Consider the following 230,686-nt stretch of genomic DNA (forward strand, 5'->3'; position numbering starts at 1 on the left):
CTAGACGGAAAGACCCCGTGAACCTTTACTACAGCTTTGCACTGAACTTTGAGCCTACTTGTGTAGGATAGGTGGGAGGCTTTGAAACTGTGACGCCAGTTGCAGTGGAGCCATCCTTGAAATACCACCCTGGTATGTTTGAGGTTCTAACCCAGGTCCGTTATCCGGATCGGGGACAGTGTATGGTGGGTAGTTTGACTGGGGCGGTCTCCTCCCAAAGAGTAACGGAGGAGTACGAAGGTGCACTCAGCATGGTCGGAAATCATGCAATGAGCATAATGGTATAAGTGCGCTTGACTGCGAGACAGACATGTCGAGCAGGTACGAAAGTAGGTCATAGTGATCCGGTGGTTCTGTATGGAAGGGCCATCGCTCAACGGATAAAAGGTACTCCGGGGATAACAGGCTGATACCGCCCAAGAGTTCACATCGACGGCGGTGTTTGGCACCTCGATGTCGGCTCATCACATCCTGGGGCTGAAGCCGGTCCCAAGGGTATGGCTGTTCGCCATTTAAAGTGGTACGCGAGCTGGGTTTAGAACGTCGTGAGACAGTTCGGTCCCTATCTGCCGTGGGCGTTGGAGATTTGAGAAGAGTTGCTCCTAGTACGAGAGGACCGGAGTGAACGAACCTCTGGTGTTCGGGTTGTCACGCCAGTGGCATTGCCCGGTAGCTATGTTCGGACGGGATAACCGCTGAAAGCATCTAAGCGGGAAGCCTCCTTCAAGATGAGATCTCCCTGGGACCTCGAGTCCCCTGAAGGGCCCTGGAAGACTACCAGGTTGATAGGCTGGGTGTGGAAGCGTTGTGAGGCGTTGAGCTAACCAGTACTAATTGCCCGTGAGGCTTGACCATACAACAGAGATGGTTACTAACGATTCGGATTGTGAATCCGAGAGACGCGCAAGAGCTCGAGAGAGATCGACTTGCGGTGTATTACTACAGAATGTTTCACCGACTTATTTGGGGTTACTGCAGATCGCAAGATCAGGCAAACGGCAGTAACAGGCAGCGCGGAGTCCACTAGAGAGGCTCATAAGACCACGCCAACCCAAGCCAGTTTGCCTGACGACCATAGAGTTGTGGAACCACCTGATCCCTTGCCGAACTCAGAAGTGAAACGCAACATCGCCGATGGTAGTGTGGGGCTTCCCCATGTGAGAGTAGGTCATCGTCAGGCTTCTAAATAAAAGAAAGGGCCACCCAGTCGGGTGGCCCTTTTTTTATTTACAGTGCCCGACGATGTCGTATTGCCTGGCATCGTGAGAGTAGGGCTATGGGGCGCGTTGGCGAAGCATTGCTTCGCGCGCCCCATAGCGACCGGCCAAGGATGGCCGGGCCGGGGCCGGAGCGAACATACTGAAGTAGCGCCATGGATGGCGACGCCAAAGCCAGCCGTCACTGCATACAGGCTGCTAAATAAAAGAAAGGGCCACCCAATCGGGTGGCCCTTTTTTTATTTTGGATACGGTGAATTACTGCCACTACCTCGCAGCGCAAAGCGCTGCCATGTGAGTCGTGCGCGACCCCGGACCAATGCACCGTAGGTGCGATGCTTGGGCGCCGCAGGCGCCGGGATGCCGTATCACGCACGCGATGGCGAGCGCAGCTCGACATCCAGTGTAGGTCTGCGGAATGCCAGGCGAAGTTCACTGTTCAGGCTGGAGCGCCAGCCCGGTTCCAATAAAAAAGGGCCACTCAATCGGGTGGCCCTCTCCAGGTTAGATGCGAGGCATTGCCATTCCCGCGCCAAGTGCGGGAATCAAATCCATCGTGCTGGGTTAAAACCTGATCACCTTATCAGCCAGCGGATAGACGGCGATCTGGAAGTCGGCGGCCTGCTCACGAAGCGAAGCGAGGCTCTGGTTTTCTGCACTGTTCCAGTATTGCTCGGCCTGCTCAAGGCATGAGAAGCGAGTGATCAGGCTGATAGGGGTGGCGGACGCAGAGTTGCTCAACATCCGCACCGGCTCGTCTTCAGTCACCATGTAAGCGGGCACTCGCTGTTGATAGAGGGACTGGTTCAGGGCGTTTTGGTAGTCCTCCAGTGCAGCTGTATCGCGAATGGAGCCACTGTGAACGAGATAGACCGGCTCATTGCAGGAATCTGAGCGGGCAAGGTCTTCTGTATCGTTGATGCTCACATAGATACAGCCGCTCAAAGAGCAGGCGCAGACGGCAGTAATCAAGGGTTTCAGCATGTGAATACTCGCTGTTGTCATTATGTTGCTTCTGTTAGACGCGGCACGAGCGGATTCCGATGCAGATGTCCGTTATTAACCGCTGTGAGGCCGGCGAATACCGGGTCGCAGCGGGCTCCTTGGGTACACTCCGCTGTCCATAAAACCAACAACGAGACCTCCGGTGGAATTGGGAGAGCTTTCCAACCTCACGATTGCCCTTTTGCTGCTCGCCTGCGTCGTCAGTGCGTTCGTTTCGGCCGTGACCGGAGGGGCGGGTGGCATTCTTATGTTTGCCGCGCTGAACGTGGCGATTCCACTGCGACTGCTGGTACCCATTCACGGTGCCGTACAATTAATCAACAACGCAGCCCGGATTTACTACGTCAGGGAACACATCCGCTGGGATTTCTGTATTCCCTTCTTCGTAGGTTGTACTCTCGGGGCGGTGTTGATGACCCTGGGGCTGGCGCGCCTGGACTGGCAGGAACTGCCGCTGGTCCTATTGGCTGTGCTCATTTTCTATACCGTTTTCAAGCCGAAACGGCTACCTGAGATCCGCCTGGCTCCGGGGCAATTTGGCTGGCTCGGACTTGTGACCGGGAGTTTCGGGATTCTGGCCGGAGCGGTAGACCCGTTGCTGGCTCCCTTCTTCGTTCGCCGGGATCTCACGCCAAAGGAAGTGGTGGCCAGTAAGTCGGTCATGCAGGCCTGGTGCCATGCGTTAAAGGTACCGGCTTTTATCTATCTCGGCTTTGCTTTTTCCGATCACCTGGGGCTGATTCTCGTCCTGGCTGTGGCGGCAGTAGTAGGCACCCGCATCGGCGTGGCGCTGCTCAATCGGCTCGATAGTGAGCTCTTCTTCAAATTAATGCGTGCTGCACTGCTGCTTGCAGGAGTGCGGCTTGTTTACCAGCTGACGGTGGGGTAAGACCAATGAGCGACTACCAAATCATCAACCCGTTCTCCGGGGACCTGATTGAGGAATATGCACTACAGGGGCGTGAAGATGTCGATCGCGCACTGGCGCTGTTGGTCGAGGGACGCAAGCGACAGGCGGAGACTCCGGCATTTGCCCGGTCCGATATTCTCCTGCGGTTGGCAAACCTGTTGCAGGATCGCAAAGAGGCGCTCGCCCGCCTGATTACCGAAGAGACGGGCAAGACGATCTCCGATAGCCGGGTTGAGATTGAGCGGGCCTACAACACTGCACTGGCGAGCGCGATGGAGGCCCGCGGTATCCACGGCGAAGCTCTGGATTCCGATGCCTTCCCTCCCCAGCGGGACAGAGTGGGCGTCGTCCTGTGGAAGCCGCTGGGAACCGTGCTCTGTATCACCCCGTTCAATTTCCCGATCAATATCGCCATGCACAAAATCGGCCCCGCCTTTGCAGCAGGAAATACCATCCTGTTCAAACCCGGGCCCCAGAACAAGCGCTCTGCAGAAATGCTGGTTCAGCTGTGTTACGAAGCCGGCATGGACGAGTCGGTGCTGCAGATGCTGATTCCCGATATCGATGCCACCAGCTATGCGGTGGCGCATCCCCAGGTGCATGCAGTGAATTTCACCGGGGGCACAGCCGCCGCGAACGCCATTGCAGCCCGAGCAGGTTACAAGAAGCTGCTGTTCGAGCTGGGTGGTAACGATCCATTGATCGTTATGGACGATGCGGACCTTGATGCGGCCGTATCTGCGGCGATCAACCAGCGCTTTGCCACTGCCGGCCAGCGTTGCACCGCCGCCAAGCGGCTGTTCGTACACAGCGCGGTCTACGAATCCTTTGCGGCCAAATTAGTGCAGGCGACCAAAGCTCTGAAGGTCGGCGACCCGAGCGAGGATGATACTTTTGTGGGTCCCCTGATCCACGAAGCGGCCGCCGATGAGGTAGAGCAGCGTATCGCAGCGGCGGTTGCCGCTGGCGCCCGTGTACTGGCAGGGCAGAAGCGGGAGGGGAACATCCTCTGGCCGACAGTGCTGGAAAACGTGCCGGATACGGCTGAGCTTGTTGCGGAAGAGACTTTTGGGCCTGTGATGCCTCTGCGCCGTTTTGACGACGTGGAAGAGGTGGTCTCACTGGTCAACAATTGTGCCTTTGGCCTGCAGGCCGGTGTTTTCACCCAGAACCTGTCAATAGCCAAAATGCTGTTCAATCAGCTCGATGTGGGGCTGCTGGCCGTCAATGATGGTCCGGGTTTCCGCGCCGAGCACTTCCCGTTCGGCGGCGTCAAGGAGAGTGGTGTGGGCCGTGAGGGGGTGCGCTATGCCATCCGTGAAATGAGCTACCAGAAGGCGCTGGTGATCTAGCAGGGGAAATTACCGGAGACTGGTGGCCGTGTTGCCCTTCGACATGACAGGCCATCAGTTCACAGTCCCTCGATCCGAGCTTGCGGGCCTGCTGCGCCTGTGGTGATAATTCCTGTCAGCAATGAAGTTCCGTCGCTAGCGTTTGGGACCAGCGTCCTGAGCGTGATCAGTGCGGCCCGGGGCTTCCCCAGCACAATAACAACAAGCTGACAGGAGATGATTCGTGGGCATATTGTTTCAAGACCTAAAAGGGCTTAGCCCTAAATCATCGGTGTCTCGCACTGTTTTCATGACGGTGGTGATGATGTCAGCGGCCTGCTCTCCAAAGGAGCCACAGTCGATGCGGGCGGAGGCGTCGGACGAAAGTGCGCAGCCCAGCGCACCCCGCGAAATTGCCCAGCTCTACCAGAGAACCTGTTTCAGTTGTCACAGCAGTGGCATCAATGGCGCCCCCCGAACCGGTGATCAGCAGGCGTGGGCGGCCCGTATGGACAAGGGGATGGACACTCTGGTCCACAACGCACGTGAAGGTTTTCAGGCCATGCCCCCACGCGGCCTTTGTTTCGATTGCTCCGATGAAGAATACGGAGACTTGATTCTTCTCATGGCCGAACAGGCCGATTAGCGCCGGTTGGAATCTCTCAAAAGACGACGTTGCGGTTGTGATTGGCGGCAATTTTCTGGTGAGTGGAAATTTCTGGGCTTTACTACGGTAAAACCACCCCTTTTCTGGTTGTGGGCAAAGTAGACCTATAGTTTTTCCTTATTGACTAGATTCCAGATATAAATTTCCAATCAATTCTCATCACGTTAGTATGTTGCTTAACGAGGTCGGCAGACTTCCGCAATTTCCAAGAGAAAGGAGAAATTCAGCATGACCAAGATCGATATCGGTATTGGCGCGAAGGATCGAGAGCATATCGCTGAGGGCCTGAAGAGGCTGTTGGCGGATAGCTACACGCTGTACTTGCAGACCCATTACTTTCACTGGAATGTGACCGGACCGATGTTCCGCGAATTGCACCTGATGTTCGAGGAGCAGTACACGGAGCTGGCAGAGGCGGTAGACGATATCGCCGAGCGTATCCGGACCCTGGATGTGTATGCTCCGGGTACCTACAAGGCCTTCGCGACCCTGACATCCATAGAAGAGGTGGTGGAAGTGCCGACTGCGGAGAAAATGGTAGAGATCCTGACCAAGGGGCACGAGCAGGTGGTGAAAACCTGTCGGGAAGTGCTCAAAGCCGCACAGGATGGGGAGGACGAATCCACAGTGGCGTTGGTCGGCGACCGGATGAGCGTCCACGAGAAAACAGCGTGGATGCTGCGGGCGACATCAAAGTCGTAAGTCCGGCTGTAGCAATCCCAGAAATGTACGGGCAGGGGCGGATAAACCGCCCCTGTTTCGTATCAGCGCCCCCACTTCCTGGCTCACGACAGGTGCGGTCAGTGCCCGGACGGTAAGTCCGTATTCCAGCATCTGCGACTCGCAGAGACTGGGTACGACGCTGACTCCCAACCCCTCCCTCACCATCTGTCCGATGGTGCTCAACTGGCTTGCTTCGCAGAACAACTGCATGTCACGCCCTGCCTTGGCAAAGGCCTGATCCGTCCAGCGCCGCACGGCGGAACCCCGGTTCATGGCAATAAACGGCGATGCCGCAAGATCGCTCCAGCACAGGGTGTCTCGCCCGGCCAGAGAATGGCTTGCCGGCACTACGGCGACGAAGCGGTCCTGCGCGAAAGGAATAAATTCGAGTCCACTCAGTTCGTCAGGTCGGAAGCTGATGCCCACTTCGGCCCGCCCCTCCAGGAGAGACTGCTGAACCCGCTCCATGACAACGTCCTCCAGGACGAGATTGATCTGCGGGTGCTCGCGGTGGAAGGCCGCCAGAAGCGCCGGCAGGCGATTCAGGGCAAATGCCGGGATCACCGCCAGCGCGAGCTGTCCTCGCTGAAGCCGAAAGCGCTGCTGCAGGGCGTCGAGGGATTGATCCCAGCTGCGCAACAACTGTTCCGCCCGCTCCAGGAATTCTGTGCCCTCGGGTGTCAGTGCCAGCTGGCGGCTGTCGCGGCTGAACAGTGGCCCCCCGACACTGGTCTCCAGGTTACGTATGGAGATGGATAGGGCGGGCTGGGAGACATGTAGCTGGGCGCTGGCCCGGGCCAGGCTGCGTGTCTTCGCCACGGTGACGAAGGCACGGAGCTGCTTGATGGTGGCATTCATGGTGACCGCTTCTGTGGTGTTGGTTTAGATTAAACGTAACTTATCAATAGTTTAAAAGTTTAAATTATATTTAAGTTTCAGACCAAGGCATGATTGTCCCAGCTGTCAATGCCCCCTACGCTGGGTGCATTCAACAATAAGGAACCGATGAGGTCAGTCGAGATGAGCAACAACAGCACCCCTCTCTGGGCCCCGACGCCGGAGGCCATCGCCGCTACCCAGATGGATCAATTCCGTCGCCAGGTCAACGAACGTTTCGGCCTGAGCCTTGCCGACTATGACGCCCTGCACGAGTGGTCTGTGGCTGAGCGGGAAGAGTTCTGGAACACGCTGTGGGACTTTGGTGAGGTGATCGCCGATACACGCGGTGAGCGGGTGCTGGGTAAAGATTCCATGCCCGGCGCCGAGTGGTTTCCCGATGCCCGGCTCAATTTTGCCGAGAACCTCCTGCGTTACCGGGATGACAAGACGGCACTTGTCGAGAGGCTGGAGAACGGTCGTCGCCGCAGCCTGAGTTATGCCGAACTCTATGAGCGCGTGGAGCGCTTTGCTGCTGCCCTGAGGCAGGAGGGTGTCGAAAAAGGCGATCGTGTCGCCGGATTTATGCCGAATATTATCGACACGGTCGTAGCCATGCTCGCTACCACCAGCATTGGCGCTATCTGGACCTCCTGTTCACCGGACTTTGGTATCAATGGCGTGCTGGACCGGTTTGGCCAGGTGGCCCCGAAGGTGCTGGTCGCCTGCGAGGGCTATTTTTACAACGGCAAGACCATTGATTCCCTGCCGCGCCTGCAGGAGATTCTGGCTCGTATCGACTCGGTGCAGAAGATGGTGGTGGTGCCGGTCGCGCGCTCCGGGGAAGAAACCCGCGCCGCGCTTACCGATATGGACAAAGCGATCAGCCTGCCGGATTTTGTTGATTCGGCACCCGAGGCTCCGCTCACATTTGAGTACACAGAGTTCAGCCATCCTCTCTATATCATGTACTCCTCAGGTACCACCGGTGTACCCAAATGCATTGTGCACGGCGTTGGCGGTACGATCCTGCAGCACCTGAAGGAGCACCGCCTGCACTGCGACCTCCGCCGCGAGGATGCGTTGTTTTACTTCACCACCTGCGGCTGGATGATGTGGAACTGGCTCGTGAGTGGGCTCGCCTGCGGCGCCACGCTGGTGCTCTACGATGGTTCACCTTTCTATCCGGCGGCGGAGACGCTGTGGGACATGACGGACGAAGAGGGCATCAGTGTATTCGGTACCAGTGCCAAATACATTGCTGCGTTGGAGAAGGCCGGCTGTAAACCCCGGGAAAGCCATAAGCTGGAGCGGCTGCGTGCAGTCCTTTCTACAGGTTCACCGCTGGCCCACGAGGGATTCCGTTACGTGTACCGGGATATCAAGGAAGACCTGTGTCTTTCCTCCATTTCTGGTGGCACCGATATCATTTCCTGCTTTGCCCTTGGGAACCCGGTGCTACCGGTCTACGCCGGTGAGCTCCAGTGCCGCGGTCTGGGTATGGCGGTGGAAGTGTGGAATGACGATGGCCAGCCGGTGCTGCAGCAGAAAGGGGAGCTGGTTTGCATCAAGTCTTTCCCCTGTATGCCCATCGGCTTCTGGAATGATGAGGATGGCTCCAAGTACCACGGCGCCTATTTCGAAAGCTGGCCCGGTGTCTGGGCTCATGGCGACTACGCGGAAATCACCGAACATGGTGGTGTCGTGATCTACGGCCGCTCTGATGCTGTGCTGAATCCAGGTGGTGTCCGCATCGGCACGGCAGAGATCTACCGCCAGGTAGAGAAGGTCGAGGAAGTGCTGGACAGTATCTGTATCGGGCAGGAGTGGAACGATGATGTCCGCGTGGTGCTATTTGTTGTCCTGCGTGAGGGCGTAGAGCTGGACGATGAGCTAATCCAGAAAATCCGCACCACCGTTCGCGCCAATACCACGCCCCGACACGTTCCTGCCAAAGTCATTCAGGTCGCGGACATTCCGCGGACCATCAGTGGCAAGATTGTGGAACTGGCTGTACGCAATGTGGTACACGGCAAGCCGGTTAAGAACCAGGAAGCCCTGGCCAACCCCGAGGCGTTGAAGCTATTCGAAAACCTGCCTGAACTGGCGCAGTAACAGGCTAGAGTCAGTCGGCGGGGGATACCCCGCCGGCGTTTCAAAGAAGCGGCTGCGCCGCCACGGTTTACAGTCCCTCTCACCGCTCTCTCTGTCGCGGCTGCCATTCAGTTACCCGCCAATCTGCGCTACCCTTCCCACAGCAAGCATTAATAACATTAAGGGAATACACCCATGGTCACTTACCTCTATTGGGCCGCAGTGATTGCCCTCGTCGTTCTTGCGCTCTTCGTGGGAAGCCGGCTCGGCAGTCTCAGTAAAGGCGCCATTGTGGCGGGTATTGTTTTCCTGATCGGCTGGCTCGCCTATTTCTTCCATTACGAGCAGGTCTTCGTGAAGCGCTTTGGCGGAGTGATGCGCATAAGCGTGCCAGACGGGCAGCAGCATATCGGCGCCACCTGGAAGGAGGATAACCTCTGGATCCAGAACTACGACCCGAAGACAAACACCTGTATTTTCTCAGAATACTCCAAGGGCAACCTGCTGGAAGGTCGGGTGCTGATCAAAAACTGCAACCCACTAAAGGGGAACAGTCCGGCAATGCCCTGATTTTCCGCCCTCAGGGCTGACCATTGCGCTGGTAACCACAAATAGCGCGGCCGGCCCGCGCACTTTCTGGCTCAGGCGGGGTCACAGAAAGTGCAGTGGCTTCCCTATGGCGGGGCCACGTGTCGCGCGATAACACACATAATGTTAACTGGCCTGGATGCCGATCATCAGAGCAGCACCTGCGGAAGGATCCCTTGCGACGTATTTTCGCTTTTCTCCTGATCACCCTGTGCTTCGCCTTGCCCTCGCAGCGCCTGGAGGCCATCCCTTTTTTTGATCAGTTGCCGGGTTTCAAGGTGCGGGTCGAAGGGGATCGTGAACTGCAGGAGTGGCTCGACGATGAGTTGAAAAAATTACGCAAGGGAAATGCCGTCCTCAAAAGCTATGAGGATCCCCGCGATGTGGCCCGTTATGAGCAAGGGAACCTGCAAAAGCTCATGCGCTCCCGCGGTTACTATGATGCCAGCGTTCGGCACTCCGTTTCCGACGGTAAAATCACCTATCGGGTAAACCCCGGCCCTCTATACCTGATCAAGAGCATTTCCATCAACATGCCGGAGCGCCTTCGGCCGGGATTTAGCGGTGTTCCGCTGTCCGTGGGAGATCCCCTGGAGGCCGAAAAAGTACGGGCGGGGGTCAAGGCGATAGAGGACTTTCTTCACCAGAATGCCTGCCTGCTGACCGTGGATGTAAGCTACCAGGCCACGATCATCCGCAGCGAAGCCCGTGCAAGGTTGGTGTACCGGGTTGCTCCCGCCCCTGAGGTTGCGGTGGGCGAGGTGAGAATCGAGGGCCTCAGCACCATCGATGAGGATTTCCTGCGGGACAAACTGCCGGTCTCTTCAGGTGATTGCTTCAGCAGGCAGAAACTCGATGCCGCCCGATTAAAGTTACTGCGTACTAACCTGATCACCAGTATTAACAGCCAGGTCTCTGAGCCGTATGCGGGCCAGGTGGATGTGACCTTTGTGGTCAAGGAGCGCCGTCACCGTACCGTCCGGCTTGGTGTCGGTTATTACTCCAGTGAAGGCGCCGGTGTGTCGGCCGGCTGGGAGCATCGCAATGTCTTTCATCGCGGCGAAAAAATTGAAATAGAAAGCAAGGTCAACCCGGTCCAGCAGAGTCTCAAGGCCCAGCTCACCATACCGCAGTTCCTGCGTGAGGATCAGAACCTTGCCAGCAAGATCGAGCTCTCCAATGAGGATCGGGATTCCTACACCGCTGAATCACTGACGGTTGGCGCCACCGTCTTTCGCACCCTGAGCAAGCACCGCACTGCCAGCGTGGGCAGCGAACTGAAATTCAGTCGGGAAGAGGAAGAGGGCATACCCGGTAGCGAGAACTACCAGCTGCTGTCTGTTCCTCTCGGTCTCAAGCTGGACACCACCGACAATATCCTTGATGCGCGCCGTGGCGCCACGGCAGCCCTGGAGCTCAAGCCGTATATCGATGTGGGAGACACCGATATCCGCTTCCTGAAAACAACCACGGTATTGACGGGGTACAAGACCGCGGAGGCCATGCGTTTTGAACCCACAGTTTCGCTCAGGGTAAAAGCCGGGGTAATTTCCGGGCTGAATAATTTCGAGTTGCCCGCCGACGAGCGCTTTTATGCTGGTGGCGGTGGCTCAGTGCGTGGCTATGCCTACCAGTCGCTGGGCCCCCGCCCGCTGCTCGAAGAGCCGGATGGCACCTTCAAGCTGGGTGATCCGATCGGTGGCAGGGCGTTGAGTGAGATTTCACTCGAGGGGCGTTTGCGCTTTTCCGATACCTGGGGCGGTGTGATTTTCGTCGATGGCGGAAATGCCTATGCGGATCCGAGTCCGAACTTCTCAGACCTGTATTGGGGGGCGGGTATTGGTGTCCGTTACTTTACCTCCTTTGCACCGTTACGGCTGGATGTCGCCTTCCCGCTGGACAAGCGCGATGATCTTGACGACGACTTCCAGGTGTACGTGAGCCTGGGGCAGGCATTCTGATATGTGGCAGTCGCTCCGATCCCTGCTCTCCGGATACCTGAAGTCACTGGGGGTGCTGCTGCGCAGTCTCTGGCAGGGACTCAGCGGGCGGGGTTCACTGGTTTTCAGCCTTTTCTTTGTCGTATTGCTGGCCGTACTGTTTCTTCTGGGTACTGAGCCGGGAAGAATCGCCCTGACCCGCATGGCATTGATGACCGCCGAGGAGGTGGTGGAGGGGCTCGACATTGAAACCGGAGCGCTATCCAGCCCCGCGCTGGGAAGCTGGGAATTCGAGCGTCTGCGGGTCGACTTTGAACAGGAGAACCTGACCCAGGCGGAGAATCTTGCTGTGGCTGTCGACCTGACAGCCCTGATCCGCGGGCGTATCGATATCGCGCATGTGCGCGCAGACACGCTGCGTCTTGATAACGATACGCTCACACGTTTACTTGAGACACTGGTCAGCGAAGACCAGCCACCGCAAACGTCAGAACCTCTCTCTCTCCCAACAGTGCGAATCAGCGAACTCCATATCGGGCGCCTGCACGTGCTCGATGAAAGGCTGCAGGAGCTGCCGGTATTCAGCGTGGATGGCAGCGCCTCCCTGAAATGGCCCGACACGCCAGGGGGGCTCAATCTGCAAGTGTACGAAGTGGACGGGAGTCAGCTGCGCCTGGATCTCTCTGCCAGTGAGCGTGAATCCGGGGCCGTCACTGTTGAACTCGACTTGTCGGAGGATGCCCGGGGTTTCCTCGGCCGGCTCCTGCAGCTGCCCGAGGCGCAGGCTCTGGATGCCGAAGCAAAGTTTGACTTGCGGGAGCAAGACTCCGGCAAGTGGCAGGTGGAGATTGGCACCCTGAGCCTGCCCCTGGTCGAACACCGTTTCGCGTTGAATGGTGCTTTGAACCTTACCCTGTCACCCTGGCAGGTGGATTCTTCCGGACTGACGCTCGAGGTGGATGAAACCCGCCATTCCATCTCCGGTAGCGTCGGGGATGGAGGCGTGGATGCCGAGCTACAGTTGCGAAAACTGCCATTGTCTATTTCCCGCCCGTGGCAGGATGTTTTACAGGGCGGTTGGCTGTCTGCGGACCTCAGTGTCCGCGGCCCCCTGGCGCTGCCGGAAGTATCCGGCGTGATTGACCTGAGTACGCACTTCCGCCAGCGGCCGTTGCGATTGCAGGGGCGCCTGGAGACGGAGGAAAAAGTCCTGACCGTGCACTCGGCGAATCTCGAATATGCCGATGCGGCGCTGGAAGCCAGCGGCCAAGTTGACCTTGGCCGCGAGACCATCGATCTCGAGGGGCTCCTGGCTGGGATGACGGTGGCAGAGCTGAATGAACTGGCGACAGCATTTACTGAAACAGCACCGTTACCACCGCAGCTGTCCGGCGATGTCGAGCGGCTAAAAGTCAAAGCGACCGGCCCGTGGAGTAACCCTGCGTTTACCGCCGAATTGCAGGCAAACCCGGCCTATGAGGCTTTCACTGCCCGACTCAGTGCGGCAGTGGAAGGGGATCTCAAGTCCGTGAAAGTTTCCCAGTTGAAGCTGGAGGGCGAGGGCCTCTCCCTCGGCGCAACTGGTGTGGTCGATATCGATGGGCAGACCCTGAATATGAAGCTGCAGGTGGCTGCACAGGAATTCAGTCCATCGGAGGCGCTGGGACTTTCTGCGACCGAAGGGCTGGTGATTACCCTCGACTCCTCCGCTGTTGTCAGTGGCCCCTGGAAAAATCTGCGCATTACCAGCGACCTGACTTCCTCTGGTCGTTACCGCCAGTATCGCTATCGGCTGGAGGGGGCGGCTGCTGGTGACCTGGACAAGATCGAACTTGATCGAATGCGGCTCGAGCTCTATGCCGGCGAGCCGACCCTGGCCGAGCCGCTCAGCCTGCGCGGCCCACAGTCCCTGATCCTTCGCGATGACGAGCCGATAAAAGGCGGCTATCCGCCCGAGGCCGTGGCGGGGCTGGCGGCGGAATCGGAGCAACTGGGGCGTGCGGGTTCGGCTTGGCTCGAAGTGGATGGGATTGTCGAACCGCGCAAAGCGCGGGCGGACCTCACCGTCTCGGGGCGCAATATCCCGGTGTCCCTGGCCCAGCTGGCGGGCGTCGAACTGCCGCCTTCTCTGGAGGGGGAGGTAAGCCTGGACGGTGAACTCACTGGTCCCTTTGCCAGGCCCGAGGGCACCCTGAACCTGTTGGCCGTCGGGCTTTTCCGGCGTGAGCCCTGGCATTTGCAGGGCACTATCGCCTATGCCTCCGGAGCCCTTCAGCTGTCGGCGGTCGAGTTGGTGTGGGCTGCGGAGAACCAGCTCTCTGCCGAGGGGAGCATTGACAGTAAGACCCTCCAGCTAGATCTTCGCGGGCGTGGTCGCCTGGCGGATTTACCAGTGGACCTGCCAGCGGATATCCGTGAAAACGGCAGCATCGAGCTGTGGGCGACGGCTTCCGGCAGCCCCGACAATCCGGAGCTCGCCGGCGAGCTGGTGATCAACAGTCAGCGGGCTGAGAATGTACGGGGCGGTGGTGAACCCCTGGGCCTGTCCCTGCAGTGGCAGACGCGGGGCGACAATCTGGAGCTCTCCCTCGGTGCCAGCCACGGCGAGCGACAGGCGGCGGAGGCGGATGCCGTGCTTGAGGTAACCCCGCTGTTGAAGCAACTCACAACGCCGCGGGCCGAGGGCGAGCCAGCTCCACCGCTGCCATTGAGGTTGGAAAGCCGCGGCACTGCAGACTTGTCCGTGGTGGCGGCCTTCATTGACCCCGATATTCACGCTTTACGCGGGCAGCTTAACTTTAGTCTGGATGCCGATGGAACCCTCGCAGAACCGGAACTGGAGGGCGGAATTGAGCTGCAGGATGGATCTTATGAGCACCGGCCGACCAATACCCGCCTTCGCCGTATCGACTTTCTCGCACGCCTGACCCCCGAGCGCTGGGTGATCGAGCGGGCGCGGGCCGAGGACGGTGAACGGGGCAGCATCAATCTCGGCGGCGAGGTGCGATTTGCGGCAGAGAGCGCGCCGGAACTCGATTTTCGCCTGCGTGCCGAGAAGGCCCAGTTACTCAATACTCCCGCTGTGCGCGGCGCCATCTCCGGTAACCTGGCGCTGACCGGCACCACGGAAGCATCCCTGCTGGAGGGCTCACTGACCCTGCGCCCACTCACCGTTCAGATTGAGCAGATGATTGGCAGCAGTGTGCCTGAAATTGATGTGGTCGAGGTAGAGGTGGACGGGCCGCCGGTGGAAAAATCCCGCCCGTTCCTGGACAGTATTGCGCTGGCAGTACAGGTGGTGCTGGACCAGCAATCCTACGTCCGTGGTTTAGGCCTCGATTCAGAGCTGGTGGGCACAGTGGCAGTGGAAGGCACTGCGGCCAAGCCCCGGGCTGCGGGAGCACTGCGCATCGTGCGCGGTAATTTTGATTTGCTGGGTAAGCGCTTCGAACTTCAGGAGGGGCAGATTCAGTTCGAGAATAATGTCGCTGCGGTTTACGTGAAGGGGCGTCACCAATATACCGATGGTGAAATTATCGCGGAAATCTCCGGTAGCGGTGACGATATCGACATCACATTCAGTTCTACCCCGGCGGCCGCACAGGACGAGATCTTCGCACAGTTGCTGTTCGGGAAGCAGCTGGCGGATATCTCGCCACTGCAGGCCGTGCGTCTGGTGAGCGTCGTGCGGACCCTGCAGGGAGGCGGGGCGGCAGCCTTTGACCCGGTCGCCAAGACCCGCGAGCTGCTGGGGGTGGACACCCTGGATGTGCAGTCCGAGGAAACCGATGAGGGTGACCAGTATGCGCTTAGCCTCGGTAAGTACATCACCAACCGTATCTATATTGAGCTGCAGCGCAGCACCGACCCCCTCAACCCCTGGGAGGCGAAAATGCAGATCGAGTTGCGTCGTAATCTGAATCTGCAGTTCAAGTCTGCTGATGAGAGTGAAAGTGGTGCCGGCAGTGTGGAGCTGCAGTGGAAGAGAGACTATTAATCTTCATGGCTGGAACCGGGAATGGTTCCGGTAGTGGCGGACACTGGGAGTGATCACCCGATGAGATTCGGTGTTGTTGTTCTGGCTGGGGGCTTCTCCAGGCGTTTTCGTGGAGATAAACGACTCGCCACTATTGACGGAAAGCCGATGCTGTTGGCCACACTGGAACGGGTTCAGCAGGCGCTGGCTGATTTCTCCGGGTCAACCCTTCGGGTGGTCATTCGTGCCCGTGATCCACTGATCGAACACCTGCTTAATCAGCGCGGAGTGATTGCAACACACGCGCCGGCCTGGCCGGTTGGGATCGGTGCCAGTATCACTGCGGGAGCCACAGCGCTGCTTAACAGCGAGCCCGATCTGGATGTGATCGCTGTCATCCCCGCTGACCTTCCCCAACTCTGTTCAGAGACTCTGGTGCGGCTGTTGCAGGAAAGTCAGCGAGACAGACTGACGGTACCGGTATGTCTCGGCGAGCCGGGTGAGCTTATCGCCATCGGGGCGGACTTTTTCCCGCTCCTGTCCTCACTACCGGTGAGGCGCGGCCTGAAAAAACTGTTGCGGGACCATGCTGAGCGGGTTTATCACCCTTTGGTCAGTGATACGGCGATTATCCGCTCAATCAATTCACCCGCAGATTTTCAGGCAGTAATTCAGCCGGGTCCAATTGATAGAAGCCTCGGAATTCATCGTATAGATCGCTGTGATACCGCTGGAGTTCGTGGGGCCTGACGAAAAATGCCTCAGTGGCAACGGCAAAGAATTCCGCTGGAGACACAGCGCCGTAAAGATCCAGCACACTCGGTACTTCCTCATCTTCAGATAGGCCGGCGCTGATTTCCTGGAGCCGTCGGTACTCTTTGCCGAGCACCGCAGCCCAGTTACGGCCCTGCCCGTGGCCGCTGAATACGGGACGGCCGTCAAAGGCACCATCCTCTTCATCCAGCTTGTGCGCGAACTCGTGTAGCGCCACGTTGCGCCCATGTTCCGGGTGCTGCATGTCCTGCTGCAAGTCTGACCAGGAAATGACCACTGGCCCCAGGTAATGTGCTTCTCCCTCCCGGGCGCTGTCACTGGTAGTTTCTATGTAGCCATCTATATGCGTTTCCCGGGCTACATAGGTGCCCGGGTAAACGAGCACGGTGCGCAGATCCGGGTAGCACTGGTGCTCGCGCCGCAGAAGTAACAATGCCGCGAAGGTAGCAATACTCACACGGATTTCTTCCGTCATCGTAAGGCCCTCGCAGCCGACAAATTCCTTGTCCTGAATGAAAAGGCTGATGTTGCTTTGCAGCTCTTTCTGCAGGGGAAGGGGAAGATGGCGGTAGAGGGGCAGGGCGCGGGCGATTAGTGTTCTCTGTGTCTGGTTTAGGGGGCGGGACCGCAGATAACGGAAACGCGACTGCCGCCAGAGGTAGGGCACCACCCAGATCAGCACTGCCACTGCCACGATAGCGAGAAAAGTGGTCATTATGGCGTCCTCCCTTGCAACTTCTTCACGTGACTCGGCGCCGTGCTCTCACTTGCCGGAATCTGCGGGGTCTTCGATCTTCTCCGGGGCAGCGATGTATTCAGTGGAGGTTGCCTGCTTCAGTGGTGCCACCGTAAGAGGTTTACCTGCGTATTGTATCCGCGGTATGAGATAGGGTTCGAACACCGAGGTGTCCGGGGTATCGCTCAGCCAGCGACGACAGAACTCACGGCTTGCCGGGGCGATCATGGGAAAGCTTTTTTCGTGATAGCGGGCTGTGTGCTCGTGGGCGGGCAGGGTAATGATGGAACAACTGAGTAACTGGCCATCATCCCAGGGTTTATAGAGTCCGCAGAAAAAAAAAGGCAAGCCAAAGCCGAACTCCACCGGGTGTTTTCCGTGCTGGCTCTCCACCCAGGCGGTAGCAGGAATCAGGCAACGGCTGTGGCGGTATTCCGGTCGCTGGGGCAATTTGCGCCAGTTACTGTTGATGGACCAGTATTTCTTGTGAGGACGGTAGTCCTCTCCATCCTTCTGCAAGTACAGATGCCAGATGGCGTCCTCTACCTCCGGCTCTCCATGGCGAGTGGTAACGATGCTGATCCGAGAGGTGGGACGGTGACGCTTCCCATATCGCATACGTTCCCGATGCCGGGCGCCGACTTGCTCGAGAAAGCGCTCGATACCGGCGTGATCATCTGTGTCGAAGAGGCTACACATGGTGAGATTGTAATTGTTGTCGTTGATTAGAGCGAGACGGAGTTGAAGCCATATTGACTCAGGTTAAATACCTGCTGCCCTCCCAAACACAACTTCTGTTCCTCGTCAGAGATTTTCCATTTTCATACCGCGAATATCCGCATCTCAAAATGCATTTCTCGGATGAGGGGGGCGAAGGCGCCATCATTCTTGTAGCTCAGCCATCTTGGTCTAGATTTGGACGGGGCAATAGACGCTTTTCCTTTGCAACAGATCAAATAAACGGATCGAGCTGTTGGTTAAATAATAACCTGTTCCTTCATTCCGCCGTGGGACACCGGTAGGTAGACCCAGTAGATATGAAATAAACATGGAATGCGGTTTATCGGTGGTCAGAAAAGGAGATTTGAGCGACTAGTAGAGCGAATTGCCCGTTAAGACAGATAATAGGAATAAGTTACTGTGGGTCATAAAGCCGATAAAACTCCCGATGGTGGTTTCACCCTCCTTGAGCTGATGATTGCAATCGCGATCGCTTCCATCCTATTGACCATTGGCGTGCCAAGTCTGAGAAGCTTTTTCGAAACTCAGGAGCTGAAAAGCGCTGCTGAGCAGACCTATTCCCGTATACAGAGAGCTCGCTCTGAAGCAATCAGCCGCAAAGCGGAAGTCGGAGTCAATTTTTCGGCCGATGGAAGTACCACCTGGGCATATGGCCTCACCGACACAAACTCAGGTACCTGTAATACCGCTGAGACAGATGCCTCGCAGAGTGATGCTTGCACTGTGGCTGTCGACGACGGTGACGGCGCTGTAGATGGTATTGATGGCGTCGTAGATGTCGCGGATAAAGTCCTCATGCGTTTTACCAGTGCAGAGCATGCGGGTGTCGAGATGACGCTGCGCGGCTTTACCAATGGAAGCAAAATCATCTTCGAACCCCTCCGAGGCACCGCAAGAGAGATTTCCGGCAACGTCAGTACCGGCGAAGTCCTGCTTCGGTCAAATAGTGGCCGACAACTGATGATCAAGGTTGGTTTGTTGGGGCAGGTAAGGATCTGTTCTCCGGATGGAAGTTTGATTGGTTATACGGATGGGGCCCCAGGCAACGACTCGGACTGCTGACATGAGAATGACCCACCACCGCGGCTTCTCCCTGATTGAATTGATGATCTCCCTGACCATCGGACTTATCGTGCTTGGGGCGGCCTCGACTGTTTATGTGAGCACCGTTGTCAATAGTGGTGCATCGATTTCAGCCAGTCGTCTCAACCAGGAATTGACCACTCTCATGAGCATAATGGTGCAGGATATCCGTCGCGCAGGTTATTGGCGCGATGCCGCATCAGACCCCACACAGAATCCGTTCAATACCTTCGATGTCACTGCGCTGGCGGTCAGACCTTCTACGGCGGATCCAAGCGGAGTTGGCTCTTCCGGTCAGTGCATTCTTTATGCCTATGACTCGAACGAAAGTGGGCTGCTGGACAATGAAAACTTGTTTGGATTCAGGCTGAATAATGGCGTTGTGGAAATGCGCTTGAGTGGCGTTAATACGAATCCCCGTCATGACCTCTGTAGTAATGCCGGGGATCGATGGGAGCCGGTAACAGATGGCAACCTGGTCAGAATTACCAGCCTTACTTTTGACACCCGTGATGCCATTGCGCCCTCGACCTGCCTGAATGCCCGTGAGCCTGATGGGCTGGACAATGGCGGAGATAGCGGAGTAGATGATGTGAGGGAGTATGATTGTTACGACACAATCCCTGCTAGTGGGGACCTCACAGTTGAGACGCGCCAAATATCCATAAGCATCGAGGGTGTACTGGCAAGTGACACTGATGTCAGGGTTTCTGTGAATCAGCTGGTCAGAGTGAGAAACGACCTGGTGAGGAGAAGGTAATGTACAGTGCCCAACGCAACTTTGCATCCCTGACGGGGCAGAGGGGGGTCGCTACGCTGATATTTTCAGTGCTTATTTTGGCGCTCACAGCAATAGTGACGCTGACCACATTTGAGTTTGTTCGCCAGGAGCAGGTGCTCTCGAATAATGATGGTCGCTCCAGACAAGCCTTTGAGGCTGCAGAAGCAGGCCTCGCGGAAGCGCTCGCCTATCTGGGTAAAGGGCCCGACCGTGATGATAATCAAGTGATTGACCCAGTCTTCGATACAGATAACGACGGTCTGGGAGACAGCAATACAGCAGCTATTGGCTCAGGAAGTGTGGAGGTGGCTACCGCCGATAATGGTGGCCAGATTGTGGTGACTGCCACGGGCTTCAGTGATGATTGGTCGGCCACTCATGTTGTCAGCCAGCGTCTGGGTGTTACCGATCCACTTCCCAATGACCCGTCAAACCCGATGATTGCAAAAGGTACGGTTATCATTAACGGCTCAGCAACCGTACACAATCAGGAGGGGCACAGCACGATCTGGAGTGGTGGCGAGGTCGATTTGGGCTCAAATAATGCGACAGCTACCGAGGTTCCCGATATGGGGGATGCTGGTTATCCGCTGTGCATGGATACGCCAATGACCTGTACGACGATCTCTTCATCCAACAAGCTGAGTGTCGGTCTGGACGTGCTCGAGAACGATACCAGCCTTGGTAATCTTACACCTTCCGAGATGTTTCAGAATTTCTTTGGCATGACCCCGGATGCTTACCGTAACTCTGGTTTGGTGACATTAGAGTCTTCTCCTGACAGTGCCAATGATGATGTCCAGCTTGCGACCCATGAGGTAATTTGGGTAGATGGGGATGTAACTTTCACCAATAACACATCTGTCGGCTGCACAGTTTCGGTCAACGGCAATAATCTGTGCAGCCCTGCCGATACTGAGCCATCGATACTGATCATTGACGGTAATGCCTCTTTTGAAGGAACGCCAAACTTTCATGGTCTGGTGTTTGTTACCGGCAATGCAAGTATTACGGGCAATATGTCAGTAGTCGGATCAATAGTCATTGCTGGAGACCTGTCCAGTGACGCGGGTGGCAGTATGGATGTTTTTTACAATTCCGATGTCTTGGCAGACTTGATCAATGCCGGAAATCGGTTTGGCGTGGCGGGAACCTGGAAAGATTTCTAGTGACGGTGTGTGGTCAAATGGAAAAGTCTAATGATTGATGCAAAACCGGCGCTTTTATCCTTAAAAAAGTCAAGGGGTGTTGGCTTAATAGAAGTCTTGATTGCAATGTTTGTATTGGCGATTGGTGTGCTGGCCCTGGGAAGGATGCAGGGTGATTTCTTGGGAATCAGCGCCACCAATAAAGCCCGGGCAGAGGCATTGGCGATTGCGCAGGGGCGCCTGGAGGACATGCGCAACTATATGCACGTAGCCAATACGCTGGCAGAGTTCAATGCCCTCTATCCAATTGCAGTGAATGCCAATGTGCAATCAATTGATGGTGTCAACGCGACTTTCCGTAGAACGGAGACAGTCGCGGCCAAAGGAGAGCTCAGGACCGTCACAGTAAACGTCGTATGGGAGAATGCCAGGGGAGAGACCGAGAGCGTCTTACTAGATACTGAGTTGGCATATAACTCGCCGGGTGCACCGGCCTCTCTCGCGGTGGTTCAGGAGGGGCCGCTCGTTCCGTCACCAACTGGGCGAGCCAAGTTAGGTGAGGGTACCCTGCCTGACGGTGCGGAGACCACGCCAAATAATGATGGTACAAAGATGTACATCGCCGACGGGGACCGAAACCTTGTTTCCGGGGATAAGATCGTACTGACCCTGGAGGATGCCTGTAGTACAGCGGGCGGAACCTGTGAAAATTTTGTTCAAATTAGGGGGAAGGTCTATATCGATAACGGGACGCAGAAATCGCTTGACCCCGAAGATATTCATTTGCAGGCATCCGATGCTGCTTTCTGTACCCGTTATTATTTGGACTCAGCTGGCGAGGCCCAGACGCTGGATGGTGCGAATTCCAGTGATCTTTTAACCGCAGAAGGCGACTATACCTACTTTCATTACACCTGTTATCTCGGTGGTGGCTGGCACGGCAATGTTGGAATCTTACTGGCGGGTGGGATCAAGCAGAGGGATAAGGTTTGCCTGGGCGATCCTGTTTCCCAAAATGAATGGGAAGCTCCTGTAATTGCCGTTCGCCGCGCGTACCGCGGGATGATTTATGGAAAAGACAGCGACGGAACTCCTCTTACAACCGACAGTGGATACATCTATACCTCATACGGTATTGCTGATGGCATTGTGCTGCCGGATCCAGACACAGATGATCATTCCCATGATTTCGTTATTTCTGCGATGTCCGCTGAAAGCACTGAAGGTGCAAACTGTATCTCTCAGTCAGTGATGGTGCGGGGCGATGCCAATATTGATGGCATACCGGGTGACCTCTTTACGGGCAATCCTCACGATTTTGTTTGCTTGAATGATGGCATGCTCGATACGTATGACCCCGATAAGTATGGTCACGACACCACCTGTCCCTATGATCCCACTAGTCCACCCGTAGAGCGTCATATTCTCAGCGGGTTGGTAGATGTTTCGGTGCAAGACCCTCAGATCTTTTCCGAAGAGGTGCTGGCTTCAATCAGTGTGAACACCTCCGATGGGCCAGGTAACTGCCTGTTGGGTTTGTTCTCCGGAGGCGGCAGTCAGTACCAGGCAAATTTTGAATGTGACGTGTACGATTGGGGAGCTGGCTGGAACGGGATGATCTACACAACTGCACAGGGAAATGAGTTGAAGCTCTCATGTTCGCCAAGCCCACTGCCGCTTACCGCTGTGACCGATGATGATGTGGTCAGTAACGTTGACTGCGTCGTCGACAATTACGCATTGATCAGTGGCAGGGTTACAACCGTCGATCAGAACAAGGTCCTGTCTGCGGTCTCAATTCCCGATGGTCACTGTAGTGTCAGCAATTCGGGATTGTCTTATGAATGTGTGACCGGTGCCTATGATGTTGACTGGGATGGGACCCTGACTTTCCTGCTGAGTGATGGTGTTGTTTGTGCCGCTATTGGTACAAGTCCTAGCGGCAGCCTAACTCTTGTAAATGGATCAGGCAGCGCGGATGCAGTAGCGGTGGCTATCACTGGCTACAATCAGCTGGATATCAATATTCAGGATCGTGTTAACGACTGTCCAGGATGAGGGTAGGGGTAGCTTTGCTCAAAATAGAATGTAGCCGTGGGCTGGGTAATGAATAGTAAAGGTTTCACTCTGATTGAACTAATGATCGCAGTAGCAATTGTGGCCATATTGGCTGCTATTGCGGTTCCGTCTTATCAGGATTCAGTCAGGAAATCCCGTCGCTCTGATGCTACCGCCGCCCTGTTGCGGTTACAGCTCGAACAGGAGAAGTTACGCGCTAACTGTCGATTTTATGCCGGCACGCTGGCCGGGGCGGAGAGTTGCGGCACAGATGCTGCTAGCAGTAGTTTGAACTTCAGTACAGCTAGCGAGAAGGGCTTCTACAATATCTCCGTGACTGCAGCCAGTGGCAATGGTTACACCATCACCGCGGACCCCACTGGCAGCCAGGCTGCTGATACTGACTGCGATCCCATCCAGTATGTCTATCCTGCTGGCACGAAGACGCCAGCTGGCTGCTGGGACTGATCTCTGCGCGCCCTCTGTCCCCCCGGAGTCTTCCATGCTCTGGCCGCTGAGACTCTGAACCGGTTAATGAGTTATCTCTGAGCCGTAGCTGGCGGGGTCCTCTTTGTGGCTTCTCTTTTTTTCTCGTTGCTGTTTCTGTTGGTGAGGCAGCGACGAGCACTGGACAGGTCACACTCTGGTTCTCATCATCCAGAAGATTCCTTTTTGCTCGCGAGTGATGTTCTGGTGGCAATTTGGTGATGGTGGTGTTGGCGCGGATGGATTCGAAACATGCCAGGCATGTTCCGCCCCTTTGGGATGGCTTGGTCTCACTTTGCTGGTGCTAGTTGATCGAACCTGAGGAGGTTCGTTCACCGCCCTACCTTGTCATACAAAAAAGGCCCCATCCTTTCGGATGCTTTTGCTGGGGTGATGTGGTGTCGGTGGGGGGAGGATGGACTCGAAACACGCCTTGGCGTGTTTCGCCCCTGCGGGCTCGCGGCGGGCCGCTCGGTCTCAACTCGCTGGTGCGAGTTGATCGAACCTGGGGAGGTTCGTTCACCGCCCGACCTTGCTATACAAAAAAGGCCCCATCCTTTCGGAAGGGGCCTTTCTTTGTATGGCGCGCTCGGGAGGATTCGAACCTCCGACCGCCTGGTTCGTAGCCAGGTACTCTATCCAGCTGAGCTACGAGCGCGTCGTTGTGGTTGCGAACTATAGTGAGTTGTCCTGCTGGAGTCAACTCTTTTTTTAAGTCTCTTTGAGAAAAAAGTCCTTAAAAATCCGCAAGTTACCGGGCTTTCCTGCCTTCCTCGGAGAGGGCCTTCGACCTCGATAGGGCGCGCATTCTGCCGTGGGTTTCGGCGCTTTGCAAGCCCTATTTTTAAAATAGTCGCTTTTCCCGTGATGGGCCTCACCGGGCGGCCTTGGAGCGCGTCGGAGCGCTCAGCGTCGGAAGAAACGGAGTAGCTCCTTTAGCGGCAGGGTGTTGAGGACATCCCTCGGCTCCAGCCATCCGCGCCGGGCCTGGTCTACACCGAAGCGCAGGTAGTCGAAGCCCCGGGTGCTGTGGGCATCGGCGGCAATCGAGACCTTTACGCCCAGGTCGCGGGCCATGCGGCAGCCCTCGTCAGTGAGGTCCAGCCTTTCCGGCTGTGCATTGAGCTCAACGGCACACCCCCGCTCGGCGGCGGCTTCCAGAATCATTTTCAGGTCAATGTCGTAGGCCTCCCGCCGGTTGATCAGGCGCCCGCTCGGGTGGGCCAGGATATGGCAGTGGGGGCTGTCCATAGCACGGAGGATGCGCCGGGTCTGTTTCTCCTGAGTCAGATCGAATTTGTGGTGTACGGCGCAGAGTACGAAATCCAGCTCCGCGAGTACGCTGTCGGGAAGGTCCAGTTTGCCGTCCTCGAGGATATCGACCTCTATGGATTTCAGTAGCCGCAACTCGCTGAACTCATCGTTCAGCTTGTCGATTACCTCCAGCTGCCTGCGCAGGCGCTTTTCATTCAGGCCGTGGGCCACCGTGAGGTGTTTGGAATGGTCGGTGATGGCCAGGTACTCAAGGCCAAATTCCATGGCCGCTTTGGCCATGGCTCTCAGGGTATCGTGGCCGTCGGTAGCATTGGTATGAGTGTGCAGATTACCGCGCAGGTCTTTCAGGGTGACCAGGTCTGGTAACCGGCCGTCCCGAGCGGCGTCCAGCTCTCCATGATTTTCCCGCAATTCCGGGGCGATCAGGGGGAGGCCAACGGCTTTATAGACCGAGCTTTCTGTCTGGCCAGCGATGCGCTTGTCCCCCTCAAACACACCGTATTCATTGATCTTGTAGCCCCGTTCCATGCCCAGCTTGCGCACGGCGATATTGTGATCCTTGGAACCGGTAAAGTAATGCTGTGCAGAACCGAAGCAGACCTGCGGGACCAGGCGCAGATCAACCTGCATCCCGGATCGCAAATACACCGTGGAGCGGGTCTCGCCCTGGGAGTCGACCTCTGCGACCTCATCGTATCCGGTGAAATGCTCCATCACGTTGTTGTCGGCTTTGGCAGTGACCAGGATGTCCAGGTCGCCGACGGTTTCCTTGCGTCGCCGGTAGCTGCCGGCGATGACGATATCTTTTACGCCTCTGGCTTTTTCTAGATATTCCACCAGCGGCGTGGAGATCTGTTCGGCTTCGATCAGTTTGGTGCGTTGCTCATTGCCGGAGAATTTTTTCAGGCGCCGGCGGATCTTTTCTTCGCTTTTTTCCCCGAAGCCCTCCACTTCTTGCACCTTGCCATTTTCTACCGCTTCCCGCAGTTCCTCGAGACTGTCGATGCCCAGGGCCTCATGCAGTGCTTTGACCCGTTTCGCACCCAGTCCCTGTATTTTCATCAGCTCGCTGAGGGCCGGTGGCGTGCGCGCTTCCACTTCCTCCAGCAGAGGGAGCTCACCACTGGTCACCAATATTTGGATTTTTTTGGCGAGGTCGTCGCCGATATCCGGTAGCTCGGTAAGGTCGACATCATCGGCGAGCAGGTCAGCCATGCTGCGGGGGTAGCCACGAATGGTACGCGCGGCATTGCGATAGGCGCGTACCCGGAAGGGATTGGCGCCCTCGATCTCCAGGAGGTCGGCCAGCCGATCGAAGCGATCGGCGATTTCGCTGTTGTGCATCGGCATGGCAGGCAGCTCGTTCTTCGGGAGTGAGTTTTATTGCCGGTGCAGTATAGAAGGCGGCCTCGACCTGATTCGGGAGGGAGGGCGGTTGTGTTTAGGCTGTTGCTCAGGCTGCGACGGTGGCTGCCTCTGCAGACGTCTGTCGCGCGAATGCGGCCTCAATCGGCTCTGCCTCCCGGTGGCGCTTGATCTCCTCGAAGAAGAGCTGCGCTTCGGGGTAACCGATTTTCAGGTAAGCGAGCCACTGCTTGATGCGATTACCCAGGTACTTTGCCGGATACTCCTCGCGGGTGGTGCAGTAGTAATTCCAAAGCACTGAAACGACCTGCTGCCACGGCATGGGGGTGTAAGCTTCGCCGGCACAGAATGCCCTGATCTGCAGAGGCAGGTCGGGGCGTGCGAGCAGGCTGCGACCGAACATGAAGGCTTCACAGCCGGTGACCTCCCTGCAGCGCCGGAAGTCCTCCACAGTCCAGATGTCCCCATTGGCAATGACGGGGATCGACAATGCCTCGCGGATCTCACCGACATACTCCCAGTAGGCTGGGGGGCGATAGCCATCCACCTTGGAGCGGGCGTGCACGGCGAGTTCACTGGCGCCGCCGTGCTCAGCCGCACGGGCATTGTCCATGTAGCTGCAGCGATCCTGGTAGCCGAGGCGGATCTTGGCGGTGACAGGAATGGTGTCCGGCACGGCCCCGCGTACGGCCCCGACAATGGCTTCAACCCGGTGTGGGCTCTGCAGCAGGCAGGCGCCGCCATCGCTGTTGTTGACGGATTTGGCCGGGCAGCCGAAGTTGAGGTCGATGGCCTTGGCCCCCGCAGCCACTGCACGGGCGGCATTTTCCGCCATCGATTCCGGGTTTCCGCCCAGCAGCTGCAGCCGAACCGGGGTGCCAGAGGGTGTCACTGCGCCATTCTCGAGTTCCGGGCAGAGTCTGTTGAAGACGCGTCGCGGTAAGCGGGTATGGGTGACCCGCACAAACTCGGTGACACAGATATCGATGCCGCCAATGCCGGACAGTAGTGCCCGCACATGGTGGTCGATGACGCCCTCCATGGGTGCCTGGTAGATGCGGGGTGGCGGATTTTGTGTCTCACGGGTCATAAGAGTTCGGGATGGCAATTGCGGGATAAAGCTTTTCAGGCGTCTATTTTAACACTTGCCGTGGCTCCGCCGTAATATCCTTCATCATCGGATTTGAAATTGGTTTCGGCGGTAATAATTCTATTTGTAATGGTCGTTTATCGTTGCGCCTGAAACTAATAAGTGTTTGATTTTAAAAGGTTGTTGTAACGATAATAGCGGCCGCTTTTGCGGATATAGGGGAAAATAGTGCAAGAGACGCTACTACAACAGGGATTGGACATCACGCTTTTCGGTATGGGTGTTGTTTTTTCTTTTCTGCTCCTGCTGGTCATCGGCACCGGCATCATGTCCCGCATCATAGTTCGCAATTTCCCAGAGACGGAACCCGTTCCCTCCGCACGCCCCAGTGGGCTGGGTGACGAAGCGCGCCTGCGCGCTATCGCCAAAGCGGCTATTGATCAGCATCGCAAACGAAATAAATAAAGAACTTCCGACGGGCAACCGTAAGCAACGCAGCCTTTCAGAATAATTACCGAGAGAGATGACCCATGACCGAGGTAAAAAAACCATTGGGAATTACCGATGTGGTCTTGCGCGACGCACATCAGTCACTTCTGGCAACCCGCATGCGACTGGACGATATGCTCCCGATCGCGGAAAAGCTCGACAAGGTGGGTTTCTGGTCCCTCGAGTCCTGGGGCGGTGCCACTTTTGATGCCTGTATTCGCTATCTGGGTGAGGATCCCTGGGAGCGTATTCGCGAGCTGAAAAAGGCGATGCCCAACACGCCGCAGCAGATGCTGTTCCGTGGCCAGAATATTCTCGGTTACCGTCACTACGCGGATGACGTAGTGGAAAAATTTGTCGAGCGCGCAGCGGAGAACGGCATTGACGTATTCCGCGTCTTCGACGCCATGAATGATATGCGCAACCTGCAGACTGCACTGCGCGCGGTAAAACAGCAGGGCAAGCATGCCCAGGGGACCATTTCCTACACCGTCAGCCCGGTCCACACCATGGATCTCTGGGTGGATCTGGGGCGGCAGCTCGAGGATATGGGCGCGGACTCTATTGCCATCAAGGACATGGCCGGACTGCTGCGCCCCTACGAGGGCTATGAGCTGGTTACGCGCCTGAAGGAGGCCGTGGATATTCCTATCCACATGCAGTGTCACGCCACGACCGGTCTCTCCACCGCTACCGCGCTCAAATGCATCGAGGCCGGTATCGACAATGTGGATACCGCCATTTCCTCCATGTCCATGACCTACGGTCACAGTCCGACCGAGACCCTGGTGGCCATTCTCGAGGGCACTGACCGCGACACCGGGCTGGATATTCACCTGCTGGAGGAAATCGCGGCGTATTTCCGCGAGGTGCGCAAGAAGTATGCGAAGTTCGAGGGCTCGCTGCGTGGAGTCGACTCTCGCATCCTGGTGGCGCAGGTTCCCGGCGGCATGTTGACCAATATGGAAAACCAGTTGCGCGAGCAGGGCGCCGCGGATCGCCTCGACGAGGTGCTGGAGGAGATTCCGCGCGTGCGCGAGGACCTCGGCTTCATTCCGCTGGTGACGCCCACCTCCCAGATCGTCGGTACCCAGGCGGTATTGAATGTCCTTACTGGCGAGCGCTACAAGTCGATCTCCAAGGAAACCGCCGCGGTACTGAAGGGCGAGTATGGTGCTACGCCCGCAGAGGTGAATAAAGAGCTACAGACTCGTGTTCTTGAGGGCGCCCAACCGGTGACCTGTCGCCCGGCCGATTTACTGTCCCCGGAACTCGATAAACTCAGCGAAGGATTGCGGGAAAAAGCCGGTGCCGAAGATATCGACCTGGAAGAGGGTGAGCGCCAGATCGACGATGTACTCACCTATGCGCTCTTTCCGCAGATTGGCCTCAAGTTCCTCAAGAACCGCGATAATCCGGATGCCTTCGAGCCGGTCCCCACGGGTGCGGCCGAGCACGCCGTCACCAATGACAGGGGCGAGGGGGTGTATACCGTCACTGTTGAAGGCAAGACCTACAGCGTAACCGTCAACGATGGCGGTGATGTGACCAATATGGCGGCGGCATCCGCTGCCCCGGCAGCCGGCGCTGCTCCGGCTGCTGCCAGTGGCGGTGAGCCCGTCTCGGCGCCTCTGGCCGGGAACATATTCAAGGTGCTGGTCAAGCCTGGTGACCAGGTCGCCGAGGGGCAGACGATCGTGGTGCTGGAGGCCATGAAAATGGAAACCGCGGTGAGCGCGCCCCGTGCCGGCAGCGTCACTACTGTGTCGGTCAAAGAGGGCGACTCCGTGGCGGTGGGCGATGCCCTGCTGTCGATCGCGTGAAGGCCTTGAAAGGAGTCGCTCGTGGATAATCTGTTAAATCTCTGGCTGTCCTCCGGCGCCTATCAAATGGCGTCGGGCCAGTTCGTTATGATTCTGGTGTGCCTGGGGCTGCTGTTCCTGGCCATCCGCAAGAACTTTGAACCCCTGCTGCTGGTGCCGATCGGCTTCGGCGGTATCCTGGCCAATATTCCCGGCGCCCACCTGGCCCTGTCAGCGGCTGAGACTGCCGTTGTGGCCGGAGACAGTGGCGTGCTGCTGCAGTTGGCCCAGTTGTTGGGGCTGGAAAATCTGGCTTCTACCACGGCCATGAAAGAGGCACTCGGCAATGCCCCGGCCTCCGTGCAGACGCAGGCCGCTGTGCTGGCGCAGGATGCCGGCTACAACAACGGCATGCTGTACAACTTCTATAGCGTGGCCATCGCCTCCGGCGTTGCACCGCTGGTGATTTTCATGGGCGTCGGCGCCATGACGGATTTCGGTCCGCTGCTTGCCAACCCGCGTACCCTGTTTCTCGGCGCCGCGGCCCAGTTCGGAATTTTTGCCACGGTCCTTGGGGCGGTAGGACTGTCGGCAGCAGGGATCATGGATTTCTCCATCGCCGATGCCGCGGCGATCGGTATCATTGGCGGTGCGGATGGCCCCACGGCGATTTATGTTTCCAGCCTGCTGGCGCCAGACCTGCTCGGTGCCATTGCCGTCGCCGCCTATTCCTATATGGCGCTGGTGCCGCTGATTCAGCCGCCGATTATGCGCGCTCTCACCACCCCGGAAGAGCGACGTATTGAAATGGTGCAGCTGCGCCATGTCACCAAGCGCGAGAAAATCACCTTTCCCTTGCTGCTACTGATTCTGGTGGCATTGTTCCTGCCGGATGCGGCACCGCTGCTCGGTATGTTCTGCTTCGGTAACCTGATGCGCGAGTGCGGGGTGGTTTCCCGCCTGTCAGACACGGCACAGAACGCACTGATCAATATCACCACCATCTTCCTCGGGCTGTCTGTGGGCTCGAAGCTGGCGGCAGACAAGTTTCTGGACCCCAAGACGCTGGGCATTCTGGCGCTGGGTATAATTGCATTTGCAATCGGTACAGCCGCTGGCGTGCTGATGGCCAAGCTCCTGAACCTTGTGAGCAAGCACAAGGTCAACCCGCTGATTGGCTCTGCTGGTGTTTCGGCAGTGCCGATGGCGGCGCGGGTCTCCAACAAGCTGGGACTCGAGGCCAATCCGCACAACTTCCTGTTGATGCACGCCATGGGCCCCAACGTGGCGGGGGTGATCGGCTCTGCCGTTGCCGCCGGTGTGATGATCACCATGGTGCGGGCGATGACAGGCTGATCCTGCAATCTAAACGTGTAAAGAGCGGGCTTCGGCCCGCTTTTTTATTGCCTGCGTTCAGCAGTAGCTGTTGGGCGCTGACCTGCTGGTCGACCGGGTATCAGTGGGCTGACGTAGCCGTGGTATGATGGGCGCGTTTTTTGTTCACTGGGGCGCCAGCGGCCGCCCGAAGGAGAGGTAATGTCCTGGTTGGGAGCGGGGATTGGCGCCGGTATCGGCATGGTGTTTGGTGGCCCTATCGGCGCGGCGCTCGGCGCCTGGATCGGTAGTTCGTTTGGTTCGGGGCTGCGCAATGTCGGTGCTACCGCCAAGCTCAATCGAGATGGCGCGCAGGCGGTGTTTATTGTCACGCTGTTCTCCATGCTGGCCAAGATGGCCAAGGCCGACGGGCAGGTGTCGAAGGCAGAAGTCGATCTGATTGACGATTTCATCAAGAACAACCTGCGCCTCGGTGAGGAGGAGCGCGCCGAAGCGATCCGCATCTTCCAGAACGCCAAAACCGACTCCTACAGCATTTACGACTACGCCAAGCAATACCGGCAGCTGGTGCGCAACCAGGCGATGCGTGAGGTCGTATACCGCCTCTTGTTCGCCGTTGCCCATGCAGACGGGCAGCTGCACCGTGCGGAGGAGGAGATCCTGCGCCGGATCCCCGCTTACCTGGGCCTGCATGAATCCATCTTCTCTGCGATGGCCGGCGAGTTTGGCAATCGTGGCGCCAGTTCCGCGGTCAGCCTGGAGCAGCACTACGCGGTGCTGGGCTGTGCACCGGACGTGAGTGATCGGGAGCTGAAGCTGGCCTACCGTCGCAAGGCTGCAGAGTTCCACCCGGACAAGATCGCCTCCAAGGGGCTGCCCGACGAGTTCCTGCGCCATGCAGAGGATCAGATGAAGAGCGTGACCGTGGCTTACGAGACAATCGTAGCTGCGCGCAAGCGCTCTGCAGCCTCCGAGACCGCGTGACGATGCATTTCCCGATCAAGCCGGGCACTGCGCCCGGGCCATTTCCCAGATCAAAGAAGTAGCGTGAGATAGCAGCATGAGCCTTGCAAAACAGATTGAGGAAAAACTCGTGGCGGAGTTTGCTCCGGTACACATCGATGTGCAGTGTGAGAGCCATCTACATAATGTACCGGCGGGTTCTGAGATGCACTTTCGTGTGGTGCTGGTTTCCGAGCAGTTCGATCAGCTGCGTAAAGTGCAGCGCCATCAAAAAGTGTATGGCGTGCTGGCCGAGGAAATGGCGGGCCCCGTTCATGCCCTGGCTTTGCATATCTTCAGTCCGGAAGAGTGGCAGGGGCAGGCGCCGGAAAGCCCGCAGTGCCTGGGTGGTGAGAAGAAGTCCTGACCCTTTCTCTTTTCTTCTTGTCTTTGCCGCGGGGAGGCTCGATCTTCCCGCGGCAAACTGGCCTTGAACGGTTTCCCGTCTGACGCCAAAGCTGGCTTATCTATCGTCGTCCAGACGATGTTTCTTCTCTCCTCTTCTCTCCTCTTCTCTCCTCTTCGCTCCGGCAGGTCTCCCCGCCCAACTTCAATTCTTAGCTGCGAGCGCGCGTGGATCTGACTTGGGAAATTGCGCTTCAAGTTGAAAATATTGGTGGCAAATCGGTACTTGGCTGACAGCTCAGCCTCGATTTTTAATGAATTAGGTGCCTTTTTTTCCTGTCTGTCAGCTGAATTAATAAACAAAAACAACGACAAAAAAATAAATGGCGCGCCAAAAAAGAAGAATGGGTGCCATTACTACGCAAAAGTTCCACGATGGGGCAGTGAAGTTGGGTGTTTTTTCTACAGCTGTTTTTTTTCGTGTCTATGCTGAAGGTGATTGGGTTAATTGCTGTTCAATTTGCCGAATATCAATGGAGTATCACCTATGAAAATGACGCGCATTCTGACACCTCTGGCCCTTGCTGTATCCGCCATGGTTGGAGCGCAGCAGGCACTGGCGGGACCCTCGGGTTACGCGCCACCGATGCCCTCGGGCCCGGCCCCCATCTATGAAGCAGGCACTGTTGTGTTCCGCTTGGGTGGTGCCTATGTGGACCCGGATGACACCTCGGTTAACCTGCGGAACCCGGATATCTTCCCCGAGTTCACCGGGTTGCGGTACGACCTGGATTCCGAGTGGTCCTGGCAGTTCAGTGCCATGGTCATGCCGATCGATCACTTCGGTATCGAGTACCAGTATGACGGTGAGGCTGGCCATAGCCACGATGTCCGCTTTATCGAGGACGGAGAGGAAATCCTTCGTCGTAAGTTGGACAACAAGGATCTCGACAGAACCACCCAGTTGCTGACGGTGAACTGGTTCCCGGTCTGTAAGGAATCCTGGATCCAGCCCTATGTTGGCTTCGGTGCTGTCTACACGGACTTCGACAGCGTCAACACCAGCGAGGTCATCAACGAGTATCTGGCGGATAACGCCGATGCCATTGGCCCAGCCCGCTTCAGCATTAACGATAGCTGGGGTTGGACTGGCCAGGTGGGTGTCGACATCATCCTTGGTCGTGAGAGCAACTGGTTGGTGAATGCCGCCGTGCGCTATGACGATACCGAGCTTGATGCCCAGCTCAACTACGCGGTCGAAGGATTGACCCAGGATGACCCGCAGGAAATCCGGACTTTCTACAACTCGGTCAGATCCGAGTTTGACCCGGAGCCCTGGGTATGGACTGTCGGTGTGGGCTACAAGTTCTGATTGCCCGCACTTCCAAGGATGGGGAAAAAGGCGCTTCGGCGCCTTTTTTCATGTCTGTAGAAAGCGCTTTGGGTGTTGCCCCTTACTCTCTCAAAAGGCCCGCCCCCTATCGATTGCTGGGGAATGAAAACTGGGCCCCTTCGCGGAGGTCGCTCGCGGGCCAGCGCTGGGTGATGGTCTTGCGCTTGGTGTAGAAGCGCACCGAGTCCGGCCCGTAGGCGTGCAGGTCGCCAAACAGGGAGTGTTTCCAGCCGCCAAAGCTGTGGTAGGCCACCGGAACCGGCAGAGGCACATTGATGCCGACCATGCCAATCTTGATATTGTCCGCAAAGTAACGTGCAGCTTCACCATCACGGGTAAAAATACAGGTGCCGTTACCGTACTCATGGTCATCGATAATCTGCATGGCTTCCTGCATGGTGTCGGCGCGCATGATACAGAGCACCGGCCCGAAGATTTCCTCGGAATGAATCACCATGCCCGGCTTCACCTTATCGAACAGGCAGGCACCCAGGTAGTTGCCACTTTCGAAGCCCTTCACTTTCAATCCCCGGCCATCAATCACCAGCTCAGCACCTTCTTCCACGCCTTTGGCGATGTAACCGGTGACTTTTTCCAGGTGGGGGCGGGTGACCAGTGGGCCCATGTCATTGGTGTTGTCGCGGCCGTCACCCACTTTCAGTCCAGCGATTTGCGCCTTGAGTTTTTCGACCAACGCATCGGCTGTGGCATCGCCCACAGCAACCACCACCGAGATGGCCATGCAGCGCTCACCGCAGGAGCCGTAAGCGGCGCCCATCAGTGCGCTGGCGGCGTTATCCAGATCGGCATCGGGCATGACGAGGGCGTGGTTCTTGGCACCGCCAAAGGCCTGTACCCGTTTCCCGGAGGCGGTGCCGGTGGTGTAGATATATTCAGCAACCGGTGTCGATCCCACGAAGCTAATGGCCTGGACCCGCCTGTCGGTAAGCAGGGTATCCACGGCTTCCTTGTCGCCGTTGACCACGTTGAGGACCCCTGGGGGAATCCCGGCCTCCAGACCCAGCTGCGCGATGTACAGGGCAGCGCTGGGATCGCGCTCGGAGGGTTTCAGCACAAACGTATTGCCGCAGGCCACGGCCATCGGCCACATCCACAGGGGCACCATGGCCGGGAAATTGAACGGAGTGATTCCCGCGCAGACACCCAGAGGCTGGAATTCGCTCCAGGAGTCGATAGCGGGACCCACATCGCGGCTGTGCTCACCCTTGAGCAGTTCGGGCAGTGCACAGACGTATTCGACGTTTTCGATGCCGCGCTGGAGCTCACCCATGGCGTCGTTCAATACCTTGCCATGCTCGCGGGTAAGCAGTGCGCAGATCTTGTCCGCATGCTCTTCCAGCAGGTCCTTCAGGCGAAACATGATGCGCATGCGCTTGATTGGCGGCACAGAGCGCCAGGCAGGGTAGGCGTCGGCTGCGGCAGCAACGGCCTTCTCGACGGTCTCACGGTCGGCCAGGGAAACTTGCGCCTCAAGCTCATTGGTGGACGGGTTGACGATTTCCTGGAATCGCTCTCCATCTGTGACAAGTTCACCGTTGATCAGGTGCCCGATGGTTTGCATGGTTGACTCCCTCCAGTTTTCCGCAGGCACCGGGGGCCGGCGGGCTTCCATGATGGAATTGCTACGATAAAAAGCCGGGCAAAAGTGCCGGGCGCGTCCTTTGACTCTGCAGACTGATGGTTATGATGCCGGCACAAAACCGTAATCACTGAGATAGTAGGCCGGCTGGCGATCGCCGTCACGCGAACCAGGGTGCAGATAGTCCGTCAACGGAATATCACTGGTATTGGTTTGGGGGATAGGAGAAGGCAGTTTGGTATCGCCCGCTATCCGGAGATCCTGATCCCGAATGGGGCAGGCACTTTCGCTGGATTGCTTTGACACCCGAAGCCTGGCACGGAGCTTCCCTGCTCCCCGCGGGGTGGGTTACTGCGGCGGGAAGTCTCGCAACACGGCGAGGAATGCATCTCCAAACCGCTGTAACTTGCTGTCACCAACACCGGAGATGGACAGCAGGGCTTCCTCTGTCTGCGGCTTTGCGGCAAGCATTTCGCGCAGGGTGGCGTCGTGGAATACCACGTAGGGCGGCACGCCTTTTTCGTCCGCCAGTTGCTTGCGACAGGCCCGCAGAGCCTCCCAGAGTGGAGCATCCGCTGGAGCGATATCGGCAGCGGCTCGCGAACCGCTGGCAGCTGATCGTCTAGTGGGGGTAGGCAGCTTGCGCAGCTCGATCTTTTCCTCCCCGCGCAGCAGTGGCCGGCAGGCCTCGGTCAGCTGCAGGGCACCAAACGCTTCGCTGTTGACCTCAAGGTAGCCGCGCACCACCAATTGGCGCACGACAGCGCGCCACTCGGCGGCACTCAGTTCAGTGCCAATGCCGTAAGTCGACAGCTCGTCATGGCCAAACTTGAGCACTTTTTCACTGGTGCTTCCCCGCAGCACATCGATGACGTGCGCAGCTCCGAAACGCTGTCCGGTGCGGTAGACACAGGAGAGCAGCTTGGTGGCCGCCTCGCTGCCGTCCCAGGTTTGTGGCGGCTCCTGGCAGGTATCGCAGTTGCCGCAGGGTTCCTGCAGCTCCTCAGCAAAGTAGCTGAGCAGTGCCTGGCGGCGACAGCTGGTAATTTCACAAAGCCCCAGCATGGCATTGAGGCGGTTCCGTTCCTGGCGCCGGTGCTCCTCGCTGCCGTCGGAATTGGCTGCCATCTGTCCCAGCTTGACCACATCTTCCAGCCCATAGAGCAATAACGCGGTAGCCGGCTCGCCATCCCGTCCGGCCCGGCCGGTTTCCTGGTAGTAGGCCTCGATGCTTTTTGGAAGATCCAGGTGGGCGACAAAGCGGACGTCCGGCTTGTCGATCCCCATGCCGAAGGCGATGGTTGCTACCACGATCACGCCATCTTCGCGCAGGAAGCGCCGCTGGTGTTCCGCGCGCAGGTCTGCGGGCAGGCCAGCGTGGTAGGGCAGGGCGGTAAAGCCTTGCTGTACCAGCCAGTCTGCAGTGCTCTCGACCTTGCTGCGGGAAAGGCAATAGACGATCCCCGAGTCGTCCCTGTGCTCGGCGCGGATAAAGTCCAGGAGCTGGCGGCGGGGGTTATCCTTCTGGGCGATTCGGTAGCGGATATTCGGGCGATCGAAACTGCTGACGAAATGGCGCGCTTCGGCCAGGTCCAGCCGCTGGGCGATCTCTGCCCGGGTGCGGCGGTCCGCTGTGGCGGTCAGGGCAATCCGCGGAACCGTGGGGAATTGTTCGTGCAGGCAGTTGAGCTGCAGGTAGTCGGCACGGAAGTCGTGGCCCCAATGGGACACACAGTGGGCCTCGTCGATGGCGAACAGGGAGATCTGAACCCGCTGTAACATCGCCAGTGTGCGGGGTTGCAGCAGTCTCTCCGGGGCCATATAGAGCAGGTCCAGCTCACCGGCCTGCAATGCGGCCTCAATTTGCTGGGCCTGTTCCGGTGGCACTGACGAGTTCAGGAAGGCTGCGCGGACCCCCGCGGCGCAGAGCGCCTCTACCTGGTCCTGCATCAGGGCAATCAGTGGGGAGATCACTACGCCGCAGCCTTCACGGGCGAGCGCCGGTATCTGGTAGCAGAGGGATTTGCCGCCGCCGGTAGGCATCAGTACCAGGGCGTCCTGGCCGTCCATCAGGGTATCGATCACCTCGCGCTGAGGGTCGCGAAACCGGGTGTAGCCAAAGGTATGTTCGAGGATGGATTGTGGGGAACTCATGGCGGGGGAGTATACCTGCTCCCGCTTTTCAGCGGGGCGCTGGCGAGGTAGGAATGGTGACCAGTCAGGGCAATTCCGGCGCCTCTTTTCTATCGCTACAGAACAGATGGCGGCCATTGCGTCTATAATCCAGCCACCACAGACATAGACAAGGATAAGGCTATGTGTGCTCTGATAAGGATGATGTCGTGGCTGCTGGTGATTGGTCTCGCAGGATGCGCGACCGGTACCCCGCACAACCTTCTGCAGTCCGACCGCGCCGATACACACCTGGGCTGGCAGCCCGCCCCGGAAAACCAGCTGGCCTATTCGGTGGCCACATCGAGTGGTATTGCCCGACTGGTATTGGACCGGCTGCCGGAAAACCTCAACAGGGTGACCCTGGATCTGCCAGGCATGCAGGAGGTTGAAGGGGTACAGTGGCGCGGAGATGACGGCAAGAATGCCATGCTCTATTCCGGCCAATCCGGAGAGCCGGGGGTGACTCTGGAGCAGCGGCGCCGCGGTTTCACACTCTACATCGAGGGCCCTGCACTGGATCGCATCCGCGTGGGTGGCCTGCTCACGGTTGTGGACTTCTACCGCGGCTGATCGGCCGTGGCGCTTTCCTCGGGCTCATCGAACCCGAATCCATCGGGGCGTATCAGGTAGAGACGGGGCCAGAATTTGCCCGTGATCCAGAGGCCGTTGCGCGCGCGATCCCAGGCGATGCCGTTGGCGACCACATCAGGGTGAGTTGAACCCGGCTCCAGCCCCTGCAGATCGATAACACCGCGCACTTCGCCGCTCTGGGGATCAATGGCGGCGATGCGCTTGTCCTGCCAGATATTGGCCCAGACGAGCCCGTGGGCATACTCCAGTTCGTTCAGCAGCAACCACCTTTCACCGCCGCCATGTACCTTGAGCTCACGTTGAATGGCAAAGGTATCCGGGTCGCGGAAGGTGAGAATATCACTGCCATTGCTCATGATCAGGTGCTCACCATCGCTGGTCAGCCCCCATCCCTCTCCGGCGTAATAGCGCCTGCCGAGCGGTGTCATGTTTTCCCGCCGGTAGAGCTGTAACTCGCCGGCCTTGTAGGTCAGCAGGTAGATCCTGTCTCCCAGCACCGTCAGTCCCTCGGCAAAACGGTCTGCTGCCAGCCATTTGCGCCTTACGGGGCGGGTGGTTGGGTCGGTATACTCGGCCAACCAGGAGCGACCGAACAGGCCGCTGCTCTCCCACCAGCGCTCGCCATCGAAGAAGAGCCCCTGGGTGAAGTGGTCACCGGGGCGATTGCGCTGCTCAATCAGGTCGTAAGCGATCGTCGGAACGGATCCGGCAGCCGCAAGGGTGGGGAGGGCGAGAACCAGTGTGGCGATCGCGATGCGGGCGCGGCGACAGAATTCCAAATCAGGCATTTCAGGCTTTATGACCAGAGTAAAAACATTCGTGACCTTGACCCTGCTCGGGGGACTGGCGGTGGTGCTGCCCATCGCCATTTTCATTCTGCTGTTCCAGTGGCTGTTTGGCCAGGTCAGCGAACTGGTTGCGCCGGCAGTGCACTGGTTCGAGGCCCAGACCGGTTTCAAGAATACCGTTGCCAGACTGGCGGTGATAGCCCTGATACTGGGGGCCTGCTTCCTGATCGGATTGCTGGTGAAAACCAGTGTCGGCCGCTGGTTGCACCGCCATCTGGATCACTGGCTCGGCCGACTGGCGCCGGGGTACAACACCATCAAGGATCTCGTACTCCAGTTTATTGGCGGTGGCGCGGGGGAGGGGGTCCTGTCCGGGCCGGTGGCCCGGGTTCGCATACTCGGTGCCAACAACCCTCTGTCTGTCACCGCGATCGTGACCTCGCGGCACGATAACGGCGACTTCACCGTGTACGTGCCCACCGCCCCGGTGCCCACCTCAGGCTTCGTCTACCACGTCACCGAAGATTGCGTGGAAATACTGCCCCATGTGACCGTCGAGGCGGCGATGAAATCCATCGTGGCCTGTGGCAGTGGCAGCGGACGGCTGTTGGTTCATCCCCCGGAAGAGGCCGCGGTGAACTGACACTGCCGGTGTTAACGCTGGCGGTTCTTGCCCAGATCGCGAATGGCGAAGCGCGCAGGGTGCAGTGCCCGCACCAACTCTTCTGAAACTGGCATTGGCTGGCCACTGATCCAGCTGGCCAGCACTTCAGCGGCCAGCGGGGCGTAAGTGAACCCGCGGGAACCCAGACCCGCGAGGGAAAACAGGCCCGGTGGGTAGTGGCACCGCTCGGGAATGAGCGCCTTGCGGTTGCGGCGCAGGAAGCTGTAGGTGCTGTTCAGCGAATCCCAGTCCGGCACCGGGCCAGCCATGGGCAGGTAGTCCGGTGTGGCGGCACGCACGGCGGCGCGACCGGACAGTGACTGGACGGCGAAGTCTTGTGCCGCCTCCGGCATGACCTGTGCCAGTGTCTCCAGGTTTTCCTTGTGCTCCACTTCCCGGATATCTGCTCCGGTCTCCTTCAGCTTGAAGGTGGCGCCAAAGCTCTGTTGTCCATGGGAAGGGGGCGCCACGTAGCCGTCACCACAGAGTGCCACCCGCAGTCCGGCAGAACGTTCCGTGGCCCGGGCAATGGAGACCTGGCCGCGGATTGGCCGCAATGGCAATTCTTCCGTCTGGGGGAAACCCGGCGTCTGATGGGCGCAGCAGATCACCACCGCGTCCGCGCTGTATTGCTCTGCCCCGGAAGTGCTCAGTTGCCAGCCTTGCTGTTGTTGGCTGAGCTGCTCGATGGCGGTTTGGCAATGCAGCTGAATGTTTGGGTGCCGGAGCAGCGCCGCGCACACATTGGCCGGCTCCAGCCAGCCCGCCCGGGGGAAGAATATACCCGCGTAAGGCAGGGCAATGCCGGCCAGTTCCGAGGCCTGGGCAGCATCCACGGGCCGGGCCAGTTCACTGGCATCACGGGTCGCGAGCCACTGCTGCAACTGTGCTTGCAGCTCCTGCTCTTTCTCTCCCTGGGCCAGTTGCAGCAGTCCGCTGGTATGGAAGCACTCGGGGCAAAGTTTTGGATAGTAGCGTTGGGCGAACAGCAGTGCGTGCAGGTTGAAGTCGCCGTTCGGACCCGGGCGGTGGGAAAGTTTCGCGTACAGGATGCCCTGCTCATTGCCGGAACCGCCGCTGCCCGGCGCGCTGCCGCGCTCAAACACGTTAACCTGGTAGCCGCACTCTGCCAGCGCGCGAGCGGCAGTGGCCCCGGCGATGCCAGCGCCGATTACTGCGATGGTGCTGCCCCTTGGCGCGGATACTGGGTGTCGGGGAAGATGCCAGGGGGTGGCAGTTACAGCCGACGCTTCCGGCGCAGCCAGTCTTCCGCGCAGCATTTCCCGCTTGCGCCCGAATCCGGGCACTTTCTCCAGCGCGAAGCCCGCATCTTTCAGGCCACGTTTAACCAGGCCGGCGCAGGTAAAGGTGGCGAAGGTGGCTTCACGACGGCTCAGCGCCGCGATGTTGTGAAACAGCGCTTCACTCCACATGGCGGGATTCTTGGCGGGTGCAAAGCCGTCCAGGAACCAGGCGTCCACCCGGCGATCCAGTGCATCGTCGCCGAGCCGGAGGGCGGCGAAGCCCTCGCTGGCCTCGCCGATCACCAGCGTCAGCGAAACAGGGCCGAACCGCAGTCTGTGGACGCCGGCAGCAAGCAGGGGTGGATAAGCCTGTTCAAGTTCCTCAGCCAGTGGCCCGAGCTCGGGCCAGAGACTCAGCGCGCGGGACAGGTCAGGCCGGCGCAAGGGATATTTCTCGACTGAGATGAAGTGCAGGTATGCATCGGTCGGTGCCGCCTGCAGCCAGAGTTGCCAGGCGGCGAGAAAATTGAGCCCGGTACCGAAGCCCGTTTCGCCAATGTTGAAAGTGTCTCCGGCCTTCAGTGTCGCCCAGCGCTCTGCCAGGTGGTTCTGTTTCAGGAAGACGAAGCGCGTTTCTTCGAGGCCGGATTCGCGAGAGAAGTAGACATCATCAAAGGCGCGGGAAAGCGGTTGTCCGTCTTCGCGCCAGTGGATATCCGCATGGGGGTGTTCGCTGCCCATCTGCTCGGTTCGCTATTCCCGCAGGCCAAATTCGCGCATTACCTGTTCGCACCAGCGGTCCAGGCGCTCGTCACTGAGGTCGAACTCGTTTTCCTCATCGAGGGCCAGGCCCACAAACTGGCTGCCATCCTCGGTGAGCCCTTTGGAGGCCTCGAACTCATAGCCCTCCGCGGGCCAGTAACCGACGGCGCGGGCGCCCAGGCTGACGAGCTGGGCGTGCAGGTAACCGAGGGCGTCCTGGAACCACTGCGGGTAACCCTCCTGGTCTCCGAGCCCGTACAGCGCCACTGTCTTGCCGGACAGGTCCAGCTCGGCCAGCTGATCCCAGATGTTCTCCCAGTCCTCCTGAAGCTCTCCGTAATCCCAGGTAGGGATACCGAAAATGAGGAAATCGTATTGCTGTGCCAGGGCGATATCGTCTTCCGCCACATTGTGGAGGTCGATCCACTCCTGGCCGATACGATCGCGGATCTTTTCCGCTGCCATCTCGGTATAGCAAGTGCTGGAACCGTAAAAGAGTCCGATGGGTGCGAGCATAGGTTTAGGTAACTGGTAATTCTTCTGGGGTTACTGGGGCTTGGCGCCGGCAAAGTCCAGCTGGCGCCAGGCTTCATAGACGACCACGGCCACCGCATTGGACAGGTTCATGCTACGGCTGTCCGGGCGCATCGGAATGCGCAGGGTATGTTCCTCGCCGAGCAGGTCGAGAAATTCCTGGGGCAGTCCGCGGGTTTCCGGGCCGAAGACAATCGCGTCTCCGGGATGGTAGGTAACGGCGGCATGGCTGCGCGTGCCGCGGGTGGACAGGGCCAGTACCCGTTGGGGTTGCTCCGTCTCGACAAAGGCGGCCCAGTCCCGGTGCCGCTTGACCGGGCTGTACTCGGCATAGTCGAGGCCGGCCCTCCGCAGGCGCTTGTCATCCATCGCGAACCCCAGGGGTTCGATCAGGTGCAGCTCCGCGCCGGTATTGGCACACAGGCGGATGATATTGCCGGTGTTGGGCGCGATTTCCGGTTGGTAGAGTACGATTTTGAACATGCCGTCCGCAGGATTGCCCGGTCGGGTCGTCTTCAGTTGGAGGCGCCGGAGCGCCTGCTGTATGCGGCGCGGATTATTCCACAGTTAGGTGGTGGAAGCGATTTCCTCGCAGTCGATCTCCACGCCCAGCTCGTCGGCGATGGCATCCAGCTCTTCCTGGAGTCCCTCCAGGTCCATGTTCTCTGACACGCTGATGGTACAGTTGGCAGTGAAGAGGGGCTCGCCGCTCCAGGGTGTGCTGTCGTAACCCGTATCCAGTTGCTCCAGGTTGAGCTCGCGGGCTGCGAGGGCGCGGGAAATCTCCCGTACGATACCGGGCCGATCGTTGCCGATCAGCTTCAGTTTGACGGTCTGCAGTTTGCCCGCCGCCACCGCACTGGCATCCTCGACCTGCAACCGGTAGCCCTGCGAGGCGAGCGCACTCAACCCGTCCTTCAATCCCTGGGCGTTCTCGCCCGCGACACTGACGCGCAGAATGCCGGCAAACTTGCCTGCAAAGTGCGCCATGCGACTGTCCTCCCAGTTGCCGCCGTTCTCTGCAACCACGGCGGAGAGTTTCTCCACCACGCCGGGCTTGTCGTCGCTGATCAGTGAGATAACGAGGTGCTGTTGCATGTGATATTCCTTTGCTGCAGAACAGGTTTACACTGCACTGCATTGTAGCCACTGCTGACGCTCCTGATAACAACTTAATGTCGCCGGGGAGAATGATCCGGTCGATGGAGCAGGAAGTAACTTAGGCAAGTTGTCGTAATCCTGACGTCCGTGGAGGCATTGAAAATTGTGTGGCACAGGGGCGTAACTTGAATGACGGACAGGAGCGTATGAAAGTACACGCAGATCTATGTGTGATCCCCATGGGCGTGGGGGTGTCGGTAGGAGAGTATATTGCTGAGTGCCAGCGGGTACTGTGTGAAGCCGGGCTCACTCATCACATGCATGCCTACGGTACCAATATCGAAGGCGAATGGGATGAGGTAATGGCGGCGATCAAGCAGTGTCACGAGCGGGTTCACGCACTTGGTGCTCCGCGCATCAGCACTACGCTCAAGTTGGGAACTCGTACAGATCGCTCGCAGTCTCTTCAGGATAAAATTGACAGCGTAGAATCGAAACTGGATCAATAACCAACAACTCTCAGGAGGGGGGTATTATGAAGCTGAAAAACGTAACAATGGGTCTGGCATCTGTAGCGCTGGTGCTGGCCGCTGCCGGTTGTAGCGAAAAAGAAAACACCGATGTGCAGGCGCCTGCGGTGGAGGACACACAGGCGCAGGACTCCATGGAGAGCAATGCGACTGATTCTGCTGTTGAAACTGGCAGCGAGGCCGCATCAGGGAAGGCTGATCAGGCAGGCTCTAGTGTCGATATGCTCGAGGCCGTGATTGCAGGGGATCACCGCACGGAGAAGTTTGCACAGCGGGATAAATTCCGCAATCCGGCTGAGACCCTCAGCTTCATCGGCGTTGAACCGGATATGACCGTTGTGGAAATTGCCCCCGGCGGCGGCTGGTACACCGAAATTCTCGCTCCCTACCTGAAGGAAGAGGGAACCTTTTACGCAGCTCATTTCCCGGCGGATAGTGAATCGAACTATTACCAGCGCTCCCTGAAAGCATTCAAGGAAAAGCTGGCCGCGGACCAGGAAAGCTACGGCAAGGTAATCCTGACCGAGTTTGACCCCGCCGCGGGCAGTGAAATCGCACCAGCTGGCAGCGCGGATGTGGTCGTCACCTTCCGCAACGTGCACAACTGGATGAATCAGGGTAATGAAGAGAATGCCTTCAAATCCTTTTATGCGGCACTGAAGCCCGGTGGCGTTCTCGGTGTTGTTGAGCATCGTGCGAAGCCCGGTACCAGCCGGGAAGATATGGTCAAGAGCGGCTATGTCACCCAGGAGCATGTTATCGAGTTGGCTCAGCAGGCGGGCTTTGAGCTGGAAGAAACCAGCGAGATCAATGCCAACCCGCAAGACACCGCAGATCATCCCAAGGGTGTCTGGACCCTGCCGCCCTCCCTGCGTCTGGGTGAGGAGGACAAGGACAAGTATCTCGCTATTGGTGAAAGCGACCGCATGACCCTGCGCTTCCGCAAGCCGGCCGATGCGGCCAGCGCCGACTGAGAGGGATGAGTCCGGGGTGGCCTGCGGTTAGAATGACGGTTTCTGACCAACGGCCACCCAGAGCAGTACCCGATGCGAATTCCCCATCATCAACTCGATCCCGATACCCTGCAGAACCTGCTTGAGGAGTATGCCACCCGGGACGGCACTGACTATGGCGAGCGGGAAGTGAGCCTTAGTGACAAGGTCGCCAGCCTGCGCCGCCAGCTCCAGTCCGGCGAGGTCGTGATCTGGTTTGAGCCGGGGGAGGAGTCCGTCAACCTGGTACTGGCAGAGGACCTGGCCGGTCATGAGTGAATGGCTGGTCGATCGCCCCACGGGTGAGCCCCGGGCTCGCTTCCTTTTTGCCCATGGGGCCGGTGCGCCGATGGACAGCGATTTTATGTCGGCGCTCGCCGGGACTGTCTCGGCGCAGGGTATCGAAGTGGTTCGCTTCGAGTTTCCCTATATGCAGGAGCGGCGGCAGTCCGGCAAGCGCCGTCCCCCGAACCCCATGCCCCAGCTCCAGAAAGCATTCGCAGCGCAGATCGATCACTGGCTCTCGCAGGAGGATGGGTTGCCGTTGTTTATCGGTGGAAAGTCCATGGGAGGGCGGGTTGCCAGCCTGTTGGCGGATGCGCGTTTTGCGGCTGGGCAATTGTATGGGCTGGTCTGCCTCGGTTACCCCTTTCATCCGCGAGGCAAGCCGGAGCGGCTGCGTACGGAGCACCTGGCGGATCTCCAGTGTCCGGCGCTGGTCGTGCAGGGCACAAGAGACCCACTGGGAAATGCCGAGGAAGTTGCCGGCTACGGTCTGTCGGAGAGTATCTCAGTGGTCTGGCTGGAAGATGGCGATCACGATTTCAAGCCCCGCAAGGCCAGTGGTTTTACCCTCGAGGGCCACTGGCAGGCAGCCGCAAAGCATGTCGCTGAGTTTATTCAGAAGCAGCTTCGAGGATCGTGATACGCTCGTCTTCTTTGAGCATGGGTTTCAGCAGGGCCATCTGTCCGCGGCGCTCTTCACTGGTATACCAGTGCTCCCAGTGCAGGTCTGACTGCCATTTGGACAGGGTAAAGCGGCGCAGCGGGTTTTCCTTGGCGGTGTAGGTCTGCCCTTCGATGAAGCCCACGGTGCGGTAGGCGTGGTTCAGTAACTTGCGCGCCGCCTGCTCGTAGTTGGACTGCATGTCGGGAGCGATTTCCCGCTCGATCAAAACGTAAATCATCTTTTACTCTTCAGTCACCTAATGACCAGATTCTAGCGCGGAGTGTCGGCCCGGTGAGGGGCAATTTGGCCGCGGAATCCGGGAAATTTGCAGGTGACGATTTAAGGCAATTGCCCGAAAATAGCCCCATGAAATCAGAACACACCCTCGATGCCCGCGGCCTGCTGTGCCCGGAACCCGTCATGATGTTACACGCGGCAGTGCGCAAAGTCGCGCCGGGTGAAGTGCTGCAGATGCTCGCTACAGATCCCTCGACCCAGCGGGACGTCCCCAAGTTCTGCCAGTTTCTCGGCTATGAACTGGTGGATCACCGAGAGGAAGAGAGCGAGTTCGTCTACTGGATCAGGAAGGCAGAAGCCTGAAAGCTTTGATGCGGGCGGGGATCTACCCCGCCCGCTACAGTTGATGTCGTTGGCGTTGAGGCGTCAGGGAGCGGTAACCAGCGCCGCGATGGCTGCGAGTGCCTCCGGGTCCTCTGACTTTATCTTGTTGGCAATATGGTGCTGGAAGAAGTAGCGGAATTCCCGCGCCTCCTGGGCCGGATACAGGCAAAGGTCTCCAGGTAGTACCGGTGTCGTTTCCACATGGTCGTGGTCGATCAGCATACCGTGGATCTCGCCGCTGGCATGGAGCCGCCAGCTCACCACCTCGGTCAGAGTCAGGTTCTCCCGGCCCTCGTCCATAAATACCGCATGGGTACCAATGGTGTCGGGAATTTCCTGCAGCACCTCATCGGCCTTGCTGCTCTCGTACTCGAAGTATTCTGCCGCAGTCTCCAGCTCGACGATTTTGTGGATGGGTGGCTCTTGGAAAATTTCCTCGATGCCCGGGTCGTAGTACCCCTCAAAACGCCCGTCGAGAGGATCCTTGATTTCGGGGCAGGGGACGATGGAGTTGAGCCAGGGGACGAGTCCTACAACCTCGCCATTGGCACGCAGGCCCCAGCACAGCACTTTAAGGCTGTAGAGATCGGTTCCGCTGGAGCTATTGGAGTAGAGCATTTCCAAGCCGTCTAGCTCCGGCGACAGGCGGATAAAGCGTCTGCTCGCTGAAGTTTCGATTGGCTCGCCGGTGAAGAGGTCAACCACATTGCTGTAGCGGTGGTCGGTCATGGAGCACCTCCTTGCAGGGCCGGTTGTGGTGCAGGAGGGCGTTGTGCTGCTTATTCCCCCCTGGGGGAACCGGGTTGCAGGGCAGGGGCCCTTTTCCGGCGTCCCTGTGTCTAAAGGTATATGTTGCCCCCCCGAAATACAACACGGGATTTTGCCGCATTTGGGGACAATGTCCTGTAGTTGGGTATCGGGTGACAGCGCCCTTGGTTGCACTCCCGGGGGCCATTGTTATAGTTCGCGCCTTCCGCCCTTGTGAAAGAACCGCTATTAGCCCCGGAGTCTCTCTTGCCAAGCCTGTCCAGTGCCGCTGAATTGGCGACTGAAATCGAGATTGCAGACAGGATCTGTGCCGTGTTCGATCGCTGCTTTTCCGCTCGTGAGGGCCTGGATACGCGGCTGTGCGGCGGCCACCCGGAGCCATTCTACCGGCCTGCAGGGGAGGAGTATTCCTATCACCGGGTCGAATTCACTCTGGACTATCCGGCCAGTGCCCTGCACGAGGCCGCCCACTGGTGTGTGGCCGGCGCCGCGCGGCGCCAACAGCCGGACTACGGGTACTGGTATGCCCCGGATGGTCGCACGGAGGCGCAGCAGCAGCTGTTCGAACAGGTAGAGGTGAAGCCCCAGGCCATGGAGTGGATCTTCTCCCGGGCCTGCGGCCTCCGCTTTCGCGTCAGCGCCGACAACCTGGCGCAGGGCCTGGGGCCGAGCGATGCCTTCAAGGCCGCTATCTTCGAGCAGGTGCAGACCTATTGCCGGCAGGGCCTGCCGGATCGTGCCGGGAAGTTCGCCAGCGCCCTGGCAGTGGAGTTCGGTCGGCCACAGCCACTCAGTGAGCGACTCTATCAGCTGGCGGACCTGTCATGACGGGTAAAGAGCCAGCAGTGCACAATGGCCCTACCCCGTATAGGACAACCCCTTTCCTGGTGGATGCCTCGGTCTATATCTTCCGCTATTACTTTGCCCTGCCACCCAACTGGGAGAGCCGCAGCGGCTACCCTACCGAGGCGGTCTACGGCTTCACCAACTTCCTGCTGGACCTGTTGCGCAGGCGCCCATCCCACATTGCCTGCGCCTTTGATGAGTCGCTTGGTAGTTGTTTTCGCAACGAGCTCTACCCGGACTACAAATGCAGCCGCGCTTTCCCCGATGAAGCCCTGGCGTTTCAGTTGGCCGCCTGTCGCGCTATGGCGGAAGCGTTGGGTATCGCCAGTTTTGCCAGTGAGCGGTTTGAGGCCGATGACATCCTGGCAACCCTGACTCGACTCTTGCGTGACTGTCGGCCCGTGGTCATCAGCCGGGACAAGGATCTAGGCCAGCTGCTCGATCGGGGTGCGGTTTCCCTTTGGGATTTCGCCGCAGATCGCCATACCGACGGCGAGGGGGTACGTGCCCGTTTTGGTGTAGCACCGCGTCAGATTGCCGACTTTCTTGCCCTGGTGGGTGACAGTAGCGATGACATCCCCGGTGTTCCCGGGGTTGGGCCCAAGACCGCCGCGGCACTGCTGCAGCATTTTGATTCGGTGGAAGCCCTGCTGGCGCACCCTGCTACCGTGGCAGATTTGGCAATTCGTGGGGCAAAGGGGCTTGCCCGCAAGCTTGAAGAGCACGCAGAGCAGATCCTGCTGGCTAAAAGGCTTGCCAGTCTCGAGGAAACTGTGCCGCTCGGTGTCGAGCCTGAAGCATTGCGATGGGCTGCACCGGACTTGGGGATGGCGCAGGCTCTCGCCGATGAATTCGGCATCGGTGGGCTCAAGTCTAAAATCGAACGAACATTTGCGGCGCGAATCGAACAACCGGCGGAGGGAGCGTGAGAGAAGGCAAGATCAGGATTGTGGCCGACGAGAATATCCCGGCGGTTGAACACTACTTTGGCGACCTGGGCAGCGTCCGCCGGTTGCCCGGTCGCACGATGTCGCGGGAGCAGCTGCTGGACGCGGATGTTCTGCTGGTACGCTCGGTGACGCCGGTTAACCGCGAGCTGCTCGAGGGTACCCCGGTGGGGTTCGTCGGCAGCTGCACCATCGGCACGGATCACCTGGACACACAGTGGCTCGACAGGCAGGGGATACCCTGGAGTGCGGCACCCGGCTGTAATGCCAATTCAGTGGTCGAATACGTTTTCTGTGCGCTTGCAGCATTGGGGCGCGACTGGCGCGGGCAGCGCTTTGGCATCGTCGGTTGCGGCAATGTCGGCGGCTCGCTGCAGCAGCGGCTGCACGGGCTGGGCATCGAGTGCCGGGTGTACGATCCCTGGCTTCCCGAGAACCCGGATGCCGCTGACCTGGACGAGGTGATGTCCCAGGATGTGGTCTGTCTGCACGCGCCGCTGGTGAAGGGTGGTCCCCATCCCAGCCTGCATATGATTGATGCCGAGCGCCTTGCCGGTATGAAAGACGGCGCAGTACTGATCAGCGCCGGCCGCGGTGCGGTGGTGGACAACAGTGCATTGCTGGCGCTCCTCGAAAGTGGCAAGCCGCTGACTACGGTGCTGGATGTCTGGGAGAATGAGCCGGATATCGATACGGCGCTGTTATCCAGGGTGGATATCGGCACGCCACATATTGCCGGTTACAGTCACGACGGCAAACTCGCCGGAACACGGATGGTGCGTGAGGCGCTCTCCAATGCGCTGGGTTTGCCCCCGGTCGTCGCTGACAGCGCCTTCCAGGGACAGATTCATTCTCTGATCCCATCTGCTGCTGCAAAGGACTCGGATGGCGAATTTGCCACGATGGCAGATTTGCTGCTGCAGATGTACGACCCCCGGGGCGATGATCGTCGCCTCCGCGCGGCGGCCAACGCAGAGTTGAACCTCGCTCAGGGGTTTGATCGTCTGCGGCGGGAATACCCGCGTCGTCTGGAGTTTTCTCATTACCGCGGCGAGGGTGGTGACCTCGCCGCCGAATCCCGCCGGCAACTGGAAATACTGGGGCTCAAGTGGAACTGAAGAAACTCGGTCTGATCATCAATCCATGGGCCGGTATCGGTGGCCCGGCAGGGCTCAAGGGCAGTGACGGTGTCGAGACCGTGCGCAGAGCGTTGGAGTCGGGCATTGAACCCCGTGCGCAACAGCGTGCAAGCGTTGCCCTCGAGGCGCTGCGTGATTTTCAGGATCGGGTGGAGGTTCTCTGCTTCGGCGGCAACATGGGTGAAGACGTGGCTCGTGCCGCCGGCTTTGCTGTAACCGTCGTCGGAGAAGCGGAAAGCAATCCGTCGACCCCTGCGGACACCGAGCGCGCAGCCAGTGTGATCCGCGCTGCCGGTGCCGACCTGATCGTGTTTGTCGGTGGTGACGGCACCGCCCGCAATATGGTCAATGCACTCGGCCCCGAGTTTCCGGTACTGGGCATCCCCGCCGGAGTAAAAATGCACTCCGCCTGTTTTGCAATTTCCCCCGGGGCGGCAGGGGAGGTCCTGCGGCGCCTGCTCGCGGGCGAGCTGGTGGACCTGCGCGAGCATGAGGTGCGGGATATCGATGAGAAATCTTTCCGTGAGGGGAGGGTAAGTACCCGCTACTACGGGGAACTGTTGGTGCCGGAAGAGGGTCACTTTGTGCAGGCGGTGAAAAATGCCGGTCGCGAAGTGGAAGAGTTGGCGGTGGCCGATATCGCCGCCGAGGTGGTCGAGGATATCGAGCCGGAAACCCTCTACGTGGTCGGGCCCGGTTCCACCACTTTGGCGGTGCTGAATGAGCTGGGCTGCGATGGCACCCTGCTGGGGGTGGATCTGTTGCAAGACGGCGAACTGATCGCAAGCGATGTCAGCGCACGGGATATCGAGGCGGCGTTGGCGCAGCACGAGGGGCCGGCAAAAATCATCCTCACTGCCATCGGTGGTCAGGGGCACCTCATTGGTCGCGGCAACCAGCAGTTCTCACCGGCAGTCTTGCGCGCTGTGGGCCGCGAGAACCTGATCGTAGTCGCCACCAAGACGAAAATAACCGAGCTTGGTGGCAGGCCGTTACTCGTGGATAGTGGCGATGCCGATCTGGACCGCGAGTGGAGCGGGTTTATCCCGGTGATCACCGGTTATCGCGATGCGATCCTGTACCCACTGAGTAACGGCGATTTGTAACAGTTTGCAGTTGGAAGTAGTCATGAACTGGAAGGCCCTGCTGGAGCAGGTTGAAAAAAAACTCGCAGAGGGCGGCACTGATAGCCGTCGTTTCTTTCACGGCCGCGGCCGATGCTACGAGGGACTGGAGCAGGTCTGCGTAGACAGCTTTTACCCCGCGATTCTGGTGACGTTTTTTGAGCCCCATGAGGGTGAAGACGAGCTGTGCCGACAGATCTGGGAGATGGCCGGGCCCTCGGGCTACACCGGTGTGGCGGCCCAGCGCCGCTACCTGCAGGGTGCTCCGGTGGAGTGGCTGGCCGGAAAGCCCGTGCCGGCACCGATTGCCCGTCGTGGCGAGCTGAAATTTCCGCTGACCTTCGCCCGCCAGAATGTGGGTTTTTTCCTGGATATCGAACCCGGCCGCCGCTGGCTGGAACAGCAGGTGAAGGCGCGAGCTGGCTCGCAAGAGCGGCTGAAAATGCTCAACCTGTTTGCCTTTACCTGCGCGTTTTCCGCGGTCGCCCGGGCCGCCGGGGAACTGGAGGTGGTGAATATCGATGTGAACCGCGGTGTGCTGAACCGGGGCCGGGAAAATCACCTGTCCAACAATCTGCCCCTGAAGGGTATCAAGTTTTTGCAGCTTGATGCACTGCGGGAATTCAATCGCTTTGACCGTCGCGGGCCCTTCCAGCTGGCCATCGTGGATCCGCCCACGCGCCAGAAAGGGCGCTTCGATGTGAGCGAAAACTACGAGAAATTGCTGCAGCTGCTACCGGCCTGCCTGGCGCCCGGTGCCGACCTGCTGATGGTGCTGAATTCGCCGAGTCATAGCGAGGCGCATTTCCGCGAAGTAATCGAGAATGCGGACAATCGCTACCGCGTGATCGAGCGTTTACCGCAGAGTCCCGACTTCCCCGACCGAGACCCGGATGCGGCACTGAAAATGCTGCATGTGCGCTTCGAGGGCTAACACTGCATAGCTGCCCAGATGTGCTTATTGAGGGGCTGCGCTCAGAACTGCAGGCAGGGCGCCCCCGGTGCTTTGCCGCCATCCAGCTCTTATCGGGGGGCGGGGAAGTAGTACTGCTGTGGCTTTGGTCGAGGTAGTGAGGCTGCCAACGCTGTTCTTGGATGGAAGCGTGCTACCGCCAAAATTTCCAGCTGCATGACATGGTCAGGCAGTAAGCGCCGGCTGCCGGTCGACGCGCGCCTGTTTCATCAGTTGCACCACCAATGCCTCCAGCTGGGGAGAAGAGCCATTTCTCACCGCTTCGTTCAAACGGTGGGCATTACTGATGCCCTTGTCGTCCCGGCTCACCAATAGCAGGAAACTGTGATGGGTGAGGGCGGCCTCCTCAATGGCCTCCTGGCGCACCAGTTGTGAAAACTGGATATAGCCTGATTCGCGAAGCCAGGTCATGGCGCCGAGGCAGGCCAGGTGGCGGGGCGAGTGCAGGCCGAACTCGTCCGGCGAATCCGGCCCGGCAATATCCTCAACGTAAACGGTTGTAGGTGCCGGAAAACTGCCGAACAGGGCTAGCAGGATACGTCCGGCATCGCGGTAGAAATCGTGAATATGTAAATCGTCGAGCATGGTATTCCGTCGGTTCAGGCGGAGTAGCGTTCTAAGAAGGCGCCCAGTCTTTCGATAGAGTGGGAGAGTTCATCGGCGCGCGGCAGGAAGACGATGCGCAGATGATCCGGTGCATCCCAATGGAATGCGGTGCCCTGCACCAGCAGGATTTTCTCCTCGCGCAAGAAGTCCAGCACCAGTTGCTCATCGTCGCGGATCTTGTGTTGGTCAAGATGCAGGCGCGGGAACAGGTAAATGGCTCCCTCCGGCTTTACGCAGCTCACGCCGGGAATCTCGTTCAGCATCCGATGTGCAAGATCCCTCTGCTGGCGCAGGCGCCCGCCGGGCAGCACCAGGTCCTGGATACTCTGGTAGCCACCGAGGGCAGTCTGCACCGCGAACATGGCGGGCACATTGCCGCACAGACGCATGGAAGCGAGAATTTCCATCCCCTCCAGAAAGCCTTTCGCGCGCTGTTTGGCCCCGCTGACAACCATCCAACCGGAGCGGAATCCCGCCAGGCGGTAGGATTTGGACAACCCGTTGAAGCTCAGGCAGAGAACATCCTTGGCCAGTCGGCCCATAGGGACGAATTCGGCATCGTCGTACAGGATTTTGCTGTAAATCTCATCGGCGAAGATCACCAGGTCGTTCTGCCTGGCCACTTCCACGATCTGTTCCAGCAGATCCCGGGGGTAGACGGCACCGGTGGGGTTGTTCGGGTTGATGACTACGATCCCGCGGGTGCGCGGCGTGATCTTCGATTTGATATCGTCAATGTCCGGCAACCAGCCCGCCTGCTCGTCACAGCGGTAGAGCACCGGGTTGGCGCCAGTGAGGTTGGTGGCCGCCGTCCAGAGTGGGTAGTTGGGCATGGGCAGGAGCAGCTCGTCGCCGGTATTGAGCAGCGCCTGGGTGGCCATGGAGATGAGTTCGGAGACGCCGTTACCCAGATAGATATCGTCGATATCCACCCCCTCAATGCCCAGGGTCTGGCATTCCTGCATAATGGCCTTACGCGCCGCAAACAGGCCCTTGGACTCGACATAGCCCTGCGCCTCAGCCAGATTGTGAATAACGTCCTGGATGATTTCGTCTGGCGCATTGAAGCCGAATGGGGCCGGATTGCCGATGTTGAGTTTGAGAATACGGTGGCCTTCCTCCTCCATGCGGGAGGCTTGCTCCATCACCGGGCCGCGTATTTCATAGCAGACGCCGTGAAGCTTTTCCGACTTGAGTATGTCCTTCATGGTATGGCGGTAACCCTCGGAGGCGTTAACTGCGTACAAAGCCGAAGGTGGCTCCTACAGCATAGCGATTTGGAGGATGGAGTATGTCAAAAGAAAAAGACGATAACTACTGGCGCGACAAGCTGACTCCGGAAGAATTTCACGTTTGTCGCGAGGCGGGTACAGAGCGCCCCTTCTCTGGCGAGTACTGGGATTGCTTTGAGGAGGGCACCTATCGTTGCCGTTGCTGTGGTGAACCCCTGTTTCACTCCGGGTCAAAGTTCGATGCCGGTTGTGGCTGGCCCAGTTTTGATGCGGAGGTGGCTCCGGGAGTGGTGGCCGAGCGGCCGGACAATAGCCTCGGAATGCAGCGAATTGAGATACTCTGTGCCAAATGTGAGAGTCACCTGGGGCACGTGTTTCCGGATGGCCCGACAGAAACCGGATTGCGCTATTGCGTCAATTCTCTGTCGGTGAAACTGGATCAGGACGAGAGCAACGAAAACAGCCAGGACGGCGAGGGAAACGAGGGAGATAAAGAATGAGAAACAGGCACTGGAGCCGCTGGCTCTACCGGGTGCAATGGTTGCTGCTGACAGTGATCTTCCTGGCGGCGGTCGCGTTGAGGCTGGAGCTCCTCCATTTCCGCACCGTATTCAAGATATTTCAGTATGCGGGCCTGGCTGCTATTGGTGTGGCCCTGATCAGCATCCTGGTCTTTATCTGGGGTCTGGTGAAACGCCATGCGGATGCCCGCCGGGCAGCGATGTGGGGCACTTTGCTGGGGTTGCTGCCGGTGGCCGTGCCGCTGCTGACGGTGGGGCCGGACAATTTTGATGTGCCGCCAATTCACGATATCTCCACGGATCTCGGTAATCCGCCGGAATACCGCGCTGTACTCTCCATCAGGGATCCTGACGATAACAGTGCCGAGTACGACGGCGAAGAAGTGGCCAGGCAGCAGCGGGAAGCGGACATCTACGCGGATATCCAGCCGCTGATGGTGGCGTTGCCGGTAGAGCAGGCCACAGCCCTGGCGGCCAAGGTAGCCGAGGACATGGGTTGGCGAATTCTCGACCGCGACGATAAAGCCGGTCACCTGGAAGCAGTGGATCGAACGCTGTTGCTCGGATTCAGTGACGATGTAGTCGTGCGGGTCACGGCAACTGAGGATGGTTCGAGGGTCGATGTGCGCTCCAGCTCCCGTGTCGGTATCAGCGACCTGGGCAAGAACGCTGAGCGTATCCGTGCGTTTCTATCCGATCTGGAGGCCCGCGTACGGCAGGTGGGCAAGGGCGCATGAGCGCCGCTGTAACGATAGTGGGGAATCGGGTAAGTGCCTGACTATAAAAGAAAAAAATAAGTAAAAAGTTGAGTTGAAGGTGTTGACAGGTTCCCGGGTGCTACATAGAATGCGCCCCACTTCTGACGCAGAGCGGATCTTTAAGACGCCAAGCGACGCCGAAGAAGTTGATCTGGGTCCCCTTCGTCTAGAGGCCTAGGACACCGCCCTTTCACGGCGGTAACAGGGGTTCGACTCCCCTAGGGGACGCCACTGCGGGAATAGCTCAGTTGGTAGAGCGCAACCTTGCCAAGGTTGAGGTCGCCGGTTCGAACCCGGTTTCCCGCTCCAAATTCTTCGTGCCGATCCGGTTTCATCCGCTTCGTTACGAACGCCGAGGGGTAACCCGAGGCAATGCCACGGCAGTGTGGCAGCTGTGGATCGAAAGATCCGTGCAAGTTTTCTGTCCCCATCGTCTAGAGGCCTAGGACACCGCCCTTTCACGGCGGTAACAGGGGTTCGACTCCCCTTGGGGATGCCAATGCAGCGGGGTTGCTCAGGCAGCTTCGCGACATAGGATCGCGGGAATAGCTCAGTTGGTAGAGCGCAACCTTGCCAAGGTTGAGGTCGCCGGTTCGAACCCGGTTTCCCGCTCCAAACTTGAAGCCGCTCGGTTGAGCGGCTTTTTTAGTGCGAACCGGCTTACCGGTGCTGCGCTGAATGCCAAGGGGTAACCCGAGGTGATGCCACAGCAGTGTGGTAGCAACTGATCGCAAGATCGGTGCAAGTTTTAGGTCCCCATCGTCTAGAGGCCTAGGACACCGCCCTTTCACGGCGGTAACAGGGGTTCGACTCCCCTTGGGGATGCCAATGCTGCGGGGTTGCTCAGGCAATCCTGCGACACAGGATCGCGGGAATAGCTCAGTTGGTAGAGCGCAACCTTGCCAAGGTTGAGGTCGCCAGTTCGAACCTGGTTTCCCGCTCCAAATAAAAAAGCCGCTCTTATGAGCGGCTTTTTTATTTTCAGCTTTTCATTTTTCCTCTCTCTATTCTTGATTGCCGTCGATCTGGCCGTGCTACCGCGGGTATCTGTTTGTAGCTGTCGCGCTGTCGTGCCTGAGGCTTCCTGCGCCCGCCTATACTTAGCCCCGAAATTCAGTCGCGCGTGCTCCCCGCGGAGGGCATGGGCTTGTTGGCAGGGAGGCAGATTGCAAATAGTGGGAAGGAAGGTGGCAATCGCCATGCGTGTCCTGGTGACCTGTTTGGCGCTCATATGCTCTGCCTGTTCATATATGGCGCCGCAGGTGGAACCGCTCGCCAAATGGAACCCTGAGCATAACGCCGAGGTGCGGCGGATGCTGATGGGGGATCGCTCACAAGATATTGCGATCCTGCTGGCATTCTCCGGCGGGGGGACCCGGGCTGCGGCGCTCTCATACGGCGTAATGAAGGAGCTGCAGAGCACGGCGGTACACACGGCCCGTGGCGAGCGCACGATGCTGGCGGAAGTGGACATGATTTCCTCGGTGTCCGGCGGCAGCTTCACCGCCGCGTATTACGGCGTCTATGGACAGGGGATTTTTAAAGATTTCGAGGAGCGCTTTCTTCGCACAGATATTCAGGGGGCTTTGCTCAGCCAGACGTTGAGTCCGTCAAACTGGCGCCGGCTCGCCAGCCCCAGGTTCGGGCGAGCAGATCTGGCAGCGGAATACTATGACCAGATCCTGTTCGGTGGAGCACCCCTGTCTGCCATGGAGTGGCCGGGTGCGCCCTGGATCGTGATCAACAGTACCGACCTGACCACGGGCATGCGAGTGCCCTTCGTGCAGGAGATGTTCGATCTTTTATGTATCGATATTGGCGAGTATCCGGTCTCGAGAGCCGTCGCAGCGTCCTCGGGAGTGCCCATCGTTTTCTCGCCGATTGCGGCGGAGAATCATGCCGGCACTTGTGATTTTCGCCCGCCGGAATGGATCGATATGGCACTGGCGCAGGATCAGCTGACTTCGCAAAAAATTGTCGCGCGCAACCTGAAAGGCTACCTGGATCGCGAGCGCCGTCCCTGGCTGCATCTGGTGGATGGGGGCATCTCAGACAATCTGGGGTTACGCAGTTATTACCGCACTTTAACGGTGACGGCGGACCCTGCTAACCCCAGGTATCTGTTACCGCACCTGAATGCACAGCACGTGCTGGTGGTGTTGGTCAATGCCAATGCCCACCCTCATCATGAGTGGGCAAGGACTCAGGATTCGCCTCCGCTGCTTGAGGTGGCTGGTAGTGTCACTGGCAGCCAGATTACCCACGCGAGTGACGATACTATCCTCCTCACTCGCAAGACGTTTGAGAGCTGGGTAGAGAAAAATAACTCCACCGAGCGCCCGGTAAGCTTTCACTTTGTCGAGGTAAGCTTTGACCGGATCGAGGACAAGAGTGATCGGGAGTTCCTGAACAATATCAGTACCTCGTTTCGTTTGACCGATGAAGAGGTGGATCGCCTGATTGCTGCCGGACAGGAAGTTCTGTCCCAGTCCAGCGTTTACCAGGATTTCGTACGGTTGATTCAGGGGGCAGATTGAGCGGTGGGCATTTGGGGCCATTAGGCCAGTAATCTCCCCACGGTTTGTCCGGTTGCAATATGTGGGGTAAGGGCGTTGAATATGCGGCCTCAAACCCGGGAGGAAGAGATGACAGCAGCGCTCTCCATTAGCAATCTGCAGAAAACCTACGACAACGGTTTCCAGGCACTGAAAGGCATCAGCTTCGATGTCCAGCCCGGGGACTTCTTCGCTCTGTTAGGCCCGAACGGTGCCGGCAAGTCCACCACCATCGGCATCATCTGCTCGCTGGTCCGCAAGACAGGCGGAAGTGTGTCCATCTTCGGGGTGGATATCGACAAGGATTTCGCCGCTGCCAAGCAGATGCTGGGCGTGGTGCCGCAGGAGTTCAATTTCAGCCAGTTTGAGAAGGTCTACGACATCGTCTGTACCCAGGGGGGCTTTTACGGCATGCCCCGCAAACTGGCCGAGGAGCGCACCGAGAAGTATCTCAAGCAGCTGGGACTGTGGGACAAGCGCAGCACCCAGGCGCGTATGCTCTCCGGCGGCATGAAGCGTCGCCTGATGATCGCCCGTGCACTGATTCATGAGCCGAAGCTGCTGATCCTCGATGAGCCCACCGCCGGGGTGGATATCGAGCTGCGTCGCTCCATGTGGACCTTCCTGGAGGAGATCAACCGCCAGGGCACCACCATTATCCTGACTACCCATTACCTGGAGGAGGCTGAAAGCCTGTGCCGCAATATCGCCATCATCGACAAGGGCGAAATTGTTGAGAATACCTCCATCAAGTCACTGCTGAAGACCCTGAACAAGGAGGTGTTTATTCTCGATGTGCGCGATCCCTTGAGCGATTGCCCGGATCTGGGCGACTTTGAAGGCCGCCTGCGGGATGAGCACAGTCTGGAGGTCACCATCGAGAAAGGACAGTCGCTGAACACCCTGTTCAGTAGGCTCGAAGAGCAGGGGGTTGCGGTGGTCAGCATGCGTAACCGCGCCAACCGGCTGGAGGAGCTCTTTGTCTCGCTGTTGGCTGATGCCAAGAAAGAGGGGGGCGAGTGATGAGCCTGGATATTCTCTGGACCGCATTTACTACTATCTTCCGCCGCGAGGTGCGTCGGTTCACCCGGATCTGGCCGCAGACGCTGGTGCCGCCGGTGATCACCATGTCCCTGTATTTTGTGATCTTCGGCTCCCTGATTGGCCGCCGCATCGGCGAGATGGGGGGCTTTTCCTATATGGAGTTTGTGGTACCGGGCCTGATCATGATGGCGGTGATCACCAATTCCTATTCGAATGTGGCGTCCTCTTTTTACAGTGCCAAGTTCCAACGGAATGTCGAGGAATTGCTGGTCGCGCCGATCCCCAACTGGGTCATCATGGCAGGCTATGTGCTCGGCGGCGTTGCCCGGGGCCTGATTGTGGGCTTCGTCGTGACGATTATCGCTCTGCTGTTTACTTCGCTGGAAGTGCAGCATCTGGGCCTGACTATCGCCATCGTGTTTATGGCGGCAGTGCTGTTTTCCCTGGCGGGTTTTATCAACGCGATCTTCGCCAATAGCTTCGATGATATTTCCATCATCCCGACCTTTGTGCTGACGCCGCTCACTTATCTCGGCGGAGTGTTTTACTCCATCGAACTGTTATCACCATTCTGGCAGGGGCTCTCCAAGCTCAATCCGGTGCTCTACATGGTGAATGCCTTCCGCTACGGCGTGCTCGGTGTCTCCGACATCAACGTGGGCTGGGCATTCGCCGGTGTCATTGTATTTATTGCACTGCTGTTTAGCTGGGGCCTGCACCTGATGAGCCGCGGCAAGCGGCTGCGCCACTGAGAAGTAACCACTATGGATCGCGAAGACTGGAAGGGCCTGCCCCTGGGGCAGGAGACGCAGTATGAATCCCGCTATAACCCGGGCCTGTTGCATCCCATAGAGCGGGCCATTTCCCGGGCCCACCTGGGGCTCTCGGGCGGCGAGCTGCCGTTTTCTGGATTGGATGAATGGTGGGGCTTCGAGCTCTCCTGGCTGAATCCCAGGGGGGTGCCACAGGTTGCCGTGGGCAGGTTCAGCTTCCCCCATGACTCAGTGGCGATGATCGAATCCAAGTCCTTCAAGCTGTACCTGAATTCATTCAACCAGAGCGAATTCGCCAGCTGGGAGGAGGTGCGCGATACCCTCAAGAGAGATCTGAGTACTGCCTCCGGCGGAGAGGTGACGGTTGAGCTCTTGGGGGTGGAAGACGCCGCGCTGTCAGTGGTCAAGCCTGAGGGGTTTTGCCTTGACCAGCTGGATATCGAGACGCGTCGCTACCAGCCGGACGCGGCACTGCTCAGGCTCGATGCTGGACGCGGCGCCGTGAGCGAAGTCCTTTACAGCCATCTGCTGCGCAGCAACTGCCCGGTTACCGGCCAGCCGGACTGGGCTACCGTATGCATCGATTATCGCGGCCCGGCCCTGGATCGGGAGGCGCTGCTGGCCTATATCATTTCCTTCCGTGAGCACCAGGATTTCCACGAGCACTGTGTCGAGCGGATCTTCTGTGACCTGCAACAGCTGTCCGGGTTTGATGAGCTCACCGTCTGCGCCCGCTATACCCGTCGTGGCGGCCTCGATATCAACCCGTTGCGCAGCACGCTTGCGGGTAAGGGGCTTCCTCCCCGTTTCGCCCGCCAGTAGCGGGTTGCCAGAGCGGCCGGGGCGCACTCGTTCGAGGTGCGTTCCTGTGGTCCCGAGCAGGGGCCAGTATTGCAGTCAGTTTTCCAACTCACCTCGCGCCGTCGCGTAGACCAGCTAGTCTTGCAGTGACAAATTTGCTTGGACTTGCGAGGTATGGGCGATGAGTGATGCAGGAGCTTCAGGGAAAACTATGACACTCCTCGGAGTGCTGACGATCATTCTGGGCGTACTGGCGCTGCTGGCGCCGAGTCTGACCGGGTTTTCCATCGCGCTGCTGATCGGTGTGCTGGTGCTGATCGGTGGTGTCTTCCGTCTGATCTGGGCGTTTCGTGCCGGCAGTTTTGGTAAGGGCTTATTGGGCGTTGCCCTGGGGCTGCTCACGATTCTGGCGGGCATTATCCTATTGGCAAACCCCGTGCTGCTGTCCGGGATGCTGACCATCTTTCTGGCCGTTTACTTCATTGTTGATGGCATTGCGGAACTGGCGGCCGGACTGGGCGCAGCCGGCGCAGGGGGCAGGGGATGGCTGATTTTCGGCGGCATCGTCTCCATCCTGCTCGGCATCATGCTCTGGGCCCAGTTCCCGTTCTCTGGCGTCTGGGCGCTGGGCATCTTGTTTGGTATCAAGCTTTTCTTTGTCGGCATGATCATGATTGCCGGTGGTCGCGCGCTGAAGGCGTAGTCAAATCGGGATGCTTGTTCGAGGGCTCCTCAGGCTCTGTTTCTCCTTCGTGCTGGGAGTGCTGTTGGTGCTGGCGGTGGGTGCTTCAATCTATGTGGCCCGCCTGCCGGAACTGCAACTCTGGCATACGGCGATACTGGATGAGGAATTTACCGCGGATGCCGGTATCGATTCTTTCGGAGAGTACCTCGCCCTCGAGGAGCGCCTCTTTGCCCAGCTAGACCGGGAGATCTATCAGCGCACCGCTGTCGCAACGCCGGACACCATCAACCGCTTTCAGCGCGGCAGCCTTGCTGACCCGGAGCGCTGGTCCCCCAACTGGAACCGCAGTTTCCTGTTGGAGGCCACTGCGCCGCGCGCCAACGTATTGTTGCTGCATGGATTGACCGATGCCCCATATAGCCTCAGACGCCTGGGAGAAACGCTGCATGGTGCGGGCGCGACGGTGCTGGGACTCCGGATACCCGGGCACGGCACGGCCCCGTCCGGGTTGGTTTCGGTCCGCTGGCAGGATATGGCCGCCGCCGTCCACCTTGCGATTCAAGACCTTGCCAGCCGAAGCGATGGGCGACCGCTTTACCTGGTGGGCTATTCAAATGGCGCTGCACTAGCGGTGCATTACGCACTGGAGGCTTTAGAGAACCCGGAGTTACCCGGGGTCGACAAGCTGGTGCTGATCTCCCCTGAAATCGGCGTTGCACCCATGGCCGCCTTGGCAATTTGGCAGGCCCGGCTCGGTGACCTGCTCGGAATTGAAAAGCTCCAATGGAACAGCATCGCACCACTGGAGTATGAGCCGTTCAAGTACGGCGCCTTTGCGGTCAATGGCGGTGTTGTCACCCATGAAATAACCACCGAAATTCGGCGTAGGTTGCTTACGTTGGCTAATCGGGATGGGCTGGGCGCGATGCCACCGACGCTCTCGTTTTCTTCGGTGATTGATGCCACCGTATTGGCCCCGGCGTTGGTCAGCAATTTTTATAACCTGCTTCCGCCCGGGGATCATGAGCTGGTGCTGTTCGATGTTAACCGCATGGCAGCGGTGGAGCATTTGCTGCAGTGGAAGCCAGACCGGATCATCGCAGCCGTGCGCCAGGTACCGCAGAGGCAATACACGCTGACCGTGGTGTCCAACTCGCCTGAGAACTCACCAGCCGTCGCCGCCCACCAATGGGCTCCGGATCAGACGGAGCCCTCCGTGGAACCTCTGGGACTCGAGTGGCCAGACAACATCTACTCACTGTCCCATGTCGCCCTGCCTTTTGCGCCGGACGACAGCATCTATGGGGGTAGAGCGGAGGGGCACGGTCCGGGGATACAGCTGGGAAGGCTGGCGATGCGGGGGGAGCGGGGCGCGTTGGTAATCAGCCCCTCAGCGCAATTGCGGTTGCGCTGGAACCCCTTTTATTCGTGGATGGAGGATCGGGCAGTACAGTTCATGGAGCTGGACTGATGTGGTGGTCGCTGGTTGGCCGTCGGCGGCTCAGATAATGACTTTTTTCTTGAGCGTATCTGTGGCTTTTTCCAGAGAGCGCAGCACCTTTTCCCGGTCGTAATTGCGGATCTTGTCCAGATCCATGTGCATGGAGAAACCGGGAGCATGTTCTTCCAGGTAACTCTGCTGGCCTCCCAGGTTTTTACGCAGGTCGGTGACCTGGTAGACCTTCACCGGCGTGCTGAAGCCTTTCACGTTTACCAGGCCGCGGTCGCGGCACATGACCGAGTGCTTGATCAGCGCCCAGGTCTCATGGCTGATCAGAATCTCGCCGGGTTGCGCCGCGCCTTCGAGGCGCGCCGCCAGGTTCACGTGGGTGCCCATTACCGTGTAGGACTGATGGTTCGCGGTGCCGAAAATACCCACGGTGCAGTAGCCAGTGTTGATGCCCATGCGCACCTGCAGCGGGCGAGAAATGCCCTTGTTGTACCACTCCTGCTTCATCTCGGTGACGCGCTTGCGCATGGCCAGCGCCATGGCGACACAGCGGAGGGCATCGGACTTCGGTCCCTTGCTCTCGTCGTCCCCGAAGACCACCATCACCGCGTCGCCGATGAACTTGTCGATGGTGCCACCATACTGACCAGCGATTCGGGCCATTTCTGACAGGTAGCCATTCAGCAGCTCGGTGAATGTCTCCGCCTCCAGCTCTTCCGTCAGCTGGCTGAAATCCTTGATGTCCGAGAAGAACACGGTCAGCAGCTTGCGCTCGGTGACCAGTTCACTCTCCTTGCCGTTGGTGACGGCGCGCCACAACCGCTGGGGCAGGTACTTGGAGAGCTTGTAAGTGCGCATCTTGCTGACATGCTGATCCGCGGACAGGGACTGGTTTTCCTGCTTCAGGGCCGCGATCTGCTTGTGGGTATAAAACGCATAGGCGCAGAAATAGGTGAAGACGCCGATCAGGCTCGCCGCACTGATGGTCAGGTCTGCATTGACCACCATGGCTGGCTTGTGGATCAGGTAGCCGGTTCCGACTCCGAGTAGCAAGCCGGTGTTGTGTTCAAACCAGCGTCGGCCACCACCCGCGGTAAGGGCGTTGAACTGCACCATGGTGACAAACAGCAGGGCCGGCAGCAGACTGAAATTGGTCAGGGCGATAGCGATACCGATCAGGACGGCATCGGTGAATGAGAGCCAGCGCTGTACTGCGCCTGCGTTGCCCGTCGAAGCTCGACTGGAGATGCGGTAGGCGAGGCCGATATAAATGAGCAGAACGGCTGCCATGCCCAGTGTAAGCGCTTTGTCCAAATCCCACGGGGCGGACCAGTTCACAGCATTTACAAGGGTGCCCGCCGCGGCAAAACAGATCAAACCGCGAAAATAGAAGGGGTAGCGGGAATCAATGTTCCGCCCGGGTGCTTCCTTTGGCCGGTCCTGCATTGGGTTGTCTTTATCCGATGTGTGCAGATAGCGCTCGATGGCTGGCGCTATCGAGGGGGACATGCCCCGGATTTATTCTTGTGCTCCCGCGTAATGCGGTGCCTGAAGTTTACTCCGGGCGGAATGATAATGCGACAGGGGAGTCGTCTTTGGTCAAAAACGGACAGATCGGTGAGGCTGTCGCCACCATGCAGTAGAATGCGCCTCCTTGATGAAAGCGAATTCAGTAGGGGAGAGACTGATGGAAGCCTTGGAGGCTCTTCATAACCGCGTATCCGTGGGCAAGCTGACTGATCCGGCTCCGACCGAGGCTCAGCGCCAGAATATCTTCCGCGCCGCCTTACGTGCCGCCGACCATGCCGCCCTCCGTCCCTGGCGCTTCCTGCAGGTGGAAGGGGAGGAGCGCCGCAAGCTGGGCGAGCTGTTCCTCCGTGCCGCCGAGGCGGAGAATAACGGCCCCCTGCCGGAGGCCAAGCAGGAGAAGACCCTGGCTATGCCGCTGCGGGCCCCCTTGATCCTGGTCGCCATCACTCGCCTGCAGGAGCACCCCAAGGTTCCCTATATCGAGCAGCATCTTTCTACTGGTGGTGCTGTCCAGGCCATGCTGACTGCCGCCTTTGCCGAAGGGGTAGGGGCCTACTGGCGCACCGGCCCGCTTGCCTACAATCCGGTAGTGGCTGAGGGCCTGGGACTGGCCGAAAATGAGCGTGTCGACGGCTTCATCTACCTGGGCACGCCCGCCAAACCACCCCGCCAGGCCCCGGTACTGGCTACCGATGACTTTTTTTCACATTGGAAAGCCCCTTAAGGGTTGCACCCGGGGCCTGCATTCTGTAAAGTGCGCCCTCGCTGAACGGGACGTATGTTCCTGATTAGCAAGACAATTTTCGGTGAGGTGTCCGAGTGGTCGAAGGAGCACGCCTGGAAAGTGTGTATGTCGCAAGGCATCGAGGGTTCGAATCCCTCCCTCACCGCCACTAAATGAAAAAGCCCGGCTATACGCCGGGCTTTTTCGTTTAGCGGTTCTGCGGGCGGGTGAGAACCCTCGCGGTTCGACCAACTCGCACAGCGAGTTGGGACCGAGGCGTAGCCGAGCCCGCGGGGTCAAAACACGTTTCAGCGTGTTTTGAGTCCATCCCTCCCGTATTTTCACTCCGAACTTGATCAGTCCTCACGCCGGGCTTTTTCGTTTAGCGGTTTTGAGGGGGATTAGGATGAGAACTCCCGTTCGAGCCGGAGGCAGCAACGCTGCCGGAGACCAGCGAGCGCAGCGAAGCTAATCCCTGCCCGCAAATTGCTTCATGCGTGACGACCTACAGCCCGGCTATACGCCGGGCTTTTTCGTTTAGTGGTGCTGCGGGCGGGTGAGAACCCTCGCGGTTCGACCAACTCGCGCAGCGAGTTGGGACCGAGGCAATGCCGAGCCCGCAGGGTCAAAACACGCTTTAGCGTGTTTTGAGTCCATCCCTCCCTCACACCACTTTCAAGTAGTCTCTAGTTTTAAAGACCTAGGCGAATCAAGGGTGACAATGTTGCCCCATCAACGGTCCCTTCTCGGGGCCGGTTTTGTTTCTGGTCCACTGGTGTATCTGCCTCTATGACTCCACCGTCAGTGGCAAGGGGAGTCGACTTTACCTAAGTGAATTAGCGACCTCTTTGAGTAATGCTACGTATTCATCGTGCTGCTTGCTTCCGAACTTGATTTCGCACGTTGGCATCAAATAGGTGAATTCGGCACCGGAAAACTCTCGTTCCAATTCCGCCATCGCCGTATCAACAGGCTTTTCGTAAATCACGCACAGCCAGTCCTCGCCGTCGACGCTTATAGTCACATGTGCTTGGTCAGCGTGATCTCCTGCACCAACTTCAAATCCGTATTTTTTATTGTTCTCTCGTTCCTGGCGGGCCTGCTCAAAGCGGGATGGTCCCTCGTAGGAGGTTGATGGGGCCTCAAAATATTCGTTGTCATCATCGTCCTCCCGGTAAAGTGCATGGTCAGGATTGTTGTAGTCTGCCTTCCTGTAATGCTTCCACGTCGGATTGAAGTGTTTACTACGGTCGTCGTTTGATCGATTCCCCATCATGCCCTCCTTGGCTGCTCGCCGCATAAGTGTACTAGACACACAGTAGACTACGGTTTGAATACAAGTGAGCCGGCTTTCCGGGGAAAAATAGTTGCAAGCTGGATAACGTTATAGAGAGGCATTCATCGCCAGCCTATACGCTTGGACAACCTTAGGGGTGTGCTGGAAGTTATCGAACAGAGTCGATGCCTAGCTGTACGATCCAGGTGGTAGGCCTACTGTCCCGGCTCAAGGCGATGCGCTCAAGAGATCACCTCATTGATATCGACATCAAGATCACCGCTGCGCTCCATCACTTCATTGATCTCACTGGCAGCGGCCTGGGCCATGCGGTGCACCCTTGCCAAGACTACCAAGCACGCTCAATTGTTTCGCTTTAGAGATAATTGAGTGCTCTGCAGTTAAGCCCTTATTTTGGTCAATTGCGAACCGTATAGCGCAACTGCGTCGAGACAGAGCTATCCCCTCCGAAGGTAAAGCCCGAATGGGTAATCGCGCCAGCCTCCCCGTATGCGAACCTTAATATCTGGCACGTGAATCTACGCAAGGAAACTGAATATGGCTAGCAAGGAGAGAAACTTGGGGTAGACTACCAACGGGTTTTGCCACGCAGGTTCCTTCAAGCTTCTCCCCCCGGTTCATGGTGAGACCCTGTACCATATGCCTCCCCCTCAAATATAGGCCCAAGGTAGCTTATCGTGAGATATGTTATCGACCCGGTATCGGTGAATCTCAGAGGAACAGAATCTTTGGTTAAATGGCTGCTCAGCATCGGCTTTGCTCTATTTAGCCACTTTTCAATCTCTCAGCCAGATTTTGTTCCCGCTGTGATTCAAGATGAGGTTACCACTTTAAAAAACCTCCCCTTTCCTGATCATCCAGAAGATTTCATTGCGGCGGTCAGGTGCTCAGTGCTAACAAGCAGCGATAGGCTCACCCCAGTACGGCTGAGCCCAATGCAGTGTACTAGTGGAAATAAAACAGTTCCGAACATTGAGGAAACTGTTTTAAAACACATCAAGTCCAAGCTCTCTATATCTCCCGCATATCTCAACGGGGAGAAAATTCGCGTTTTACTCAAATTTACTGTCACATTTGAAAAATCTAACGGGAAAAAACATATATCCATTGTTCAGAATTATGCAATCGACTCGCTGCCAGCAACAGAATATTTAGGCCCCCAAAGAATAGCCCCACCTCGAAAAGGATTTGAGAGAGAGCGCGGGTCATGCAGGACTTGCCCAAGTGACATCCCTATTTTGGCCCTCTCTAGAGTAAATTCTCTTGGCCAAGTGACAGGAGTGGACATTCTCACTGAAGGATTAAGCACCCCTTGTCTTGATGGCATCACCAAGTGGGCCAAATTTCAAAGATATATACCTGCTCTGCACCAGGGTAAGTATGTCGACTCCATAACTGCAGATGTCTTTAGAAAAAAACTCTACGCATCATACTACTACAGCTGTCACTGAAGTTACGTTAGTGAGTGCCACCCCCAAGTAGGTAGGCCTTAGATGGCAGAGTGGGACAGCCCTTGGTGTAGTCTCATGGCCGCAATTTTGGAGACCTCGAAGAGGGCAGCAGACCTACTCGCGGAGCTTCCGTCTAGCTTCATGTATGCCACGACACGCTCACGGCTCTCCGGGTCTGTCCGGTTGCCTCGCTTCTGGTTGGCAGCAAGACGGCGCTTGGCTTCCTGCTCCTGCTGCAGGGCAAGAGCCATTAGCTCACAGTGCCTTTCTGGCTCACGGATGAGCTGGTGTGTTGCATCGATGACAGACTGACCACGGAGCTGTGTGAGCTTGGTCGTGTCATTCTCCATCGCTGCTGGGTCACCGTAGACAACAGTGATCGCGATGAGGGATGCCTTTTGGTAGGTAAGGTAGGTATTCATTGATTCATATCTCCTGAGAGACAGCCACAGGCAATCCCGCGCAGTGAAGCGACGACCTGTGGTGTCTTGGTGTTTAAGTCTTGGAGGTGTTAATGGGCAGCAGGACGCTGCTCAAAGTCGATACAGAAGGGAGCTAGTCGATGGCCGCGCTGGGGGACTTCCAGCGTTCACAGCCGCCATAGCGCTTGGTCGGGTAGCCCAGTCGGCCCCAGACCGCCACAGCCACGGCAGAACTCTCGGAAGTGTCTGGCTTGTGGTCTCTCGTCGCATACCAGGCATGGGTGCCTGACAGGGCAGAAGCAGCCTCAAGTTGGTCTCCGGGTTGTGTTGCTTCGTGTTCACAGATTGATGATTCTCCATGCACAGACAAGTCCCAGTAGCTACTGGGAGCCACCGGTAGCGGTGTCATGGTAGTTACTAGGTCATGGGGTGCCCGTCATTAAGGACGGGGCTGCCCCCGGGAAGGGGCATACCCGGCATAGTTTTTGCGCAAGTGCTCAGACATGCTGGAGGACGCGCGCATAGACAGGATGGCAACTAGCTTATCGTACCACCAGTTGACCCGGCAGTTCCGGCCTCCTAACCTGTCGGATACAGAGAGATAAGACCTTTCAGATGTATTCGGAGGTACATCTAAGAACAAGAATGGAATCACGCTCAATGCACAAGACCAAACTCGTTGTTACCACAATGCTACTCAGCGCTTGCGCATCCATGCTTCCGGAAGAGCAACAAAGCAAGCTCAATCAATGGAAGGGGGCTCACGTTAACGAACTAACCTCCTCTTACGGTCCACCGCATAAGCGCAGGACACTTCGGGACGGCAGCTGTATTTACACTTACAGTTACAACTATCCCGGTAAGACCCCCCTCACTGCCCAAGAGTTCGGTTATTTTTATTCATATAAATGCGAAGTTAGATTTACCCTCAACTCAGAGGGCCATGTCGTGTCAGCGGCCCTACCGTTTGGCAGTTGCAAAAAGTACGTAATTGAGCGCCCAGCAGTGTCAGCAGATACATCAGCTGCCCGCTGATTCGTGCCTTCTCCGTTACTTTATTGCTTCACCTGCTGAGAGCCACCCGTAGCGCTGTCATGGAGGTTAATAAGTCATGGGGTATCCGCCATGTGCGTAACCCAAAGAAGGGGCACCCGCTGCAGGGCGACTCCATAGCCAAGATGGCAACGGGCTTATGTCGCAATTTATTGACCAAGGGGGTTTTGGCCTCCTAACCTCTCGGCTACAGAATATAAGACCTGCTAGAGGTAGTCAGTGCTGTATGTAAGGACAACAAGGAGTCTCTACCTATGCACAAGGCCATCCCAGCATGCTGTTTAGCTCTCCTCAGCGCCTGTGCCGCGATTGGCATAGAAGACCAACAGGGCGCGGTCGATAAATGGAAGGGGGCTCATGTCACTACCCTAGTCTCATCTTATGGTCCTCCGCACATGGCGAGGGCGCTTCCGGATGGTAGCTATATCTTCACTTACAGACACTCGCGAGGTGTGTCTGCCCCTGCCGGTGCTGCTGGTACTACTTTTTATTCATACGATTGTGAAGTTGAATTTACCCTCAGCCCCAAGGGCCATGTCATCTCAGCAGCCCTCCCGTTAGGCAGTTGTAAAAAATACGTGCTTGATCGTCCAGCTTCTTCTCAGACATCAGTTTCCCGCTGATTCAAGCCACACTCCCTACGTTATTGCTTCACATTCTAGACATATACTGCTTCACGCAAGCAAGTTTCCGCAATCAAGAAGACTCATAACCGATTGATTTTAAATCTCTTTGTGTGTTGTCAAAAACGAGAGCCCCGTTCGAGCCGGAGGCAGCAACGCTGCCGGAGACCAGCGAGCGCAGCGAAGCTAATCCATCCCTCCCGTATTCTCACTCGGACTTAAATCGTTGCTAGCGCAGCAGAGACACAAGACGACTACTGGTCATGCCGTAGCTTGTGGTAGCGGGAGAGCGCGGTTCCGTCAGATCTGACAGTTGATCACTTGCCCAAGCTGACTTTGTTGTGTATTTTTCGATCTCAGTCTCAGGGACGACCCTGGGGCGATGATTAATCAGCGGGGACGGCCCCTCACCTTAAGTGGAGCCGTTATGAACTGGTTAATTCTTATCTTCGCTGGTTTGCTGGAAGTGGTCTGGGCAGTAGGGCTCAAGTTCACCGAGGGCTTTACCAGGCCAATCCCCTCTCTTGTAACTGTGGCCGCTATGGCTGCTAGCTTGTACCTTCTCAGTATCGCGATGCGCTCGTTACCCCTGGGGACCGCCTATGCAATTTGGGTTGGCATAGGCATGGTGGGTGCGGTTGTCGTTGGCGTTGTGATGTTTCACGAGTCGTTATCAGTGATCAGGGTGGTCAGCCTGCTTTTTCTCGTCATCGGTATCATGGGCCTAAAATTTTCAAGCGGCGCATAGTGAGTCAAGGTTGGTAAGGCGCAGAGGTACAGGTCAAACTATTGCCCTGGGCTTCTGCGCCAAAAAAGATGCGGTTTCATATCCTGGCTGTCATAGGGACTGCGCATATCCTCTACTTGGGGTTAAGCCGGTCCGGCGCAGAGGCTAGCTAGGTATCTCCGCGCCAGGACATTCCACCAGAACTTCAACAGCAAGACGCCCTTATTGAACCCCAAGGGCGGCCTTCTTCATTCCCTCCTCCAGCTTCTTGATATCCTCCGGCGACAATTGCGGGCGATCGATCTTGATCGTCAGTTTGTTGAACTCCGCCGTCAGCGGGAAGGGTGGCAGATAGTCGGAATCATCGATGCCGGTGATCGTGTCGGAGCCGATGTCGAAGCTCTCGTCCCACTGCAGGATGATCGGGATGGTTTTCTCCATCCGTTTCTGGGCCACCACTTTGCCGTCCACTTTTAGCGTGCCGGTACCGCCCTTGCCGACACCGGCGAAGCTGTTGAACTTGATGGTACCCAGACCGAGGCCGTCGTATTTGAAGTCGAACTCGATGGTGTGCTTGCCGGGTGTCAGTGCCTGCGGGGCCTCCCATTTCACCCATTCGAGGTTCAACAGGTTCCAGTTGAATACCGGCTTGCCGTCCAGCAGATAGAAGCCCCAGCCCGCAAAACGGCCACCGGAGGTGGCAATCATGCCCTCGGCGCCTCCCTTTGGCACAGTGATCTCCGCTGTCAGTGTGTAGGAAGTGTTGAGCAGGAAGGGCGCATCACCCTGGGGAACACCGGTCATCGGTCTTGTATACACCAGCTCGGTACGGCCTGCAGTCAGGCTTGGACGCGCGGCGGCGACCCTCGCTGCCACTGACGCGTTGAGTGGGAAGACCTGATATTTCTTGGCCTCGTCGACAAACATCTTGCGCATTTCCTTGACCTTGTCCGGATGCTGCGCGGCGATGTCTTCAGACTGGTTCCAGCTTTTGCTCAGGTCGTAGAGCTGGAACACCTGATTGTTCAATGGGTCCGCGTTTGCGGCCTCGAACGCTTGCCAGGGTGCGCGATTGACCTTGGTGCTCAGCAGCCATCCGTCATGATAGAGCGCCCACTGGCCCATCATTTCGAAGTACTGGGTCTTGTGCCGTGACGGGGCCTTGGCGTTCTTCGCGTCGAAGGTATAGGCGAAGCTGGTGCCCTCGATGGGTTTCTGCTTGATGCCGTCAACATACTCGGGCGCCGGGATGCCGGTGACTTCGAGCAGCGTCGGGGTGACATCAATGACGTGCATAAACTGTTCGCGCAGGCCACCTTTGGCTTTAATCCCTTTCGGCCACGAGACAACCATGTTCTGGTTGACGCCCCCGAGCCGAGAGGCGTTTTGCTTGAACCAGTCAAACGGGGTGTCGAAAGCCCAGGACCAGCCCGCAGACATATGGTTGTAGGCAAACTCGGTGCCCCAGGCCTCGTAGTATTTCATCTGCACATCGACCGGTGGCAGGACACTGTTAAAGAACGCGACTTCGTTGAAGGTGCCATCCGGTCCACCTTCGGCACTGGTACCGTTGTCGCCGTTGATATAGATGATCAGCGTATTATCGAGCTTGCCGAGGTCCTCAAAGGCCTGGATCACCCGGCCGATCTCGTGGTCGTTGTAGGCCACGTAAGCAGCGAACACCTCGACCTGACGGATGAACAGCTTCTTCTCTTTGTCCGAGAGCTCATCCCAGGGTTTGAGTACTTCCTTAGGCCATGGAGTTAGCTTCAGGTCTTTGGGAATGACACCGAGCTTCTTCTGGTTTTCGAAGATGCGCTCACGCAGCTTTTCATAGCCATCGTCGAACAGGTGCATCGCCTGAATTTTCTCCACCCACTCCTTTTTCGGGTGGTGGGGTGCGTGCGACGCACCGGGTACGTAATGCACGAAGATCGGCTGGTCCGGGTCGGTCTGGTGGATCCGGGAAACCCAGTCGATGGCATCGTCCGCCATTGCCGTAATCAGGTTCCAGGTGGGTTCTTTGCCGGTGACCGGCCAGATTTCTGCATTTGGATTCGAGCGGTCCAGCTTGAGGGAACCTTCGTGTCCCTTCCAGGGGTAAATCTGTGTCGTGTTACGGAACAGGTTCGGCCCCCACTGGTTGGCATCGCCGCCGACAAAGCCGTAGAAATAGTCAAACCCCAGGCCGGTGGGCCATTGGTTGAAGGGCCCGACCTGGCTGGCCTGATAGGTCGGTGTGTTGTGATTCTTGCCGAACCAGCTGGTTGCGTAGCCGTTGTCGCGCAGGATGCGACCGATGGTCGCGTTGTCCGCGCCGATGATGCTGTCGTAGCCGGGGAAGCCGGTGGCCTGCTCGGCGATTACTCCGAAGCCGACCGAGTGGTGGTTGCGGCCGGTGATCAGTGCGGCGCGGGTCGGCGAGCAGAGGGCGGTGGACATGATCCGGTTATAGCGCAGCCCGTTCTCGGCGATCTGGTCCATGGTCGGTGTCGGGATGACACCACCAAAGGTGCTGGGGACGCCGAAGCCGGCATCGTCGGTCATGATTAGCAGGATATTGGGCGCGCCTTTTGGCGGTACCACCCGGGACGGCCACCAGGGGGTGGACTGCAGTGCACCTTCCTTGATCACGCCGCCGAACTTCGGTGGCGGCGGGGGGAGTTGTTTGCCACTGATGGTGGTCGTGGCGCCGGGAGAACCGGGTTTGCCCGTGGTCTCTTCCGCAACCACTGCAGAGGTGAAAACGAGGAGAAAAGCGCTGAGCAGTGCTGCGCTTTTTCTGCGTAAAACTCGACGAAACATGCCTGTCACCTGACTAACGGGAATTCCGAGAATTCCGGGAATTTCTTCAGTATTGGTGACTGACATCTCCGCCGCTATAGTCACTGGAGGTATTCGGTGACGACGCTTGGATCTTGTCAGTGGGATGACCGCTTTCGCCTGCGTTTAATCGCAGGCGTTGTGTCGAAATTCAACCAGCGGCATTCATGCGCCATCTCACCATTGCGGATGAAAGCTCCCGGCTTGATCTAGGTCAGTAAAAAGCCATTTATACGACAGTGAATACCGTGATGAACTTAACCACCGGCTCGTTTGCAGTATGCTGGCTGTATCGGATATTGAAGCGAGATCAGGCGCTGCCGGGAGCTTCCTATGGGACAGGAAATAGCCAGTACAGAATTCAGCGACGCGGATGAAAAGGAATTTCGGCGAAGGCTCCGGGAGGAGACCAATATTCTCAACCGCTGGTTCCAGCAGGAGCGGTTTGAGGTTCCGGAGAGCCCCATGTGTGGGCTCGAGCTCGAGGGCTGGCTCACCGACAGCGATTTTGTGCCAGCGCCGGAGAGCGAGATCTTTCTGGCAGAGGTCAACAATGAGCTGGTCGTGCCGGAGATCTCACGCTTCAATTTCGAGCTTAACAGTGTTCCCATGCCGATCCAGAAAACGGTGTTCAGTGACCTGAACCGGAGCTTGTCCACGCTCTGGAAGACCTGCACCAGGCAGGCCGAGTCCATGGGATTGCGCGCCATTGCGATCGGATCTTTGCCTACTATCCGCGCCAATATGCTCACACTGGAACATATCTATCCGAGTAAACGCTACTTCGCTCTGAACGACCGGGTGATGAAGCTGCGCCGCAATCAGCCGACCGTGCTGTCTCTGGAAGGCAAGGAGGTATTGCGGGTATCCCACCCGGACATCATGCTCGAGGCGGCGGCGACTTCGGTGCAGGTGCACCTGCAGGTGGCACTTGCCGAGGGCAAGCGTTTCTTCAATGCGTCCACCATTGCCTCGCCGTTCATGGCGGCAGTTGCGGCCAATTCTCCTTTCCTTTATGGCAAGGCACTCTGGAGCGAGACCCGTATTCCGATCTTCGAGCAGGCGGTCAATCTTGGCAGTTTCCGCAACCTGGATGGCTCCGTGGCGAAGCGGGTTTCCCTCGGCAATGGCTATGTGCGGGAATCGCTATTGGAGCTGTTTCTGGAAAACCTGGATGGCTATCCGGTACTGCTACCAGACAACTACAACCGCACGCCGGAGGAACTCAGCCACCTGCGTCTGCACAATGGCACTATCTGGCGCTGGAACCGGCCGCTGATTGGCATTGGCAGTGACGGCACGCCGCATCTGCGCATCGAGCACCGCGTACCTTCGTCCGGGCCTTCCATGCCCGATGTGATTGCCAATACGGCGTTTTTCCTCGGGCTGGCCACCCACCTTGCGCGCATGCCGGAGCCTCCGGAAGACCGGCTGTCATTTGCTGCGGTTAAAAGGAACTTCTTTCAGGCTTGCAAGTACGGTCTGAATGCCGAGATTGAATGGATCGATGGCAAGCTCTGGAATCTACAGCGTTTGGTGCTGGATGAATTGGTTGGCCCGGCAGAAGAGGCGCTGGAGTCCCTGGGCGTCGACCGGGACGATATCTACAAGTACCTCACCAGGATCATCCGCCCACGGGTGCTGACCGGGCAGAACGGTTCCAACTGGCAGCGTGCCTATATCAATACCCATGGCGCCAACTTCCAGCGCTTGCTGGAAGAGTATTACCAGTACCAGAAACAGGATATTCCGGTGCATGAGTGGAAAAGTGAAGCTTAATTTCCTCGAGGTTCTACCTGATTCTTTTTTCGATATCGAACATCCCAGCAGGCTGCACGAAGTTTTCGATGGGCCCACCCTGATCTCTCTGGAGGGGGATGCCCCGGAACCGCTGATGATCAGCACACTGTTGCATGGCAATGAGACCACCGGATTCTTCGCCCTGCAGCGGTTGCTGAAAAACTATCGGGCGAGGCTGCCCCGTTCCTTACTGATTTTCTTTGGCAATCTGGAAGCAGCGGCGCAGGGTGTCAGGCACCTGCCAGGACAGCCGGATTTCAATCGGATCTGGGGTGGGGGAGAAAGCCCGGAGGCGCGGATGGCGAGAGAAGTGCTCGGTTATGCGCGCCGCAAACGGGTGATCGCCAATGTCGATATCCACAACACCACAGGCAGAAATCCGTATTACGCCTGCGTGAACCGGACCTCAGAGGATTTCCTGCGCCTGTCCTCCGGCTTTACCGATATCGTGATCTACTTCACCGAGCCGCACGAGGTGAACTCGAATGCCTTCGCGAAGATTTGCCCCTCCGTCACTCTGGAATGCGGGTTGCCCGGGGAGGCGGAAGGGATTGCGCATCTTTACCAGTATCTGGACAAACTGCTGGTCAGTGTCGGCAGCGAGGGCAGGGCAGCGGATGACTGCCGTATTTATCACACTGTGGCGCGCCTGAAGGTACCCTACTATTGCGAATTCGATTTTGAGTTTGACGAGAACACCGACAAGGACTTCTCGTTTATGCGCTCGTTTGATCACTTCAATTTTCAGCGCATCGCCAAGGGCACCGTTATTGCACACAGGCGGGCCAATGGACCTCACCTAGCGGTATTGGACAACTGTGACAGGCTGGTAACCGAGCAGTATTTTGGCTTCCAGGACGGCAGGGTGATTGCCCTGCAGGATCTGATTCCGTCCATGTTCACCACGGTGAAAGATGTGGCCCGGGAGGATTCCCTCGGTTATCTGATGGAGCCCTATGTCGGCGAATAGGTAGGAGTTTTGTTGCTGCACTGCGCGTTAATACGCGCTGCTCTCTCAGCGGCCGGAACCCTGTGTCGGGCTCCGGCCACCTCTCAGCTGTCAGGTATTGGCAGAGGCCTGGCCGGTTGCGGGTACCTCATCTCGCTTCAGGAACCCTTTGATCCGTGCCGCGCCCGCACTCATGTCCAGGCCGATTCCGTATAGCGCCGGCACCAGCAGCAGCGTGACAAAGAAGGCCACGAATACCCCGAATGCCAGTGCCACGACGATGGGCTGCAGGAAAGCGGCCTGAATACTGCGCTCCATCATCATCGGCATCAGACCAACGATGGTGGTGACGGTAGTCAGCAGGATGGGGCGGAAGCGCGCCACACCGGCTTCTACGATCGCTTTCATCGGGGCCATGCCCTGGTCCCGCAGACGGTTGCTGTGGTCCATCAACACCAGGTTGTCGTTGACCACCACCCCGGCTGCCGCGGCGATACCGAAGTAACTGAAGATGGCCATGGTCATGCCGGTGACGGCGTGGCCGAAGATGGCGCCGACGAAGGCAAAGGGAATGGCAATCAGGATCAGGATCGGCTGGAAGTAACTGCGGAAAGCCACCGCCAACAGGCTGTACATGGCGAAGAAGGCCATGATGTACAGTCCGAGAACTTCCTGAATGAAGCGCTTCTCGCCCTCGGCCTGACCCACGGCGCCGCGGATGATACCGGGGTAGCGTTTCTCCCACTCGGGGAAGAAGTTCTCGTTCAGGTCCTTCATGATCTCGCCGCGGACATCATCCTTCAGGTCCGCCATCACCCGCGCAGCACGGTTGCCGTTCCAGCGCTGGATACGCTTGATGCCCGGTGCGTACTCCAGATCTGCGACTGCCAGCAGGGGCACTTCACGGCCGTCCGCAGTGCGCACGCGGAAATCCTTCAGGCTCTCGATGGAGCGGCGGGATTCCAGCGGGTAGCGCACCATTACCTTCACGTCCTGGCCGGCGCGGGGCAGGCGCTGGACCTCTTCACCGAAGTACGCCTGGCGCACCTGGCGATTCACGTCTGCCAGAGTCAGGCCCAGTTTTGCCGCACCGGGCTTGAGGTCGATGCGGATTTCCTCCGAAGCGCCTTCCAGGTTGTTGCGTACGTCGTATAGGCTCTCGTAGGTACGCAGCTGGGTTTCCAGGTCGGCGGTCGCAGCACGCAGAACATCGAGATCCGGGTGGCGAATGGACAGCTCGAAACCGGGTCCGTTATTACCCATCGAATACTGTACCGAGACTTCTTTCGCATCCGGAATATCGCCCAGCAGTTCCCGCAGGCGCAGGGCCGCGTCTTTGGCGGACATGTCGCGCACTTCCGGCGGGGCCAGCTTGACGATGGCCAGTACGCTGTCGCGTCGTGAGCGGGTGTACCAGTTCTCGATCAGTACGCCTTCACCGCCGGTGCGCTCGTTGACCTCATGCTCGAGGCGCTTTTCCGCAGCCTGCAACTGTGCCAGCACTTCCAGGGCGCGGCTGTAGGGCGCACCCTCCGGCATGACGACATTGACGATCACCTCATCGGATTCGATATCGGGCATAAAGCTTTTTTTCACCCAGCCACTGCCGAACATGCCAAAGCCGATCATCAGTGCCGCGAGAAAAATGCTCAGTGTCAGATAGCGGCGATTGACCGCCCACTGGCCGATGCCGCGGTAATGGGTTTGTGCAAAATGCACGATGCGGTCGGCGATGCCTTTCTGGATGCGTCCGAAGCGGCCCAGGTTGGTGCGCGGCTTCAGCTTGCGCAGGTGAGCCGGCAGGATGAACAGGGATTCAATCAGGGAGAACACCAGTGCCAGGATCACCACCCAGGTAATGTGGCGGGTGAACTCGCTGGTGGAGCCGCTGATAAAGATCCACGGCAGGAACGCGAGGATGGTGGTGATGACCGCAAAGATCACCGGCTTGGCCACCAGCTGCGTGCCCAGTACCGCAGCCTTCAGACCGCCGCCCTCATGCTGGAATTCCGGATTGTGGGACTGGGTATGGATACTCTCGCCCACGACAATGGCATCGTCCACCACGATCCCCAGTACCAGCAGGAAGGCGAAGGTGGACAGCATATTCAGGGATACACCGACACTCGGCAGCAACACAAAGGCGCCGGCATAGGCGGTCGCGATACCGATCGCTACCCAGAAGGCGACGATCGGACGCAGGCTGAATACCAGTACCAGCAGCACCAGCAGCAGACCCTGGAAGGCGGAGCTACCGATGGTATCCAGGCGGCCTTTGAAGTCCTCGGCGTTATCGGTCCAGAGGGTGAGCTTGGCACCGGTAGGGAGTGTCTCCTCGCGCTCACCGATCCATTTGCGAATGGACTGGGAGGCGGTGAGGATGTCCATGGTTTCGGTGCTCATCACCTGCAGCAGTACCGCCGGTTCGCCATTCAGGGTGGCGAGGATTTCGTTGTCCTCGAAGCCGTCCACCACGGTGGCCACATCGCCGACGCGGATGGTGCCACCGTCTGCCGTCTGGCGCACGATGATATTGGCGAACTCCTGCTCGCTGTCCGCCTGGTTGCGAACCTTCAGCTGGTAAGTACCAACCTCAGTGCGTACGGTGCCGGCGGACTGGTTGAGGGAGCTGGCGCGAATGGCATCGGCCACTTCCTGGAAGGTAATGCCATAGCGGCGCAGGGCCTGCTCGCTGATCTCGATGGAAACTTCTTCCATGCGAGTGCCGAACAGATTGACCACTGAAACAGCCGGCAGGGTAGCGGCCTCACGCCGCAGTTGTTCCGCCAGTCGTTTCAGTTCGCGCTCGCTCAGGTCGCCGTGCACCGCCACGCGGATAAATTCCTGGCGGTTCACCCACTGCTGTACCTGCGGTGGCTCGATGTCGCGGGGGAACGAGGAGATGCCGTCTACACGGATCTTGATGTCGTTCATGAAGCGGGCGAAATCCACATTGGATTCCGCGAGGATGTAGACCTCACCGAATCCCTCGGAAGACGTTGAGCGCACCCACTCGATATTGTCCAGGTCGCTGACGGCTTCTTCGATGCGGGCGACGATCTGTTCTTCCACTTCCTGCGGTGCGGCACCTGGCCATGAGACGCGGATTTCCAGGCCGGGGAAGCGGACCTGCGGATCCATTTCCCGTTCCATCATGCCGAAGCCGAGAATACCGGCAACGAAAATTCCCACCATGGCCAGATTGGCGGCGACGCTATTGCGTGCCCACCATTCAATCAATTTATTCATATGGGGACTCCCTTACTTCTGGGCCAGCTGGGTGATGGGCTGCACTTCCATTCCATCGACAGGATTGGCGATGGTGGAGGTCACCACGCGCTCGCCATCGCTGACACCGGAGGCGACTACCACCCGGTGCTCGGAGGTGGACAACACCTCGACGGTACGAATATCCAGGCGATCTTCCTCATTGATCACGTACACCTTGTCCGCGTTACGCAGCGCGTTGCGGGGCAGTACCAGCGCACGGTGTTCCTGCACACCCTCTGCCTGGGCGGTGACGAAGAGTCCTACCGCCAGGGGAACGCCGTCGCTGGCGCCTTTGCCATAGGGATCCTGCACTTCGGCTACCGCGTAAATCAGGCGGGTCTGCTGGTCCACCGCCGCCTGGGTGCGCACGATGCGCCCCTGCCAATCGCGCAGCTCGCGACCAACCTGGGCTGACAGAGTGACGGTGGGACCGGGGTTTTCAGCTGTGGAAACAAACCCCATGGGCAGATCCAGTTCCTGCAACTGGGAGTCGGTGAGCGGCAGGCGTACTTCCACCCGGTCGGTGGCGAACACGCGACCCAGAGGGGTATTGGCGGTGACATACTGACCCACACCCACATCGCGTCCGATAACACGTCCGCGGAAGGGCAGCTTGATCTGGGTTCGGGCCAGGTCGAGTTTGGCATCGGCGAGCTCGGCTCTGGCGGAGCGCAGGCGGGCTTCAGCCTCATCCACCTGAGGCTGGTTGACCTGTAAGGGGGTGGGTTGTTTGTTGGGATTGATGGACAGCCACTGCTTGCGCTTTACGTCGGCGGCGGCTTTCGCCTGCAGCAGCAGAACTTCGGCCTGGGCCACACCGGCTTCAGCCTGGGCCAGGGCCAGGCGATAGTCGGCGTCGTCCAGCTGGATCAGTGTCTCGCCTGCCTCGAACCCGGCACCCTCGGCAAAGCTTTCGGAGATCGAGACGATACGGCCGGCGACCTGCGGAGTAAGGTCGATCTCAGTGTGCGGGCGAACCTCCCCCTGGGTGGTCACGGCAAGATGCACTGAGTCCTCGCGGGCTTCGGCGTAAAGCAGCGAAACCCGGCGCTGTTCTTCTTCTTTTTTCTCGGGAGCGGGCTTGGCAGCGCTCATGAATTGTACAGTCGCGAAGCCCAGCGCCAGCACCATGACGGGTGCTGCAGCTTTCAAGTATTTGTTCTTCATTGCTCTCATCTTGCCTGAGTTGAGAAGTTCACCAATGTCCTATTGGCGCGAGGTTGGATCGATAAGATCACGTTGTGCTCAAGGTTGGCTATCGTCCGACGCCGGAGTGAGCAGGATCGGCGATGGATGCCTTTTTTGCCGTTCGCTCTATTGACGAGACGGGGGAGGGGTTTGGATGCGGCTGGCTGAAATTTTGTTGAATGACCTTCCCGAACTCCCATCGGGAGGGGATTCCGCGCCACAGAAGCAGCGTCTTGAAAGGGCTCAGTGAAGCATTAAATTGCGAAGATTCCCGGTTTCTCCCCCAGCGCTTTGACGGTGGCTTGTAGCTCCAGGTAGGGGCGTATAGTTGATACGTCAGTACAAAGGATTGCTCTCCGCTATCAAGCCGATAATTACGTCTAATTTAAACCTCATTGCGTGACCCTATAGGATCTAGTCGTCCGATTGATGAGATCAACACTATAAGGAACGCACTCCATGTTTAAGAAAGCCCTCCCTCTGGCTGTGGCTCTGGCGACGGCCATCTCGGTCAACGTCAATGCTGAGTCCCAGTCCGGTGTGGCCATGTCCAACCAGGACTGGTGGCCAAACAAGCTCGACCTCGCACCACTCCGTCTGCACGCAGAGAAATCCAATCCGATGGATGAGGATTTCGACTATGCGGAAGCCTTCAGCAAGCTGGACCTCGATGTGGTCAAGAAAGACATCGAGACGGTGCTGACCACTTCCCAGGACTGGTGGCCCGCAGACTACGGTCACTACGGCCCCTTCTTTATTCGTATGGCGTGGCACAGCGCCGGTACCTACCGTGTCTATGACGGTCGCGGCGGCGCCGGTGGCGGCCAGCAGCGTTTCGAGCCGCTGAACAGCTGGCCGGACAACGTCAACCTGGACAAGGCACGGCGCCTGCTGTGGCCGGTGAAGCAGAAGTACGGCAACAGCATTTCCTGGGCCGACCTGATGGTACTGGCCGGTAATGTTTCCCTCGAGTCCATGGGCTTCGAGACTTTCGGTTTTGCCGGTGGTCGTGAGGACGACTGGGAAGCCGACGTTGTCTACTGGGGTTCAGAGCGCGAATGGCTGGGCAACGACAAGCGCTTCAAGGGCGACAAGCTGGAGAAGCCGCTGGCGGCCGATCGCATGGGCCTGATCTACGTCAACCCGGAAGGCCCCAATGGCAACCCGGATCCGAAAGCGGCTGCCGTCCGTATCCGTGAGACCTTCGGCCGCATGGCCATGAATGATGAAGAGACCGTTGCGCTGATTGCCGGTGGTCACACCTTCGGTAAGGCCCACGGTGCACACAAAGGCGACTGCCTGGAAGAGGCCCCCGGCGGTGCGGGCATGGAAGAGCAGGGCTTTGGCTGGAAGAACAAGTGTGGCAAGGGCAATGCGGAAGACACCGTGACCAGTGGCCTGGAAGGCGCCTGGTCCGCCAACCCGATTGCCTGGAGTACCCAGTTCCTGGACAACCTGTTCGGCTTCGAGTGGGTGAAGACCAAGAGCCCGGCCGGCGCTACCCAGTGGGAGCCGGAGAACGCCGCGCAGGTGAAGTTTGTGCCGGACGCACACGTGAAGAACAAGCGCCACGCGCCGATGATGTTCACCACCGACCTGTCGCTGCGCTTCGACCCGGAATACCGCAAGATCTCCGAGCGCTTCCAGAAGAATCCGGAAGAGTTCCAGCAGGCCTTCGCCAAAGCCTGGTTCAAGCTGACTCACCGCGACCTGGGCCCGCGTGCCCGCTACCTGGGTGACGAGGTGCCGGAAGAGGTGCTGGTGTGGCAGGACCCGATCCCTGCGGTGGATTACAAGCTGATCAATGATCGCGACATCAAGGCGCTCAAGGCGCAGGTGCTCGACAGCGGCCTGACCATTCCGGAGCTGGTGCGTACAGCCTGGGCTTCTGCCTCATCCTACCGCGGTACCGATATGCGTGGTGGTGCCAATGGTGCCCGCATTCGCCTGGCACCGCAGAACGAGTGGGCAGTGAATGATCCGCAGGAGCTGGACAAGGTCCTGGATCGCCTGGAAGGCATTCAGAAGGACTTCAACCGCAAGGCGCGCGGTGGCAAGCAGGTATCCCTGGCCGACCTGATCGTCCTCGGTGGTGCGGCCGCAATCGAGCAGGCAGCCAAAGAGGCCGGTCACGATGTCCAGGTACCGTTCAAGCCGGGCCGGAATGATGCCACTCAGGCGCAGACCGATGTCCAGTCTTTCAGCTTTATGGAGCGCAAGGCTGACGGTTTCCGCAACTACTACAGCAGTGAGGCGCACTACACACCGGTAGACATGCTGGTTGACCGCGCCAACCTGCTGACGCTCAGCGTGCCGGAAATGACGGTGCTGGTCGGTGGTATGCGCGCCCTGGGTGCCAACCACGATGACGCAAAACACGGTGTGTTTACCGATCGCCCGGGCACCCTGAGCAATGACTTCTTCGTGAACCTGCTGGATATGTCCACCAAGTGGAGCAAGTCTCCGGAGGAAAATGGTCTCTACATTGGCGTTGATCGTGAGACGGGCAAGGAGAAGTGGACCGCCACCCCGGTGGACCTGATCTTCGGTTCCAACTCCGAGCTGCGTGCCGTGGCCGAGGTCTATGCCCTGAATGGCAATGAGAAGAAGTTTGTCGAGGACTTCGTCGAGGCCTGGAGCAAGGTCATGACCCTGGATCGGTTTGACCTGAAGCAATCCTGATGCAGTGAAATAGCTACGCTGCATTTCTGATGCAGTCGGCATGAAAGGGGCGGCCTGTAGGTCGCCCCTTTTTCGTTCCCCGGCACAATGAGGCTTAGCGCTACGTCTAGAATTATTGCGCAAATCCTTGCCCTCATGTCCTGTACTCAGATAAAGCCACAATGAATTACGCGGATCTCACCATTCTGGCGCTTTTTGTATTCGTCTACTGTGCGATCAGTGGGCGAGCGGATCGTACACCGATCAATGGTGCGCTGGTCTATACCCTGTTTGGCCTGGCCGTGGGGTCTTATGGGCTGGGATTATTCAGCGCTGAGGTCGACTCTGGTGGACTGCGTACGATCGCGGAGCTGACTCTGGCCCTCGTATTGTTTTCCGATGCGGCCAAGGCTGATCTGAGTGTTTTAAAGCAGACCATCGCTGTACCCCGTCGTCTGCTATTGATCGGGTTACCCATGACCATTGTTCTGGGAGTGCTCGTCGGGGTAATACTGTTTCCTTCACTTTCTTTTTTCGAGGTGGCGGTGCTGGCGACAATGCTGGCGCCGACCGATGCCGCACTCGGAAAAGCTGTCGTCTCCAATTCGGCCGTACCCGCCTATATCCGCCAGGGGCTGAACGCTGAAAGTGGCCTTAATGACGGAATTTGTGTGCCAATCCTGTTTGTTTTTCTCGCGCTGGCGACTGGCGAGGCCTCCGCGCAGGAGTCCGGCGGTCTGGCTCTAAAGTTGGTACTGGAAGAATTGGGTATTGGTTTGGTCGTCGGCTTGGGGCTGACTGTAATCCTGACGTACCTGCTGCGGGCCGCCATGCATCTCGGCTGGATTCTTAAAGACTGGCGCCAGATTCCGGTGGTTGCGATGGCGCTCGGTTGTTTTGGCGCGGCTCAGTGGCTCGGCGGTAGTGGTTTTATCGCTGCGTTCAGTGGGGGACTCCTGTTTGGTTGGCTTATTCCCACAGGCAAGCAGCGGTTGCTGGCTGAGGCGGAAAGTGCTGGCGATGTGCTGGCGTTGATCACCTGGGTTGTATTCGGTGCTGCTGTGATTGGCCCTTATCTCAATGCGATCAGCTGGCAGGTCGTGCTGTATGCCGTGTTGAGCCTGACCGTTGTGCGTATGCTGCCGGTTTTCCTGTGCCTGCATGGGACCATTGCCAGCAAACCGGAAAAGCTGTTTATGGGCTGGTTCGGCCCGCGTGGTCTGGCGAGTATTGTATTTGGTGTGATCGTTCTGGGAGAGAAACTGCCGGGCGGTGACACAATTTCACTGACGGTTGGCATCACAATACTGCTCAGCGTGATCGCGCACGGCCTGACGGCCAACCCTCTGGCGAGTCGTTTGGGGAGCAGGGAGCACCTTGACCCTGGTGGTTAGACTGTACTGCATGCGTGTCTCCGCAGTGACGTTCACCACGCTCCGCGACGGCAGTGTGGTGCAGGAGGAGAACAGGCAACTGCTGGCTTCCTTTCAAGCCGTCAGCGCCGTCATCATGTTCGGCTGCACCACGGCAGTGGTTATGACAGTGGGGCAGGGTGGTTACGTCTGGAGCGGCTCTGGAGAGCAATAGCGCAACAGGTTGAGACCGTCCACATCGAGCGTGCAGTAATCCTTCCTGCTCGGCATTTTCCCGCTCATCAAAGGCAGTTATCGCTGCTCATTTATTGCGCTTCCGGGTAATGCTGCTGACGTGTCGGTCTGTCTTGACCAGTGTGTGAGCGCGGATGCAAAATACTGGTCATGTATACAGTAGTACCCGTCCCCCTGTTACCCGTTACCGTCTCGGCCGGATTTCCGTCGCCGGCGGCGGCGTATGCGGCCAAACCGCTGGTATTGGATGACTGGCTCTGGCCCGGTCGCGCCAGTTGTCAGCTGGTCTGTGGGGAGGACGGGAGCCGCTGTTACCTGGTGCTGGACCAGTCATTGCGGCCGGTAGCGGGCGACTGGCTCTGGGGTGGGGATGGGCAGCCCCTGTTGCAATGGCCCGGGGTACCGGACAGCCGCATAGCAGACAGTGCGGAAGCCATCGTTGTTGCCGCTTCCATCCAGCTGTTCCGACGGCGCCCGGATCCCGGTCATCAGCCGCCCTCAATCCATGACTGGTTGGTGCGTCGTCCCCATGCCACTTATTTAGTGAGGGCTGACGGTCGTTCGATGATTGACCATGGAATAGAGCACGGCAGCCTGCTGGTGGTGGATCGCAGCAGCGAGCTACACGATGGCGATATCGTCATTGCTGGCTGCACCGACGGCTTCCTGGTCAAGCAGTACCGGACCAGGCCGCCACGACTGGTGGCAGGGAACGCGGCGTACCCGGATATCGTGCTCGAGCGTGCGCCCCAATACGATCTCGATGGGGTTGTGATTGCCAGCCTGACCAGGTATCGAGGGTAGCGTGAAGCGTTGGGACCTTCAGCCCACCCAGATTGCCCTGGTGGATGTGAACAATTTCTATGTGTCTTCCGAGCGGGCCTTTGACCCCGCGATTCGGCGCAAGCCCGTGGCGGTGTACTCCAACAATGATGGCTGTGTGATTGCGCGTTGCGCGGAAGTCAAAGCCATGGGCGTGAAGATGGGCGTGCCGGTGTTCGAGGTGCGTCAGTTATTCAAAGCGCGAGGGGTAGTGACCCGCAGCAGTAACTACGAGCTGTACCACGATATGTCGACACGCTTTACGGCGTCACTGGAACAGTTCTGCCCGGAGGTGGAGCAGTACAGTATCGACGAGAGCTTCCTGCACTTTCACGGGTTCGGTGAACAGCTGTCGGAGCATTGCCAGCGCCTGATTGCCGCGGTGCGCCAGTGGACCTCGATGCCGTGCTGTGCCGGCATTGCACCCACGCGCACGCTGGCCAAGGCCGCCAATCATTTCGCCAAGACGCTGGGAGTGCCCGGCGGCGTGTTGCAGATCGGTAGTGAATACCATCGCCAGCAGTTGCTCCAGCAGATGCCGGCCGGTGAAGTCTGGGGCGTCGGCCGCCGACTGGCCAAGCGGTTGGCCATGCTCGATATCCACACCGCCTGGGACCTGGCGACGGCGCACGTGCCGACTATTCGCAAGGCCTTTGGTGTGACCCTGGAGCGTACCGTGCGGGAACTACAGGGCGTTTCCTGCATTGAACTTGCGCCGCTGGATCAGGCCAAGCATGAAATCGTCTCGGGCCGTATGTTTGGCCGGCTGCTCACACAGTTTGAGGATGTAATGGCGGCGGTGGCCAACCACGTACAATTGGCTGCTGAGAAGCTTGCCGCACAAGACGGCGTCACCGGCCGTCTCACCACCACCGTGCAGGCCAGGGAGTCCGGTGGAGGTTGGCGTCATCTATCCGCCCATGCGGAGTTCCGGCCAGCCACGAAAGACACACAAGCGCTGACCGCTGCGGCACGGCGCGCTCTCAATGAAGTCTTTGTGGCGGGGCGGGAATACAGGCGCGCCTCTGTCTGTTTCTCGGCCCTGGAGCGGGCGCAGGAGCAACAGGACGATCTGTTTGGAATTACCAACGATGGCAAAGATCGCCTGACGGATTGCCTGGCGGATATCAATCGGCGTTTCGGGCGGGGTGGGGCGGTGCTGGCCAGTGCCAGGCTGTCGGACGAGTGGCAAATGAAACGGGAACATCTGTCACCGGCTTATACTACTGACTTTCGGCAGCTGCCAGTGGCGCGGACCGAATAACGGGCTGTGCTAGCAGGTGCGCTCAGGGCGCCGATGCGGGCTTTGACAGGCGCTAGCAGGTGAATTCCACCCCGGCAAAGACCGGGTTCAGGTTTGAATCCGCGAGCAGGGGAAAAGTCGCAATCCAGGTGTATTCCTGGGGTGATGGTGTGCTTTTCTCTGTCGTGCGATGACGATGGTTCCGGTAGGGATCATCCATGCATTCAAGCACAGACGATCCCATCAAGGCTGGCAGATGCTAGTCTCTTGTCGGTGCGACGGTGTGGATGCTGTTAAAGCTTAACGTCTTTATTTCTCCCGTAATGACATCCGCGAGGTCCTCGCTCTGTTTGGCGCGCACCGGACTGTTTTGCCATTCCTTATAAGCGGCTTCATCCACCCAGGTACACATGACGCAGAAGAGATCGGGGTCTTCTGCCGACAGCATTGTTTCGCCATGCAGGAATCCCGGTATCGTCTCTGCCGCTTCCTCAACGCAACGGCGCTTGATATGAGCCTGCGCCGCGGCTTCGCCGTTACCGTCCTGGGGTTTAATCATCAACATTGTCCAAAAACTCATTTCGCCTTGCCTCTTTCAACTCGGTCCGGACTGATTTTCGTGATAACAGCCTAGTCGGCGGGAGACCTAGGTATTGTTGTCGGCACAGCACGCGTCGAGCTTTTCTTCCAGCGTGGCCTGATCAAGAGCACCGGCAGGCCCGATAAGAACCAGGCTGGAGTGGGGGCGTTCATCATTCCATGGTTCTGCCTCGGTATAGCTCCAGCGCTGACCAACCCGCTGGTAGATCGTCCGGTGCGAGGGCGCTTCCGTCAGGTTCAGTACACCCTTGGCACGCAGCACTGACGTGGGCAGCGCGTCGAAAAACGCCTGTAGTCTTTCTCTGTTGAGTGGGGCATTGATCGTGAAGCTCAGGCTTTCGAAATCGTGGACATGATCGGTAGATTGAGTGGTTGCGGCCTTGGGATCACGCGTTGTCTCAATGCCAAGCACGATATTGGTCTGCACATCGCCCCTCACGGCTTCGATCACGCGCTTGCCCGGGTAGTGGGCGGTGAGCCAGTGATGCGCAGAGCTTCGCTGTAAATCATCCGCCAGATCGACCTTGCTGAGCACGATGAGGTCGGCTGCGGAGATCTGATTGCGGAACAGCCTGCCTGTCAGCGGACTCGCGGCGAGGTCCTGCAGTGTCTCCGCATCCACAACCACGAGGCTGCCATCCAGTCGAATGGCAGGATTGGAAAGGGCGACTTGTACAATCCCGTTGGGATCTGCGATACCACTGGCTTCGAGCACAATGGCATCCGGTGGATCGTCGCGCTCTGCGATTTCGATCAGACTATTGGTCAGGTCCGCGGACACCGCGCAGCAGGCGCAACCGTTGGTCAGTTGGATCATGTCCGCCGTTTGTGACGCCACCAGCGCGGCATCGATATTGATACGACCGAAGTCGTTGACCAGTACTGCCAGTCTGCGGCCGTGCGGCGACCTCAGTAAGTGGTTCAACAGGGTGGTCTTGCCCGAGCCCAGGAAGCCACCGATGATGGTTAATGGCAGTGAACCTTCAGCGGCGCGAAGCTTGCGCCCACGCAGTTGGTACGCCGCGAAAAGCAGACCCATGATGCCCCGGTGCGCCTCATTAAACCGGTCCTCGACGTCTCTGTCATCTTCAGATACAGACTTTTCGGATTGCTCATCCTGCTGTGTCTTGTTCGTCATCATGATGCCCGTGTTGTGCCAATATTATCGCCACGCTACGTACCCCAGACCTCGCGGCAAGAGCTTGCATCGTCCGGCTGGAGTGAATTTCGCAGAACATCAAAGCCTAGTTTCCGGCCTCAGACAGTGAGCGCAGGCAGGCAGAGTCATGTCTGTCGCCCAAACACTCGGCGATGTGCCTTCAGCGATCATGAACAACCTACTCTATATCTTTGTAGCGGCTGTTCCCGATGCCGCCTGCCTGCAAGATGTAAGACGATTTATAGCGGTTGTGACGAAAGTTGGGCCCTGCCACAAGATGAGAAAGCTCGGAGTGACTCTCGACCGGGAAGAAGACTTCGTTAAGCCGGCAATGGCGGAAGAGATTAAGTCTGGGCCGGGCCATGAAATGGATCCGTAAACAGAATGGCTACCCAATATAGGAAGCAATGTATTCATCTTGACTGAAAGGAGAAAACTATGTGTTCGAGGATACAATGGAATTCGAAAGGACAGCCCGTTCTCGTTGGGCGGAATATGGATTGGACGGACTGGCAGACGAAGATGGGAACGAAACTTCGAACCATGCCCGCGGGCGTGGAGCGCGAGGGGCTAGTCGATGAGAATCCTCTCAAATGGACTTCCAAGTATGGCAGCGTGATCACAACGGTATGGGACTGCGCGACCGCCGATGGTCTCAACGAGGCAGGACTGGCGGCGAATCTTCTCTATCTGGCCGAGGCCAACTACGGTGAACGGGATTCTTCCCTTCCAGGCGTCTCGATTGCCCTCTGGGTGCAATATTTCCTCGACACCTGCGCGACAGTCGCTGAGGCGGTGGAAGCCGCCAAGGCGTGCCAAGTGGTACCGTTCCAGCTCGTGCATATGGGAGAAAACGTGAATGCGCCGCTTCACCTATCGCTCTCGGATGCCAGTGGCGATTCCGCCATCATCGAGATCCTGGACGGTAAACCGCATATTCACCACGGGCCGGAGTTTACGGTGCTGACTAATTCGCCGGTCTATGATGAGCAACTGGTTCTGCTGAAACAGTACGATGGCCTGGGTGGCACGAAACCGATTCCCGGCACGATGTCGGCCGAAGACCGCTTCGCTCGCAGCGCCTACTACCTGACGAGGTTGCCGGAACAGCCCGCGTCCTATCAGGTCGCTGTTGCCGGGGTACTGAGCGTTATCCGGAATGCGGCCACGCCATTCGGGGGCAGTGACCCCGCACAACCAAATAACGCGACCACCATCTGGCGCACAATCTGCGACTGTACCAATAAGCGCTATTACTTTGAGTTTTGCCACATGCCCAACGTGGTTTGGGTCGATCTCGATGATCTCAAGCTCAGTGCCGGCGCCTCTGAGCAACTGTTTGACCTTGATGCGGATAATGACGCTGCTGGGGATGTTTCAGGGAAATTCAAGCCCGCAGAACCCTTGGTATTTCAGAAGGCCAACACGCCTGTCACCTGGACGCCCGCTGCATAATCATGGCGACAAGCTGCGAGCAGGATGTCTAGCTCGTTGTACCACTGATCGATTGCCGGCGCCGCATATGGGGTCGGCAGTCTTCCCGCCAAATAGGACTCTCTCGGACAGCCACACCGGTTGTTGGATGGTTTCAGATGTTTGGGTGGCCGCGTCGTGCTGTTGTCTCCAATACTTCTACTAAAACCCGAATCATCGCGCTAACACGGCAGCCGATCACAAGCCCGGAACCGGCCTTCCAGGTAGCGCGACGGGTCCGATCCTTATCTGCCACCAAACAGCGGCTTCTGGATCAAGGATGGAATCACCGGCGTGATGTTAAGCCGGAATTGTGCCCGTTTCCCAAAGTCATCCTGGGATACCACCGAGTACTCGACACCTCCCAGAATTTTGACCGGATGTCCGAAGATTGGAAACGTCTTCCCGACCAATATACCGACGGGCACGTTCCACTTGTTGGCGGGAGGCGCCTTATCGTTGTATGTGATTGTCGGTGCCGCAGTGATCTCCCACCCGTCTCCCAGCCGATAGGAGAACTGGTACAGCATGCTCCCCTTGCTTGTGTCGGGCCTGTCGCCCTGGCCATTGTCCGAGACGTGCCAGAAGTAGTTGGGAAAGATCAATGCGGTGATTTTCTCGTTGGCGTACCCCAGGGCCATGGCAATCCCGGCGGACGTCTGGTTGGAACCGAGATCGTCCGAAGTGGCCGTTGGGAATTCGAACACCGGCCCGCCAGCGAGGATCCACTTCCCGCCCGGCGGATTGAAGCTGTCGGTGGGCGGGGCGAGCAGGAGGGGAAGCTGGATGTCCCCAATGGCCGCCTCCTTGTCGAAGTCGTTAAATCCGATGGGAACGGGCTGCCGGAACAGCAGCGGGATGATCGGCCGGGTGATCAGCCTCCACTCGTTGTCGCCCTCGCCGTATAGCGGTATGGGCAGGACCGGTTGTGCCGTTGCACTTAGTCCGACTTTGGGATTACCTAGGTTGATGTCGCCATCGTAGAACGTTGGCAGGCCCCAGGCCACAGTCAGGGCCCAGATATCCGATGTCGGATTGGACAGCTTCTTGCCCACGGTGGCCATGCTGCCGTGCTCCGGATGCTCATGTTCGGCGGCGCTCTGCGGCGCCTCTGCGGCCGGTGGTGGAGAATGGGAGTCGGCACCAGACTGCGCCAACGTCATTAGTCGAGAACTGAGATTGGCACCAGACTGCGCGAGTGTCGGCGGTGGAGAATCGGGATCGACGACAAACTGCTCCAACGTCGGTGGTGGAGAATTGGGATCGGCGCCAGACTGCGCCAGTGCCGGTGACGACAGGCACAGGGCTGTCAGTGGAATGAGCAAACCCAGAGCTGGGATCACGCGGCGCTTGCTGAGTTGTTTATGACGCATGGATGTCCTTCCTTTGACCGGTTCTTCGTCGAGCAGGCTGTTGCGTTCGTCCCCCTTCGGTGTGGCGAAATGCCTGGCTCCCTTCTTTCGACCTGGTTGATGTTGCGGCCGGCAATCGCCGGTTGTCTGTTTGCTGTGTATGCGGTTCTTGAGCACATTGGCTTTTCCTTCTCATAGAACCGTCATCAGCACCAGCGCCACAACGATGAAAATAAGGTTACTGACCGCCGATGGCAGCGCGTAGGCGACCGCGGGCGCGCTGCTCCTGGCATCCTTGCAAAATTCATCGGGGGCGGCACCGGTCATGGCGCCATAGGTGGCCCCGGAGTTGTAGGCAACATTCAGCCTCAGGACGAAGTGGCCGAACAAGAAGGTGGCAATCGTGCAGAAGGTGGTAACGATGGCGCCGGCGAGAATCAGCTTCGGACCCTGGGTCTGCAGAAGCTCGATCAGAGTGCCGCCGGCACCGATCGCCACGCAGGCGATGAAGAGGCCGAGGCTCAGGGACATCAGCGCATCGCCGGCAGGTGCGGCCACCGAGCCCCAGCGCGGACTGCGCGAGCGCAGCCAACCGAGTATCACGCCACCGAGCATTGCCCCCATGGCGGCGCCGCCCAGCACCGCCAGCTTGACGCCGGCGATGGTCACGGTGATTGTGCCCAGCGCGCCGAACAGGGCCAGGAAGATGCCCAGGTTGATCAGGTCGGTCTTGAGCTGATCCTCGACCACGTAGCCCACCTGTTCGGCAAAGGCATCCAGTTGCCGCTGGGGGCCGCTGGCGAAGAGGACATCGCCGGCGACGATCGGGGTATCCCCGCGCACCGGCAGCTCATTACCAGTGCGGGCCATGCGCTCGACGGTCACGCCGCGCCCATGCTCGCGGACGAACTCGCCAAGGGTTTTACCGACAATTTTCCGGTTCGTCACCACCAGTTCCGACGAGGCGAGCTTGACGCTCAATACCTTGGGGTCGGTGACCTCCTCGCCTAGCACCTTGGTGCCGAATACGAGAATGCCAGGCGTTGCCCACGCGGCCACCACATCACCGGACTTGAGTTTGAGGTCGGGGCTTGGCTCAAGCAGTTTACCGTCGCGCAGCACTTTCTCGATCAGGGTCGGTATGCCATGTTCGGCTTCGTGTTTGGCCGCGCCGGCCTCCAGGTCGGCGATGGTCTTGCCGATATAGTCGGGGGCGGTCACCTTCCATGCCCGGATGCTGGCGCTCACCATCTCCGCGTTAGCGCCGGCGTCGCTCTCCAGTTTGGCGGCTTCCTCGGCGATGTCCTTGCCGACAAGCCTGGGACAGATCTTGACCAGCAGGATCAGTCCGAAGGTGCCGAACAGGTAAGTGAGAGCGTAAGCGCCAGCCATCAGGTCACTGGCAGCTTCGAGGGACATACCATCTGGGAGCTTGTATGCGCCCCCCGCGATCATGTCCTGGCCGGCGGCCAGCACGGCTGAGGTAGTCATCGCACCGGCGGAAAGACCGCCCACGACGATACCGTTGAGATCGAAGGCCTTGGCAACCAAAAACACGCTTACCGCCATGGCAACACCGGCGAAAAGTGACATCGCGAGGTACTTGAACGCCGCCCGCGTCGAGAGGAGGTGGACCAGACTCGGCCCCACAGAGATACCGATCACGAACAGGAAGAGTGTAAAGGCCACCCCCTTGACGGTCGGCGATACGGTTAAGTGCAACAACCCGAAGGCGAGACCGACGATAAGGATGCCAGTGGTCGGTCCCAGTGCCAGCGAGCCGATCTTCAGTTTCCCGACCAGGGATCCCAGACCGATCACCAGGAACAGGACCAGAACGATGTTCGCCTGCAGGTATGCAACAATCGTGTCCATGTTCGTTACTGCCTGAATTCCCGTGTTGCGTCGAATGTCACTTCGAATTCGATGTGACACCAATCCGTGTTGACCGACGGCGGAAGAGATTTATGCGGTTCAGTCTGGCTCAAATTCGCTTCCTTTCCCTGAACCAGATCCATCGCCGACCGATGATGCTCCCGACCAGCATCCCCATGGCGATGGCAAGCAGGGTGGCTGCCGCCGTCTGGAAATCGTTAACCCCGGTGATGCTCTCCCCGCTGAGCCATGTTTCAAACTGGCGCAGGCCGCGGGAGCCGGGTGAGAGCATGAAGACCAGCGGAATCACCATGACAAAGGCCGGAATCTGGTATGGCTTCCGCGATAGCCAGAGGGCCAGAATGGTACCGGCGGTCATAGCCAGAAAAATGCCTGCGGTCTCGCCGTAGGCCATGGTGGCGAGCTGAAGCACCGCGGTCGTGGCCAACATGGTCAGCAGTCCCTGCGGGAAGTGTCGCCAGCGCATCTGGAAGGCAAGCAGGATGCCGAGCAGCATCAGCGCATGACCCGGATAGGCAGCCCACCAGGGAAAGGCGTCGTGGGGGCCGGTCGGCAGGAGTTCTTTGATTGTGGTACCGGTGAACATGGCCGCGAGAAACGCGCCGGTGACCATCAGCACGAGTGTCATAATGGAGTAACCCAAGCGAGCTATGCCGGCGGACCATTTGCCCTCAGCCAGCTCGAATGCCTGGGTACTGATCGAGTCACCCGGCAGGAAGACAAATGTGGAAGCGATCAGCAGGAGGCCGGGCGCGGCCGTGGTCCAGCCGAATTTGAAAGCGAGCATCACGATGATGCCACTGACGAGTGTGGCCGTGAGCTGGCCGATCTTGCTGAATGTGGGAATACGATCGGCGGCGAGGAAAACCAGTCCGGTGGCCATGGCCGTGATCCCAGCCCACAGCAGCCCCTCCCAGGTCCCGACGATATCCACGGCGAAAGCCACAGAGATAAGGATAACGCCCAGCCAGACGAGAAACGGCGAGTAGGGCGGTTCCTTTTTCTGAATACCTTTCAGTGATTCCCGCGCTTGATGCACGGAGAGTTTCCCGGCGTAGATGTCTTCCAGTAAGTTCCTTATGTCCTGGGTCTTTGCCAGTGGTGGGAACCCCGGGATTCCGCATTTGACAAACGTGATTGGCGCGTCCGGGTCTAGCTTGATCATCGCGGATTGCGCATCCATATTCACGGTGGTGTCGGGGTAGCCATAGCAGCGGCCTACCCGTTCAACCATTTGCTCGTAGCCAGCCACACCCTCCCAGCTCCATGTCAGTAATTGCTGACTCAGTTCACGGAGCAACGCCTGTAACTGCGCTTCGTCTGCGATTCTTTCGTTGCCATCCACTGCGCTTTTCCCAGTTAAATAGGTTTTGCCTGGAAAGGCTTGCCCCCGAGTACGGTACCCCAGATCCTGATCTTTTCGATCTTGACGGGGTCCACTTCGAACGGGTCCTCTTCAAGAATGGTGAAATCGGCAAACTTCCCCTGTTCCAGACTGCCGATCTTGTTTTCCAGGCCGAGGATATACGCGGCATCAATGGTTATGGCCCGCAGTGCGCGCTCCACGCCGATGGCCTCGTCTGGGGCGATCACCGTCTTGCCGTCTTCGGCGATCCGGGTCACCGCACCGGCGACCGCTGACAGGGGCAGCATCGGCACCACTACTTGTGGGTAATCGGAGTGGAAAGCGAAGGTCACACCCTCCCGTTCGAGGCTGCTCAGTCGCGCTACAGTTTCCGCACGATCCGGACCATACGCGTGGGTGCGGTGGAGCAGGCTGCGGTAATGAATGAAGTAGACATTCACGCTGGCGACCCCGCCCAGAGCCTTTAGCCGCCGCGCCTGCATCGGATTACTCATGGAGTAGTGCTCAACAGAGAAACGGTGATCGAAGCGCGGATGCTCTTTCTGCAGTTCAGCGAGCGCATCGAGGGTGATATCGATGGCCATATCGCCATTGGCGTGCGTGTGAATCTGGTATCCCGCCTTCCAGAACGGCTTCATCGCTTCCAGCATGTTGGCATCGCCGTGCTGCCCCTGGCTGCCGTCCAGGTACCCGGGGAAATTCACCAGCGACCCCAGTAGTGGATAGGACCCGTCACTCCAGAACTTGATCGCATCGATGAAGAGTCGGTCTGTCTGCAGCTTCTGCGTATCTTTGACCACGTCGACCGCCTTGTCACCGTGCTTGGCGAGCAGACTCAAGCCAATCGGCGTCAAGCGGATGCGTAACGGGAAATCGGCGGCGCTGGTGGCATCCTGATGGTCTTTGAGTTCCGCATTCCAGTCGAGGGCGCCGAAAGCGAGGTCTGCCACCGTGGTGACACCGGCGCGATTGGCGACCCCGGCAAGGAAATAGAGGCCTTTGAGTCCACCGGCTTCGGCGAGCTGACCCAGAACCGGTGTCATCGCCATGGTTACAGCTTGCGGCTCAGCCAGCACACCGTTCAAACTTCCATCGTCATACTTCTGGATGTGCGGATCCTTGCTGTCTGTCGGAACCTTTGATAGTGCCAGGGCCGGAGTGTTGAGGTAAATGAAGTGTGGTGCCCAGGCCAGGATGTAGACCGGTCTTGTCGTGCTCACCTTGTCGAGTATTTTGCGGTCGAGGGGAGCGCCCTGCTTTGCTGCATCATACCCCCAGGCAAAGATCGGTTTTTTCGGGTCTTTCTCCTTTGCATCCAATTCCTTGAGATAGTCCACGATAGCGTCAACGGTTTCGAGCGGCTGGTTCATCCCAGTCGGGCTGGGCCATGCCAGGGGGCCAACGAAGGGCAGCGCCATAAAACCCGCCGACATCCAGCAGTGTGAATGGGGCTCGATGAAGCCGGGCATGATGACCTTGTCTTTAAATCTGTCGTCCACGGTGACGTCGTAATGCGCGAGCCATGGCTGCATGGATTCCATCGTGCCGGTGGAGAGCACCTTGCCGTCTAACACGGCGACAGCGTCCACCACCGGACGGCCTGGGTCCATGGTCCGTACTGTGCGGGCAGTGAACACGGTCACTTTCTTTTTGGGCATTTGGGACCTGTACTTCGTGTCGATAGTTGTCCTGAAGAATTTAACAAGACTAGCAGCGTAACTATTTTCACCACAGCGATAAGAAATCAGTTGTCGTCAGGCTTATCGGGGAATTGCGGGATTTTTAACGTGAGGGCATCGATGATGCCAGCGTGTTCAACTTGGTACGTTGAATGATGTTCGACTATGTGCGGTGTAGTGCTTCCGTATCGGACCTCTTAGCGGATCCTGTTTACGGCTGTGTTGGTTTGGTCAGCATCCAGTTTGGCACACGCAGGTCCCAGTAAATGGCGGCAGAGCGCAGGCAGAAAATAAGCATGATGGAAAAAAAGCCATTTTCTATCGCGGATTCTGATGAGAAATTCATCAAGGTGTAGTAGGTGATGCAGCCTACGGTGACGGGTATGGCATACAACTCGTTGCGCATCAACAGCGTAGGGCTGTTGGAAAGTACATCTCTTATCAGGCCGCCACCGATAGCAGTAATGATCCCCAGTAACACCGGACCGAGTGGCAAGCCGAAGTCGTACTGCATGACCTTATGTGTGGCCTGAATCGCAAACAGGGATACACCCAGTGCATCCAGATAGAGCATGCTGCGATAGATTTCCCGCCGCGTCATCATGCGGTTGGCAATGAATGTCACGAGGCTGGCGACAATTGCGACCCAGATATAATTGAGGTCCAGAGACCAAAAGACCGGAACATCCAAGATAACATCACGAATGGTGCCGCCACCGATTGCGGTAATGATCCCCATTACTATGGCACCGAAGAAATCGATACCCTTAGGTGCTACAGCAGCCACGGCGGTTGCGGCAAACGCAACCGTTCCTGCCATTCCAAGAAAATACTGGAGGTCACTAACATTCAATGGCGGGGTTCCCGAGCAAATAGTAGCAGTACAAGACTAAATGAAAATTCGCCTCACTGAATCTGCAATGTGGCTGAAATCATCCCGGCTAGTGAGGCTGCTAGTACAGCTCTCTGTCACGTGAATGGCTCAATATCTATTTGATCGTCAATTTTCCCGTCCCGACTTCACATGAATTTTGGAGGGTTTGCATTCAGTGCTTGTTCCAGGCCGTGCGTCAGCGTCGGTTGATGTAACAAACGACCAACCGCTACCGCGCCGAGAACGGCGACAGTCATTGGTAATGATAGGGAAAACGCTCCGGTTGTTTCGATGACGAGCAGAATGCCAGTAAAAGGGGCGTTGGCAACGGTTGCCAGGGCGACTGCCATGCCAGTCAAAGCGAACACCGTTGGAGAGATGTCTGTCATGGGTATCCACTCGTTCGCCACGCTTCCAAACATGGCACCAAATGCCGCACCAAGTAGCAGTACAGGCGTAAAGTAGCCGCCGGGAACGCTGGCGGCGAGGGACAGGGGGCCAAGAAGAAATCGGATGAGGAACACGATCACAAGCGCCCGAAGATCCAATCCGCCATCAAGGATCGACTGTGTCATCTGCTCGCCGGTGCCAACCAGCGCCGGCGCATGCCAGGCCAATATCCCAAAGAGACCGCCGATCAGTGCTGCCCGAAGCACTGGGCGAGGCATGGCGCTTATGAGCCCCCGGCTGGTAACCATAATGAGCTGAAGGTGCAGCTTGGCAAAGAACGCCATCAGGCAGCCGAGGAGCAGGCACAGTAATAATTGTGGTGGCTTCACCCCGCTAATCTCCCCTACCGGGAAATTTATCGCATTCCCAGAGATCAAGCGTGCAACGGCGACGGAGATACCGCCCATACCGAGCGCAATCACGGAGCGCTTGAAATCGACGCGTTTGAGCACCGCTTCCACAGTGTAAGCGGCGCAACCGAGGGGGGAATTGAACATGGTGGCAACGCCTGCACCGCCGGCCGCGGCCGTGAAAATGTCGCGGTCGGATGCTTTCAGCCTGAGGATACGGCACACCGTGCGCCCAACGATGGCCCCCATCTGAATGGCGGGGCGTTCGGGGCCAAGGGCGAATCCCGCACCCACCGCAAGGCTCGTGCCGGCAAAATTTGCCGAAAGACCTCCAAGTTGGGAGGCGGGCGTTGCGGTCTCTTTACCGGGCCTGTCCAGTGAAGTCTGGGGAGCATCGGGTGCAAGACGGTAGGCGAGATATGCTGCCACTGCAGCACCCGTGAGGCAGACAAGGACTGCAGCCAGCCATGGGGGAAGGGAGGAGGTGCCGGCGAGATTAATTGCGGCTATGCGGGCTGAGTCAGCGAATTTAAGCGCGGACAGGAATAGAGCGCCCAAAGTACCGATCAGCGTCCCACACAGGATGATGGCCAGAGTTTGTCGCAATATTCACAATCCTTAGTTAGCCGGATTGGCACCTTGCAGGCCTTCCATGCCGTTTCTGATGGATGTTCCGGGCCGGAGGCGCGAGCCGTGATCTGGACCTGCACCAATTTCGAGAGAAAGAGTAATGCTGCGTGACCCGTAATGCCAGACTATTGCCATCGGGGTATTGCTCGATTTGACAGTTAGTGAACGGGAAGCAATCAGCGTGTCGATAGAGCAGCGTTGGTAAAATCCAATTGCTTATGAGAATAACCTGCTTGAGCTCCAGACCTGAGGTCCCGCTGATCCTTTGAATTTCTGAAGCGGGTATCAGTCATGAAAGGCGATGCTGCCAGGGAGAGTGGCTTTCGCGGCGAAGCAGGTTTTGAGCAGTGACCTGTTAGCGCTTGCGTAAACATCACATGGGCTTTTCTCATGTCTCCATTTCCATGTGCGCCGGGGTTGTCAGCTGCAAATTTCGCCGCTGCTACAATCATGGCAGGAAAAAATGACAACGCTCAGGACTGGTGAGGCGATCCATTGGCTATGCCGCAGCTGGCGCTAACCCGTACCACCAAGGAATCCCTCAAGATTGCTCTGGCAATGGTGGTTACTTATGCCATCGTGCTCAGTGCCAACTGGGGGGAAACCATGTGGGCGGGACTCGCTGTCACCATGGTGAGCCAGCCCAGCATGGGACTGTCCCTGAACAAGGGGGCATTGCGGCTGTGTGGAACGGTGCTGGCACTGATCGTATCCCTGACATTGATGAGTCTGTTTCCGCAACAGCGGTGGATGTTTATGGTCGCCCTTTCCCTGTGGGTTGGCCTGTCAATGTACATGATGCTTGGTTCCCGCCGGCCTTACTTCTGGGATATTTGCGGCTTTGTCACTGTGATTGTCTGTGTGCACGCGGCACTGGCTAACACCGATCCCTTCTATATCGCCATGCTGAGGGCGCAGGATACGACGCTGGGGGTCCTCGTCTACAGCATCATAGCGATGCTGATCTGGCCCCTCCGCAGCAGTAGCCGGTTCAGCCAGGCGTGCGCGGCGTTGCACGATAGCCAGACAAAGCTGCTGCAGCAGTGTCGCCTGGCCTTACAAGATCCTGATGCCGCAAAAGATATCCAAAAAATCAGGGATGAGATGATCCGAGCCCAGTCCGGGTTAGGTGAGCTGCTACAGGCTTCCGAGTCTGATAGTTACGATATATGGGAGAGCCGTCAGCGGTGGCGCCAGTATCTCTCCGACGCGGAAAAGGTTACTCAGATTCTGGCGCAACTATCGGACAGCCTGGATAGAGTGTCCCAATTGCCATTGAAACAGCTGTTGCCGAACCTCGCGGAATACATCGACAAGCTCGAGAGCCGGTTGGCGCAGTTGAACAATATGCTGGAAAACCAGCAGAAAAACCCGGTAGTAGAAGTGGGTAAGCTGGATGTGGCAGAGCAGCAGGCAAAGCGACTGCCGATGCTCGATGCGGGATCGCTGACACTGCTGCGGCGCAAACTGGCAGACCTGGAAGAGCGGTCCCGCACCATGTTTTATTCGTTGCAGGGGGCATTGGGCGGTGCGACCGGCCAAAACACTGGCGCCGCGGTCGTTACGGCTCCTCAGCAAACCCTGTTGCCCGATCCCGATCGTGTGGCAGCGACCCTGCGCATCATGCTGACGTTGTGGGTCGCTTATCTGGCGTATCTATATGTTGATGGAATTCCCGGCGGACCTGTCTTCGTAATATTGACCATCGCCCTGGGAATGAATCTGGCCAGGGCACCCCAGGTGCCACCATTGAAGCTGATCATTCCAATGCTGATCAGCATCACATTGGTCGGCTTTGTTTATATCTTTATTATGCCGAAGCTCGCGGGATTTACTGAACTCGGCATACTAATATTTTTGTTCACATTTTTTATTTGTCAGGTTTTTTCGGCGCCAGAAAAAGAGGCGGGGCGGGTGGTTACCCTGGCCGTCTTTGTAGGTATGACAAGTATCAGCAATAGCCAGGGTTACAGTTTTCTGGTCGTGGCGAATATGGCGCTGCTATTTCCTATGGCGCTGCTTTTGCTGGGGATTACCGCTTATTTTCCTCGCTCACTGAGACCGCAAACAGTGGTTCAGCGATTGCTGCAGCAATTCTGCAGCAGCGCTGTCTGTCTGCTAAGACTGACATTGCGTGGCGGCAAGGATCCAGCGCATTCCTCGCGTGTGCGGGGTTTCATAGACCAGTGGAGGCTGCGTTATCACTACCACCTGCTGTCAACAATTCCGGCCAAAATTGCCACCTGGTCGCCCAAGGTCGATGCGCATTTCTTGCCAGGCAAGTCCGCCGATGACCTGCAGTCACTGGTTTCTGCGCTGATGCCGCTTGGTTACGAGATTTGTAGCATGGTTGATGAATGGCAATCCAGCGCAACCGTCGGTGCAGAGGTTAGGGGCGACACGGCTCAGCGCTTATGGCGTCAGAGAGTGGCAGCGGAAGCTGCGCGGCTTTCCAGTGTGATCTCGTCAGTTGGCGATTATGTGTCGGGTAACGATGGAGAGAGCGCCGTCGTAGGGGAGGGATCAGCCGTAGGGGAATCCGAAGCCCTATCGAGTGCGGTTGAGATGGAAGGCCCGGACTCAGCTGAGATAGAGCGCCTGCTGAACCTTGTTGGCATGGCACGGGAGGCGACTGAATCTTCCCAGTCCCTGGAGAATACGGTGCGCCGTATCGATTGGACGCGCTGGAAAAGCGAGATCTTTCTATGAGGGGTTGCCGATAAGTATGATGAGAATTCCCCACGAGTTTTCCATTGCCGGTATCTACCTGCCGCCCTTACTGGTCGCATCGATTCTGGGCTTGATTGCTGCAGTTACGACTGCCTGGTTGCTGGATCGTTATCGGCTTTCACGGTTCTTTATCCATCCGCCATTGGTTCTCTGCGGCCTGAGTGTCATCTACACCATCCTGATCGGTTCGATCTTCATAGGGATTTGAGCCATGAAGATCAACCGAAAATATCTTTTTTCCGGACTGGTAGTAGCTCTAGCGGCACTGCTAGTGCTATTGAAATACTGGGATCATTTGAGAAACCCCTGGACCCGCGATGGACAGGTGCGTGCTCAGGTGATCTTGGTTACACCGAATGTTTCGGGTCAGGTTGTTGATTTATCGGTACGCGATAACCAGTTTGTGCAGAAAGGCGACCAGCTGTTGCAGGTAGACCCGCGACCTTTTGAGGCCAGTCTTGCCCGTGCACGAGCCAGCTATGATGAAACGGGCGACGGATACCTGGCGCGGGAGCGCCAGGTGGAGGCTGCGGCTGCGCAGCTCGAAATTGCCCAGTCCGCGGTGCGGGAGGCGGAGAGCGGGATCAAGGAAGTTGATGCAGTGATCAAAAAGAACCGCGCAGAACTACAGCGGCAGAAAGAGCTGTTGCCACAGCGGGCCACGTCGAAGAGATCGGTCGAATTCGCCCAGGCGCTATATGACGTGTCGCTGGAACAACGCAAGATCGCTGAGGCCCGTTTGATTCAGGCCCACTCGCAAGTCCAGGCAGCCGAAGCCGAACTTAAGCAGACCCAGGCGATCTTGGGGGAACTTGGGCAGGGGAATGCCAGTATTCGTGCAGCGCGAGCTGCAGTGCGCGAGGCAGAGCTGAACCTGGGCTATACCCGCTTGCATGCACCGGTTGATGGCTATGTGACAAACCTGAATATGCGCGAGGGAAGTCACGCAGTGGCACACCACCCGGTGTTGGCATTGGTCGACGTCAATAGTTATTGGATCGATGGCTATTTCAAGGAGACCCTGGTTGCGCGCATCGAACCTGGTGATCGGGCGGTGGTTACCCTGATGGCGTATCCGGATACGCCGCTGGAGGGATATGTAGAAAGTATTGGCTGGGGAATCTCTCAGAGAGATGGCAGCACCGGCAATGACTTGCTGCCTAATGTAAGTCCTACTTTTGAGTGGATTCGCCTGGCGCAGCGGGTGCCCGTGCGCATTAAGCTGGACCAGGTCCCCGAGGGCATTGACTTGCGGGTGGGGACGACTTGTTCGGTATTGGTCAAGAGCGGTACTGCCGCTGAAGAAGAAAATGTGTCGTTGTCCGTCAGCCAATGAGCGCGGCTATGTCGCCCGAGTGCAGCGCCTCGCCACTCTGGTGCTATTGGTGCCCCTGGTACTTGCAGGATGCATGCTGGGCCCCGACTATCAGCCACCAGCTGTGCCGATGGAGGATAACTGGATTCGCCGTGACAGTGCGAGGATCGACACTGCTCAGGGCGTCAACCCGGTCTGGTGGGAGGACGTGTTTGCCGACCCGCTTCTCGATGAACTGGTAGCACTGGCACTGGCAGAAAACCTGACGTTGCGTTCCGCGGCATTGCGTATGCTGCAGGCGCAGCAGCTATTGGCGATTGCCTGTGGCAATCAGTATCCGCAACTGCAACAGCTGACAGGGTTAGCCTCGAGAAACAAAGAGGCCAATATCATCTTCGATGAATACAGCGTGGGGTTTAATCTGACGTGGGAACTGGATATGTGGGGCAGTTTGCGACGTCAGGTGGAGACAGCCTCCGCGGAACTCGAGGCTAGTGTCGCCGAGTACGATGGTGTTCTCGTTTCTACCGTGGCACAAGTGGCCCAGACTTACATTCTTATCCGGACCACGCAGGCGCGCCTCGAGGTAGCGCGTCAGAATATTGCATTACAGGAGCAAAGTTTACGCATTGCCCGGGCAAAATTCGACGCGGGTGAAGTCAGTGCGCTGGATGTCGATCAGGCGGAGACGCTGCTGTATAACACCATGGCGACGGTGCCGGATCTGGAAACGGCCCTGCAACAGCTGAAGAATACGCTGGCCGTATTACTGGGTTTGCCGCCCCAGCAGCTGGAGCAGAGATTTGGTACCTATGGAAAGATCCCCCAGGCTCCGCCGACCATCGCTGTGGGCATGCCCCAGGATCTGCTACGCCAACGCCCGGATATTCGCGCTACCGAGTGGCAACTGGTCGCACAGGGTGCCCAGATCGGTGTGGCGCAGGCAGAGCTGTATCCAGCTTTTTCCATCGGCGGCTCGATCGGTTCCCTGGCATTGGAGGCAGGTGATCTGTTTGAGGGGGAGAGCGAGACCTGGAACCTGTTCGGTGCTTTCCAGTGGAATCTGTTTAATTACGGCCGGTTGCGCAGCAATGTTCGCTTGCAGGACGCCCGTTTTCAGCAGTTGCTAGAGGACTACCGCCAAATAGTGTTGCAGGCCCAGGCCGATGCTGAGAATGCCATTGTTGCCTACCTGAATTCCCATGACCAACTGGCCCACTATCGACAAGCCGCGGCGGCCTCGACGCGCGCTGTAGATGTTTCCACGGCCCAGTACACCAATGGCCTTGTCGACTTCAATACCGTGATCAGTACCCTGAGGGCTGATGCTCTGCAGCAGGACCTGTTGACCGCAACGCAGGGACTGGTGGCGGTGAACCTGGTGCAGGTTTACTTATCGCTGGGCGGCGGCTGGCAGATACGAGAAGGAACCTCTTTGGAAAACCTCTTGCCGTATGAAACTAAAGAGCAGATGCGGGAGCGGACAAAATACTGGCGAAAGATTTTTCAAGAATGACGAAAGTCTGAGACGCGGAAATGCTCGTCAAAGTCCTGCTACTTGCATCGGTATTATTGGTAGTGAATACGGTGATTCACGCGATGGCTATGACTTTGGCCATCCGCTGGAGCCGCCATATCGCCGGTTTGCATCCTTCGCACCCATTCTTCCCGACAGGAAGGCCGATGGTGGTTTCCGCAGTCGTGCTGCTGATGTTCTTTGCCTCCGTTGCCGAAGTGATGGTGTGGGCAGTGGTTTACAAATGGCTCGGCGCATTCAGTGAGGGGGAGCCGGCGATCTATTTCTCGATGGTGACCTATACCACGCTGGGTTACGGCGATATCGTATTGGGGGAAAATCTGCGCCTGTTATCCTCGTTCCAGGCAGCCATCGGTATCATTATGTTCGGCTGGACCACCGCAGTCGTCTTGGCGGTTGTGCAGCGCCTTTACCAGAATCGCAGTGACTGATCGCCCTTCATAGCTAAGAAGTAGCGAATTACATTTTTATTCCCCGTGCATTCACCAAGTTAGTGAGTCTTGTGCTCGCTTGTGAATGCTTACCGGCATGATAGGTGAAGACTGGGGAATAGAGGAGAACCGTTGTCGATTGGCAAGCCCTAGAGTGGATATCAGGATGTTGAGTCTGTGAAAAAAGGCGCCTTGATACTGTATAAATATACAGTTTTTGTTGGATGCACTCTTGTTCTCTCATCCGCGTTAGAGAGTTAATTTTCCTTGGAGAAGATCCGTTTCTACCTGGCGCAAATTTCGATCAGATCCACGTGGAACAAGAGTTTTGAAGTGCCAAGTTCCACGGTTCTGAATGCCGAGTGATTCAGTTATCAAATAATAGGCATATATTATCGATCGGTGTGATCTAATAGTTTCTGTTGGTCTTCCTGGTCTGGCGCTCAGTTAACTTGCGGCAAAAAATTCCTTTATTCCTACCAGTCCGAACTGAAATCCCATTGCCAGTACGATCAACCCCATAAACCGAGTATTCAAGTCGTGCATCAAGCCACTACGTTGTTTGCCGTCAGCCATCCCCGTCAAAAGCAGCGCGATCCCCGTAACGCTGACGGCAATGACGATGCCGACCAGTGCCGTGGTGGGTAAGGCGGTTCCGGTGTGAGTAGCCGCCAGGGTGATGACCCCGGTGATGGTGCCGGGGCTGGCGGCGAAAAGAACAAGGGGGGCGAGTGAATGGCCAGAGTCCGGCCCTGCTTCCCTGGATGGAGTGGTTGTACCGCCTGTTCCCCGCAGCATGGCAAAGCCCATCCACACCAGTACGACACCACCGGCCACACGGAAAACCTGCAGGGAAATCCCGAAAACATCCAGCAGGCGAACACCGACCAGGGCGGCGATACCCAGCACGACGAGAATAGCGATCAGAGCCTGTATGGCATCTGTGAAACGCTCTTTGCGGGAACGGCTGTGCTCGATTTCATTGAAGATCATCGCGCTAACCAACGGGTTGATCAGCGAGAGAAGGGTGATGGTCGCCTGTAGGTATTTCATGTCGGGGGTTCCGGCCTGACCTCTTGTTTGCGCAGACAGTGGTTCGGGCTCAATTTCGCGGTCATTACGGAAAACTTGTATTGCTGCAGCGCTGCGCTTCCTCGGTAACGACGAGTCATCCGTTCGTTTCCACCAGTTTCAGAGAGCATAGCTTTGCGGGGCTCTCCTTTACTCTGGCAACTTGGTCTGGGAAGCGACTGTGAGCACTCAAGTCAACGTCTTGCCTGTGAAACTGATCGGAGGATAGGAGAATAAAGGGTGGTTGGAGAGGGATTACACTCAGGGGAGCTGCCGGATGGTAGAGCAGCACGGTGTGAAAGTGTCGATGGTAACTAGAGAGTCTTGGGGTCAGCCCGACACGCGGTGAGGGGTGGCGCAGTAGCACGATTGGCGGCAAAATCCACAAATATTGTGATCGAATATTTTTGGATAATTTATGCCGTGGTTGTTGTTTCTCTGGTTGTTTCCTCTCCTTGCACTGGCCCACGGCGGTGGCCTTGATGCCAGCGGATGTCACAGCGATAGGGCGCGGGGCGACTATCACTGCCACCGGCAGGAGAGCACGAACGACAGGGCGTCTAATGGGGCCGCGCCTGCAGCGCAAACCGGCGGGCGCACAATAACCAGCTTCCGGCAGGCCAAACAGGTTTTGCGCGAATCGGTCTATGTTACTCCGGAATTCCAGGTTGGTTTTTATTCAAACTGTCGATTCGTTGCCCAGGGGAAAAAACTGGTCCCTGAGTGGGCCAGTTGTGGCTACCGGCCGCGCAAGAATGCCAACCGGGCGAGCCGCATTGAGTGGGAGCACGTGGTGCCGGCCTGGGCAATCGGTCACCAGAGACAATGCTGGCAGAGAGGAGGGCGGCGCAATTGCACACGCAACGATCCGCTTTTTGCCATGGCCGAGGCCGACCTGCACAACCTGGTGCCGGCGATTGGTGAGCTGAACGGGGATCGCAGCAATTACCGTTTTATGGAGTTCGGCAGTGGCGGTGGCTATCCCTCGGGGCAGTACGGGGCAGTGGAGTTCCGGGTGGACTTCAAGCAGCGCGCGGTGGAGCCGCCCCGGCACCGGCGTGGTGATATCGCGCGCACCTATTTCTATATGGCTGAGACCTACGAGCTAGCAATCTCCAGGGCGCAGCTGAAACTGTTTGAAGTCTGGCACCGCGGTGACCCGGTCGATCCCGCAGAGTGTGAGCGGGATCGCCGGATCGCTGCGGTGCAGGGCAATCACAACCCGTATGTAATTTCCGCCTGCCGTTGAGAGAGCAGGCGGAGATATCGGTCAGGCCGTAATTTCGCGGTGTCAGCTATTGGCTTAACCGTTTCAGCAGGGCTTCCGCTGTGGCATCGGAGGAAGCCGGGTTCTGGCCGGTGATCAGCAGGCCGTCCTCCACAACATGGCTCTGCCAGTCGTCCGCCTTGGAGTATTTGCCTCCGTTTTCCTTCAGCATGTCCTCGACCAGGAAGGGCACCACATCAGTCAGTTCCACGGCGGCTTCCTCGGAGTTACTGAATCCGGTCACCTGTTTGCCGGCGACGAGAGATTTGCCGTCGGCACCCTTGGTGTGACGGAAAACCCCAGGTGCGTGACAGACCGCGGCAACCGGCTTGCCCGCCTGGTAGAACGCCTCGATCAGGGATCTGGAGTCTTCGCTCTCGGCGAGATCCCAAAGAGGACCGTGGCCACCGGGGTAGAAAACGGTATCGAAATTCCCGGCACTGACCTCGCTCAGGCGTACAGTGTTAGCCAGCGCCTTTTGTGCTGCCTCGTCCTTTTTGAAGCGCTCGGTAGCGGCGGTCTGGAAGTCGGGTTCGTCACTCTTGGGGTCGAGGGGCGGCTGGCCACCCTTGGGGGAGGCCAGGGTGATTTCGGCCCCCGCGTCTTTGAACACGTAATAGGGGGAGGCGAATTCCTCGAGCCAGAAGCCGGTTTTATTGCCGGTATCGCCTAGTTGATCATGAGATGTAAGGACCATCAGGACTTTCATACAACCTCCGGTGGTACGGTTTGAATGTGGGTGCAGAGACATCGGTTCAGCGCAGCACCCGGAACTGGATCCGGGTCAGTTGCCATGGATGGTAGTGTCGCTGGAGAGATTCATGAAGTTGAAAGTTTAGATTGGAGTTATCAATCTGGAGAATATCCAGAGGGGCACGGTGACTCGCATCGCACGGCAAAATCGACTTTCTCCGCCGGGCGCAAAGTGCTACTAATATGCCCATAGAGCACATCGAAAAAGACAATAAGAGAACGCATCAATATGAAACTGTTCCGCTCCCTGAGTATTGTACTGATGGCTTCCCTGGTGTGGGCCGAGACCGCGATGGCAGAGGAAAGTCCCATTGCCATCGCCATTCACGGCGGAGCCGGCACCATCGAACGAAGCAAGATGACCGATGACCAGGAGCGCGCCTACCGGGAGAAGCTCACGGAGGCTGTCAATGCTGGCTATCAGGTGCTGGAAAAGGGCGGTGACAGTCTGGATGCAGTGACCACGGCGATTCGTATCCTCGAAGATTCCCCTCTGTTCAATGCCGGTATCGGCGCTGTATATACCTACGAGGGGCGCCACGAGCTGGATGCCTCGATCATGGAAGGGAAGAGCCGCCGTGCAGGCGCTGTGGCGGGGGTCACCAGTGTACGCAACCCGATCGACCTGGCACGGATGGTAATGGAAGATTCCCCGCACGTGATGCTGGCGGGGCCGGGTGCGGAGACGTTTGCACAGTCCCGCGGCGTGGAGAGGGTGGACAACAGCCTCTTCGATACCGAGCGCCGTCGCAAGCAGCTGGATGAGGCCAAGAAGAAGATTCAGAGCGAAGAGCGTCGGCACGGCAATGAGCAGGCCGCGGTCGAGGCGCTACCCGTTGCATTCCGCATGGGCACTGTCGGTGCGGTGGCTCTGGATAAGAACGGTAACCTGGCGGCCGGCACGTCCACTGGTGGCATGACCGCGAAGCGCTACGGCCGCATCGGGGATTCCCCGGTCATTGGCGCAGGCACGTTCGCCGATAATGCGTCCTGCGCGGTCTCCGCCACAGGCCATGGCGAATACTTCATTCGCTTTAATGTGGCTGCGGATATCTGCGCGCGGGTGCGGTACCAGGACAAGTCTGTCGGCGAGGCGGCGGATGCCGTCATCAATGATGTGCTGCGCCCCGTTGGGGGCACTGGCGGCGTTATCGTATTGGATGCGGCCGGAAACATCGCTCTCACGTTCAATACGCCCGGTATGTATAGGGCGAGCCGCTCCAGCGACAGTCCGCTATATATAGGTATTTTCGACAAAGAATGAGGGCTGCGATCACAGCCCTCGGTGGTGCCGGATTTTTCTGTAGAAGGGTTTGGTTATGAAAACTGCCAGTAAGAAGTCCCGTAAATCCCCGCGCCAGATCGAGCGTTCAGTGCGCCAGTTCTGGGGCTGGGTTTTTCTCGTCGGTCTGGGTGCCGTGCTGTTGATGTATATCGCCATGGCCTGAAGACGGCTCTTTCAGGGAAAATACCGTCAATTCCCTCCAATGAGCCGCTGCAGGTGCGGCTCGGTACTGCCTTGTCGGCTATGTTTTGAGCAATCGTGTCGGGAACCGTCGCTCGCGCGTCATTCCCGGCATACATCGCTCAAGTTGATGATCCGGCAAAGGGACCTGTGTGCGGAGATCTCCCAGGTATTCAAATCCATGGCGATGGATAGTCGCCACCGGCGTGTGCCTGCTGGTGAGTTTTGCCCTTGCCCAGACGGATCAACCGACCGAGGATGTTGACGCTGGAATAGAGAGAGCTGACCAGCGAGAGAGTAAAGGCTTCAGAAGTGGAAGGCTTGAAAAGCCCCAAGAGGAGGGCGCTGAAGCCCCTCCTAAAAAAAGTGAGCTGGCAGTCCACCCCCTCAGCCCGCTCGAGCACTCAACGCCGCGGGCGGCCATTGAGTCCTTCCTGACTGAAACCGATGCCATTGGCGAGTTGGTCGTAGAGCAGTTCTGGGACGAGCCGACACAGGAGGTCTCCCAGGAAATACGCCGCCGTATGCAGAAAGTGATGCAGTTGCTCGACCTGAGCCAGGTTCCCCCGGCAGCGCGGGAAGACAAGGGCAGTGACGCCCTGATCTATCTGTACGAGGTACTCAATCGCATCAAGCTGCCGCCGCCAGAGGAAATACCCGGCGCGGAAGATATGTCGGATATGGCCGCAGTCGCGGTACAGAAGGGGGATCTGGCCGATCAGGCCGCTGCAGCCAAGAAGAGTACTAAAAGTGCCAGCCCTCTGCCCAAACCTGCCGCTAAAGCAGATGGGGAGCAGGGGGTGGCCAAGTCCGTCAGCTGGACGATACCGCACACCGATATCACCCTGGTCCGGGTGGCCGAGGGCCCTCAGACCGGGAAGTTCGTTTTCTCTGCCGACACGGTGGCCCGCGCAGCGGAGTTTTACGAGCGCACCCGCCACCTTCCTTATCGGCGTCAGATTCCATTGCGTAACTATGCCGACATGCGCCCTTACCTGAGCATGTCCGGTTGGCTGGTCCCACCGCGCCTGATCCAGAGCTTGCCGGAGTGGATGAAGCGCAGCATCTTTCGTCAGGCAGTCTGGAAATGGCTGGCTCTGGGAGCCGTTATTCTGCTTTACTGGCTTGGTCTGGCCATTGTCCGCCGCCTGGCGCTGCGTATGCAGCAGCGAGGTGCCTATTGGCGGCATGTCAGTCGCTTTTTGCTCCCGCTAAGCCTGTTACTCACCATCAGGCCATTGGTGTCGTCTGTCAGCCAGCAACTGACGTTGATTGACGTCGTGGGTGAGTGGTTGTCCCTGGGCGCCGAGGCACTCTTTTACTTTGCTCTGGCCTGGTTTATCTGGCAGCTGCCGTTGGTAATCACTGAGATTTTTATCAGCCGCTCCCCCAAAGTCGAGGGGCACAGCCTCGATGCGCATCTGTTGCGTTTCATCGCGCGAACGTTGGGTGTGATCGCCATCATCATCATCCTTTTTCTTCTCAGTGCCCGGTTGGGCGCACCATTATTCAGTCTGCTAGCGGGTTTCGGTGTCGGTGGTATCGCGGTGGCGTTGGCCGCACAGGGCTCGATCGAGAACTTTATCGGCAGTCTCAACCTGTTCGGGGACAAGCCGGTGCGGGTTGGGGATTTTTGCCGCTATGGAGAGGATTCCGGGCCTGACTTCCAGCGCATTGGTACTGTGGAAGCCATCGGTATGCGCTCCACTCGGATCAGGGGCATCGACAACACTCTGACCACCATCCCGAATGCTGACTTCTCCAAGATGCATATCGTCAACTACAGTACCCGCTCCGCGATCCTGTTCCTGACGATACTGAGCCTGCGTTACGAAACCACGGAAGATCAGCTGCGTTTCGTGTTGGTGTCGCTGCGGGAAATGCTGGTGGCGCACCCCCTGGTGGTGGATGAAGAGCCTTCGGTACGGTTGATCGGGATGAGCGACAGCTCTCTGGATATCGAGGTTCGGGTTGATATCAATACCATTGACCACTTTGATTTCCGTGCCATACGTGAGGACATCCTGTTACGGATTCTTGGTATCGTACGGGGCTCGGGAACCGGGTTCGCGTTTCCCTCCCAGACACTTTATTACTCCAGGGATTCAGGACTGGATAAGGAGCGGGGCGAAGCGGCGGAAGCGCGAGTGCGCGAGTGGGCCGCTGCCCATGAAATGCCATTCCCGACCTTTACGCCGGAGCAGCGCAGCAAACGCAAGAATACCCTGGACTACCCGCCGGAGGGCTCTCCACTGGCGGATCGCTAAGTCGCCTTTGCTTTCTCCGGTGGCTGCGTCATACATGCCCTTGGCATTAACTGCAGTCAGCCGCGACTGCAACGATACGGGGCTATTCAGAAGGCGAGTTCAAACTCTGTATTGAGCACGACACCGTTACCGCCCAGGGCGAAGGGCACACTGTTGTAACCCACCGGAGAATCATCCAGGTACAGTAGCTGTGTGGTCCAGCGCACCTCGCGTCGCTTGAATGGGTAGTACTTGAGGCCAAAGGCCATGTCCCAGGGGTCGCCATACTCTCCGTTGATCTTGGATCCGGATAGGTACATCTGCAGGGTCTTTGGCACGAGCATAGTGGAGGCCTGGATCTGCAGCCCGTGGTCGGTGAGTCGTGTTACCGGCAGCATTGCATCGGGTTCTGCGTCCGGTAGCAGGACAGCTGAGAAGCTATCGACTTCCCGGTAGTAGTACTCGACGTCGAGAGAGTAGCCGCGATACTTCACCCCGGCATTGAGGGCTGCCATCTGGTAGGTGGCGCGACGAATGTTGATGCCGACGTCGAAGGGATCGGGAGAAAAGATCCGAGTGCCATCCGACAGCCGGATCTGGCTGTTGTCGAAGCTGTTCACTTCGGGTTGGCCCTGCGCATCCTCGCGGCTGTGGGTATAGTGCAGCCCGAACAGGGTGGCGGGTTCGGTATGGAACTCGTAGTCACCGAAGCCGTTGCCGGGCCCGTATTCGCCAGTAGTGGGCATCCACCAGACCGCCGCGGAAAGGGTTTCGAAGTGGTCGTCGAGCTCATCGGCGCTGACACCCAATTGGCTCAGATTATTGCCGAGCATGATGCGGTAATCGGACTTCTCGGTGATATCTCCCCAGGCAAAGATGCCAGTCGTATACGAACCCCGGAAGAATTCGTCAGTGATGGTACGGTGGTCGGTCCGGAACCAGGTTGGGAAGGTGCCGTTGGTGGAGCGGGTTGTGGGCAAAGCATCGATGCCGGCACCAAGGTTGAAGTGCTCATCGAATGCGTAAGACAGCTTGCCGGCCACCACTACCTGGGCGGACTGGCCCTGGTTTGAGTTACTGGTCCAGGTGTAGAAGCGGTACTGGAACTTGGGGTCGAAGATCCAACCCTTGAAGGTTAAATTGACCTTTTGCAGTTGCATCTGGTTCAGGATGAGCACATCAAACGTGCGGTCGAAGGAGTCTGTGTATTCATCCTCGAGATCGTTCTGGTCCAGGTAGCGGACATAGGAGTAGATCGAGAAGTTCACCTCGCCCAGGTCGGAGCGCAGCAGGACGAAACCCTTGCCTGGCTCGTAGTTTCCCCAGGTTTTCTGCTCCGGTTCGTCGTAGCTGATCTGCGATGCTCGGGGCTGGGCTGGGATCTTGTTGCCGCGATGAGCCGCATCGTATTCCAGCTGCTCGATACGTGCGTCGCGACGTCGGACCTCGACTTCGAGTTGCTGTTGCCGGGCTTCCAGTTCCCGCAGCCGCGCCTCGGTCTCCGAATCCTGGCGCTGCTCTTCAGCAGCCCATGCCTGCGTGCCGGCGATTGCGAGAATCGCGAGCAACAGTATCGGTGATTGGGTTTTGCGTCGCATAAGCACTCCCTGCTGTAGCGAATCAGTTGCTTCCTTTCTGCTTGACGTTCTTGGCCTCCCAGGCTCGAACCTTGCGTCGCGCCTCATCAAACAGGCGATCATAGTTTCCCTTGAGGATCTTCTCTTTCGCCTCTGGCGTCAGCTTTGCGAATACCGGGTCCCACATATGAAAGACCTTCAGCTGTGTTTCCTGGTCTGCCGGGGCCACGTTATCGGTGCCGAACAGAAAGCGGTCGGGATATTTGTTCAGTAGCCTCGCCGTACGTTCGATCGCTTCCGGGGAGGCGATGGCATATTTGGCGACTTCATCCCACGAGATATCAAAATTGACATGTTTGAGCTTGGGATCCCGGAGCATCCCCTCGACAATTTCGAGGTGGCGCGGGCTCCGCTCCGTTGAACTGGCGGAGGCCTGGGCGGGATGGACAACCCGGCCCAGACCGGTGTGGGCCCAGATGATCGTAGTCTCCGGATGATCTCTGAGCGTCTCCTTCATCTGCTCCAGATAGACGGGCGTCGCGCCCTCCTTGGCGAAGGGAATGTCGATATCGTTATGGAGAATGACGACCAGTCCGACATCGCCGGCAAAATCAAACACCCGGTCCAGCGCCGGATCGGTAAGGCTGGCGACATCACCAGCCACCTTGGGGGAGACAAATTCCTTGTGAATAGTGAACTCACCGATACCGGAGAAGACTCCGGGATAGGTTTCCAGTACCCGGCGGATATGGTCCACCGCATACATGTCCGCTGGGTTGAAGCCGGTAATCATCGGGTCCAGGCGTGCCCGTTGCTCTTCCGGCAGGGACAGGTACGCATTGGCGATAAATGCATCGGTGAATGAGTAGTAATACAGCGGGGCATCGGACTGCAGATAGTAGGTAGGCGCATAGTCGCCGGAATTTTCGTAAGACCAGGTTTGCTGCAGGGGGATGCCGAACAGGGTCGAGCGGCCAACCTTATTCCCCATGATCTCCATGTACTTCTCGATAGGCGTACCTTTCTGCACATAGTTGGTCAGGTGGAAGTGGGAATCGTTGAACAAGTAATCATCCGAGCCCTGCTCCTGAGCCGGTGTGTTCGCCGATATCGAGAGCGCCAGGGCGAGCAGGGTGCCCGTTGCCAGAAACCGTAGGTCCATGATCGAAGTCCTTTTCGCTGTTTCCCTTCCGGAGGGTTTGCCTGTTGCCGGTGCCGGCAGCGCAGACAGTCCCCGAAGCCCAGACGGATTGAGGGGCCTGATCAGGATAGAAGACGCTCAGGAGGGTTGTGGGGATTAGGGAGTCAGGGCGTGGCAGAGGGCCAAATGACGCTTTCGCCAGAACCCAATAGATAGCGTGTAACGTAGATAAAACCGGAGTTTGGTTCGGACCAGGCCGAGAAAACCCATCAATGTCTCCATCATCTCATATCCCGTACCGTTTCCCGCCCCCCCCTCATCCAGGTAGGTCATAACCTGTTGATTTATTATGTTTTTTAGCAGCGACCGGAGGGCGTATAACCGCAAATCCACTCGTTAGGTCACTCATCCACCTCTCCCAGGGCGGCTGTTACCCGAGGTTAATGTCCTCAACTGGTGTCCGATTGAGCGGTTCATTGATGATGGCATCGCCTTCACCGCTATTTACCAGTACCCCCGGCAACTCAACCTGATACTGGCAGTGGCTCTTCCTGTCATGATCGGGGTCACATGCCTGGGCAGTATCGCAGTTCTCATCCGAGGTATTACCAGCTAATTCAGAAGCACCGGAAATAGGCGTTGTACCGGTACGGTGACAGTCGCATTCCATGCGGGCGTACAACCAAGACTGCCGGGATCGTCGGGGGCATCACCAGCGTCATCCAAGTCGTTGCAGAGCTCGCATTTGTAACTATCAGTTGAGTAAGGGCAGTAGTATTCGACTATGACTTCACCGGTTTTCACAACGTCGTCGGCATACACAATTACTCGTAGTTAGGCGGGACTGATGGGTAGTCCTATAGCCCAGTGCACGTTCGGAGCCAATCATTTAGGCGAAAAGGGTGGGCAAAGGTGTAGCTGGTGCTATTGTTCCGTTTATCACCAGTATCGGTGCCGTCGTTGAGTTTTAGTGTCAGGGGCTCGACCGAGTCGTTTTCAGCGACACCAGGCCTTCCTAGCCTTAGCGAAGACTGTTGGGACCTTATGAGTAAGCAGGGCGTTTGCCGGTGGTGGTGTAAATATCCTGGTTAAAGTAGCACACAAGAATAGAGTCCTTGGGCATCTAATATTTGGCCATGTTCACCCATGCGTGACACCACCCAGGCCATCTTGAGGCCGCTATGTCTTGCAAGGCATGGTCCACAAGCTCACACCAGCCCTCTGGCTTTACTACATTTTTTCAATGATCTCGTAGATAGGCCGATGCTACGGAGAAAGGTAGCTATACAAGGACTTCAGGCGGCGGTTCTATTCATCTAACTTCTTCAGGTACTTGAATTCGGAAGCCTCGATGCCTCTATATTTGCCTTTTTAGTAGTAATAGGTATGCATGGGCGATGCCATTCTCTCGGAACATTTCGTATACCGGCCGTTCCGTTTATCTTCCGTCAGAACCTTGGTAATCCGAGTTTCGGCATGTGTCATTTCTTGATTCTTCGGTCCCCGCACTGTGTAACTGTGCTGAGGAGCGACCTAACTTGTCATCTCCGTATTATGCGGGGTTTTTAAGTAGCGTCTCACTCCTGAAAGTGACAGGAGATTCTCGAGAAGGTAGTTGTCACCATATGATAATTATGTGTCTGGCTGCGAGGTTATTCACGCCAAAAGTATTTAAAACATAGCAATTACTTTACCGTAAACTAAAAAAATTATAAAAGACTTAATTAGCAACCTTTATCGTAAGATGTGAGACGAGAAAAAATGGGGCTGTGAATAAGCGCTTCGTAGTTACTTAGACGTAATAATATCAGTAAGAAATTGTATGTTTTTAAATGTTGCTAAGCTCCTTTAAATAAATGGAAAATTTAACCTCTAAAAGGATAAAAAATGAAAATTCTTAAGGTGGTGGGGTTTTCAGTATTACTGTTTTGTATTGTGTCGTGCACTTCAAAGATTTTTTATATCGAACAGCTGGAAGCTAATGTTGATTCTGGTGACGCAGGTCAATCTTGGAAGCATCTGCGGCAAGCAATATCTGTAAATAATGCCTATGGAAGGAATAGTAGAAATATAGATCTTCTAGAGCAGTATTTGAGGAATCATCCTGAAAGTGAATATGTCCCGTTCGTCAACATTGAAAAGGCTAGACAGCTTTCACTTAATGGAAGCAGTCAAGAGGCGGCATCTTTATTGGAGGGCGTGATCAGAGAAGACTTTGTATCTTTAGATCTTAAGCATAAATCTCTCGTCTATGAAAGATTGTATGAGCTCAATAAGGCTCAAAATGAAAGAGCATTGGATATACTGGAAAGGTATACCATAGACAGGCCTATTCAGGAGTGGGATGCAGCTTTCCTTTTAGATGTAAATGAATTCGCATTGAAAAACGCTAATCTCAGTCTTTCTGAAAAAGTTTCTCTGGTTCTTCGGGAAAGAAGTGAAGATTTTGTAGGGGTGCATGATATTGATCTAAATTCTTACTTGGAATTGACTGCTGCTATCACTGCTGACATGAGAGCTAATAGGAGGCCAGCTTGGATCAGTGCTAGCTTAGAGGAATTATACGAAAAGATTGAGTTGGCAATAGAAAAGAAAGATTTGAGTGCTCTTAATAATTTGCTTGCTCCTGTAGGGGGGAGGTTTTTTGTTCGTGGGTCTGAAGTCCCGGAGTATCGCGGCAAAATCATAGACTACTTACAGTCGAATATCCCCGATTCTGTTTCTATCGAAAGGCCAGAAAATCTGACTCTTGCCAGTAATAATGGAAATTTGCATTCAATTGTGCTTGCTGGGTGGGAGGGTTTGAATAGTCTTTCGCGGCTGGAGCTTATTGTAAGAAAAAATCCTTTAGGTTGGTCATGGCATGATGTTGGGCTATCGATAGATTCATCATATGCAAACGCCTCCAACCAAGTGGCTTCAGGGTTGGGTTTGGATCTAGACAGTGGAATGAAAATTTGCGATAGAAATAGCTGTCAGGGTGTATGTGTAACTGATCCAGAGTTGCCGGACTCCGAGTTCTGCCTTAGTGATACAGAGAGTGATGCCATTAACTATTTTTTGGGTGATGATCATGGCATAAAAGCACCATGGAAGAATGGAAGATCATATGCCAGTGGAGATGAGTTAACCTACATTAGTGTTCGCTGTGGAAATGGATTTCATGGTAACTACTATGGTGAAGATACCCATCTCGGTAGTGATTATTATGCAATCGACTTTAACCGTGTAGGGGCGCAAGCCGAGGCTGTTTCAATCTTGCCAGGACGTGTTACAGATGTGAATTTTTCAAATGGTCAGGTCTGGATTGAACATTGGGATACACATGGAAATAGATTAGATATTCGAAGTACATATGCTCACATGAATCCTATCCATGTTAGTGATAACGACTGGGTTTCTCAGGGGCAACCTCTAGGCAAGATTTCAGACAAGGGTAAGGCATTTGGAAAGCACCTTCATTTTGAAGTCGAGCGGCAGGACTCAGGTGGGAATTGGGTGTCTGTGATGCCGAAAAAGATCGAAGGTGTTTCGAGAACAAGGGTGAATAATAGTTCAAAGTGTATAACTTCTACGAACGTTTTGACCATCTCCGATAGCGATGGTGATGGAGTATTTGCTCCAATGGATAATTGTCCTGATATCTCCAATGCTGACCAAAAGGATAGTGACAATAACTTGGTCGGTGATGTTTGTGACGATAGTGATAATGATGGGGTCGCCTATTATTGGGACAATTGCCCGCGAGTCTCGAATCCTAACCAGGGGGATAGAGATGCTGACGATATTGGCGATGCCTGTGATAGTGATGATGATAATGATGGTGTTGCTGATGTTAAAAGGGTTTGTGATTTTGTCGGTAACCCGAGCTTTCGTTTTCCTGAGAATTGCGAGTACCATCCTCTAGATAACTGCCCCTTGCATCCTAATGGTGACCAGATTGATTCTGATGGAGATTCTTTTGGTGATGCATGTGATAACTGTGCCTTGATTGCGCAAAACGACCAAGAAGATAGTGATGGCGACGGTGTGGGTGATGCTTGTGATTTGTGTGTAGGAAAGTTTGATGGTGGTGATTTAGACAATGATGGAACCCCAGATGGGTGTGATCCTGATATAGACGGCGATGGTTTGGCAAATGATGAAGATGGCTGCCCTTACGATAAGGATCGAACCGATCCCTTAGATTGCCTCCGACCCTTTGAGAGTTATGCCATTGAGGTTATCCCGGTTATTCCAAATCTTGATGTTGATTTGCCGCCGATCTGCCCCATTGATGCTTGCCCGATCAAGCCACCCTTTGAATTTGTTAGAGAGATTCAGTTTGAAAAGGGAGTCTTTGATTTCAACTTTACCCTTAAAGGTAGGGATGGAAAACATCTCAATTATGAGGAAATTAACAAAGATGGTAGGTTGGTAATTAGGTTCATGCAGAGCACCATTGAATCTCCTGTTTTATCAATGGAAAAAGGTGTTAATAATAAACTTCCAAGATACTTTCAGGTCAAAAATATTGATCAGTCACTAATTCCTACTCTAGGAAGAAAAGATTAACATCTGTCAGTGAGGCGATGATGTTCTACCTTCATCGCCTCTTTATTATGATTTTTTATAATCATTTTATGGGCAGCAAGCAATTTCTCTAAGAATCTAATGCTGTCTTTTTATTAAATGGATTATTCAGCGAACCACATATCGGAAATGTAATGAAAACATTAGAAGAAGCCCTTCGTTGGTCCATGATTTCCACTGCTCTTGTGTGTTTAATTGTTGGTTGTACTGTTGGTCGGGTCCAAGATACAAGCGGCTCTCCAATTAGCGGTGCAGATATTGTTGCATATGGTCAGTGTGCAGGAGATGGTTGTGAAGCAAACAAGGTTGCAACAGAAGCTCCCTCTGGGACCTTGACCGGCTATCACGCCTCGACAAATGCTAATGGCCTATTTTTCTTTGACCCCTATGCCGAACAGGTTCCTCCTTCAGAGGCGATGGCAATCGTGGTGCCGGAAGGTTCTTCCGATAATTATTACAAGATGCAGATATCTCAGGTTGGCTTTCAAGATGTGTGGCGGGATTACACGCCAAAATTTGAACAGCATGTCCACGATGGCAGCACCTATCTTATCTCTCAGGTCCCAGACACGTTTCTATGCCGATTTGATGAAGTCGATACTGATGGTGATGGTATCTGCGATGCTGCAGAAACGCTCTATGGTATGTCTTCAGTTGCGGCAGATACCGACAGTGACGGGACTTACGATGACCAGGAGCTTTATGGTACGGGTTCCCCCTTTAAGATAAATACCCGTAAGCTGATACGTTACTCTATCAATGTCAGCGATATTGAATCTTCTAAAGCCTTCTATGAACGGCTTGGCTTCCAAAGCTCGGTGGAGAGCACGCTCGATATCAGCGATCCAGATCAGGCACAAGCACTCAATCTTGCCCCCTATCAAGTAGAGTCGGCCATTATGGTGCTGGACGATGGGTTTGTCGTCGAGCTTAATCAGTTCATAACCCTTTATGATTCGGAGCCTGTGAATACTGGTGTGGCGCTCGGAATGACAGGCCTAACACTGGACACGGAAAACCTCGTCGCGGATATGGCGTCACTCGACGCTGTCGGCGTCTCCTACGATGTCGTCTCTGAATTGTATGGTGATCCGTTGGCGATTACCTTGACGGATCCAGATGGCATTGGGGTAATGCTCATTCAGCGCGCAGGCCCCACGAATACTTCAGCAGACTATGCCCATGGTATTGCTGGGCCCACGATCTATGTTAGCGACTACCAGTCCTCTCTAGAGTTCTACCAAAACTTGGGGTTTCGACTCAAAGAGCGTGCGAATCAGCCTGATACGCTATCGCTTGGAAATCTCCGCGAAGTGACGCTCGTCGAGACAAGCAGTAGTAGTGGTCCGTATGAAGAGGCGAACCACCTCGGAATATCCCGGCTAGCGATTGAGACGACCAATCTTGATCAAGACATTCAAATCCTGCAGGAGCAGGGGGTGTCGTTCTACTCGTCACCAGTCACACAGCCAGTGCCGTTCGAGGAACTGCGTAGTGTCGCGTTCGAAGATCCCGATGGAACAATTATCGAACTTGTTCAATACAGCTGGGCGGATCGACCTGCACGGCTGGGGGATGGTTCGGGTGCGGGCCGGGAGTCATTGCCGCTTGGTGAGATGTGCGACGGAACTCCAGAATCCTTTTACGGCGAGCGGTTGTTCGAGCCTGTCCTCTGCGGCGATACTGGGCTCCCAGTGCCTGTGCCTCGTCTAGAGGCTGCTCCACGGCATCAAGCCCTCTACGCGTCCGAGCGATGTGGCACTCCCCTTATCTTCCAAACTGCTGAGCAGCGTTTTGACTGTGCCACAGTAGAGTTTTTCCTTGGCCTGCAAGATGGTCGCAAGAGTGAGCGAGAGCACTCAATGAGATATATATCGAAGGCGATCCAGCTTGCCGAGGGGGATGCTTCCACCATGACGGACGAGTACAAGTACAACCTAGCACGGATGTATGAGTATCGAGCCATCGGTAAGAACGGTATGGGACTTGAAAACGGCGTATTTGAATACCTGGTGTATCCAGAGCTCCATGCTGGTGCCGATTTCGCTCGTACCGAGGAGCTCAATCCAGGCAATATCCCTGCAATAGCATTCGGGTTGTCCAACGATCTGACGTCGGCTCGTATCGCTGGCGATGAGGAGCTTGCCGTTGCAAAAGCTTGGGAGATCCTAGAGTTTGCCGAGACTGCAGGAAATCCAAATACTCTGGAAGCTATTAACGTCGGTGTGATCTTGACGCTCATGGGGATCGTTGCAGACTTCCCAATGAACACTGGCCTTCCACAGCGGATGCTAGAGGATTTTCTATGGGCTATGAGTTTTGACGGGGACCTTGACTACTTTACCGTTAATACGAAGAAGGCACCTTTCATTCGCCCGGGCCTCGAGTATGCTCTGGCATCACTTTATGCGCGTAATGGTCTGCGAGACGAGTACATAGCCCAGCTCGAGGTGGTTGCGGCTCAACCTCGCTATGAAGAATGGGCTTGGTATGACTTTGTTGAAGCGCAGCGGGCGAACCCCAATAGAATGCTAGCCAAGTTCGAATCGTTCGGAGGCGACGGTTATTCCGATACGTATGCTGGTTCGAATAATGGCTGCATGGTATGCCACGGTAATCAGTAGTACTGCTTGCTATTGGCGGTGATCGTGAGGCCGCTTTGGTGTGCGGTCTCTGCTCTTCCACTGCTCCCAGGAAACTATGGCAACAGGGAATGGGGGTGTGACCCGTAAAAATACATAAGAAGCGAGGGTCTGTGGCGACCTAGAGTTAAGTCTTGCTCCGCCATTCCTTGGGCCTATTGCGCTTATCCCGGGCTAGTGATAGCGGCTCGTGTAAGGCTCCTATAACAACTTGCTGAGGACTGGCTGTCGCGCTGAGGTTTATCTGCTGAAGTTGGAAGGCAGCAGCCAATACGCCCTTCGTAAAGCTTGGTGCAAAGAGCTGAGTTGGCGCCCCCGGCAGGACTCGAACCTGCAGTGCGGACTTAGGAGGTCCGTGGTTTATCCTGTTAACCGACGGGGGCAGGCTTTGGCTCTGGGTGACAACAATGGAGCTGTCCTGCCAAAGGAGGGGGGCTATTCTAGCGCCATCAGCGGCCTGTGTCATGGGGGAGGCCCGCTGCTTTCGCGGCGAGATCGGAGCCGTCAGTGGAGGGGTGAGGTTGCTGGAAGTTCGGTCAGCTGGCGGAGTCCTCACAGGGGTGTAACTCACGGTAACAGTGGCGGCGGTGAGGTAACGTTTTTGCCGGTCCTACATCTTCATACTCCAGTCGAAAAACTGTCGTAAATACGTCACGGAATAGCGCTATTTTGGCGCTGAAAGGGGCGTAGGAAAGAAAACGTTTTTCCCGTCTCTAACCGGTGGCTCCTGGTTCCGGAATAAAGTTGTTTCCCCGAAGAAATTTTTCTTGACCGCGCATCTAGGAGCTGATTAATCTGCAGTTGCATAACAAAAACAACAAGGGTGTTTCTGCCTCTGGCAGATCGAGATTTTGGAGTTTCGTATGAGCGGCAACGTTAACGAAAAAGACTTTGATTTTGATCACGATGACATCCCCCAGATTGCCAACGAAGTCCTTCGTCAGGCAACGTCCCAACCACCTACGGATGCCCGTCGGATGGTAGAGGACAGACTGGAAGAAATGCGCCTCAGGCGCGAACTCATGGACTACGATTTCGAGTTTTGATGAGAGAAGCAGGGGGCGCCGGAGACGGCGCCCTTTGTCATTTTGGCTGGCGGCAGGATAAAAATTTCTGAGGGGTTCTGGGCCCCGTCCGTCCCAGTATTTGAGAGTCTGGATGCGGGGCGACTCGAGCCAGCTCTCATTCCATTGACCGCGGTCAGGAATCGGCCAGCTTGGCAGGTAACGACTGCGGGTCTATGGCCCTGAAAAATAATAACAAGTCGAATCCGATCCCTGTGGGCGGAATTCGGCGCCAACAAAGCCGACGCAAAATAATAAAAAACAGCGTAGGTTTTCAATAAGGTTCAAGAGTGAATCGGCCTGGGAAAGGGAACTTCCGTATGGCGAGCTATACATCCGATGCACCGAGGGTGACCTCGGAACTCTCTTCGTGTGGGAGTCACCTGACAATCCGGGTCTACGGTGCTTTTAACTTCAATCTGCACCGCGATTTCCTCGACAGCTATAGCGCTCTTCCTGAGCAGCCTTCGAGCTTCAGTATCGATCTCGCCCAGGCCACGCATCTCGATAGTGCAGCCCTGGGTATGCTGTTACTGCTTCGTGACCACTGCTTTGGCGCTGAGGCCGAAGTCTCATCGGGTGCGGTCTCCCTCCTGAATGCCAACGAGCACGTGGCAACCATCCTCGAAGTATCAAATTTCGATCAGCTGTTCGATATCCGCTGACTGTGGCGTCCATGCTCAGATTATTGATCGTGGAGCCGGTTGAGAGCGAAGCTTCGCTGTTGGCGGGCGCGCTGCGGACAGCCGCAGAGGAATCGTCGGAGCTTGCCACAGTTGCCATTGCTATTGAGCGCAATATGGCGGCTGCCCTCAGCAGTTTTACCACCCGCAAACCCAGTATGGTCCTCATCGGTCCTGGTGCTGCTGCAGAAAGCGAGCCCGGTGAGCTGGACAGATTGCGCGCGCTGGCGGGAATGGAGCCCGTACCCACCATTCTTGCTGGCGACGAGCGCGACAGGCTTCTCGAGCGGGCATTGGCGATGGGGGCGGACGAGATAATGGCGAAACCCTACGACCCGCGTGATGTGCGTTTGAAATTGGAGACCCTCGGCAGGCTCGCCCGCTTTGGCTCCTCTCTGCTGGCCCAGAGGGATCATTTCCGGCAGAGCAATGACGGCTTTCTACAAGAGCAGGCATCGGTCAGGCGGATGTTCAGCAACCTGAGCCGGGAAAGCTGCCTCAACGGGAGTCGGGCGATCCGGCATCACCTGTCACCGCAGGCACTGCTGAACGGCGACGTTGTGGCCGCCGCCTGGGGCCCGGGTGGCAAGCTGGTCATGCTGCTTGGGGACTTTACCGGCCACGGACTGGCTGCCGCTATCGGTACGGTGCCGTTGACGTCGGTCTTCTACTCCATGGTGCCGAAGGGCTTTTCTCTTGTCCGCATTCTTCAGGAGCTAAACGGAAAGCTGCACCGTCTTCTGCCGGGAAACATGTTCTGTTGCGCGATATTGCTCGAGCTGGATACGCACAAGCGACGGTTGCGGCTGTTCAATGGCGGTATGCCCAGCGCCTGTCTACGCCGAGGATCCGGGCGCGTCCGGCAGCTGGAGTCTCGCCAGTTACCGCTCGGGGTGTTGGCGGAAATAGATGCGGCGTCGGCTATCGTTCATATCCCGGTAGAGGCCGATGACACGCTTTACCTGTGGAGTGATGGTCTGTCCGAGCTGCGGTCTGCTGCCGGTGAGGTGCTTGGGCAGCGACGGATCGTGGAAGCGGTTTCCCGCATTGAAGATGAGGAGGAGCGATTCGATCGCATCCTCGATGAGGCTTTCCGCTTCGCTGCCCGCCAGGCGGATGATCTTTCGCTGGTGGAGCTGCGCTTCGGAGCGGCGTTTGCCGAGGCAGCAATGCGAGCGCCGGTCTGCCCGCGTTTGCCGGTTCGCCGGGTGGGGGAGTGGTCGGTAAAGTTCACGCTGGGTCCGCAGGAGCTCCGCGACGCGGACCCCCTGCCGCCACTTCTCGATGTACTGGCCCAGACTCCCGGAGCAGCCCATTTCCGTGATGCCCTGACGGTCGTATTGGGGGAGTTATTCCGCAACGCGCTGGAGCATGGTGTCATCGGTCTGGACAGTGCGATGAAAGCCTCGGAGGTGGGCTTTGCCGAGTACTATCATGAGCTCCATCGTCGTCGCCGTGACTTGCGGCACGGTTGGATACAGGTGGCTGTACGGTGTCAGGGCCGGGGGGCTGGCGGTGTGCTCGAGGTGGTTGTGGATGACAGCGGCTCGGGCTTTCCGGCCAACTGGTCCCGGCGAGGAAACTATGCGGGCCGGGGGCTGCCGTTGCTGCGATCGTTCTGCAGGATCCTGGAAGTGCAGTATGGCAGTAGCCGTGTAAGGGCGGTACTCGAGTGGGGGCCGGTCGACGGCGATGGTCGCCTTCGACCGGGCGGCTCGGAGTTCTCTCTCCGGGTGCCGGGCTAGAATCGCTCAGGTTGTCACGGCGTCACTTTTGCCCCCAAGCCTGCCCAACAGGGCTTTCAGTTTGTGCGCAAACCGGCCGCGCTTTGCCTTGCGTGCCTTGTCTTTTGCGCTGACCAGCCAGGCTACCTGAATGACCAGACGCTCACCTTGGTAGGGCAGGTGGCCGTGAAAAGAGTTGTCTGCCCGCTTGAAGGCCGCCAGGGTGCCGTACTCGGGTTTGATCTCCGGCACCACCGTATCCTCGAAATCATCAATACTTTTCAGGAGGCGCAGGCAGCCGTCGCTCGTCGTCGGCCAGTCAGTGTTGAGATAGAGCAAAGCGGTGGCAATCTTGGATTTCCCGTCTGTGTGAATATTGCCGTGGCGTTTTTTCAGACTGCGGGAAATGGAAATGAAGGTCGGGTACTGAGCTAGGTTGTCGATCCCCAGGTGCTCGCCCAGAGCGTTGGCAAACTCTGTCGAGGTCATTTCCTCAATGAGCTGATTGATGCTCTCCCCGCAATCCTCCTTTTCGTAGGGAAGATACCCGGCGCCCTTCAGTTTGGGAAAATGTTCCTGAAGTTCGGCAACAGAGTCACGTGGGAGCAGGTTGCGGGCAACCAGGAAGGAAAATGGTTCGGACCTGACCAAAAGTTTTTCCTGGTTCAGGGCCGGCAGCGTCAGGTACTGGCAAGTATCTGCAGAGATCGTTGTCATTATTGTGTCTCTTGTTTCGAGGATAGGTTGGCCAGATATGCTCTGGGCCACGGGTACTTGAAACCGACCTCTCAAAAGTACCAGACTCTTTGTCAAGGGCCAATTACAAGCGATAACACGCAAAGAGACGGGCGCTAACCGGATAGGCGCTGAAATAGGATTTTCATGCAATTGCTGTCACAGCCGGTATAATGCCGCTCAGTTTTTCATCAATTCGGCATGCCCCTTCATGATGGCTCCAAAGTCACTTCCCGCCCCATCGCTGCGAGTCCGCCAGCTCTCCTGTGAGCGGGACGGGCGCGTGTTGTTTGCGGGGCTGGACTTTGACCTGGGGCCCGGCCAGGCGCTGCAGATCGAGGGCGCGAACGGGGCCGGTAAGACCACCCTGCTGCGGACCCTGATCGGCAGCGCCACTGACCATAGAGGCGACATTAGCTGGAACGGCCGCGCATTCCCGGCCGGCCTGCAGGAGCTTCGGTCACACCTGCTTTACATCGGCCATGGGGCAGGGGTCCGGCGCGGCCTTACGCCACTGGAGAATCTGGCCTGGTATGGTGCCAGTCGCGATGACGCGATGCGGGCGCTGGAACAGGTAGACCTCTTCGGCTTTGAGGACAGTCTGTGCCAGCAGCTTTCCGCAGGCCAGAATCGGCGGGTCGCGCTCGCGCGGCTGTTCCTGCCTGCGGCACCACCACTGTGGATTCTCGATGAGCCGCTGGCGGCGCTGGACGTCGCCGGCGTTTCCGGGCTGCAGGGACAGATGGCCTGTCACCTGAGTCGTGGCGGCAGCATCCTGTTTACCTCTCACCAGCCAGTGGCTCTGGCGGGGCTGTGTACGCTGAACCTGAGCGAGTTCACGAGCTCGGCGTTGGCCGCGTTTGATCAGGAGGGCGCCGATGTCCTCGCCTGAAACCACGGCCCAAAGCTTCGCGCCCGCAGCCCGCACTGTGCCGGGGTTTGCTCCGCTCTTCCGCAGCGAGCTGCTGCTGGCCCTGCGGCGCCGCGCCGATATCGCCAATCCGCTGCTGTTTTTTGTCACGGTGCTGGCTTTGCTGCCCATCGGTGTAGGCCCTGAGCCGGAGTTGCTGGCGCGCCTGGCACCGGGGATGATCTGGGTGGTCGCGCTGTTAGCGACCCTGTTATCCCAGGAGAGCCTGTTCCGGGCAGATTTTGAGGACGGTTCTCTCGAGCAGCTGGCGCTCACACCCCAACCCCTGTATTTCGCCGTGCTGGCCAAGGTGTCAGTGCACTGGCTGGTCACAGGCCTGCCGCTGGCGCTGCTGTCGCCGTTGCTGGGGATGATGCTGAACCTTCCCGATGACGGCTACCTGTCACTCTTCCTATCCCTGCTACTGGGCACTGCCAGCCTGAGCCTGATTGGTGCGGTTGGGGCGGCCCTGACCGTGGCATTGCGGCGGGCGGGCCTGCTGTTGGCGCTGATTGTTATGCCGCTGTACGTGCCCGTGTTAATCTTCGGCACCGGCGCTGTACAGGCGGCGGTCGATGGCTATGCTTACGGCCCGCAACTGGCCATTCTTGCGGCTCTGCTCGCCGCCGGAACCGCCCTGGCACCGTTGGCAGCTGCGGGTGCGATCCGCATCAGCCTGGACAATTAATCTGGAGGTATGCCCCTTGGCCTGGCAATGGTTTCACCGCTTGGGTTCACCGCGCTGGTTCTACCAGAAAACCAGTGTTTGGATGCCATGGCTGGCGCTGGCCAGTGTTTTGCTGATCGGCGTGGGTTCCGTCTGGGGACTCGGGTTTGCGCCCGAAGACGCCAAGCAGGGCAATAGCTACCGCATCATCTATATTCACGTCCCCGCCGCCTTCCTGGCCCTGGCCGGCTATTACATCATGGCCATCAGTGGTGCCATCGGTCTCATCTGGAAGATGAAGCTTTCCTTCGTAGTGATGCGTGCGGCGGCACCGATCGGAGCGGTTCTCACCTTTATTGCGCTCTTCACCGGCGCAGTCTGGGGCAAGCCCACCTGGGGCACCTACTGGGTGTGGGATGCCCGAATCACTTCCATGCTGATTCTGTTGTTCCTCTACATCGGGGTGATCGCCCTGGCGCGGGCATTCAGCCGCGAGCAGGTGGCGGACAAGGCCTGCGCATTGCTGGCCCTGGTGGGTACGGTCAATATCCCGATCATCTACAAGTCTGTTGACTGGTGGTTCACGCTGCATCAGCCGGCCACCATCAAGTTGACCGAAAAGAGCAGCATCGACCCCAGCATGTTCTACCCGCTGCTGATCATGATCATCGGTTTCTATTGCTTCTACGCGTGGACCCTGATTGCCCATACGCGCGAGAAAATTCTGCAGCGGGAGTGGCGGACCAACTGGGTACAGCAGTTGATGCAGGGCGAATCCATCACCACCGAGAGCAAGGAAGGGTAGGGCGATGCAGTTTCAGTTCGAAAGCCTGGCGGCATTTCTGCATATGGACGGACATGGTCCTTTTGTATGGGCGGCGTACGGCGTGACCTTTCTCGCGCTCGCTGCCATGGCATTACAACCGCGGCTCCAGCGCCGGCGACTGAAAAAGGAGCTCGAGCGCCAGCAGCGGATCGAGGCCCGTCGCCGCGCTGTGGAGGGGCGGCAGTCCAAAGCGGCTGAGCCCGCCTGAGCGGATCCCCGCCCGTCCCCTTTTTGACAGGATTTTTACAGTTACTCGGAGCTAGTAGACAACGATGCATCCCGTTCGCAAACAGCGCCTGATTCTGGTTCTGGTCCTGGTGGCCCTTTCCTCCGCAGCGGTAGCGCTGGTCACCTACGCCATGCGCAACAATATGAATTACTTCTACGCGCCCAGTGCCTTTGTTGCCGGTGAGGTGCCGTTTGAAAAGCGCATTCGCGCCGGTGGATGTGTGGTGCCCGGCAGTATTGAGCGTGCTGACGACAGCCTCGATGTCAGCTTTGCACTCACCGATGGCAAGGCCGAGCTGGAGGTGGTGTTTGACAAGATCCTGCCGGATCTCTTTGCCGAGGGCGAGGCCGCGGTTGTGACCGGGCGCCTGATGCAGGATGGCCGGGTGCGCGCGGATCAGGTGCTGGCCAAGCACGATGAAAACTACACACCGCCGGAGGTGGCCGAGTCCATGGCGGCGGAAGCGAGCTGCGCGAACGGAGCGAAGATATGATTGCGGAGCTCGGGCACTTCTCGCTGCTGATTGGCTTGCTGCTGTCGCTGGCACTGGCCGTGGTGCCGATGGTTGGCAGCTATGCGACGCGTCCACTCTGGATGGCCTCCGGTCGACCGTTGGCACTGGGTGTGCTCGGTTTTACCACCGTGGCCTATGTGTGCCTGACGATCGCCTTTGTCCAGAGCGATTTCACTGTGGCCTACGTGGCGCACAACTCCAACAGCATTCTCCCCGTCTATTACAAGATCACCGCGGTGTGGGGCGGTCACGAGGGGTCCATTCTCCTGTGGTTGCTGATCCAGGCTGGCTGGGCCGCAGCCGTGGCACTGTTCAGCCGCCAGTTGCCCGCGGAGCTGGTAGCGCGTGTGCTGTCGGTGCTCGGTGTGGTACTGGTGGGCTTCTTCCTGTTCATTCTGCTCACATCCAATCCTTTTGACCGGCTGCTGCCTTTCCCTCCCACCGAGGGCAATGACCTGAATCCGCTGCTGCAGGATCCGGGCATGATTATCCATCCCCCGCTGCTCTATATGGGTTATGTGGGCTTCTCCGTGGCCTTTGCTTTTGCCATTGCTGCGCTGCTGGGTGGCCAACTGGATGCAGCCTGGGCGCGCTGGGCGCGGCCCTGGACCGCCGTAGCCTGGGCCTTTCTGACCCTGGGTATCGCGCTGGGGAGCTGGTGGGCATACTACGAGCTGGGCTGGGGCGGCTGGTGGTTCTGGGATCCGGTTGAGAACGCCTCTTTCATGCCCTGGCTGGTCGGCACGGCGTTGATGCACTCCCTTGCCGTGACGGAAAAGCGCGGCCTGTTCAAGAGCTGGACCATCCTGCTGGCGATCTTCTCGTTTAGCCTCAGCCTGCTGGGTACCTTCCTGGTGCGCTCCGGCGTGCTCACTTCCGTGCACGCCTTTGCCACCGACCCGCTGCGGGGTGGTTTTATCCTCGCCTTCCTCGCCATTGTTGTCGGCGTGTCGCTGTTGATTTTTGCCTTGCGGGCACCGGCGGTGAGCGCGGGCAGTGTCTTTTCTTTCCGCTCCCGGGAAACTTTCCTGCTGGGCAACAATATCCTGCTGGTCCTGATCATGGGCATGGTACTGACCGGCACCCTGTACCCACTGGTTGCCGATGCGCTCAACTGGGGCAAGATCAGCGTGGGCCCGCCGTTCTTTAATCTGTTCTTCGTGCCGCTGATGGCGGTGCTGAGTTTGCTGCTGGGGCTTGGCATTCACGCCAACTGGAAAGATACCCGCTGGGATCGACTCCTCAGCACCTGGCAGCTGCCGTTGGTGGTGGCTGTCGTGGCTGGCCTGGCATTGCCGTTTGTTCTCGGTGGTTTCCACTGGGGGGCGGTGCTCGGTGTCTTTATCGGTGCTTGGGTGACTGCGGCAAGTGTGGCGGATATCCTCGCCAAGAGCCGCAATGCCCCCAGTCTGCTGGCGGGCCTGCGTCGCCAGCGCGCCAGCTATTTCGGCATGCATCTGGCCCACATCGGTTTGGCGGTTTCCGTACTCGGTGTAGCCCTGACGACCGTGTACAGCGTCGAAAAGGACGTGCGTATGACCCCGGGTGACACCCATGAAGTAGCGGGTTTCAATTTCCGCTTTGATGGCGTCCGCCAGGTGCAGGGTCCCAACTACCGTGCCTTTGAGGGCGTGCTTTTCGCGACACGTGACGGCAAGCCGGTGGCAGAGCTGCATCCGCAGAAGCGCAACTATCTCTCCGGCGGCAATACCATGACCGAGGCCGCCATTGATACCGGGCTGTTCCGCGATCTGTACGTTGCGCTGGGCGAGCCGATCGACAAGAGCAACCCCAATGGTGATTGGGCGGTACGGCTGCAGTACAAGGCTTTCGTGGTGTGGATCTGGCTGGGCTCGGTGCTGATGGCGCTTGGCGGCGGCATTGCGGTGGCGGACAAGCGCTATCGCAAAGTAAAGGCGGCACGCGCTGCGGCGCTGGATGGGGTGCCGGCAGCGGCCTGATTGGATCGAACTGGGGAGGGAACCGTGGCGCGACTGAAACTGTTTTTGCCGCTGATCATTTTTGCTGCGTTGGCGCTGCTGTTCTGGCGCGGGTTGTCGCTCAACCCGCAGGACATGCCCTCAGCACTGCTCAACAAGCCTGTGCCGGAATTCTCACTGCCAAAAGTGTCCGACGGGGAAACGCTGGTAAAGAAATCTGACCTGCCGGCAAAACCGTTGCTGATGAACGTCTGGGCTACCTGGTGTATTGCCTGCCGGGTGGAGCACCCTTACCTGAATCAGCTGGCAGAGCAGGGCGTTCCCATCGTCGGCGTCAATCTGAAGGACGATGATGCCGAGGCGCGGCGCTGGCTGGAGAAATTTCATAATCCTTATCTGTTCAGCGTTGCGGATCGCGAGGGAAAGCTCGCCCTGGATCTGGGCGTGTTCGGCGCGCCCGAGACCTTCCTCGTCGATGCCGAGGGGGTGATTCGCTGTAAGCATGTGGGCGTGGTGGATGATCGCGTCTGGCAGACCAAGCTGCAGCCGCTGTACGAAAAACTGCAGAACCAGACCTGGGGTGAATTTTCCGGTGAGTTATCGGATTCCCTACTCTCCCGTTGTCAGTGAAACTGAAGACAAAAAGAGCCGTTTTATCTGCTGGCTGGGCCCGGTAGAGGATAAGGCGGCTTTTCTCCAGCAGCTGGATGCTGTACGCCGCCAGTATCCTGATGCAAGCCACCACTGCACCGCGCTTGTGATCGGCAATCCCGCCAACCCTGAAGTGATGATTTCTGACGACGACGGCGAGCCCGGCGGCAGCGCGGGCAGGCCCATGCTCGAGCTGCTACTGAAGCAGGAAGTGGGCAATGTGGGCGCAATTGTGACCCGTTATTTCGGTGGTACTAAGTTGGGGGTGGGAGGCCTGATGCGTGCCTATCGCGGTGCGGTTGGCGCGGCACTGCAAGAGGTCAGGCTGAAGCCCTTTGTTCCCGTGGTTCAGGTGGCCATCCGCTGTGATTTCTCCCAGGAATCCAGATTGCGGTTTCTGATTGATCAGGCCGGGGGCCGATGTGGTGAAGCCGAGTATTCCGAAGCCGTAACTATTCCTGTGGAGCTTCCCCAGGACCGCTGGGGTGACTTGCGTCTTCAGTTGGAGGCGGAGGGAGTATCGGTTCTCGAAGTGCCCGCGCATCCCTGAGCCCTGTTGGTGCGGTAGTGAGTTACCTCCCGCCCTCTTATCCGGAGTTACTGGGTAAGCCTGTTTTTCGCTTTCCCCGCTCTATCTTTCTCCCCCTCTCCAGCTTACTTGCGGGCTAAACCGGTCGCGCCTAGTCTGAAAGAACATTTCGAAGTAAAAGTTTTCAGGTGTCAGCTGGCCATGCAGGATTTTCCCCATCATTATCGGGTTGCCGCGAAAGCCGGCAAAGAGGGTGACGTCGAGGTAGTGGCAGAGGGCCTGGAGCCGATTGCAACCGCCCCGCCAAAACAGTTTGATGGCCCCGGTGACCGATGGTCGCCGGAAGATTTGCTGATCGGGGCTGTAGCCGATTGCCTCGTGCTCACCTTCCGGGCGATTGCTCGTCATTCCAAGCTCGACTGGGTGCATCTGGACTGCACCGTGGACGGTACCCTTGAGAAAAAAGAAGGCGGCGCTCGCTTTACGGCGTTTAGGATTCATGCGGATCTTCGTATCCCTGCGGGCGAGGATGAGGATAAGGCTCGACGCCTGCTGGAAAAGTCAGAGTCACACTGCCTCGTTACGGCCTCGCTCTCCGGCGAAGTGACACTCGAGGCCAACATCACCACGGCCTAGGCCATCAGATCACGGCTGGTTCATCTGCGCGGTGGCAATCGTGATGATTTCCTCGGGCTTCATCCCGTCACTAAGCATTTTCGCACCGCCGGGAATCACAAGTGCTGAGCCGGTCGCCATTGCCACCCGCTTTCCCTCCGCATTATCGATGTCGCAGGCCGATACCCGTAATCGCCGCCCGCGGTGTAGAACCTTGCTGGTCAGCGTGAGCGGGCCAGAATCGATAGTCGCAGGGCGGGTGAAGCGAATGTGCATATCCAGAGTGGCGAAAATATCGCCCGCAGATAGCGTGGAATAGACCGCGCCACCCATCGTGAAATCTGCTGCCCAGGCGAGCAGTCCTCCGTTGATCGAGAAGCTGCCGTTCGAAAACCAGGCTGAAGAGGGCAGGGTGGACTGGCAAAAACCATCCTGAATGTCAGTGGCTCGATAGCCGGTAAAAAGCCATATGGGGTGGGTGCGCCCCTCATGGATTGTTGCTTGCTGCAGGTCGATGGGTTTGCATCCGCCAAACTCTTCCAGTTTGCAAAAATCACTCTCCGGAACTTCGCGTAAGTAGGGGTCTTCCGGTGCGGTAGGGCCCGTGTCCGGGGCAGGAAATTCTTCCTCGGGATCAACCGGGAAGTCTGCAATCAGACAGCGTGAACTACCGAAAGCCAGGGTGCGTCCATCCTGGTCTGTAATCAAGACGGTGGAGAGCCCGACCTGGCTACCCGAGTGGACGGTGCTGGCATGGCCGATGATGTTACGGGTTTTCTCGGATAGGGGCCGCACAAAGTTCATGTTGAGTTCGGAAGTGGTAAGCACCTTTCCTGCCGGCATGGTGGTCCAGATGGCGGATGCCAATGGGGAGTCGGCAAACAGTGCGTATATGCCACCCCAATAAATGCCGGTGCCGTCCGCCAGCCACGGTGTGATGGGCATGGAAAAAGTGCTCTTGCCCAGGCCCGCTTCAGTAGGCCGCATGCCAGTCAGTCGCCATATGGGCGGATGGGGCAGTGCGCCACCGATATAGCGCCGAAAGGTGTCGAGCCCGGGCTGCTGCAGCGCCCGAAGATCAGCGATGGCGCCCCGGTGGGGTTCTTCGATGATGCTGGGCATAGGTCTCTCCGCGGTTATTCACGTATTTATAGCGTCGCGGCATTGGAGGTGTTAATTGATCGCATTAGGGGGTGTAGCGGTTGTGAGTGACTAGTGACGGGGAGCTTAGGGGCTGTGTTCCATCAACCGGGTTTTTGGTTAGCCCGGTTGATCGGGGAATCGGCTCGAAAGGCAAATAGCAGCTCCACCATTTACATCTGAGCTTTATACCTGTTGTTGCGTGGGTGGGGCGGGCAGGGGCATGGGTGGATTCGGGGTGGGACTGATGGGTGGGCAATGACTCGCCACTTTCCTGTGGCTCAGCCTTCGGCCAAGTGAAGTTGTCCAATTTCGTTTCAGGCGAATTTGTCCAAGGCGCCCACCCGGCGGATGCCTGCGACGTCCAAAATTGCTCCAGGCAGTTTTGCCGAACGGGGGTTCCAGTCTGCTGATGGCCCAGGTGCATAAAGACAACACTTTCGAGTTGGGGTAGCAGGTCTGCTGATGAGTTCGGGGCGGGACTGATGGGCGCCTCCGGCGTCTAAATTCGCTCCCGGCGAATTTGTCGAACGGGGGTACTGATTCGGGCCGTCCGGGCCCTCACCCTGCGGGCACCGTCGCCATGCTCCGGTGTCCAAAATTGTTCCTGACAATTTTGTTGCACGCCGATCCAACATATACAAAAAAGGCCCACACTTTCGTGTGAGCCTTTTTTGTATATGGCGGACCGGACGGGACTCGAACCCGCGACCTCCGGCGTGACAGGCCGGCATTCTAACCAACTGAACTACCGGTCCGCATTCCTTGCTTCCCCGTTTTAACCTGCCTGGCAGGTGAAGGGAAGTGGTGGGTGGTACAGGGGTCGAACCTGTGACCTACGGCTTGTAAGGCCGTCGCTCTCCCAACTGAGCTAACCACCCGTCAAGGGCTGCGTATCTTACTGGCAAAAATTTTCGAGTCAATGCCTTGCGGGGAAAAAGATTGCCAGCAAATTTCAGATGGCTACGGCCCTGGGGGAAAAGGCATGACTGATCGAGGATGGGCCGACTTGGCGCTCTGTAAGCAGGAAGCTGGAAGCCCGTCACTTACGCATTTTGTTCGCTGCGGTAATATCTCCCGAATTGAGTTTGAGGAGAGAGAGCATGAAGCTGCGCATGAAGTCTTTAGCTGTGGTGATGGGGCTGTTGGTATTGCCTGGTTGCCAGAACATGGAAGCGGTCTCCCCCTGGATCGATGTGGGTAACCAGGTGGTGAAGAATGCCGGTTATGACACCGATTCCAAGCTGGCGCGCGGAATCAAAGAGACGCTGTACACCAGTACCGATCGCGCGAGTACGGGCCTGTCACAGGTCGGTGCTTTTAATCTGTCACTGCCCTCTGCAGCCCGGCCTGTGGCAGACGGCTTGCGCCAGTTCGGACTTGGCAGTTACGTGGACCAGCTGCAGGACGCAATGAATCGGGGGGCGGAACAGGCTGTGGCAGAGGCCGCGCCGGTGTTCAAGCAGGCGATCACCGGGATGACTGTCAACGATGCATTAGGCATCGTCCGTGGCAGTGACACAGCAGCGACAGACTATTTCCGCCGGCAAACAGAGGCTGCTCTGCGCCTGCGTTACCAGCCAATCGTCGAAGAGAATTTACGGAAAACCGGATTCTACGAACAGTACAAAGGTCTGCTGGCTGCCTATGAGAAATTGCCTGTTGCCGGCAAGCCGGAGTTGGACCTGGAGCGTTACGTCATTGACCAGAGTATGGCGAAGCTGTTCACCCGAATCGGTGAGGAGGAAACTCTGATTCGCAAGGATCCGGTGGCGCGGGGGAGTTTGTTGATTGGGCAGGTGTTTGGGGGTGCTGAGGGGTAGTGGTTGCCCTACCTCTGATTAGGCAGGAGTAGCAGGCGCATAGGTGAATTTCGGGCGGGACTGATGGGGGCAATGACTCGCCACTTCCCTGTGGCTCGGCCTTCGGCCAGCTAAAGCTGTCCAAATTCGTTCCAGACAAATTTGTCCGTGGCGCTCACCCTGCGGGCGCCTTCGCTGCGCTACGGCGTCCAAATTCGCTCCCGGCGAATTTGTCGAACGGGGGTTCTTGCACGCCGATCCGCCATATACAAAAAAGGCCCACACTTTCGTGCTGAAAGTGGCAGGTACAGGGGTGGGTTCGGGGCGGGACTGATGGGCGCCATTCGTGGCGCCCACCCTGCGGGCGCCTTCGCTGCGCTACGGCGTCCAAAATTGCTCCCGGCAATTTTGTCGAACTAGGGTACTTTCACGCCGATCACCCATATACGAAAAAGCCCCACTCTTGCGAGTAGGGCTTTTTCGTATATGGCGGACCGGACGGGACTCGAACCCGCGACCTCCGGCGTGACAGGCCGGCATTCTAACCAACTGAACTACCGGTCCGCATTCCTTGCTTCCCCGCTTTAACCTGCCAGGCAGGTGAGGGGAAGTGGTGGGTGGTACAGGGGTCGAACCTGTGACCTACGGCTTGTAAGGCCGTCGCTCTCCCAACTGAGCTAACCACCCCGCGTCAGGAGCTGCGTATAGTAATGAAATTTTCCGGCGCGTCAACGCCTTGTGTGAAAAAATTTTTGTCTTTCAAAGGCTTGCGCGGCTTTCCAGTTTTACGCAGGCATGGGACGGTCGCTGCGGCACTGCTATAATCGCGCAAATTTCCATCGCAATCCCTGAGAGGGAGGTCCCCTTGAGACCGATTCGCTGGTCCGCCCATTTCGCCGCGGCGCTCTTTGCGCTGTGTCTCGCTGTGTCAGCCGGCGCTGCCGTCGATGCCGAGCCCCTGTCGTCGCCCGAGTTGGAAGCGCGCTACAAGGTCTTGATCGAGGAGATGCGCTGTCCGAAGTGTCAGAACCAGAACCTGGCGGGATCCGATTCACCGGTGGCCAATGACCTGCGACGGGAGATTCGCCGGTTACTGGAGGAGGGGTTCAGTGATGCGGAGATTACTGAATACATGGTTGCCAGGTACGGGGATTTCGTCCTGTACCGGCCCCCGCTGCAGCGCAACACGGTAGCGCTCTGGTTGGCTCCGGGCGTCTTTGCGGCGCTAGGCCTGCTGGCCCTGGTGGTGATTGTGGTGCGCTCGCGCAGTGGGCGGGGAGCTGCACAGGAGGAGGCCAATCCCGGGCTGACGGATGATGAGCGTCGGCGGCTCCAGCAATTGCTGGGGACGGATACCGACGATCTGAACGAAAGTGAGAAAAATCGCGATGACTGAACTCTGGCTCGGTTTGGCCCTGCTGGCACTGGTGCTGGTATTTGTTGTTCTCTGGCCTGCGGTTCGCGGGGCCGGTACCGCTCGAAGTGGTGATAAGCGCCAGGCGCTCGCCACGCTCTACCGGGAGCAGCGTGCGGAGCTGGAGGCCTCCCTGGCGACTGGTGCCATCGATCAGTCCCAGTTCGAGGAACTGGAGGCGGACATGGCCCGCAATCTGCTGGCTGCCGAAAAAAACTCTGGCCGGGCAGTCGGTCACGCCAGCGGGCGGGGATTACTGATTGGCCTGGCGGTGATCCTGCCGCTGGCAGCGGCAGGACTTTACCTTGCCTCGGGGCATTACCAGGGCCTGCAGTTGCACCGGAAGCTGATGCAGAGCCAGCAGGGCGGAGTTGATGCTGCAGGTGAAAAGCAGCTGACCGAGCAGTTGCAGGCTTGGACCAAAGAGAACCCGGACGACCTGACCAGCCGCTTTGTGCTGGCCCAGCGCCTGATGGCATCCGGTGATCTGCCCGGCGCTGTCGCGGCCTACCGTTACGTCGCCGAGCGCGAGCCCCGGGCCGCGGACGTCAAGGCGCAGCTGGCCCAGGCGGTGTTCTTTACGGCGGGCTCAAAGGTCACCGATGAGGTGCGTCAGCTGGTGAGTGAAGCCCTTGCGGTGCAGCCTAACAACGGCACAGCGCTGGGTTTGGCCGGAATTGCAGCTTTTGAAGATCGGGACTACCGCGCGGCTCGCGATTACTGGCGTCGGGCACTGAGTCAGTTGAGCCCGGACTCCATGGCGGCGCAGGCTCTGGCGGCTGGGGTCGCCCGGGCTGAGCGCGCGCTGGCCGAGAGCGGTGACGGGGCTGATACAGAAGCTGTAGCGACAGCGGTTGCGGCTGGCGATTCCGGCCCGGTCATCCGGGTCAGCGTCAGTCTGGCAGATGACGTGACTGCGGCTGCGGAAACCCCGGTATTTGTCTACGCCCGCTCTGCGGAGAGTCCGATGCCACTGGCGATCGTTCGTCTGCAGGCGGGTCAGCTGCCGACCGAGGTGGTACTGGACGAGTCCCGGGCGATGATGCCCGGTCGCTCACTGGCTACAGTGGATTCAGTCCAGCTGGTGGCCCGCCTGGCGCTGCACGGAGATGCGCGCCCGGCACCGGGAGACTGGCAGGGCACCATTGAGATCTTGCCGGAGGCGCGGTGGGGAGAGCCGCAGACCATCCGTATCGATCGAGAGCTGTAGCGGGGTATGAGCCCCCCACTGCCGGCGGTAAATTTGCGCTGAAACCACCGGCGCCCCCATGTACAATCAGCCTTTGGTGTGGCCACAGCTCGCCGGCATAAAACAAATACCGAGTTACAGAATTCATGCGTCTGAAGTGCATCAAGCTTGCGGGTTTCAAATCCTTCGTTGACCCGACCACTGTCCATTTCCCCTCCAACCTCAGTGCCGTGGTAGGTCCCAACGGCTGTGGCAAGTCCAATACCATCGATGCCGTGCGCTGGGTAATGGGGGAATCGTCCGCGAAAAACCTGCGCGGCGACTCCATGACCGATGTGATCTTCAACGGTTCCAGCGGCCGTAAGCCGGTGGGTCAGGCCTCCATCGAACTGGTATTCGACAACTCCGAGGGCAAGCTGACCGGCGCCTACGCCGCATTCTCCGAAATTTCCGTCAAGCGCCGCGTGACCCGCGACGGACAGAATACCTATTTCCTCAACGGCGAGAAGTGCCGCCGCCGGGATGTGACCGACCTGTTCCTGGGTACCGGTCTGGGCCCACGTAGTTACGCCATCATCGAGCAGGGCATGATCTCCAAGCTGATCGAAGCCAAGCCCGAGGATCTGCGGGTCTACATCGAAGAGGCTGCCGGTATCTCCAAGTACAAGGAGCGCCGCCGCGATACCGAAAACCGCATGCGCCGTACCAAGGAGAACCTGGAGCGCCTGACGGATATCCGCGATGAGCTGGATCGCCAGCTTGCGCGCCTCGAGCGCCAGGCCGCTGCAGCGGAGAAATACAGCCGTTTCAAGGAAGAGGAACGCTCGCACAAGGCACATCTGCAGGCGCTGAAGTACCGCGACCTGAACGAGCAGGCCAAATCAAAAGAGCAGCAGATCGGCGAACTGGAGCTCACTGTGGAAGAGCTGGTGACCCGTCAGGTTACCTGTGACACCGAGATCGAGCAGAAACGGGTCGGCTATCACGAGCTCTCTGACAGCTTCAACGAGGTGCAGGGGCGTTTCTATGCGGTGGGGGCCGATATCGCCCGTATCGAACAGAGCATCGCCCACGCCCGTGAGCGCAACACCCGATTGCAGTCGGACCTGCAGCAGACCGAGCACGAGTTCCGCGAGGCGGAAACCGGCCTCGAGACAGATCGCGAAAAGGCCGAACAGTTTGAGGCGGAGCTGGAAGTTATCCTGCCGGACCTGGAGATGGTCCAGGCCGCGGAGGAGGAGTCCGCCGAGGCCCTGCTGGCTGCCGAAGAGCAGATGCGCGAGTGGCAAAACGAGTGGGACCAGTTCAACCAGGGCGCATCCGGCTCCCGCCAGAAGGCAGAAGTCCAGCAGTCCCGGATCCAGCACCTGGAGACCTCCCGCCAGCGTCTGCAGGAGCGCATCAATAAATTGCAGGCGGAGCAGTCCGGCCTGCAGGACAGTGGTGACGACAGTGAGTCCGAGCAGCTCAGTGAGCAGCTGGCGGAGCTGGAATTGCAGGCGCTGGAGCGCCGCGAGTCCGTTGCCGAGAAGAATGAACAGCTGAGTGAGTTGCGCTCGCGCGACCGTGATCTCGGCGGTGAACTGGACCAGCTGCGGCTCGAGCTGCAGACCTCCCGTGGTCGCCAGGCGTCCCTCGAGGCGCTGCAACAGGCGGCGCTGGGGCAGGGCAAAGCCGTGGAAAACTGGCTGCAGCAACAGGCGCTAGCGGACAAGCCGCGTCTGGCCGACCAGATCACAGCCAGCGCAGGCTGGGAAAAGGCGGTGGAAACCGTGCTTGGCGCCCAGCTCCAGGCAATTTGTGTAGAGCAGCTCGACAGCCTGTCCGAAAGCCTTGCCGGCCTTGAGAGCGGTCAGGCGGTATTTATCGACAGCGGCGCGATCAGCCCCTCGGAAACCGGTAGCTTGCCCAAGCTGGCAGACGTGGTGGAGGGGCCTGCGGCTCTCGCCGGCGTCCTCTCGGGGATCCATACCGCCGAAGACCTGAACGCGGCACTGGCCGTGCGCAGTCAGCTGAAAGCCCACGAATCGATCGTCACCCGCGACGGTCTGTGGCTGGGTCCGAACTGGCTGCGTGTGAGCCGCGCCAGCGATGCAGAGTCCGGCGTACTGGCCCGCAAGCAGGAGCTGGAGGAGCTGGAGCAGGCCATCGCCTCCTGCGAGGAGCAGATCGAGAAGCTCGCCGCCGAGCGCGAGGACGTTCGCAGCAAGCTGGCGGAACTCGACGAGGCGATCGAGCAGGCCCGCAGCGAAGTAGAGCAGTTCAGCCGCCGCGAGGCGGAACTGCGCAGCCAGCTGTCTGCTCGTCGCGCCCGCGCCGAACAGATGAGCGAGCGCCGCACCCGTGTCGAACAGGAACTGACCGAGGTTCGCGAACAGCTGGAGCTTGAGGGGGAGTCCCTTTCTGAGGCCCGCCTGTTGCTGCAGGAAGCAGTGGAGGCGATGAGCGAGGACACCGATCGCCGTGAGGACCTGCTGGCCAGTCGCGACGAATTGCGGGAAGCCCTCGATGCAGCCCGTCAGCGCGCCCGCGAGGACAAGGATCGCGCCCACGAACTGGCCATGCGTGAACAGTCGGTTCGTACTCAGAAGATCTCCCTGGAGCGCACCCTGCAGGTCATGCGGGAACAGGTGGAGCGCCTGCGTAGCCGCCGCGAACTGCTACAGGAGCAGATGGCCGAAGCCCAGGACCCCTCGCAGGACTATCAGGCCGAGCTGGAGGAAAAGCTGGCCAACCGTCTCGACGTGGAAGCGGAGCTGGCAGACGCGCGCAAGAAGCTGGAAGAAGTCGAGACTGGCCTGCGTGAACAGGAGCAGGAACGGCACAAAGTGGAGTCCGCCCTGCAGGGCGTACGTGCCCAGCTGGAGCAGGAGCGCCTGTCTGCCCAGACCCTGGAAGTGCAGCGCAATGGCCTCGTGGAGCAGCTCAACGAGAGCGACCACGACGTGGATCAGGTGCTCGAGGAGCTGCCAGACGACCTGACAATCGGCCAGGTGCAGGAAAACCTCGAGTTGGTGGCCGCGCGGATTTCCCGTCTCGGTGCCATCAACCTGGCTGCTATCGATGAATACAAGCAGGAATCCGAGCGCAAGCATTATCTGGATCGCCAGTACGGTGACCTGACTGACGCGCTGGAAACCCTGGAAAATGCGATCAAGAAAATCGACCGCGAGACCCGCACCCGCTTCAAAGAGACTTTTGACCAGGTGAACTCTGGCTTGCAGGAGCTGTTCCCGAAAGTCTTCGGCGGCGGCCACGCCTATCTCGAGCTCACCGGCGAAGACCTGCTGGATACCGGTATTGCGATCATGGCCCGGCCCCCGGGCAAGCGAAACAGTACCATCCACCTGTTATCCGGTGGGGAAAAGGCACTGACCGCGATTGCACTGGTATTTTCCATCTTCCGCCTGAATCCGGCGCCGTTCTGTATGCTGGACGAGGTGGATGCGCCGCTGGACGACGCCAACGTGGGTCGCTATGCGCGCATGGTGCAGGAAATGTCCCAGCACGTGCAGTTCATTTACATCACCCACAACAAGATCGCTATGGAGATGGCGGACCAGTTGCTGGGGGTCACCATGCACGAGCCGGGTGTATCCCGACTGGTGTCCGTGAATGTGGAAGAGGCCGCCGAGCTGGCTTCGGCTTGAGGACGCGTAAGGGAGAGACGCGATCATGGGCAACTGGCTGATCACAATACTGGCTCTGATTCTGCTGCTGGCAGTGCTGGACGGCGTACGCAGGGCTTACCTGCGCCACCGTGCATCCTTGCGGGAGTCCGACAACTTGTCCCGCGCCATGCGTCGAGACGCATACGGCGATGACGAAGATGTACTGTCGCCGCCGCGGAAAGTCGAATCGACAAAGGTCGAACCGGAAGAAGACGATTTCTGTGATCCGGAAGAGGAAGAAAAGCGGCGACAGATCGCGGCTGAGCTGCCCGGAAGTGTGCGGGTTGTTCAGCGCCGGGCCCTGGAGGAGGCGTTTAATGTGAATCGACAGGTACAGGAGAGCTTCCAGTCCTCCCGCAAGCCCCTGGCGGGGAGCCGACCTGAGCGTGAGGCACCAGAGCAGGTGCCCCTCAACCTGGATGATCAGGTGCCGACGCTGATGGACTCTGTTCCCGCAGAGGAGCATCGCCGTGAGCCGGAGCTGGATGAATCCGCGAGCCTGGGCGCACTGGAGGCCACTCCGGTCGCTGAAGATTCCCCGGAGGCGGCAGCCGTTATGAAAGAGAATCCTCTCGAAGCGCAGGAGCCGCGCCCGCAGCCAGTGAAAGCGGAGTCACCGGCGCCGGAGAGCCGTCCAAGTGTAGAGCCTCGGACTAAACCGAAAACCACCCGTCGCGAGCGCAGCCACGTCGAGGAAGTGTTGATCATCAACATCATGGCGCCGGAGGGGGATCACTTTGAGGGCAACGACCTGCTTCGGGTCCTGCTCTCTTCCGGCCTGCGTTTCGGGGAAATGAATATTTTCCACTACCACGAAGAGGGCAGTGACGACGGCCCGGTAGTGTTCAGCCTCGCCAATATGGTGGTGCCGGGCGTGTTCGACCTGGGCCAGATGGAGGATTTCACGACCCCGGGGGTCAGCCTGTTCCTGGCGCTGCCGGTGGAGATGGAGGCGATCCAGGCTTTCGAGTTGATGCTGTCGGTATCCCGTGAAATTGCCACACAGCTCGGCGGAGAGCTCAAGGATGAAAATCGCAGTGTCTTCACGGCACAGACTGCAGAGCACTATCGCCAGCGCGTCGTCGAGTTCCGCCGTCGCAAGGCGCTCGCCCGGGCCCTTGCCTGAGGCGATTTCCGCCCCTTGGTTGCTGCCGGCCCAGTTCCCGTCGGGCCGGGAATCCCCGCCAAATTCCTTGTTTTTACTGAGACACGATGACCGATAACAAAGTCCCCGTAGAAAAGCGCGAGCGCGCTCAGGAGCTGCACGACATCCTGCAGCGGGCCAACTATCAGTACTATGTTCTGGATGCGCCGGAGCTGCCAGATGTTGAGTATGACCGTCGCATCCGCGAGCTGCAGGAGCTGGAAGCGGAGTACCCCGAACTCGTTTCTCCGGATTCCCCGACCCAACGTGTCGGCGCGGCACCACTGACGGAATTCGCCGAGGTTCGCCACCAGGTCCCAATGCTCTCTCTCGACAATGCTTTCGACGATGACGAGCTGCGCGAGTTCGATCGTCGTGTACGCGACAGGCTCAACAGCCCGGATGCGGTGGAGTACGCCTGTGAACCGAAGCTCGATGGTATTGCCATCAGCCTGCTTTACCGCGATGGGGTGCTGGAGCGGGCAGCGACTCGCGGCGACGGTACCACCGGTGAAGACATTACTCAGAATGTGCGCACGATCGGCTCGGTACCCCTGCGCCTGCGCGAAAAAGATGTGCCGCAGGTGCTGGAGGTGCGCGGCGAGATCTACATGCCCAAGGCGGGCTTTGCCGAATTGAACGAAAAGGCCCGCAAAGACGGTGAGAAAATTTTCGTCAATCCGCGCAATGCGGCGGCGGGCAGCCTGCGGCAGCTGGATTCTCGCGTAACTGCACAGCGGCCACTTGAGCTCTGCGCATACGGCGTAGGGCAGGTAGAAGGGGCAGAGCTGCCAGAGCGGCATACGGAAGTTCTCAAGCAGTTGAATCGCTGGGGCTTTCGCATCAACAAGGAAATGCTGGTCGCCGAGGATATTGATGCGTGTATCGAATATCACCGGCAACTGGGTGAGAAGCGGGAGGGACTCCCTTACGATATCGACGGTATCGTGTTCAAGGTGAACAGCATACCGCTGCAGCGGCGATTGGGTTTTGTCGCCCGCGCACCGCGATGGGCCATGGCTTACAAGTTTCCCGCCCAGGAAGAGATGACGGAGCTGCTGGATGTGGAATTTCAGGTAGGTCGCACGGGTGCAGTGACCCCCGTGGCCCGATTGAAGCCCGTGTTCGTCGGCGGCGTTACCGTTTCCAATGCGACGTTGCACAACCGCGATGAAATCAAACGCCTGGGTGTAAAGATCGGCGATACCGTCGTGGTCCGCAGGGCCGGGGACGTGATTCCCCAGGTGGTCTCGGTGGTCGAGAGCAAGCGTCGGGCCGATGCCCGCGATATTGTGTTTCCCGATCACTGCCCGGTCTGTGGCTCACCGGTGGAGTCTACGCCCGGCGAGGCCGTCGCCCGCTGTTCCGGTGGCCTGATCTGCAGCGCGCAGCGCAAGCAGGCCATCAAACACTTTGCATCCCGCAAGGCAATGGATGTTGATGGTCTCGGTGACAAGCTCGTCGACCAGCTGGTGGATGAGGGGTTGCTGCATTCTGTTTCGGGCCTGTTTCACCTGACAAAAGAGCAGGTGGCCGGGCTGGAGCGAATGGGGGAAAAGTCAGCTCAGAACCTGCTCGACGCGCTGGAGCGGAGCAAGGACACCACTTTACCGAAATTCCTCTATGCGCTGGGCATTCGTGAGGTTGGCGAGGCCACCGCGCGCAATCTGGCCCGCCATTTTGGTGACCTGGGGCCACTGATGCAGGCCAGTGAAGAGGACTTGCAGGAGGTCGAGGATGTTGGGCCGGTAGTGGCACACTTCGTTGCCGAATTTTTCCAGCAGACGCATGCTCAGGAGGAAATCGAGGCGTTGCGTCAGGCCGGCGTACACTGGTTCCCCGAGGAGACCGGCGGCGAAGCGCAGCCGCTGGCCGGGCAGACCTGGGTGCTGACCGGTAAGCTGGAAACCCTGTCGCGCAGCGAGGGCAAGGACTACCTGCAACGGCTGGGTGCCAAAGTGGCAGGCAGCGTTTCTGCAAATACAGACATGGTAGTGGCCGGTCCGGGAGCGGGTTCAAAACTGAACAAGGCGCGGGAACTGGATATCTCTGTGATGGATGAGGACCAGTTCCTGGATTTCCTGCGTGAAAACGGGGTTGAAATCTAAGGTTGGTTTCAGCTGTAGGGTGCCGCGTTGTCGATTGCGCGGCGCCCGACGAAAATTTTTCCACTGTGCGAAGGCGGTTGTAGCTTTATTCTCGCTCCACCGTTAAAGTGGATGCTCCTGAGAATTTTGGTCGGACATTTTTTGTTCGGTCGCGCGGTGCTGAGGAAGGAACAGGTGGGCGATCAGGAATCCATTGTCTACGGCTGTATTAAAGACAGTAACAGCCTCGCTGGCGGTGCCGATCGCCGGCGTGTCAATCGCGAGGCCGTGCTCTCGCTCCCCAGTGCCGATGAGTGGCCTTTTCTCTGCCGCGATATGTTTTCTATTCCTACCATCAAGGTCAAGCAGTCGCAGTACCAGACCGATGTGATCCACTTTGGTGCTTCCTATCGTGCAGTGGAGTACGAGTGGCGTCACTGGATCGAGAAGTTCGAGGAACTGCTGCATAAAATGTACTGGGTGTCGGCCACTGTACATCTGGAGACAGAACTTTCCGGAACCCATTCCTTTACCTGGGAAGCGCCGGGCCTCTACCACGAGCCGGGCAGTGGAGACATGCAGGTCCGCTGTGAATGGACCCAGGAAGGGCGGGTCAGCATCTAAGCGCTGCCCGCTTCTCACGTTGCTATCTTCTCGCTGTCGTCGGGCATCGTCCATCGACGGTGGAATCCAGCGCTCAAAGGCGCAATTTCCCACCTGCTATGCTTAAGCGGTCTCCGGCTGCCAGCCGTCTTGTCCCTTTCCCGATAGCTTGAGGATCAGAATCGCTTGGACTCAGCCCCTGCTCTCGATGCCGGCGCTGCCACGTACGTCGCACTCTATACCCATATCCGGGTGATCCTCGGCATCGTGGTGGGGTTGGGGTTGACGCATCTCCTGCGTAACCTGGCGCGTATCGTTGAGGAGCCGAGAGACGACCGGGTGTATTGGATCCACCTCGGTTGGGTGGCTTTTGTCCTGCTTTACCTGCTTCAGTTCTGGTGGTGGGAGTTTCGATTCACGAAAACCGGTGAGATAGGCCTGGGTACTTACCTGTACCTGATCACCTACGCACTATTGCTCTATCTGCTCTGCGCCTTCCTGTTTCCGGAAAAGAGTTCGGCTCCGAAAAATTACACTGAGCTTTTTTACCTGCGGAGAAAGTGGTTTTTCGCCGTACTGGCGCTGGTCTTCGTGATTGATTTCGGTGATACCCTACTGAAAGGCGGGCAGTACCTGATCGCTTTGGGCAGCTTGTACGTATGCCGTAACCTGTTCTTTTTTACCGGTAGCCTGATCGCAATCGCCACAAGAAACAGGGTGTACCATGGGGTATTCCTTGTAACGGGTGTTGTCTTCCAGATTTTTTATTTCTTTTTTGAATACGGTTCGCTGGAGATATGAACGAAAAATTTAGAACGGAAAAGGATAGCCTCGGCGAGGTCCGGGTCCCCGAGTCCGCACTTTACGGTGCGCAGACACAGCGGGCCATCGACAACTTCCCGATCAGTGGGCAGGCTCTGCCGGTTGAATTTATCCAAGCCGTAGTGCTGATCAAGAAGTCCGCTGCGCAGGCCAATTGTGACCTTGGGCTGCTGTCCGAGGAGATGACCGCGGCGATTGTCGATGCCTGTAATAGTCTCTCGGAAGAGGATTACTTGAGGCAGTTCCCGGTGGATGTGTACCAGACTGGCTCGGGAACCAGCACCAATATGAATGTCAATGAGGTGCTCGCCCACATCGCCCGGCGCGACAGCGGTTTAAACATCAGCCCCAACGATCACGTCAATATGGGCCAGAGCAGTAATGACGTGATCCCCAGTGCGATACATGTCTCGGCGCTGCTGGCCGTGCGCGATGCCCTGTTGCCTGCCTTGCGTCATCTGCACAGTGCGCTGGACGAGAAGGCGGTGTCTGTCGAGGGCGTGGTCAAGACCGGCCGCACCCATCTGATGGATGCTCTGCCACTCACCATGTCGCAGGAAATCGGGGCCTGGGCTGCACAGGTCGAGCACTGCAGGGAGAGAATTCGCGGCGCACTGCCGAGGCTCGCGCAGCTGGCCCAGGGCGGAACCGCGATCGGCACGGGACTGAATGCCCACCCGGAGTTTGCTTCCCTCTTCGCGCAGAAACTGAGTGCTAATTCGACGCATCAGTTTGCTCCTGCAGACAATCATCTGGCCGCGATTGCCAGTCAGGATACCGCGGTGGAACTCTCCGGGCAGCTGCGGGTGCTGGCCGTGGCTATGATGAAAATCGCCAATGATCTGCGTTGGATGAACAGCGGACCACTGGCGGGACTCGGTGAAATCGAACTACAGGCTCTGCAGCCGGGCAGCAGTATCATGCCGGGCAAGGTGAACCCGGTGATCGCCGAGGCCGTGGCGATGGTATCCGCTCGGGTGATGGGCAATGATGTAACCATCGGCGTGGCAGGGCAGAGCGGCAACTTCCAGCTTAACGTGATGCTGCCGTTGATAGCCCACACGCTTCTCGAAAGTATTGGGCTGCTGGCCAACAGCGCGCGGCTATTGGCGGATAAGGCGGTCACACCATTTACGGTCAATGAGGGTAATATCGAGCGGGCACTGTCCCGTAATCCGATACTGGTGACGTCACTCAATCCGGTGATCGGCTATGCGAAAGCGGCTGAGATTGCGAAGGAAGCGTACCGTACAGGCCGACCCGTGCTGGAGGTGGCGAAGGAAATGACAGACCTGGGCGAAGACAGGTTGAAAACACTACTGGATCCCGCGCGTCTGGCTATCGGGGGGCTGATCAAAGATCAGGAATAGGGGATTGGGATCCTTCTTCGCAAAGCATTCTGAGTAGCAGCTGACGAAGTTAGGTCAGTACCAGAAGGCCGACAATGATGGCGGCAATCACGGCTGCGAGGACTTCCAGCACGCGAAAGAGGCGGCGCAACGCAAGTCGATCTTCGCTGCGGTACAGGAGTCTCTTGCTCATGCTTACCTCCCCCGGCGTTGACAGTGGATGGTCGATGCATCACGATTCCGCGCCGCACGGGTATCTTCCTCGATACTCCGAGTCTAGTGTCGCGACTGATTGGCGACCAAGTGTTCACGTTTAATCCGGTATTGGGGCGAGATCATGGCAAAGAAAAGTCGACGTTCGTTTGTGACCAGTGTGCTCGCCTGTGTTGCTTTCGTAGCTGCTGCGATCTGGAGCTGGGACCTGCCGGTCCGGGATGTGCTTTCCTACCTGGTGCTATTACTGATCTTCCTCGCGGTCATTATTACTGCCGCTCTGGGCTTCGGTGCCCTGTTGAACTGGCTGCGCGGACGCAAGAAGTAAATGGGCGAGCCGGATAAGGATATTCGTATCCCCATTGCCTACCTCGAGCGGTTGCTCGATGAGGCTGCGAGACACGGCTGTCGCCGGGAAGAATTGCTCGCTGCAGTGGATATCAGTGAAGATGAACTGGTCGGTGCCGCGGCTTTCTCCGCGCTCAAGTACGGACGGCTTTACCAGCGCGTCATGTGGCAGGTGCAGGATGAGTGGTTCGGCATGCTGAGCGGCGGCCGGGTGCGCTCAGGCTCCTTCCGCCTGCTGTGCCTGACGGTAGTGAACTGTGCGACGGTGAGGCAGGCGATTACGCTGAGCGCCGAATTCATGGAGATCTGCCGCGGTTTCAAGGTAAAGCCGGTTCTTGAGTCCGCTGGCGAAAGCCGCGAGCGGGTGGCGATTCGCGGCATCAGCTCACTGGAAGAGGGCGAGTTCGAGCACCTGATCGCCGATACCACGCCCAGTATTATCCGCACCACACTGGCTGTCTGGCACCGCTTCTATTGCTGGCTGGTGGGCCGTGAAATCCCGCTGGCGCGGCTGCACTTCTCTTTTCCCTGCCCGGAAGAGTTCCAGACCCTGGCGCAGAGTGAAGCGGGTGAACTGCTGTTCGAGCAGTCCTGCAACGCGCTGGAATATGACAGTCGCTACCTCGACTATCCGGTCGTGCAAAGCCCGCAGACGGTCGAAGACTTTATCCGCACCGCGCCCTACCACCTGGTGATCAGTGATGGCAGCGCCAACAGTATCAAGACCAAAGTGAAAACCATCCTCAACCGGGATGTCAGTGAGTCCATGCCGGCGGCGGAGCTGGTGGCAGAGCGGTTAAACATGTCGGTCACGACTCTGCGCCGGCGCCTGCAGCAGGAAGGTACTTCCTACCAGAAGTTGAAGGACGAGTGCCGCATGGAGGCCGCTTTCCACTATCTGAGCTGCCCGGATCTTTCCAACGCCCAGATTGCGGAAATGCTCGGTTTCGACGAGTCCAGCGCGTTTTTCCGTGCGTTCAAGAAATGGACCGGCATTACGCCGGGGGAATACCGGAGCCGCAAGGCGGGCTAAATCCTGTTATTGGCCGCTTTTTGGCGGCTCTGTTCACTGTCTGTGCAACCACCCGATCACGCCCCGATTTGTCATTGCTTTGGACGGATTTCGCCATAGAGCAAATTTGTCCGTTACTACTATGATGAACGAAACCTAGATACTAGTCACAAAACTGACCGGGCGGTTTCAGTCAGGTCAGGGATCAAACAGCGAACTGAGGGTAGCAGGATGACCGACATCAAGATTCCACTGCGCGACATGCGTTTTACCATGCGCGAGCTGCTGGACTGGGACCAGCACTACGCCTCCCTGGGATACGACGAAGCCTCTCCTGACCTGGTCGACGCCATCCTGGAAGAGGGTGCCAAGTTCTGTGAAAACGTCCTGGCCCCGCTGAACGCGGTGGGTGACCAGCAGGGCTGTACCTGGAAGGACGGTGAGGTCACCACACCCGAAGGCTTTAAAGAGGCTTACCAGCAGTTCGTGGAGGCGGGCTGGCCGTCGCTGGCTCACAACCCCGAACACGGTGGTCAGGGCCTGCCGCCGTCACTGGGCACCATCATGAGCGAAATGGTGGGCACCTCCAACTGGTCCTGGGGTATGTACCCGGGCCTGTCCCACGGCGCCATGAACACCCTTGAGGCCCATGGTACCGACGAGCAGAAGGCCACCTACCTGACCAAGCTGGTAGAGGGTACCTGGACCGGCACCATGTGTCTGACCGAGCCGCACTGCGGTACTGATCTGGGCATTCTGCGCTCCAAGGCCGAGCCGAACGCTGATGGCTCCTATTCCATTACCGGTACCAAGATCTTTATCTCCGCCGGTGAGCACGACATGGCGGAAAACATCGTCCATATCGTTCTGGCTCGCCTGCCGGATGCGCCGGCCGGCACCAAGGGTATCTCCCTGTTCATCGTACCCAAGTTCCTGCCGAACGAAGACGGTTCTGCAGGCGAGCGCAACGGCGTGGTCTGCGGCTCTCTTGAGCACAAGATGGGTATCCACGGCAACGCCACTGCGGTACTGAATTTTGACGGTGCCAAGGGCTTCCTGATCGGTCCGCCCAACAAAGGCCTGAACTGCATGTTCACCTTTATGAATACTGCGCGCCTGGGTACTGCGCTGCAGGGTCTGGCGCATGCTGAAGCGGGTTTCCAGAAGTCCCTGGCCTATGCCAAGGATCGCCTGCAGATGCGCTCCCTGTCTGGCCCGAAGAATCCGGAAGGGGCCGCCGACCCGATCATTGTGCACCCGGACGTACGCCGTATGCTGCTGACCCAGAAGGCCTTTGCCGAGGGTGGTCGCATGCTGATTATGCTCTGCGCACAACAGGTGGACCGCACTCACAAGGGTTCTGACGAGGAAAAGAAAGAAGCGGAGGATCTGCTGGCTTTCCTGACCCCGATCGCCAAGGCTTTCCTGACAGAAACCGGTTTCGAGTCTGCCAACCTGGGTCTGCAGTGTTTCGGTGGCCACGGCTATATCGCCGAGTGGGGCATGGAGCAGAACGTACGCGACGCCCGTATCTCCACTATTTATGAGGGCACCACCGGTATCCAGGCGCTGGATCTGTTGGGCCGCAAGGTACTGATGAGCCAGGGCGAACTGCTGCGCAAGTTCACCAAGCAGGTTCACAAGTTCTGTCAGGCGGAAGTCGATACGGAGGCGCTGGCGCCGTTCGTCACCAAGCTGCAGGAGCTGAACAAGGAGTGGGGCGACGTCACCATGCACGTTGGCGCCAAGGCGATGGAAAACCCGGACGAAGTGGGTGCGGCGTCTGTCGACTACCTGATGTACTCCGGCTACGTGGCCATGGGCTTCCTGTGGGCCCGTGCAGCGAAAGTGGCCAATGACAAGCTGGCGGCAGGCGAGGGCGATGCCGACTTCTACCGCGCCAAGCTTGCTACTGCACGTTTCTACTTCGACCGTATTCTCCCGCGCACGGCGACCCACGCCGCCGCGATGAAGAGCGGTGTAGAAAACCTGATGGAGCTGGACGCAGAGCACTTTGCCTTCTGAGTCCGAGCACCTGGTGCAACCGCCGGCCGAGCCGGCGGTTTTTTTATGCCGAGCCCCTGCGCGCTGCCGCGTGGATGGGGCTTGCTGAATTCGCTCTGGTAGTAGGACCGCAGTATGCAGTTGCCGGAACCCATCATTGAGCGCCTACAGCGGCTCTCTTGTTTGCACCCACTCACTCGGGTACAGTTCCGGCTGCCGGATGCCAGCGATTTCTACGTGATTTTGCCTCCCTGTGGGGAGAATGGCCCGTTGATTTCCCGGTTCGGGCAGACAGATGACCCGCGTGTGGTACTGGAGATGTCCGAACGCACCCTGGATGCCATCCTGGGCGGTACCCTGAGTGCTCGCCATGCATTCCTGCTCGGGGATCTCTGTTACACCGGTGATCGGGATCTCGCGGCTGCACTGGCGGATCTGTTTCCGGTGGCCTGACGGCCATTATTCAGCCGCCCCAGCGGCACACAGGCTTCAATTGTTGTCGGGCGAATTCATAATCAGTCAAACGCCTGGCGGCAGATAAACAATAATTAACGGATCCGTAGAGCCGGGATTCGGCTATAAACGGACTGAGAGAAAACAACAACAGGATTGGGAGAAGAAAGTTGGACCTCGACCGCAGCATCATTGACGTATTTTCAGACGCCTGCGCCAAGTTCGGTGACAGGCCGGCATTCACTTGTCTCGGACATACCCTATCTATATCCGATATCGATAAGCTGAGCGGCCGCTTTGCCTCCTACCTGCAAAATCACACTAACCTGAAACCCGGCGACCGCATTGCGGTGCAATTGCCCAATGTATTGCAGTATCCGGTTGTTGTATTCGGTGCCATGCGCGCTGGCCTGGTGGTGGTCAATACCAATCCGCTTTACACGCGCCGGGAACTGAAGCACCAGCTCAACGACTCCGGTGCCAAGGCGTTGGTCGTGCTGGCAAACATCGCCGATACCGCCTCTCAGGTGATCGAGGAGACCGGGGTAGAGACAGTGATCGTCAGTGAAATTGCCGATCTGCACAGCCCCCTGAAACGCACCCTGATCAACAGTGTTGCCAAATACATCAAGAAGATGGTTCCGGAGTTTTCCTTCCGCAATCAGGTCAATTTCCGCGACGCCATGGGCCTGGGAGGCAAGGCGCCTCACCAGGACGTGAAGCGTAGTCCGGAAGATGTTGCTGTGCTGCAGTACACCGGCGGAACAACTGGCGTGGCCAAAGGGGCCATGCTCACCAACCGTAACCTGGTCGCCAATATGGAGCAGGTACGCGAAGCGCTGGGAGACTCCATCAAGGAAGGCGAAGAGATCTATATCGCGCCTCTGCCGCTTTATCATATTTATGCCTTCACTATTCACTGCATGTCCCTGTTTGCCACCGGCAACCACTCCATCCTGATTCCGAACCCGCGCGATATTCCGGCGTTCGTGAAGACGCTGAAGGGCATCCGCTTCACCGGATTTGTCGGCCTGAACACATTGTTCAACGGCCTGATGCGCAACCCGGATTTCGCCGAGCTCGATTTCAGCAAGCTGCACACCACCGCGTCTGGCGGCATGGCGCTGACCCGCGACACCGCCAAGCGCTGGGAAGAGATGACCGGCTGCGTGGTTACTGAGGGTTACGGTATGACCGAGACCTCGCCAGTGGTGTCTTTCAACCCGGCGGAAGCGGTGCAGCTGGGTACCGTAGGTAAGGCGGTGCCGGCCACCGAGGTGAAGGTCATCGACGAAAACGGCAATGACCTGCCGAACAATACGCCGGGCGAATTGTGCGTGCGGGGCCCGCAGGTGATGAAAGGCTACTGGCAGCGCGAAGAGGCCACTGCCGAGACCATCGACAGTGAAGGCTGGCTGAAGACCGGCGATATGGCCGTGATTCAGGACGACGGTTACATCAAGATCGTCGATCGCAAGAAAGACATGATCATCGTTTCCGGTTTCAACGTGTACCCGAATGAAATTGAAGACGTGGTCAGCGCCCACGACAAAGTTACCGAGGCCGCAGCCATCGGTATTCCCGACGAGAAGAGCGGTGAGATGGTGAAGCTCTTCGTGGTGAAGGCCGATGACTCACTCTCCGAGGAAGAGTTGATCGCCTTCTGCCGCGATAACATGACCGCGTACAAGGTTCCGAAGCAGGTGGAGTTCCGTGATGAACTGCCGAAGACCAATGTCGGCAAGATCCTGCGCCGCGAGCTTCGTGACGAGGAAATGAAAAAGATCGAGGCGCTGGAAAACGCCTGATTCCGCTGATTTTTCCCGTTATCAAAAAGCCCCGCTGGAAGCAGCGGGGTTTTTTTATGTCTGGGCGTAAGACTAAAGCGAAAGCCAGCCGGGCGCTCGACCACTCTCCTTGCACCACTGCTCTGCATTTGTTTTGTCGCCAGCTGCGCTATAACTATCTGGCACGATGACGAGTCGGAGAGTGGAATGGGTGATCCTGAGGAACACAGTCACCTGGTGCATGAGGAACTGCCAAAGGAGCATGAAGATCCCCTGATTCGCATATTGCATGGGGCGATCCGGAACTCTGTCAGGCTCCTCGCCATATTGATGGCCTTGGTGATCCTCTGGTCGGTGGCGGATGTGGTGTATGTCATCTACAGCCGCTTGACTGAAGAGCCCGTGTGGCTGCTGGATCACAATGACCTGTTCGATGTCTTCGGTGCCTTTATGCTGGTACTGATCGCCATCGAGATCTTCATTAACATCCGCCTCTATCTCGGTTCGAATGTCATCCCGATACAGCTGGTGCTGGCGACAGCACTGATGGCCATTGCGCGGAAAGTGATCGTGCTGGATTTGACTGATACCGAGGCGCTGCACATCTTTGCCATTGCCACTACCGTGCTTGCACTGGGGCTGGCTTACTGGCTGGTAGCAAAGAAAAATTGAAAGCGCAGTACTGGGGAATGCAGGGAACTGGCGCAATTGCCGTCTAAGATTGTGGTCTGCGGAAAGGTAGATACAAAAAAGCCCGACTGAGCCGGGCTTTTTATTGATGCCGTTAATTACTGGCGGGCATCGGCACTGGCGTCGCGGGCTGCGCGGAATTCGTTGCCCTCGTACCAGTTGGGCCAGTCACGGCTGTTGGCCAGCTTCAGACCCAGCTCCAGACCCAGCTCGAGATCCATGGCGGTACCCTCCAGGTTCCAGCTCGGATCGTACTCGTCGGCAGGCTTGTGGTAGGCGTGGGAGAGATATTCCTGTCCCTGCGCCTGGGCCCACTCGCGGCCGTGCTCGAAGGAGTCGGTGCCGGACTTGAAGTACAGCATCGGCACGCCTTTCTTGGCCAGGCTGAAGTGATCTGAGCGGTAGAAATAGCCGCGCTCAGGATGCTCTTCCGGTGCCAGGTAGCGATCCTGGCCCTTGGCGGCGGTCTCCAGCATTTCTTCCAGCTCGCTGTTACCGTAGCCGACCACCACAACGTCACGCATGGGGCCGAGTACGCCCAGGGCATCGAAGTTGATACCGGCCACGGTTTTCTCCAGGGGAACTACCGGGTTGGCGGCATAGTACTTGGAGCCCAGCAGGCCGGATTCCTCGGCAGTGACTGCTACGAACAGCAGGGAGCGGTCCGGACGCTCTTCCATCGCGGCCGCCTTGCGCGCCATGGCGATCAGGCCGGCGGTACCGGTGGCATTGTCCACCGCGCCGTTGAAGATGTGGTCTTCGCCTTCGGCGTGGTCATTGATACCCAGGTGGTCCCAATGGGCGGTGTAGATGACGGCTTCTTCCGGATACTTCTTCCCGGGCAGTTTGGCCACCACATTGCGTGAGTCAGAGGTGCGCAGGCTGTTTTCCAAAGCGACACTGGCCTTCAGGCCCATGGGCTTGGCCTTGAAACCACGCTCGTGGGAGGCTGCGACCTCGCTGTCCAGGTCCATGCCGGCAGCCTCAAACAGTTCGCGGGCAGAGTCCTGGGTAATCCAGGATTCGATTGCGACCCGGTCGGCGTTCTTGTCGTCCACCGCGAGGCTGATCTGGGCGCCGGACCAGCTGCCGCTGACCACTTCCCAGGGATAGCCGGCAGCGCCGGTCTCGTGGATGATGATAGCGCCAGCGGCGCCCTGGCGGGCGGCCTCTTCAAATTTGTAGCTCCAGCGACCGTAGTAGGTCATGGCATTGCCGTTGAAGAGGTTCTCGTCCTTGGTGGCGTAGCCCGGATCGTTGACCAGGATCACCGCGGTCTTGCCGGTCATGTCGAGGCCGGCATAGTCATTCCAGTCATTCTCCGGCGCCACGATGCCGTAGCCGACGAAGACCAGTTCGCTGTCCTCGATCGCGGAGGATTCGCTCTGACGCTGGGTGAAGGCCACCATGTCGGTCAGCGGCTGCAGGTCTTTCTCAAAGCCTTCGCCAGTGATGCTCATCGGGCTGGACTTGATCTGCATCTCTACCACCGGAACCTGCTGGAACCAGCTCGGCTCGCCGTGGTCGTCGGTGGCACCCGGCTCAAGGCCGAGAGCGGCGAACTGCTCCGCCAGATAGTTGACGGTCAGCTCCTCGCCAGCGGTGGCGGGGGCTCGCCCCTGAAATTTGTCGGAGGCCAGGATGGCGATGTGCTGATGCAGCTCCTCCGCCATGACTTTGATCTGGTCCTGAGTTTCTGCGGTCTCGATGGGCGCTGTGGCGTCCTTACCGCAGGCGGTGACACCTGCGATGGCCGCGGTGAGGCCGAGGCCGCGCCAAAAGGAGGAAATATGCATGGATTTCTACCTGTCTTTTTTTATCGGCGGATAACTTAACAAAAACTACGCCGGCGGCCGAATGATTCTGTGCTGAATATCCGACCGGCGGCAGAGGATCTGGTCTTTTGTGCGGCAGCTTGGGTTGCTGCCGCTGACGGGATCACAGGATCTTGAGGGTTTCCCGGATCGGGAAGAGGATGTCACGGGCCAGCTGCTGGCAGCGGGCCGGTGACCAGCCCTCGATGGGGTCGGGCAGGTTATCGTTGTCCTTGAAGGGCATCTCCAGCGTCAGTGCCAGGGTGCGGAACTGGTGGCCGCACCAGTTGGTGCCGACCGTCATGTTGGCTTCACCCGGCTTGTCGAGGTCGTAGCCGCGCTCGGTCTGGAAGTCGGGGTTGGCGGCAACAAACGCCTGCTTGAAGGTTTCCTCGAGCTTGGCGTGGCGCTCGTCGTAGCCAGGGATGCCCTCGCAGCCGGCGACAAAGTTGAAGGGCAGGGCCTCATCACCGTGGATATCGAGGAAGATGTCGCCACCGAGCTCCAGCATCTTCTGCCGCACAAGATAAACCTCGGGACTGCGCTCCATGCTCGGCTCAAGCCATTCCCGGTTCAGGTTGGCGCCGACCGCGTTGGTGCGCAGGTGCCCCCGGACGCTGCCGTCCGGATTCATGTTGGGGACCACGTGGAAGACGGTGTCTTCCAGCAGGGTGCGTGCGGTGGGGTTGGCATCGTCCAGCAGGGCGTCCAGGAAGCCCTCCACGAACCACTCGGCCATCGTCTCCCCCGGGTGCTGGCGTGCAATCATCCACACCCGGCGCTTGGCGGTGTCGGCGTCGCCAATGGTCAGCAGGGACATATCGCGGCCGTCCAGCGTTTGTCCGAGGGTTTCCTGCTTGACGAGATCGCTGCCCTGGGCCCAGGCGAGCAGGTCCAGGTGCCGATCCCAGGAAAAAGGTGCGAAATAGGCGAGATAAATCGCCGGTTGGTCCAGCTGAACGGTGAAGTCCATGACCTTGCCATCGTACTCCGCGCCGATACGGAACCAGTTGTGGCGGTCGTAGGAGGCGCAAACACGATAGTTTTCCCAGCCTTCGGGGTAGGCGGCCTTGCCGGCGTTGGTGATACGCAATGGGTAGGCCTTGCCGGGCTCGCCCTCGAGGCGGAAATGGAACCACTGATAGAAATCAGAATTATTGTCCTGCCGGATGGCCAGCTCGATGGGATTGCTGTCGGCGTTTACGATTTCGATGTTGCCGCTATCAAAAGCGCAGGTGATATGCATTGAGAGGACTCCCGTTCGAAGAATCGGGCAAGGATACAGGCAAGCGCGGATCTTTGCAGGTCGGGCACCATTTCGGCGGGGAAGAATGGTTTGAGCGGGCAAAATAAAAAGCACGGTACCGCGGACGATACCGTGCTTTAGCCGTTCCCTGGCGGCACCTGCTACGACTACTGCTCCCTCGAATTTCCGGTGTTGAAACCGTGGCGACTGCTGACTGCCTGGGTCAGAGCACAAGTGCGAAATCCCGCACTTTCAGAAAATCGTTTACTGCTCCCTAACATTCCGCAGCTGGTGCTGTTTAAAGTTTAGGCAGTGCGCGGGAAGCGCGCGCCTGGGGTTCCGGAATTGGCGTTAGATTGGTCAAGTTTTGTTCGGTTGCGCGACGCGCGGCTTTGCCGTGGCAAAATTGCTCAGGCGGCCGATCCCGGGCTGCGCAACCACAGTCCAGACTTAGTTCAGCTCAGGATCCTTCCAGAACTTGGTGCCTTTCAGCGTAGCCTGCAGGGCAATACCGCTCTCGGTCAGCTGGTATACGCGCATGCCGTCTACCACAACTTCGCCGCTAATCGCCGCGCCCTTGTCCTGGGCTTTCACCGCCGCATCAGCATGGCCGCCGAAAGACCAGCCGCGGTTGACGAAACGGTCCATCACCTCAGGGGAGTCAAACAGGAACAGGGCACGAAAATCCTTCACACCGAAACCCAGGCCAAGGCCCAGCTCACCCATCTTCATGTAAGTGCGCTGGCGGGTCTGGTTGTCTACCGCCACGCCGTAGCCGGTGGAGGCACTGGCCAGGAGCAGGTTGACGTTGACGTTGCTAAACACGGCGTAGCCTGGCGCGCGGGCCAGGTCGTTCCGTAGGTCGGGCTTCAACTGGAACAGTTCTGTCAGCACTTGCTGCTCGGTGCGATCGATATGCTGGCGCTGGTCTTGGCGAGTCTGGCCAGGTGCCGCACAGGCAGTGACCAGCACTGCGGTAACGAGCAGGGTGGCCAGGTTGAAGAGGGTGGACGGTAGGCGAGCGAATGCCTGCATAATGCGCTCCTTAATTATGTTTATGGGCCGATTTAACCAGAGGCGCGTGCTTCTCTCGACTGTTTCCTCACCGCTTTGCGACCTGTGACACATCCTGCTCGGGTGGCGCTACTTTCCGCCTGAGCGGCCTTTCGGTAAGCTTGGCGACTTTAATCTGGGCGTCGTCGGTTGACTACCGCACAATTTCAGCCGCCCGGTCCATATCCTCTGACAAAAGAGAGACCAGAAATGCAGAAGACTGTGAAACGCGGCATTGCTGCCACTTGCCTGCTCACTATGGCGATTAACCTGACTGCCTGCGGATACTTCCTGTACCCAGAGCGCAAGGGGCAGACCGGTGGTCGCGTCGATCCGGTAGTGGTCATCCTCGATGGCGCGGCGCTGCTGTTCGGCATCCTGCCGGGCATTGTGGCCTTTGCGGTGGACTTCACCAACGGCACCATCTATCTGCCGGCGGGTGGATCCTCTGCAATCGATCGCCACGTGAGCGCGGCCGGTGACGATGAAGTACGCACAGTGGTCGATCAGGAAGGTCAGGTGTGGGTGGAAATGCCTCTCGAGGAAGGTATCGCCAAGGCTGAACAGCTGCGCCAGCTGAGCGCTACCCTGTCCGGCGCCACTGGCCAGAAAGTGGCGCCCGCCGACATCGTGTGGGTGGAGGACCTGGCGGCGCTGCGTGCAGCCTCTGTCCAGGCCACTGCTTCACTCTGATTTTCTCATGAGCCCTCGCGGTGCGGGTCTGCCGCACCCCGCAGGTGACAGGCGCTACGCACAGCCTGAACCGCTTCTGTTGCCGTTTATGCGGCATCAGGAGATGGTCCACATGGGCTTGCAGCGCCTGGAGCCTGCCTCCTGGATTCAGCCCTGTTCGGGCCTGCACCACTATTACCACAACAAATTGACGGCCCGGCGGCGCCTCGGCGAGCGCGTTTTCGCGGCTCAGCCACGCTCGCACGAAGCCCAGGGTGAGCTGAGCACCTTGCTGCTCGGCCATCTGTGCCGGAATCATGCTTCGCAGTACAGCCGCACGGGGAATGTGTTGCAGTGGCATCAGGATGGGGCGGCACTGCGCTGGCCGCTGGCCGGAACTGGCGAGCCCCTCTGGGCGGCGAGCCTCTGGATTGCGGATGACGTCTGTATCCTGCAGCCCGGTCCCCGGGGCTACGAGCTCACGGCGGCATCTCTGGCCGCCCCCAGCTACTGGCGCTTGGAGGAGAAAATCGGTCGGCCGTTGGACATGATTCACCGACCGGTGCCCGGCTTTGCCGACAAGCTGTCCACCCAGGTGGCGCGTTTCTTCGACCATTTGCTGGCAGATTACCCGGTCTGGCGCAGCAACTGGTCGGTGGTGAGTTCTCCTGAGTTGCTTCAGCGAGGTACCTCGGCGGCGGACGATGGACAGCTCTACCTGCGGGTAGAGCGGCAGTCTCTGCGCCGACTGCCACAGACGGGGGCGGTGGTCTTTACCATCCGGGTGAGCCTGAACCCGCTGGCAGATCTCTACACTGTCCCCGGTGCCCTGGGTAGCCTTGAGGAGGCCGTGGCGGGACTGTCTCCGGATGAGGCGCGCTATAAATCCCTCGCTCCGCTGTTGCCGAGGCTGGAGATGTTTCTCGCCGGCGCTCAGTCTGGCGTTTGCTGATTGCGATAGTTCTTCGGGGACAGCCCGGTCCAGCGGCGGAAGGCTTTGCCGAAAGCGCTTTCATCGCAGTAGCCCAGCGCTGCCGCGATTTCCGCATTGTTGCGATCTTTCTGGCCCAGCCACTGGCAGGCGTAGTGGCTTCTCACCTCATCCTGAATGGCGCGAAAACTGGCGTTCTCTTCCTGTAACTTGCGGCCCAGGTGGCGCGGGCTGATACAAAGTCGACTTGCCACCTGCTCCCTGGTGAGCTGCGGCTCCTGCTGTAACAGATGCGCAACGCGCAGCTGCAGGCTCTTGTGGGTCAGGGACTTCAGCAGGGCATCTGCCTCGGGCTTGAGGCGCGCCATCACCTGCTGGTCCGCGGCTATCAGGGGGATATCCAGGTCCTGTGGGCGCAGCCTTATTGCGGAAACCGGTGCGTTGAATTGCACCGGGGTCTGGAGCAGATTCTGATACTGTTGCTGCACCGCCAGGGAGGGGGCCGGGTAGGCGAGCAGGAGGCTCTGGGCTCTGAACTGGTTGCCGGTCATGCTGCGGGTTTGTGCCAGGCAGGCGGAGAGTACGGTCTCGACCCGCAGGCGGGCGCAGCGCAAGTAGTTGGGCTGGTAGCAGAGGTCCGCGTGATGGGCGCCGCGGCGCAGCTCAAACTGTCCTCCTTCCCCGACCAGGGGGTGGTAGGTCAGCAGCTGGTTGATTGCTTCGCCGAGGCTGCGCTGGGTCATCAGCAGGTAGCCCACCAGTCCCATCTGGGTGGTCTGCATGGCCTGGCCGATCCTGATGCCCAGTAATGGGTCGGGATGTGTATCGGCGAGGGCGGTCCAGAATAGTTCCTGGATCTCCATGGGGACTCGGTCATTTTCGTCTATCCCGGACAAGATTGGCTCTGCGGCCCTGGGGGGTTCCAGCCCAAGGCTGCCTAAAGCCGCTAAAATGGCTCGGGAATAGCTCAGGGTGACGGTTCTGTTATCGGCCGGTTTCACTACTGCTGTCCGGAATTAACCAATGGTTGCCCGATTATGACGACATGCGTTGAGGTTGTCACGGTATATTGCCGGGCAAGACAAGCAGTGCCAGCGGGAGAATAACAATGAAACCATATGCGGTGATCGGCGCAGGCCCCATGGGGCTCTGCACAGTGCGCAACCTGAGCAAATACGGCATCCCCTGCGTGGGATTCGAGATCCATAGCGATGTGGGCGGGCTCTGGGATATCGACAGTCCCACCAGCACCATGTATGAGTCGGCGCACCTGATTTCTTCAAAGAAGATGACGGAATTCGCCGAGTTCCCGATGAAAGAATCGGTGGCCCAGTTCCCTCATCATGCGGAGCTCAAGCAATATTTCCGCGATTATGCGCGCGAATTTGGTCTCTACGATCACTACGAATTCAACACTGAAGTCGTTCGCTGTGAGCGAGACGGCAGTGACTGGAAAATCACCACGCGCTGCAATGGCGAGGAGCAGACCCGGACCTTCGGCGGTCTGCTGATTGCCAACGGCACACTGCACCATCCAAATATGCCCGAGCTGCCCGGCGAGTTCGCCGGCGAAGTGTTGCACTCCAAGGACTACCGCGATCCGGCCATGTTCGAGGGCAAGCGGGTGCTGCTGGTGGGTTGTGGCAACAGTGGGGCCGATATCGCCGTAGATGCCGCGCACCGGGCCAAAAGCGTGGATATCAGTCTGCGCCGGGGATACTACTTCCTGCCCAAGTTCATCGGCGGCAAGCCCACTGATGCGGTGGGCGGCAAAGTCAAACTGCCACGCTGGCTGCAGCAGCGAATCAGCGCGGCAATCAGCAAGCTGATGCTGGGCCGCCCGAGCCAGTACGGGCTGCCGGAGCCGGATTACAAGATGTTCGAGTCCCATCCGGTGATCAACTCGCTGATCCTGCACCATATTGGTCACGGTGATATCCAGCCTCGCAAGGACATTGCCTCCATTGAGGGCCACACCGTGACCTTCAAGGACGGTTCCAGCGCAGACTACGACATGATCATGCTGGCCACCGGCTACAAGCTCCATTACCCGTTTATCGATTCATCACACTTGAACTGGCAGGGCTACGCGCCGCGAATGTACCTGAATGTGTTCCATCCCGAATACGACAACCTGTTCCTGATGGGTATGGTGGAAGCGGCGGGCCTCGGCTGGGAAGGGCGCAACGAACAGGCAGAGATGGTGGCACTCTATATCCACCAGCTGTCCTACGGAGCCAGCTCTGCCGAGGCGCTGCGCCAGGAGAAGCGTGAGAAGGCTCTGGTGCGCGAGGACGGTGGTATGAACTACCTGGACCTGGAGCGCATGGCCTATTACGTGCACAAGGACAGCTATCTCAAGGCACTGCGCAGTCACACCGCAGACTTGAAGAGGGATCTGCCGCCGCGGGATACTGAGCAATTGGTAACCAGTGCGGGAGCAGCATAGTGGACGATACCTTGTCGGTGGTCAGCAGTTTCCAGATGTCGCCGACGGCTCTGGTGCTGCTGAACGCGGTGCTGGCCTTCATGATGTTCGGCGTATCCCTCGGCCTGCGTCCAGCGGATTTCGGCGCCGTGTTGCGCCGGCCGGTGGCGCCGGTCACCGGGCTGATTGCCCAGTTTCTCCTGTTGCCGGCCCTGACTTGCCTGGCAACTTACCTGCTGGATGTCAGCCCCGGGTTGGCGTTGGGTATGATTCTTGTTTCCTGCTGTCCGGGCGGAACCTTCTCGAACGTGATGACCTGGATCGGTCGCGCCAGTGTCGCGACTTCCGTGAGCATGACGGCGGTTTCCAGTCTGGCGGCGGTGGTCATGACACCACTCAACTTCGCGCTCTACGGCAGCCTGAACCCCCATACCCGCGAACTGCTGCAGGAAATCGCCCTGCCGGCGGAGAGCATGATCACGCTGGTGCTGCTCGTGCTGGCGCTGCCGATGCTGGTGGGTATGGTGGTTGGCGCGCACTTCCCAAATTTTGTCCGCGCCAGCGAGCGCTATTTCCGCACCGCTTCGCTACTGGTTTTCCTTCTGTTTGTGGTGATCTCCTTCTCCAAGCACTGGGAGACCGCCCTGCAGGTGGCCGGCGCGGTGCTGCTGCTGGTGGTTGCCCATAACGCACTGGCATTCTGGATCGGCGATGTGAGCGGTCGTGTAATGCGCCTGCCCGTCGCGGAACGCCGCGCGGTAACGATGGAAGTGGGGATTCAGAACTCCGGGCTGGCGCTGGCCATCCTCTTCACTTTCTACCCAGGCGCCGGCGAAATGCTGGTGGTTGCTGGCTTCTGGGGTGTCTGGCACCTGGTCGGTGGACTGGCGCTGGCCGGTATCTGGAATTACGGCGAGCGGAAAAGTCATAGCCAGTGTTCTTCTACTGCGGCCTGTACACCTGAATTTCAAAACAGATAAGAAAAAAGAAGTTTTTTATGAGTGAGAAGAGAGTGCTGATTACCGGCGCGGCCGGCTATGTTGGTTTGCAGTTGGGCGAGCTGCTGGCCCGGGAGATGTCTGTGGTGGGGGTGGATATTCGCTCGCGCCCGGCCAAGTTTCCCATTTTTACTCTCGATATCTGCGACCCGGCACTGGGCGAATTGATGCGGGCGGAGTCCATTACCCATGTTGTGCACCTGGCGTCAGTCATGTCTGCCGGACGCGATCGGGAGAAAGAGTACCGCATCGATGTAGAGGGCACCGAGAATGTCCTCAAGGCCTGTGTATACGCTGGTGTCGAACACATCACCGTGACCAGTAGCGGTGCGGCTTACGGCTACTATGCGGACAATCCCGAGTGGCTTGAGGAGCACCATCGCCTGCGTGGTAACCGCGAATTTGGTTACTCCGACCACAAGCGCCTGGTGGAAGAGATGCTGACGGCATATCGGGAGCGCTTTCCGAAGTTGCGCCAGCTGATTTTCAGGCCCTGTTCCATCGTTGGTGCCAACACCAACAACAAGATCGCCAAGCTCTTTTCCGGCAACGCCATTGTCGATCCGGGTGGCCACAATTCACCGTTCGTCTTCATCTGGGACCAGGACGTGATCCGTGCGATTGAATTCGGGGTAACCCGCGACGCTGCCGGCATCTACAACCTGGCCGGCGATGGTGCACTGACGCCGGAGGAAATCGCCCGGCTCCTCGGTAAGCCGCTGCGCCGCCCGCCGGTATGGCTGGTCAAGGCTGTGCTGACCATCGGATATGCGCTGCATCTGACCGACAACCAGCCTGGCCAGGTGGTGTTCCTGCAGTATCGCCCGGTGCTGTTGAACCGCAGGCTCAAGGAAGAGCTTGGGTTCGTGCCGGAGAAAACCTCCGCTGAGGCGTTCGCCTACTTTGCGCGGGAGGCGCTTGGCGTCGATGTCGCTGGTGGGGCGGAGCCGGTCCTGGAGGGGTCGGCATGAGCGCTGAAAAAGTTTTCGTTGTCACCGGCGCTGCCGGCGGCCTCGGCTGGGCGACGGTCGAGGCTCTGGCCCAGTCTCAGCGCGCTCGCTTTGCGCTGATCGATATCGACCGAAACGCACTTGAGGAGCGTGCGACGAGTCTGCGCGAGCGGGGTCTGGACGCGGATGTGTTTGTGGCGGACCTTTCCGATGAGTCGGAGATCGCCAGGCTGGTGGAAGAGCTGCAGCAGCAGTTTGAACGGGTGGATGTGCTGGTTAACAATGCCGGTATCACCCACAGGAGTCTGTCTACCCTGACCAGTAACCGGGTTATTCGTCGGGTAATGGCAGTGGACTACCATGCGCCGGTGGAGCTGGCGCAGGGTCTGCTGGAGCCGCTTCGACGTGCGCAGGGTTGCGTGGTCAATATCAGCTCCATGGCTGGTTGGATGCCGGTGCTCGGCCGCGCCGGGTACTGTGCCGCGAAAAGTGCTCTGCACCAGTACTTCGAAACCTTCCGTGAGGAAGTGCGGGAAGATGGCATCCGGGTGTTGATGGTGTACCCGAGTTTTGTCGCCACCAATATTGAGCAGAACGCCCTGTCCGGTGACGGTGGCCGCGCGAAACACAAGCAGAGCACTATCGGCCAGGTCCGCACTCCGCAGTGGATGGCGGGGCGCATCGTCAAGGCGCTGGAGCAGGGCAAGGAGCGGCTGTTTCCTCTGGATAAGACACTGCTTGGCGCCTACCTTTACAAGTTTGCGCCGAGGTTATTCCTGAAGCAGATGGTCAGCAATTTCCGTGTGGAGCTGGAGGTTGGCCGGGCAGAGCGAGCCGCAATGCTAAAAACTCAGCCCTCGACTCAGGAGAGCTGAGCGAGGACCTGCCTCCATCGACGCCGCCGGGAGCAAAGCGGGCAGTGCCCGCTTTGCTCTCCCGTCAATTCCCACCGAACAGACACAGTTGATCAAAGGCAGAAAATCGGGGCCGGTGGTACTTTCCTGCGGCACTCTGCGTCGCGCCTCCACTTGTAGTCCTGCCACGGGCTACCACACTCTGGCTGGCCCAAAGGGTATCCCGTCACCATCAAAACGATGCGATGCTTCAGGCTGCGGTAGCAATATCGATCCGCTTGCCTTTCTTTTTCTCCTCAAAAACTCTCGGCAGGCGAACTTCCAGCAAACCGTTGGCAAAGTTCGCCTCGATTCCGTCCAGTTCTGCATCGCTCGGCACGGACAGGATGCGACGGAATGTGCCGAAACTCCGCTCGATACGGTAAAAGTGTGGCCGTTCTTCCTCGGGATGACAGCGCCTTTTCTCTCCGCTGATGATGAGGGTAGAGCCCAGTAGTTCCAGTTGAATATCTTTTTCCTCCACCCCCGGAGCCTCGACTGTAATGGTGTAGGCGTGCTCGGTTGCCGCGATGTCAATGTTGGGTTTGAGCAGCAGGGTTTCGGCCTCGATATCCGCCGGATTGCCATGTTTTCCCGAGATACCGTTGGTAGAGCTGTGAAACAGGTCGTCAAACATCTGGTCGAGCCGGTCATACATTCTGGCAACTGCCGAGGCGTGTTGCCGCGGTTCCGCGCTCGGGCTCAATCCGGAGGTGTGTGAGTCCTGTTCTTCTTTCAGCCAGTTCCATGGTGCAAGCTTTTTCATATCCATAGCGACCTCTCTCAAGTTGAGTGAATGGACTGTGCGGGCTTCATGCCCCGCCTGTATCAATAAGCCTTGGGATCGAGCTGTGAAGGTTCAAGGGGGGAGTAGGGCAGAGTTGTGGAAGCAGCTGCCCCGGGACGTTCAGAGGGAGATTCGAGGGAAATGCCGACGCCGTGGCTAGTCGAGAATCATGGGGATCACGCTGGCAACGAGCAAAACCCCCATAGCAATATTGAAGCGTCTCAGCTGTACCGGGTCACTCAAGAGGCGCTGCATGCCGACGCCGAACAGCATCCAGATGGTGATGCACGGCCCGCCAATGAAGATAAATGTCAGGGCAATCTGACCCGCATCCAGCCAGGCACTTCCGCCCGGGGTGGAAAACGCGGCCAGGGCACCGACCGCCATGACCCAGCCCTTGGGGTTGACCCATTGGAAGGCAGCAGCCTGCCAGAAGGTGAAAGGGGAATGGTTCTCTTTCTGGTCTACGGCGCGAGTTCCCGCAATCACCCAGGCCAGGTACAGCAGGTAAGCGATACCTGCCCAGCGAATCAGCTCGTGCAGCAACGGGAATTGCTCGAACACCGCCCCCAGCCCCAGGCCGATGGCCATGATCATGGCGGGGAAGCCCAGACAGATACCCATGAAATGGGGCAGCGATCGCAGCACGCCGTGGTTTAGCCCCGAGGCCATGATCATCATGTTGTTGGGACCGGGGGTGATACTGGTAGAAAACACAAACAGCACCAGTGGTAGTACAGCTTCGAGCACGAGGACCTCTCCGGAATTCAGTGCGGACATTTTACCGTGACTGGCGCACGGGGTCTGCCCGCAACCAGCAGATGTTAAACTTCCGGGATGAATACTGGACTGGATACGGGTCTGTTTTGGAACTGATCGATAGCCACTGCCACTTCGACTTTGACGCCTTTGATGCTGATCGCGCCTCGGTGTGGGTGCGCAGCCGTGCCCGGGGAGTGACGGGTATGATCATTCCGGGAGTCAGCATCGAGCAATGGGACACGCTGTTCGAGCTGGTGAACGGTGAGGCGGATTGGTATGGCGCTGTCGGGCTGCATCCCTGGTGGATCAAGGATCTGGCAGTTGCCGATGATGAATTGAGCCAGAGACTCGCAGACAATGCCGGCCGCAAGCGCTGTGTGGCGATCGGTGAGTGTGGGCTCGATAAGGGCATCGAGGTGCCGCTGCCGCGGCAGGAATCGGTTTTTCGCCTGCAGTTGTCGGTGGCCTGTGAGTTTGATCTCCCCTTGATTATCCATGTGCACCGGTATCACGCGGAAGTCCTGCGGATTCTCAAGGAGGTCCAGCCAGCCAGGGGTGGTGTCATTCACGCATTCAGTGGCAGTGAGGAAATCGCCAGTGAATACTGGCGATTGGGGTTTTACCTCGGTGTCGGCGGCACCATTACCTACGAGCGGGCGGCCAAGACGCGCCGGGCTGTGGCTGCGGCACCGATGGAATCGCTGTTGCTGGAAAGTGACGCCCCCGATATGCCGCTGTGCGGTCGCCAGGGCCTGCGCAACAGTCCTGAGCTCCTGCCTGACATTGCTGCGGCGCTGGCTGAACTGCGTTGCATGAGGGTTGAGGACGTCGCGCGGCAGACCCGCCAGAATACCCAGCGTCTGTTTGCCTTATCATTCGCTCCATGACCAGTAGCAAATATTCCCCGGAAAGCTTCCGCAGCCAGTTTCCCCTGTTTGAGCAGCGGGAGAACCGCGACCTTATCTATTTGGATAATGCGGCAACGACCCAGCGGCCGGCACCGGTAATCGATGCCATCGTCGACTTCTATCGCCACTCCAATGCCAACACTCATCGCTCCAGTCATCGCCTGGCGCGGCGCGCGACTGAAATGGTGGAGCAGACGCGGCAGCAGGCCGCCTCATTTCTGAACGCGCGCTCGGGTCGGGAAATTGTCTTCTGCCGCGGTGCGACCGAGGCGCTCAACCTGCTTGCCAACAGTCTCTGCTGCGGGCTCAGGGCCGGCGATGAAATCGTACTGTCCACGATCGAGCACCACGCCAACCTGGTGCCGTGGCAGATGATGGCAGCACGCTACGGATTGAAGCTCCGCTACGTCCCCCACACTGCCGGGGTGCCACAGTTTGACCGCCTGGGTGAGGTGCTGGGGGAGCGCACACGCATTGTTTCCCTGACGGGCGGCTCCAATGCCCTGGGCCTGCGTCCCGACCTCGCGTCCATCGCATCACAATTGCGCGACCGAGAGCTTCACTGGATTGTGGACGGCTCGCAGCTGGCAGCGCACGAGAGAGTCGATGTGCAGGCTCTCGGCTGTGACTTTTTCGTGTGCTCCGCGCACAAGTTCTATGGCCCCACCGGGGTGGGGCTGCTGTACGGGCGTGAGAACCTGATGGCCGCAATGCCGCCGTGGCAGGGTGGGGGCGAAATGATTGCGGAAGTGGGGCTCTACCAGAGTCAATACGCCGATCTTCCGCACAAGTTTGAGGCTGGCACTTCACCGCTTGGCAGCCTGGCCGGGCTGGGCGCTGCGTTGGCTTTTCTGCAGCAGCAGGACCGGGAGGCGATGGCGGCGCACGAACAGGCGATGCTGCAATGGCTTCACCGTGAACTGGCCCAGCTCCCACACCTGCGGCTACTCAGCCAGCCCCAGCACAATCTGGGCATCGTTGCATTTGCGCCCGTGGATGCCGCTCCCGCTGATCTGTCCCTGTGGCTCGATGGCCGGGATATCGCCGTGCGGGTGGGGCATCACTGTGCGCAACCGCTGATACGTGCGTCTGGTGAGGGCGCGACGGTACGCGCGTCTGTGGCGGGCTACACGACCTGGCGCGACTGCGAGGCGTTTCTGGATGCGGTAAGGGAGTTCCAGCGCATCAGCGAGCCGCAAGGGAGTGTAAAAGCCACTCAAGGCGAGTGGCAGGGTGATGACCTGTCTGCCCTGCGCCTCGAGCGGTTGGCGTCACAGCGCAGCTGGCAGGACCGCTATCGGGAGCTGATGCGCTGGAGTAAATCGATCGCTGCCAAACCGATAATCCGCACCCCCCGCAATCTGGTACGAGGCTGTGAGTCAGAAGCCTGGCTGGTGCACCGGGAGCAAGGAGGAAAGCACTATTTCGCGGTGGATAGTGATAGTCGGGTGGTCAAGGGACTGGCGGCATTACTGTTATCGCAAATCGACGGCCGCAGTGGGGGAGAGATCGAGAGTCTCGACCTCGAAAAGCTGTTCGCCGATCTCGGCCTGCGCCAGCACCTGAGCCAGTCGCGCAGTAATGGCTTTTATGCGCTGTTGGCCCAGGCGCTGCATTTCGTCCACCACGGCAAAAGTGAATGACAGGGCCCGGTCGTGGGCGTCATTCACTTGGTTTGCTGTAGCAGCCGCTCTATTCCCCGGCTGGCGGCGGCAAAGCCAAAGGTTCCGGTGACCATGGTGGCCGCACCGAAACCGCCGCTGCAGTCCAGCTTGACGCCATCCTGCATGGCGGACTTCTGCTGGCAGACCTGGCCATCCGGTTGTGGATAGACCATGGGCTCGGTGGAGTAGATGGCATCCACGCCGAATTGCCGCTTGCGTGATTTCTGGAAGTTGTGGAAGCGGTACAGGTGCTGGCGCACCTTGGCGAGCATCGGGTCGTTGATGGTGCGGCCGAGGTCAGCGCTGGTGATCAGCGCCGGGTCTCTCTTACCCCCGGCAGAACCGACCGTCACCAGGCGCATCTTACGGGCCTTGCAGTAGGCCACAATTGCCGCTTTGACACGGGCCGCATCGATGGCGTCGATCACCACATCGATCGGTCGTACCGAGGGATCCAGCAGTTCGGCCAGGTTGTCCGAGGCTGCGAAATCCTCCACGGTTTCGATACGAATTTCAGGGTTGATCTGGCGCAGGCGCTCGGCGGTGACATCGACCTTGATTTGTCCGATGGTGTCTTGCAGTGCGTGGCTCTGGCGGTTGGTGTTGGTGATGCAGACATCGTCCAGGTCGATCAGAGTTAGGCTGCCAACACCTGAACGGGCGAGGGCTTCGGCTGTCCAGCTGCCCACGCCGCCGATACCGATCACAACGAAGTGCGCCGCGTTCAGTGTCTCCAGTGCGGTCTCTCCATAGAGTCGGGCGATACCGCCAAACCGCTGTCGATATTGCTCAGTCAGCTTCATTCTCGTCCAGTTCTTCAAGAAATCTCGGTTTCTCCGCTGCCGTAGGCAGGCGGCACTCTTCTCTGCGCCCGAAGAGCCGGTAGCGGTTGCGCGCCACCCGGTCGTAGAGCCAGTCGCGGATGCTTCGCGGGACAAACTGCACTAACGCTAGGGCCTTCCACGGCATAGGCAGTTGTGCCATGACCCGGAGGGCAGCGCTGCTCTTTTCATATACCTGGTGCCGCCCCGCGTTGTCCCTCTCCAGATAAAGGACCGTTTCAAAGGCATCCAGAGGGCGTTGCATTTCCGCCAGCAGGTGCTGGCCGGCGGGCGATTGTACACGGCACAAAGTGAAGAGTGCGCGTCGGTCATGCTTCAGCACCAGGTGCGCCCAGCCATTGCAGAGGTTACAGACGCTATCAAACAGAATGATGCGGTCAGGCAGGGCGCGGGGCATGTGGGCTCCGTGGCGGTGCTTTCAGCGAATGGTAGCGGGGAGGCGGTAAAGGCGCAAAAAGAGCAGGAGAGGGTGAGGCGGTATCGGGAAAGTGCGTAAGCGCGAGTTCGTATTGTGGGAAAATGCAAGCGGCGGCCGTAGCCGCCGCAGTGCAGATCAGTGCACGTGACCGTGATCGATCTCTTCCGGAGTCGCCTCGCGTACGGAGACCACTTCGATGTCAAAGTGCAGCTCGACACCAGCCAGCGGGTGGTTGCCGTTGATGGTGACGTTGTCGCCGTCGATATCGATGATTTCGACTTCGATCGGGTGGCCCTCAGTGCTCTGCGCGCGGAATGCCATACCAACCTTCAGCTCTTCGACACCGCCGAAAGCAGTGCGGGGCAGGGTCTGGATCAGCTCGGGGTTTTGCGGGCCGTAGGCCTCTTCCGGCTGGATGACGGCGGTAAATTTGTCGCCGGCGCTCTTATCGAGCATTTCGCGCTCCAGTCCGGGGATGATGTTGCCGACACCCTGGAGGTACTTCAGCGGCTCTCCACCGGAGGACGAGTCGATGACTGTGCCTTCAGCATCTTTCAGGGTGTAGTGCATCTCCACTACGGAGTGGTTGGCAATCTTCATGGGGAATTCTCTGAGAATGAAGGGTGAATTGAGTAGCGCTCACCGAATGCAGGGAGGCAGACGGGGAATAAAGGCTGCGAAGCGCCATTGTATTGAGCGCTCCGCCATGTCGCAACCGGAGCAGGTCAGCAGGCGATGGACAGGTCCGGATCGCAGTCACTGTAGAGGTTGCTGGCACTCTCCATCAAAGCGCTGCTCAGTTGGCAGGAAAAGCCCAGTTCCGCGAGGCGGGCTTCGAGAAATTCCAACAGGGCTTCGAACAGTGCCGGGTTGAGACCCCGGGCGAGAAAACTGGCGCGGCTCGAGCGCACCGGTTCGGGTGTTTCGGACAGGGCATGGTTCAGAAACTGCGCCTGCCGGTTCTGCTGCTTGTAGTGGTCATGGCTGTCCTGCTCAGACAGGTGCTGACCGATGGCGGAGTAAAACTCCGCCACTGTCTCATGGACAAATCGGCTGCCGCCGACCTGGTTGAGAAGCGTAGTCATCTATTGATTCCCCCGTTAGGTTCGACAGCGGTGTATTGCCGAGATCGCCGGTCATCTTTCCCTGTGACCTTGCGACCAAACCCGCTGCTGATTCGTAACCCGTCCCTGAATACAATTGATTCCCGCGATATGTAAGTACCACATCTGGCGCTAGTGTCACCGGTGTCCTCCGACGTTCGCTGCTCGGGCTGGTATTGAAGCCGCGAGCCTTTCGGCGACTGCGCTCTCTCGATAGGCAGGCAGACTAGGCCAAGCACCGGGTGCTGCCAATGGTCTGTCAGAAAATTGTCACTTACTTCGTCGGGTTGGCATGAGATTGGGCGTGGCCAGTTGGTCACGGTGCAAATGGTGGCGGTGAATAGCTCATGTGCGCGATTCCGGGGCGGAGCCCCCGGGGATAAAACAGAGGCTGCGTGGATCGGGGAAGCTGGTAGACTCTGTGGTCCAATACAGCCCGGCAGAGGGGCGGCGCCAGCTGCTGGCAGGAAATTAGCAAGGATTCGAGGAGAATCAGAGACCATGGCGAGTGTGTTTACCCAGATCATCAATGGCGAGCTGCCGGGGCACTTCATCTGGCGGGATGATCGGGCAGTGGCAATCATGACCATCTCCCCCATCAAGCCTGGGCATTGTCTGGTGATTCCGGTCGAGGAGATCAACCACTGGGATGATGTACCCGAGGATCTGTCGGCACACCTGATGCATGTGGCACAACGCGTCGCCAAAGGACTCAAGGCGGTGTACAGCCCGCAGCGGGTCGGGGTGATGGTGGCCGGTCTCGAGGTCCCCCACACCCACATTCACCTCATCCCGGTTGAGGAGCTCAGCGACTTCGATTTTTCCAAGCAGAAGCCCGCTGGTGCCGAGGAACTTGCCGGGGAGGCCGCCAAGGTACGTGCCGCCTTGGCTGAAGCGGGCTTCAGTGAGGCCGATTGCGGCTGAATTGCCAGAAATTTGTTCTCCGGTGCATCCAAACCGGCCACTGGCCACGTCATGGGTGTAACGAGGAACTGAAAGTGAGAGAACTATCCATGGCCATTATGTCCCGTCTTCATGCCGCTCTGGCGGCCGTGACCCTGCTGTTGTGTGCCGTAGGCTCCTCTGCGCTCGCAGAGGAAACCATCGAACAGGCTTTCGACCTGTCCGGTTTTACCCGTATCGACCTGGAGGGAAGCTCTTCTCTGGAGATTGTCCAGGGCGACAGCTTTTCTGTGGTCGCCAGTGGTGCCCCTGAGGCAGTAGCCCTTGCCCGGGCGGAAGTGAGGGGAGACACCCTCAAGCTGTGGGTGGAGCCCAACCATAAGCGCTTTTTCGGTGTGGTGACGGTCAGTGATGGCCAGTCGGTGGATTATCGGGTATCTCTGCCGGTGATTGAGTCTGTTGCAGTGACAGGCTCCGGTGAGGCGACGGCAGAGACCCTGGAGAGCGAGTCTCTGGTCCTGAAAGTTACCGGGTCTGGTGACCTGACGGTGGCCAAGGTGGCAGCGGAGTCCCTGGAGGCCTCGGTAACCGGTTCCGGCGACCTGTCCCTCGGAACCGTTCTCTCAGTCCGCGGTGAGATCTCCATTCGCGGCTCCGGCGACCTGGCTTTCGAGAGTTTTGCCGGAGAGACGCTCGAGGCGGACATCAAGGGTTCCGGCGACATCGAGGTCAGTGGCCGCGTGGGCACTGTGCGGGTCAATATCATGGGCTCCGGAGACTTCCTGGGTCGTCACCTGCAGGCCGACCGGGGTGAGGGTGCGGTGATGGGATCCGGGGATATCGTGCTGCGCCGCCCCGCTTCAGATTCCTTCTCGGTCATGGGCTCAGGCGATATCGCCTTGGTGGATTGACCTCCTGCCAGGTTTTTACCGGTCCGAGTACAGTGCGGCGGCCATTCTGGCCGCCGCACTGCGTTTCGGGGTCGGGTGATTGGGTCCAACTGGCTTGGGCGCACAGATTAGGCAGGTGCTGAACAGCCCTCCGAGCTGTTATTCTCAGTTTCTGCGGGCGGTGATGGGCACCGCCAGATCCGAATGGAATGGGCTATGGCAGAGGGTGAGTCGGGAGCCGGCAACAACGGTTCCGGCGCGAGCAGTAAACTCAAACAGAAATGGCGACAGTTGCGTCGTGGCGCACAGGACAAGTCCCACTGGGCCGCAGAGCGCCTGCTGGACCGCCGTATCTGCATTGGCATCACCGGCCTCAGTGGCGCGGGTAAGTCCACGCTGCTCACCAGCCTCATCTACCAGTTGAGTCATCCCCAGAAAGCCCAGTTGCCGGGTTTTGGTCCGGCCCTGAATGGCGATCTGCTGGGGGCGGAACTGAAGCCCGCCCTGGATACGGATTTGCCCATGTTCGATTATCGGGAGTGCCTGCAGGCACTTCTGGATCAGCCTCCCCGCTGGCCGCAGAGCACGCGGGAACTCTCCGCCATGGAACTCCACATTCATCTCCGTTCCCGGCGCTTTGGCCGCAATGGACGCCGCACAGTGGTTGTGGAGTTGCGCGACTACCCCGGTGAATGGCTCATGGACCTGCCCCTGCTGGGGATGAGCTATGCCGACTGGTGCCGGCATCAGCATCACATAATTGATGGTGACGCCCGGGCTGGACTGGCCCCTGAACTGATGTCGGAACTCGCGGCGCTGTCGCCCTCCGCAGCCGCTGAACCGGGCCACCTCGACTCGCTATGGGATAAATATCGTAACTTCCTCCTCGATTGCCGCACCCAGCGCAGGCTCAGCTACCTCCAGCCCGGCAGGGCCTTGCTGGATCGGGAAAATTACGGTGTGCTGCCGTTGCTGGATTTGCGTGGCCAGAGCAACGAGGCTCTCGAGGCGCTGCCGGAAGACAGTAACTACCAATACCTGGCTCGCCAATATCGGCGGTATGTCGAGGATATGGTTGCCCCCTTTGTCGAGAGCCATTTCCGCCACCTGGATCGTCAGCTGGTGCTGGTGGATATGATCGGCACCCTGTACGCCGGTGAACAGGCTCTGGATGACATGCGGCTGGCGTTTGGACACATTGCCGATACCTTTCGCTATGGGGGATCAAATCCATTGAGGAAGCTCTGGCGGCCGCGTATAGATCGTCTGGTGTTTGCCGCCACCAAGGTGGATCAGGTGCTGGCGGCCGATCACGACGCCCTGCGACAGCTGCTCGGTAGTCAGCTTCAGCAAGCTTTTTCCGGCGCTCGCCACCAGGGGCTCCCTCTGTTCTGCGAGGCAATCTCCGCAGTGCGTTGTTCCAATGAGACACTTCGCGATGGCCGGCGGCTGCTGGTGGGCCACGACCTGAAAGGTCGATACCTGGGTTTCGAAAATGCCGAGATTTTTGCCCAGCTGCCGAGTGAGGGGAAGGCGTGGCAGCATTACAACGGCGCCGCTCCACCACAGTTGCGCCCGCCTGCAGGTATGGCGGCCGGACAGTGTATTCCCCATATCCGAGTGGATGCACTCCTCAATCTGTTGCTGGGAGATAAGGTGTGACGAACAGTGATGAACGGGCGGAACGTCGCCAGACCCGTATTGAAAGTCTGAGCGAGCCCGAGGACAAGCGTGGCGAAAGGGGTGCGACCCGGGTGGAGACACTGACCGGTGAGCCCGACAGCCTTCCGCGATCCATCACCACCGGCGAGTCCCTGCCGGATCGGGTTTCTTTCTCGGAATTGCGTTTGCCCGCTTTCCGGTTGCGATTTTGGAAGCCGGCTTTTTTTGCAGCCCTGGGCCTGGCTGCGGGTGCTGTGGCGTGGGAACTGCACCAACTGTTTTCATGGGCGATGGACCGGCATTGGACGCTGGGGGTGCTGGCTGGCACGGTGATTGGTGCCCTCTCGATCACTATTGTCAGCGCCCTGTGGGAATACTTTCGCGCCGGGCGACCTCTGCGCAAGTTGGACGAAACCCGGGAACTGGCAGAGGAATTGCGGGACTGTCGCTCGATGGAAAAAGTGGGGCCTTTCCGGCGGGAGCTGGCCGAGCACTTTGAAGGTAAACCCCAGGGCGCGCTGCTTAGCCGCGTTTTGGATGAAGCCCCCGACTACTACGATGGCAGCGAGCTGTTGCATCACGTAGAGCTTACCTTCCTCGAGGCCCTTGATCAGGAGGCCCTGCGCCGGGTGGTGCGCCAGGCCAGCGCGACCGGTGCACTTGTCGGGCTCAGTCCATTTGCCACCCTGGATATACTCGTGGCACTCAGGCAGTCCCTGCGCATGATTGACGATGTGGCACAGATCTATGGCGTGCGTCCGTCCGTTGTAGTGCGCTGGCGGCTGTTCAAGAAAGTGCTGGCGCTGGTTGCCTACAGTGGCGCCAGCGAGTATGCGGTCAGTGAGCTCTGGCCCGAACTGGTCGGTGACAGCATGCTCAGCAGTGTCTCTGCGAGGCTGGGGCAGGGGATGGGGGCCAGCCTGTTTATGTCGCGTATCGGGCTGGCGGCGATGCACAGTTGTCGGCCTGTGCCTTTCTCAGAAAAACAGCGGCCCCGTCTCAGCACGGTCACCAAGCGTGTGGCCAGCAGCCTCAAGGAGCGCTTGCTCGGCCGTGACCCCACTCGAGCAGCCGAGCTGCGAATGGCAATGAAACAGAGCGAGTGGGTGGACGCAAATCGGGATAAACGTTAGCTGCTCCGGAGGAATTTCTTCAGGGCGTGCAGGGTAAGTAAATGGTTATGAGGTTTCTGCAAGGTTACCGAAATGCCTGGTTGATGGCTGTTGCCCTGGTGGTGCTGCCACCCGGCAGTGTCCAGGCGGAGGTCATTCACAAAGCAAAATCGTCTTTCTCAATCCGGTTTGAGGAAGTGATCGCCAGGGACAATGCTGCGGTTTTTAAAGCGTTGGGGCAGTTGCCAGAATGGTGGAGCAGTGACCATACCTATTCGGGCTCTGCCGGCAACCTCAGTATGGAGCTACTGGCCGGTGGGTGCTTCTGTGAGCGCTGGGACGATTCATCGGTCGAGCACTTGCGGGTGATTTTTGCGCTTCAGGATCGCGAAGTGCGATTGACGGGTGGGCTGGGTCCATTGCAGAGCCTGCCGGTAAACGGGTTAATGCAGTGGCGGATTACTCCGGCGGAGTCGGGCAGTATTCTTACCTGGGAATATCAGGTGTGGGGCGCGCCGGGCACTAATCTTGAGGCTCTGGCGGCACCGGTTGAGCAGGTGCTGGGGGAACAATTGAGAGGCTTGAAGGAGTTTCTTAACCGTCAGTAATCTGGCGGGGCACCTGCGGGGGCGGAAGCCCGCCGCAGGACCGTATCGGTTACTCGAACTGCTTCCGCATCAGGACTCTGGTGTGATGCTGGTCGATCAGCTTTGCCAGCTCGGTGTAACGCTCTTTAATGAAAGGCGCCGGGTTGTTGGCACCGGTATCATCCGGATATTCGACGCCCTGACGGACGTGCTGTAACTCCCGTGACAGAGACTCGATTGCAGCAAAAATATCCTGGGTGAGTTTTTCGCTGTAAAAGACCGTGCTTTTGTTGGTGTCGACGAGGTAGTCGTTACATTCACCGAGCCACTCGGAGCGCTGGTCCAGAAAATGGATCGTGTTACGGATGCCTCCGCGATACTCCGGGTTGAAGTGTTTGTTGACGTAAGTGTCGAGGCTGCGCATGCCCGAGTCTACGAACTGCTCAACAAGACCTTCACAGTAGGCTGGTGTGAGGTAAGAGGCATGGGTTTTGGCATGGCTGAAGCTGCAGGTAAGCAGCAGGCAGAGGAAACACAGGGCTCGCTGGGATAAAAGGGAAGATAGGGCGTTCATTGCTATGTGCCTATGTTTGTTGTTGTCGCTAGCAGGCAAATTTTTGTGATTCACTTCACATGAATATCGAAACGCCAAAGAGGTGTCAATCCACGTTATGTGACAGTTGTCACATTAGTGTCAATTGACTGATAAAGATTCTCTTTTTTTGCGATTTCGAGTGATTTCTCGACATACTGAGCGGGTTTTTTACACTATCTATCAGCCCGTTCGCGGGTTTTACCTCAGGGTTTAGGAGTGAACTTTGGCAGAGTTTGAGTTTGATTTATTCGTCATTGGTGCCGGTTCAGGCGGTGTAAGAGCCTCGCGAATGGCGGCTGCCTCGGGCATGCGGGTGGCAGTGGCGGAGGACCGCTACATGGGTGGCACCTGTGTAAACGTCGGCTGTGTGCCCAAAAAGCTTTTTGTCTACTCAAGTGGCTACGGTGAAACATTCGATGATGCCAAGGCTTATGGTTGGCAGAATGACGGTGGAAAATTTGACTGGCATACATTGAGAGACAATAACGCCGTGGAGATCACCAGACTCAACGGCATCTATCGCAACTTGCTGGCTAATGCCGGCGTCACCGTGATCGATGGTCGGGCACATGTTGAAGATCGACACACGGTAGTAATCGGTGATCAGCGATTTACGGCGGAGCGGATTCTCGTCGCTACGGGCAGCTGGCCGTTTGTGCCTGATATCCCCGGGCGCGAACATGTTCTTACCTCGAATGAAGTTTTTTCGATGGAAGAGTTCCCAAGGCGGGTACTCGTGGTCGGCGGTGGCTATATTGCGGTGGAATTTGCCGGCATCTTTGCCGGGCTTGGAGCCGAAACGCACCTTTCCTATCGGCGTGACCTTTTCCTGCGCGGCTTCGACCGGGATATCCGTAACTTTGTGCGCGACGAGATGGGCAAGAAAGGGGTTCACCTGCATTTCAATCAACAGGTGGAGGCCATCGAGAAACAGGATGATGGTTCGCTGCTGGTCCACTCTGCGGAGGGTTCACCGCTGGCGGTTGATACAGTGCTCTACGCCACCGGTAGGGTTGCCAACACTCGCGGCCTGGGCCTGGAGCAGCTGGGTGTGGTTATGCATCGTGACGGCACCATCTCTGTCGATGATAACTTCCGCACCAACGTCCATTCTATTTTTGCCCTTGGGGACGTAACCGGTGAGCCACAGCTGACGCCGGTCGCGCTCGCGGAGGCGATGGCGCTGGTGAAGCATTGGCAGACCGGGGACACGGCTGAGATTGATTACAACAATATCCCTACAGCGGTGTTCTGCCAGCCGAATATCGGCACCGTGGGGCTCTCGGAGGAAGAGGCGCGGGATTCAGGTGTCCCGGTGACTATTTACAAGTCTGAGTTTCGTCCCATGCGCAATACGGTGAGCGGCCGTGACGAGCGTACCCTGATGAAGCTGGTGGTGGACTCCCGTAGCGACAAAGTGATCGGTGCGCATATGGTGGGGCCGGAGGCCGGTGAGATCATCCAGGGCATTGCGGTTGCCATCAAGGCCGGTGCTACCAAGCAGACATTTGATCAGACGATCGGTATTCACCCGACAGCGGCGGAAGAGTTCGTCACCATGCGTACACCGGCCAGTTAACTGGCAATGACAAACCCCGGGCAAAGAAAAAGGCGATGCGGAAGCATCGCCTTTTTTCATGTCTCTCTATGGTCTTGGATAAAGACTGCGTTTCTCAGGTGCGAAAGTATTTCGCCCGCAAAACGGTCATCAGCTTACTTCTTCAGGCTCGGGGATGGCGACACTCTGATGCCGCATTGCCTTGCGACGATCGCCGCGCTCTTTCAGGCAGCGTTCTGCAGAGGCGAAGGCTGCATTGACTGCGCGGTGAATGGACTCATCCTCGTTGGTAATGGTCAGGGGGCTGCCACTCAGTCCTAGCTCTACAGAGGCCTTGTACTGTTTGCCTTTGTGCTTGTGTTGATGAGGAGCCTCTAGTACCACCCGGCTACTGATGATGTCGCCACAATAACGTTCCAGCTTGTCGAGTTTTTTGGAGACGGTGTCTGCCAGGGCGGCTGACTTGTCGATGTCGCGGAACACGATGTTATCGTAAGGCGCAGATTTCATGGGCATTACCTCCGGTTAATAGAAACCTTGCAGGCCGCTGGTGCGGTTTGCTGTAAAAGGTAGGGCGCCCTTTAGGGAAGGTGACAACTGCATGTAAAGGCCGGAACACTGAGGTCGCAACGAGTGTTTGCTGACTGAGCAGCGATGGGTGTTTTACGCCCGGTCCGATCTTGTACTGAGTTCGTTAACTCTTTCCCTGTAACCCATAATGCTTTCGCGCAAAAAAAAATCAAGCGTTGGAATCGCAAAAATGTCACAAATTTTTCGTTGGCTTGTACGTTGCCTTTCATTGGGGGCAAACTGCATGTCAGGACATAGCCAGAAGTGTGAACCGCGTTGTGCTATCGGGTCATTGCTCGCGTGATGGTGACTGCGTAAAATTACACATTGATCGTGAGCAACTCTCTTTCTGGTTAAAAAGTGAGCGGGTTGCTTTTGTTCTATCTGACACGAAAAAACCAGGTAACAGGTTCTTTGATATGGCGGTATTGCGGTACAGCTCGTTGATTCTGGCGGGCCTTTTGGTAGTGGGGGCGCAGGCTGCTGTTGGGCAGAGCCAAGCCTCGCTGACAGCAGAAAAAAACAGGCTGGCTCGCATGGAGCAGTCCCAGGAGAACCGCCAGGTTGAAATCGAGGATATCGAGAACGAACTCCTCTCCTACGATTACAAGCTGGAGCGCGCCAAAGAGTCCCTCGACAAGGCCCGGCGCAAATACGAGGTCAGCCGGCGCGAACTCCAGCAGGCCAAACGTGATCACCAGCTGAATACCAGCAGCGACACAGAGCGCCAGCTGCGAAAGGCCGAGCATGGCTTTGCGATGGCTGAACGGGGCGTGGACAGCCGTACGCGTCGGGTGGAGTTCCTGCAGTCCAACTACGATGAGCTGAATGGGCAGCTTCAGGAGATCCGTGATGGTGTGACAGCCGGGGACCGCCGCATTGCGCAACAAAAAGAAAAGATCGAGAACCTCGTCGCAGCCTTACTGGCCAAGGCGGAGAAAGAACGGCGTGACGCCGCCGTAGCCAAGGCTGCTGCACCAGTGAGCAAGCCCGAGGTTCCGGCACCCTCGGTGGCAGAAGCCAGTTCCAGTATTGCGCAGGAATCTTCCGTTGAGGCGGAGGTCGAGCCGCTGCGAGAGGTGGATCCAGAGCTGCTCGACTATGTACGGCGGGAGCGCGAGCGGTTGGAAAAGCTGCTCGCCGATGGTGACGAGGGTAAGCATACTTTCCGCTATCTGGAGCTGAAGCCGACCCGGGGTGAGTCGATACCGTTCGAGTTTCTCGGGCACAACCAGTACCGGCTGGTAGCGCCGGTAGAGGCTGGACGTCAGACCTACGAAATCAATACCTGGAAGTTCCGCCGCACAATTCCTGCCGATGACGCAGGAGTCCCCTATGTATTTATCTTCGACGCCCGGCGCCTGTCCCGGCCGCGCCTGGTGATGTATCCGGAGTACGCACTGAAATCTGTCGAGGCGGATGCACGGTAATCCGGTCGACGCATTTGTGTGTCCAGAACGAGAAGGGCCCGCCACTGGCGGGCCCTTCTCGTTTGCGAATGTGGCTTTTCCGTTGAGTGAATTCGGTGAAGTTATCGACGGTTAGCCTGACTGTGCCGGCCCTGACAGCTCTGCTTCCAGCAGGGGGTGGTACTGGCTTCCCCCAGGGGTCATGCGGCTCTGGTAAAGCACGATGTTGTCGAGGTCGACAATGCGGTCCAGCATCACTGGGGGTAGGCGGGAAAAGCCCCTGCGGTTTCGCCCCAGGGTGAAATGAGGTCGATAGGCGGCGCTTTCCGGCTCCAGGTCCAGCTGTTTCATGAGTCCCCGGCAGCACTCGTGCAGCCTGTCCAGATCCGGGTTGGGTAACAGTTCGGCAGCGAGCAGGCGAGAGCGGCTCTTGGGGAACGGCTGGAGTGTGACCACCCGAGCCTGGCAAGCCTGGATGCGGTCGGCAATGTCCAGTATGCCCGCTTCCAGAGGCGGAATTAGCTCGGCGGGCGTTTCCCCCAGAAAGGCCAGTGTCAGGTGACGGTTTGCCTGGCTGGTCCAGCGCACATCCCGCTCGGCGCTCTGGCCGAGCTGTTGGCGGCAGTGGTTTACCAGGCTGTCGAGGAACAGCTGGGTGTCGGCGGTGGGGCGGATACCGATGAACAGTCTTGGATCGGCCAGGGCCTCTCTTTTTTGCTTGCTTCCCATTTTTATCCTTTTTTCACTTGCATGCCTTGAAAAGCAATTGCCCACCCTTATCTAGAAAGTGAGGGCGGCAGGCTCTGAAGAGGTGCCTCCCATCGAGCCCGGTCTACGGACGGGTAAATTATGAATATTGCTCTGAATTGAGGATATGACAATGCGTAACTTTGACTTTTCTCCCCTGTACCGTTCCGCCATCGGCTTTGATCGCATGGCAAGTCTGCTCAACACCATGAACAGCACTGAACAGAATCAACCTGCTTACCCGCCCTACAACATCGAGCTGACCGGTGAAGACAGCTACCGGATCACCATGGCGGTTGCAGGATTTGAGCAGTCTGAGCTCGATATTCAGGTGGAACAGAACCGACTGACGATCGCCGGTAAAAAACCCGAGGAATCAGAGCAGCGGAACTTTCTCCATCGTGGGATCGCTGCACGAAATTTCGAGCGCCGTTTCCAGCTGGCAGATCACGTGAAAGTGACCGATGCGCAGCTTGCCAATGGTTTACTGCACATTGAGCTGGTTCGTGAAATCCCCGAGGCCATGAAGCCGCGTAAAGTCGAAATCAGCCAGGGCAACCTGCTTCAGCACGGTAAGGCCGACGCGGAAAAAGCGGCGGCAGAATCCAAGGCTGATTCTGAAGCAGCCTGATTTGGCTCTGCATTGCCCTCTGTGCCGCCACCCGGCGGCACATTCCTATCACCGCGATCACTCCCGCGAGTATCTCCAGTGCGCACGTTGCGCACTGGTTTTCGTGCCTCCCGAATTCCACCTCTCGGCAGACAGGGAGCGGGCCTATTACGACCTGCACGAAAACGACCTCGCGGACGAGGGCTATCGCCGCTTCCTCAATCGCTGCGCGGAGCCGTTGCTAGATCGCCTTTCCGCGGGAGCGAAAGGGCTGGACTTCGGTTGCGGTCCGGCACCGCTCCTGGCGCGGCTGCTTGAAGAAGGCGGGCACAGCCTGCAGGTTTACGACCCTTTCTATGTCCCTGATACGTCGGTCTTGCAGCCCGATTGTAATTACGACTTCATCGTCACCACCGAAGTGGTTGAGCACATGTCCGCACCCGGTGTCGAGCTCGAGGCCCTCTGGCGTCTTCTGCGTCCAAATGGGCTGCTGGCAATCATGACCAAGCGGGTGATGTCTCCCGAGCGGTTCGTGGGCTGGCATTACACCCGTGACCCTACCCACATCTGTTTTTTCAGTGAAGAGACATTCCGCTGGCTGGCGGATCACCTCGAGGCCCGGTTGGAGCTGGCCGGCCCCGATGTGGCGTTTCTCTACAAATCAGGTGTTGACCCGAAATAACTTGGCGCGGACGGTGGTCCGGTACTCGCTCGGGGTAGTGGAGAGGAATTTCTTGAACAGGGCGGTGAAATGGCCCATGTCCTGGTAGCCCACTTTCTCGGCGATTTCATTTACCGACAAGTTGCTGGACTGCAGTAGCTCCCGTGCCATATCCACCCGCACATTCTGCAGGTACTGCAAGGGCGTCTGCCCTGTGGCCAGCTTGAAGCGTCGGTTAAACGAGCGCACGCTCATTTCAAACTGCTTGGCCACTTCGCTCAGGCGCACTTCCTCCGCACAGTGTTGCCGCAGCCAGGTTTGTGCCTCGACGATTTCTTCGTCCGGGTGCAGGTGCACCGCGCCCTCCGAATAGGCAATCTCCTCAAAGGGGCGGCGGATTTCATGGGAAAAGTTACGCTCCACATGACTCGCCACCGAGGGGCCGAATAGCTGGCGGATCAGGTAGACCGTAACGTCGGCCAGCGAGTTGACGCTGGCAGCGCAGAAGAGCTTGTCGGCCTGAGTGATGAAATACTGCCGCTTCAGTTTGATTTGCGGGTAGTCTCGACTAAACCGCTCGAAATAGTGCCAGTGCGTGGTGGCGGGCTTGCCATCGAGTAGTCCTGCTTCGGCCAGAAAACAGACACCGGTACCCACCGCGCAGATCGCGGCGCCTTTCTCGGCTTGTTGTTGCAGCCAGGCCAGCAGGGGCCCACTGCGCCGCAGGGCGGGGCGGGGGTTTCGCCACAGCGTGGGAAGGTAGATGATATCGCTGTCTGGCGCGTCGGCCAGAGCCACATCCGGCTGCAGCGGAAAGCCGGAGCGGGTGGATACGGCATTCCCATCCAGACTCGCCGTCACGAGCCGCAATGTCTCTTTCTGCCCCTCTACCCGTGCGCGGCTCTCGGCGCCCCGCAGCATCTCCAGGGGCAGCATGGTGCCAGTGGTCAGCATCTCGTCGATCAGGAAAAAAGTGACTGTTCGCATTACTTCTCCACCACTTGAGGCCCATTTGGCCAGATAATCAATTTTGCTGGCCAGTATGTCCATAACCCGGCCGAATCGCCACCCCCTAAACTGACTTCCGCTCAAATTTGGTCGAAATTTTGTCAGCTTTTGCTGGAGGTCAGGATGCAGCGCCTTCCCGTTATCACCGCTTTTGGTGGATTCAATCCCGCTGGACGCAGTTCCTTTCACCGTGGCTACAAGCGCCTGGTGCTGGACAAGCTCGGCGGTGCTGAGCGAGGAGATGTGCTGGCAGATCTGGCCTCTCTGATGGGCTTGCGCAGCGGCCCGGAAGCGGATTTGCCCCTCGATGAAGCCACAGAGCGTAAGGTGCTCGAATCCACTCTCGTCCGCGAGCTGGAAGCGCGCTTTTACGACTACCGCAAGTGCCATTTTCATCAGCCGGCCGATTTGACCAATGCGGGAGGCATGACGTTTGAAATGGCAGCCCGCCAGTTGCCGGATCCTATCCCTGCAGACTGGCAGGTTGAGTCACTCGGTGAAGGGCGTGTGCGCGTCCGCTGCAGCAACCTGTCGGTGATGCTCGATAGCTATCGGGAGATTGCGGTTGCCTCGGCCGGGCAGTTGCCCACCGGCTTCGAGCCGGGCGAGCGCTACAATTCCCGCTTCCATCCCCGCGGCCTGCAACTTGCAATCCTCGGTGCCTCTGATGCCGTGCAATCCATGGGACTTGATTGGGACAAGGTGGTCTCGAAGGTGGGGCCGGAAGCAGTCTCCGTATACGCCAGCTCGGCCATGAGCCAGCTCGATCCCTACGGTAACGGAGGGCTCCTGCAGTCGCGCCTTCGAGGTAACCGGGTCAGCTCGAAGCAGCTGGCGCTGGGCCTGACCAGCATGCCCGCTGACTTCGTCAATGCCTATGTCCTGGGTAGCGTCGGCACCACCGGTGCCGTCGCCGGGGCCTGCGCCACCTACCTGTATAACTTGCGTGCTGCGGTCGAGGATATTCGCAGCGGGCGGGCCAGGGTGGCGGTGGTCGGTGCGGCTGAAGCACCGCTGGTTCCGGAGGTGGTGGACGGTTATACCACCATGGGAGCCCTGGCCAGTATCGATGGCCTGCGCAAGCTGTTCCCCGGTGATATCGATTACCGGCGTGCCAGCAGGCCGTTTGGTGACAACTGCGGTTTCACCCTCGGCGAGGGTACCCAGTGGGCAATATTGATGGACGATGCACTGGCGCTGGAGCTGGGTGCGAACATTCACGGCGCGGTGGCGAATGTATTCGTGAACGCCGATGGGACCAAGAAATCCATTTCCGCTCCGGGGCCGGGTAATTACCTGACCGTTGCCCGGGCAATGTCGGAAACCCGTGCGATCCTCGGCGAGGAGAGCCTGCGCCAGAGGAGTTTCGTCCAGGCGCACGGTTCAAGCACGCCGCAGAATCGGGTGACCGAGTCGGCGATCTTTGATCGTCTTGCCGGTGCCTTTGGTATCGAGAGCTGGCCGGTGTGTGCGGTAAAGGCCTACCTGGGCCACACGGTGGCCGCTGCCAGCGGTGACCAGCTGATTACCAGTCTGGGTATTTTTGACAAGGGCATTCTGCCGGGAATCACTACCATCGAGCAGCTCGCTGACGATGTGCATCACGCGCACCTGGATATTGCTCTGGAGCATCGCGAGCGGGATCCGGAGTCCCTTGATGTGGCCTTCCTCAATTCGAAAGGCTTTGGTGGCAACAATGCCACCGCCAGTGTGTTTTCTCCCCACGTGGTGCGCCGGATGCTGGCAAAGCGTCACGGTGAGCGCGCGATGAGCAGCCATGCAGGTCTCAACGAGGGAGTTCGCGAGAGTGCCCTCGAGTACGACGCCAGGGTCAAGCGCGGTGACCTCAACGCCATCTACCGGTTTGGCGAGGGTCTCGTCAACGAGGACGAGATCCGGCTCTCGGACCAGCAAGTGGCGCTGCCCGGATATCCTGAGGTGACTTTGCCGGCGGACAACCCCTTCGACGACATGGTCTGAGCCTGCGAGCGGGGGCGTTCCCCGCCGCGGACACTTGGCGTAGACTGTAGGCTTCTCGGGATTGAGGGGTGATTATGGCGGGCAGGGATTCGCTACCGCAGCCTCCGGAGCAGAGCCCTGGCGATACCGGGGCTGGCGACGACGTCGGCGTGCGCCTGAAGGCAGTGCGCAAACTGTATGGCTGGTCTCAGCGTCAGCTGGCTGGCCGTGCCGGTGTCACCAATGCCACCATCTCTCTGATCGAGCAGGGGCGTGTCAGCCCCTCTGTCGGCTCCCTGAAAAAGGTGCTCGACGGAATTCCAATCTCCCTTTCCGACTTCTTTACCCTGCAGCTCGATGGCAATCCGCAGGTGTTTTTCCGTGCAAAAGAAATGCCCAGGGTGGGAGAGGGTTCTATTGAGCAACGCCTTCTGGCCCCCGACAACGAAGAGCCCAGCCTGTCGCTGCTGTACGAAACCTATCCCCCCGGATCGGATACCGGGCCCGAACTGCTCACTGGTGAAGGCGATGTGGGGGGAGTCGTCATTTCCGGGCGACTGGAAGTGACCGTTGCGGGTGAGTCGGCGGTGCTGGGTCCCGGGGATGGTTATTGTTTCAGCAGTTGCCGTCCGCATCGATTTCGTAATCCCGGCGAGGTCGATTGTGTGCTGGTGAGCGCCAAGTCTCATCCCATTGTCTGACCTTCCCTGGGAAAATCAGTATAAAAGGCAATGGGTGCGCCAAGCGGGTGATGGCCTTCGTCAGCTGCATGTAGACTGTTGCCGCGGTGCGTTGAGCGCCTTCCCCTTCCTGTGTGCGCTCAATAATTGAACTCAGGCGTGACCATCGCCATCTGATTTGTAAGAAATGGTATTCAAACAGACGTTTGAATCTGGCTATACTAGGGCTTTGCTGACCGCCAGAACCTATTTCGTCATTCCCTGATGAAATTATGTTCACTGGCGGTGAGCATCGGGTTATTCGCCGGGAGCGAATAGGCTGGTGATCCCGGCCAGAAGCAGCGCCACCAGACGGGATCTGTCGAGGCAGTATCCGGGATCTCGCCGCGAACAGGTGAGGTCAGTGGTGAATAAAACTCCGACCCCGGGCATTTCCTGCCCAGAGCAAAAGAGGTCATTCAATGTTATTTAGTGGCAAAGCGCTATCGGTGCAGATGCTGGACAGTGGCATCGCCGAACTCAACTTCGATCTGAAGGATGAGTCAGTCAATAAATTCAACCGACTCACCGTTTCCGAATTTTCCCAGGCGCTGGATGCGATCGAGGCCGCAGACGGTGTAAAAGGTGTGCTGCTTACCAGTGGCAAGGGCGTCTTTATTGTCGGCGCCGACATCACCGAGTTTGGCGACGCTTTCTCCGCCGGCCCGGAGGGCGTGGCGGACCTGATGAACAAGAACAACGAGAATATCAACCGTCTCGAAGATCTGCCGGTTCCAAGCGTTGTCGCCATCAATGGTTACGCGCTCGGCGGTGGTTTCGAAGTCTGCCTGGGCTGCGATTACCGTGTCATGGGTGACAAGGCCAAGGTCGGGTTGCCGGAAGTGAAGCTGGGCCTGATTCCGGGCTGGGGCGGCACCGTGCGCCTGCCGCGTATTTGTGGTGTCGACGTGGCTGCCGAGTGGATTGCTGCGGGCAAGGAACAGAAGCCGGATGCTGCACTGACCGCACACGCTGTTGATGCGGTTGTTGCCAATGACAACCTGAAAGAAGCTGCCCTGAGCCTACTGCAGCGCGCCATTGATGGTGAGCTGGATTTCAAGGCGCGTCGCGAGATCAAGAAGTCACCAATCCCGCTGAATGATACCGAAGCGCTGATGGCTTTCTTCACCACCAAAGCTTTTGTCGGCGCACAGGCCGGGCGCAATTATCCGTCGCCGGTCAAGGCGGTAGAGTCCATTGAGCAAGGCTACAAAGTGGGCCGCGACGAGGCCCTGAAAATCGAGCAGCAGAAGTTCATCGAGTGCGCCCAGACTGACACTGCCGAGTCCCTGGTCGGCCTGTTCCTGAACGACCAGAAAATTGGCAAGGTTGCCAAGACCTGGGAGAAGAAAGCCGACAAGAAAATCGAGCGTGCCGCGGTTCTGGGAGCGGGCATCATGGGTGGCGGAATCGCCTACCAGTCTGCCTACAAGGGCACGCCCATCAAGATGAAAGATATCGACCAGAAGGGCATCGATCTCGGTCTTAAGGAGGCCGGCAAGCTGCTGTCCAAAATGGTCGAGCGTGGACGCATGACGCCGGAAAAGATGGCCGAGGTGCTGAATCGCATTGAGCCGACCCTGAGCTATGACGGTTTCGATAATATCGACGTGATTGTTGAGGCCGTGGTCGAGAACAAAAAGGTTAAGCACGCGGTGTTGACCGAAGTGGAAGACAAGGTAACCGAGGACACCATCATTGCCTCGAACACTTCCACGATTTCCATCGACTCTCTGGCGGAGCCGCTGAAGCGCCCGGAAAACTTCCTCGGAATGCACTTCTTCAACCCGGTGCACAAGATGCCGTTGGTAGAGGTTATTCGTGGAGAGAAAACTTCCGACAACGCCGTGGCCCGTGTCGTTGCCTATGCGAACAAAATGGGCAAGAAAGCCATCGTTGTGCGCGACTGCCCCGGATTCCTGGTAAATCGGGTTCTGTTCCCGTATTTCGCCGGCTTCTCGATGCTGGTGCGGGACGGTGCTGACTTCCAGGAAATCGACAAGGTGATGGAGCGCTGGGGCTGGCCGATGGGTCCGGCCTACCTGATGGACGTGGTCGGTATCGACACCGGTGTTCACGCCGAAAAAGTCATGGCGGAAGGTTTCCCGGAGCGTATGGGTAAATCCTTCAAGGCCGCTTCCGATGTCATGTATGAAGCGGAGCGCTATGGCCAGAAGAACGGCAAAGGCTTCTACAACTACGAGGAAGACAAGAAGGGCAAACCGAAAAAGGTTGCCACAGAGGAGTCTTACGAATTGCTCAAGCCGCATGTGGCTGAGCGTCGGGAGTTCGACAAGGATGAAATCATTGAGCGCATGATGGTGCCGATGGCTACTGAGCTGGCCCGCTGCCTGGAAGAGGGCATCGTGGATTCCCCGGCTGAGGCGGACATGGCCTTGATCTACGGCATTGGCTTCCCTCCATTCCGCGGTGGCATCTTTGCCTGGCTGGACAAGATCGGTATGGATGCATTCGTGAAAATGGCGGACAAGTACGCGGAGCTGGGTGAGCTGTACAAGCCCACTGAGCAGATGCGCAAGATGGCTGCCGAGGGCAAAACCTACTATTAACCGAGTCTTCACCCCCTCCAGCCCATAGGCGGGCTCGGGTGGGTGGAAATTTGCGGGAGGGGCTGAGCCCTTACCGCTCCCGCGGCTGCGGCCGCGCTGGCACATCCTGTGCCGGGCCGACCCGAATACAAAGCGGGCCGGTGGCGACTAGCAAGGAGAATTTTGATGAGTTTGAATCCCAGAGACGCCGTTATTGTCGATTACGCCCGCACGGCCATGGGGCGCTCCAAAAACGGTGTGTACCGTCATGTCCGCGCCGACGATATGTCCGCAGAGCTGCTGAAAAAATTCCTGCAGCGCAACGAGAAACTGGATCCGGCCGAAATCGACGACCTGATCTGGGGCTGTGTGATGCAGCGGGATGAGCAGGGCTTCAACGTGGCCCGCTTTATTCTGCTGCGCGCGGGGCTGCCCCACACCATCCCCGCCCAGACGGTAAACCGCCTGTGCGGATCCTCCATGTCCTCCCTGCACACTGCGGCAGCCAACATCCGTGCCGGTGTCGGAGATGTCTACGTAGTGGGCGGTGTCGAGCACATGGGGCACCTCAACATGATGGAGCATGTGAGCCCCAATCCGATGCTGGGTCGACACATGGCCAAAGCCGCGGGTTCCATGGGGATGACTGCCGAGTACCTGGCGATGATGCACGGCATCCAGCGCCAGCAGATGGACGAGTTTGGTGCGCGCTCCCACCAGCGTGCCGCTGCGGCCACCAAGGAAGGCAAGTTCAACAGGGAAATCATCGCCATTGAAGGGCATGATGATAATGGTGTGCCTTTCCTGGTTGAAACGGATCAGACTATCCGCCCTGACACCACCGTCGAGGGCCTGGCACAGCTGAAGCCTGCGTTCGATCCCAAGCACGGCCAGGTGACAGCCGGTACTTCCTCCCAGATCACCGATGGCGCCTCCGTAATGCTGGTGATGTCGGCGGAGCGGGCCAAGGCGCTGGGTCTGGAACCTATCGCCAAGGTGCGCGAGATGGCGCTGGCAGGCGTGGACCCGTCCATCATGGGATACGGCCCTGTGCCCTCCACCCAGAAGGCGCTGAAGAGTGCTGGTCTCACGATCGAGGATATCGACAAGGTCGAACTCAACGAGGCCTTCGCGGCCCAGGCCCTGCCGGTACTCAAGGATCTGAACCTGCTGGACGAGATGGACAAGAAAGTGAACCTTTACGGTGGCGCCATCGCGCTTGGCCACCCCTTCGGCTGCTCCGGTGTGCGTATTACTGGCACACTGCTTTCCGTCATGCAGAACGAAGGCGGTAACCTGGGCGTATCCACCATGTGTATTGGTCTCGGCCAGGGTATCACCACTATCGTCGAGCGCGTCTAATCTGGCGTGACCGGGGCAGGGAGCTGCTCCGGTAGTACGATAGCTGCTGAGAGGGCGCCTGCGGGCGCCCTCTTTGGTTGTCGGCCAGTGCCGGCACAGCCAAGGTTGCCGGGCAACTTGTTGAAGCACCCCGGCGGCTGTGGCACAATCTGCAGCCCTCGTCGCCGGGACCTGGTGTTTGTGCGGTAAATTGCAGAAATATCAATGAGTTAGCGCCGAGGTACAGGTTTGGGGACGTGGTGGAATTGGTAGACACGCCAGATTTAGGTTCTGGTGCCGCAAGGTGTGGGAGTTCAAGTCTCCCCGTCCCCACCAACTTAAGGAATTGAGCAGCCCGTGTTGCCCGCCGTGAACGGTGAGGTGCGGGCTGTTTGTATTTGGTGGTAGCTGGTTTCTTGCGAAGGGGTCATATACTCCCGGCTGAGTGGCGGCCTATGGCCGCATCGGCAACCGAATACATGCGTTGGCGCTCCGGCGCAGTCAGAGCGGCGCGGCAGATCGCGCCGTGACGTGAATAAGAGAAAGTCTCACGAGGATCAACATGCAGGTTTCCATCGAAACAACTTCCGGCCTGGAGCGTCGCCTTACGGTTAACTTGCCGGCGGAAGTCGTCGATCAAGAAGTAGATAAGCGTCTCCAGCAGGCTGCCAAGAACGTGCGCCTGAACGGTTTCCGTAAGGGCAAGGTGCCCATGAAGGTTGTTCGCCAGCGTTTTGGTGCTGGTGTGCGCCAGGAAGTCCTGGGTGAGGTAATGAGCCGTTCCTTCTACGAAGCCGTGCAGAAAGAGCAGGTCAAGCCTGCCGGTCAGCCGAGCATCGAAGCCAAGGAAACCGCTCCGGGCAAGAACCTGGAATACGTTGCCACCTTCGAGGTTTACCCGGAAGTCGAGCTGGTAGAGCTGAGCAGCATCGAAGTCGAGCGCCCGGTAGCAGAAGTAACTGACAAAGACGTCGATAACATGATCGATGTTCTGCGCAAGCAGCAGTCCGACTGGAAAGAAACCAAGCGCAAAGCCCAGAAGGGCGACCGCGTGACCATCGATTTCGTCGGTCGCGTTGACGGTGAAGAATTTGAAGGCGGCAAGGCCGAAGGCCAGCAGCTGGTTCTGGGCTCCGGTCAGATGATCCCGGGCTTCGAGGACGGCATTCTGGGCATGAAGCCGGGTGAGGAGCAGGACATTCAGGTGACCTTCCCTGAGGACTATCAGGCGGAAAACCTGAAAGGCAAAGAAGCCACCTTTACCATCAAGGTGAAGTCTTCCGAGAAGCCTGAGCTGCCGGCGCTGGACGAAGAGTTCTTCAAGGCCTACGGCGTTGAAGAGGGCGGTGAAGAGAAGTTCCGCGAGGAAGTGCGCAACAACATGGAGCGCGAGCTGAAGAATGCGGCTCTGAACAAGGTCAAGACTCAGGTCATGGACCAGCTGTTCGAGAAGCACGAAGTTGAGATTCCCGCGGCTCTGGTAGCCGGTGAAGTCCAGACTCTCCGCGGCCAGATGGTTCAGCAGTTCGGTGGTCAGATTAAGGCCGAAGACGCCGCTAAGATGCTGCCTGACGCGATGTTCGAAGATCAGGCCAAGCGTCGCGTAGTGCTCGGTCTCGTGGTTGGTGAGATCGTCAAGCAGAACAAGCTGGATGTCGATGCCGACCGCGTCAAGGCGAAAGTCGAAGAGCTGGCCTCCACCTACCAGCAGCCGGAAGAAGTGGTTGAGTATTACTACAGCAACCGCGAGCTGCTCTCCGGTGTCGAGTCTGTGGTCCTCGAAGACCAGGTTGTTGACTTCGTACTCGACAGTGCGAAGGTCAAAGAGGTCAAGAGCTCCTACGACGACGTAATCAAGCCGCAGCAGCAGGGCTGATGCGTTGATTATCGGCGGCTGCACCCTCGCAGTCGCCGATACCTTTCCCTCCTCCCCAGGCCGGCTGGCTTTCTCGCCTTCGACCGGTTAAGCTCAGAAAGTCCAAATTTTAGGTCCCGATCTATCAGATCCGGGGGCTCTCGCCTGATACGCCACAAAAGGAATCTACGGTATTTATGGCACGTTTTGATAATCCTCTGGCCTTCGATCCTCAAGCTACCGGCCTGGTGCCGATGGTGGTTGAACAGACTGCGCGCGGTGAACGCTCTTTCGATATTTACTCGCGTCTGCTGAAGGAGCGCGTCATTTTTCTCGTCGGGCAGGTTGAGGACCATATGGCTAACCTGGTCGTTGCTCAGCTGCTGTTTCTCGAAGCTGAGAATCCCGACAAGGATATCCATCTCTACATCAATTCCCCGGGCGGCTCGGTTACTGCGGGTATGTCAATCTACGACACCATGCAGTTCATCAAGCCGAATGTCAGCACCATGTGTATCGGGCAGGCGTGCAGCATGGGTGCTTTCCTGCTGGCAGCCGGTGCGGAGGGCAAGCGCTATGCGACGCCGAATTCGCGGGTAATGATTCACCAGCCGAGTGGTGGGGCCCAGGGCCAGGCGAGTGATATCCATATCCAGGCCCAGGAGATCCTGAAGATCCGCAAGCGCCTGAACGAGCTGATGGCACACCATACCGGTCGTGACATGAGTGACATCGAGCGCGATACAGAGCGTGATCACTTCCTGAGTGCTGATGAAGCGAAAGAGTACGGCCTGGTCGATGACGTGCTGACCCGTCGCCAGGTACTAGAAAAGTAAGATATTTAAGATCGATTGACCGGTCAGGCGCGCCATGGAGGATGAATTTCCTCGTCCTTGGCGCGCCTATGCTGTCCTTCAGTATCCGCCGTTACAAAGGGCTTGAAAAACCCGCCAAAAGACAGCATCTTGCTAGAGAAGACTAAAGGGCAGCCGGTTGACGGCAGGCCAGAGACCACGGAGTAGATTGATGACCGACCAGAACAGCGGAGAAGACAACGGTAAGCTGCTGTACTGTTCCTTCTGTGGCAAAAGCCAGCAGGAAGTACGCAAGCTGATTGCCGGCCCGTCCGTGTTTATCTGTGACGAGTGTGTCGAGCTTTGCACCGATATTATCCGCGAAGAGGTTCAGGAATCTTCCGAGGGTCAGGAGGGTCGTCTCCCTACGCCGAAGGAAATTACCGAGATTCTGGACCAGTACGTCATCGGCCAGGAGCGTGCCAAGCGCGTTTTGGCAGTTGCGGTGTACAACCACTATAAGCGCCTGCGCACCAAAGCTGGTGTGAAGAGCAAGGATGAGGTGGAGCTGAGCAAGTCCAACATCCTGCTGGTAGGTCCTACCGGTAGTGGTAAGACTCTGTTGGCTGAGACCCTGGCGCGGCTGCTCAACGTCCCCTTTACTATCGCCGATGCGACCACCCTGACCGAGGCCGGGTATGTCGGTGAGGACGTGGAAAACATCATCCAGAAACTCCTGCAGAAGTGTGACTATGACGTCGACAAGGCGCAGCAGGGCATCGTGTACATCGATGAAATCGACAAGATTTCGCGCAAGTCTGACAACCCGTCCATCACCCGTGACGTATCTGGTGAGGGTGTGCAGCAGGCACTGCTGAAACTGATCGAAGGCACTGTTGCCTCTGTTCCTCCGCAGGGTGGGCGCAAGCATCCCCAGCAGGAATTCCTGCAGGTAGATACCTCTAACATCCTGTTTATCTGTGGCGGTGCCTTTGCCGGCCTGGATAAAGTTATTCGCGACCGCTCTGAGAAGGGTGGCATCGGTTTCAGTGCCGAAGTGAAGTCCAAGGACGGCAACAGCAACTTTGGCGAGATCCTCCTTGATCTGGAGCCCGAAGATCTGGTGCGTTACGGCCTGATTCCCGAGTTTGTCGGCCGACTCCCGGTCACCGCGACTCTGGAAGAGTTGGATCGCGAGGCACTGGTGCAGATTCTGACCGAGCCCAAGAACGCGCTGACCAAGCAGTACGCCAAGCTGTTTGAGATGGAAGGGGTGGAGCTGGACTTCCGTCCGGACGCTCTGGATGCGGTAGCGACGAAAGCCATGGAGCGCAAGACTGGTGCTCGCGGGCTGCGTTCCATCATGGAGTCCGTATTGCTGGAAACCATGTACGACATCCCCTCTATGGACAACGTGGCCAAGGTGGTGATCGACGAAGCGGTCATCAAGGGCGAGTCGGCGCCATTGCTGGTTTACTCCAGCAACGAGGCGCCTCAGCAGAAGGCGGCGCCGGAGGAATAAGTCTCTCGCTGTCCTGTTTCGAGGGCGGTGCCCAAGACGCACCGTCTCGAAGCTGCTCACCGGAAAGCCCCTGTCAGGGGCTTTTTTTATGCCCCGTTTCAATCCGATCTCGCGACCTGCCAGTACTACCCGTTAGGGTGTCATGGCTGCGATGCCCCGTCAGAAACAGTAAATTTCTTTGTCGGCAGCCAATTGCGCTTAGATTAGACTTGTATTCCAGCAGCCACCCCCCATCTTGGACTTGTAGAAGTGGTGGCCATGGCGGGTGAAACAAATCTCCGTCACCCAAAATACCGCGCCACAGTACCCCAGTGATCGGGCCGAGAGGAGTTCTATGGATCAGCAATCCGACACCAAACAAGAGTATCCGCTGCTGCCGCTGCGCGATGTGGTTGTTTACCCGCACATGGTTATCCCGCTGTTTGTCGGCAGGGAAAAGTCCATCGATGCGCTTGAAGAGGCGATGCGTGACGACAAGCAGGTGCTGCTGGTGGCCCAGCGCCAGGCATCAGAGGATGATCCGGGCAAGGACGATATCTATCGTGTGGGTACTGTTGCCAGCGTCTTGCAGCTCCTGAAGCTGCCCGACGGCACTGTGAAGGTACTCGTAGAGGGCAGCCGCCGGGTAAAAGTGCTCGACGTCATCGAAGGGGAAGGGCATTACCGCGCCACTGTGGAAGAAATGGAGAGTGAGGAGTTGCCCGAGGCGGAAGCCGAGGCACTGGTGCGCTCTGCGATGTCACAGTTTGAGCAGTATGTCTCTGTGAGCAAGAAAGTGCCGAATGAGGTAATCACTTCTCTGTCCGGGATCGATGAACCCGGTCGGCTCGCCGACACCATCGCCGCCCATATGTCGCTCGAGCTGCCTCAAAAGCAGGAGCTTCTCGAGACTGTGAGCGTCAAGGAGCGTCTCGAACAGCTGCTGGGCCTGATGGATTCCGAGATTGACCTGATCCAGGTGGAAAAGCGGATTCGCGGCCGGGTCAAGAAGCAGATGGAAAAGAGCCAGCGCGAGTACTATCTGAATGAGCAGATGAAGGCCATTCAGAAAGAGCTGGGCGATATTTCAGAAGAGCCAAATGAAGTTGAGGAGCTCGAGAAGAAAATTGCCGAATCGGGCATGTCTGCCGAAGCGGAGAAGAAAACCCGCGCGGAACTGGCCAAACTGAAAATGATGTCACCAATGTCCGCCGAAGCGTCGGTGCTGCGCAGTTACATCGACTGGATGCTGAGCGTACCGTGGAAAAAAGCCAGCCGAGTACGCCATGACCTGAAAAAAGCGGAAGAGATCCTCGAGAAAGACCACTATGGCCTCGAGGAGGTAAAAGAGCGAATTCTCGAATATCTCGCCGTGCAGAAGCGAGTCAAGAGGGTGAAAGGCCCGATCCTGTGTCTGGTTGGCCCGCCCGGGGTCGGTAAAACATCCCTGGGGCAGTCAATCGCGCGAGCCACCAATCGCAAATACGTGCGTATGGCGCTGGGTGGTGTTCGCGATGAGGCTGAAATCAGAGGCCACCGTCGGACCTATATTGGCTCGCTGCCGGGTAAACTGATTCAGAAAATCTCCAAGGTCGGGGTCAAGAACCCCCTGTTCCTCCTCGACGAGGTGGACAAGATGGGTATGGATCACCGCGGTGATCCGGCGTCGGCCCTGCTGGAGGTGCTGGACCCCGAGCAGAACAAGAGTTTCAACGATCACTATCTGGAAGTGGATTACGATCTTTCCGATGTGATGTTCGTCTGCACTTCCAACTCGATGAATATCCCGGGTCCGCTGCTGGATCGGATGGAAGTGATTCGGATCCCGGGTTATACCGAGGATGAAAAGTTGAACATTGCCCAGCGTTACCTGGTGCCAAAACAGCGCAAGGCAAACGGACTCAAGGACGATGAGCTGGTGCTGAAGGACGAAACTGTCCGCGATATCGTCCGCTTCTACACCCGTGAGGCGGGTGTCCGTGGACTGGATCGTGAAATCGCCAAGATCTGCCGAAAGGTGGTTACCGAACATGTGCGCGATGCCACCAGCCGCAAGGCGGTCATCGAGCCCGGCCAGTTGGAGGATCTCCTCGGGGTACGTAAGTTTGATTTCGGTCGCGCTGAAGAAGACAACAAGATCGGCCAGGTTACCGGTCTTGCCTGGACCGAGGTCGGCGGCGAACTACTCACGATTGAATCCTCTGCGGTGCCCGGCAAGGGCAGGGTGATCAAGACCGGTTCTCTCGGTGACGTGATGCAGGAGTCCATTCAGGCCGCTCTGACGGTCGTCCGTGCGCGCTCTCAGGTGTTGGGTATTGCGCCGGACTTTAACGAGACGCGGGATATCCATATCCACGTACCGGAGGGCGCTACGCCGAAGGATGGTCCCTCTGCAGGTATCGCCATGTGTACGGCGCTGGCCTCGGTACTGACCAATATCCCGGTTCGGGCCGATGTGGCGATGACCGGTGAAATCACCCTCCGCGGTGAAGTGCTGCGTATCGGCGGCTTGAAGGAGAAGCTCCTGGCCGCCCATCGAGGCGGTATCAAGACGGTGCTGATCCCGGCGGACAATGAGAGGGATCTGCGGGATATTCCGGAAAATATCCAGCAGGATCTTGTCATCAAGCCGGTCAAGTGGATCGATCAGGTGCTCGAGTACGCGCTGGAGCACAAGCCGCAGTCGCTGTCTGACGAGGAGTACTCGGCGCTGCAGAAGAAGGCCGAGGAGCGATCGCAGCGATCTGTGCACACTCATTGACCTGTCAGGGCCACCCAAGGGGTGGCCCTTTTGGTGCAAAGATCAAAAAATAATCTGAGCCTGCCCCAAGGTTGCTGTAAAAACGTCCAACTGCCCTGAAACCCCCGTCGTTCCTTGACCCGCTATCGGGCAGTTGGTATAAAACGTGGCTTATTGGCCGGCGCCAAAATCGCCGGTGACCCAAGACTCGAACGCACAGGTGTCCAAGGCGGGCGCCAAAACATACCTAGAAAAGAACAGAGGGATTAAGCGTGAATAAGTCCGAACTGATTGAAGCGATTGCCGAATCTGCAGATATTCCGAAAGCAGCTGCCGGCCGCGCACTGGACGCTATGGTAGAAAGCATCACTGACGCCCTGAAAAAAGGCGATCAGGTTGCTCTGGTAGGTTTCGGTACCTTTGCTGTTAAAGAGCGCGCTGCCCGTACTGGCCGCAACCCGCGCACCGGCGACCCGATCGAAATCGCCGCCGCCAAGATTCCTAATTTCAAGGCCGGCAAAGCCCTGAAAGACGCGGTAAATTAAGAAGCCTTAACCCCTAGCAGTTAAAGCTTCAAGGAGGCGTATCGATTGGATGCGCCTTTTTTGTTTCTGATTAGAGTTAAATTCGGAGCTGAGCATGCTTCAGTCCATGCGAGACAACCTCAAAGGCACAGCGGCCATTATCGTTGCGGCTTTTTTTGGTTTCATTATGGTGATAGGCGGTATTGATTTCTTCACCGGTGCCAGTGGTGGCTCCGCTGATGCGGTGGCTGAAGTCAACGGGGAAAAGATCTCCAACCTGGATTTGCAGCGGGCTATCCAGAATCGTCGTGCCATGATCATGAACCAGTACGGTGAAAACGTACCTGCGGACCTTCTGAGCGATGAACAGCTTCGCGGGCCAGTACTGCAGCAGCTGGTTAACAGCGCTGTAATGCAGCAAGCAGCTAAAGATAGCGGTATGGCAATGAGCACTGCCGCGGTGGATCGTGAGATCGTGCAGATTCCGGGCTTTCAGGTAAACGGTCAGTTCGATCCGCAGACATTCCGTATGTGGCTGGGGCAAAACCGTTTCACTCCGGCGGGTTTCCGTCAGGTGATGGAGCGTGATCTGGTTCTGCAGCAATATGCCGATGCAGTGACAGAAAGTGCTTTCACCACCCGCGCCAATGCCGAGGAAATCGTCGCGATTTCAATGGAAGAGCGGGACTTTGATTACGCTGTGCTGCCGGTGGAGCCTCTGCTTTCCGAGGTGCAGGTTTCAGAGGAAGAAATTCAGCAGTACTACGATGCAAACCAAAATGCGTTTGCTCGCCCCGAGCAGGTGGCCATCGAGTACATCGAGCTGAAGCCCGAGATGTTCGCGGCCAGTATCGATATTGCCGATCAGGATGTGCGCGCTCAGTACGAACAGGAAGTAAAAGGCTTCGCGGCCAGTGAGCGCCGGCGCGCCGCACATATTCTTCTCGAGGAGCCGACCGAGGAAGTGATCGAGGAGATCCGCTCCAAGCTGGCTGAAGGTGAAGATTTTGCCGAGCTGGCCAAGAGTTACTCCGCCGACTTTGGTTCTCGTGACGAGGGTGGCGATCTGGGCTTCTCCTCCGGTGACGTCTTCCCGGAGGCTTTCGAAGAAGCGTTGGCGGGTCTCGAGGTCGGGCAGGTATCAGAGCCGGTAGAGACTGACAGCGGTACACACTTTATCAAACTCCTCGAAGTAGCTGGTGCCGAGCCGCCGAGTTTCGAAGAGCGTGAAGCGGCCATTCGCCAGCAGCTGCAGAATGCAGAAGCCGAGCGTGAATTTGTGGGAGCACTGTCCCGGCTGGCAGATCTGGCATACAACGCCGAGAGTCTCGCCGGGCCGGCTGAAGAGCTCGGTGTGAAAGTAGAGACCTCAGAGCTGTTTGATCGGCAGGGTGGGGCTGGCATCACGGCCAACAGCCAGGTGATCGATGCGGCTTTTGCGCCGGAAGTGATGCTGGATGGAAATACTTCTGACGTGCTCAACCTGAGCAATGACCATGCCGTCGTTCTCAGGGTGACAGAGCACAAGGCCGAGGGTACTTATCCGCTGGCTGAGGTCCGCGAGCAAATTGCACAGCGGCTCAAGCGTGACAAGGCAAGTGCTCAACTGGCGGAAGAGGCTGAATCACTGAAGCAGGCGCTCGAGGGTGCTGCCGACTTTGCCGCTCTGGCAGAGGAGAAGGGGCTGACTCTGGAGAAGAGCGATGGCACCCGTCGCGGTGGTATGGGCCAGCGAGGTGAGATTGTCGAGCAGGCCTTTGCTCTGCCGGCTCCGCAGTCCAGCGGTGGCCTGGTAACCGCGTTTGCGACCGACAGCGGTGATCAGGTTGTTCTGGCGTTGCGTGAAGTTCGACCCGGCCAGCTGTCCCGTCAGAGCAAGGAGCAGCGGGAGGCGCTGATGCAGCAGCTGGGCTCCATGATGGGTACTTCTGAGCTGACCGCTGTTCAGCAGTATCTGAAGGGACAGGCGGACGTGGAGCTTACTCCCTGACGAAAATGGGCCGCCGCTAAAAGGCGGGGGCCCGTTTTCCAGATCTTTGCATCATCATTGCATGACAATGCAGTGCAGAGAGATAGGAATTACGGAATCAAAAAAGCCCGCTTGCGCGGGCTTTTTTGTTGATGGTGCGACAGTATCAGCCGCTTGCGGCGGAATTCACAAACAGCGTCAGGCGCTGGCCTGGTTGCAGGTAGGTGGACTTACTAAGTTTGTTCCAGCGGACAATGTCGTTGATTTCAATACTGAACTTGCGCGCAATGCGGTACAGGGAGTCTCCACTGCGCACCCGATAGGACAGCTTGCGGGTGGTGCGGCTGTTACTTTCTCCGGCACTGTAAGCGACCAGCTTGCGTCCGGGACGGAGGGTGTCGCCGGGGGCCATGCTGTTCCACTTGGCCAGGTCCCGAACGCCAACGTCCAGTGATCTCGCGATACCCCAGAGCGTATCGCCGGGGCGCACGGTATAGCTGGTCTTGCTGCCGCGGCCGGAAGATTGCTGGCGGCGGACACGCTCATCCAGGGCGTAGGCGTATTGTCCCGCGGGACCGGAAGCGCTCGGAATCAACAGTGTCTGACCGGCACGAATGTTATTGCCGCGCAGTTTGTTGGTTTCGCGAATGGCGGCCACGGTGGTTTCATAGCGGCGGGCGATCGTGGAGAGGGTGTCTCCGCGGGAGATCTTGTAGCGCTGCCAGCTGACACGTTGATCTAGCGGCAGATCGCTCAGGGCGGCGTGGAAAGTCTGCTCCTTGGTTCTCGGAATCAGGAGTTCATGCTTGCCGTTGGGGTCTGTCGCCCAGCGATTGAAGCCGGGGTTCAGAAGGTAGAGTTCTTCTACTTCGATGTCTGCCAGGTCGGCGGCTTGGGCCAGGTCGATCTGACTGCCGACATTTACTTTGGCGTAGTAGGGCTCATTGGCGACGTCGTGAAGGGGAACCCGATAGTAGTCGGGGCGGGACACCACCTCAGCCAGGGCCAGCAGTTGCGGCACGTAGCGCTGGGTTTCCCGCGGTAGTTTCAGGTCCCAGAAGGTAGTACCGAGGCCGCGGCGTTCATTCCTCTGCCTGGCGCGACGAACGGTGCCCTCGCCGGCGTTGTAGGCTGCCAGGACAAGCTCCCAGTCACCATCGAAACGCTCAGACAGATAGGAGAAGTAGGCGATCGCCGCATCTGTGGAGGCATCGACATCCCGGCGGCCGTCATACCACCAGTTCTGGTGCAGGCCGAAGGCCCGACCGGTGGCCGGGATAAACTGCCACATGCCGGAGGCGCGGGCATGGGAATAGGCGAAGGGGTCGTAAGCACTCTCTACGATCGGCAGCAAGGCCAGCTCGAGCGGTAGGTTCGCTTCTTCGAGCTTCTCCACGACATGGAAGATATAGCGCCGGGAACGCTCGGTCACCCGGGACATATAGCCTTCATTGCGGGAGAAGTAGGCGACGTAATCTTTGACCTTTGGGTCATCCAGTCGGCGCTCGAGATGGAACCCGCGGCGGAGTCGATCCCAAATATCGACCGGGGCCAGGGCGGCCTCCGGAGTGACGGATCCGGCCTTCTCCGTTTGCGGAGAGACTGAAACTTTTTTGTCGTGGTACAACTCGTCCTGCGGCGCAATGTTCTGTTTTTCAACTTGCGCGCAGGCCCCCACGGCCGCTGCCAGTACTGCAACGGCAAACTTTTTGTGAACCATGCTGGTGCCCGCGATGCGTTATAGCTTCGGATTTCTACTGCTACGTCGGCGCCAGGTTTGTAATTCTTGGAGTCAAACCTGAGCTTTTATCTATAATCGACTGATTCTAAAGAGAGTTCTTGGGACTGGTCAACGGTAAATGGACATTTTTTGCCCAGATTGTTGCTCAAATCAACATCCGTTACGGACAGTCCGTTCATCCTTGATTGGTTAAAAATTGTCCTTCCACTGCCTCAGGGTGGCGAAAACTTCCACCTCGTCTGAATTCTCCGCCGCTCCATGATCCGCAGCTCGCCGTGCGACTGCGGGAATATGACAGCGAAGAAACGGGTTGGTTGCCAGCTCTTCTCCGATCGTTGACGGTACAGTCGGTTTACCCTCCGCGCGGAGGCTGTCTACCTGGTTGACTCGATTCTGTAACACTGCATTGCCCGGCTCAGCCTCCGCAGCGAAGCGGAGATTGGCGCGAGTGTATTCGTGGGCGCAGTAAACCTGTGTCTCCGGTGGCAGTTCGGAGAGCTTGCTCAGGGAGCCATACATTTGTTTTGGCGTTCCCTCGAACAGGCGGCCACAACCGCCCGCGAAAAGGGTGTCACCACAGAACAGGTGTGGGGAGTGCTCTCCTCCGGGCTCTTCGAGCAGTAGCGCCAGATGATCCAGTGTATGGCCCGGCACCGCCAGGACCTTGACGGCGGCGCCCATCAGGAGGAATTCATCTCCGTCCTGCAGGGGATGTGTTACCCCTTCGATTGAGGCCGGTCCGTACACGGGGCACTGATGTTGCTTCACCAGTTCTGCAACACCCCCGATGTGGTCAAGGTGGTGATGAGTGATCAGGATGCCAGCCAGTGGTGCACCTCGCAGTGCCTCCAATACTGGAGCAGCATCTCCGGGATCGACGACCCAATGCTCCCCTTCGCGCTCCAGATGCCAGATATAGTTGTCGCTAAAAGCCGGTATTGGCGAGATTGTGAGCATTTTTATCACCCGCTACCCTAGGTGGTGAAACCATACCACATGGCATTGAAGCACATGGGGCCAGAGGGCGTTCAAAATACGGCGGCTCATTACTCTGCCATTTGCAGGCCCGCTCGTAGAGTGTCGTCACCCATCGTGGTACAAAAGCACACAGACAGGCGTTTTCGCGGTCCCAGTCGGCCAAAATGGCGCCAGCAAAAGGGAGCTATCTATGACCAAGAAGTCAGGATCGAGGCCGGAGCGCCAGAGTCTCGAGCAATCTTGCCAAGATTTGGCCCCCTGGTTCTCGTCAGGCTTGGGGGAGGAAATCCTCAGCCAGGAGTTGGCACTGGCACAGCCTTTGATTGAAAGGCTGTTTGGGTACCACCTGATGCAGGCGGGGATGACGGACAGGGTGGACTTTGCTGCCTGCAGCCGGATCAATCATTGTTTCCGCCTGAGTCCGTGTGACTTCCAGGGTGGCGCCGCGCAGGTGGAGTTCGAGCAGCTGCCGCTGCCGGCAGAGTCCATCGATGTGGCGGTGCTGCACCACCTGCTCGATTTTTCCGCTCAGCCCCATCAGGTGCTTCGTGAGGCTGCGCGGGTATTGATACCCGGTGGACACCTGGTTCTGATCGGTTTCAACCCCTTCTCCCTGCTCGGGTTGTCGCGACTGCTTTTTGATCGGTCTCCGCATCAGCGCGGAAATCAGTTGCGCGCTGCACGGGTCGAGGATTGGATGAACCTGCTGGATCTTCAGGCAAATAATGTGGAGCGCGGTTTTTTTCGTCTCCCTTTGCAGCATCGGGAGCTGCTGGCGAAGACCATGTGGATGGAGCGCCGCGGTTCCCGCTGGCGCTTGCCTTGGGGGGGCTTTTACATCATAGTCGCGCGCAAAGAAGTGGCGCGTATGCGCACGATCAAGATTGATTGGCGCAGCAACCGCAAGCCGGCCCTCGGCGCGGTCCCTTCGAGTCCCCGGGTTGCGGCCCGGCGGCGGCACCAAGACAAGCAATGATTTCGCGACGGCCCCGTTGGGGCGCAATACCTGATTCAAGTAACCAAAATAACCAGTCCATTGAAGCAAGTAACCATCTATACCGACGGCGCCTGCCGGGGTAATCCCGGCCCCGGTGGCTGGGGCGCACTCCTGATCCATGGCGATTCAGAGAAAGAGCTGTTCGGGGGCGAGGCCCATACCACTAACAACCGTATGGAGCTGCTGGCAGCGATCCGCGCGCTCGAAGCGCTGAATCAGCATTGCCGCGTTGATCTGCACACCGACTCCCAGTACCTCCGCCAGGGTATTACCAGTTGGATCAATAACTGGAAGCGCAATGGCTGGAAAACTTCGGCCAAAAAACCGGTAAAGAATGAAGACCTCTGGCGCGCCCTCGATGCAAGCATCGGGCACCACGACGTGCACTGGCACTGGGTCAAGGGCCATGCGGGCGACCCCGGCAATGAACGGGCGGATCAGCTGGCCAATCGCGGCATCGACGAACTGGAGGCTTGAGTATGCGACAGGTTGTTCTGGATACGGAAACTACCGGCCTGGACCCGAAAACGGGCCACCGAATCATCGAAATCGGTTGCGTCGAGTTGGTGAACCGAAAGCTTACCGGTCGCCATTACCATCAGTACATCAATCCCCAGCGGGAAGTGGATGATGGTGCGATCGAGGTGCACGGCATCACCAATGAATTCTTGCAGGACAAGCCGGTCTTCTCGCAGGTTGCCGACGAGTTCATGACCTTCTGCGAAGGCGCGGAGCTGGTCATCCACAATGCACCGTTCGACGTGGGCTTTATCGACTGGGAGCTCAAGCTGCTCGGCAGCCCCCGATGGAAAAGTGTTGCAGCCCACTGCAGTGTGCTCGATACCCTGGCGCTTGCACGGGAAAAACACCCGGGACAGAAAAATAACCTGGACGCACTCTGCAAGCGCTATTTTGTCGATAACTCCCAGCGCGACCTTCACGGCGCCTTGCTGGATGCGGAGATTCTCGCCGACGTCTACTTGATGATGACCGGTGGGCAGACCGATCTGGCTCTTGCCCAGGGTGGTGACAGCCGCTCCGAGGAGGGTGGGCAGAACGAACAGAGGGACACTTCGCCGGGGGCTATTTATCGCCTTTCTGCCGATCGTGCCCCTTTGTCGGTTCGCCAGGCCAGCACCGCAGAGCTGGAGGCGCACCGGGAGATGCTGGAACTGCTGGAAAAATCAGCCGGCAAGCACTTCTGGTAAGCGACCTCCCGGGATCCTTTATCCTCCAGCAGGAAGTCGACGGGTCGTGACAGACTGCCCGGGCCCAGGCCCGGGCATCAATTGTTCAGCTGATGGCGTAGATAACGCAGAAGAGGGCGACGCCGCTGAGTACCAGCGTATATGGCAGCGCCATCAAAACCATGCGCCCGTAGGATAGGCGGATGAGTGGTGCCAGCACCGAGGTCAGCAGGAACAGAAACGCAGCCTGGCCATTGGGCGTTGCCACGCTCGGCAAGTTGGTGCCGGCGTTGATGGCGATTGCCAGCTTCTCAAAATGTTCCCGGCTGATCTCGCCCGCAGTCAGCGCATCTTTGACCTCGTTAATATAAACCGTCGCCACGAACACATTGTCACTGATCATCGACAGCAGTCCGTTAGCGATAAACAGCATTGCCGGTTGTTGCTCCAGGTCGAGGCTCAGTACGAAGTGGGTGACCGGAGCAAAAAGATGTTGCTGGTGGATAACTGCCACAATGGCAAAGAAGACCACCAGTAAGGCGGTAAAGGGCAGCGCCTCCTCAAAGGCATGTCCGAGACGTGCTTCCTGCACGACCCCGTTGAAGGCCGTCAGCAGCACGATCACCATCAGCCCGACAAGCCCCACTTCGGCAACGTGAAAAGCCAGTGACATTACCAGCAGAACCGCAACCACGCCCTGGGTCCACAGTTCGGCGCGATGGCCCGCGTGGCGTTTGCGTGATTCCTCCTCGGCAAAGTTTTCCAGCACTTCGCGCACCGGGGCTGGTAATTGTGCGCCATATCCAAAGCGCCCGATTTTTTCCAGCATTGCACAGGTAGCGAGGCCGGCGAAAAATGTCGGCACCGTGACCGGTGCCATTTTCTGGAAGAACTCGACGAACTCCCAGCCCGCTTTTTCTGCGATGAGCAGGTTCTGGGGTTCACCCACCAGGGTCATGACGCCGCCAAGGGCTGTTCCCACGGCCCCATGCATGACGAGGCTGCGCAAAAAGGCCCGGAATTCGTCCAGGTCCTCACGGTGAAATTCCACTACATGCTCATCCGTTGAGTGATCGTGCTCAACGTGATGGTGCGGCTGGTTACTGGCAACGCGGTGGTAGACGGAGTAAAAACCGACCGCTACCGCAATCAGAACGGCGGTGACCGTGAGCGCGTCGAGAAACGCAGACAGCACCGCCGCCAGGCTGCAGAACAGCAGTGACAACAACGTCTTGGAGCGGACACGGATCAGCAGGCGGGTAAACAGTGTGAGCAGCAGGTCCTTCATGAAGTAGATGCCTGCGACCATGAAGATCAATAGCAGGATGACTTCAATATTGTCGCTCACCTCGTGAAATACGGCCTCGGTACTGGTCATTCCCAGGGCAATCGCCTCGACCGCCAGCAGCCCGCCGGGTTGCAGTGGATAGCATTTCAATGCCATGGCCAGAGTGAAAATAAATTCCCCGATCAATACCCAGCCGGTGACAAAGGGTCCGGCGAGCAGCAGTAAGAGGGGGTTGGCGAGTAAAAATGCAACGATGGTGAGCTTGTACCAGTTCGGTGCTTCGCCAAGGAAATTGTGAAAAAAAGCCCCGCCTAGGCCGCCCTGGGGAATCTTGGTGTGGCCGTGCTTTGACATCATGTTTACATCCTTGGCTAGCGTATACCCGCGCAGGTAAGGCAGGCTGCCTCCGCTCTGGAGCGTTGGTGGAGAAAGGTCGGGCAGTCCGCGGCGGTTGGATTGCCGGGGCGGTACCGATCTTGGGCTGGCAGAACGCTACTCTGTCGGTGGAAAAATTCAAGTGCTTTTGCTTGAGCCCCGTGAATTGTCGATTGATCGATGGAATTGTCCCGGGAAACCGTGGATTCTCTGTCGGTTTGGTATACATTGGCCCCAACAGGCCCGCATTTTGCTGGGTCTGCTTGATATTTGAACAATGAATAATGAATAACAGTGTGCGGTGGTGTTGGCGGTGACTGAATTACGCGAAATCAACATTACGTCGGTGAACTTGATCAAGGCCGAGCTGGTGACGTCTGTGGATTCGGCCGCGGCCCATCTCGACCAGTACGCCGCGGACCGCAACAATCAGCAGTCCCTTGAGCAGTGCCTGGCCCTGCTGCGTCAGATTTCTGGTGTGCTGCAGATGGTACAGCTGCAGGGCGCTGAGTTGCTGGCACAGGAGATGTCCAGTGCCCTTGCGGATATCCAGGAGGGGCGCCAGGAGCCCTCAGTCGAGGTGATGGAGGCACTGAGCACGGCCTTCTACGTTCTTACCCGTTACCTGGACTTCGTCCAGAATCGGGGCTTTGCGCGTGCCGAATTGCTGATTCCCTATATCAACAGCCTGCGTTCGGCGCGCGGTCTGGCTCCGGTGCCCGAGAGCCACTTCTTTCGCTGTCGCCTCGATGCCAGTATTCCCGGATCAGTATCGTCTGCCGTGATGGCTGAGGACCTGCGGAATCTAGTGCGCCGTTTCCGCCATATGTATCAGGTGGGGTTGCTGGCACTGCTGCAGGGAAAACCGAGCAAACCAGCCTTCAACATGATGTCCCGGGCGCTACAGCGGGTGGCGAGCATCTCCGCTGGCCGCCCCTCCGGAACTCTGTGGGCCGTCGCTGGTGCGGCGCTGGGCGGGATGGCCGCGCGCGAGATGCACAGCAACCGCTCCAGGGTGATGGTTTTTAGCATGCTGGATCGGCGTTTGCGTGCGCTGCAGAAGCAGGGCGATGTTGCACTGGATCAGCCGTCCCCACCGGTGCTGGTCAAGGAGTGTCTGTACTGGCTGGCCCTGTCCGGGCCAACCGGCCAAACTGCCCGGATTCTCGAGGCCTTTTCGGCCAAGCCGCTGGGCTATAGCGAGTCGGAACTCGAGCGGGAGCGTGCGAGTCTCGGTGGTCCCGGTGCTACAGCGATTGCCGCGGTAGCAACAGCGCTGGACGAGGAATTAACCGGTGTGCGGCGCATGCTCGATGACGCAGAGCTGATCGGGGCATCCGGGTTGGATGGCGACGACGGTCTGCTCGGTACCCTGCAACGTATCGCCAGTACCCTCGCACTGCTGAACTTCCGGCGTGTGGCCGATGGTCTCCGGAGAGCAGTTCACGAGTATCGCTCCTCTGCGGGAGCTGGCGACCATGTTGTCGCTGAAGCGCTGCAGAAACTGACCGGCCAGGTATTGATGGTCGATAGCACCATTCGCGCACTGCGCCAGACATCCAGTATTGATGTGGATGAGCACGGGCACGCCGACCTGGCGCTGGAGCGGAGCCAGCTGGCAGAGGCGGAGCTCGCCGTACTGAAGGAGGCAGAAGCGGGCCTGTCGCTGATCAAACGGGCGCTGGCGTCCTATGCTGAGTCGGATTTTGACCACGGACATATCCGCAACGTCTCGACGACGCTGAATTCGGTGCGCGGCGGACTTGTGGTGCTAAATCTGGGCCGTGCTGCGGCCATTGTCGAAAGGTTGGTCGCGTTTGTGGAGTCCGTGATGGGGCAGCGGGAGACCGCGCCGGCCGTCGAGCAGACTCTGGATACCTTTGCCGATGCGATCATCAGCCTGGAGTACTACCTCGGGGAGGTGAAGATGAACCGCAAGGCCGATATGCAATCGCTCGATTTGGCAATGGAGAGCCTCAGCGCCCTCGGCTACCCCGTGGAAGCGGCCTGAAGCGGAGGCTGGGTTGAGCGAACTCTTTGTGCCCGCCGCGGGCGTGCGACCGCTACCAATAATCCGTCGTCATATCCTCATCTCCGATGGCATGCTGCTCCTGCACAGCGAGGGGTTGCTGCACCGGCAACTCCCGGTCGCGGAAGCACAGGTTGCCGCCAGTCACTATCTCGGCGAACTCGGTGGCGACCCCTGTGGTGTGCATTTCCTGGCCAGCCAGCCGGATGTGTCCGGCTGTAGCTGGCGGGGCCTGCGGGGCCTGCTTGGGCAGGTCAGCGAACTGGAGTTCTCACTCGCCGGGCGCGCCGTTCAGGTGATCAATTGGGATCTCGACCACCGCTTCTGTGGCCGCTGCGGTGCGCCCACCGATTACTACGGCAACGAGCGAGCCCGTTGCTGCACCGGCTGTCACCTCACGGTATATCCGCGAATCTCCCCCTGTGTCATTATGCTGGTGACACGTGGCGAGGAGTGCCTGCTTGCCAGGCACACCCACCATAAGCACGGCCTGTTTACCGCACTGGCAGGGTTTATCGAAGCCGGTGAGAGTGCCGAAGAAGCGCTCGCCCGGGAGGTTCGCGAGGAAGTCGGACTCCAGGTGGGAGCAACACGGTACGTTGGCAGCCAGCCGTGGCCATTTCCTGGACAGTTGATGCTGGGCTATCTGGCCGACTGGGCTGGCGGTGACGTTTCCCCCGACGTGGAGGAAATTTCCGAAGCCGCCTGGTTCCGATTTGACCAGCTGCCGGAAATCCCTCCGCCGGAGACGCTTTCCGGGCAGCTGATCCGTAACTTTGCGGCGCAGTGCGCTAGCCGAAAACCGTGATAACAAACCGGAGATCTGCATGTACATCGCCATCACATTTTTAATTGCCGTCCTGGCGCTACTCCTGGTTTTTTGGGGTGGTCGTGTGCTGGTCGGTGGTAACTGGCTACTCGGATTTATTCGTGGCAGTGTCGGCCTGATCCTGCTGGGCGGCGCTCTGTTGATCGTGCTGGTGGCCGCTGACGTATACAGCTATCGCAACCTTGCCGAGGAACACAGTGTCGGCACGCTTTCTTTTCGCAAGCTCGATGAACAGCACTACGAAGCCAAGTTCGCTGATGAGGATGGTGTTGCCCAAACCTTCGAGTTGCGGGGCGATCAGTGGCAACTGGATGCAAGACTGCTGAAGTGGAAAGGCCCATTGGCGCGCTGGGGAATCCACCCGGCGTACCGGCTCGATCGCGTCAGCGGTCGTTACCTGACGTTGCAGGATGAGCGCACGCTGGAGCGTACGGTGCATCAGCTGAATGGCAGCAATTACGGTGTCGACGTATGGGAATCACTGCGCGGCATCAGCAAGCGCATGTCATTAGTGGATGCAGTCTACGGTAGTGCCACCTTCCTGCCGATGGAGGATGGTGCCGTGTACGAGGTGCGCATTAGCCACAGCGGCCTGCTGGCGCGACCGCTGAATCAGCAGGCAACCTCGGCACTTGAGGAGTGGCGCTGACCGCGTTGGGCGTTACAAAGTTTTACCTCTCCAGAAACAGACAGGGAGTTTAAGTGGAATTTCTCAGTGAATACGGCTTGTTTCTCGCCAAGGTTGTCACCGTGGTGGTTGCGCTGCTGGTGGTGGTGGGTTTTATCGTCGCGAACCGGGAGCAGCTCAAGGAGCGTATCCAGGGGCATATTGTTGTTACCAATTTGAATGACCGTTACGAGCAGATGAAGGAGACCCTGCTCGAGGCGGTAATGGATAAGCACGAGTTCTCTCACCGCCAGAAGCAGATGGCGAAAGAGAAGAAAGCCAGGGAGAAAGCCCTGGTCAAAAAACACAAGGCCGAGAAGAAGCAGAAGCCCGCTGAAAAAGTACAGCGCAAGGATCTAGAACCCACCGATACGCCGTTGCCGGAGCAGGGTGAGGCCGACGCAGAGGCCGGAGAACCCAGGGCGCGAACAGTCATCAAGGAAAAGCCTGAAGGCGAGCGTGCCCGGCTCTTCGTGGTGCATTTTGATGGGGACATCAAGGCCAGCGCCCTGGCGCAGTTGCGAGAAGAAATCACCACAATCCTGCAGGTGGCCGAGCCAGGCGATGAGGTGGTGGCATGCCTCGAGAGCCCCGGCGGAATGGTAGCGAACTATGGTCTGGCAGCCAGTCAATTGGCGCGGGTTCGAAGCGCCGGTATCCAGTTGACCATTGCGGTGGATAAAGTGGCGGCCAGCGGGGGCTATATGATGGCCTGTGTTGCCGACCGCATTCTCGCGGCGCCGTTTGCCATGCTCGGCTCCATTGGCGTGCTCGCGCAGCTGCCCAACTTCAACCGCTTCCTGAAGCGCCACGATGTGGATTTTGAACTGTTTACCGCCGGCGAGTACAAGCGCACAGTGACCATGTTTGGAGAAAACACGGAGCAGGGCAGGGAGAAGTTCCAGAGTGATCTGGAAGAGATCCATGCGCTTTTCCAGCATTTTGTCTCTGAATACCGGCCACAACTGGATATCGCCAAAGTCGCCACGGGCGAAGTCTGGTTCGGCCAGCGCGCGGTGGAACTGGGACTGGTGGATGAGCTGAAGACTTCTGACGAGTACCTGACCAGTCGCGCGAAGGATGCGGATCTGTACCAGGTGGAGTACAAGGAGCGTAAGAACATCGCCAAGAAAATGGGGCTCGCCGCCCAGGCCGGGATGGAGTCTGCACTGATGCGGCTCTTCTCAAGGCTGGCGGCTTGGCGTCACCAGGCGCAGTAGGTCACTGCGGCGAAGTGCCGGTGCAGGGAGCAAGATGATGGCAGAGACATTCCGTGCAGTCTGGGTCGAGGAAGTGGCCCCGGGGAAGTTCGACCAGCAGATCGTCGAGCGGACGCTGGCAGACTTGCCGGACAACCCGTTGACGCTGGCTATTTCCCATTCCTCACTGAATTACAAGGATGCCCTGTCTGCCTTCGGCAACCGGGCCATCACCCGGGAATACCCGCACACCCCTGGTATCGATGCGGTCGGGACTGTTGTGGAGGATCGCAGCGGCACTTTTTCTTGTGGCGAGACCCTTCTGGTGACCGGTTATGATCTCGGCATGAATACCCCCGGGGGACTCGCCGAGCGGATTTCGATTCCCACTGATTGGGCACTGCCACTGCCAAAGGGATTGACCGCCCGGGAGTCGATGATTCTCGGCACAGCCGGTCTCACTGCCGGCCTGTGTGTGGAGAAACTGCTGGAGGCGGGGGCCAAACCCGGGGATGGAGAGGTGCTGGTCACCGGCGCCACCGGCGGGGTGGGCTCGATCGCTGTGGCGCTACTGGCGCAGCTGGGGTTTCGAGTCGCAGCGGTTACCGGAAAACTGGAGTCCGCGGACTTTCTCACCGGTCTCGGCGCCTGGAAAGTGCTGGATCGCGAGACCCTGGCGCCATTTGCCAGCAAGGCGATGGCCAAACCCCTCTGGGCCTGGGCGGTGGACACGGTCGGTGGCGACACGTTGTTTAACGTGATCAAGTCGCTCGCCTATGGTGGTGGGGTGGCAGCCTGTGGCATGGCTGCCGGTGCGCAGTTCCAGGCCAACGTATTTCCCTTCATCCTGCGCGGCATCAGTCTGCTTGGTGTGGACAGTGTCGAATTGCCCCTCGAGCGGAAGGCGGCGGTCTGGAACAAGTTGGGCGGTGACTGGTATATCGGCGAGCAGCTCGACCGCATTGCAGAGGATATCGCCCTGGAGCAGGCCCCGGAGTTCCTGGCTCGGCTGCACCGCGGCCATGGTATCGGCCGCTATGTCGTGGATATGGCGCGGTGATAAAGGGTGACGAGTTGCCGGTCATCCCCGGTATCGGCCCTATAGTTGCTGAACGAGGCTGCTATTCTTGATGTCCCCCGAACCCCTTTGCGGTGGTACGGGGAAAGGTTACATTGGAGGAAAGGGCCCGGCCCTTCCGGCGCCCCTTCCTGGTAAGAGACGTTGACCGCAGAGAAAGAATTACCAAAGCTGACTCACCAGTCCAGTGCCCTGGTCCTTTCCGGGGGCGGTGCGCGCGCCGCCTATCAGGCGGGTGTGCTCAAGGCGCTGGCGGAGCTGACTCCGGAGAGTAATCCCAATCCCTTCCAGATTATCTGCGGCACCTCGGCAGGCGCCGTGAACGCGCTGCTGCTCGCCTCTCACCCGGGCAGCTTCCGTGAAGCGGTGGACACCCTGTGCAACCTCTGGCTGGACCTGACGGTAGACAGTATCTACCGCAGTAGCTGGCGCAGTCTGCTCGGCAATATCTTTACCATCACCGGTTCACTGTTCCACCAGGGCGTGAGCCGTCAGCGCCCGCTGGCCCTGCTGGACAACTCCCCCCTGCGGGCGCTGATTGAAGAGGCGATCAAATTTCCCAACGTGCAGCGCAATATCGATGAGGGGCGGTTGCGGGCAGTCTGTGTCAACGCCATGTCCTACAACAAGGGTGAGTCGGTCAGCTTCTTCCAGGGGGCGCAGGAACTGAAAGAGTGGCGTCGCTTCCGGCGCTATGGGACCCGTGCCGAGATTACGGCGGATCACCTGATGGCATCCTCCGCCATCCCGGCACTCTTCGCCACGGTCAAAATTGGCGACGACTATTTCGGGGATGGTGCCGTGCGCCAGCTGGCGCCCATCAGTCCGGCCCTGCACCTGGGGGCCAACCGGGTCTTCGTGGTGGGGGTTTCGGACAACCGCTCGCCGGTGCACTGGGGCAAGAAGCGCAGCAAGGCGCCCCGGCACTCTCCCTCCCTGGCGCAGATTGGCGGGCAGCTTTTCAATGCGGCCTTTATCGACAGTCTCGAGGGCGATCTGGAGCACCTGGACAGGGTCAACCTGCTGCTGGACTCAGTGCACGAAAAAGAGCTGACGGGGCTCTCCCCCCTGCGCCCGGTGGAATCTGCGGTGATCGAGCCTTCCCAGAGCCTCGATCGGCTTGCGGGTAGAAAAGTGCGTTATCTGCCCCCCGCGGTGCGCTGGTTGTTCCGGTCTACCGGGGCGACAACCGCCGGAGGCGGGGCATCAGCGGCCAGTTATCTGCTTTTTGAGAAACCTTTCCTGGGCGAGCTGATCGAACTGGGGTATCAGGACGCAATGTGGGAACAGAATAAGCTGCGTGAATTCCTGCTGCCGCAAGTAGAGGTGCAGGAATCCGAGCGCAGGGGCCTGTTTGGCATGCGGAAAAAACCGGCAACGGAGATAAGTACTAATGACCCCAATCACTAAACCGGTCGCGATTATTGCCCTGGCTGTACTGCTTGCCGCCTGTGCCAGCGCGCCTACAGAGGGGCCTTCCCGGGCAGAGGCTGACAGCCAGATACCAGTCCCCAATAGCGAGTACCGGCGCCTGCTGGCCGAAGCCAGAGGACTCTCCTTTACCCTGGATTTTGACGCTTTGCGCCGCGCTTACAGTGAGTCCGAAGAATATAACCCTCACGGTGGAATTAGATTGACCGGATTGCCGGAAGCCTACCAGTCTGTCGAGCAGGCCAACTATGAGCGCTGCCTGCGCTATGTGGATGAGGTGCTGGGGAACAACTATATGAGCCTGGAGGCCCATATGATCGGCGTGGTCTGCAGTGGCAGGAGCGCCGAGCACGATCGCGAGGACTTGCACCGCTATATGGTCGAGGGATTGATGGACTCCATCGAGCGCAGCGGCGATGGTCGCACCCAGGAGAGTGCTTATCACACCATCACCACCTCAGAACTCAGGGCTTTCGTGCGGCTCAAGGGGTTGGAGGTGCTGGAGCAGTCCATCGTCTACGACCAGCAGGGGGTCTACGACAAGATGCAGGTGCGCGACCCCGAGTCCGGTGTCGAATACCCGCTGTTCTTCAATGTGAGCCAGCAGTTCGCGCACTCGGTTGAAAACGAGAGCGCGTCGCTGGAGTAGTTGCCCTAAAGAAGAAACGGCTGCAGGCGCTCCCAGTCGAAGCGCCGGGTTACCCTGTCACTGAACAGCACCACCAGCCGTTCTCCCTCCCATTTAACTACCCGCCCGTAACCCAATTTGCGGTGGCGGATGCCCTCGCCACAATCCGGCCGGCGCAGCGGTGCAGCGGGCGCATCGATTTCCGGCGAGTAACCCAGTTTCTCCAGATAGCGAAGCCCCAACCGGCTCATCGGGGCATCGCTGTGTAGTGTTTCCGGCTGCTCCTCCAGTGCCGCGGCCAGGCTCCGGCACAGCGGCAACTGCATCTCTTCGATAAACAGCGATGGCCGCTGTGCATCGTCGTCACCACCCGACTTCTGGGGTGGGGAGGGGGTCAGTAGCACCAGTTCCCGCCGGGCCCTGGTCATGGCGACGTAAAGAAGGCGGCGCTCACTCTCCAGTGAGGCGGGAGCGGAGAAATCCCGCTGTGGCTGATAGGGCATATTGTTCTGGCTGAGGGAGGGGATGATCACCTGCTGCCACTCCAGCCCCTTGGACTGGTGCATGGTGGTGATCAGGATTGCATCCGCATGCCCCCGTTCCCCCTCCCGATGCTGGCGCTGCAATTCCTGCAGGTGGGCCAGCGCTTCCGCTGCTGGCTGTCGCAGGCTGTCCAGAAACTGGCAGAAAGCGAGCACCGTCTGCTGGCGCTCCTCGCCCTGTTGCCGGGTGAAGCTGTCATCCGCAATGCCGCTGAGATAGTCCAGCTCCCCCAGCTGGCGCCGGAGCAGCTCTCCGGCGGTGCCGCGCCAGCTTTCGCACTCCTTGAGCAGAGCTGCCCGCTGCTTGAGGCGTTTTGCCTGGGCCGGGCTGAGTTCTGCTGGCGTCAGCTCATAGAGCCCCTGGCCCCAGTCGCCTTCTCGGTGGGCCAGCGTCTCGCAAATGGGCTCGAGTACCCGGCGGGGAATGCGAATATGGGGAGCCGTGAGCCACTCGTAGAGTCCGCGGCGGCGGCGTTCAGCCGGCAACTCGGCAAATCGGCCGGAGGCGATATTCAGGCTCCAGAACAGCGGGCGCAGTTCCCGGCGTGACAGCACCGTATTTCGGTTGGCTGAATGGTACGGGATATTCGCAGCCAGCAACGCCAGCTCGATAGGAGCTGCCACCGACCACAGCCGTACCAGAATGGCGACATCCGCCAGCTTCTTTCCCTGTTTCTGGCGTCGGCGCAGGTGCTCGACCAGCCAGCGGGGCTCATTGTCGGTAGCCGTGAGGTTCACGCCTGTTGCCGGTCCGCTTTCAGGAGACAGGCAGAGGATGTCGGCGCGCTCGCGGTTATTCTGAATGAAGTGGTTCGCCGCCAGCGAGAGTTCGTGGCCGTAGCGGAAGGTGCGGCTCAGCTGATACACATTCGACGGTGGGAAATCCCCGTCGAAATAACGCAGCAGGTAACCCGGCTTGGAGCCCCGCCATTCATAGATGGTCTGATCCGGGTCGCCGATGGCAATGACGTTTCCGGACTTGCCATAGAGGACTTGCAGCAGGAAGTGCTGCACCGCATTGATATCCTGGTACTCGTCCACCAGGATGTCCTCGAAATGACTGCCGTACTGCTCGGCAATATCCGGGCACAGGCTCAACAGGATGGCCGGATCATAAATCAGGTCGGCATAGGTCACCGCCTGCTGGCTTCGTCGCCAGTCTTCGAATGCGCGGAATACCTTTAGAAAGTACAGGTATTCATCCCCGAGTTTGAGCTCCTGAAATGCGCTCAGGTCACCACTCAGAATCGTCTTGGTGTAGTCGATGAAAAATTCCGCGGCTTCCACCTCGGACTGCTTGCGCGCGCGGATATCCTCCAGCTCTTCCGGTGGGGCGCACTCCTCAATCGCGCGCCAGATCTGCAGCTGAATAACGGACTGGGGAAGAGGAGAGAGCTTGGCCGGAGCAATATGGCCATTGGTGATCATGCGCTGGTACAGCCGGTAACCAAGGCTGTGAAAGGTCTGCACTGTCGGCACCGGGCCCGGCACCAGTGTTACCAGGCGCCGCGCAAAATCTTCCCGGGCACTGCGGTTATACATCAGCACCAGCATTCGCTGTGGCGCTACGCCGCTTGCGAGGCGGTTCTTCACGTAGTGCAGCAGGGCGGTGGTCTTGCCAGAGCCGGCCACGGCGATGATCTTGGCATGCCCGCCGGGGTGTGCAGCGATTGCCTGTTGTTCTTCGGTTAACTCGGGTTCGCCCATGATCCTGATGCTTCCGCTTGAATACTGGATATTTTGCCAGTATTGGTGCTCGCGGTACAGAATGCGCTTGGAGATGGAGCCAGAAGTTGCCAATTGCGAGGTGATGCCTCAGGCCTGTCCCGGAAGCTGGCCCGAATCCCGTTGGGGTTCCTCGTGGCGCAGGGCCAGTTCGGCGATGTAAGACGAGAGAAAGATGCGACCGGTGAGGTCCCCAAGAAATTTCGAGCGGCTCAAGCGGTCCAGAACAGGCCCCTTGACCTCCGCCAGGTGCAGGCGGATATCCCGTTCCCCGAGATCCCGATTCACCTGCTGCAGCCGCTCCAGGGCGGTGCCATCAATGCGGCTGACAGAGGACAGGATCAGAACCAGCTCGCGGGTATCCACATGCCGCTTCAGTTCGCTCAGCAGCCGGTCCTCCACAGCGCTGATATTGCTGAAAAACAGGCTCTCATCAATGCGCAGAAACAATAGGCCGGGTTGGGTCTTGACCGTGTGCCGCAGCACATTGCGAAACTGCTCGGTGCCGGGCAGCCGGCCGACCACAGCAATGTGCGGCCGGCTGCTGCGCCAGATCAGGGTGGCAAAGGACAGGCCGATACCGATGCCGATGCCCGCCTCGACCCCGAACAGCAATACCCCGAGGAAGGTGCCCGCCATCGCCAGACCATCGGTGCGGTCGTAGCGCCAGTTGAGAATAAAGCCGCGCACGTCGATCAGGTTGATGGACGCGACAATGATGGTCGCGGCCAGCACTGCCAGAGGCAGCTGCTCGAAAATGCCGGTGAGAAACAGCAGCACCAGAACCATCAGGCCGGCGGCGATGATACCGCTCAGTGGTGATTTCGCTCCGGCCTCCTCGTTGATTGCGGTGCGGGCAAAACTGCCGGTGACTGCAAAGCCGCCGGAGACGGAGCTCAGAAGGTTGGCTGCTCCCAGCCCGCGTAATTCGGCATTGGCATTCAGTCGTTCACCGCGCCGCAGGGCGATGGCATGTGCGATGGAAAGGCTCTCCACAAAGCCGAGCAGGGCGATGATCAAAGCGGGCAGCAGCAGCGGGAAGGTGAGCTGCCACTCGAAGGTGGGCAGGCCGAATTCCGGCAGGCCGGAGGGGATGGCTCCCACCACTTCAATCTTGCGATCCCACTCCAGCAGGTAGGTCAGGGCGATCGCCCCCAACACCAGTACCATGGGGGCAAGACGGGCGAGCAGGCGCGCCGCTCCGGCTGACAAACCAGCCCTTGTCAGCAATGGGGCAAGCCCCAGGCGCGCGCCCAGCAGTAGGGCCAGGGAGCTGAGGCCGATGGCGGTGGTCAGAGGGCGGGAGTCCGGCAATTCCTCGAACGAATGGAGCAGGATCAGGAAAGCGGTATCTCCGTCGGTGGGGACTCCCAGTAGCGGGCCAATCTGGCCGATGATGATCAGCGTGGCGGCGCCGGACACGAATCCGCTGATGACCGGGTGGCTGAGCAAGTTGGAGAGGGCGCCCATCCGCAGCAAGCCCATGGCAAAGGAGAAGGCGCCGGCCAGTGCCGCGAGGATCACGGCGCCGGTGATGTAATCAGCCGTCCCGGGCGCAGCGATGGATGATAGCGCCGAGGCCGTCATCAATGCGATTACCGCCACCGGTCCGACCGACAGTGCGGAGCTGGAGCCGAACAGGGCGTAGCCCACCAGGGGCAGGACACTGGCGTATAGACCGATATGGGGTGGCAGGCCCGCCAGGGCGGCATAGGCGAGCGCCTGGGGTACCAGCATCATGGTGGACACCAGTGCGGCGACGGTGTCCCTGCCGATCCACTGGGCCCGGTAGCGCTTCAGCCAGTTAGGTAAAAAGTTGCTAGCGCGCATCCTTGCCGTCATTCCGCTACAGGTTCGCCACCACAATGTTATCAGCCCGCCGCGCAACAGTACGCGTTGGGTTTACCAGTCAAGAAGATAGTCTGAGGCTGCGGCCGTCGTTGGCGCGAGCAAGGCGACGTAACAAGAGTCTGGTGAGCAGGAATTAGGGTGGGGGCGGTGTCGGAAAAAGGGCCGGCAGAACCGACCCTTTCTGGCCTGTCAGGAAGCTGCCTTGGCGGCTTCCGGCCGGGAGATCAGGGCGAACAGGCCCATGCCCGCCAGCATCGCGACCGTAAAGACAATGGCCTTGATTTCGCCGGCACCGGTGGCGACGACGGCGGGGCCAGGACAGAAACCAGCCAGTCCCCAGCCCACACCGAACATGAGGCTGCCCACCACTAGTGGGCGGTCGATGTCGCGGCGGCTTGGCATCTGGATCTGCTTGCCGAGCACGGTGACATCACGGCCCTTGGCAATATAGAAGAATGGCAGGCCCACGCCGATGGCGCCGACCATGACCAGCGCCAGTGAGGGGTCCCAATTTCCGAACAGGTCGAGGAATGCGAGCACTTTCTCCGGGTTGGCCATGCCGGAAACCAGTAGGCCCAGACCAAAAATCAGGCCCGCTGCAAACGCGGAAAGAATGGATTTGTTCATCATTAAACTCCCAGCAGGTGGCGCACAACGAAGACGGTGGCGAAACCGCCGGCCATGAAGATCAGTGTCGCAGCGAGAGAGCGGGGCGATAGCCGCGACAGCCCGCAAACGCCATGTCCGCTGGTGCAGCCTGAGCCGTAGCGGGTGCCAAGGCCCACCAGCAGGCCGGCGGCGATCAGCATCGGGTAGCCCGCTTCGATACGGATGGCGGGAAGGACGTTGAACAGGGCCCAGAGGGTCGGGCCGATCAGCAGGCCGATGGTGAAGGCTGCGCGCCAGCCGGTCTCACCGGGCGTACGGCTGATCAGTCCGCCAAGAATGCCGGAGATACCGGCGATGCGGCCGTTCAGCAGTAATAGCAACGCTGAGGCCAGTCCAATCATTGCCCCGCCGGCCAGAGCCGACCAGGGGGTAAAGGCAGTCCAGTCAATGGTCATGGTTGTGGTTTACTCCGCACAGTAGAGTTGATAAAGAGTTTGTAGCAGTGCCAGCACCCGCTGGTCGGCAACTCGGTAATAGACATGCTTACCCTCACGCCGGGTGGCGACCAGCCCTTCCCGGCGCAGAACTCCCAATTGCTGTGACAGGCTCGGCTGGCGGATATCCAGCCGTTCCTCCAGCTCACTCACACACAGCTCCTCCTGGCTCAGCTGGCAGAGCAGCAGCAGGCGATCCTGGTTGCCGAGGGAGCGCAGCATGGCCGAGGCGGTATCCGCCGAGGCACGCATCTTCTCCAGGCTGATTTCGGATGTGTCGGGCATGCAGGTATCCATCATTGGGATGTTTTACAAGAAAACATTATATTGATTTATATATTATTGGCAAGTATATTGTCGCCAAGCACGAAAACCGGAGGACAACCCCATGTCAGTCAGCAAGCAAAAGCCTGTGGTTCAGCCTTTCCTGGACAGGGATACGGAAACCTGGAGCTATGTGGTCTATGACCACTCCGGTGGCAGCGCCGCAGTCATCGACCCGGTCCTCGACTACGATGCCGCCTCCGGCCGCACCACAACCGGCGGTGCAGAGAAGATCATCGAGTTTGTCAAAGCCGAGAACCTGACGGTGGAGTGGGTTCTCGAAACCCATGCCCACGCAGACCACCTTTCTGCAGCGCCATTTATCCGGGACCAGCTGGGCGGCAAAATCGCCATCGGCGATCATATCCGACAGGTGCAGACCATCTTCCGCGAGGTCTTCAACCTGGAGAAGCAGTTCCTGATCGATGGCAGCCAGTTCGACCACCTGTTTCACGACGGTGATACCTTCACGATCGGCGAGCTGGAAGGGCAGGTCATTTACGCCCCGGGGCACACGCCGGCGGACATGGCCTGGTTGATTGGTGATGCACTCTTCGTCGGTGACACACTGTTCCTGCCTGATGTGGGCAGTGCGCGCTGCGACTTCCCCGGCGGCGATGCCACGACGCTGTATCGTTCGGCGAAGAAGCTGTTGTCGCTGCCAGAGGAAACCCGCATGTTTATGTGCCACGACTATCCTCCCGCCGGTAAGCGTGAGCACCAGTGCGAAACCACGGTTGCCGAGCAGAAGCGCAGCAATATTCACCTGCGCGATGAGGTGTCTGAGCAAGAGTTTGTCAAAATGCGCACCGAGCGCGATGCGACGCTGCCAATGCCGCGCCTGATCATTCCCTCAATTCAGGTCAATATTCGCGCGGGGCAGATGCCACCGGCAGAGGATAATGGCACCGTTTATTTGAAAGTACCGATCAACGCGCTCTGATTCAGAGCCTGATCGGCCGCGGTGGAAGGTTACCGGGCAAGGGACTGCCACTCGAGTTTTTTGGAGAGGAAAGCATGAAAATCCAACATCTGGATAAGCAAGTTAGTGTTTCTGAGCAGATTGAACCTGAAGTGTTTGGCGACCTGGCGGAGTCGGGTGTCGAGGTGCTGGTATGCAACCGACCCGAAGACGAGTGCACTGCACCCAGCTACGAGGCGATGCAGGCTGCCGCTGACAATGCGGGCTTGGAGTTTGTGTCCATTCCCTTCGCCCGCGGTCAGATGACCCGTCAACACTGTGATCAGTTTGCCGAACTGCTTGCCTCGGGCAAACGCATTCATGCCTTCTGCCGCACCGGCAACCGTTCCTGCAATCTTTGGGCGGGTGCCCGTTGCCTGCAGGGCGTTGATTCCAGCGAGGTTATCACCGGTGCGCGGGGTGCGGGTTTTGATGTGAGTGGTGTCGTGGTGGCGTTTGCGGACTAGTCCGTGTCAGCACAACAGAGAAAGATATCAGGCGCCCCGGTTTTCCGGGGCGTGAAGTAACAGGTCGGGCCGATGCAATCTCTGGCTAACTTTTTCCCCATAACCGCCTGGCTGCGGGCATACGATCGGGTGGTATTGAGCCGTGACCTGATGGCGGCCGTGATCGTCACCATCATGCTGATTCCCCAGTCACTGGCCTATGCGCTGCTGGCGGGTGTTCCGGCTGAGGTCGGCTTGTATGCCAGTATCGTCCCGCTGCTGGCCTATGCGGTATTTGGCACCAGTCGGACCCTGTCGGTCGGGCCGGTAGCGGTCGCTTCGCTGATGAGTGCGGCGGCCCTGAGCGAAGTGGCGATTCAGGGTACGGCGGATTACCTTGTAGCAGCGGCGATACTGGCGCTGTTGTCCGGTTTATTCCTCACCCTGATGGGCCTGTTGCGTCTTGGCTTCCTCGCCAACTTTCTCTCCCACCCGGTGATCTCAGGATTTATTACCGCCTCCGGCATTTTGATTGCACTCAGCCAGGTGCGACATGTTCTCGGTGTCGATGCCCACGGTGATACCCTGGTGGAGTTGTTATCTGGCCTGCTGGAAAATGCCGCGGAGCTGAATATCGCCACCCTGGTCACCGGCCTCGCTGTAATCGCTTTTCTCTACTGGTCCCGCAGTGGCGCCGCAAGACTGCTACGGCACCTCAATGTGCCTGCCCATACTGCCGGCCTGTTGACCAAGGCGGCACCGGTGCTGGGGGTGGTGGCTACCATCGCCGCCGCGGTGATGTTTGATTTTGAAGCCCGCGACGTGTCTCTGGTAGGTGCTGTGCCGGCGGGCCTTCCCAGTCTGCATCTGCCCACGATTGACTGGGCCCTGATCGAGGCATTGCTCCCTGCGGCCATCATGATTTCAATCATCGGTTATGTAGAGTCTGTCTCCGTGGGCAAAACCCTGGCGGCGAAGCGGCGCCAGCGTATTGACATGAACCAGGAACTGGTCGGCCTGGGCATGGCGAATATCGGTTCCGGTTTTTCCGGTGCCTTCCCGGTCACCGGCGGGTTCTCCCGCTCAGTGGTGAATTTCGATGCGGGCGCGGAGACGCAGATGGCGAGTGTCTTCACCGCCGTAGGGATTGCTCTGGCCTCGATTTTCCTGACCCCATTCCTTTACTACCTGCCCAAGGCCACCCTGGCAGCAACGATTATTGTTGCCGTGCTGTCGCTGGTGGATTTTTCCATCCTGAAGAAAACCTGGCAATTTTCCCGCAGCGATTTCTTCGCGGTGCTGGTTACCATCGTGGTGACGCTACTGTTCGGGGTCGAGGCCGGGGTCACCTGTGGTGTGGCCGCATCCATCGCGCTGTTCCTATTCCGGACCTCAAAGCCCCACATTGCCGAGGTCGGCTTGGTGGAGGGCACGGAGCATTTCCGCAATATCAAACGGCACCGGGTGCTGACGGTACCGGAGGTGCTGACCATCCGTGTGGATGAGAGCCTGATGTTCTCCAATGCGGCGTTTCTGGAAGAGCGTGTCTATGAGGATCTGGCAAACAACAAGCAGGTCCGCCACGTCATTCTCATGTGCAGTGCCATCAATGAAATTGACTGGAGTGCGCTGGAGGTGCTCGAAGCGCTCAACGAGCGCCTGAGTGAGCTGGGTATTACACTGCATCTCTCCGAGGTGAAGGGCCCGGTGATGGATTCGTTGCAGCGTACCGGTTTCCTGCAGCACCTGACGGGCAAGGTATACCTGACCCAGTTCCAGGCGTTTAACGCGGCGCGGGGTGCGGTTGCTGGGAACTAGGTCTCCTCGACCTTTCTCTGCGCAGCGGGCTCAAGCTTGCCAAGAAAATTCAGCATGGCGCCGGTCACGGCGTCTGGCTGTTCCAGTGCGGAAAGGTGGCCCGATCGAGGGACTTCAATCAGGGTTGCCTGGGGCAGAAGACGGGCAATCTCCCGTGAATAGGCAGGCGGTAGCGCCTGATCCTCCTCGCCCACGATCACCAGTGCTGGCTGGTTGATGTTGCCGAGCTGGGGGCTAAGGTCTTCCCTCCGCGTGAGAGCGGATACTCCGCGTTGGATGGTGGAAAAGGGCACCGCTGCAATACGATCCCGCCATTCGTCGACCAGTGGCTTGTTGTGGGCCAGCGTGTGCTCGCCAAACATGAGCTTCAGGACCTGAGGGAGCAGGGGACGAATGCCGAAGAGCCTGGCCGCTGTCACCATGGCGTGATAACGCAGTTTCTTCAGCGGTCGCTCGGCGCCGGCATGGGTGTCGAGGAGCAAAACCCCGCTGACACGCTCGGGCACCTTGAGGGCCGCTCGCAACGTGATCATGCCGCCAATGGAAAGTCCCGCCCAGGCCGCGCGTTCAATCCCTTCGGCATCCAGTATTGCGACTACATCATCCAGCAGGTCATAGATAGTGATATCCCGCTGGATCGGGCCGGAATCACCATGGCCCCTCAGATCCACGGCTATCACTGTGTACCTCTCGCTCAGGGCCGGAATTTGTGTCTCCCACATGGCACTTGAGGCGAGAAAACTGTGCAGCAGAACCAGTGCGGGGCCGCTGCCGGTCACGGTGTAGTGCAGGTGAATGCCTTCACGTTTTATCGTGGCCATACCCGGTCCTCTCTTTTTTATTCTGTAGTCGAAACAGCTGTATTTTTAACGGTATCTGCCAGCCGGGCCAGTCGAGGGTGCATAACCCGGAACCACAGCGGCGGCACACAGGCGAGCAGCATCATGCCGGGATAGCCGGTTGGCATCTGCGGGCTGTCCTCGTGGTGGCGCAGGACGGGGTACTTGCGGCTTGCACGGAAATGGTGGTCTGAATGGCGTGAAAGTTCGAACAGCGTCATCCGTCCAATCATATGGTTGGAGTTCCAGGAGTGAATGGGCATGACGCGCTCATAGCGGCCACTCTCGGTGAGCTGGCGACGCAGGCCGTAATGCTCGATGTAATTGATCGTCTCCAGTAGCAAAATGCCCATGATCGCTGCTGCGATAAAGCAGAGTGCAGCCTTGGGGCCAAACACCAGTGCGATCAGTAACACGAAGGCAACCTGAACCAGCTGGAAAACCAGCATCTCATTGCGAAGGCTGAACCATTGTTGCCCGCTTTTATCCAGTCGTTTTGCCTCGAGCTGCCAGGCGGACCGATAGCTATCCCGAATCGAACGCCACCAGAACAGATATAGCGGTTCGCCACGTCGCGCACTGGCGGGATCCTCTTCGGTGGCAACCCGACGGTGATGGCCACTGTTGTGCTCAATAAAGAAATGCATATTGAGAGAAGTGAGCAGCAACATCTTGGCCATCAGGCGCTCCCTGGGGGTAGCGCGGTGGCCAAGTTCATGACCGATGTTGATACCAAAGCTCCCGCACATCAGGCCCATGGAGATGACCGCGCCGATAAGCGCTACACCCTGCAGCGAGGGTATGAGGAGCAGGAAGGCGAATAGAACTGCAAACTGCACCGGCACTGCCAGATACAACAGCCAGTCATACATGGGGGTTTGTGCGATTGCGTGCTCCTGGTCGGGGCTCAGGTTGTCAGTGGAGGCTGGAAGGATCAGCTCCAGCAGTGGCAACAATCCGTACAGGTAGAGCAAAGGCAGAAAGAGCCACCAGCCCTGCAGCCAGAACCCCAGCAGCACCAGGGCTGGCAGCGTGTAAGCCAGCAGATACCGGAAAGGACGGGTGCGCATCAGTGAAGCTCCCAGCTGCTATGCAGCAAATCGCCTTATTTGTTTATTGTTATAACCACAGGGGCCGATCAGACCCCTGATAGTATTAAGGCGGAAAGGGCAGCCGCAGGCAATTGCAGAACCCTAGCGGGAGGGGAATCTTGCGCCAACCTGTCGATTTGGGGCCAGACGTTGGCTGTGCCTGAATCATTTTTCCTCAAACAGCAGCCTTACCGTCACCGGTACTACCGGACTGATGCTGTCCAGCCCGGCTACCTCCCGCAGCTTCTCGATACCCTTCAGTAGCTGATAATCGCTGGCATTGATCACGATCGGTTCCACGGTGGTGACGAGGATGCGATCGTCGTTGAGAGCGGTTACCTGCAGGCGGGCAGGCTCCTGGTGTTCTACGTTTCGCAGTGCCAGTGTGATATTGGTCTCGAGTGTGGTGGTTTCACCGGGTTGCAGCGCCTTCAATTGGTCGGCGTCAATCTGGGCGGTAACACGGGCTTCGGCGAACTTGGTGGTCTCGAATAACAGGGTGCGCATACGCTCGTCGCGCACCGGTATCTTGGTATCTACCTTGGATAGCGGAATGGCAATGCTGGCATTGCCCCTGGTGTCCACGGAGCCTGTAAGGCCCCTGAAATTACTGATTTCTGCAACGGTTTCTTTTTTAACAGTGGTGAACGTGATGTCCGAGGCGTCGCTATCGAGAATCCACTCCGCCGAAGCAGAAAACGGTAGCAGAAGTAACAGGCCTGCTAACAGCCCTCGCCTGGCATTCTTGTTTTTAAATATCAAGTTCATCAATGCGTCTCCGTGGTTTGGCCAGTTTCGAATGCAGGGGTCAATCCTGAGGAAATAATCGGGCTGACGCAAGGATAAGCGAGAGCCCTCATCGGCACCAACTTATCCACCAATGTCGATCTCAAACATAAAAATTTTCTTCTCTTCTGTTTCAAAGTACGACCAGCCCCTGATCAAGAGGTGGCTATGTGCCGCCTGGCTGTTCGATAGCCAGCGCCGTGATTTCGCAAGCTTTTCGGCTTTGATAGGGAGTCCCTTGAAAAGCAGAGTAACGACCGATCCTCATTCCTGAATGGTAGACCGATGCGCGTGATACCGGGGTATCTAGCGCCGAAAATGGATGGGAGGAAAAAGACTGAAAATGGTCGTGAGGATGAGCCCACTTGGGGGGCGGCGTTTAGTGCGCCATGTGGCCGCGGTGCGGGTGCGCTGGCGAGGGAAAAGGCGCCAAAGGGCAGCGCATGCTGCCTGTGCAGCGGTGACCCTATAAATCCAACTTCGAACCCAAGAATACCGGGCAGCGGCAGTGGAGAACTCCTACTGCCGCAGGGCGTTATTGATTATGGTTTGGTCGGGTGAAACGGGTAGAAGTCTCCTGCCGGACCTGGGAATACTACCGGGCTCTCAAAGCCGTCCTTGCTCACTGCGGCAACACCGAACAAATAGTTGTCGATCACAATATTCTCCAGCGTCGCCTCGTTTACATTGCCCACGTAGCGACTATTGGTCCAGGTAGGTTCGCTGGTCAAACGCCAGTAAACTTTGTAGCCGGCCAGATTGCCTGTTCCCTGAACGTTGGGCATTGCCCACTTGAGCGTGGTGTCCGGGGATACGGCACCCTCGATGCTGACGTTCATCGGCGGTGCCGGCGCCCTGGACAGGGCAGCCATGGTAAGGGCGTTCAGGCCGGTCAGCTTGGCGGCATAGTTGAAGTTGACACCCTCGATCACATCGCCGTAGCGGATGCCATTCTCAGTGCGCAGGTCCTGGTGCTGGCGGTTGTAGTTTTCATTGGTTTCCATGATGCGCACCCCGGGGTATCCGAGGTCGTTAAAGGGGCGGTGGTGGCCACCGCGACCGAAGCGGTCGAGCCGGTAAACCATCATCACATCCAGGTTGGGAATGTGCTCTTCGGCGATGCGGTGCACGTAGCGACCAAGATTGCGGGACGGAGAGTCGACTTCGCCACCATAAAAGCGTCGCGCGCGCGCTTCCTCGGGAGTCTCATTCATCCGTGTCCCTTCCATGAACACCCGGGCCGTGGTGTTGTTGATCACACCATTGATGCCTTCGATATTGCCAATCATGTCATTGTTGAGTACGCCGGTGATACGCCAGCCGTCCTCTTTTGCCTGAGCGGCCATGATCTTGCCTCCGAAAAGCCCTTGCTCCTCACCGGAGAGACCAGCGTAGACGATCGAGCCGGCAAACTTGTGTTTGCTGAGGACCCGGGCAGCCTCGAGGACACCGGCGAGGCCCGAGGCATTGTCATTGGCTCCGGGAGCGTCGGATGTGTAATCCATCACGTCCGACACCCGTGAATCGATGTCGCCCGACATGATGACGTATCGACTGGGGTCCATGGTGCCGCGCTGGATTGCGATGACGTTGACCACTTCCGTACGATTAGGAATGCGTTTTTCGCCCTCGATAAAGTCAGACTGGTACGAAACTTCCAGGCAGCCACCACAGGCAGCGCTGATGCGATTGAACTCCTCGTACACCCAGCGCCGTGCAGCGCCGATTCCACGGGTTTCGGAATCCGTCTCCGAGAGGGTGTGGCGGGTGCCAAAGCCCACCAGCGTGCGGATATCCTTTTCGATCCTGTCTGCGGAAACGTCCTGCCGGATCTGCTCAAGCAGGGCCGCGTCGGTGTCTGGTTGGGACAGTGCGGGCGAGGATGATGCCAGGGCCAGGATAATTGTGGGAATAACGGCTAGTCGAGCCACGAAAAACCTCCGTTCGTGAAGTGTTATCGATGTTATGGGAGCATCCTAAAGCATAAAAAGACGGGCGTCTCTGGCGGGAAAAAATAAGGCCCGGCAGATAGCCGGGCCCGGGTTGGGTATACGATATCAGGCGATGTTGGCGAGACCAGCTGCCTCCTCCTGGTCCGCGTCCTCAGAGTGGCGGATCAGGTAGTCGAAGGCACCCAGTGCCGCAGTGGCGCCTGCGCCCATGGAAATCACGATTTGCTTGTAGGGCACAGTAGTCGCGTCGCCCGCGGCAAATACACCGGGCAGTGAAGTCGCGCCGCGCTCGTCGATGACGACTTCACCCATGCGGTTCAGCTCGATATCGCTTTCCTGCAGGAACTCGGTGTTCGGCACCAGCCCGATCTGTACGAACACACCGGCCAGTTCAATGTCCACGCTATTCCCGTTCACACGATCGGTGTAGCGCAGGCCGGTGACCTTGTTGCCGTCCCCGAGAACCTCGGTGGTCTGGGCGTTGGTGATGATATCGACGTTGCCCATGGAGCGGGCCTTGCGCACGAGTACGTCGTCGGCGCGCAGGGTATCGGCGAATTCCAGCACGGTCACATGCTTGACGATACCCGCCAGGTCGATGGCGGCCTCGATGCCGGAGTTACCGCCACCGATGACTGCGACATGCTTGCCCTTGAAGAAGGGGCCATCACAATGGGGGCAGTATGCTACGCCTCTGGTGCGGTACTCCGCCTCGCCGGGCACGCCCAGTTCGCGCCAGCGAGCGCCGGTGGCGAGGACCACAGAGCGACTGGCAAGGGTGGCACCGCTCTCAAGCTCCAGCTCCAACAGTTGCCTGCGCTGAATGCTGGCTGCGCGTTGTTCGCTGATGATGTCTACACCGTACTCCTTCACGTGCTGCTCGAGTCCGGCGGCGAGTTTGGGACCCTCGGTGTAGGGCACGGAGATAAAGTTTTCGATACCGACAGTATCCATTACCTGGCCGCCGAACCGCTCGGCGACGAGCGCGGTGCGAATGCCTTTGCGCGCGGCATAGATGGCTGCGGCAGCACCGGCGGGGCCGCCACCCACCACCAGCACGTCGTACGGATCGCGCGCGTTCAGTTCGTCGACCTTGCGCTCGGCCGCGCCGGTATCCAGCTTGTCCACGATCTCCTGCAGGGTCATGCGGCCCTGGCCGAAGTGCTCGCCGTTCAGGTAGACGGAGGGCACTGCCATGATGTTGCGTTGTTCGACTTCCTGCTGGAACAGGGCACCGTCGATCATCTCGTGGGTGATATTCGGGTTCAGTGTCGCCATCAGATTCAGGGCCTGGACCACATCCGGGCAGTTCTGGCACGACAGTGAGATATAGGTTTCAAAATGGTATTCGCCCTCGAGGCCGCGAATCTGGTCCAGTACCGCTGGATCGGCCTTTGACGGGTGGCCTCCATTCTGCAGCAGGGCCAGCACCAACGAGGTGAATTCGTGGCCCAACGGTATTCCGGCAAAGCTGACCCGGGGCTCCTCGCCTGCCGGCGCAATAGCCATGCTGGGCGTGCGCTTTGCGCTGCCCTGACGGGTCTCAATTTTTTGCGAGAGTTCGGCAATCTGGTCCGCGAGGGATTCCAGTTCCGCTGACTTGGGGCTGTTGTCGCTGGACACACGGATCTCGATCGGATTGACGATATTCTGCAGATAGGTGTCCAGTTGTTTCTTCAGGTTTGCATCCAACATCGGTGTGTCCTGTCTGTATTTAGGGAAAAAGGGCCCACCGGGGTGGGCCAAAAGGGTGGTCTGTTGGGAGTCGGTGTCGGCCTTAGATCTTGCCGACCAGGTCCAGTGACGGAGCCAGAGTCTCTTCACCTTCCTGCCACTTGGCCGGGCAGACTTCGCCCGGGTGGGCGGCGACGTACTGGGCTGCCTTGATCTTGCGCAGAAGGTCGTTGGCATCGCGGCCGATACCGCCGGCGTTGATCTCGACGATCTGGATACGGCCTTCCGGGTCGATGACGAAGGTGCCGCGGTCAGCAATGCCTTCCTCTTCAATCATCACGCCGAAGTTGCGGGTGATGGTGCCGGTGGGGTCGCCGATCATCGGGAACTGGATTTTGCCGATGGTGTCGGAAGTGTCGTGCCACGCCTTGTGGGTGAAGTGGGTATCGGTAGATACGGAGTAGATCTCTACGCCCAGCTTCTTGAACTCTTCATAGTTGTCGGCCAGGTCACCGAGCTCGGTAGGGCAGACAAAGGTAAAGTCGGCCGGGTAGAAGAACACCACGGACCACTTGCCCTTCAGGTCGGCGTCGCTGACGTCGAAGAAGTCGCCGGACTGGTAAGCCTTGGCCTGGAAGGGTTTGATTTCGCTGCCGATGTAACGAGACATATAAATGCTCCTTGTTGAAAGTGGTTGCTGTCTGGTACGGGAAGAATACTATCGGCCTGCAATCATTGATTAAAATTATCTATTTCAATGGTTCTCATTGATAACGATTATCAAACCGCTCCGATAACCTGGCCTCAGGCGGCGCATTGCAGCGTCCGATCTCAAAGCGGATACTGATGGGTCAGCGGGCTCGGTCCCGGGGCGCTGGAATCTACAGGGATATCGGGCATGCGATTGATTCGCTTATTGAAAGGGGAGCTGGCGCGGGAGGCGGCTGAATGGGTCGAGGAGGGCCTGATCAGTGAGTCTCAGGCTGAGGGAATCTGCCGCCGCTACGGCACCGATTACCAGGCCGTCAACAGCCGCACCCAGGGTTATGCCGTGCTGGTGGGGCTGGCCTACCTGTTTCTGGGGCTGGCACTGATCACCCTGTTGGGCGCCAACTGGGATGCCATTCCCCGCGGTGTGCGCATGGGTGGGCTGGTGCTGCTCACCGTCGCTACCCATACGCTGGCCGTCTACCGCTATGCTTGCGGTGAGCGGGGAACCGGGGTTGGATTGATGCTGCTCGGCAACCTGTTCTACGGGGCCTCGATTATCCTCATTGCCCAGATTTACCACCTGGGCGAGCACATGCCGGATGGGGTGTTCTGGTGGGCGCTCGGTTGCCTGCCGTTCGCCCTGGTCACTTGCAATCCGTGGCTGGCGTTGCAGGCAAATTTACTGGCCCTGATCTGGTTTTTCCTCGAGGTGTTCAACGGCTATCTGCCGGGACTCTTCCCGTTGTTCTTCCTGATATCCGCCTATGTTCTCTGGCGCGGTCCCCAGAGCGCCTTGCTCTTATTGGTGGCAGTGGCGAGCGTGGGGCTCTGGGTGGAGTACGGGCTGTCCTGGCTGTGGGGCGATGGCAGTGGGGGGCTATTGTTTGATGTGCGTGGGGAAAATGTTGTGGTTGCCGCAGGGCTGTTCCTGTTGTTGTTCGCCCTTAGCCATTGGCTGTCACAACGGCCAGAATCGAAACCGCGGGATTACGCAGCACTGCTTTCCATCTGGAGCTTGCGCTTCGCGCTGGTATTTATGTTGGTGATGAGTTTTGCCAGTCCGTGGCGGGCGCTGCTCGATTACGACTGGCCACATCAGCTCGGTATGTGGTTGATGCTT

Annotated in this window: 198 protein-coding genes, 14 tRNA genes and 2 rRNA genes (2 of these 214 cut by a window edge); 141 read left to right on the forward strand and 73 right to left on the reverse strand. The window is 58.3% G+C overall.

Going from position 1 to position 230,686, the window contains the following annotated elements; translation table 11 throughout:
* Positions 1-855 (forward strand): 23S ribosomal RNA (locus AUP74_RS10305); it begins 2,024 nt to the left of the window's first position.
* Positions 856-1,064: 209 nt separating this feature from the next.
* Positions 1,065-1,180 (forward strand): 5S ribosomal RNA (gene rrf, locus AUP74_RS10310).
* A gap of 601 nt (positions 1,181-1,781) precedes the next feature.
* On the opposite strand, the gene AUP74_RS10315 is transcribed toward rrf, so the two are convergent.
* Positions 1,782-2,222 carry a DUF1330 domain-containing protein gene (locus AUP74_RS10315; protein ID WP_083260920.1) on the reverse strand — a complete coding sequence of 147 codons (441 nt, stop codon included), beginning with the start codon at positions 2,220-2,222 and terminating at the stop codon, positions 1,782-1,784.
* 142 nt (positions 2,223-2,364) lie between these two features.
* On the opposite strand from AUP74_RS10315, the gene AUP74_RS10320 reads away from it, so the two are divergent.
* The 4 genes from AUP74_RS10320 (at position 2,365) to AUP74_RS10335 (ending at position 5,832) form a co-directional block, all read left to right on the forward strand.
* Entirely contained in the window at positions 2,365-3,111 is a 747-nt protein-coding gene (locus AUP74_RS10320) for a sulfite exporter TauE/SafE family protein (protein ID WP_069947500.1), read from the forward strand.
* 5 nt (positions 3,112-3,116) lie between these two features.
* Positions 3,117-4,484: a sulfoacetaldehyde dehydrogenase SafD gene (gene safD / locus AUP74_RS10325; protein ID WP_069947501.1), complete on the forward strand. Its 1,368-nt coding sequence runs from the start codon at positions 3,117-3,119 to the stop codon at positions 4,482-4,484.
* 223 nt (positions 4,485-4,707) lie between these two features.
* Positions 4,708-5,109 (forward strand): c-type cytochrome, encoded by a 402-nt coding sequence (locus tag AUP74_RS10330; protein WP_226999760.1) that lies wholly within the window; start codon positions 4,708-4,710, stop codon positions 5,107-5,109.
* Positions 5,110-5,358: 249 nt separating this feature from the next.
* Positions 5,359-5,832: a Dps family protein gene (locus AUP74_RS10335; RefSeq protein WP_069947502.1), complete on the forward strand. Its 474-nt coding sequence runs from the start codon at positions 5,359-5,361 to the stop codon at positions 5,830-5,832.
* On the opposite strand, the gene AUP74_RS10340 is transcribed toward AUP74_RS10335, so the two are convergent.
* The gene (locus AUP74_RS10340) at positions 5,821-6,711 is read right to left on the reverse strand and encodes a LysR family transcriptional regulator (RefSeq protein ID WP_069947503.1); all 891 of its coding nucleotides are present in this window, start codon (positions 6,709-6,711) and stop codon (positions 5,821-5,823) included. The genes AUP74_RS10335 and AUP74_RS10340 overlap by 12 nt on opposite strands.
* A 162-nt stretch (positions 6,712-6,873) precedes the next feature.
* On the opposite strand from AUP74_RS10340, the gene AUP74_RS10345 reads away from it, so the two are divergent.
* The 5 genes from AUP74_RS10345 (at position 6,874) to AUP74_RS17560 (ending at position 16,077) form a co-directional block, all read left to right on the forward strand.
* Positions 6,874-8,844 carry an acetoacetate--CoA ligase gene (locus tag AUP74_RS10345; protein ID WP_083260922.1) on the forward strand — a complete coding sequence of 657 codons (1,971 nt, stop codon included), beginning with the start codon at positions 6,874-6,876 and terminating at the stop codon, positions 8,842-8,844.
* Positions 8,845-9,018: 174 nt separating this feature from the next.
* Positions 9,019-9,393, forward strand: a complete 375-nt coding sequence (locus AUP74_RS10350; protein ID WP_069947504.1) for a hypothetical protein — start codon at positions 9,019-9,021, stop codon at positions 9,391-9,393.
* A 194-nt stretch (positions 9,394-9,587) separates the two neighbouring features.
* A complete protein-coding gene (locus AUP74_RS10355) occupies positions 9,588-11,372 on the forward strand; it encodes an autotransporter assembly complex protein TamA (RefSeq protein WP_069947505.1) in 1,785 nt (594 codons plus the stop codon).
* A 1-nt stretch (position 11,373) separates the two neighbouring features.
* Positions 11,374-15,348: a translocation/assembly module TamB domain-containing protein gene (locus tag AUP74_RS10360; protein ID WP_069947506.1), complete on the forward strand. Its 3,975-nt coding sequence runs from the start codon at positions 11,374-11,376 to the stop codon at positions 15,346-15,348.
* Between the two features lie 60 nt (positions 15,349-15,408).
* Positions 15,409-16,077: a nucleotidyltransferase family protein gene (locus AUP74_RS17560; RefSeq protein ID WP_158514561.1), complete on the forward strand. Its 669-nt coding sequence runs from the start codon at positions 15,409-15,411 to the stop codon at positions 16,075-16,077.
* Here the strand turns inward: AUP74_RS17560 and AUP74_RS10370 are convergent.
* On the reverse strand, positions 15,968-16,816 hold the full coding sequence (locus tag AUP74_RS10370) for a M90 family metallopeptidase (protein WP_069947508.1): 849 nt from the start codon (positions 16,814-16,816) through the stop codon (positions 15,968-15,970). The two genes, AUP74_RS17560 and AUP74_RS10370, sit on opposite strands and share 110 nt — an antisense overlap.
* A gap of 48 nt (positions 16,817-16,864) precedes the next feature.
* Entirely contained in the window at positions 16,865-17,536 is a 672-nt protein-coding gene (locus AUP74_RS10375) for an SOS response-associated peptidase family protein (RefSeq protein ID WP_069947509.1), read from the reverse strand.
* A 441-nt stretch (positions 17,537-17,977) separates the two neighbouring features.
* On the opposite strand from AUP74_RS10375, the gene AUP74_RS10380 reads away from it, so the two are divergent.
* Genes AUP74_RS10380 through AUP74_RS10400 form a run of 5 tightly spaced genes read left to right on the forward strand, consistent with a single transcriptional unit; the run spans position 17,978 to position 23,116 of the window.
* A complete protein-coding gene (locus tag AUP74_RS10380) occupies positions 17,978-18,640 on the forward strand; it encodes a GspH/FimT family pseudopilin (protein ID WP_069947510.1) in 663 nt (220 codons plus the stop codon).
* 1 nt (position 18,641) lies between these two features.
* Complete coding sequence (locus AUP74_RS10385) at positions 18,642-19,421, forward strand: PilW family protein (protein ID WP_069947511.1); 780 nt, start codon at positions 18,642-18,644, stop codon at positions 19,419-19,421.
* The gene (locus AUP74_RS10390) at positions 19,421-20,611 is read left to right on the forward strand and encodes a hypothetical protein (protein ID WP_069947512.1); all 1,191 of its coding nucleotides are present in this window, start codon (positions 19,421-19,423) and stop codon (positions 20,609-20,611) included. The genes AUP74_RS10385 and AUP74_RS10390 overlap by 1 nt, the downstream gene beginning before the upstream one ends.
* A gap of 30 nt (positions 20,612-20,641) precedes the next feature.
* Entirely contained in the window at positions 20,642-22,648 is a 2,007-nt protein-coding gene (locus AUP74_RS10395; protein WP_145924372.1) for a prepilin-type N-terminal cleavage/methylation domain-containing protein, read from the forward strand.
* 48 nt (positions 22,649-22,696) lie between these two features.
* Positions 22,697-23,116: a type IV pilin protein gene (locus AUP74_RS10400; RefSeq protein ID WP_069947514.1), complete on the forward strand. Its 420-nt coding sequence runs from the start codon at positions 22,697-22,699 to the stop codon at positions 23,114-23,116.
* A gap of 599 nt (positions 23,117-23,715) precedes the next feature.
* Here the strand turns inward: AUP74_RS10400 and AUP74_RS10405 are convergent.
* The 3 genes from AUP74_RS10405 to AUP74_RS10415 all read right to left on the reverse strand — a co-directional run bounded on the left by AUP74_RS10405 (position 23,716) and on the right by AUP74_RS10415 (position 26,864).
* A tRNA-Arg gene (locus AUP74_RS10405) sits at positions 23,716-23,792 on the reverse strand.
* Positions 23,793-24,040: 248 nt separating this feature from the next.
* Positions 24,041-25,759 (reverse strand): DNA polymerase/3'-5' exonuclease PolX, encoded by a 1,719-nt coding sequence (polX, locus tag AUP74_RS10410; protein ID WP_069947515.1) that lies wholly within the window; start codon positions 25,757-25,759, stop codon positions 24,041-24,043.
* 103 nt (positions 25,760-25,862) lie between these two features.
* On the reverse strand, positions 25,863-26,864 hold the full coding sequence (locus AUP74_RS10415; RefSeq protein ID WP_069947516.1) for a tRNA dihydrouridine synthase: 1,002 nt from the start codon (positions 26,862-26,864) through the stop codon (positions 25,863-25,865).
* A gap of 228 nt (positions 26,865-27,092) precedes the next feature.
* Between AUP74_RS10415 and AUP74_RS10420 the strand changes: the two genes are divergently transcribed.
* The 6 genes from AUP74_RS10420 to AUP74_RS10445 all read left to right on the forward strand — a co-directional run bounded on the left by AUP74_RS10420 (position 27,093) and on the right by AUP74_RS10445 (position 33,209).
* On the forward strand, positions 27,093-27,329 hold the full coding sequence (locus AUP74_RS10420) for an OadG family protein (RefSeq protein WP_069947517.1): 237 nt from the start codon (positions 27,093-27,095) through the stop codon (positions 27,327-27,329).
* Between the two features lie 65 nt (positions 27,330-27,394).
* Entirely contained in the window at positions 27,395-29,176 is a 1,782-nt protein-coding gene (gene oadA / locus AUP74_RS10425) for a sodium-extruding oxaloacetate decarboxylase subunit alpha (RefSeq protein ID WP_069947518.1), read from the forward strand.
* A 21-nt stretch (positions 29,177-29,197) separates the two neighbouring features.
* Positions 29,198-30,511 carry a sodium ion-translocating decarboxylase subunit beta gene (locus AUP74_RS10430; RefSeq protein WP_069947519.1) on the forward strand — a complete coding sequence of 438 codons (1,314 nt, stop codon included), beginning with the start codon at positions 29,198-29,200 and terminating at the stop codon, positions 30,509-30,511.
* Between the two features lie 180 nt (positions 30,512-30,691).
* Positions 30,692-31,474: a co-chaperone DjlA gene (gene djlA / locus AUP74_RS10435; protein ID WP_069947520.1), complete on the forward strand. Its 783-nt coding sequence runs from the start codon at positions 30,692-30,694 to the stop codon at positions 31,472-31,474.
* A 76-nt stretch (positions 31,475-31,550) separates the two neighbouring features.
* A complete protein-coding gene (locus AUP74_RS10440; RefSeq protein ID WP_069947521.1) occupies positions 31,551-31,859 on the forward strand; it encodes a BolA family protein in 309 nt (102 codons plus the stop codon).
* A 525-nt stretch (positions 31,860-32,384) separates the two neighbouring features.
* Complete coding sequence (locus AUP74_RS10445) at positions 32,385-33,209, forward strand: OmpW/AlkL family protein (RefSeq protein ID WP_069947522.1); 825 nt, start codon at positions 32,385-32,387, stop codon at positions 33,207-33,209.
* 106 nt (positions 33,210-33,315) lie between these two features.
* Here the strand turns inward: AUP74_RS10445 and AUP74_RS10450 are convergent, their stop codons facing one another.
* Complete coding sequence (locus tag AUP74_RS10450) at positions 33,316-34,812, reverse strand: CoA-acylating methylmalonate-semialdehyde dehydrogenase (protein ID WP_145924373.1); 1,497 nt, start codon at positions 34,810-34,812, stop codon at positions 33,316-33,318.
* A 366-nt stretch (positions 34,813-35,178) separates the two neighbouring features.
* The gene (recQ, locus tag AUP74_RS10460) at positions 35,179-36,984 is read right to left on the reverse strand and encodes a DNA helicase RecQ (RefSeq protein ID WP_069947525.1); all 1,806 of its coding nucleotides are present in this window, start codon (positions 36,982-36,984) and stop codon (positions 35,179-35,181) included.
* A 162-nt stretch (positions 36,985-37,146) separates the two neighbouring features.
* Between recQ and AUP74_RS10465 the strand changes: the two genes are divergently transcribed.
* Positions 37,147-37,575, forward strand: coding sequence for a hypothetical protein (locus AUP74_RS10465; protein WP_145924374.1), 429 nt, complete (start codon positions 37,147-37,149; stop codon positions 37,573-37,575).
* Here AUP74_RS10465 and AUP74_RS10470 read toward each other — a convergent pair.
* Positions 37,563-38,384, reverse strand: coding sequence for a glutaminyl-peptide cyclotransferase (locus tag AUP74_RS10470; RefSeq protein WP_069947527.1), 822 nt, complete (start codon positions 38,382-38,384; stop codon positions 37,563-37,565). The genes AUP74_RS10465 and AUP74_RS10470 overlap by 13 nt on opposite strands.
* 10 nt (positions 38,385-38,394) lie before the next feature.
* On the opposite strand from AUP74_RS10470, the gene AUP74_RS10475 reads away from it, so the two are divergent.
* Positions 38,395-39,027, forward strand: coding sequence for a DUF502 domain-containing protein (locus AUP74_RS10475; protein WP_069947528.1), 633 nt, complete (start codon positions 38,395-38,397; stop codon positions 39,025-39,027).
* Positions 39,028-39,038: 11 nt separating this feature from the next.
* Here the strand turns inward: AUP74_RS10475 and mnmC are convergent, their stop codons facing one another.
* The 4 genes from mnmC to AUP74_RS10495 all read right to left on the reverse strand — a co-directional run bounded on the left by mnmC (position 39,039) and on the right by AUP74_RS10495 (position 42,686).
* Positions 39,039-41,033: a bifunctional tRNA (5-methylaminomethyl-2-thiouridine)(34)-methyltransferase MnmC2/FAD-dependent 5-carboxymethylaminomethyl-2-thiouridine(34) oxidoreductase MnmC1 gene (gene mnmC, locus AUP74_RS10480; RefSeq protein WP_069947529.1), complete on the reverse strand. Its 1,995-nt coding sequence runs from the start codon at positions 41,031-41,033 to the stop codon at positions 39,039-39,041.
* 12 nt (positions 41,034-41,045) lie between these two features.
* On the reverse strand, positions 41,046-41,570 hold the full coding sequence (gene fldB / locus AUP74_RS10485; RefSeq protein ID WP_069947530.1) for a flavodoxin FldB: 525 nt from the start codon (positions 41,568-41,570) through the stop codon (positions 41,046-41,048).
* 30 nt (positions 41,571-41,600) lie between these two features.
* Positions 41,601-42,071: a tRNA (uridine(34)/cytosine(34)/5-carboxymethylaminomethyluridine(34)-2'-O)-methyltransferase TrmL gene (trmL, locus tag AUP74_RS10490; protein WP_069947531.1), complete on the reverse strand. Its 471-nt coding sequence runs from the start codon at positions 42,069-42,071 to the stop codon at positions 41,601-41,603.
* An 84-nt stretch (positions 42,072-42,155) separates the two neighbouring features.
* A complete protein-coding gene (locus AUP74_RS10495) occupies positions 42,156-42,686 on the reverse strand; it encodes a glycine cleavage system transcriptional repressor (RefSeq protein ID WP_069947532.1) in 531 nt (176 codons plus the stop codon).
* Between the two features lie 209 nt (positions 42,687-42,895).
* On the opposite strand from AUP74_RS10495, the gene AUP74_RS10500 reads away from it, so the two are divergent.
* The 4 genes from AUP74_RS10500 to AUP74_RS10515 all read left to right on the forward strand — a co-directional run bounded on the left by AUP74_RS10500 (position 42,896) and on the right by AUP74_RS10515 (position 45,136).
* Positions 42,896-43,198, forward strand: a complete 303-nt coding sequence (locus tag AUP74_RS10500; RefSeq protein WP_069947533.1) for an MTH1187 family thiamine-binding protein — start codon at positions 42,896-42,898, stop codon at positions 43,196-43,198.
* A gap of 26 nt (positions 43,199-43,224) precedes the next feature.
* The gene (locus AUP74_RS10505; protein ID WP_145924375.1) at positions 43,225-44,193 is read left to right on the forward strand and encodes a class I SAM-dependent methyltransferase; all 969 of its coding nucleotides are present in this window, start codon (positions 43,225-43,227) and stop codon (positions 44,191-44,193) included.
* 72 nt (positions 44,194-44,265) lie between these two features.
* The gene (locus AUP74_RS10510; RefSeq protein ID WP_069947534.1) at positions 44,266-44,490 is read left to right on the forward strand and encodes a YheU family protein; all 225 of its coding nucleotides are present in this window, start codon (positions 44,266-44,268) and stop codon (positions 44,488-44,490) included.
* Entirely contained in the window at positions 44,483-45,136 is a 654-nt protein-coding gene (locus AUP74_RS10515) for an alpha/beta family hydrolase (RefSeq protein ID WP_069947535.1), read from the forward strand. Before AUP74_RS10510 ends, AUP74_RS10515 begins: the two co-directional genes overlap by 8 nt.
* On the opposite strand, the gene AUP74_RS10520 is transcribed toward AUP74_RS10515, so the two are convergent.
* Positions 45,108-45,398 carry an antibiotic biosynthesis monooxygenase family protein gene (locus AUP74_RS10520; protein WP_069947536.1) on the reverse strand — a complete coding sequence of 97 codons (291 nt, stop codon included), beginning with the start codon at positions 45,396-45,398 and terminating at the stop codon, positions 45,108-45,110. The two genes, AUP74_RS10515 and AUP74_RS10520, sit on opposite strands and share 29 nt — an antisense overlap.
* A 128-nt stretch (positions 45,399-45,526) precedes the next feature.
* Here AUP74_RS10520 and tusA point away from each other — a divergent pair, with 128 nt between their 5' ends.
* On the forward strand, positions 45,527-45,760 hold the full coding sequence (tusA, locus tag AUP74_RS10525; RefSeq protein ID WP_069947537.1) for a sulfurtransferase TusA: 234 nt from the start codon (positions 45,527-45,529) through the stop codon (positions 45,758-45,760).
* A gap of 63 nt (positions 45,761-45,823) precedes the next feature.
* Here the strand turns inward: tusA and AUP74_RS10530 are convergent, their stop codons facing one another.
* Positions 45,824-46,510 carry a hypothetical protein gene (locus AUP74_RS10530; RefSeq protein WP_069947538.1) on the reverse strand — a complete coding sequence of 229 codons (687 nt, stop codon included), beginning with the start codon at positions 46,508-46,510 and terminating at the stop codon, positions 45,824-45,826.
* Between the two features lie 285 nt (positions 46,511-46,795).
* On the opposite strand from AUP74_RS10530, the gene AUP74_RS10535 reads away from it, so the two are divergent.
* Genes AUP74_RS10535 through AUP74_RS10555 form a run of 5 tightly spaced genes read left to right on the forward strand, consistent with a single transcriptional unit; the run spans position 46,796 to position 51,539 of the window.
* Positions 46,796-47,377: an elongation factor P hydroxylase gene (locus AUP74_RS10535; RefSeq protein ID WP_226999761.1), complete on the forward strand. Its 582-nt coding sequence runs from the start codon at positions 46,796-46,798 to the stop codon at positions 47,375-47,377.
* The gene (locus AUP74_RS10540) at positions 47,374-48,324 is read left to right on the forward strand and encodes a 5'-3' exonuclease (protein WP_069947539.1); all 951 of its coding nucleotides are present in this window, start codon (positions 47,374-47,376) and stop codon (positions 48,322-48,324) included. Before AUP74_RS10535 ends, AUP74_RS10540 begins: the two co-directional genes overlap by 4 nt.
* Positions 48,321-49,460, forward strand: coding sequence for a 4-phosphoerythronate dehydrogenase (locus AUP74_RS10545; protein WP_226999762.1), 1,140 nt, complete (start codon positions 48,321-48,323; stop codon positions 49,458-49,460). Before AUP74_RS10540 ends, AUP74_RS10545 begins: the two co-directional genes overlap by 4 nt.
* Positions 49,451-50,587 (forward strand): ATP-NAD kinase family protein, encoded by a 1,137-nt coding sequence (locus AUP74_RS10550; protein ID WP_083260925.1) that lies wholly within the window; start codon positions 49,451-49,453, stop codon positions 50,585-50,587. Before AUP74_RS10545 ends, AUP74_RS10550 begins: the two co-directional genes overlap by 10 nt.
* Before the next feature lie 22 nt (positions 50,588-50,609).
* Positions 50,610-51,539: a class I SAM-dependent methyltransferase gene (locus tag AUP74_RS10555; protein ID WP_069947540.1), complete on the forward strand. Its 930-nt coding sequence runs from the start codon at positions 50,610-50,612 to the stop codon at positions 51,537-51,539.
* 204 nt (positions 51,540-51,743) lie between these two features.
* On the opposite strand, the gene AUP74_RS10560 is transcribed toward AUP74_RS10555, so the two are convergent.
* Together AUP74_RS10560 and AUP74_RS10565 are read right to left on the reverse strand one after the other, a co-directional pair.
* The gene (locus AUP74_RS10560; RefSeq protein ID WP_069947541.1) at positions 51,744-52,163 is read right to left on the reverse strand and encodes a hypothetical protein; all 420 of its coding nucleotides are present in this window, start codon (positions 52,161-52,163) and stop codon (positions 51,744-51,746) included.
* A gap of 14 nt (positions 52,164-52,177) precedes the next feature.
* Positions 52,178-53,392, reverse strand: a complete 1,215-nt coding sequence (locus tag AUP74_RS10565; RefSeq protein ID WP_069947542.1) for a pyridoxal phosphate-dependent aminotransferase — start codon at positions 53,390-53,392, stop codon at positions 52,178-52,180.
* Positions 53,393-53,475: 83 nt separating this feature from the next.
* Here AUP74_RS10565 and msrB point away from each other — a divergent pair, with 83 nt between their 5' ends.
* The 14 genes from msrB (at position 53,476) to AUP74_RS10635 (ending at position 62,024) form a co-directional block, all read left to right on the forward strand.
* On the forward strand, positions 53,476-53,916 hold the full coding sequence (msrB, locus tag AUP74_RS10570) for a peptide-methionine (R)-S-oxide reductase MsrB (protein WP_069947543.1): 441 nt from the start codon (positions 53,476-53,478) through the stop codon (positions 53,914-53,916).
* Positions 53,913-54,674: a DUF1499 domain-containing protein gene (locus AUP74_RS10575; RefSeq protein WP_069947544.1), complete on the forward strand. Its 762-nt coding sequence runs from the start codon at positions 53,913-53,915 to the stop codon at positions 54,672-54,674. The genes msrB and AUP74_RS10575 overlap by 4 nt, the downstream gene beginning before the upstream one ends.
* Positions 54,675-54,850: 176 nt before the next feature.
* Positions 54,851-54,926 (forward strand) — tRNA-Glu (locus tag AUP74_RS10580).
* Between the two features lie 2 nt (positions 54,927-54,928).
* A tRNA-Gly gene (locus AUP74_RS10585) sits at positions 54,929-55,004 on the forward strand.
* A gap of 114 nt (positions 55,005-55,118) precedes the next feature.
* Positions 55,119-55,194, forward strand: a tRNA-Glu gene (locus AUP74_RS10590).
* A 40-nt stretch (positions 55,195-55,234) separates the two neighbouring features.
* Positions 55,235-55,310, forward strand: a tRNA-Gly gene (locus AUP74_RS10595).
* A gap of 137 nt (positions 55,311-55,447) precedes the next feature.
* Positions 55,448-55,523: transfer RNA gene (locus AUP74_RS10600), tRNA-Glu, on the forward strand.
* Positions 55,524-55,563: 40 nt separating this feature from the next.
* Positions 55,564-55,639 (forward strand) — tRNA-Gly (locus tag AUP74_RS10605).
* A 276-nt stretch (positions 55,640-55,915) separates the two neighbouring features.
* Positions 55,916-57,232: a patatin-like phospholipase family protein gene (locus AUP74_RS10610; RefSeq protein WP_158514562.1), complete on the forward strand. Its 1,317-nt coding sequence runs from the start codon at positions 55,916-55,918 to the stop codon at positions 57,230-57,232.
* A gap of 108 nt (positions 57,233-57,340) precedes the next feature.
* Positions 57,341-58,273 (forward strand): ABC transporter ATP-binding protein, encoded by a 933-nt coding sequence (locus AUP74_RS10615; protein ID WP_069947546.1) that lies wholly within the window; start codon positions 57,341-57,343, stop codon positions 58,271-58,273.
* Complete coding sequence (locus AUP74_RS10620) at positions 58,273-59,046, forward strand: ABC transporter permease (RefSeq protein WP_069947547.1); 774 nt, start codon at positions 58,273-58,275, stop codon at positions 59,044-59,046. The genes AUP74_RS10615 and AUP74_RS10620 overlap by 1 nt, the downstream gene beginning before the upstream one ends.
* Positions 59,047-59,058: 12 nt before the next feature.
* Positions 59,059-59,889 (forward strand): NADPH-dependent 7-cyano-7-deazaguanine reductase QueF, encoded by an 831-nt coding sequence (gene queF, locus AUP74_RS10625; protein WP_069947548.1) that lies wholly within the window; start codon positions 59,059-59,061, stop codon positions 59,887-59,889.
* A gap of 190 nt (positions 59,890-60,079) precedes the next feature.
* On the forward strand, positions 60,080-60,571 hold the full coding sequence (locus tag AUP74_RS10630) for an HdeD family acid-resistance protein (protein ID WP_158514563.1): 492 nt from the start codon (positions 60,080-60,082) through the stop codon (positions 60,569-60,571).
* Between the two features lie 10 nt (positions 60,572-60,581).
* Positions 60,582-62,024, forward strand: a complete 1,443-nt coding sequence (locus tag AUP74_RS10635; protein ID WP_069947550.1) for an alpha/beta hydrolase — start codon at positions 60,582-60,584, stop codon at positions 62,022-62,024.
* A gap of 30 nt (positions 62,025-62,054) precedes the next feature.
* Here the strand turns inward: AUP74_RS10635 and AUP74_RS10640 are convergent, their stop codons facing one another.
* Positions 62,055-63,512, reverse strand: coding sequence for an adenylate/guanylate cyclase domain-containing protein (locus tag AUP74_RS10640; protein WP_335625475.1), 1,458 nt, complete (start codon positions 63,510-63,512; stop codon positions 62,055-62,057).
* A 178-nt stretch (positions 63,513-63,690) separates the two neighbouring features.
* Between AUP74_RS10640 and AUP74_RS10645 the strand changes: the two genes are divergently transcribed.
* Positions 63,691-64,257, forward strand: a complete 567-nt coding sequence (locus tag AUP74_RS10645; RefSeq protein ID WP_069947551.1) for a nitroreductase family protein — start codon at positions 63,691-63,693, stop codon at positions 64,255-64,257.
* 81 nt (positions 64,258-64,338) lie between these two features.
* Positions 64,339-64,426: transfer RNA gene (locus AUP74_RS10650), tRNA-Ser, on the forward strand.
* Positions 64,427-65,080: 654 nt separating this feature from the next.
* On the opposite strand, the gene AUP74_RS10655 is transcribed toward AUP74_RS10650, so the two are convergent.
* Positions 65,081-65,533: a hypothetical protein gene (locus tag AUP74_RS10655; protein ID WP_145924376.1), complete on the reverse strand. Its 453-nt coding sequence runs from the start codon at positions 65,531-65,533 to the stop codon at positions 65,081-65,083.
* 698 nt (positions 65,534-66,231) lie between these two features.
* Here AUP74_RS10655 and AUP74_RS17220 point away from each other — a divergent pair.
* Entirely contained in the window at positions 66,232-67,005 is a 774-nt protein-coding gene (locus tag AUP74_RS17220; RefSeq protein WP_145924377.1) for a hypothetical protein, read from the forward strand.
* Positions 67,006-67,043: 38 nt separating this feature from the next.
* Here AUP74_RS17220 and AUP74_RS10660 read toward each other — a convergent pair whose 3' ends face one another.
* Both AUP74_RS10660 and AUP74_RS17225 read right to left on the reverse strand, forming a co-directional pair.
* Positions 67,044-67,427: a hypothetical protein gene (locus AUP74_RS10660; RefSeq protein WP_069947553.1), complete on the reverse strand. Its 384-nt coding sequence runs from the start codon at positions 67,425-67,427 to the stop codon at positions 67,044-67,046.
* Between the two features lie 133 nt (positions 67,428-67,560).
* Entirely contained in the window at positions 67,561-67,836 is a 276-nt protein-coding gene (locus AUP74_RS17225) for a hypothetical protein (protein ID WP_145924378.1), read from the reverse strand.
* 1,694 nt (positions 67,837-69,530) lie between these two features.
* Between AUP74_RS17225 and sugE the strand changes: the two genes are divergently transcribed.
* Positions 69,531-69,851 (forward strand): quaternary ammonium compound efflux SMR transporter SugE, encoded by a 321-nt coding sequence (gene sugE, locus AUP74_RS10665; protein ID WP_069947554.1) that lies wholly within the window; start codon positions 69,531-69,533, stop codon positions 69,849-69,851.
* 201 nt (positions 69,852-70,052) lie between these two features.
* Here sugE and AUP74_RS10670 read toward each other — a convergent pair whose 3' ends face one another.
* Positions 70,053-72,635, reverse strand: coding sequence for an arylsulfatase (locus AUP74_RS10670; protein ID WP_069947555.1), 2,583 nt, complete (start codon positions 72,633-72,635; stop codon positions 70,053-70,055).
* Between the two features lie 351 nt (positions 72,636-72,986).
* On the opposite strand from AUP74_RS10670, the gene AUP74_RS10675 reads away from it, so the two are divergent.
* Entirely contained in the window at positions 72,987-74,432 is a 1,446-nt protein-coding gene (locus AUP74_RS10675; protein ID WP_069947556.1) for a glutamate-cysteine ligase family protein, read from the forward strand.
* Complete coding sequence (locus tag AUP74_RS10680) at positions 74,410-75,423, forward strand: M14 family metallopeptidase (RefSeq protein ID WP_069947557.1); 1,014 nt, start codon at positions 74,410-74,412, stop codon at positions 75,421-75,423. The genes AUP74_RS10675 and AUP74_RS10680 overlap by 23 nt, the downstream gene beginning before the upstream one ends.
* A gap of 90 nt (positions 75,424-75,513) precedes the next feature.
* Here the strand turns inward: AUP74_RS10680 and AUP74_RS10685 are convergent, their stop codons facing one another.
* Entirely contained in the window at positions 75,514-78,651 is a 3,138-nt protein-coding gene (locus tag AUP74_RS10685; RefSeq protein WP_069947558.1) for an efflux RND transporter permease subunit, read from the reverse strand.
* 12 nt (positions 78,652-78,663) lie between these two features.
* Positions 78,664-79,839 (reverse strand): efflux RND transporter periplasmic adaptor subunit, encoded by a 1,176-nt coding sequence (locus AUP74_RS10690; RefSeq protein ID WP_069947559.1) that lies wholly within the window; start codon positions 79,837-79,839, stop codon positions 78,664-78,666.
* A gap of 480 nt (positions 79,840-80,319) precedes the next feature.
* Between AUP74_RS10690 and katG the strand changes: the two genes are divergently transcribed.
* The 5 genes from katG to AUP74_RS10715 all read left to right on the forward strand — a co-directional run bounded on the left by katG (position 80,320) and on the right by AUP74_RS10715 (position 86,214).
* Positions 80,320-82,542 carry a catalase/peroxidase HPI gene (gene katG, locus AUP74_RS10695; RefSeq protein ID WP_069947560.1) on the forward strand — a complete coding sequence of 741 codons (2,223 nt, stop codon included), beginning with the start codon at positions 80,320-80,322 and terminating at the stop codon, positions 82,540-82,542.
* 161 nt (positions 82,543-82,703) lie between these two features.
* A complete protein-coding gene (locus tag AUP74_RS10700) occupies positions 82,704-83,915 on the forward strand; it encodes a cation:proton antiporter (RefSeq protein ID WP_069947561.1) in 1,212 nt (403 codons plus the stop codon).
* 10 nt (positions 83,916-83,925) lie between these two features.
* On the forward strand, positions 83,926-84,108 hold the full coding sequence (locus tag AUP74_RS10705; protein ID WP_069947562.1) for a hypothetical protein: 183 nt from the start codon (positions 83,926-83,928) through the stop codon (positions 84,106-84,108).
* A gap of 170 nt (positions 84,109-84,278) precedes the next feature.
* Complete coding sequence (locus tag AUP74_RS10710) at positions 84,279-84,932, forward strand: LexA family protein (protein ID WP_069947563.1); 654 nt, start codon at positions 84,279-84,281, stop codon at positions 84,930-84,932.
* A 1-nt stretch (position 84,933) separates the two neighbouring features.
* Complete coding sequence (locus tag AUP74_RS10715) at positions 84,934-86,214, forward strand: Y-family DNA polymerase (protein ID WP_083260928.1); 1,281 nt, start codon at positions 84,934-84,936, stop codon at positions 86,212-86,214.
* A 238-nt stretch (positions 86,215-86,452) separates the two neighbouring features.
* On the opposite strand, the gene AUP74_RS10720 is transcribed toward AUP74_RS10715, so the two are convergent.
* Complete coding sequence (locus AUP74_RS10720; RefSeq protein ID WP_158514564.1) at positions 86,453-86,752, reverse strand: antibiotic biosynthesis monooxygenase family protein; 300 nt, start codon at positions 86,750-86,752, stop codon at positions 86,453-86,455.
* Between the two features lie 87 nt (positions 86,753-86,839).
* The gene (locus tag AUP74_RS10725; protein ID WP_083260929.1) at positions 86,840-87,934 is read right to left on the reverse strand and encodes a CobW family GTP-binding protein; all 1,095 of its coding nucleotides are present in this window, start codon (positions 87,932-87,934) and stop codon (positions 86,840-86,842) included.
* Positions 87,935-88,079: 145 nt separating this feature from the next.
* On the opposite strand from AUP74_RS10725, the gene AUP74_RS10730 reads away from it, so the two are divergent.
* Both AUP74_RS10730 and AUP74_RS10735 read left to right on the forward strand, forming a co-directional pair.
* The gene (locus tag AUP74_RS10730) at positions 88,080-88,331 is read left to right on the forward strand and encodes a hypothetical protein (protein ID WP_069947565.1); all 252 of its coding nucleotides are present in this window, start codon (positions 88,080-88,082) and stop codon (positions 88,329-88,331) included.
* Positions 88,332-88,390: 59 nt separating this feature from the next.
* On the forward strand, positions 88,391-89,407 hold the full coding sequence (locus tag AUP74_RS10735; protein WP_083260930.1) for a linear amide C-N hydrolase: 1,017 nt from the start codon (positions 88,391-88,393) through the stop codon (positions 89,405-89,407).
* Positions 89,408-89,670: 263 nt separating this feature from the next.
* On the opposite strand, the gene AUP74_RS10740 is transcribed toward AUP74_RS10735, so the two are convergent.
* From AUP74_RS10740 to AUP74_RS10765, 6 genes are all read right to left on the reverse strand, one after another.
* Entirely contained in the window at positions 89,671-90,954 is a 1,284-nt protein-coding gene (locus tag AUP74_RS10740; protein WP_145924379.1) for a hypothetical protein, read from the reverse strand.
* Positions 90,955-90,969: 15 nt separating this feature from the next.
* The gene (locus tag AUP74_RS10745; protein WP_069947568.1) at positions 90,970-92,652 is read right to left on the reverse strand and encodes an aspartate:alanine exchanger family transporter; all 1,683 of its coding nucleotides are present in this window, start codon (positions 92,650-92,652) and stop codon (positions 90,970-90,972) included.
* A gap of 109 nt (positions 92,653-92,761) precedes the next feature.
* Positions 92,762-94,018, reverse strand: a complete 1,257-nt coding sequence (locus AUP74_RS10750) for a threonine/serine exporter family protein (RefSeq protein ID WP_069947569.1) — start codon at positions 94,016-94,018, stop codon at positions 92,762-92,764.
* 14 nt (positions 94,019-94,032) lie between these two features.
* The gene (locus tag AUP74_RS10755) at positions 94,033-95,697 is read right to left on the reverse strand and encodes an amidohydrolase (RefSeq protein WP_069947570.1); all 1,665 of its coding nucleotides are present in this window, start codon (positions 95,695-95,697) and stop codon (positions 94,033-94,035) included.
* Positions 95,698-95,929: 232 nt separating this feature from the next.
* Positions 95,930-96,571 carry a trimeric intracellular cation channel family protein gene (locus AUP74_RS10760; RefSeq protein WP_226999763.1) on the reverse strand — a complete coding sequence of 214 codons (642 nt, stop codon included), beginning with the start codon at positions 96,569-96,571 and terminating at the stop codon, positions 95,930-95,932.
* A gap of 167 nt (positions 96,572-96,738) precedes the next feature.
* Positions 96,739-97,998 carry a chloride channel protein gene (locus tag AUP74_RS10765; RefSeq protein WP_069947572.1) on the reverse strand — a complete coding sequence of 420 codons (1,260 nt, stop codon included), beginning with the start codon at positions 97,996-97,998 and terminating at the stop codon, positions 96,739-96,741.
* 525 nt (positions 97,999-98,523) lie between these two features.
* Here AUP74_RS10765 and AUP74_RS10770 point away from each other — a divergent pair.
* Genes AUP74_RS10770 through AUP74_RS10790 form a run of 5 tightly spaced genes read left to right on the forward strand, consistent with a single transcriptional unit; the run spans position 98,524 to position 104,035 of the window.
* Positions 98,524-100,731: an FUSC family protein gene (locus AUP74_RS10770; RefSeq protein ID WP_069947573.1), complete on the forward strand. Its 2,208-nt coding sequence runs from the start codon at positions 98,524-98,526 to the stop codon at positions 100,729-100,731.
* Positions 100,732-100,747: 16 nt separating this feature from the next.
* A complete protein-coding gene (locus tag AUP74_RS10775; protein ID WP_083260932.1) occupies positions 100,748-100,960 on the forward strand; it encodes a DUF1656 domain-containing protein in 213 nt (70 codons plus the stop codon).
* A 3-nt stretch (positions 100,961-100,963) separates the two neighbouring features.
* Complete coding sequence (locus AUP74_RS10780) at positions 100,964-102,088, forward strand: HlyD family secretion protein (RefSeq protein ID WP_069947574.1); 1,125 nt, start codon at positions 100,964-100,966, stop codon at positions 102,086-102,088.
* Entirely contained in the window at positions 102,063-103,583 is a 1,521-nt protein-coding gene (locus AUP74_RS10785; RefSeq protein WP_083260933.1) for an efflux transporter outer membrane subunit, read from the forward strand. Before AUP74_RS10780 ends, AUP74_RS10785 begins: the two co-directional genes overlap by 26 nt.
* Before the next feature lie 20 nt (positions 103,584-103,603).
* Positions 103,604-104,035 (forward strand): potassium channel family protein, encoded by a 432-nt coding sequence (locus AUP74_RS10790; RefSeq protein ID WP_069947575.1) that lies wholly within the window; start codon positions 103,604-103,606, stop codon positions 104,033-104,035.
* A 447-nt stretch (positions 104,036-104,482) separates the two neighbouring features.
* Here AUP74_RS10790 and AUP74_RS10795 read toward each other — a convergent pair whose 3' ends face one another.
* A complete protein-coding gene (locus AUP74_RS10795) occupies positions 104,483-105,088 on the reverse strand; it encodes a MarC family protein (protein ID WP_069947576.1) in 606 nt (201 codons plus the stop codon).
* Positions 105,089-105,524: 436 nt separating this feature from the next.
* Between AUP74_RS10795 and AUP74_RS10800 the strand changes: the two genes are divergently transcribed.
* Positions 105,525-106,355 carry an endonuclease gene (locus AUP74_RS10800; protein ID WP_083260934.1) on the forward strand — a complete coding sequence of 277 codons (831 nt, stop codon included), beginning with the start codon at positions 105,525-105,527 and terminating at the stop codon, positions 106,353-106,355.
* A 46-nt stretch (positions 106,356-106,401) separates the two neighbouring features.
* Here AUP74_RS10800 and AUP74_RS10805 read toward each other — a convergent pair whose 3' ends face one another.
* Positions 106,402-107,082, reverse strand: a complete 681-nt coding sequence (locus AUP74_RS10805) for a type 1 glutamine amidotransferase domain-containing protein (RefSeq protein ID WP_069947577.1) — start codon at positions 107,080-107,082, stop codon at positions 106,402-106,404.
* Between the two features lie 273 nt (positions 107,083-107,355).
* Here AUP74_RS10805 and AUP74_RS10810 point away from each other — a divergent pair, with 273 nt between their 5' ends.
* The 3 genes from AUP74_RS10810 (at position 107,356) to AUP74_RS10815 (ending at position 110,858) form a co-directional block, all read left to right on the forward strand.
* On the forward strand, positions 107,356-108,390 hold the full coding sequence (locus AUP74_RS10810; RefSeq protein ID WP_069947578.1) for an isoaspartyl peptidase/L-asparaginase family protein: 1,035 nt from the start codon (positions 107,356-107,358) through the stop codon (positions 108,388-108,390).
* 55 nt (positions 108,391-108,445) lie between these two features.
* Complete coding sequence (locus tag AUP74_RS17500) at positions 108,446-108,574, forward strand: hypothetical protein (RefSeq protein WP_257785513.1); 129 nt, start codon at positions 108,446-108,448, stop codon at positions 108,572-108,574.
* 235 nt (positions 108,575-108,809) lie between these two features.
* The gene (locus AUP74_RS10815; RefSeq protein WP_145924381.1) at positions 108,810-110,858 is read left to right on the forward strand and encodes a mechanosensitive ion channel family protein; all 2,049 of its coding nucleotides are present in this window, start codon (positions 108,810-108,812) and stop codon (positions 110,856-110,858) included.
* Positions 110,859-110,944: 86 nt separating this feature from the next.
* Here AUP74_RS10815 and AUP74_RS10820 read toward each other — a convergent pair whose 3' ends face one another.
* Entirely contained in the window at positions 110,945-112,435 is a 1,491-nt protein-coding gene (locus tag AUP74_RS10820; RefSeq protein WP_069947580.1) for a hypothetical protein, read from the reverse strand.
* Positions 112,436-112,457: 22 nt separating this feature from the next.
* Positions 112,458-113,576, reverse strand: coding sequence for an amidohydrolase family protein (locus tag AUP74_RS10825; RefSeq protein WP_069947581.1), 1,119 nt, complete (start codon positions 113,574-113,576; stop codon positions 112,458-112,460).
* Positions 113,577-115,442: 1,866 nt separating this feature from the next.
* Here AUP74_RS10825 and AUP74_RS17070 point away from each other — a divergent pair.
* Positions 115,443-118,109 (forward strand): thrombospondin type 3 repeat-containing protein, encoded by a 2,667-nt coding sequence (locus tag AUP74_RS17070; RefSeq protein ID WP_083260935.1) that lies wholly within the window; start codon positions 115,443-115,445, stop codon positions 118,107-118,109.
* A 152-nt stretch (positions 118,110-118,261) separates the two neighbouring features.
* Entirely contained in the window at positions 118,262-120,751 is a 2,490-nt protein-coding gene (locus AUP74_RS10845; RefSeq protein WP_083260936.1) for a VOC family protein, read from the forward strand.
* Positions 120,752-121,076: 325 nt separating this feature from the next.
* On the opposite strand, the gene AUP74_RS10850 is transcribed toward AUP74_RS10845, so the two are convergent.
* Positions 121,077-121,152, reverse strand: a tRNA-Arg gene (locus AUP74_RS10850).
* A 480-nt stretch (positions 121,153-121,632) separates the two neighbouring features.
* Here AUP74_RS10850 and AUP74_RS10855 point away from each other — a divergent pair.
* The 3 genes from AUP74_RS10855 to AUP74_RS10865 all read left to right on the forward strand — a co-directional run bounded on the left by AUP74_RS10855 (position 121,633) and on the right by AUP74_RS10865 (position 124,261).
* Positions 121,633-121,815, forward strand: coding sequence for a PA3496 family putative envelope integrity protein (locus AUP74_RS10855; RefSeq protein ID WP_069947586.1), 183 nt, complete (start codon positions 121,633-121,635; stop codon positions 121,813-121,815).
* A gap of 338 nt (positions 121,816-122,153) precedes the next feature.
* Positions 122,154-122,498, forward strand: a complete 345-nt coding sequence (locus AUP74_RS10860) for an STAS domain-containing protein (protein WP_069947587.1) — start codon at positions 122,154-122,156, stop codon at positions 122,496-122,498.
* A gap of 11 nt (positions 122,499-122,509) precedes the next feature.
* Entirely contained in the window at positions 122,510-124,261 is a 1,752-nt protein-coding gene (locus AUP74_RS10865) for a SpoIIE family protein phosphatase (RefSeq protein WP_069947588.1), read from the forward strand.
* A 6-nt stretch (positions 124,262-124,267) separates the two neighbouring features.
* Here AUP74_RS10865 and AUP74_RS10870 read toward each other — a convergent pair whose 3' ends face one another.
* Positions 124,268-124,957 (reverse strand): 2OG-Fe(II) oxygenase, encoded by a 690-nt coding sequence (locus AUP74_RS10870; RefSeq protein ID WP_069947589.1) that lies wholly within the window; start codon positions 124,955-124,957, stop codon positions 124,268-124,270.
* Between the two features lie 229 nt (positions 124,958-125,186).
* On the opposite strand from AUP74_RS10870, the gene ccmA reads away from it, so the two are divergent.
* From ccmA to AUP74_RS10915, 9 genes are all read left to right on the forward strand, one after another.
* Positions 125,187-125,867 carry a cytochrome c biogenesis heme-transporting ATPase CcmA gene (gene ccmA, locus AUP74_RS10875; RefSeq protein ID WP_226999764.1) on the forward strand — a complete coding sequence of 227 codons (681 nt, stop codon included), beginning with the start codon at positions 125,187-125,189 and terminating at the stop codon, positions 125,865-125,867.
* On the forward strand, positions 125,854-126,573 hold the full coding sequence (ccmB, locus tag AUP74_RS10880; RefSeq protein WP_083260937.1) for a heme exporter protein CcmB: 720 nt from the start codon (positions 125,854-125,856) through the stop codon (positions 126,571-126,573). Before ccmA ends, ccmB begins: the two co-directional genes overlap by 14 nt.
* A 16-nt stretch (positions 126,574-126,589) precedes the next feature.
* A complete protein-coding gene (locus AUP74_RS10885) occupies positions 126,590-127,357 on the forward strand; it encodes a heme ABC transporter permease (RefSeq protein ID WP_069947590.1) in 768 nt (255 codons plus the stop codon).
* Between the two features lie 4 nt (positions 127,358-127,361).
* A complete protein-coding gene (gene ccmD, locus AUP74_RS10890) occupies positions 127,362-127,586 on the forward strand; it encodes a heme exporter protein CcmD (RefSeq protein WP_069947591.1) in 225 nt (74 codons plus the stop codon).
* A gap of 64 nt (positions 127,587-127,650) precedes the next feature.
* Positions 127,651-128,100, forward strand: a complete 450-nt coding sequence (ccmE, locus tag AUP74_RS10895) for a cytochrome c maturation protein CcmE (protein ID WP_069947592.1) — start codon at positions 127,651-127,653, stop codon at positions 128,098-128,100.
* Complete coding sequence (locus AUP74_RS10900) at positions 128,097-130,082, forward strand: heme lyase CcmF/NrfE family subunit (RefSeq protein WP_069947593.1); 1,986 nt, start codon at positions 128,097-128,099, stop codon at positions 130,080-130,082. The genes ccmE and AUP74_RS10900 overlap by 4 nt, the downstream gene beginning before the upstream one ends.
* 24 nt (positions 130,083-130,106) lie before the next feature.
* Positions 130,107-130,691, forward strand: a complete 585-nt coding sequence (locus AUP74_RS10905) for a DsbE family thiol:disulfide interchange protein (protein ID WP_069947594.1) — start codon at positions 130,107-130,109, stop codon at positions 130,689-130,691.
* On the forward strand, positions 130,654-131,262 hold the full coding sequence (locus AUP74_RS10910) for an IMPACT family protein (protein ID WP_069947595.1): 609 nt from the start codon (positions 130,654-130,656) through the stop codon (positions 131,260-131,262). The genes AUP74_RS10905 and AUP74_RS10910 overlap by 38 nt, the downstream gene beginning before the upstream one ends.
* A 180-nt stretch (positions 131,263-131,442) precedes the next feature.
* Entirely contained in the window at positions 131,443-131,877 is a 435-nt protein-coding gene (locus AUP74_RS10915) for an OsmC family protein (protein ID WP_069947596.1), read from the forward strand.
* A gap of 9 nt (positions 131,878-131,886) precedes the next feature.
* On the opposite strand, the gene AUP74_RS10920 is transcribed toward AUP74_RS10915, so the two are convergent.
* The 3 genes from AUP74_RS10920 to AUP74_RS10930 form a co-directional block, all read right to left on the reverse strand.
* Positions 131,887-132,978: a PaaI family thioesterase gene (locus AUP74_RS10920; RefSeq protein ID WP_069947597.1), complete on the reverse strand. Its 1,092-nt coding sequence runs from the start codon at positions 132,976-132,978 to the stop codon at positions 131,887-131,889.
* Positions 132,979-133,677: 699 nt separating this feature from the next.
* Positions 133,678-133,754: transfer RNA gene (locus AUP74_RS10925), tRNA-Asp, on the reverse strand.
* Between the two features lie 47 nt (positions 133,755-133,801).
* Positions 133,802-133,877, reverse strand: a tRNA-Val gene (locus AUP74_RS10930).
* 222 nt (positions 133,878-134,099) lie between these two features.
* Between AUP74_RS10930 and AUP74_RS10935 the strand changes: the two genes are divergently transcribed.
* The gene (locus AUP74_RS10935; protein ID WP_193427336.1) at positions 134,100-134,819 is read left to right on the forward strand and encodes a DUF4197 domain-containing protein; all 720 of its coding nucleotides are present in this window, start codon (positions 134,100-134,102) and stop codon (positions 134,817-134,819) included.
* A gap of 466 nt (positions 134,820-135,285) precedes the next feature.
* Here AUP74_RS10935 and AUP74_RS10940 read toward each other — a convergent pair.
* Positions 135,286-135,362 (reverse strand) — tRNA-Asp (locus tag AUP74_RS10940).
* Positions 135,363-135,409: 47 nt separating this feature from the next.
* Positions 135,410-135,485, reverse strand: a tRNA-Val gene (locus AUP74_RS10945).
* 178 nt (positions 135,486-135,663) lie between these two features.
* Here AUP74_RS10945 and AUP74_RS10950 point away from each other — a divergent pair.
* From AUP74_RS10950 to AUP74_RS10985, 8 genes are all read left to right on the forward strand, one after another.
* Positions 135,664-136,194, forward strand: a complete 531-nt coding sequence (locus AUP74_RS10950) for a cytochrome c-type biogenesis protein (protein ID WP_226999765.1) — start codon at positions 135,664-135,666, stop codon at positions 136,192-136,194.
* Entirely contained in the window at positions 136,187-137,422 is a 1,236-nt protein-coding gene (ccmI, locus tag AUP74_RS10955; protein ID WP_069947598.1) for a c-type cytochrome biogenesis protein CcmI, read from the forward strand. Before AUP74_RS10950 ends, ccmI begins: the two co-directional genes overlap by 8 nt.
* A gap of 125 nt (positions 137,423-137,547) precedes the next feature.
* Entirely contained in the window at positions 137,548-141,051 is a 3,504-nt protein-coding gene (gene smc / locus AUP74_RS10960) for a chromosome segregation protein SMC (RefSeq protein ID WP_069947599.1), read from the forward strand.
* 25 nt (positions 141,052-141,076) lie between these two features.
* Entirely contained in the window at positions 141,077-142,198 is a 1,122-nt protein-coding gene (gene zipA, locus AUP74_RS10965; protein ID WP_069947600.1) for a cell division protein ZipA, read from the forward strand.
* An 86-nt stretch (positions 142,199-142,284) separates the two neighbouring features.
* Entirely contained in the window at positions 142,285-144,324 is a 2,040-nt protein-coding gene (gene ligA, locus AUP74_RS10970) for an NAD-dependent DNA ligase LigA (RefSeq protein WP_069947601.1), read from the forward strand.
* Positions 144,325-144,498: 174 nt separating this feature from the next.
* Positions 144,499-144,927 (forward strand): hypothetical protein, encoded by a 429-nt coding sequence (locus AUP74_RS10975; protein WP_069948844.1) that lies wholly within the window; start codon positions 144,499-144,501, stop codon positions 144,925-144,927.
* Positions 144,928-145,092: 165 nt separating this feature from the next.
* Complete coding sequence (locus AUP74_RS10980) at positions 145,093-145,707, forward strand: hypothetical protein (protein ID WP_069947602.1); 615 nt, start codon at positions 145,093-145,095, stop codon at positions 145,705-145,707.
* A complete protein-coding gene (locus tag AUP74_RS10985) occupies positions 145,704-147,098 on the forward strand; it encodes a class II fumarate hydratase (RefSeq protein ID WP_069947603.1) in 1,395 nt (464 codons plus the stop codon). Before AUP74_RS10980 ends, AUP74_RS10985 begins: the two co-directional genes overlap by 4 nt.
* A 49-nt stretch (positions 147,099-147,147) precedes the next feature.
* Here the strand turns inward: AUP74_RS10985 and AUP74_RS17505 are convergent, their stop codons facing one another.
* Positions 147,148-147,270, reverse strand: coding sequence for a hypothetical protein (locus tag AUP74_RS17505; protein ID WP_257785514.1), 123 nt, complete (start codon positions 147,268-147,270; stop codon positions 147,148-147,150).
* A gap of 144 nt (positions 147,271-147,414) precedes the next feature.
* Between AUP74_RS17505 and AUP74_RS10990 the strand changes: the two genes are divergently transcribed.
* The 6 genes from AUP74_RS10990 (at position 147,415) to AUP74_RS11015 (ending at position 153,566) form a co-directional block, all read left to right on the forward strand.
* Positions 147,415-147,618: a hypothetical protein gene (locus AUP74_RS10990; RefSeq protein ID WP_069947604.1), complete on the forward strand. Its 204-nt coding sequence runs from the start codon at positions 147,415-147,417 to the stop codon at positions 147,616-147,618.
* Positions 147,619-148,671, forward strand: a complete 1,053-nt coding sequence (locus AUP74_RS10995; protein WP_069947605.1) for an AraC family transcriptional regulator — start codon at positions 147,619-147,621, stop codon at positions 148,669-148,671. It begins immediately after the preceding gene.
* A 210-nt stretch (positions 148,672-148,881) separates the two neighbouring features.
* The gene (locus AUP74_RS11000; protein ID WP_069947606.1) at positions 148,882-150,675 is read left to right on the forward strand and encodes an acyl-CoA dehydrogenase C-terminal domain-containing protein; all 1,794 of its coding nucleotides are present in this window, start codon (positions 148,882-148,884) and stop codon (positions 150,673-150,675) included.
* 114 nt (positions 150,676-150,789) lie between these two features.
* On the forward strand, positions 150,790-151,107 hold the full coding sequence (locus tag AUP74_RS11005; protein WP_069947607.1) for a hypothetical protein: 318 nt from the start codon (positions 150,790-150,792) through the stop codon (positions 151,105-151,107).
* A 170-nt stretch (positions 151,108-151,277) separates the two neighbouring features.
* Entirely contained in the window at positions 151,278-152,915 is a 1,638-nt protein-coding gene (locus AUP74_RS11010; RefSeq protein ID WP_069947608.1) for an AMP-binding protein, read from the forward strand.
* A gap of 186 nt (positions 152,916-153,101) precedes the next feature.
* Positions 153,102-153,566, forward strand: a complete 465-nt coding sequence (locus tag AUP74_RS11015) for a phosphate-starvation-inducible PsiE family protein (protein ID WP_193427337.1) — start codon at positions 153,102-153,104, stop codon at positions 153,564-153,566.
* A gap of 116 nt (positions 153,567-153,682) precedes the next feature.
* Here the strand turns inward: AUP74_RS11015 and AUP74_RS11020 are convergent, their stop codons facing one another.
* The 3 genes from AUP74_RS11020 to AUP74_RS11030 form a co-directional block, all read right to left on the reverse strand.
* The gene (locus AUP74_RS11020; RefSeq protein WP_069947609.1) at positions 153,683-155,380 is read right to left on the reverse strand and encodes a M28 family metallopeptidase; all 1,698 of its coding nucleotides are present in this window, start codon (positions 155,378-155,380) and stop codon (positions 153,683-153,685) included.
* A 142-nt stretch (positions 155,381-155,522) separates the two neighbouring features.
* Positions 155,523-156,644, reverse strand: a complete 1,122-nt coding sequence (locus AUP74_RS11025) for a M14 family metallopeptidase (protein ID WP_069947610.1) — start codon at positions 156,642-156,644, stop codon at positions 155,523-155,525.
* A gap of 450 nt (positions 156,645-157,094) precedes the next feature.
* Positions 157,095-157,679 carry a lipid-binding SYLF domain-containing protein gene (locus AUP74_RS11030; RefSeq protein WP_069947611.1) on the reverse strand — a complete coding sequence of 195 codons (585 nt, stop codon included), beginning with the start codon at positions 157,677-157,679 and terminating at the stop codon, positions 157,095-157,097.
* 228 nt (positions 157,680-157,907) lie between these two features.
* Here AUP74_RS11030 and AUP74_RS11035 point away from each other — a divergent pair, with 228 nt between their 5' ends.
* Positions 157,908-158,390, forward strand: coding sequence for a hypothetical protein (locus tag AUP74_RS11035; RefSeq protein WP_069947612.1), 483 nt, complete (start codon positions 157,908-157,910; stop codon positions 158,388-158,390).
* Between the two features lie 7 nt (positions 158,391-158,397).
* Positions 158,398-159,321 carry a heme-dependent oxidative N-demethylase family protein gene (locus tag AUP74_RS11040; RefSeq protein WP_083260939.1) on the forward strand — a complete coding sequence of 308 codons (924 nt, stop codon included), beginning with the start codon at positions 158,398-158,400 and terminating at the stop codon, positions 159,319-159,321.
* Here the strand turns inward: AUP74_RS11040 and AUP74_RS11045 are convergent.
* Positions 159,303-160,196, reverse strand: a complete 894-nt coding sequence (locus tag AUP74_RS11045; protein WP_226999766.1) for an AraC family transcriptional regulator — start codon at positions 160,194-160,196, stop codon at positions 159,303-159,305. The genes AUP74_RS11040 and AUP74_RS11045 overlap by 19 nt on opposite strands.
* Positions 160,197-160,408: 212 nt before the next feature.
* Between AUP74_RS11045 and AUP74_RS11050 the strand changes: the two genes are divergently transcribed.
* Genes AUP74_RS11050 through AUP74_RS11065 form a run of 4 tightly spaced genes read left to right on the forward strand, consistent with a single transcriptional unit; the run spans position 160,409 to position 164,551 of the window.
* Positions 160,409-161,749 carry a flavin-containing monooxygenase gene (locus AUP74_RS11050; protein ID WP_069947615.1) on the forward strand — a complete coding sequence of 447 codons (1,341 nt, stop codon included), beginning with the start codon at positions 160,409-160,411 and terminating at the stop codon, positions 161,747-161,749.
* Entirely contained in the window at positions 161,749-162,708 is a 960-nt protein-coding gene (locus AUP74_RS11055; RefSeq protein ID WP_069947616.1) for a bile acid:sodium symporter family protein, read from the forward strand. Before AUP74_RS11050 ends, AUP74_RS11055 begins: the two co-directional genes overlap by 1 nt.
* Positions 162,709-162,725: 17 nt before the next feature.
* Entirely contained in the window at positions 162,726-163,697 is a 972-nt protein-coding gene (locus AUP74_RS11060; RefSeq protein ID WP_083260941.1) for an SDR family oxidoreductase, read from the forward strand.
* Positions 163,694-164,551: an SDR family NAD(P)-dependent oxidoreductase gene (locus tag AUP74_RS11065; protein WP_069947617.1), complete on the forward strand. Its 858-nt coding sequence runs from the start codon at positions 163,694-163,696 to the stop codon at positions 164,549-164,551. The genes AUP74_RS11060 and AUP74_RS11065 overlap by 4 nt, the downstream gene beginning before the upstream one ends.
* 229 nt (positions 164,552-164,780) lie before the next feature.
* Here the strand turns inward: AUP74_RS11065 and AUP74_RS11070 are convergent, their stop codons facing one another.
* Positions 164,781-165,341, reverse strand: a complete 561-nt coding sequence (locus AUP74_RS11070) for an Hsp20/alpha crystallin family protein (RefSeq protein WP_069947618.1) — start codon at positions 165,339-165,341, stop codon at positions 164,781-164,783.
* Positions 165,342-165,512: 171 nt separating this feature from the next.
* Positions 165,513-166,106: a LysE family translocator gene (locus tag AUP74_RS11075; RefSeq protein WP_226999767.1), complete on the reverse strand. Its 594-nt coding sequence runs from the start codon at positions 166,104-166,106 to the stop codon at positions 165,513-165,515.
* A 116-nt stretch (positions 166,107-166,222) separates the two neighbouring features.
* Between AUP74_RS11075 and AUP74_RS11080 the strand changes: the two genes are divergently transcribed.
* Both AUP74_RS11080 and AUP74_RS11085 read left to right on the forward strand, forming a co-directional pair.
* The gene (locus AUP74_RS11080) at positions 166,223-167,005 is read left to right on the forward strand and encodes a TatD family hydrolase (protein ID WP_193427338.1); all 783 of its coding nucleotides are present in this window, start codon (positions 166,223-166,225) and stop codon (positions 167,003-167,005) included.
* Entirely contained in the window at positions 167,002-168,669 is a 1,668-nt protein-coding gene (locus AUP74_RS11085; RefSeq protein WP_069947621.1) for an aminotransferase class V-fold PLP-dependent enzyme, read from the forward strand. Before AUP74_RS11080 ends, AUP74_RS11085 begins: the two co-directional genes overlap by 4 nt.
* A gap of 23 nt (positions 168,670-168,692) precedes the next feature.
* On the opposite strand, the gene tcdA is transcribed toward AUP74_RS11085, so the two are convergent.
* The 4 genes from tcdA to AUP74_RS11105 form a co-directional block, all read right to left on the reverse strand.
* Positions 168,693-169,493 (reverse strand): tRNA cyclic N6-threonylcarbamoyladenosine(37) synthase TcdA, encoded by an 801-nt coding sequence (gene tcdA / locus AUP74_RS11090; RefSeq protein ID WP_069947622.1) that lies wholly within the window; start codon positions 169,491-169,493, stop codon positions 168,693-168,695.
* On the reverse strand, positions 169,480-169,929 hold the full coding sequence (locus AUP74_RS11095) for a thiol-disulfide oxidoreductase DCC family protein (RefSeq protein ID WP_069947623.1): 450 nt from the start codon (positions 169,927-169,929) through the stop codon (positions 169,480-169,482). The genes tcdA and AUP74_RS11095 overlap by 14 nt, the downstream gene beginning before the upstream one ends.
* Before the next feature lie 156 nt (positions 169,930-170,085).
* The gene (locus AUP74_RS11100; protein WP_069947624.1) at positions 170,086-170,550 is read right to left on the reverse strand and encodes an FKBP-type peptidyl-prolyl cis-trans isomerase; all 465 of its coding nucleotides are present in this window, start codon (positions 170,548-170,550) and stop codon (positions 170,086-170,088) included.
* A gap of 125 nt (positions 170,551-170,675) precedes the next feature.
* The gene (locus AUP74_RS11105) at positions 170,676-171,035 is read right to left on the reverse strand and encodes a hypothetical protein (protein WP_069947625.1); all 360 of its coding nucleotides are present in this window, start codon (positions 171,033-171,035) and stop codon (positions 170,676-170,678) included.
* A gap of 519 nt (positions 171,036-171,554) precedes the next feature.
* Here AUP74_RS11105 and AUP74_RS11110 point away from each other — a divergent pair.
* The 5 genes from AUP74_RS11110 to AUP74_RS11130 all read left to right on the forward strand — a co-directional run bounded on the left by AUP74_RS11110 (position 171,555) and on the right by AUP74_RS11130 (position 176,228).
* Positions 171,555-171,977, forward strand: a complete 423-nt coding sequence (locus AUP74_RS11110) for an HIT family protein (protein ID WP_069947626.1) — start codon at positions 171,555-171,557, stop codon at positions 171,975-171,977.
* A gap of 74 nt (positions 171,978-172,051) precedes the next feature.
* Complete coding sequence (locus AUP74_RS11115) at positions 172,052-172,867, forward strand: GIN domain-containing protein (protein ID WP_226999768.1); 816 nt, start codon at positions 172,052-172,054, stop codon at positions 172,865-172,867.
* Positions 172,868-173,062: 195 nt separating this feature from the next.
* Complete coding sequence (locus AUP74_RS11120) at positions 173,063-174,508, forward strand: YcjX family protein (RefSeq protein WP_226999769.1); 1,446 nt, start codon at positions 173,063-173,065, stop codon at positions 174,506-174,508.
* Entirely contained in the window at positions 174,505-175,641 is a 1,137-nt protein-coding gene (locus AUP74_RS11125) for a TIGR01620 family protein (RefSeq protein ID WP_083260943.1), read from the forward strand. Before AUP74_RS11120 ends, AUP74_RS11125 begins: the two co-directional genes overlap by 4 nt.
* 47 nt (positions 175,642-175,688) lie before the next feature.
* Positions 175,689-176,228: a hypothetical protein gene (locus tag AUP74_RS11130; RefSeq protein WP_069948848.1), complete on the forward strand. Its 540-nt coding sequence runs from the start codon at positions 175,689-175,691 to the stop codon at positions 176,226-176,228.
* A gap of 49 nt (positions 176,229-176,277) precedes the next feature.
* Here AUP74_RS11130 and AUP74_RS11135 read toward each other — a convergent pair whose 3' ends face one another.
* Positions 176,278-176,781 carry a hypothetical protein gene (locus AUP74_RS11135; RefSeq protein WP_069947628.1) on the reverse strand — a complete coding sequence of 168 codons (504 nt, stop codon included), beginning with the start codon at positions 176,779-176,781 and terminating at the stop codon, positions 176,278-176,280.
* Positions 176,782-177,025: 244 nt separating this feature from the next.
* Here AUP74_RS11135 and gorA point away from each other — a divergent pair, with 244 nt between their 5' ends.
* Complete coding sequence (gene gorA, locus AUP74_RS11140; RefSeq protein ID WP_069947629.1) at positions 177,026-178,381, forward strand: glutathione-disulfide reductase; 1,356 nt, start codon at positions 177,026-177,028, stop codon at positions 178,379-178,381.
* Between the two features lie 129 nt (positions 178,382-178,510).
* Here gorA and AUP74_RS11145 read toward each other — a convergent pair whose 3' ends face one another.
* Complete coding sequence (locus tag AUP74_RS11145; RefSeq protein ID WP_069947630.1) at positions 178,511-178,870, reverse strand: HPF/RaiA family ribosome-associated protein; 360 nt, start codon at positions 178,868-178,870, stop codon at positions 178,511-178,513.
* A gap of 596 nt (positions 178,871-179,466) precedes the next feature.
* Here AUP74_RS11145 and AUP74_RS11150 point away from each other — a divergent pair.
* Positions 179,467-180,360 carry a hypothetical protein gene (locus AUP74_RS11150; protein ID WP_145924382.1) on the forward strand — a complete coding sequence of 298 codons (894 nt, stop codon included), beginning with the start codon at positions 179,467-179,469 and terminating at the stop codon, positions 180,358-180,360.
* A gap of 111 nt (positions 180,361-180,471) precedes the next feature.
* Here AUP74_RS11150 and thpR read toward each other — a convergent pair whose 3' ends face one another.
* Complete coding sequence (gene thpR, locus AUP74_RS11155; protein WP_069947632.1) at positions 180,472-181,068, reverse strand: RNA 2',3'-cyclic phosphodiesterase; 597 nt, start codon at positions 181,066-181,068, stop codon at positions 180,472-180,474.
* A gap of 151 nt (positions 181,069-181,219) precedes the next feature.
* Here thpR and AUP74_RS11160 point away from each other — a divergent pair, with 151 nt between their 5' ends.
* The gene (locus AUP74_RS11160) at positions 181,220-181,717 is read left to right on the forward strand and encodes an Hsp20 family protein (RefSeq protein ID WP_069947633.1); all 498 of its coding nucleotides are present in this window, start codon (positions 181,220-181,222) and stop codon (positions 181,715-181,717) included.
* A 1-nt stretch (position 181,718) separates the two neighbouring features.
* Positions 181,719-182,378, forward strand: a complete 660-nt coding sequence (locus AUP74_RS11165) for a class I SAM-dependent methyltransferase (protein WP_226999770.1) — start codon at positions 181,719-181,721, stop codon at positions 182,376-182,378.
* Here the strand turns inward: AUP74_RS11165 and AUP74_RS11170 are convergent.
* A complete protein-coding gene (locus AUP74_RS11170; protein WP_069948849.1) occupies positions 182,358-183,344 on the reverse strand; it encodes a GlxA family transcriptional regulator in 987 nt (328 codons plus the stop codon). The two genes, AUP74_RS11165 and AUP74_RS11170, sit on opposite strands and share 21 nt — an antisense overlap.
* Before the next feature lie 144 nt (positions 183,345-183,488).
* Between AUP74_RS11170 and AUP74_RS11175 the strand changes: the two genes are divergently transcribed.
* The 11 genes from AUP74_RS11175 (at position 183,489) to AUP74_RS11225 (ending at position 199,337) form a co-directional block, all read left to right on the forward strand.
* Positions 183,489-185,345, forward strand: coding sequence for a beta-ketoacyl synthase (locus AUP74_RS11175; protein WP_069947635.1), 1,857 nt, complete (start codon positions 183,489-183,491; stop codon positions 185,343-185,345).
* Positions 185,346-185,419: 74 nt separating this feature from the next.
* Positions 185,420-186,025 (forward strand): cupin domain-containing protein, encoded by a 606-nt coding sequence (locus tag AUP74_RS11180; protein WP_083260945.1) that lies wholly within the window; start codon positions 185,420-185,422, stop codon positions 186,023-186,025.
* A gap of 440 nt (positions 186,026-186,465) precedes the next feature.
* Positions 186,466-188,613: a fatty acid oxidation complex subunit alpha FadB gene (gene fadB, locus AUP74_RS11185; RefSeq protein ID WP_069947636.1), complete on the forward strand. Its 2,148-nt coding sequence runs from the start codon at positions 186,466-186,468 to the stop codon at positions 188,611-188,613.
* Between the two features lie 165 nt (positions 188,614-188,778).
* Entirely contained in the window at positions 188,779-189,954 is a 1,176-nt protein-coding gene (fadA, locus tag AUP74_RS11190) for an acetyl-CoA C-acyltransferase FadA (protein WP_069947637.1), read from the forward strand.
* A 230-nt stretch (positions 189,955-190,184) separates the two neighbouring features.
* Positions 190,185-190,269 (forward strand) — tRNA-Leu (locus AUP74_RS11195).
* A 226-nt stretch (positions 190,270-190,495) separates the two neighbouring features.
* Positions 190,496-191,809, forward strand: a complete 1,314-nt coding sequence (tig, locus tag AUP74_RS11200; protein WP_069947638.1) for a trigger factor — start codon at positions 190,496-190,498, stop codon at positions 191,807-191,809.
* A 176-nt stretch (positions 191,810-191,985) separates the two neighbouring features.
* On the forward strand, positions 191,986-192,624 hold the full coding sequence (gene clpP / locus AUP74_RS11205; RefSeq protein ID WP_069947639.1) for an ATP-dependent Clp endopeptidase proteolytic subunit ClpP: 639 nt from the start codon (positions 191,986-191,988) through the stop codon (positions 192,622-192,624).
* 190 nt (positions 192,625-192,814) lie between these two features.
* Positions 192,815-194,104, forward strand: a complete 1,290-nt coding sequence (gene clpX, locus AUP74_RS11210) for an ATP-dependent Clp protease ATP-binding subunit ClpX (protein ID WP_069947640.1) — start codon at positions 192,815-192,817, stop codon at positions 194,102-194,104.
* Between the two features lie 334 nt (positions 194,105-194,438).
* Positions 194,439-196,844, forward strand: coding sequence for an endopeptidase La (gene lon / locus AUP74_RS11215; protein WP_069947641.1), 2,406 nt, complete (start codon positions 194,439-194,441; stop codon positions 196,842-196,844).
* A gap of 251 nt (positions 196,845-197,095) precedes the next feature.
* Positions 197,096-197,368 (forward strand): HU family DNA-binding protein, encoded by a 273-nt coding sequence (locus AUP74_RS11220; RefSeq protein ID WP_069947642.1) that lies wholly within the window; start codon positions 197,096-197,098, stop codon positions 197,366-197,368.
* A 94-nt stretch (positions 197,369-197,462) separates the two neighbouring features.
* Positions 197,463-199,337 carry a SurA N-terminal domain-containing protein gene (locus tag AUP74_RS11225; RefSeq protein WP_069947643.1) on the forward strand — a complete coding sequence of 625 codons (1,875 nt, stop codon included), beginning with the start codon at positions 197,463-197,465 and terminating at the stop codon, positions 199,335-199,337.
* A 145-nt stretch (positions 199,338-199,482) separates the two neighbouring features.
* Here the strand turns inward: AUP74_RS11225 and AUP74_RS11230 are convergent, their stop codons facing one another.
* Complete coding sequence (locus tag AUP74_RS11230; RefSeq protein WP_069947644.1) at positions 199,483-201,036, reverse strand: LysM peptidoglycan-binding domain-containing protein; 1,554 nt, start codon at positions 201,034-201,036, stop codon at positions 199,483-199,485.
* A 210-nt stretch (positions 201,037-201,246) separates the two neighbouring features.
* Positions 201,247-202,014 (reverse strand): hydroxyacylglutathione hydrolase, encoded by a 768-nt coding sequence (gene gloB / locus AUP74_RS11235; protein WP_069947645.1) that lies wholly within the window; start codon positions 202,012-202,014, stop codon positions 201,247-201,249.
* 211 nt (positions 202,015-202,225) lie between these two features.
* Here gloB and AUP74_RS11240 point away from each other — a divergent pair, with 211 nt between their 5' ends.
* From AUP74_RS11240 to dnaQ, 3 genes are read left to right on the forward strand one after another with little or no spacing between them, the layout of a single operon-like run.
* Positions 202,226-203,011 (forward strand): class I SAM-dependent methyltransferase, encoded by a 786-nt coding sequence (locus tag AUP74_RS11240; RefSeq protein ID WP_069947646.1) that lies wholly within the window; start codon positions 202,226-202,228, stop codon positions 203,009-203,011.
* Positions 203,012-203,071: 60 nt separating this feature from the next.
* Positions 203,072-203,509, forward strand: a complete 438-nt coding sequence (gene rnhA / locus AUP74_RS11245) for a ribonuclease HI (protein WP_069947647.1) — start codon at positions 203,072-203,074, stop codon at positions 203,507-203,509.
* 2 nt (positions 203,510-203,511) lie between these two features.
* On the forward strand, positions 203,512-204,240 hold the full coding sequence (gene dnaQ / locus AUP74_RS11250; RefSeq protein WP_069947648.1) for a DNA polymerase III subunit epsilon: 729 nt from the start codon (positions 203,512-203,514) through the stop codon (positions 204,238-204,240).
* A gap of 85 nt (positions 204,241-204,325) precedes the next feature.
* Here dnaQ and nhaB read toward each other — a convergent pair whose 3' ends face one another.
* Positions 204,326-205,864, reverse strand: coding sequence for a sodium/proton antiporter NhaB (nhaB, locus tag AUP74_RS11255; protein ID WP_418287622.1), 1,539 nt, complete (start codon positions 205,862-205,864; stop codon positions 204,326-204,328).
* A 331-nt stretch (positions 205,865-206,195) separates the two neighbouring features.
* Between nhaB and AUP74_RS11260 the strand changes: the two genes are divergently transcribed.
* From AUP74_RS11260 to AUP74_RS11290, 7 genes are all read left to right on the forward strand, one after another.
* Positions 206,196-207,893 carry a FimL-related protein gene (locus AUP74_RS11260; RefSeq protein ID WP_226999771.1) on the forward strand — a complete coding sequence of 566 codons (1,698 nt, stop codon included), beginning with the start codon at positions 206,196-206,198 and terminating at the stop codon, positions 207,891-207,893.
* Between the two features lie 13 nt (positions 207,894-207,906).
* Complete coding sequence (gene nudC, locus AUP74_RS11265) at positions 207,907-208,719, forward strand: NAD(+) diphosphatase (RefSeq protein WP_069947649.1); 813 nt, start codon at positions 207,907-207,909, stop codon at positions 208,717-208,719.
* Positions 208,720-208,738: 19 nt separating this feature from the next.
* Positions 208,739-209,389 carry a cation/multidrug efflux pump gene (locus AUP74_RS11270; protein WP_069947650.1) on the forward strand — a complete coding sequence of 217 codons (651 nt, stop codon included), beginning with the start codon at positions 208,739-208,741 and terminating at the stop codon, positions 209,387-209,389.
* A 53-nt stretch (positions 209,390-209,442) separates the two neighbouring features.
* On the forward strand, positions 209,443-210,627 hold the full coding sequence (sohB, locus tag AUP74_RS11275; protein ID WP_069947651.1) for a protease SohB: 1,185 nt from the start codon (positions 209,443-209,445) through the stop codon (positions 210,625-210,627).
* Between the two features lie 34 nt (positions 210,628-210,661).
* Complete coding sequence (locus AUP74_RS11280; protein WP_145924383.1) at positions 210,662-211,666, forward strand: YhdH/YhfP family quinone oxidoreductase; 1,005 nt, start codon at positions 210,662-210,664, stop codon at positions 211,664-211,666.
* Positions 211,667-211,828: 162 nt separating this feature from the next.
* Complete coding sequence (locus tag AUP74_RS11285; RefSeq protein WP_226999772.1) at positions 211,829-213,094, forward strand: patatin-like phospholipase family protein; 1,266 nt, start codon at positions 211,829-211,831, stop codon at positions 213,092-213,094.
* Positions 213,078-213,764 (forward strand): DUF4919 domain-containing protein, encoded by a 687-nt coding sequence (locus tag AUP74_RS11290; protein WP_069947653.1) that lies wholly within the window; start codon positions 213,078-213,080, stop codon positions 213,762-213,764. Before AUP74_RS11285 ends, AUP74_RS11290 begins: the two co-directional genes overlap by 17 nt.
* 5 nt (positions 213,765-213,769) lie before the next feature.
* Here AUP74_RS11290 and AUP74_RS11295 read toward each other — a convergent pair whose 3' ends face one another.
* The 5 genes from AUP74_RS11295 to AUP74_RS11315 all read right to left on the reverse strand — a co-directional run bounded on the left by AUP74_RS11295 (position 213,770) and on the right by AUP74_RS11315 (position 219,249).
* Positions 213,770-215,992, reverse strand: a complete 2,223-nt coding sequence (locus AUP74_RS11295) for an ATP-dependent helicase (RefSeq protein WP_069947654.1) — start codon at positions 215,990-215,992, stop codon at positions 213,770-213,772.
* 108 nt (positions 215,993-216,100) lie between these two features.
* On the reverse strand, positions 216,101-217,840 hold the full coding sequence (locus AUP74_RS11300; RefSeq protein ID WP_069947655.1) for a SulP family inorganic anion transporter: 1,740 nt from the start codon (positions 217,838-217,840) through the stop codon (positions 216,101-216,103).
* Between the two features lie 210 nt (positions 217,841-218,050).
* Entirely contained in the window at positions 218,051-218,491 is a 441-nt protein-coding gene (locus tag AUP74_RS11305) for a DUF6691 family protein (protein WP_069947656.1), read from the reverse strand.
* Positions 218,491-218,925: a YeeE/YedE family protein gene (locus AUP74_RS11310; protein ID WP_069947657.1), complete on the reverse strand. Its 435-nt coding sequence runs from the start codon at positions 218,923-218,925 to the stop codon at positions 218,491-218,493. Before AUP74_RS11310 ends, AUP74_RS11305 begins: the two co-directional genes overlap by 1 nt.
* A gap of 9 nt (positions 218,926-218,934) precedes the next feature.
* Positions 218,935-219,249, reverse strand: coding sequence for an ArsR/SmtB family transcription factor (locus AUP74_RS11315; RefSeq protein WP_193427339.1), 315 nt, complete (start codon positions 219,247-219,249; stop codon positions 218,935-218,937).
* A gap of 103 nt (positions 219,250-219,352) precedes the next feature.
* Here AUP74_RS11315 and AUP74_RS11320 point away from each other — a divergent pair, with 103 nt between their 5' ends.
* From AUP74_RS11320 to AUP74_RS11330, 3 genes are all read left to right on the forward strand, one after another.
* Positions 219,353-220,231, forward strand: a complete 879-nt coding sequence (locus AUP74_RS11320) for an MBL fold metallo-hydrolase (protein ID WP_069947658.1) — start codon at positions 219,353-219,355, stop codon at positions 220,229-220,231.
* A gap of 74 nt (positions 220,232-220,305) precedes the next feature.
* Positions 220,306-220,716, forward strand: coding sequence for a protein tyrosine phosphatase family protein (locus tag AUP74_RS11325; RefSeq protein ID WP_069947659.1), 411 nt, complete (start codon positions 220,306-220,308; stop codon positions 220,714-220,716).
* A gap of 72 nt (positions 220,717-220,788) precedes the next feature.
* Positions 220,789-222,513 (forward strand): SulP family inorganic anion transporter, encoded by a 1,725-nt coding sequence (locus AUP74_RS11330; protein ID WP_069947660.1) that lies wholly within the window; start codon positions 220,789-220,791, stop codon positions 222,511-222,513.
* On the opposite strand, the gene AUP74_RS11335 is transcribed toward AUP74_RS11330, so the two are convergent.
* From AUP74_RS11335 to ahpC, 6 genes are all read right to left on the reverse strand, one after another.
* On the reverse strand, positions 222,510-223,334 hold the full coding sequence (locus AUP74_RS11335) for an alpha/beta fold hydrolase (RefSeq protein ID WP_069947661.1): 825 nt from the start codon (positions 223,332-223,334) through the stop codon (positions 222,510-222,512). The genes AUP74_RS11330 and AUP74_RS11335 overlap by 4 nt on opposite strands.
* A gap of 17 nt (positions 223,335-223,351) precedes the next feature.
* Positions 223,352-224,422 (reverse strand): alkane 1-monooxygenase, encoded by a 1,071-nt coding sequence (locus AUP74_RS11340; protein WP_069947662.1) that lies wholly within the window; start codon positions 224,420-224,422, stop codon positions 223,352-223,354.
* Positions 224,423-224,608: 186 nt separating this feature from the next.
* Positions 224,609-225,211, reverse strand: coding sequence for a YceI family protein (locus AUP74_RS11345; RefSeq protein ID WP_069947663.1), 603 nt, complete (start codon positions 225,209-225,211; stop codon positions 224,609-224,611).
* Positions 225,212-225,771: 560 nt separating this feature from the next.
* Positions 225,772-227,160, reverse strand: coding sequence for a M28 family metallopeptidase (locus AUP74_RS11350; RefSeq protein WP_069947664.1), 1,389 nt, complete (start codon positions 227,158-227,160; stop codon positions 225,772-225,774).
* A 126-nt stretch (positions 227,161-227,286) separates the two neighbouring features.
* A complete protein-coding gene (gene ahpF / locus AUP74_RS11355) occupies positions 227,287-228,876 on the reverse strand; it encodes an alkyl hydroperoxide reductase subunit F (RefSeq protein ID WP_069947665.1) in 1,590 nt (529 codons plus the stop codon).
* 82 nt (positions 228,877-228,958) lie between these two features.
* Entirely contained in the window at positions 228,959-229,525 is a 567-nt protein-coding gene (gene ahpC, locus AUP74_RS11360; RefSeq protein WP_069947666.1) for an alkyl hydroperoxide reductase subunit C, read from the reverse strand.
* Positions 229,526-229,753: 228 nt separating this feature from the next.
* On the opposite strand from ahpC, the gene AUP74_RS11365 reads away from it, so the two are divergent.
* Positions 229,754-230,686: the 5' portion of a DUF2157 domain-containing protein gene (locus AUP74_RS11365; protein WP_069947667.1), read on the forward strand. 384 nt of this gene lie beyond the right edge of the window; only the first 933 of its 1,317 coding nucleotides appear in the window; the start codon lies at positions 229,754-229,756; the stop codon falls past the right edge of the window.

The organism is Microbulbifer aggregans (assembly GCF_001750105.1).
GTDB lineage: Bacteria > Pseudomonadota > Gammaproteobacteria > Pseudomonadales > Cellvibrionaceae > Microbulbifer > Microbulbifer aggregans.

What these genes read in the sequence shown, in the direction of transcription:
- AUP74_RS10900 (WP_069947593.1), top strand. Translation starts at nt 128,097, where the DNA reads ATGATTGCGGAGCTCGGGCACTTCTCGCTGCTGATTGGCTTGCTGCTG.
- AUP74_RS11035 (WP_069947612.1), top strand. Translation starts at nt 157,908, where the DNA reads ATGCAGAAGACTGTGAAACGCGGCATTGCTGCCACTTGCCTGCTCACT.
- AUP74_RS10785 (WP_083260933.1), top strand. Translation starts at nt 102,063, where the DNA reads ATGTGTCGTTGTCCGTCAGCCAATGAGCGCGGCTATGTCGCCCGAGTG.
- AUP74_RS11120 (WP_226999769.1), top strand. Translation starts at nt 173,063, where the DNA reads ATGGCAGAGGGTGAGTCGGGAGCCGGCAACAACGGTTCCGGCGCGAGC.
- AUP74_RS10685 (WP_069947558.1), bottom strand. Translation starts at nt 78,651, where the DNA reads ATGAATAAATTGATTGAATGGTGGGCACGCAATAGCGTCGCCGCCAAT.
- AUP74_RS11130 (WP_069948848.1), top strand. Translation starts at nt 175,689, where the DNA reads ATGAGGTTTCTGCAAGGTTACCGAAATGCCTGGTTGATGGCTGTTGCC.
- AUP74_RS10450 (WP_145924373.1), bottom strand. Translation starts at nt 34,812, where the DNA reads ATGCAAACCATCGGGCACCTGATCAACGGTGAACTTGTCACAGATGGA.
- AUP74_RS17225 (WP_145924378.1), bottom strand. Translation starts at nt 67,836, where the DNA reads ATGACACCGCTACCGGTGGCTCCCAGTAGCTACTGGGACTTGTCTGTG.
- AUP74_RS11000 (WP_069947606.1), top strand. Translation starts at nt 148,882, where the DNA reads ATGACCGACATCAAGATTCCACTGCGCGACATGCGTTTTACCATGCGC.
- AUP74_RS10565 (WP_069947542.1), bottom strand. Translation starts at nt 53,392, where the DNA reads ATGAAGGACATACTCAAGTCGGAAAAGCTTCACGGCGTCTGCTATGAA.
- AUP74_RS10805 (WP_069947577.1), bottom strand. Translation starts at nt 107,082, where the DNA reads ATGAAAGTCCTGATGGTCCTTACATCTCATGATCAACTAGGCGATACC.
- AUP74_RS10675 (WP_069947556.1), top strand. Translation starts at nt 72,987, where the DNA reads ATGGGACAGGAAATAGCCAGTACAGAATTCAGCGACGCGGATGAAAAG.
- AUP74_RS10825 (WP_069947581.1), bottom strand. Translation starts at nt 113,576, where the DNA reads ATGGACCTACGGTTTCTGGCAACGGGCACCCTGCTCGCCCTGGCGCTC.
- AUP74_RS10655 (WP_145924376.1), bottom strand. Translation starts at nt 65,533, where the DNA reads ATGATGGGGAATCGATCAAACGACGACCGTAGTAAACACTTCAATCCG.
- AUP74_RS10860 (WP_069947587.1), top strand. Translation starts at nt 122,154, where the DNA reads ATGGCGAGCTATACATCCGATGCACCGAGGGTGACCTCGGAACTCTCT.
- AUP74_RS11015 (WP_193427337.1), top strand. Translation starts at nt 153,102, where the DNA reads ATGGGTGATCCTGAGGAACACAGTCACCTGGTGCATGAGGAACTGCCA.
- AUP74_RS11135 (WP_069947628.1), bottom strand. Translation starts at nt 176,781, where the DNA reads ATGAACGCCCTATCTTCCCTTTTATCCCAGCGAGCCCTGTGTTTCCTC.
- AUP74_RS11040 (WP_083260939.1), top strand. Translation starts at nt 158,398, where the DNA reads ATGAGCCCTCGCGGTGCGGGTCTGCCGCACCCCGCAGGTGACAGGCGC.
- AUP74_RS11225 (WP_069947643.1), top strand. Translation starts at nt 197,463, where the DNA reads ATGCTTCAGTCCATGCGAGACAACCTCAAAGGCACAGCGGCCATTATC.
- AUP74_RS10915 (WP_069947596.1), top strand. Translation starts at nt 131,443, where the DNA reads ATGCAGGATTTTCCCCATCATTATCGGGTTGCCGCGAAAGCCGGCAAA.
- AUP74_RS10440 (WP_069947521.1), top strand. Translation starts at nt 31,551, where the DNA reads ATGAGCCTTGCAAAACAGATTGAGGAAAAACTCGTGGCGGAGTTTGCT.
- AUP74_RS10730 (WP_069947565.1), top strand. Translation starts at nt 88,080, where the DNA reads ATGTCTGTCGCCCAAACACTCGGCGATGTGCCTTCAGCGATCATGAAC.
- ccmI (WP_069947598.1), top strand. Translation starts at nt 136,187, where the DNA reads ATGACTGAACTCTGGCTCGGTTTGGCCCTGCTGGCACTGGTGCTGGTA.
- AUP74_RS11100 (WP_069947624.1), bottom strand. Translation starts at nt 170,550, where the DNA reads ATGAAGATTGCCAACCACTCCGTAGTGGAGATGCACTACACCCTGAAA.
- AUP74_RS10555 (WP_069947540.1), top strand. Translation starts at nt 50,610, where the DNA reads ATGAACTGGAAGGCCCTGCTGGAGCAGGTTGAAAAAAAACTCGCAGAG.
- AUP74_RS10470 (WP_069947527.1), bottom strand. Translation starts at nt 38,384, where the DNA reads ATGCCTGATTTGGAATTCTGTCGCCGCGCCCGCATCGCGATCGCCACA.
- AUP74_RS10720 (WP_158514564.1), bottom strand. Translation starts at nt 86,752, where the DNA reads ATGATTAAACCCCAGGACGGTAACGGCGAAGCCGCGGCGCAGGCTCAT.
- safD (WP_069947501.1), top strand. Translation starts at nt 3,117, where the DNA reads ATGAGCGACTACCAAATCATCAACCCGTTCTCCGGGGACCTGATTGAG.
- AUP74_RS11280 (WP_145924383.1), top strand. Translation starts at nt 210,662, where the DNA reads ATGATGGCAGAGACATTCCGTGCAGTCTGGGTCGAGGAAGTGGCCCCG.
- AUP74_RS10540 (WP_069947539.1), top strand. Translation starts at nt 47,374, where the DNA reads ATGACGGGTAAAGAGCCAGCAGTGCACAATGGCCCTACCCCGTATAGG.
- AUP74_RS10630 (WP_158514563.1), top strand. Translation starts at nt 60,080, where the DNA reads ATGACACTCCTCGGAGTGCTGACGATCATTCTGGGCGTACTGGCGCTG.
- AUP74_RS10990 (WP_069947604.1), top strand. Translation starts at nt 147,415, where the DNA reads ATGGCAAAGAAAAGTCGACGTTCGTTTGTGACCAGTGTGCTCGCCTGT.
- AUP74_RS10985 (WP_069947603.1), top strand. Translation starts at nt 145,704, where the DNA reads ATGAACGAAAAATTTAGAACGGAAAAGGATAGCCTCGGCGAGGTCCGG.
- AUP74_RS11345 (WP_069947663.1), bottom strand. Translation starts at nt 225,211, where the DNA reads ATGAACTTGATATTTAAAAACAAGAATGCCAGGCGAGGGCTGTTAGCA.
- AUP74_RS10615 (WP_069947546.1), top strand. Translation starts at nt 57,341, where the DNA reads ATGACAGCAGCGCTCTCCATTAGCAATCTGCAGAAAACCTACGACAAC.
- AUP74_RS17070 (WP_083260935.1), top strand. Translation starts at nt 115,443, where the DNA reads ATGAAAATTCTTAAGGTGGTGGGGTTTTCAGTATTACTGTTTTGTATT.
- AUP74_RS10995 (WP_069947605.1), top strand. Translation starts at nt 147,619, where the DNA reads ATGGGCGAGCCGGATAAGGATATTCGTATCCCCATTGCCTACCTCGAG.
- AUP74_RS11230 (WP_069947644.1), bottom strand. Translation starts at nt 201,036, where the DNA reads ATGGTTCACAAAAAGTTTGCCGTTGCAGTACTGGCAGCGGCCGTGGGG.
- AUP74_RS10770 (WP_069947573.1), top strand. Translation starts at nt 98,524, where the DNA reads ATGCCGCAGCTGGCGCTAACCCGTACCACCAAGGAATCCCTCAAGATT.
- AUP74_RS10510 (WP_069947534.1), top strand. Translation starts at nt 44,266, where the DNA reads ATGCGAATTCCCCATCATCAACTCGATCCCGATACCCTGCAGAACCTG.
- AUP74_RS10495 (WP_069947532.1), bottom strand. Translation starts at nt 42,686, where the DNA reads ATGCAACAGCACCTCGTTATCTCACTGATCAGCGACGACAAGCCCGGC.
- ccmB (WP_083260937.1), top strand. Translation starts at nt 125,854, where the DNA reads ATGTCCTCGCCTGAAACCACGGCCCAAAGCTTCGCGCCCGCAGCCCGC.
- AUP74_RS10400 (WP_069947514.1), top strand. Translation starts at nt 22,697, where the DNA reads ATGAATAGTAAAGGTTTCACTCTGATTGAACTAATGATCGCAGTAGCA.
- AUP74_RS10500 (WP_069947533.1), top strand. Translation starts at nt 42,896, where the DNA reads ATGAAAGTACACGCAGATCTATGTGTGATCCCCATGGGCGTGGGGGTG.
- AUP74_RS10350 (WP_069947504.1), top strand. Translation starts at nt 9,019, where the DNA reads ATGGTCACTTACCTCTATTGGGCCGCAGTGATTGCCCTCGTCGTTCTT.
- AUP74_RS10795 (WP_069947576.1), bottom strand. Translation starts at nt 105,088, where the DNA reads ATGAAATACCTACAGGCGACCATCACCCTTCTCTCGCTGATCAACCCG.
- AUP74_RS17500 (WP_257785513.1), top strand. Translation starts at nt 108,446, where the DNA reads ATGAAAACTGCCAGTAAGAAGTCCCGTAAATCCCCGCGCCAGATCGAG.
- trmL (WP_069947531.1), bottom strand. Translation starts at nt 42,071, where the DNA reads ATGTTCAAAATCGTACTCTACCAACCGGAAATCGCGCCCAACACCGGC.
- AUP74_RS10415 (WP_069947516.1), bottom strand. Translation starts at nt 26,864, where the DNA reads ATGACCCGTGAGACACAAAATCCGCCACCCCGCATCTACCAGGCACCC.
- AUP74_RS10725 (WP_083260929.1), bottom strand. Translation starts at nt 87,934, where the DNA reads ATGATGACGAACAAGACACAGCAGGATGAGCAATCCGAAAAGTCTGTA.
- AUP74_RS10700 (WP_069947561.1), top strand. Translation starts at nt 82,704, where the DNA reads ATGAATTACGCGGATCTCACCATTCTGGCGCTTTTTGTATTCGTCTAC.
- AUP74_RS11145 (WP_069947630.1), bottom strand. Translation starts at nt 178,870, where the DNA reads ATGAAATCTGCGCCTTACGATAACATCGTGTTCCGCGACATCGACAAG.
- AUP74_RS10345 (WP_083260922.1), top strand. Translation starts at nt 6,874, where the DNA reads ATGAGCAACAACAGCACCCCTCTCTGGGCCCCGACGCCGGAGGCCATC.
- AUP74_RS10710 (WP_069947563.1), top strand. Translation starts at nt 84,279, where the DNA reads ATGTATACAGTAGTACCCGTCCCCCTGTTACCCGTTACCGTCTCGGCC.
- AUP74_RS10640 (WP_335625475.1), bottom strand. Translation starts at nt 63,512, where the DNA reads ATGTCCCCCTCGATAGCGCCAGCCATCGAGCGCTATCTGCACACATCG.
- fadA (WP_069947637.1), top strand. Translation starts at nt 188,779, where the DNA reads ATGAGTTTGAATCCCAGAGACGCCGTTATTGTCGATTACGCCCGCACG.
- AUP74_RS10620 (WP_069947547.1), top strand. Translation starts at nt 58,273, where the DNA reads ATGAGCCTGGATATTCTCTGGACCGCATTTACTACTATCTTCCGCCGC.
- AUP74_RS11060 (WP_083260941.1), top strand. Translation starts at nt 162,726, where the DNA reads ATGAGTGAGAAGAGAGTGCTGATTACCGGCGCGGCCGGCTATGTTGGT.
- AUP74_RS10505 (WP_145924375.1), top strand. Translation starts at nt 43,225, where the DNA reads ATGAAGCTGAAAAACGTAACAATGGGTCTGGCATCTGTAGCGCTGGTG.
- AUP74_RS17560 (WP_158514561.1), top strand. Translation starts at nt 15,409, where the DNA reads ATGAGATTCGGTGTTGTTGTTCTGGCTGGGGGCTTCTCCAGGCGTTTT.
- AUP74_RS10520 (WP_069947536.1), bottom strand. Translation starts at nt 45,398, where the DNA reads ATGATTTACGTTTTGATCGAGCGGGAAATCGCTCCCGACATGCAGTCC.
- AUP74_RS11085 (WP_069947621.1), top strand. Translation starts at nt 167,002, where the DNA reads ATGACCAGTAGCAAATATTCCCCGGAAAGCTTCCGCAGCCAGTTTCCC.
- oadA (WP_069947518.1), top strand. Translation starts at nt 27,395, where the DNA reads ATGACCGAGGTAAAAAAACCATTGGGAATTACCGATGTGGTCTTGCGC.
- queF (WP_069947548.1), top strand. Translation starts at nt 59,059, where the DNA reads ATGGATCGCGAAGACTGGAAGGGCCTGCCCCTGGGGCAGGAGACGCAG.
- ahpF (WP_069947665.1), bottom strand. Translation starts at nt 228,876, where the DNA reads ATGTTGGATGCAAACCTGAAGAAACAACTGGACACCTATCTGCAGAAT.
- AUP74_RS10335 (WP_069947502.1), top strand. Translation starts at nt 5,359, where the DNA reads ATGACCAAGATCGATATCGGTATTGGCGCGAAGGATCGAGAGCATATC.
- AUP74_RS10530 (WP_069947538.1), bottom strand. Translation starts at nt 46,510, where the DNA reads ATGACCGACCACCGCTACAGCAATGTGGTTGACCTCTTCACCGGCGAG.
- AUP74_RS10390 (WP_069947512.1), top strand. Translation starts at nt 19,421, where the DNA reads ATGTACAGTGCCCAACGCAACTTTGCATCCCTGACGGGGCAGAGGGGG.
- dnaQ (WP_069947648.1), top strand. Translation starts at nt 203,512, where the DNA reads ATGCGACAGGTTGTTCTGGATACGGAAACTACCGGCCTGGACCCGAAA.
- AUP74_RS10755 (WP_069947570.1), bottom strand. Translation starts at nt 95,697, where the DNA reads ATGCCCAAAAAGAAAGTGACCGTGTTCACTGCCCGCACAGTACGGACC.
- AUP74_RS10645 (WP_069947551.1), top strand. Translation starts at nt 63,691, where the DNA reads ATGGAAGCCTTGGAGGCTCTTCATAACCGCGTATCCGTGGGCAAGCTG.
- AUP74_RS11070 (WP_069947618.1), bottom strand. Translation starts at nt 165,341, where the DNA reads ATGGATATGAAAAAGCTTGCACCATGGAACTGGCTGAAAGAAGAACAG.
- AUP74_RS11270 (WP_069947650.1), top strand. Translation starts at nt 208,739, where the DNA reads ATGTACATCGCCATCACATTTTTAATTGCCGTCCTGGCGCTACTCCTG.
- clpX (WP_069947640.1), top strand. Translation starts at nt 192,815, where the DNA reads ATGACCGACCAGAACAGCGGAGAAGACAACGGTAAGCTGCTGTACTGT.
- AUP74_RS11175 (WP_069947635.1), top strand. Translation starts at nt 183,489, where the DNA reads ATGCAGCGCCTTCCCGTTATCACCGCTTTTGGTGGATTCAATCCCGCT.
- ccmD (WP_069947591.1), top strand. Translation starts at nt 127,362, where the DNA reads ATGCAGTTTCAGTTCGAAAGCCTGGCGGCATTTCTGCATATGGACGGA.
- AUP74_RS10575 (WP_069947544.1), top strand. Translation starts at nt 53,913, where the DNA reads ATGAGAAACAGGCACTGGAGCCGCTGGCTCTACCGGGTGCAATGGTTG.
- AUP74_RS10360 (WP_069947506.1), top strand. Translation starts at nt 11,374, where the DNA reads ATGTGGCAGTCGCTCCGATCCCTGCTCTCCGGATACCTGAAGTCACTG.
- AUP74_RS11310 (WP_069947657.1), bottom strand. Translation starts at nt 218,925, where the DNA reads ATGACCATTGACTGGACTGCCTTTACCCCCTGGTCGGCTCTGGCCGGC.
- AUP74_RS11305 (WP_069947656.1), bottom strand. Translation starts at nt 218,491, where the DNA reads ATGATGAACAAATCCATTCTTTCCGCGTTTGCAGCGGGCCTGATTTTT.
- AUP74_RS10475 (WP_069947528.1), top strand. Translation starts at nt 38,395, where the DNA reads ATGACCAGAGTAAAAACATTCGTGACCTTGACCCTGCTCGGGGGACTG.
- AUP74_RS10660 (WP_069947553.1), bottom strand. Translation starts at nt 67,427, where the DNA reads ATGAATACCTACCTTACCTACCAAAAGGCATCCCTCATCGCGATCACT.
- AUP74_RS10670 (WP_069947555.1), bottom strand. Translation starts at nt 72,635, where the DNA reads ATGTTTCGTCGAGTTTTACGCAGAAAAAGCGCAGCACTGCTCAGCGCT.
- tusA (WP_069947537.1), top strand. Translation starts at nt 45,527, where the DNA reads ATGAAATCAGAACACACCCTCGATGCCCGCGGCCTGCTGTGCCCGGAA.
- AUP74_RS11330 (WP_069947660.1), top strand. Translation starts at nt 220,789, where the DNA reads ATGCAATCTCTGGCTAACTTTTTCCCCATAACCGCCTGGCTGCGGGCA.
- AUP74_RS11105 (WP_069947625.1), bottom strand. Translation starts at nt 171,035, where the DNA reads ATGACTACGCTTCTCAACCAGGTCGGCGGCAGCCGATTTGTCCATGAG.
- fldB (WP_069947530.1), bottom strand. Translation starts at nt 41,570, where the DNA reads ATGCTCGCACCCATCGGACTCTTTTACGGTTCCAGCACTTGCTATACC.
- AUP74_RS11170 (WP_069948849.1), bottom strand. Translation starts at nt 183,344, where the DNA reads ATGCGAACAGTCACTTTTTTCCTGATCGACGAGATGCTGACCACTGGC.
- AUP74_RS10445 (WP_069947522.1), top strand. Translation starts at nt 32,385, where the DNA reads ATGAAAATGACGCGCATTCTGACACCTCTGGCCCTTGCTGTATCCGCC.
- ccmE (WP_069947592.1), top strand. Translation starts at nt 127,651, where the DNA reads ATGCATCCCGTTCGCAAACAGCGCCTGATTCTGGTTCTGGTCCTGGTG.
- gloB (WP_069947645.1), bottom strand. Translation starts at nt 202,014, where the DNA reads ATGCTCACAATCTCGCCAATACCGGCTTTTAGCGACAACTATATCTGG.
- AUP74_RS10690 (WP_069947559.1), bottom strand. Translation starts at nt 79,839, where the DNA reads ATGAAGAACAAATACTTGAAAGCTGCAGCACCCGTCATGGTGCTGGCG.
- AUP74_RS11320 (WP_069947658.1), top strand. Translation starts at nt 219,353, where the DNA reads ATGTCAGTCAGCAAGCAAAAGCCTGTGGTTCAGCCTTTCCTGGACAGG.
- AUP74_RS11340 (WP_069947662.1), bottom strand. Translation starts at nt 224,422, where the DNA reads ATGCGCACCCGTCCTTTCCGGTATCTGCTGGCTTACACGCTGCCAGCC.
- AUP74_RS11240 (WP_069947646.1), top strand. Translation starts at nt 202,226, where the DNA reads ATGACCAAGAAGTCAGGATCGAGGCCGGAGCGCCAGAGTCTCGAGCAA.
- AUP74_RS10935 (WP_193427336.1), top strand. Translation starts at nt 134,100, where the DNA reads ATGAAGCTGCGCATGAAGTCTTTAGCTGTGGTGATGGGGCTGTTGGTA.
- AUP74_RS11030 (WP_069947611.1), bottom strand. Translation starts at nt 157,679, where the DNA reads ATGCAGGCATTCGCTCGCCTACCGTCCACCCTCTTCAACCTGGCCACC.
- AUP74_RS10315 (WP_083260920.1), bottom strand. Translation starts at nt 2,222, where the DNA reads ATGACAACAGCGAGTATTCACATGCTGAAACCCTTGATTACTGCCGTC.
- AUP74_RS17505 (WP_257785514.1), bottom strand. Translation starts at nt 147,270, where the DNA reads ATGAGCAAGAGACTCCTGTACCGCAGCGAAGATCGACTTGCGTTGCGC.
- AUP74_RS11020 (WP_069947609.1), bottom strand. Translation starts at nt 155,380, where the DNA reads ATGCATATTTCCTCCTTTTGGCGCGGCCTCGGCCTCACCGCGGCCATC.
- AUP74_RS11290 (WP_069947653.1), top strand. Translation starts at nt 213,078, where the DNA reads ATGACCCCAATCACTAAACCGGTCGCGATTATTGCCCTGGCTGTACTG.
- fadB (WP_069947636.1), top strand. Translation starts at nt 186,466, where the DNA reads ATGTTATTTAGTGGCAAAGCGCTATCGGTGCAGATGCTGGACAGTGGC.
- AUP74_RS10800 (WP_083260934.1), top strand. Translation starts at nt 105,525, where the DNA reads ATGCCGTGGTTGTTGTTTCTCTGGTTGTTTCCTCTCCTTGCACTGGCC.
- AUP74_RS10845 (WP_083260936.1), top strand. Translation starts at nt 118,262, where the DNA reads ATGAAAACATTAGAAGAAGCCCTTCGTTGGTCCATGATTTCCACTGCT.
- AUP74_RS11315 (WP_193427339.1), bottom strand. Translation starts at nt 219,249, where the DNA reads ATGCCCGACACATCCGAAATCAGCCTGGAGAAGATGCGTGCCTCGGCG.
- AUP74_RS10560 (WP_069947541.1), bottom strand. Translation starts at nt 52,163, where the DNA reads ATGCTCGACGATTTACATATTCACGATTTCTACCGCGATGCCGGACGT.
- AUP74_RS10790 (WP_069947575.1), top strand. Translation starts at nt 103,604, where the DNA reads ATGCTCGTCAAAGTCCTGCTACTTGCATCGGTATTATTGGTAGTGAAT.
- thpR (WP_069947632.1), bottom strand. Translation starts at nt 181,068, where the DNA reads ATGGGAAGCAAGCAAAAAAGAGAGGCCCTGGCCGATCCAAGACTGTTC.
- lon (WP_069947641.1), top strand. Translation starts at nt 194,439, where the DNA reads ATGGATCAGCAATCCGACACCAAACAAGAGTATCCGCTGCTGCCGCTG.
- tcdA (WP_069947622.1), bottom strand. Translation starts at nt 169,493, where the DNA reads ATGAAGCTGACTGAGCAATATCGACAGCGGTTTGGCGGTATCGCCCGA.
- msrB (WP_069947543.1), top strand. Translation starts at nt 53,476, where the DNA reads ATGTCAAAAGAAAAAGACGATAACTACTGGCGCGACAAGCTGACTCCG.
- AUP74_RS11300 (WP_069947655.1), bottom strand. Translation starts at nt 217,840, where the DNA reads ATGCGCGCTAGCAACTTTTTACCTAACTGGCTGAAGCGCTACCGGGCC.
- tig (WP_069947638.1), top strand. Translation starts at nt 190,496, where the DNA reads ATGCAGGTTTCCATCGAAACAACTTCCGGCCTGGAGCGTCGCCTTACG.
- katG (WP_069947560.1), top strand. Translation starts at nt 80,320, where the DNA reads ATGTTTAAGAAAGCCCTCCCTCTGGCTGTGGCTCTGGCGACGGCCATC.
- AUP74_RS10820 (WP_069947580.1), bottom strand. Translation starts at nt 112,435, where the DNA reads ATGCGACGCAAAACCCAATCACCGATACTGTTGCTCGCGATTCTCGCA.
- AUP74_RS11335 (WP_069947661.1), bottom strand. Translation starts at nt 223,334, where the DNA reads ATGGCCACGATAAAACGTGAAGGCATTCACCTGCACTACACCGTGACC.
- AUP74_RS11325 (WP_069947659.1), top strand. Translation starts at nt 220,306, where the DNA reads ATGAAAATCCAACATCTGGATAAGCAAGTTAGTGTTTCTGAGCAGATT.
- AUP74_RS10865 (WP_069947588.1), top strand. Translation starts at nt 122,510, where the DNA reads ATGCTCAGATTATTGATCGTGGAGCCGGTTGAGAGCGAAGCTTCGCTG.
- AUP74_RS10395 (WP_145924372.1), top strand. Translation starts at nt 20,642, where the DNA reads ATGATTGATGCAAAACCGGCGCTTTTATCCTTAAAAAAGTCAAGGGGT.
- polX (WP_069947515.1), bottom strand. Translation starts at nt 25,759, where the DNA reads ATGCCGATGCACAACAGCGAAATCGCCGATCGCTTCGATCGGCTGGCC.
- AUP74_RS11025 (WP_069947610.1), bottom strand. Translation starts at nt 156,644, where the DNA reads ATGCATATCACCTGCGCTTTTGATAGCGGCAACATCGAAATCGTAAAC.
- AUP74_RS10635 (WP_069947550.1), top strand. Translation starts at nt 60,582, where the DNA reads ATGCTTGTTCGAGGGCTCCTCAGGCTCTGTTTCTCCTTCGTGCTGGGA.
- nhaB (WP_418287622.1), bottom strand. Translation starts at nt 205,864, where the DNA reads ATGATGTCAAAGCACGGCCACACCAAGATTCCCCAGGGCGGCCTAGGC.
- AUP74_RS11050 (WP_069947615.1), top strand. Translation starts at nt 160,409, where the DNA reads ATGAAACCATATGCGGTGATCGGCGCAGGCCCCATGGGGCTCTGCACA.
- ccmA (WP_226999764.1), top strand. Translation starts at nt 125,187, where the DNA reads ATGATGGCTCCAAAGTCACTTCCCGCCCCATCGCTGCGAGTCCGCCAG.
- AUP74_RS10920 (WP_069947597.1), bottom strand. Translation starts at nt 132,978, where the DNA reads ATGCCCAGCATCATCGAAGAACCCCACCGGGGCGCCATCGCTGATCTT.
- AUP74_RS11005 (WP_069947607.1), top strand. Translation starts at nt 150,790, where the DNA reads ATGCAGTTGCCGGAACCCATCATTGAGCGCCTACAGCGGCTCTCTTGT.
- recQ (WP_069947525.1), bottom strand. Translation starts at nt 36,984, where the DNA reads ATGAGTTCCCCACAATCCATCCTCGAACATACCTTTGGCTACACCCGG.
- AUP74_RS10340 (WP_069947503.1), bottom strand. Translation starts at nt 6,711, where the DNA reads ATGAATGCCACCATCAAGCAGCTCCGTGCCTTCGTCACCGTGGCGAAG.
- AUP74_RS10385 (WP_069947511.1), top strand. Translation starts at nt 18,642, where the DNA reads ATGAGAATGACCCACCACCGCGGCTTCTCCCTGATTGAATTGATGATC.
- AUP74_RS11180 (WP_083260945.1), top strand. Translation starts at nt 185,420, where the DNA reads ATGGCGGGCAGGGATTCGCTACCGCAGCCTCCGGAGCAGAGCCCTGGC.
- AUP74_RS10745 (WP_069947568.1), bottom strand. Translation starts at nt 92,652, where the DNA reads ATGGACACGATTGTTGCATACCTGCAGGCGAACATCGTTCTGGTCCTG.
- AUP74_RS10465 (WP_145924374.1), top strand. Translation starts at nt 37,147, where the DNA reads ATGTGTGCTCTGATAAGGATGATGTCGTGGCTGCTGGTGATTGGTCTC.
- AUP74_RS10735 (WP_083260930.1), top strand. Translation starts at nt 88,391, where the DNA reads ATGTGTTCGAGGATACAATGGAATTCGAAAGGACAGCCCGTTCTCGTT.
- mnmC (WP_069947529.1), bottom strand. Translation starts at nt 41,033, where the DNA reads ATGGGCAGCGAACACCCCCATGCGGATATCCACTGGCGCGAAGACGGA.
- AUP74_RS11150 (WP_145924382.1), top strand. Translation starts at nt 179,467, where the DNA reads ATGGAGCAGTCCCAGGAGAACCGCCAGGTTGAAATCGAGGATATCGAG.
- AUP74_RS11065 (WP_069947617.1), top strand. Translation starts at nt 163,694, where the DNA reads ATGAGCGCTGAAAAAGTTTTCGTTGTCACCGGCGCTGCCGGCGGCCTC.
- clpP (WP_069947639.1), top strand. Translation starts at nt 191,986, where the DNA reads ATGGCACGTTTTGATAATCCTCTGGCCTTCGATCCTCAAGCTACCGGC.
- AUP74_RS11095 (WP_069947623.1), bottom strand. Translation starts at nt 169,929, where the DNA reads ATGCCCCGCGCCCTGCCTGACCGCATCATTCTGTTTGATAGCGTCTGT.
- AUP74_RS11110 (WP_069947626.1), top strand. Translation starts at nt 171,555, where the DNA reads ATGGCGAGTGTGTTTACCCAGATCATCAATGGCGAGCTGCCGGGGCAC.
- djlA (WP_069947520.1), top strand. Translation starts at nt 30,692, where the DNA reads ATGTCCTGGTTGGGAGCGGGGATTGGCGCCGGTATCGGCATGGTGTTT.
- AUP74_RS10370 (WP_069947508.1), bottom strand. Translation starts at nt 16,816, where the DNA reads ATGACCACTTTTCTCGCTATCGTGGCAGTGGCAGTGCTGATCTGGGTG.
- AUP74_RS10855 (WP_069947586.1), top strand. Translation starts at nt 121,633, where the DNA reads ATGAGCGGCAACGTTAACGAAAAAGACTTTGATTTTGATCACGATGAC.
- zipA (WP_069947600.1), top strand. Translation starts at nt 141,077, where the DNA reads ATGGGCAACTGGCTGATCACAATACTGGCTCTGATTCTGCTGCTGGCA.
- sugE (WP_069947554.1), top strand. Translation starts at nt 69,531, where the DNA reads ATGAACTGGTTAATTCTTATCTTCGCTGGTTTGCTGGAAGTGGTCTGG.
- AUP74_RS11160 (WP_069947633.1), top strand. Translation starts at nt 181,220, where the DNA reads ATGCGTAACTTTGACTTTTCTCCCCTGTACCGTTCCGCCATCGGCTTT.
- ligA (WP_069947601.1), top strand. Translation starts at nt 142,285, where the DNA reads ATGACCGATAACAAAGTCCCCGTAGAAAAGCGCGAGCGCGCTCAGGAG.
- ahpC (WP_069947666.1), bottom strand. Translation starts at nt 229,525, where the DNA reads ATGTCTCGTTACATCGGCAGCGAAATCAAACCCTTCCAGGCCAAGGCT.
- AUP74_RS10515 (WP_069947535.1), top strand. Translation starts at nt 44,483, where the DNA reads ATGAGTGAATGGCTGGTCGATCGCCCCACGGGTGAGCCCCGGGCTCGC.
- AUP74_RS10870 (WP_069947589.1), bottom strand. Translation starts at nt 124,957, where the DNA reads ATGACAACGATCTCTGCAGATACTTGCCAGTACCTGACGCTGCCGGCC.
- AUP74_RS10775 (WP_083260932.1), top strand. Translation starts at nt 100,748, where the DNA reads ATGATGAGAATTCCCCACGAGTTTTCCATTGCCGGTATCTACCTGCCG.
- AUP74_RS10680 (WP_069947557.1), top strand. Translation starts at nt 74,410, where the DNA reads ATGAGTGGAAAAGTGAAGCTTAATTTCCTCGAGGTTCTACCTGATTCT.
- smc (WP_069947599.1), top strand. Translation starts at nt 137,548, where the DNA reads ATGCGTCTGAAGTGCATCAAGCTTGCGGGTTTCAAATCCTTCGTTGAC.
- AUP74_RS10810 (WP_069947578.1), top strand. Translation starts at nt 107,356, where the DNA reads ATGAAACTGTTCCGCTCCCTGAGTATTGTACTGATGGCTTCCCTGGTG.
- AUP74_RS10780 (WP_069947574.1), top strand. Translation starts at nt 100,964, where the DNA reads ATGAAGATCAACCGAAAATATCTTTTTTCCGGACTGGTAGTAGCTCTA.
- AUP74_RS11295 (WP_069947654.1), bottom strand. Translation starts at nt 215,992, where the DNA reads ATGGGCGAACCCGAGTTAACCGAAGAACAACAGGCAATCGCTGCACAC.
- AUP74_RS10705 (WP_069947562.1), top strand. Translation starts at nt 83,926, where the DNA reads ATGCGTGTCTCCGCAGTGACGTTCACCACGCTCCGCGACGGCAGTGTG.
- AUP74_RS10375 (WP_069947509.1), bottom strand. Translation starts at nt 17,536, where the DNA reads ATGTGTAGCCTCTTCGACACAGATGATCACGCCGGTATCGAGCGCTTT.